The following is a 230,686-nucleotide window of genomic DNA, read 5'->3' on the forward strand; positions in this document are numbered from 1 at the left end:
CACCACCCGGCACCGCTTCGTTCTGCGTCGCTGCATCTGCAGCAGAGAAACGAGATTATGAAGAACTCCGGCTGCGCCGTCAACAGGTTTCTGTTGCTGCCTGAACCTGCTGCCACCGCTCGAAGCCTTGCCACTACTGGCTTTCCCGCTTCCCGTGCCCCGGCGTCCGGAGCACGAAAGAGCGAGATTTTAGCGAGCCGGCCAGCGCCTTGCAAGCGTTATTTCGACACACGGAAATTGCGCAAGAAGCAGCGCCAGGACAACGACATAGACAAGCCAGAACTACACCATCGCGCTCTTACGCATCACGCGCTCCACCACGTCGAGGTAGTGATCTAGACCCGGCGTGACGCGGTGTTCTTCTTTCGCGCGGTCATCCCACTTGCGCAGCCGGAGCGCGTCCTGCGCGTACGGCTTCTGCAGAAATCTCTGCGCTTCCTCGCTGCCGAAGATGCCGCCTTGCAGACCCAGGCTCCGCACCGAATCGGCGGAAAGCTGATCGAAATAGCCTTGGTCGATCGCGCAAAGGCAGCGCTTTGCGTCGACGTGCAAACGAATCGGCTCCAATACCGCATCGGGCAACACCGGCCGCAAGAACGGCAGCGCAAAGTACTGGTGCAGATCGTCGATGCCCCGCTCCGTCGGCGTCGCGCCCTGAAGATTCAGCAGATGCCCGAGATCGTGCAAAAACGAAGCGGCGACGAGTTCGTCGCCGGCACCCGCTTCTTCAGCCAGCGCGCCGCTCTGCAATGCGTGCTGAAGCTGCGTCACCGGTTCGCCGCTATAAGCGATGTCACCGTATTGCTCGAACAGCGAACGGATGTCCGTCACACTCAATGCCACGCTATTACTCCCACGGTAACGAAAAAGTCTTGAGGTTAGTGAAGCTTTTCATCGCTTCCTGAACGCCTTCCTTGTAGCCGAGCCCGGAGTCTTTGATACCGCCAAACGGCGTCAACTCTGTCCGATAGCCAGGCACTTCCCACACGTTGACCGTCCCCACTCGCAGTTCGTTGATGAACCGCGTGATCGCGTCCTGCCGGTTCGTGCATACACCTGAAGACAACCCGAAGCATGTGCCGTTGCTGATACGTATCGCGTCGTCGAGCGTGTCGAAGCTGATGATCGGCGACACCGGCCCAAAGGTCTCCTCTCGCACGAGGGTCATGTCCGGCTCCACGCCGTCGAGCACCGTAGGCGAATACAGCGCGCCATTGCGTCGATTGCCGATACGTAAGCGCGCGCCGCCGGCAATCGCCTCATTCACGCGCGCCTCGAACAGCTGCGCCGCGGCGACGTCGATAACCGTGCCCATCTGATTGGCCGCATCGAATGGATCGCCGAAAGTCCAGGCCCGCGTCTTCTCGACGACCAGGTCGGCGAAATCGGCGGCGACGCGCTTTTGCACGAGCATCCGCTTGACCGCCGTGCAGCGCTGCCCGGAGTTCTTGTACGAGCCATGCACCGCGAGCGTCGCCGCGCGCTCGAGATCGGCGTCCTCGAGCACGATGAGCGGATCGTTGCCGCCTAGCTCGAGCACGACGCGGCGGTACGCCGCCTTTGCCGCGATGTACTTGCCAATCGCCACGCCGCCCGTGAACGAGACGAGTTCAGCCAACGGGTGCGTGATAAGTTCATCGGCGATTTCGCGCGGGTCGCCGGTCAGCACTTGCAGCATGGGCGCCGGCAAGCCGGCTTCGTAGAGAATGTCGGCGAGATAAAGCGCCGACAGCGGCACTTTCTCGGACGGCTTCAGCACCACGCGATTGTTCGTCGCGATTGCCGGCGCAACCTTATGCGCAACCTGGTTCATCGGATGGTTGAACGGGGTAATCGCGACGATCACGCCCGCAAGCGGCTCGCGCTGCGAAAACACGCGTCGCCGCTTGCCATGCGGCGTCAGATCGCACGAGAAACTTTGCCCGTCGTCACGCAATGCTTCGATTGCTGCAAACCTGAACACGTCGGCCACACGACCGATTTCATACCGCGAGTCCTGCTTCGACAAACCCGATTCGAGCGAGATCAGATCCGACGCCTCTTCGGTCCTGTCACGCAACAACGCGGCCGCGCGTTCGAGAATCTGCGAGCGCTCATAACGCGTGAGCTTTGCCTGATAAGCAGCGGCGTATTCAAATGCGGCGCGCACATCATCGACGCTCGCAAGCGCGACCGTGCCCACGCGCGTACCCGTATACGGATCGACTACATCGAGCGAGCGTGGACGCGCCGCGCGCTCGCCTTCGAGCCGCAGCGCTTCCGCGCGGAACGCCGGATGGTCCCGCAGCGTCGCGTTCATGATGCCGACACGCGGTTCAACGCGACGTCGAAGATATCGAAATTGCGCAGTCTCTTTTCGTTCCCCGCGCCCGGCAATCCGTCGACACGCCGGTTGAAAAGGAGCGGCACTTCCTGTTCGGACAAGCCGCCGTGCGAGCGCAACGGCACCGTAAGCCCCGACAGATCGTGCTCGTCGCGGCGAGTACCGAGCACCACATGCTTCGTGCCGATCACGACGATATCGCCGACGCGGTCATTCGGCAGCTCGAAGCGCTCGCACGCCGTGTGATTATCAAGCGCAATTTCGACGCCCTGCAGCCCGCGAATCCGCTCGATCACCTGCGCGACATCGACATCGCGCGGCAAATAAACTGTCGCAAAAGAACCGAGCGCGCCGTGATGCACCACATACGGGTCCGTGATCGGCAAGATCACGCGCGCCTTTCGCGCGCCGAGCCATTCGTCGAGCAGGTCTTGCAGATAGATCACGTTGGGCTCGCCGCTTTGCGGATCGTGCTTCGCGTTCATGCCGTGATCGGCGGTGAGCCCGATCACCCAGCCGAGCGCGTCGAGCTTCGCCAGATAGCCGTCCATCATCGCGTAGAACGCGTTCGCGCCTTCGGTGCCCGGCGCCCATTTGTGCTGTATGTAGTCGGTCGTGGACAGATACATCAGGTCGAGCTCGCGAGTTTGCGCGAGCCGCACGCCGGCAGCGAACACGAATTCCGAAAGCGCCGCGCTGTACACGTCGGGAAGCGGCAAGCCGACCAGTTCCCGTACTTCGTCGATGCCGTTTTCCTCGCGCGTCACCGTGTCCGCTTTTTCCGCGGAAAAGCAGATGCCGTTCAGCTGCCAGCCCAACAGCCGGCGCAACTTGTCTTTAGCGGTGACGACCGCGACGCGCGCGCCCGCTTCGGCTGCCGCGGCCAGCAAGGTGCCGGCACGCAGATAGGCTGGGTCGTTCATCATCACTTCCGCACCCGCGCCGCCATTCGCATTCGGGTCCCAGAAGTAATTCCCGCAGATGCCGTGCACCGACGGCGGCACACCGCAGACGATCGACAGATTGTTCGGGTTGGTGAACGAGGGAATTACGCAATCGCCCTTGAAGGCCGCGCCGCCCTTGAGCATCTTGCCGATGAACGGCGCAACGCCCGCCGCGACCGCAGCTTCCAGATAATCGAACTCGCAGCCGTCGACGCAGATCACAACCGTCGGCTGCTCAGGCAGCCGGTAGCCGCGACCGTTGACCTCGACCGTGCGTTGCTTCGCGTTTTCGTTTGCGCTTGCCATTGTTCCCGTCCCTGCGTGCTACGCACGCGTCCTCAAGCCAATGCGTGACGACAACGCGATCGCTGCAGTCGCCCTGCAGTCGCCCTGCAGTCGTCGTTCAGTCGCCCGCAGCAGACGCGCCGCGCGCCGTTCCCAACTGCCCGGCCGCCACGCCGCCTCCCTCGCACGCCTCGTGCGCGCGCTGCAAGCCGCCGTTCACGTGCGCGTGCATCAGCGCCGCGGCATGCGCGGCATCGCGCGAAGCGAGCGCGGTCAGAATCGCGCGATGTTCCGCTAGCGAGCGCTCCATCGCATCGGCATGCACCACCAGTGCCGCGCGCCGAAAAAGACTCAACTCGCTCACCAGCCTTCGATACGTCTCGTACAACTTCACATTGCCCGCCGCCGCCACGATCGCGTCATGAAACGCGACGTTGGCCCGCGCGTACGCATCGTGATCTTGCGCACCGAGCGCCGCGCGCATGGCATCGAGCCAATCGCGCAGCACCGCCAGCTGACTCGCGTCGATGTTCGCGGCCAACATCCGGCACGCCGCCTCTTCGAGCACCGCGCGCACCGCGTAAATCTCGTCGGCTTCGGCGAGTGACACCGTCCGCACGAACACGCCGCGATTCTTCTCGGTGCGCACGAGCCCGGCCTGCTCGAGCGCGCGGAACGCCTCGCGAACCGGCCCGCGCGACACCTGAAGGCGCGCCGCCCAGTCTGCTTCGTTGAGTTTGGCGCCCGGCGCCAGTTCGCCTTCGACGATGTGCCTTTCGATCTCGTCGCGAACCAGTGTCGTCAGCGAATGCCTGCGCACAACCTCAATCGGATCGACAGAAGCAGTTTGCATATATTCGGTCATTTTGACAAATTTCGCCACATCGAAAGTATGTGGAATGTCTGCGCGCCGCACGACGCGCCACCAGGGAAACGAGGAAAACGCAGGTTCAGTCGATCCGACGGCGCGGCACACGGGCCGCAATCAGCAGCAGCGCGGCGAGCGAGACGAGCAGCAGAATCAGCGACAGCGCGGAGGCAGGCAGGTAGTAGCCCCGCTCCACCTGACCGACCACGACGATCGGCACCGTCGCAAAACCGGGCGGATAAACGGTGAGGGTCGCGCCCAGTTCGCCGAGCGACAGCGCGAACCCGAGCGCGAGACTCGCGCGGATCGCTGGCACGAGTTGCGGCAGCACGACGCGGCGCAGCACCATCGACGGAGGCGCACCGAGGCTCGCGGCCGCTTCGCGCAGAATCGTCAGTTCAGGGCGCAACGCCGCCGCCGCGCACCGGTAGCAGAACGGCAGCACGAGCGCGAGTTGAACAAAGACGACGATCGCCGCGGAACTCGACAGGTCCACCGGCCGCTTGTGATAGGCGATCAGTACCGCGAGACCGAGCACCACGCTCGGCACGCCGTTGGGCATCATGGCGATGGTGTCGACGAACGCGCCGAGTCCGCGCCGGTCTCGTCCTTCGAGCGCGAGCGCAAGCCACAACCCGAGGATCGTGCCGAGCACGGCGACACCCATGCCGATCTCGAGACTCGTTGTGAGCGCGTCGAAGTCGCTGGAGCCGAGCCGCTCGAACCAGCGCGTGCTGAAGCCGGCCGGCAGAATCGTGCCGGACCAGTGCGCCGCCACGCTCGACAAGCCGACCACGATCACGGGCAACACGAAAAGCCAGAAGCACAACAGCGCGGCAAAACCGAGAAACAGGCCGCCGAGCATCCGCACGAACAAACTCCGGCGCACCGGGCGCGCCTTCTTGTGCATGACCGGCAGCACGGTCGGGTCGAGTTCAACGGCCATGGCCCGCTCCTTTTACCTTGCGACGGTTGACCTGGCGATACAACGCGTACAGCGACAAGGACATGATCAGCATGACGACCGCGCCGGCTGCCGCCGTCGGCAGATCGAGGTCGACAGTGGCCGAACTGTAAATGGCGACCGGCAACGTGATCAGATGCGCGCTGCCAAGCACGAGCAAAATGCCGAACTCGTTGAGTGTCAGCAGAAAGCACAGGATCGTGCCTGCAGCGATACCCGGCCACGCAAGCGGCACGATTACCTTGAATGCGACCATCCAGCCGCTAGCGCCGAGACTTCTGGCGGCTTCGATCAGACGCATGTCGAGCGTGGCGAACGAAGCCAGAGTGGGCCTCACGACGAACGGCGCGTAGAACACGACCTCGGCGAGAATCACGCCGCCCACGCCGAACAGGAAATCGAGCGGCGGCGCCTCCAGATGAAAGAGCCGCTGCAAGCCGATGCTGACCGAGCCCTGCGAGCCGTACAGAAAAATCAGCGTGAAGGCGACGAGAAACGACGGGAACGCGACGAACAGTTCGAGAAACCGCGTAACCATGCGCGCGCCCGGAAATGGCTTGAAAAACAGCAACGACGCCAGTGCGACGCCGAGCAGCGATGCAAGTCCGGCGCTCGCGAACAGAATCCACAGCGTCGTGCCGATCACGCCGCGTGTCTCGGGATTGCCGAAGAACGCCGCATACGCCTGCAGGCCGATGCCATGCGGCCCGCTCAGGCTCAGCAACACGAGGCGCACGAGCGGGTAAATGACGAGCGGCCCGAGCACGACCACCGCGATGAACAGGAGATGCCATTGCGCCATGCGCTCGCGGCGTTTTACCGCGGCCCGATGCAAAGCGGCGCTCGCGCTGCGGCGGGCGTCGGCTGCCGACGAGGCGGGAAGCGGATTCGACGCCTCAGGGGTGGATAAGGACGACATCGTCAGCCTCGTAACGCAGGGAAACGCGCGCGCCTTTCTCCGGCATCATGCCGTGGCCGCGCTGCATGGTGACGAGGAGCGGTTCATTCGGCATCGCGTCCAAAGCGACCGACACCGACAATACCGCGCCATACCATTCGACGGATGTTATTGCGCCGTGCAACTGCCCTTCTCCAAGCGGCACGATGCGCAGCGCTTCCGGCCGCAGACAGGCGACCCGCTCGCGTTCGTTGTAGCGCGCGTCGTCCATGCCGAAAGCGACTTGCGGCGGCAGCAGATTCGCCGTACCGAGATAGCGCGCGACAAAGCCGTCGTTCGGCGCGTCGTACAACTGTTGCGGCGTGCCGAGCTGCGCGATACGGCCGTCGCGCATCAACAGCGTGCGATCCGACAGCACCAGCGCGTCATCCTGGTCGTGCGTCACGCAGACAATGGTCAGATTGGGCAGGCGCTCATGCAGCGCCTTCAGTTCGGAGCGCACCGACGCGCGCAGATTGGCATCGAGCGCGGAGAGCGGCTCGTCGAGCAACAGCACGTCCGGCTCGATCACGAGCGCACGTGCAAGAGCCACGCGCTGCTGCATGCCGCCGGAAAGCTGCGCGGGCATCACGTGCCCGGCGTCGCCGAGTTGCACGAGTTTCAGCACCTCGGCCACGCGTCGCGCGATGTCCTTCGCCGATATGCGCCGCGCCCGCAAGCCGAACGCGACGTTTTCGAATACCGACAGATGCGGAAACAGCGCGTAGCTCTGGAACAACAGGCCAAGGTTGCGCTTATGCGGCGGCACGTGCGTGAGATCGTGGCCCGCGACCGTGAGCGTGCCGGACAACCCGTCCGCCTCGATAAACCCGGCGATGAACCGCAGCAGCGTAGTCTTGCCGCAGCCGCTGCGGCCGAGCACGGTGAGCAGTTCGCCGCGCTGGATGGTCAACGACAGATCGTCGAGCACGGTGCGCGAGCCGAAGCGCACCGTCAGGTGATCGATCTGCACGCCGCCAGGCGCGTCCGAACGCGCGGCGCCGAGCGCGTCCAGCGAGGCGTCGAGCGCGCCTCGCCCAGCAAGACTGGCCGTATTCACCGGATTCATCCTCCAACAAGATTGATGCTCAGGCAGCGCGCCGGCGATCACACCGATCGCGAGAGCGCTGCGTGCTTCGACTGGGAAGCAAGACTGGAAAGCCTAAAAAGCGGCTTACTTCGGCTTGACGACTTCGATCTGCTTGCCCGACGAACCGATCACGTCGCTCTTCCAGCGCGCGGTCCAGTCGGCTTTCTTGGCCATCACGTGGTTCCAGTCCACCGGAATCAGCTTCACGCCCGCAATCGCCTGCTTGACGGTCTCGCCGTTCTTGCCGGCGAGCGGCACGTCGGTGCGGCCCGGAATGCCGAAGATGTCCGGCACCTTGGCCTGCACTTCCGTCGACATCAGATAGTCGATCAGCTTCTTGCCTTGCGCCTGGTTCGGACCGTTCTTGATGAGGCCGATTGCATACGGCAACTGGAACGTGGTCGGTTGTTCGCCCGGCGCGGCCGCGAGGAACACGGGCTTGAGCGACAGGCCGCCGTTGGCCGCGTCGTCCAGGTCCATCTGCAGATCGCCGTTCGCGAACGCGATTTCGTTGCGCGACAGCAGAACGTCGAGGTAACCCGTGCCCTTGGTGTGGAACTTGGCGCTTTGCTCCAGCTTCTTCAGATAGTCGAATGCCTTGTCCTCACCCATCAGCGATGACGTCAGGATGATCACGGCCATGCCGTCGCCCGCCGTCGCCGGGTTCGAGTAAGCGACCTTGCCACTGTAGTCCGGGTGCAGCAGATCGGCAAAAGTTTTCGGCTGGTTTTTCGTGACTTCCGGGTTGATCGCGAACGAGAAATAGTTGTTCACGAAGGTCGCCCACGAGCCGTTCGGCGCCTTGGCAATCGCCGGCACGTTCTTGTAGTTCGCGCTCTGGTATGCCTGAAGCAGACCGCTCTGATCCGCCTGCTGGATGAACGGCGGCAGCGTGACGATCACGTCCGCCTTCGGCTGGTCTTTTTCAATTGTCGCGCGGTTCACGACTTCCCCGCTGCCCGCGGTCACGACGTTGACTTTCACGCCCTCTTTCTTTTCGAAGGCCGGCAGCACGTCTTTATAGAGATTTTCCAGGCCGTCGGCGGTGTACAGCACCACCGCGTCGGCAGCCCGCGCCTGCATGGCCACGCCACCGAACATCGCGGCGGCGACCAGCGCCGGCAGAAGCTTACGTGCGAGGCCCGTGGTCTGAGGGGAGTTTGTCTTTGTCATGTCGCTTTCTCCGAAAGGCAAAAAAACCAGACGGTCGGGAAAACCCGATACCTGTTGTGATTGAACGGCGCGTGGTGCGCGCCGTTTGCGCTTTATTTGCTGCGTGCGTGTTGCTGATGTGCCGCTTATTTGCCGCTAATGTTCCGCTTACGTGCTGCTTGCGTGACTTGTTGCATGTTGCCGCAGCCGACTCCGATGCGATCGACTGATTGCAGATTGCCGACAACTTCGCGGCGTCTTCCAAGCGAGACTTACAAACCGTCTACCACGTTCGCGCTGCCTGCCATGCCTGTATGGGCACGGCAAGGATCACAGGTTTCGGTGACAACGCCATGACTATTCTGTCGAATTCCAAAAAATGACACAATTCGCCAATAATAGCCAAGCCGAACGAGGTAGCGGGAAGTTGCGTGAAGAGATTGACAGAACCGCTGCTGCATGACCGCTGATCGGGAATCGGATCATGCGGCTGCGCCCTACCAGCAGCAGTCGGCGCGACGCGTGTCGCAGCTTGACGCCGTACCACGCGCACCGGCCGCGCACGTGGACTCAGGCAATCACGATTTCCGGGCCATGGGCCGTAATCGCCTTGCCGATGGCGCGCTCGGGCGCCAGTTCGGTCACGAGATAACGCGCCGACTCGATGCCGTTGATCCGCACCGGTGTGACGCGGCCGAACTTCGAATGGTCGGCCACGACGACCACCGTGTCGGCGGCGGCGATCATGCGGCTGCGCACTTCGGCGGCCATACGGCTGTAGTCGGTGAGATAACCGTCCGGCGAAATGCCGCCTGCGCCGATGAATGCGAAGTCCGCGTGATATTGCGTGAGCTGGTGGACCGTGTCGAGCCCGAAGGTGGCGTCTTCGATATCGGACAGCTCGCCGCCCAATAGCGTGACGCGATTGTCGTTGCGCCGTCCGAGCAGCAGCGCGATGCGCCAGTCGTTGGTGTACACCGATAGACGGTGCCGGTCGAGTAAGGCTCGCGCGACCGCCTGCGTCGTGCTGCCGGAGTCGACGATCAGCGACGCGCCGTCGGGCACGAACTCGGCTGCACGCTCGCCGATCGCGCGCTTCGCGCCGGCGTTTGCCGCTTCACGCGTGTCGAGATCGGGCTCGCGCCGGTCGCTCGAAAGCGCGCCGCCATGGGTGGTGACGAGCAGGCCGCGTCCGGCAAGCGCGTTGAGGTCACGGCGAATGGTCTCGCGCGACACGTTCAGTTCGCGCACCAGCTCGGCGACTGACAGCGCGCCCGTTTTGGCGACTTGCGCCAAGATGTATTGGTGACGTTGTTCTGCGAGCATTCAGCGTTGTTCCTTCATCTTCCCGCGAGCGGTCGTCGCGCGGGGCATTTCTTCGTCAAGCCTTTTGCCATAACGGCTTTATGTATCTGCAAGCGGCGTCTGTGCAACTCCATGTTGCCGGGCTCGCACATTGGTAGATGTTTATCTGCGCATTGGTCCGCCCGCGACGCTGGCAAAGACCCGGCTTACACACAATGCATTCAACCGTGCCGCAATAGCTTTCGACGCCGGAATCATACACGGAGAGAAAATTGTGTGACGATTTCCTCACAGGCCGCATGGAACGCCTTCAATGCGACGCGAATGCCGCGTCTGGCACGCGCAATGCGCACAGTTGACTCCGGGTGTGTCTCGATGCGAGCAAGCGCGTCCATCAGTACGAAGTTCGCGCGTCCATCGCAAAGACATGATGGTTCTCTTCTTTTCCGGAGGTTGAAATGGCAACAGAAACTTACGCAGGCCGCACTCAGGACGATCGCGCCGCGGCGCGCAAAGGTGAACGCGTCCCTGCCCAGAAACAGCCGGGCGGCTCAATGGCAGTAGAAGGTACGAAACCGGACGCGTCGCACAGCAGCGGAGAGTTGTCCGAGGAAGGTAAGCGCGCCTGGCAACAAGGCAACACCATCGGCGGAAAGCCCGGGGCTTGATTGAGGTTGAGCTGGGTCGTGACAAGCGTCCCGCCCAGGCGGGACGCGGCGTTGCAGGCGGCAGGAACTGCTGGGACGATCGGCTCTCTGCCGCCTCTCCACCGCACACCGGCTCAACGTTGCTCCGAACGCCTGGCGAGCAACTTGAGGTGGCGCGCTTCGGTTTCGTCATCGGCGGGAAACATGCATTCCAGGCGTATCTCCTGCGCGGCAACGTTCTGCGGCGCACCAACGGTCGTGACCATCGAGAAATATCGAAGCACCGCGTCCCCGCTGATGAAGCCTAGCGGAATGACAGGAATCGTGGGCCCGGCGGACGGCGCATGATGCGTCTTCCAGTCACGCGGCACATCCGGATAGGCGAGCAGTTCGTCGAGCAGACGCCTCGTGCCGGCATCGACGACGTGACCAATCGACTCCCGATACACCCGCTGCAGCAAGCTTCGCGAGACCGTGTCCCAATCGGCCACGAATGGACGCATGCCCTGCGGGTCGAAGATCAGATGCAGCATATTGCGTGGACCTTTGCGCGAGGCCATGTCGATGAAACAGTCGAAGAAGCGCGGCGCCGCGTCGTTGGTCATCAGAACGTTCCAGTGGCGATCCATCACGATCGCCGGGAAAGGCTCATGCTGGCGAACGACGCGCTCCAACGCGGCGATCACACCGTTCATCTCCTGTGCGTTCCATGGCGTTTCCGAATACACCGGTGCATAGCCAGCCGCGAGCAACAGCGCGTTACGCTCGCGTAGCGGCACGTCGAGCGTCTGTGCAAGCGTCAGCAGCGTGTCCCGGCCCGGCACGCTGCGCCCGCTTTCGATAAAGCTGATCTGGCGCTGCGAAACGCCGGCTTCGAGCGACAGATCCAGTTGACTCACGCCACGCATATCGCGCCAATAGCGCAGCAAGTCGCCAAGCTCACTTTGCGGCGCTTTCGGATCGGGACTGCTCGCGTTCATCGGATTTCCCTGATCAAGATAAAGAACAAAATAATTCAGCGTGCGGGTGCAAGCCAGACGAATTCCTCGAACTGCGCTTCGAGCTGCGGCTGGGTGACGCTGCCCGTATAGTTTGTGATCGTCGATGCCGCAACCACCGCAATAACTTCGAGTATCTGCTCAGCACTGAACCCGGCTTCCAGGAAACTTGTCTGGTCCGATTCGCTCAGGTGGCCGCGCTTTTCTATCAGCGTGCGCGCCAATGCGGATAGCGCGGCCAGTTCGCCGTCATCAGGCAAGACACCGCGGCGGATTGCGTCTACGTCGGCGGCATTCACCCCTTCTTTCAACGCCAGCGCCGTGTGAAATGCGACGGCCCAGACACTTGCATTCGTTACGGCGTTGGTCAGCAACAGCGTCTGGATTTGCGGCTCGGTGAAACTGCTCGCATGCACGCGCTCGAACAGGCCGATAAAACCGTTGATCAGTACCGGCGATCGCGCCATCCTGGCCGCGATGTTCGGTATCAGGCCGAACGCCTGTTGCAATTGCTGGAGCACGGGCATTGATTCTGCCGGAGCGGATTCGATCGTGTATGTGGGAAAGCGGGACATGGTATCTCCTTGGCCTTGAGCGCAACCGGAATGGAAGCGCGACAGACACAGACTAGATGCCGCCGCTCATGGCGCCAATTACATCGCATGTAATCGCTGCGCTACATCGCAGCTCGTTGCCACGCGGCGAACCGGAGGCCAGCACGTGAACTCGTAGCCCGCTTTTATCTATCCAGTTCAGCCATAGAAAGTACTCGCAAATAAGTTCCCTCCACTGGAATAAACCCGATCGCCCTCTCGTTCATTGAGCGTTGTGACCTTTGGACGGAACAAGGAGTGCGGCCATGAAGTCTCTACTCGCAGCGTTCACCGTCGTAGCCTGCAGCGCAGCTATCGCGACACTCGCGTCATGCGGCGGCAGTTCCAGTTCTCCCAGTTCTGGGCCGCCTGCACAGTCGTCGTTCACCGCAAAGGCGCTCGTCTCGGATGGCGCCGTGTCGGCAGCACACACCGACGTCAATCTGAAGAATGCCTGGGGCGTGGCCTTTAATCCGAAAGGCTTCGTCTGGGTCGCCGACAACGGAACCAACCTTGCAACACTTTATGACGGCAACGGCGTGCCGCAATCGCTCGTCGTCACGATTCCCGACGGCAAGAACGGGACAGCGTCGCCAACAGGCATCGTATTTAACGGCACGCAAAGCTTCAACGTGACGCAAAACGGCAAGTCTGGCGTCGCCGCATTTATCTTCGTGGGCGAAGGCGGCACCGTCACAGCATGGGCGCCTGCGGTTGGGCCGACCAACGCCTTCGTCATGTACGACGACGGCACCGGCGGCGCCGTGTACAAGGGCCTCGCGCTCGCGGCCAACAACGGCAACAACTTCCTCTACGCGGCCGATTTCCATAACAACAAGATCGACGTCTTCGACACCAATTTTGCCAAGGTCGCCATGCCCGGCGCCTTTACGGATCCAGCCATTCCTGCCGGCTTTGCGCCGTTCGGCATCCAGTTGATCGGATCGAACCTGTTCGTCACCTACGCGAAGCAGGATGCCGAGAAACATGACGACGTCGCCGGAGCGGGACTCGGTATGGTGGACGTATTCGATACGGCAGGTAACCTCAAACAGCACTTTGCAACCGGCGGTGCGCTGAATGCACCATGGGGTATCGCGCAAGCGCCAAGCAATTTCGGCTCATTGAGCGGCGCGATATTGATCGGCAATTTCGGCGACGGCACGATTAACGCATTCAACGCATCGAGCGGCCAGTCGATGGGTGCCGTCAAGAGTTCGAACGGAAGTGCGATCGTCGAGCCGGGCTTGTGGGGCATTGCGTTCGGCAACGGGCTCAACAATCAGCCTGCTACTACGCTCTTCTTCGCGGCGGGGCCCAATGACGAAGCAAACGGCGTCTATGGAAGAATCGATCTGAATCCGGCATCGACCTCGAGTTCCCCCACGGGAACGAGCACAGGCACGAGTTCAAGCGGAGGGTCTAGCATCGGCATGTAGGTTCGAGGAGAAGGACGGCCGCTCATCCACAATGAGCGGTCGTATTGATTGAATAGTGTGAGGGCCGGAGTCTGTGACGCAACTTGCGATGACACCGCTGTTGCGTTCGAAACTGATCCGGCTCGCAGCAAGTGGAACCGGATCGTTGCCTCTTACGCAATGGCGATCTTCACTTGCCCCTCGCAGCACGTTCCTGTCCGGGTGTGGCGTCAAAGAGCTTCCGATAACACCGCCCCAGATGCGAGGCGCTTGCAAATCCGCACTGCATCGCAATGTCGAAAATGGAAAACGTCGATTCGTGCAGGAGCTTTTGCGCTGCCTTCAGGCGCACGCCCAGGTAGAACTGCGAGGGCCCCATGTCGAAGTGCTTGAGCCACATACGCTCGAACTGCCGAGGCGAAATGCCTACCAGCGAGGCGAGCGTCTGCACGGGAACGGGGCGCTCTATGTTCTGCTCCATCAGCGTAATTGCATTGACAATGCGCCGGTCCTCGATACCGTAACGCCACTGAATTGCCATCTTCTGGCTCTCCTGCGACGCGCGAATACGCGTATGCAGGAACTGGTCGGCGACATCGGCCGCAAGCCGATGGTTATGCGCGCGAGCGATCACATCCAGCATCAAGTCGATCGCGGCTGTGCCGCCGCCGCAGGTGAGCCGGTCGCCGTCGATACAGTAGAGGTCGCGCGTGACGGCCAGCGAGGGAAACTCGTCGGCGAGCGCTTTCAGCGCTTCCCAATGAATCGTGCAACGCCGCTTGTCAAGAAGCCCGGCGCGCGCCAGGATCATCGTCCCGAGGCTCACGCCGCCGAGCGGTTTGCCTGTCGCGGCATAGCGGCGCAAAAAGTCGAACACCCGCTCGTTGCGGTAGTTCTCCACATCGATACTCGCCACCACGAACAGTTGGTCTACGGCAATCGACGAGGTCATAGCCGATTCGGGCTGCAGTGAGAATCCTGAACTGGACGACACCGGCTCGCCGTCCGCGCTGATCAGATGCCAGCTGTACAGCGGCTTGCCGCTCACCCGGTTGGCCGCGCGCAGCGGCTCGCTCGCGGAACTGAGCGCCATCATCGAGAAGTTGGGTACCAGAAAAAAACCGATACGTTGCGTGTCGGGCCGCCGCTCCTGGCTCAAATCCGCCGAGCTTTCCGTCGCCGTGCTTTCCGCGTTCGCCGCGACGAGTGCACCCTCTCCCGCCGCTGGCCATTGCACCTGGCGCGCGGCGGCAGATTGCGGCGTCTCGTCGTTGATTTTGCTGCGCATGTTCATGCTGGATCGGTCAAGGTGGCGAAACTGTCGCATATTGCGCCGCGCCGGTCCATTGCCTCTTTTGCTGCGATTTACCGGTCCGTTCGCATTAATCGCCGGTGTAATTCGGCGTGCGCTTCTCGAAAGTGGCGGCGAGCGCCTCGCGGTGATCTGCCGTGCGATGCACGATTCCCTGAAACGCCGCCGACAGTTCCAGCAGGCTCGGCAGGTCCATCCGCTGTCCTTCGCGAATGAGGCGCTTGCTCATGCGCAGCACGTTCGGAGGATTACTCGCGATGCGCGCCGCAAGTTCCCTGGCCGTCGACAGCAACTCCGCGTCGGGCACGACCCGCGATACCAAACCCCAATCCAGCGCGCATTGCGCGTCGATGGGCGTGCCTGTAAAAATCATTTCGGCTGCACGCGAGAGGCCGACCGCACGCGGCAGCAACCACGCGCCGCCGTCGCCGGGAATGATGCCGATCTTCGCAAAGCTTTCCGCGAAAAGCGCGCTGTGCGCGGCGATACGGATATCGCACATCAGCGCAAGGTCGCAACCCGCACCATGCGCAGGTCCGTTGACTGCGGCGATGCAAGGCAGGTCGAGTTCATGAAACGCGCGCGGAATGCGTTGAATGCCACGCCGGTAGTTCTCGCGTATCTGCGCGGAGTTGCCGCCGAACGTTCCCACCTCGTCGCGCATGTGCTTGATGTTACCGCCCGAGGAGAACGCGGGACCCGCGCCCGTGAGCACGATTGCGCGCACGTTCAGATCGGCTTGCGCTCGCTCGAGGCTCTCGACGAGCGCATCGACCACTTCCATTTCGGTCAGTGCGTTGCGCGTTTCAGGACGGTTCAGCGTAATGGTGGCGACGCCGCCGTCCAGTTCGTAAAGTACCGGTTCGTTCATGATTACGTTCCCGTTTGCAAAAGATTCTCGTGCACCGAGGCGGCCAGTTCGCGCCGCAGAACCTTGCCGCTCGGATTCAGCGGCAAGCGCTCGACAAACAGCACTTTCTTTGGCCGCTTGTACGGCGCGAGGTCGTCACTGGCCTTGCAGAATGCGATGATCGCGTCCTCCGTCAACTGCGCGTCGCTGCGCACGACGAAAGCCGTTACCGCCTGGCCCCACTTCGCGTCCGGCACGCCGATTACCGCGGCCTCCTGAACGCCAGGGCAGTGGTACAACACCTCCTCGACTTCACGCGGATAAATGTTCTCGCCGCCCGAGACGATCATGTCGTCGGCGCGACCGTGGAAGTGGAAATAGCCGCCCTCGTCGACGCTGAACAGATCGCCGGTGTACAGCCAGCCGTCGCGGAACTTCCTGGCCGTTTCGACCGGATTGTTCCAGTACGCACGCGCGAGTTGCGGGCCGCGCACAATCAGCTGACCCACCTCGCCCGGCACGACGCCTTCTGTGGAAGGCACGGCGCGCGCCGGGTCGTTCGTCACGACACGGCAGGTGCTGATCAAAGTCGGCTTGCCGCAGGAGCCGAGGCGCGCGAGTGCGTCGCGCGGATGCAGCAGCAGCGTGAGGCTCGCCTCCGTCATGCCGTAGCCGTTGTAGACGTTCGGACAGAACTCATCGATCACGCGTTGCATCGCTGCGGCCGGAATGGCCGCGCCGCCCGTGGTGATCATCCGCAGGCTGCTGTGATCGCTCTGCGTGAATGCGGGATGAAACAGCATGTCCTGAATCTGTGTCGGCACGGCAAATAGTGTCGTGATGTCATATTGCGCGATTGCGGCGAGCGTGCGCGCCGGATCGTAGCGCGGCAGCACGATGTTGGCCGCGCCGACCATCAGGTGCGGCATGAAATACGCCTGCATGCCGCCAACGTGGTAAAGCGGCGCGATGTGGAGCGCCGAGTCGGTGCTCGTGAGGCTGTACTCCATGACGCAGTTTGTCGCGATCGCGACGTCGTTGGCATGGGTGTGTATCGCGCCTTTCGGACGCCCCGTCGTGCCGGACGTGTAGACGAGCGCGGAAATATCGTCGGGCGTCAGCGTGGGCAGCGGCGCATCGCGATGGCGCGTACTGTCTATCAGCGCATCGAAGTCGCGGTGATACGAAGGCGCATCGTTTCGATCGGGCTCATCCGTATGGTTCCCGTGCCCTGCCACGCGCACGTAGATGCGAAGATCGGGCAGGCCCTGCTCGATCTTCGCGACGACCGGCTGCATCGAATGGTCGTAGATCAGTGCGCGTGCACCGGCATCGCGGATGATGAATATCGCTTCGTTCGCGGATAGCCGGTAGTTCATCGGGACGGCAATCGCGCCCAGCAACTGGCAGGCAAGATAAGCGGTGGCTGTTGCGTCCGAGGTCTTCTGGAAGATTGCGACGCGGTCCGTTTGCCGCACGCCCAGGTCGAACAGCGCCTGCGCGAGTCCGCGCACGTGCTCATCCCACTGTGCGTAGGTAAAACGCGAGTTACCGCAGACCAGCGCGAGACGGTCGGGGTACTTCGCGACCGTATTTTCGAACAGCGAGGTAATGGTCAGCATGATGGAAATGGAATGCGCTCAGAGGTTGATCTTCAGATCCGGGAGATCGCGCGAGGCGATCAGGTATTTCGCCATTTCCGACGTCCCGCCGACAATTGTCAGCGCGCGCGCGTCGCGATACAGCTGTTCAGCCCGGCCGTATTCCTTGGTGAGGCCATCGCCACCCAATATCTGCACCGTTTCGTTCACACAGAAATTCGCCGTCTCGGTCGCGACGAGCTTGGCCATTGCCGCTTCCTTCATCAGCGCCTTGCCGTCGGCGCCGGCGTCGTACATCTTGGTGGCGCGATAGGTAATCAGCTCGGCGGCGTCGATGCGCCAGCTCATCTGCGCAATCTTGTCCCAGATCAGTTGCTTGCAGCCGAGGAATTGCCCGAACGTCCTGCGTCTTTGCGCATGCTCACGCGCGATTTCGAACGCACTACGCGCGACGCCGAGGCCCGAGCCGCCCAGAATCGCGCGCTCGAAGTTGAACATGCCGCGCATGATGGCGGAGCCCTCGCCCGCGCCGCCCAGCAGGTGGTCGACTGGCACGCGGCAATTGTCGAATTCGACCTCGCCGACGATGCAGCCGTGCCGGCCCATGAACGTGTAATTGCGAGGAAAGCTAATGCCGCAGGCGTCCTTCGGCACCGCCACCGCCGTAATGGCAGGCTTCGCGTCATCGCGCGGCGTGATGCCGTAAGCAATATAGACGTCCGCTACCGAAGCGTTCGAGATATAACGCTTGAAGCCGTTGACGACCCATTCGTCGGTACGTGCGTCGTATTCGACGCGTGTTTGCATGTCCGCCGAATCGCTCCCCGTGCCCGGCTCGGTCACACAGATCGCGCCGACCGCGCGGCCATCCAGAATCGGTTCGAGATACGCATCGCGCAGCGCCTCGCTCGCGTGACGATGCAACGGATATGCGCAACTCAGCGCCGTGGCAATGGTCGTTTCGAATGCATAGTTGATGGCGGACGCTTCCTCCGACAAGATCGTCGCGTGCGTGAGTCCGGGCTTTTTCAGCGAGCCGCGATAAAGGTCCGCGAACATGAGCCTCAGATAACCGGCTTCGGCCAGCGCGCGCACCACGTGCTTGACGGCTTCCCAGTCGCGCCGGTCTTCGATATCGGCCGCGCGCGGCGCAAGTTCGCGCTGCAGAAAGGCCCGCACTTCCGCGCGGAACGCGCGGTCTTCGTCGGTAAGGAGAAAATCTTGCATGGCAGGCGACGCTTCAGGTGTTGACAGGTGAATGAGCCGCACGGATGCCGCGGCCCGCATAGACGCGGGAGTCCCGCACGGTCGGCAGCAGGAAGCGCGCTTCGCGCAGCGCCGCGTAGTCGAGTTCGCCGACAACCAGCTCTTCGTCGGTAGTCGAGCCCATTGCAACCGTGTTGCCGAACGGATCGAGAATGCGCGAACCGCCCCAGAAGCGCAGCATGCCTTCGGTGCCGATCCGGTTCGCCATCACCACGGCGACCCCGTAGGTCACCGCGTAGAAGCGCAGATTCAGTTCCCACGCAGAAGGGTTGTCGAAACCGCCGCCTACCGCTTCGCGCGCCGAACTGATCGGAGCGGCGAGCAGCGTCACGCCGTCGCACATCAGGTCGTGCACGAGAGCCGGATTCCACAGGTCGTTGCAGATCGGCGTGCCGACGCGCCAGTCGCGGTCGATGCCGAATGCGCCGAGTTCCGCTCCCGGCGCGTAATACAGGCCATCGCGCAGCTTGCCGTAGGTCGCCAATTGAATCTTGCGATGCACGTGCACGATCCTTCCGTGCGTCACGGTCGCCTGGCTGTTGTAGAACTGGCCACCAGGCGCTTCTTCGATGAAACCGAACGACGTATGGAGCCCGACGCTCGCTTCGGCAAGTGCGGCAATGGCCGGGTGATCGACATGCATTGAAAGCTGCAGCGCGTCTTTGCCCGCGCTATGTCCACACAGCGACAATTCGGGGAACAGCAGCATCGAGACGCCGTGCTTGCGCGCTTCACCGATCATGCTCAGGTGCTTGCCGAGGTTCGCGTCCAGATCGCCGTACGAACTGTCGATCTGCGCGGCGGCAACTTTCAGCGCGCCGTCTCGCGGCGCGTCGAGGGAAGACGAAGGCATGTTCTTGTCTCTCAGGTTGGGTCGGATCGCGAGCGTTACAGCAGACCCGCTTGCTTCAGGAAGTCATGCGAAACTTCGCTGAACGATTTCTTTTGCACGTCGACGGAGGCGTTCAATCGAGCCATCGTCGGTGCGTCGAGCTTTGCCGAGAGCGAGTTCAGGATTGGGCCGAGCTTCGGGTTAGCGTCGAGCGTCGCCTTGCGGATCACGGGCGTCAGCGCATACGAAGGAAAGAAGCCCTTGTCGTCCTTAAGAATGACGAAGTTGAATGCCGGCACGCGGCCATCGGTGGCGAAAACGAGCGCGATGTCCACCTGACGGTCCTTCAATGCCTGATACGTGAGACCCGAGTCCATCCGCTTAACCTCGTCCTGCGAAAATTCGAAGCCATACAGTTTTTGCAGCGGACGCAGCCCGTCGGGGCGAGCATAGAACTCCGAGTTGGACGCAAAGCTCAGCGTCTTGCCTGACTTGATGGCCTTTGCAAGATCGCTAAGGGTTACGATGCCGAGCTTCTTTGCTTCGTCCTGATTCATCGCTAACGAATACGTATTGTTCGCACGAGAAGGATCGAGCCACACCAACCCTTTCCCAGCGTCCAGTTCCTTTACCTTCCTGTATGTGTCTTCCGGCGAAAGGCGATCATTGATCTTGTTGTACGTGATCAGCGACGTTCCGGTGTATTCCCAATACACGTCGACCTGTCCGTTCTCTTGCGCCGCGCGCAACACCGCGCTGCCCAAGCCGTCTTTTTTCGTAACGGTGAAACCCTTGGCCTGCAATAGCTCGGTCGTCATCTCGGCAAGCAGTTGCTGCTCCGTGAAGTTCTTGCCGCCGACCACGACATTCGCCGCCGCACAAGTAATGGTCCACGACGACGCAAGGGAAATGGCGACGAGCGCGCAGGCCCGCTTGAAGAAGGCAATGTTCATGATGTCCTCGAAGAAACGCGTATGCGTGTGATTGAACTAGCGTTGGGGAGTGACGCCGCGCGACACGAGATGCACCTGCATCTGGCCGATGAGCACGTCGGTGAGAACCGCCAGCACCGCGGTGGGAATCGCGCCTGCCAGCAGCATCGAAAAGTCGTTCATGTCGATGCCGGTAAAGATCAGTTCACCGAGTCCGCCGCCGCCGACCAGAAACGCAAGCGGCGCCGTTCCGACGGTGATAGCGAGCGCGGTGCGGATGCCCGCAAAGATCACATAAAGCGCGTTGGGCAATTCGACGCGAAATAAGACCTGCCTCGGTGTCATGCCCATGCCGGTGGCCGCTTCGATCAGCGCACGCGGCACGGCGCGCAGGCCTTCGAGCGTGTTGAGCACAATGGGCAGCAAGGTAGCCACCCACAACGCGAAAATCGACGGCCAGCGGCCAATGCCAAGTACGCTCATGGCGAGCGCGAGCAGCGCGAGTTTCGGCACGGCCTGCCCCATGTTGAGCGTCTGCAGGAGCGCTTGACCTGCGCGCGCGTGCTTGCCCGACTCGCGGCTCAGATAGATGCCGAGCGGCACCGCAACGACGATTGCAAGCCCGCCGGCTATGGCGACCATCGTCATCTGCGTGATGGACTGGTAGACGATATCGGTGCGATATTGCGCAATGGATAGAAGCCAGTTGTCCGCACGCGCTTGCAGCGGCGCAGCGCAAGCGAACAGGAGAGCGCAGCGTGAGAGCAGTGTATTCATGCGCGGGCCTCCGCTGGCAGACGCAACATGTCGACAATGTGCGCCTGATTCACGTAGCCGACGAAGCGGCCCTCGTCGTCGACAGTAGCAAGCCAGGATTGCCCAAGTGAGAACATCGACGAAATCACGCTGCGCAGGTCATCGCTATGACGCGCCACGCCTTGCACCGGTTTCGCGTGGGCTGCCATCAGCGTGCCCTCGATTGCGCTGAGCTCGGCAGCGCTCAGATAGCCTTGCGGCTTGCCCGCCGCATCGAGCAACACGATCTGTTCGACGCCGTGCCGTTCGAGCAACGCCCGTGCGCGCTCGCTGCTGTCGCCCACGCGTGCGGCGCAATCGCAGGCCGACAAAGCGTCGCTGGCACGCACGAGGCGCAGCCGCTTCAACGCTCGGTCCGCGCCGACGAAGCCGGCAATGAACGGGCTCGCGGGTCGCGCGAGAATCGTGTCCGGTGTGTCGAACTGCTCGAGCCGGCCTCCGCGAAAGATCGCGATGCGGTCAGCCATTTTCACGGCTTCGTCGATGTCATGGCTGACGAACATAATGGTCTTCTTGACCTGCTGCTGAATGCGCAGGAACTCGTCCTGGATCAACTCGCGATTGATCGGGTCGATTGCGCCGAACGGTTCGTCCATCAGCATGACGGGCGGATCGGTCGCGAGCGCGCGCGCTACCCCGACGCGCTGCTGCTGGCCGCCCGAAAGGTCCTTCGGATAGCGCGACAGATACGTCGAAGGATCGAGCGCCACGATCTCCAGCAATTCGGCCGCGCGACGCTTTGTCTTCGCCTTGTCCCAGCCGAGCAGACGCGGCACCACGCTAATGTTCTCCTCGACCGTCATGTTGGGGAACAACCCGATCTGCTGGATCACGTAGCCGATCTGCCGGCGCAATTCGACCACCTCGAACTCGTCGGTATCGCGGCCGTCGATGAAGATCTTTCCCGAACTCGGCTGGATCAGGCGGTTGATCATCTTCAACGTGGTCGTCTTGCCACAGCCCGACGGGCCGAGCAGCACGCAGATTTCACCCGCGCCGACTTCCATGTCGATGCCGTCGACCACCGGGGCGCTCGCGCCTTCATAGCGCTTCGAGATGCTGGAGAGCTTGATCATGATTATTGCGCGTGATGAGGAGATTTACGGAATGACGCCCACGCGCCAAGACGTAATGCCAGTCGGCCGGTCCGCGACGGGCTGCGAAGACCCTTCGGCGTCAGCAGACGTTGCACCCAGCCGAGGCCATAGTCGGCGGCAATGGCAAGAAGGCTTACGAGAATTGCGCCGGCGATCAACTGACGCGGGTCCGATTGCGAAATGCCGCGGCTGATCAGCTTGCCGAGCCCGCCTGCACCGATATAAGCGGCGACAGCGGCAATGCCGACATTGATCACCACGGCCATCCGCACGCCCGCCATGATGATGGGCAGCGCAATGGGAATTTCGACCTTCCACAGACGCTGGCGCGTGGTCATGCCGATGCCGCGCGCGGCCTCGCGCAACGCAGGGTCGATGTTGGTGATCGCGGTGTACGTGTTGCGCACGATCGGCAGTTGCGAATAGAGAAAGAGCGCAATAACGGTCGGGAGAAAACCGATGCCCTGGCCGATCACCGACAGGACCGGGATCATCAACCCGAACAGCGCAACCGAGGGAATGGTCATCAGGATCGCCGCGGAATACAACACGATCTTCGCGGCGCGCGCATTGGCCGTGATCACGATGCCGAGCGGCACGCCCGTGACAATGGCGAGACCGACACCCACGCCGACGATCTCCACGTGCTCGACGGTGAGCCTGATGATCGACGCAAAGTTATCGAGCATGAAAGCAAGGGTTTCCACGTTGTCTCCCGTTCCGGCGTTGACGGCCTGTTCCAGGCGCGTGTCGGTGTGCTTCGCTATGCGGCAAAGATAGCCGGACAAAACTGGGAACCCTTCATCTGCATTCGACTTCGTTTGTCACAAAAGCGACATCGCGTTTTCGCCGCCCGGCATTTCCCTTACAGCACGGGCGTTGGCCGACGAAGCGCTAAGGGTAATCCCCGTCCTCGAAGCGACAGGTCATGGCGGTCGAATGATTCTGGAGAATTCGGAGAAGTTGCCGGGTTCGCTGGAAGCCGCCGGAAGGCGACGGCGCGCGTGGCGTGGCGTTATCGACCGTGCCGACCCGCCACGCTGCGCATTGTCAGCGTGGCGAGCGCGCCTGTGACGAGCCCCGTGAACAGATAGAGCCCGGAAGGACCCGCGACCGACATCGTTGCGGACGCGAGCGTCGGGCCGGCGCTCGCCCCCACCGAGAAGATCAGCAACAGACCGGCGCTCACGGCAACGCGCTCATCGGCGGGGATGCAGTCGTTCACGTAGGAGGTGACGACGCCGTACATGGAAAACGCTACCGCGACATAGAGATAGCCGAAGGCCCGGATCAACCTGTCATCGTGCAGCAGGAACAGCAGCACGCTTAGCGACCCGGTAACTGCCGCAAGACATAGCAGCACCTTGCGCCTGTCGAACCGGTCGGCCAGCCGCGCAACCGGCCATTGCGGCACGAGCGCGGCGAGCAGGGCGAAGCCCATGAAGTGAGACACGTCTGGCACCGCATAGCCGATGCGCCGCATGAATACGGGCTGCATCGTGTAGAACGCGCTATTGAGCGCCCCGGCCGACAGACACGCGGCAACGCCGAGCGGCGCCCAACGATAGATGCTCTGCAACCCCGACAGCCCGCGTGCGAGACGCGAGCCGTATGTGGCACGAGACGCGTCGAGCGCGGCCGTGGCTGCGGGCGCTGTGCCTGCGAGCGCGACCGGGATCAATGACGCCGTGAACAAAGCTGCGACCGCGCTGAAAAGTTCGAACCCACCTGGGTCCGCAAGGCCGATGAGAAACTGCCCGGTGCCGACACCGAGGTAGTTGGTGATCAGATAAGCCGAGAACACGCGGCCCCGTTGAGCGTTGCTCGCGACCTGATGCAACCAGCTCTCGACGACCGTGAAAATGCCGACCAGACAGAAGCCTGTGACGAAGCGCAGAACGACCCACATCGCGGCCGCGCTCCACACGGCGTACCCGAGCGCGCAGCACGCCGAGGCTGCGGCGAAGGTGACGAACGCGCGGTGATGACCGACGCGCGTAATGAGCGCGCCGCCATAAACAGCGCCCAATAGAAAGCCGATGTAATACGCCGATTGCACGACGCCCACCGCGATCGACGGCGCCTGCTGTTGAATGAGGCGCAACGAGATAAGCGTGCTGAGCAGACCGTTTCCGGTGATGAGAATCGCGTAGCCCAACAACAGGACCGCAGTGGAGCGCAAGCTCCCGACGACTGGCGCGGACCCGACGACAGCAGCGGCGGACTTCGCGCCTGCGGTCGCCTCGCCCGGCTGGACAGCGGCGCTGAGCGAACCCGTGCTTTCCCACCCGTCGGCAAGCGGTTGCGTGTCCAATAAATAGGACGCGCCTGTCGGCTGATGGGCAGCCGTTTCGCGTGCCTGTTTCATTCGGGCTGAGTCTCGTTCTTACTGTGCGGCACGGCTGTAGCGACGTGGCGGGGTTCCTTCGAATGTAATGGTCAACAGCCGCGCCGGCATGCCGCGAATGCGACGTCCGCTGGCAGAAAAACGACATTCTTCGAGCGGCCTTACGCACCGTAAGCGGCTAGCCGATCGGATGCATGATGACCGCGCTCACCGAGGAAGCATTCGATAGAGTCGATGTTCCGGTAGCGTCGCAACGAGTTGCCAACCGGTTAGTGTTTCAGAAAGACGCCGTTGCGGATCGAACACAGCGAGATAGACTTCCGTGAAGCGGGTTTGCAGGTCTGGAAACCTGTTCTGCAAATCCGCGGCCCATGCGCGCAACATTCCGTCGTTCGCCCGGAATGCCGTGTCGCCATTCTCGATATCGTCCTGGAACTTCCTCAATGCCGCGTTTTCCGCGCGATAAAGCACCGGCTGCTGGCCCGCTTTCAGATAGAGATCCGGTACGAGAACCCGATCGAGCGTTGCAAGCGCAACGACCTTATCCAGATACGGATTCCAGCGGTGAGGCGCGGTCCTTGGGGAGGGATAAGTCGTGTCCTGTTTGTATTGAAACAGGACCGAGCCCGATTTCAGCGACGCGAAAGTAGCGCGGTACGCCTGAATGGAAGGCTTCGCCGCACGCCAATCGGCAGTTACCGTCGCAATGCGAAACAGGAAAACAATCGCGAGCGCTAGCGCGCCGACCCGTTGCAGACGCGGTGCCGAAGCCCGTACATCCACGAGCGCTGTCAGCAGGAATGCGAAGCTCAGCGCGCATCGCTCGACCACGCCATAAGAAGCAAATGCGGAGAACGGCGCAAATAGCGCTACCAGCGGAAGCGCAATCACCGTGATCCGGCACTCAGGCTTACAGGACCACCACCTCATTAGAAAGCCGATGGCTAATGTCAGGCCCATGCTTGCCAGCACTGCGACGTCGGCCGGGGGATTGCCGATTGCGAAGACATCGAGCCAACGGCTGACTTTGGCGAATATATGAACGAAGCCGAAGTCGACGGAGCCACGAAGTCCGCCGGTACTGCTATGCGCCAGTAATACCACGGGAAGTATCAACGGAACCAGGCTTGCGCTCGCGTGCGTGATGAGCGAGCGGATTCGCAATTTCCCTTCCTGCAGGAAGCAGCCAAGCTCCCATGTTCCTATGACCAGTGCAAAAACGGCCAGAGGAAAAAGATGGCAAAAATAAATCACAAGGGCGCTGCAAGACGACGTTATGATCCGCGCGACCGTGAACCGGCGAAGCGCCACATGCAAGGCTATCGCCCACAAACAAAGGCCAGTCCCGAACAGAAAGTTATCGTAACCGCGTATCAGGATCCAGTTGTAGAGAAGCAGAAAACTGAATAGCGGAAACCACGACCACCGGCCATTCAGAGCACGGCTAAGAACCAGGCAGCCCGAGCTTAGCAACGAGAGTTCGACAACGATAAAGAACCATGCAGCCCACTCCACCGGCATCAACTTCGCGATCCACGGCAGGGTCAGGTCCATCGCAAGGTCGGGCAATGGGTCCCACCGAACTACGAAGTTGCCAGCGTAGGAACCCGGATGCGCCAGAATGTCTACTCTGACGATGTTATAGAAGTGCTGTCCCAATGGCGGAATCGACGAGACGAAGAGCGGCGTGCAAGCCACAACAGTAGCAATCAGCCAGACGCTCCACAAATACAACGGCCTGCCGGTATACGCCGTTCCGTTTCGAGCAGTCATCAACACCCCTTTTCAGATTGTGCAGACCTTTGGTCTTTGGATATCACCTGGAGAAGGACGGCGCTCATCTCGGCTCTTATTCGCGCAGCGAAACACCCACGTCACTGCATGCTACGTGCGGGATAAGAGTCGAGAGGGCCGCATTCGCGTAACGCGCTCCGCTTGAATCGTTCGGTCCACCGTCTGAATGACAAACGAATCAGACAACCTTGAAGACGGAAGTGGCGAAGGCTCTGATTTCATCGAACTGGGTAACGAGCTCCAGGCACAGCACGAATCCCAACATGGCCGATGGTCCAGGATTGCGCTCGATCCAGCGCAACATGGGCGTCGCGTAATGCACTCTCACGGAATCACGAGTCATGATGTAGGTGATGACGATGCCAATCGCGGCTCCGGCCAACAGGTCGGTTGGGTAATGGAAGCCGAGGTAAGCGCGCGGCATGCAAATGAATATTGCAACATACAGCAGCGCAAGAATGCCAACGCGGCGAGAAACGATGAAGATGCCTACCGCAACCGACATCCACAACATTGCGTGATCGCTTGGGAATGAGCTCCACGCTGATAACAAGCTTTCGCTTTGCGGGACAACTGGGAAATGAAGATGCAGATCGGGCGAAAACGCCGGTCGCGTGCGGAACGGTAAAAAATGCGCCAGAAGTCTTCCGGCAAGAAGAGCCAATAGCCCACTCACGGTAGTCGCAATGACGACTTCACGCCGCCATTGCCGACGCTCGGCCGACTGAAACCATAGCCACCATAAAACGGGAATCAGTACCAGACCTTTGAATGTGTACATGTCCGCGATGGCTTGCACCGCATGATTGCACAGGACACAAGAATGGAATCCGCTAAAAAAAGTCTCGATGCTCGTGTCGAAGCTATTCATTTTTCGCGTAGACAATAAGGTACGTACTGGGACAGGACGGTGACCATCCGTCTTGCGGAGTAGGCCCGCCCAACGAGTCGCTTTGCTGCCTGCGGTACACCCAGATTATGTTATTTGCCACCGTACGATGCCGGGAACCGGCTCCCGAATGCGCGCTGGCGCACGCAAGAATGAAGAAAAATCTCCGCTCGGCCGCAAAATGCGGAATGCTTTCAGATCGCCTCAGCCTATCTAGTCGACGTCAGCCGATTAATCGCCGTCATCGGGCATTGCCACTGATCACAACATATCGTGCGAAGTACCCGCACAGGCGGGGGACATTTACGGCCGGAAAAGCGCGCGCCGCAGCGCCCGCACTTTTGAAGGAAGATATGGGCATTCGGCTTGCTCACAGATTTAACCGAGGAGGCGTTTAGAGTAACGGAGCGCTGAGGAAAAGAAAGCGAAACCGAGTTGCATCGATTGAATGCTCAGAGGTCAACTTGCCGCTATCACCGTCGCCACGCAGAGAAATACTACGAGCAAGCTCAGGCGATTCTTGATGGTGAAGACAATTGGATCGTCATGCATCTCGCCGCGAAACGCTAACATCCATACACGGCTGATCCAGAAGAGCAGCAGTCCGAATAGAAACCACAGTGCGTGTGGATGTCGATAAAGCACGCGTACATCGGATGAATTCATATACAGCGCGAGAACCAGTACTGCGACATAACCGGAGGCCGTGCCGAATGAACGCAGAATGCCCAGATCCTGCGTGACGTATCCGCGCCCCACTGCGCAGACTTTTGCTTCACGTAATAGCGCGTCGAGTTCCGCATAGCGTTTGACCATGGCGAGGCTCAGAAAGATCAGAATCGAAAACATGATCAACCAGTCGGAAAGCGGGATGTCCCCCGCAGCGCCGCCGGCCACGACTCGCGCGGTGTAAAGAGCCGCGAGAACAAAGACGTCGACAAGCATGAACCGTTTTAGCCTGAGCGAATACGCAAGCGTGGTCGCAAAGTAGCCGGCCAGTACCAGCTGAAAAGTGAAAGGCAGTAGCAGAGCAAATCCCGCAGACGCGATAAGAAGCACACATCCGAGAAGCATGCCGAAGGCCAGCGACAACTGTCCCGACGCAAACGGCCGATCGCGCTTGTGGACATGGCGTCGATCCGCGTCGAGGTCCAGCATGTCATTGAGCAGATATACAGACGAAGCGCAGAAGCAGAAAGAAAAAAATGCAATGACCTCGGCTTGCAGCGTGTCTGCTTCGGTAAATCGGTGCGATGCAAGCAGCGGCACAAAAATCAGGAGATTCTTGACCCACTGGTAAACACGCATTTCCCTGACGGTAAGCGCGATTAGCGATCGCCGATCCTCGAAGAAGAGAACCTTGTGATTGACCATTTCGGCCGCCTCGGCAATCTGGCGCGTCCCTACAACGATCGCCCGTCTACATTGCTTCCACACCGGCACGTCACATAGCGCGTTGCCGCAATAGTCGAAACCGTGCGGACCGAATTCTTCGGACAACGCAGAAGCTTTATGAACACCCGACAGATTGTGGGCGTCAGTGCTTGCCAGAATCCCTTTGAAGAAGCCGAAATACGAGGCTATCTCTTCAGCGAACTTGCGGTTTGCAGCGGTGCATAAATATAGATCTCTGCCATACGACCGTTCTTCTCGCAGATACTCCACGAGGCGCGCGTTATAAGGCAGCACCGTCACGTCGATGGCGGCACGCTGAGCAATCTGCGCCTTCAGATGAGCCTTGCCGCGCAACAGCCAGCCAATACATAAGAACGCGTACAGTGGATTTCGTTTTACAAGCACGAGGAACGATTCCACCAGGAGGTCGGTGCTCGTCAGCGTTCCATCGAGATCGACACAAAGGGGTACGCTCGCTTCGGCCATCATTTCCTCGTGTGAATGTGTTTGGATGCTCGATACGTTCACGCAACGCGCACTGCATACACTTCCCGCTTCGAGAATAGTGGTCTAGTTGTTCCAAACTGTGCGCCAGAACACATTTGTCACTGCGTCGTTAAAAAAACTGTCATAAAGGCTGCAAAGCGATTTTCTTCAGGTTTCCTTAAGTTTTTCGCCATACCATCGTGGCGGATGTATGTTCTCCGCTGTGCCGCACTCTCCGCTGTGCCGCACGAACACCATTTCGAGAACTGCTCTCCTCAGAAAACAGCGGCGCTCACACGTGTCGCTTATGTGGGTCATGAGCTTGGTTCGTTCTTCCTGCATGTGCTCGATACCGAATCGATCAGCGCAATCGCGAGCATCATTGGCTTCGAGAAAAACCAGCGTTGAAGTTCGAACAATGGTCAGATGCGATCATCAAAGGGCGCATAGCGAGACTGACGCGTCCAGCACGCTGCCTCCATAGCAAGACCGGGCTGCCGGTTCGCAGAAGCGCCCGTCGGCGCGCATTCCTGATAATCTGATTGTCCTGGCCCCGCGGCGCCCAGTTCTTGTGCGCCGCATTGCCGCCAATCGAACTGCCGATGCCCCCACTGTTTCGCCGCTTACTCCTGCTCTACCACGCACTGCGTTACGGCGCGCGCCTGATCTGGCTCGCCGCGCCAGCCAATCGCAAGCTGCACTGGCTGGTCGAGCTTGTCGGCCGCGTGCATTCGTCGACACGCAGCGCGCGCAGTGTTCACAGCCTGCTGCCCGCGCTCGGCCCACTGGCGGGTCAGTTCGCGAAGACGCTGGTCGAGCGCCCGGAACTGGCAACCTCGACATTGCACGACGCGATCGATGCGATCGATCATATGGAAGCGCCGCTGCCGCCGCGCGGATCCGAGGAAGCCTTGACACGAGCGTTCGGCCGGCCGCTCGCGACCCTCTTCAGCGCGGTCGACCTGATACCGGTGCGCAGCGGCTTCGCCGAACAGACGCATTTCGCGCGATTGCTGATGCCGGTCAACGGTCATCGCGAGGTGGCGATCAAATTGCTGCGTGCCGAACAGTTGCAGCAGATCGGCGACGAGCTTGCGCTTTTGCGATGGGTCGCCCGCTGGCTGGAAAAACTGTCGAGCACCGCACGACGCCTGCGGCTGCGGGCGCTGGCTCAAACCTTCGCGGACGAGATTCAGCGCCGCTTCGACCTGCGCGCCGAGGCCGCCAACCTGAGCCAGACCGGTCATCATTTCGAGGGCGACACGCGCCTCGTCGTACCCGACGTTATCTGGGATCTTTGCACCAGTCACACGCTCACGATGCAGCGCATCGACACGCTGCCGGCTACCGACCTGAGCGGTCTGCACGCGCATCAGGTGAAGCTCGCACCGCTCGCCGCGCATATTGTGGAAGTGGTGACCGAGCAGGCATTCGAACACGGCTTCTTTCACGCGACGCTTGACGCGCGACGGGTCCGCGTAAGCGTCGAGCCCGATTCTTTAGGACGACTCGTGCTGGCGGAATTTTCGATCATGTCCAGCCTCTCGACCGGCGAGCGCGAGTTCTTCGTTCATGGCGCGACCGCCCTGTTCGAGCAGGACTACGGCCGGCTCGCAGAACTGCACCGCGACGCTGGGCACGTGCCGCATCAGACTCGCCCCGAAATGCTCGAAGCTGAATTGCGTACCCGAGCCGAAGCGCATTTTGCGGCGGCTGCGCAAGATCGTTCCGCCGGGTCGCTCTTCCACCAACTGCTGCACGCGGTGCTTCCGTTCGATGGTGTTGTTTCCGGTCGGCTCGCCACCGCGCAACGATCGTTCCATCAGGCGGAGATGCTGGCGCGCGCGCTGCATCCGGGCGTCGATACCTGGAACATCGCGCGGCGCGTGCTCGCGGACATCGCGCGCCGCGACGTCGATCATCGCGGCTGGTTCCAGCGCATTTCACGCGAGCTGCCGCATCTCGCCCATATGCTGCCACGCGTGCCGCAACTGGCCGTGCGCTATCTGCAGCACGAACACGACCGCGCGCGCTCGCCGCAGCAAAACGCCCGGCTGCTCGCCGACATCGGTCGCGAATACCGGCGTACGCGGGCGCTGTTGTGGGCGTGCGCTTTGTGCGGCGGAATACTCGGCGCGGGCACGATGTTGCTGATGCGTTGATGGATGCGTTGATGGATGCGTTGATGCGTTGATGGCATGGGGTCGGCGGCACTAATGCGCGGACCGCATGGCGCTCAAGACGCTGACCTCCGACCAAACGCCGCGCATCAATCCGCCGTGTCCGCCCCCGCCGGCACTTTGGCGCGCGTCCTGGCGTCGGGCGCCGGCGCCCACGCCGGACGAGCCTTGCGCGCCGAATCCACCACGACGATATACCGTCCTGCCCACGGCATGACCTGCCGATCGCTCTTCAACACCCACAGCGATTTGCCCGAGTCGACGAGCGCCTCGTATTCCGCGTCGAGGATCCCGTAATGATCCAGAAAAGTGTTGAGCGATGCGGGGATCCGGACGCAACCCTTCGAGTGGCGCACGCCGAGCAACGGCTCCAGCCGGTCGGGGTCGGTGGCGTGCATCTGGAATCGCATCTGCGAAATCCCGCCCTTGCCCCAGCCACGCTCTGCCTGCGCCCAGCCCAGATCGAAAATGCGCATGTCACGCTTGCCGTAGCCGCGGATATGGTTCTCGTTCTCGGTGCCTTCAGAGCGGAAATCCATGTTGGACGGCGTGTGCTCGAACACGCCGAGCGGCGTGACGAAGTGGTCGTACTCGCCTGGCCGTCCGGTGGACACGGGCGACGCGCCGATCATCTGCCAGGCGTCGGCGGGCGCCGCGCGGAAATAGATCAAGAGCGCCTGCACGTTTGCATTGCGGTCGACCATCACGACGTATTCCCCGGACAGTTCGCCGAGCTCGTGCTCATGCAACGCCGTTTGCAGACGAGCGGCGTAAGCGCGCTGCTCGGGCGCCGGTACGTTGAGCCGTCGCGTGACGTGGCGGGCGAATACATCCCGCAGCGCGAATGCCCGGCGCGGGTCCACGCCGCCTGCCGCATCGGGTGCCGCGACGGACGACGCATCGACGGAAAACGCCGCTTCGCTCGTTACCGCAGGCGGCCCGGCAGCGAAGGCCGCACAAGCGGAGACGGCAAGCGCGACGCCGCATGTAAGCTTGCTCAACCTGGCAAAGGTGGATAGCGCCTGGCCAGGCGTCCTCCGCATTACGGGAAACAACTCACGCGTGGCGCGCGACAAGGAAAATGCATACGGCATACAGCCGGCTTTGCACTGGGCGGCCACTCGTGCAAGAGTCGGACAGACGAATACAGGCGGGCGAGGCCGCTTGAGATGGTTCATCGCGGGTTCGCACTGATGTGATTATTATTGGTTGCTCGCAGGTTGATGCGGCTCTCGGAACGAGGATGTTACTCAGCGCATGGCAATCTGTCGATGGACCTTCGGCGGGTCCGCTACGTGCTCGCCACTGTCGCGCTGAAGTTGTTTCTTTGACATTGCGCCCGGGCGCGAGGAGCAGAAGATCATGAAGCAAACCGATCCAGCCGCGATTCAAGCGGACATCGCCGCCGAAATGCACGTCACTGCCGAGTTCGACGCCAACGCGGAGATCGAACGCCGCGTCTCTTTTCTCGCGAACTATTTGCGCGGTAACGGCCTGAAAGCGTACGTGCTGGGTATCAGTGGCGGCATCGATTCGACTACGGCCGGGCGCCTCGCGCAACTGGCCGTCGAGCGGTTGCGGGCCGCGAACTACGACGCGCGTTTCGTCGCAATACGTTTGCCGCACGGCGAGCAGAAAGACGAAGCCGACGCGCAGCAGGCGCTGGCATTCATTCGCGCGGACGAGACCGTGACCGTGGACATCAAGCCCGCCGCGGACGCGATGCTCGCGTCGCTGCATCAAAGCGGCCTGCCGTTCGCGGACGAAGCGCAGGAAGATTTCGTCCACGGCAATATCAAGGCACGGCAACGGATGATTGCGCAGTACGCGATAGCCAGCACGCGCATGGGCGTGGTGATCGGCACCGACCACGCGGCCGAGTCGCTAATGGGATTTTTTACGAAGTTCGGAGACGGCGGCGCCGATGTCCTACCGCTCGCCGGACTCAACAAGCGGCAGGTGCGCGCGGTCGCGAAAGCACTGGGCGCCTCCGACGCGCTCGCTCACAAGGTGCCGACCGCGGACCTCGAAGCGTTGCGCCCGCAACGGCCTGACGAAGACGCCTACGGCGTTCCATACGAGACGATCGACGACTTCCTGGAAGGAAAATCCGTAAGCGATGAGGCACGCAAGATCATCTTGCGTTTTTACGAGATCACGCGGCACAAGCGCGCGTTGCCGTACACGCCGTTCGATTGGCCGGAGGCTGGAAGCGGAGACTAAGACGGCAAGAGCCGCTGAGCGACACAGCGAACACCGGTTGGGCGCGCCGCCGGATCAAGTCTTGAAACGCCGCTTTCTGCGCCTTGCCCGCACCCTACTCGCGCCTTCGCTGCGGAAGACGCCAGAGGAAGGTCCAGCAGTCACTGCTCCGGTGGCGGCTCGTCGGTGAATAGATCGGCGCTCGCCTCGAGCACCATGCCGCCCAACTGCTTGCCATGAATCTGACGCGCGATGACCTCGCCGACATACGGCACCTGCGCGTCGAGTTCGACCGTGGCATAGGCGCCGGGCGTACCGGCGTCGACGACTTCGACATTGCGAGCGTAGTGCCCCAATTCGCGCTGGAGGAACTCGCGCACTTCCTGCTCGCTGCACGACGGCGCGATGTTGCGCACGATCAGGTTCATGCGGCCTACCCTCGGCGGCTAGTGCGGTCGGAGGAATGTATGTGCACGCGGCGCAATGCGGCACGCTGTCTGGCCTGCGCGGCGGCGAGTTCACGGATGAGTGCGGCGCCCGCTGCGCCAAGCGCGGCCAATGACAGGTAGAAGGCAATCATTCGAATCTCCGGTAATTGGGCTGGCCCTGTTTCAGAAGCCACTTGCGACCATGCATGCAGTACGTCACGGCGTCCTGGAGGACACCGCGTTACGGACGCAGTCAGTGCACTGTACCTGAACAGCGGAACATTCGCTGGGTAGCGAAGCCGCATGCTCCCTCGGTGCGCCGGACTATGGACCGCGCTTCTGGGCATGCGGAAGCGGGTCGCAAGAAACGGACCGCCGCGTCAATCACCGCAGAGATCACGCCGGGGTGCAACGCGGCAACCTGGCTTGTCGCGGGAGGATCAGTCCGCCTGTTGAACGTTGGCTGCGCTGACCCACCACGCGTTCTTGCCTTGCGGCAGTTCGACCAGGACTGCGGACGGATCGTCGACGCCGTCGTCCGCGACTTCGCACACTGCAAGTCCGTCGGGTAGATGCTTTACTTCGCCAGCCGACTGGAACAGCGCGACGCGTTGCGCATTCAACGGACGCAACTGGCGGTACACGTCGAAGCTGATGGCTGCAGGCACGTCGCCGCGAATTTGCAGCGCGTCCGCTTTACCGCAATGAACCGGCTCGGCGGCGAATACGGACGCGCCGGCGGCACACGCGATGGTCAGTGCGGCAAGCGTCGCCGCGGCAAGAGGTGAATGGGTCATGATGATTCTCCAGGAATAAGTCAGGTGGTGCGATGAACGGCAAGCGACTCACGGGCGCACGTTGAAAGAAAACCCTCTTCCATCTGCATACGAGCGCGGCCAGGTCCATGCGAACGAATTTGATCAGCGGCACGCAGTTTCCGGGAACACAGCCTCAAGGCTGCGAGCCATGTCCGGCTGCCCGCCCGCTCTCGGCGCTGGTGGCGACGTCCAGCCGGCTGACGTCGCACGAGGTCTGGCTGAAGCCCGAATAGACCACCGACCAGTCGCCGACAATCGCCGCTTGCGCTTCCGCGAGACTGATCTTGCCCTCGCAGACGCAGCGCTTGAGCATGACCGCCGCGCGCGCCTTCCGGCGCTCGCCCTGGCGGCCCGCCCACGGCAGCAGACCGAGGTTGGAAGGCGCGTCCGGCGAACCGCCGAGCACCACGGGTACGCGCCTGTCCAGCGCGAAATCGGCGCCGTCGTCGGCGTCGATGCCGCGCTCGGCAAGCATCCGGTCCTTGTGCGCCATGAGTTCATCGAACGGCGGCGCGACCGCGCTGGCATAGCCCGGGCGGCATATCGTTTCGCCGATCGATTGCTGTGTGACGCGTTCGTCGAGCATGCGCGCCTCCTGCGCATACGCGCCACCCACGCGCAACGCGAGAAGCGCGGTGGCGCTCAGCGCCACGGCAAACCGCAACGAGCGCGGACGCCGGGACGCAAGCGCGAGCAGATGTGCCCTGAAGATCCTACCTGTGTGGTCGCTGGAACAGCCGCTGCGACGCCTGTCTGCAATTTCTGCGTTCATTCGTCGGCGCGCCTGCGGAGGCACGCAATAGTCAATTCGCAAGGTAATTAAAACACATTCAATACGCATGCGAAAAAAATGCTTGCCCGCCGGATGCACGACGTGCGTTGCGATGACCTTCCACGGCGACGCAATGCCGCCGCGGACCCACCACCGCCCGACCTACTGTGCCACGCGAGCCTGCAGCGCCCGAATACGGCTCAGTGCCTCGGTGTTCGCCACCGCCGAATCGTACATTGCCGCGAGATCCGCCTTCAACGCGGTACGCGAGCCGCCGTCGAGATAAATCATGTGACCCGACGGATAGAAGCGCGCCGAAAGGTTCTGCCGAACCTGCTGACTGAGCAGCGGCATCTGCTGCAGGTCGAGCACAGTCTGGTAGAACGGCGTGACGAAATCGTAGAAGCCGTTTGCCGACAGCACCTTGAGGTCCGGATTCAGTGCCATGACGGCGGCCAGATCGCCGGCCGTGTATAGAATCACGTTGCCCTTGTCGTCCACGCCCTTTTGAGCACCGGTCGGGTCGGTATGGCTGAAGTCCCAGAACTGGAACGCCTGATCGTTCAGGTCCGTGAACGCCGAGTTCGACGTGTATTTCAACTGCTCGTTCAGATAGACGTTCCACATCGTCGTGTAGACGCCCGAGACCGCCGTCATGGTCGGATCGTTGCCGCCCGAATTGGGATCGACCTTGCCGGCTATGCCGGTTCCGATCGCGGTGACCCGGCCGTCGTATGCGCCAAGCACTAGACCTTGCGGCTTGAGCAGCGTGGTCAGAAATAGCGAATTGCCGCGGCTGTCGTACGACGCGACATCGAGACTCCACGCAAGCAAGGTCGTCTTGTCGATGCCCGTGTATTCGGCGAGTTTCTCGACCGTCGCAGAATCGGTGGTCGGGAATTTGCGCAGCGCCGCCAGGTAGTCGGTGCGCGCGAACTGCGCGACTTCTTCAGCGAACGCGCCCAGATCGGTCGGCCGCGGCGCGATGCCGAGCTTCTTGTGATACCACGCGTCCGCGGCGGCCGTGGGCAGCGCGCCGACAGGATTGCCCGCCTGCGTGTAGTCGAGAATCGACGATTGCAGCGTGATGCCGTTCAGATCGACACCGCCTTCGTGCAGCCGGTAGGCGACGACGCAACTACGCGCCGTGCCGTACGACTCGCCGAACAGGTACTTCGGCGAATTCCAGCGGTTGTTCTTCGTGAGAAAGCGCTTGATGAATTGCGCGATCGAATCCGCGTCCTGGTCGACGCCCCAGAAATCGCGGTTCTTCTTCGGCGCGATCGCCGCCGAATAGCCAGTGCCGACCGGATTGATGAAGATCAGATCGCTTCTGTCGAGCAGGCTGTCGGGGTTGTCTTCTATCGTGTAGGGCGCGGGCGGCGTGAAGTTCGGCATCGACGTCTTGATGCGGCGCGGCCCGAACGAGCCGAGCAGCACGAACACCGCGGACGAGCCCGGTCCGCCGTTATAGAAGAAGGTGAGCGGCCGGGTTTCCTCTTTCTGGTTGTCTTGCGTGAACGCGACGTAAAACATCCGCGCGGCGGGTTCCGAACTGCTCGGATCGACGATCACGAGATGACCCACCGTCGCCGTGTAATTGATCTTCTTGCCGTCTATCGTGACCGAGTGATGCGTGATCGCGGCACTCTCGTCCGTGGCCGTTACGGAGTCGTCAGGCCCGTTGCCGTATGCAACCGGATCGAAGAAAGGCTGATCGGCCGGCTTACGTTTCCCACCGGCCGCTGGGGGCGTGCCCGAGGTTTGAGAATTCTGCGACGATTGCGGACTAACGGACGTTGACTCTGTGCTTGTCATGATGACTCCCTGGGTACGTTCACGTCTTGTGCCGGGTGCTGCGGATTCCTGCTGACTATAGTGCTCCGGCCACTTTCTGACCATTGGGGCTGCCGAGTCCCGTACAGGCGTCCCAGCCCGCCGACGCCGCGAAGCTGCCGTTGTTGCCCTGCGTGATGTCGTTGCAGACGCCCGCCGCCTTATAAAGCTTCGGGTTCACGAAACCCGCCGGCTTGCCTTTCGCCGCGTTGATGCGGGCAATCAGCGCGGCCCAAAGCGGCGCAACCGCGCTCGTCCCGCCGACCACCGTTTGTGTGCCAGCGACGAGCACGGTGTAGCCGGTCAGCGGCGAGGCGTCGCCCGCGACGTCGGGCACGCCACGCTTCGCAAGCGGCTTCTTGCCACCTTTCGACAGCGCAACCGACAAGCCCTCCTGCCAGGCCGGCAACGAAAAAGCGCCACTCACGCCTCCGCCGCCGGCGCCGCCTTGCGGGCCGTCGTTCCAGACCACCTCATGCGTGATGGACGTCCCCGATGCGCTCAGGCTCGTGCCGCCGCACGCGAGTACATACGGGCTCGCCGCCGGGAAATCGACCTGATCTCCCGCGCCCGCGCCGTCGCTCGATCCGCTATCGCCCGACGCGGCGCAGACCGTCACGCCGAGCGCGGCCGCGGTTTGCAGCACGCTGTTGAACGCCTTCAGCGACTGGCTGGTCCAGATGGATTCCGGGCCGCCCCAACTGATCGAGATGACCGACGGCTTGTTGACCGTATCGTGTACCGCACGGCTGACGGCGTCGATGAAACCCGCGTCGCTGTTCGGCGCAAAGTAAACGGCAATGGTCGCGCCGGGCACGATTGCGCCGACGATCTCGATGTCGAGAGTGACTTCGCCGTCGGGACCGTTAGGGTCGCCAGTCGGCTCATTGCGCGCCTGGTCGACGCTCACCGACTTCACCGTGGGCGACGGCACGCCGAGGCTCTTGAAGTACGACGAGAGGTCAGCCGGGTCATACCCGCCGCCCAGTTCAATGATGCCGACGCACTGGCCGCCGCCGTCGCCTTCGGGAAATTTGTAGAGAGACGCCAGTTCAATCGGCGTGAACGAAGCCTGATGCGTCCGGGCCGGGCGGAACGGCGGGCGGATGCGAAAGTGCGGCCGTGCCTGCGGACGGTTGTCGAGCCCGAGCACCGCCTCCACGACGCCGTGCAGATCGTCGGGCACGTTGACCGCGCCGGTACGGCCGCGAAATTCCCCGGCCGTATGGTGCTGATACTTTTCAAGCTTGACTCCGAACGCATTCTGGAATTGCTCAACGGTTCCCGACAGCAGCACGGAGCGCGCGGCCGGGTCTTCACGCACCACGCTCAGGCCGTGCGCAGCCGCGAATGCCTTGACTTTGGCGATGTCGTCGGGGGCTGCGCCATAGTCTTTGGCCAACGTCTCACGCGACAGCGGTTCCACGTTCGGGTCGCCTGCCTCTATGCGTTTCATCAGCGCGTCGAACTGCGCCTGCTGCTGGCGGCGCAGCATTACGAAAACCTCGATCTTTTCCGACGGATCGCAAGCTCCGATGAGTTTCGAACCTTGTTCTACCGTTCGCTCGCTTCCGGGCAGCGGGTGCTTGGTGGCCATGTGTCGACTCTCCTGTTGGCGTGACGGCGCCGGATGCACGAGGGACTGGCGGGGGCGCCCTGTCCGCTCTCTGCCCGACGACAGACGGCACGTTGCTGATTTCAAGGTGCTGCTTGCAGGACTTCGCAAACCTTCGGACCAATGCATTCGAACACAGTTCCGGCGCAGGCGGCAGTCGGCCGAATGGCTAACGCGGCGGCGCGTCATGCGCGGTTCGCGTCGCTCCGCTATGATGCTGCAGCGGCTATCCCGCCGTTACATTGCCTTACGCGCCGTCCGCGCGGGCAATCGAGGAATCAGAGGAACCCATGTCAATTTCGATGTATCAAGCATCACTGCCCGTGCTGATTCGCGGCCTCACCAATCTGCAAGCCATCCTCGGCAAGGCTCAGGCACACGCAGCCGAAAAGCAGATCGATCCGTCGGTGTTCACGAACGCCCGCCTCGCGCCGGACATGTTGCCGCTCGTGCGTCAGGTGTATATCGCAAGCGACACCGCAAAGGGCTGCGCCGCGCGTCTCGCCAATGTCGAAGCGCCCAAATACGACGACGTCGAACAGACCTTCGACGAACTGCATGCCCGCCTTCAAAAAACGATCGACTATCTGCAGGAATTCAGTCCGCAGCAGATCGACGGATCGGAGGAGCGCACAGTCACCCTGAAAATGCGCAACGGGCCCGTCGAGTTCACGGGCCAGTCCTATCTGCTGGGCTTCGTGCTGCCGAACTTCTTCTTCCACGTGACCACGGCGTACGGCATCCTGCGCCACAACGGCGTGGAACTCGGCAAGCTCGACTATCTGGGCGGGTTGAAGTAAGCGATTGGAATAGCGAATGCGCTGGGGCCGCGCCGGAATCGCGCCGCGGTGCAGCGGCACCCGGGCGCGCTGGTTCACGCGCTCAGGCGCGCGGCTGGAATGCGATGATTGCCATGCCGGCCAGCGTCACTGCGACGCCGGCTGCGTCCCACAGCGTAGGCCGCACCTTGTCGACGCACCATAGCCACAAGATCGCCACCGCCACATACACGCCGCCGTACGCCGCATACACGCGGCCCGCGGCGGTGCCGTGCAGCGTGAGCAGCCAGGCGAAAAGCGCGAGGCTGAGTGCGCCCGGCACGAGCAGCCAGACAGAGCCGCCCTCTTTCAGCCATCGCCACGGCAAATAGCAGCCGATAATCTCGGCGACGGCGGTAATCGCATAAAGCAGAAATGTTTTCATTGAAGGCGAAGCATGTCGGTGGTGTTCGTGTCATCGCCGGCCGGAGATGGCCGCTGAATGGGCGCTCCATCGGCGCTCTATCGGCTTTATTAACACAATCACTTGGCGCACAGGCATGCGTCATGCGAAAGTCGCCTCACCTCCTCTGCCCTCCACAACCTGTCCACCGGCTATGAGCACAGCATCGCCCTGTATCGACATCTGCAAATTCGACAGTGAAACCGGCTTTTGCATTGGCTGCTTGCGCACCCGCGACGAATGCAAAACCTGGAAGAAGATGAAGGACAAGCACCGCAGGAAAATTATCGACGACCGTTCGCGCCGCGAACGCAAACTGAACCGGTAGAGCCGGTCGCATTCGCGTCAATCGAGAGAAAGTCGCAGTGCGAATCCGATCAGCGCCGCGGAGAAGGTCCAGCGCTGCAACGTTTGAGCAAGCGGGTGCGCGCGCATCCATCCCGCGATCCGCGCGGCGCCGATCGCATACGTGAGGTCGAAGCAAAAGCCGACCGCGAGCAGCACTGAACCCAGCTCGATCATCTGCAACGCAACGGGCCCCGCCTCCGGACGCACGAATTGCGGCAACAAGACCGAACAGAACAGCAGCGCTTTCGGATTCAGCAGATTCGTCAGCAAACCCTTGACGAACGCCGCCCTCAACTGCCGCATGCCTGCTGTCGCCGTTGCGTCCGTCGGGCGGTTAGCTTCGTCGCGCGCCGCGCCGCCTTCTGGCAACGCGAACATCGGCGAGCGGAAAATCTGGATGCCGATCCACGCGAGATAAACCGCGCCGCCATAACGCACCACGTCGTACAGCCACGGCGCGTTGCGCAACAGCGCGGCGGCGCCGCAAGCGGAGAGCGTGACGTGAGTTGCACGCGCCAAACCGAGTCCGCAAGCCGCCGCAAAGCCGCTCCTCACACCGCGCCCAATACTGGTTTGGAGGATCAACGCCATGTCGGGCCCGGGTACGGCATAAACGACCAGCAGCGCGGCAATATAGACAGCAAGAAGGTGTGCGGAAATCATGGGAGCCTCGTTGTTTCGAGGCTCTATCTTGCTATTGTCGACGGAGGTTTTGCTGGCGAATTTCCGGAGTTCTGGCTGGAAATTTGGCGGAATGCGCTAACATCACGCTGTTTCCGTCAGCTTCCCACTAAAACTCGAAAAGCGCCCGCCAACCCATGTCAACTGACCTCGATAAGACCGATCGCGCGATCCTCGCCGCGCTGCAGAAAGACGGCCGCATGTCGAACGCGAAGCTCGCCGAACTGGTCGGCCTGAGCGAAACACCGTGCGCGCGACGCCTCAAGCGTCTGGAGAACGACGGCTACATCGGCCAGTACCGCGCAGTGCTCGCACGTTCGGCGCTCGGCTTCGGCGTAGTCGCATTCATTCTCGTGCGCTTCGCCGTGCACGACAAAGATCTGGCCAACCGCTTCGAGCGCGAGGTGCAGGCCATACCGCGGGTGATCGCATGTCACAACGTGTCGGGCAGCGCGGACTATATCTTGCAGGTGGTGGCGCGCGATCTGGACGACTACGGCAGCTTCATGCGCGACCAGATGCGCAGTCTGCCGGGCGTGACGTCGGTCGAATCGGCATTGTCGTTGCGCGAAGTAAAGGCCGACGGCGGCTTGCCGCTATCGTGAGCCCGAACGTGGCATAGTCACGCCATTTCACGCGGCGCGCGCCGCACCCACGAACACGGAGTACCGAATGGACAACACCGGCAACATCGATCACGAAAAAGCCCGCGCCGAAGAGAGCGCTGCAATGGAGCGCGTATTGACCGCGACGCAACGCGTGAAGACGGCGTTTGCATCGTTGCAATCGCAATTTCCGCCGGCCGGCAGCGGCAATCCTTCGCAATTCGCGCTGCAGACTTTCGACGCCGCGTTGCAGGAACTGGAAGACGCGCAGGCCGCGTTCGACGAACTGCTGGGCGATCTGCTCGACGGCAATCGCTAATGCGCTGGAAATGCCCCCGTGCGGTAGCGGCTCAATAGCTGCTCGGTACGCGCTCAACACCCAGGAAAGGCGCGCTAGCTTCCGGTTACTTGCAGCCAACAGCGCCCGGCGATAGATCGCTCAGTCCGGGCTCGTCTCGATCACCGGCTCGCACAGAATCGGAAAGTTCACCGAGTTCGCGATATAGCACTTCTCGTGCGCAACGTGATGCAGGCGCCGCGCGAGTTTTACATCGCCGCCCGGCTGAATCACGACGTGCGGGCGCAAAACGATCTGCGAGAAGCGCCCTTGTTGCGGACTGTCGAGCATGGTGCCTTCGGCGTGATCCTGGTACTGCACCACGGCAATGCCGGCGTCCGCGCACAGATGCAGATACCACAGCTTGTGACAGGCCGAAGCGGATGCGACCAGCAAGTCTTCGGGGTTCCACCGCTTTGCGTCGCCGAGAAACGCGGCATCGGACGAGCCTGGAATCTCGGGCTTGCTTCCCGCCGCAATCACATGATCGCGGCTGTAGTCGCGATATCCCGAGGTGCCGCTGCCGAGGTTGCCTGTCCACTGCACGGAGACTTCGTATTTGTGCTCACCGTATGCCATGGGCGCTTCCTGTAGTCGAATGAACCGGTTGGTGGAACGCCCATTTTAAGCCGGCCGCGCCAGTCAATCCGGCCCTCGCGGCTCGATCTATCGCGGCGCCGGGGGCCTTCCGCTCAGGCTCGGTACGCGCGGATCGGGGTTCTGGTTCAGGCTCGTGCCGTTCGCACGCATGTTGTTCGGCACGCGGCCCGCGCCGGCACCCATCACGCCAATCCCGCCGGTTCCCGCAGCACCTCCCGGCGTTGCGAGGCCGGGCGTGGGCGCCAGCGTCGTGCCCGCTGCTCCACCGCCATTGACGCTTCCTCCCGACGGCGTAGCGCTCAAGCCGTCAACGCCAACGCCCGCGCCCGCGCTGCCCGACTGCGCGCAAGCCATTCCACTAAAGCTGGCGAAGCATGCCGCGATCAGCACCGTCCGCCCCACACCGCCAGTTGCGATTTTCATCTGCTGCACTCCGTTAGGTAACGCGCCCCTCAACCAGTATGACGAACCGTTGCCCACTTCGTTCACCGCCGTCACAGGTTCTACGGGACGCCCTACCCAAGTCCTCACTCAAGCCGACGCCCGCGAAAAGGACAGGTTGGAGAATAAAACGCTCCGTGCGCGTTATGATCGATCGTTACGCCATAACGGCTGATTACGCACAATGGAGCAAGCCTACCTTCACCTTTTGCATCAGCTGGCCGGCCATCCGGAATGGATGCTCACGGTTGTATTTTTCGCGGCCTTTCTGGAGTCGGTCGCGGTCATCGGTACCTTCGTTCCCGGCAGCACCGCAATGTTTCTCGCGGGCGCATTGACCGGCACCGGCTCGCTGAGCCTCGGCTGGGTCCTTGCATGGGCAATCGTCGGTGCAATCGCCGGCGACGGCCTCAGCTTCTGGCTCGGCAGCCGCTACAAGAAGCGGATCGTCAAGCTCTGGCCCTTCTCCCGACATCCCGAAGTGCTCGAAGCGGGTTACCGCTTCTTCGACAAGCACGGCGCAAAGAGCGTGGTGCTCGCGCGCTTTGTCGGACCGCTGCGCGCGATCGTACCGGTGGTTGCCGGCATGCTCGGCATGTCGCCCGTGCGCTTCTACGGGATGAACGTGCTCTCGGCGCTGCTGTGGGCACCGGCGCATATCCTGCCGGGCGTCGTGTTCGGCGCTTCGGTGCTGCTCGCCGGGGCCGTCTCGTTCCGGCTCGTGGTGGTCCTCGCGCTGCTCGTCGGCAGCGTCTGGCTCAGCTACCGCGCAGCGGCTTTCCTGCTGTCGCACGCCAACGCGTGGTCGAACGCGGCTGGGCGGCATCTCGGCATCTGGGCTTGCCGTCATCCCGGACCGCTTGGCCGGGTCGCGCGAAGAATGCTGGACCCGCAAGCGCCGGATGCCACCAGCGTCCTGCTGGCGTCGCTGGTCGTGCTCGTGTGCGGCGCACTGTTCTTCGGCGTGCTTCATCAGGTGATCACCGGAGATCCGCTCACCCATGTCGACGAGTCCGTGTACCGCTTCATGCAATCGGTGCGCACGCCGTGGGGCGACACGGTGCTTGCCGCTCTCGCGACGCTCGGCAGCAGTGCGACGCTCGCCGCGCTGATCGTCACCGTTACGCTGTGGATGTTGCTGGAGCGGCGCTGGCGCACCGTGGGCTACTGGCTCGCGGCCGTCGTCTTTTCGCAGATGCTGATCTTCGCCTTGCAATTCGCCATGCAGCGCGCCGCGCCCAACGCGCTCATGACGAATACCTACGCGTTTCCGAGCAACCACGTGGCGGCCACGGTCATCGTCTATGGGTTTCTTGCGTTCCTGCTCGCGCGGCGGGTCGGCATGCTCGAAGGATTGCTGGTGGTCACCGCGAGCACGCTCGTCGTGACCGTGGTCGCGCTTGCGGGCGTGTACTTCGGCCGCTACTGGGTATCGGATGCGATTGGCGGCGCCGCGCTCTCGTACGTGTGGGTGGCGATCGTCGCGCTTACTGCGATGTTGCGTCATCCGGAGTCGCCACCGGCGCGCAGCTGGATGCCGGCAATCGTCCTCGTGGTGGTGCTCGCCAGCATGGGTCTGCAGTCGGGTCTCGGCATGATGACGCCGCCCGGCACGCCAGCGCCTCTGCCGCTCGCACGCGTGACGCAACAACAATGGACGCTTTCCGTGTGGAAGCACTTGCCATGCTATCGCTCGGACATGGGCGGCGACCGCAAGGAGCCGCTCACGCTGCAATGGGTATCGGATGGCGACGCGATCCGCCGCCAATTGCGCAGCGAGGGATGGCTCGAAGGCACCGACGTATCCGCCCATAGCCTGCTCTCGCTGGCCTCGCCGGACGTACCCGCGGTCGCTCTGCCCGTCCTGCCGAAGCTGAACAACGGAGTGCCGTCGTCGCTCGTTTTCATGCGTCCCGGCGACACGCGCGCCGAGCGCGACGTGTTGCGCTTCTGGCCGAGCGGTTATGCGGTCGGCGACGGCGCGGCTGCCGTGCCGCTGTGGGTCGGCGCCATTGCGCATGAACGGCTATCGCATTCATCGTGGCCGCTCAACATTCTGCGCGTCGATAAACAGGTGTCGCCGTTCGAGACTCGCGTGAAGTTCGTCGAAGGCCTCGGCGTCGGGGTTGTCGCGACGGTGAGCTGTCATGGCGTGCCGGTATCGCTGCTTGGCTCCGTCGCAGAGTGACCCACGTCATTCGAACGACGGGTTGAGGCGAGCGCTGTATTGCATCGAACATAGAAAAACTCAGGACGAAACGCAAGCAGACAATTCGACGTGTCTGTATTTTCACGACCTCCGGTTTTATGTCCTGAAGCAATAGATAAATCGTTCTCTTAGGTGATCGTTTCGCCAACTTCAACCTGAATATATTTTCCCGCGCATTGAAATTCCATATAAAAGCCGGTTAATAATCTGTCCATTGGCGCACTACCGGGCTTCAAAACGCGTGCATGAAATGTTTCCTTCAGACGCCATGTCTTTCGGAGTCCGATATACGTTGTACGCCGTAATGAGTTGACGCAGCTTCGAATAGGGAGAGTTCATCGTGAAACGCTCACGCGCAAACCAGAGAGCGACGCTGATCGCCCTCGCCATGCTGGCAGGTTTGCCTGTCATGCTTCAGGTCGCGGTTCCCGCGGCTCATGCGCAAACCGCAGCCAATGTGTCGAAGCAGCAACTCGATTCGCTCACCGCGCCAATCGCGCTCTACCCCGACGCACTGCTCGCCCAGGTGCTGATGGCATCCACCTTTCCGCAGGACATCGGGGCCGCAGCGGCCTGGTCGAAAGCAAACTCCAACATCAAGGGCGACGACGCGGTCAAAGCGGTCGCAGCAGAGCCGTGGGACCCGAGCGTGCAATCACTGGTGGCCTTCCCCCAGGTGCTTGCCACGATGGCCTCGAAGCCCGACTGGGTCGCGCAACTGGGCAATGCGTTTCTTGCGCAGCCGAACGACGTGATGGACTCCGTGCAACGGCTGCGCAAGCAGGCGCAACAGGCGGGTAATCTGAAGACCTCCGAGCAACAGAAGGTTATCGTCGAGCAGAGCACGATCCAGATCGTGCCGGCCAATCCGCAAGTCGTGTACGTGCCGACGTATAACCCGACTGTGGTCTACGGTGCGTGGCCCTATCCAGCGTATCCGCCCGTATATGTACCACCGCCTCCGGGCTATGCGGTCGCGAGCGGACTCGCCGCGGGTCTTGCGTTCGGCGCGGGCATCGCGATCACTAGCGCGCTGTGGAGCGACGTCAACTGGAACAATCACAGCGTCAATATCAACGTCAACCGGTACAACAACGTGAACGTCAACCGGCGCCTCGATGTGAACAGCAACACGACCCGGTGGAACCGCGACACCACGTTCAACCGGAACGCCTCCGCGAATATGGGTAGCGCTCAGCGCGACGCTTACCGGGGGCGCGATATGTCGGCATCTCGCGCGCAGGCGCAACAGACCTTGCAGAACCGCACGGGCCAGAATCTGGGCGGGAGCGCGAGCGAGCGTTTGCAGGGTATCCAGCACGGCGGCGCCAACGCGAGCAATGTCCGGTCGAGCGCACAGAATGTAAATCGCGACAATGCGCTGCGCGGCGCCGGCAACGGCGCGGCGGCGCAGCAGGACATGCACCGCGGACAAGAAAGCCGGCAAGCGCAAGCCGGCGCACGCAACGGCTTCGGCGCGGGCGGCGGCGGACAAGCGCGCGGCGGTAGCCCGGGTGCTGGCGGCGGAGGGCAGTCTCGCGGCGGCGGTTTTGGAGCGGGAGGCGGACAGCCGCACGGCGGCTTTGGTGCGGGCGGCGGCGGACAGCGTCACCTCGGCCGGCAACGTTGAACGATACCCAGGAGCCGCTCATGCACCGCATTCACTCGATCCGCGTTTTCTTCGCGAACGCCGCCGCAGGGCGCTCATCGCATCGCCTTGCCAGCGCTGCAATCGCACTGTCGACGCTATTGTTTTGCACCGCACCGGCGCAGGCCCAAGCCGTTTATCCGACACCGGAAGCCGCCGCCGACGCACTCGTCGACGCGATCGCCACCAACGATCACCCGGCGATGCAGCACGTGCTCGGCACGAACTACAACCGCTTCATTCCGACGAAGGACGTCGGCGAAGAAGACATCTACGAATTCCTCGGCGCATGGGCTGCGGGCCATCGGATCGTGGAGGACGCAGCGCCGCTTCACGGCCGCCCGAGCAAGCACCTGTCGGTGGGCACGAGCGGTTGGACATTGCCGATTCCGCTCGTGCAGGCGGCCAACGGCTGGCGCTTCGATCCGCCGGCGGGCAGCGACGAAATTCTGACGCGCAAGATCGGCCGCAACGAACGCGCAGCGATCATGACCTCGCTTGCCTATCTCGACGCTCAGCGTGACTACCGCGCGTCGACCGGCCACTATGCGCAGCGGCTGCTCAGCACGCCGGGCAAGCATGACGGTCTCTACTGGCCCACCGCCGAGGGCGAACCCGAGAGCCCGCTTGGCCCGCTCGCTGCCGCCATGCCGAAAACCGGCTCGTTGAGCAAGGACGGCTACCACGGTTATCACTTCCGTATTCTGACCGCGCAGGGACCGCACGCGAAAAACGGCGCACTCGACTACGTCCAGAACGGCGCGATGACAAACGGCTGCGGCCTTATTGCGTGGCCGAGCGAGTATGGCAAGACCGGAGTAATGAGCTTTATCGTTAATCAGGACGGCCAGGTTTATCAGAAGAACCTGGGACGGAATTCGGCGCGAGAAGCGGCAGCGCTGAAAGCGTTCGATCCCGATCCGACATGGCAACCGGTTCAGCCTTGAACGGGCCGCGAATCATGAAACGCCGATGACGGCTGTAAGCATCGGCGCAATACATCCGGCAAATTTTGCCGGTCCCCATCTTGCCGCTCTATCCACGCCCCGGCCCGTCGCGGCGCGGCTTGACGTCGTCGATTACAAACAACCTTCAGTATTCCGTCAGGCAGTCGTAAACCAGACATACGCCTTTCTGAATGCGGACGGAAATGAAAAACATCAAGGTATCGACACGACTGCAAGCCGGCTTCGGGCTGTTGACGGCATTCATGCTGGTGCTCGCCGCCATTGCCTTTTATGGTCTCTCGGAACTGGACGCGAGTCTGGACGGCATCGCTCGCGTGAATAACGAGGAAACGCGTCTTGCGAACGAGTTGCGCTCGTCGATACAGGATCGCGCCATCGCGCTTCGAAACCTCGCGTTGATCAGCGATCCGCGCGATGTTGCGCAAGAGGCGGAACGCATGAAAAAGCAGGACCAGCTTTATGCGGACGCATTCCAGCAACTCTCACGTATGTTCGCCGAGCCCGGCACCGCGCCAAAGGAGCGTTCGCTGCTCGATCAGATCAAGCAGGACGAAGCCGCAGCGATGGCGCCGCAGCGCAAGGCCATGGACCTCGCACTGGCGCACGACACCGCCGGCGCGATGCAGGAACTGTTGCAGAACGCACGCCCGCCGCAGCGAGTGTGGCTCGCACGCGCAGTCGAGCTGGCGGCTTTAGAGGACCAACAGAACAAGGAAGCTCGAGAGAACGCTGTCGCCACTTATGCAAAGGTCCGCACGATGGTCGCGGTCATTGCGGCTATCGCCGTCCTGCTGGGCATTGTCACCGCCGCGCTGATCTCGCGCAGCATTCTGCGCCAGTTGGGTGGCGAGCCGAGCGCCGCGCAGGAAATGGCGGCACAGATCGCCGAAGGCAACCTCACCGTCAGCGTGCAAGTGGCACCCGGCGACCGGACGAGTTTGATGGCTTCTCTGGAGGCAATGCGCGAGAAGCTCACATCGATTGTGTCCGGCATCAAAACATCGGCGGAATCGATTTCCGTGGCTGCCGGCGAGATCGCGCAAGGCAATCAGGATCTCTCGCAACGCACCGAGGAACAGGCCGCATCGCTTCAGGAAACCGCGGCCAGCATGGAAGAGCTGACCTCGACCGTGCGTAACAACACCGATAACGCGCGCCAGGGCAGCACGCTCGCGTCGGCGGCGTCGGCGACGGCGGCCTCGGGCGGCGAAGTGGTTCAGCAGGTCGTGGCCACCATGCAAGACATTTCTTCGAGTTCGACGAAGGTGACTGAAATCATTTCGGTGATCGAAGGAATTGCGTTCCAGACGAATATTCTCGCCCTCAACGCGGCGGTCGAAGCCGCTCGCGCAGGCGAAGACGGCCGGGGCTTCGCGGTGGTTGCCGGCGAAGTCCGCACGCTCGCGCAACGCAGCGCGACGGCGGCAAAGGAAATCAAGGACCTGATAGAAGCGTCGGTGTCTCATGTGACAAACGGCTCACAGCTCGTTGAAAACGCCGGTCAAACGATGGGCGAAGTGGTGCGCTCGGTCAAACAGGTGACCGACATCATGGGCGAGATAGCGTCGGCATCGTCCGAGCAGACGAAGGGTATCGAGCAGGTCAACGTGGCCGTCACGCAAATGGACGAGGTCACGCAGCAAAACGCGGCGCTCGTCGAGCAAGCCACCGCCGCTGCACAGGCCATGTCGGACCAGGCGGAAAGCCTTCGTGCGGCGGTGTCGATCTTCCGGGTCGACGCGGCACAGCAGGCGGTGCAAAGCACGGCGCACAGCGTTCGAATGAAGCCGGCGCGCGCCATTGCGACGTCGAAGAAACCCGTGCCGTCGCATTTAAAACCGGTCACGACTTTCGCAAAAGCCGCCGTGGCGTCGCCCATCGCGCCAACGCAGCCCAAAGAACGCGAATTGCAGAGCGCAGGCGCGGACAGCTGGGAAACATTCTGAGTTTTTCGCCTGATAAAAAAACCGGCCTGCGGGCCGGTTTTTTTATTGCTCCGGGCAAGCGTTCACGCCGCGTTCCGCGCGAGTTTGCACGCTGAGAAAAAAATCTCACCGGCGACGATGGTGCACTGCAGTGTGCTCTGCCGATTCGCGCGTGCTACAAACGTACCGTACGTTTCAGGCTGCGGAGACACGCGCAGGATAGCGGCGCAGAATGTCTCCAGCACCCAGTTCGCGCTGAGTTCGCCCGGAGGCTCGTCATGCCCTACGTTCCGTCAACGAGACATATCGACCGCATATGCAACGTCATAGAAGGACGGACGACGCGTGCGGGCGTCGACGGGAAGCGGCTTGCGTCGTCGTATAAACGTTCGCTCGAGCAATATCACCTCGATCCGGGCGCGACCGCCGGTCCGCGCATTCTGACCGTGCCGGAATTACGCGACGTGCAGCATCGCGAGGAATCGTTTCTGCGCGCGTCGGGCCAGTGCCTGTCGCGGCTGCACGAGATGGTGCGCGAGGCCGACTACTGCGTGATGCTGACCGACGCACAGGGCGTCACGATCGACTACCGCGTCGATAAAGACCGCCGGCACGACTTCAAACGCGCGGGGCTCTATCTCGGCTCATGCTGGTCCGAAAGCGAGGAAGGAACCTGCGGTGTCGCGACGGTGCTGCTCGACGCGGAGCCCATTACCGTACATAGAACCGATCACTTCCGTGCGGCCTTTACCACCCTCACATGCAGCGCATCGCCGATTTTCGGTTTGCATGGCGAATTGCTCGGCGTACTCGATGCGTCGGCCGTGCGCTCCCCCGACGACCGCGAAAGCCAGCGGCTCGTCAATCACATCGTGCGGCAAAGCGCGCTTCTGATCGAAGACGCCTGTTTCCTCAACGCGGCCGCGGATTGCTGGGTGCTGCTTGCGCATCGCAACCGCCATTACGTCGAAGCGCAGCCCGAGATCCTCATTGCGATCGACGCCCGCGGCCACGTCATCGCCGCAAACCGCCGCGCACGCGAATGTGTGCCGGCGCTCAACCAGTTGCCGCGTCACGTGTCGGAAATTTTTGACGTTCCCGCCGAGCGCCTCTTCAACGCGAAAGCGGGCCGCGGCCTTGTGTCGCTGAGACTGGGCGACACCGGCTCGCCGCTCTATGCACGCGTCCGTCAGCCCTCCGCCGCGCGGCTTGCGCGAAGCAGGACGGCGGCGCCGCGAGAGAACAGCAATAGCAGTAACGCTGAGAGTGCCGCGCCGCACGCTGCGCCGGCTTTGTCCGATAGCGACGCGCTCGAACGCCGCCGCATCGTCGATGCAATGAACGACGCGAAGTGGCGCACCGAACTGGCCGCGCAAGCGCTCGGCATGTCCCGCGCAACCTTGTACCGGCGGATTGCGAAGCTGCGCATCCTGCCGCCGCACAAGTGCTAGCGGCGCTGCCCCGATTCCCCTAGCGGGCGTAGAACCCGCGCTACCAATGAAGTCCGACTATCCGTTTCAAACGGAGGAGCAACCATGTCTGAAGACACTGCAAATCAAGCGATATCCCAGGTGCTGGAAAGTCTCGAAGCCGCGCTGAAACGCGGCGATACGCAGGCCGCCGTCGACCTGTTTCAGCCGGAGTGTTACTGGCGCGATCTGGTCGCGTTCACATGGAACATCAAGACGCTCGAAGGCCGCGAGCAGATCGCCGCGATGCTCGATGCGCAGGTGGACGCGATCAAGCCGTCGAAACTCCGGCTTGCGGAGAATGAAACGGCGACGCAGGCCGACGGCATTGCGCAAGGCTGGATCACTTTCGAAACCGGAGTCGCGCGAGGCAGCGGTTTCATTCGCCTGAAGGACGGCCTCATCTGGACGCTGCTCACGACCATGGCGGAACTCAAGGGGCATGAGGAGCCGAAAGGCCCGAAGCGGCCGATGGGCGCCGAGCACGGTGCGCGCCGCGACCGCACGAGCTGGAAGGAGCGGCGCGAGGCGGAACTCGACGCACTCGGCACCTCGGAAGAGCCGTATTGCCTGATCGTCGGCGGCGGGCAAGGCGGTATCGGATTGGGTGCGCGGCTGCGGCAGCTTGGTGTGCCGACCATCATCATCGACAAAAACGAGAGGCCGGGCGACGCATGGCGCAAGCGCTACAAGACGCTCTGCCTGCACGATCCGGTCTGGTACGACCATATGCCCTACCTGCCCTTTCCGGACAACTGGCCGGTTTTCACACCGAAGGACAAAATCGGCGACTGGCTCGAGATGTACACGAAGGTCATGGAGCTGAACTACTGGGGCTCGACCGTGTGCAAATCCGCACGCTACGACGAGGCCCAGGGCGAATGGATCGTCGAAGTCGAACGGGAAGGCCGCAATCTCACGCTTCGGCCGAAGCAACTCGTGCTCGCCACCGGTATGTCGGGCAAGCCGAATATCCCGAGCTTCAAGGGCATGGACGTGTTCAAGGGCGAGCAGCATCATTCGTCGCGGCATCCCGGTCCGGACGCGTACCACGGTAAGAAAGTCGTCGTGATCGGCGCGAACAATTCGGCTCACGACATCTGCGCGGCCCTGTGGGAAGCAGGCGTCGACGTGACCATGGTGCAGCGCTCGTCCACGCACATCGTCAAATCGGATTCGCTGATGGAGTTCGCGCTCGGCGATCTTTATTCGGAGCGCGCGGTGGCGGCGGGCATGACAACCGCGAAGGCTGACCTGACCTTTGCTTCCATTCCGTATGCGATTCTTCACGAGTTCCAGATCCCGGTCTTCAACGCAATTCGCGAACGCGATGCGGCGTTTTACGCGCGGCTCGAAGAAAGCGGCTTCATGCTCGATTTCGGCGACGACGATTCGGGTCTGTTCATGAAGTACCTGCGTCGCGGCTCAGGGTATTACATCGATGTCGGTGCGTCCGAACTCGTCGCCGACGGCAAGATCAAGCTGAAAAGCGGCGTGGACGTGGTGGAACTGAAAGAGCATTCGGTGCTGCTCAGCGACGGCAGCGAACTCGAAGCGGACCTCATCGTGTATGCGACAGGCTACGGTTCCATGAACGGCTGGGCCGCCGATCTCATCTCACGCGAAGTGGCCGACAAGGTCGGCAAGGTGTGGGGACTCGGCTCGAATACAACCAAAGATCCAGGTCCGTGGGAAGGCGAACAGCGCAACATGTGGAAGCCCACGCAGCAGCAGGCGCTGTGGTTTCATGGCGGAAACCTGCATCAGTCGCGGCATTACTCGCAGTATCTCTCTCTGCAACTGAAGGCTCGCATGGAAGGCATTCCGACGCCTGTGTTCGGATTGCAGGAAGTGCATCACCTGTCGTAGGCGTCGAGCAGTCGGGCCGGTTTTTCAGTTCTTGTTTGTCATTCCGCCGGCCCTTCTATGCCTCCATCTCCGCCAGCAGGAAGTCGACCAGCGCGCGCTGATGCACGTTGAGCACGCCGCCGGAGCTGACAAGTGCGAGTTCGGTCGGCGGCAGAGGCGGAAAGCCGCTGCATACGCGATGCTCGGGGAGTACCGCTGTAGTCGGCAGAACGGAGATGCCGAGCCCAGAAGAAACCGCCGCCTGGATACCCGTGAGGCTATGGCTTCCGAATGCGATTCGCCAGCGGCGATGCGCCTTGTCGAGACCCCTGATCGCGCGCTGCCGGTAGACACAGCCTTGCGGAAATAACGCGAGAGGCACGGGTTCGTCTAACGACTCCTCCGGCGCTTGAGCATGCGCGCCTCGCACCCACACGAGCGACTCCGGCCATGAAGCCAGACACTCCCCGCTCGCCGGCTCGCGTTTGACCAGCGCGATCTCGATCTCACCGCCCGAGAGTCTGCGTTGCAGCTCGGCGCTCATGCCGGCCACCGTTTCGAGCCGCACGCCTGGTTTCGTCTTGACGAAGCCGGACAACATCGCCGACATGCGGCGCGCGTCGAAATCTTCCGGTACGCCGATGCGAAGCGGCGTGACCGCGACGTCGCTCGTCAACGCATCTTGTGCTTCCTGCGCGAGCGCGAGCAGCCGCCGCGCGTATTGCGCGAGCAGTTCGCCGTGCTCGGTTGCCGTCACCTGATTGCCGGTTCGGTCGCGCATCAGCAACGTGCGCCCGACGAGTTCTTCGAGACGCCGCACCTGCTGGCTCACCGTGGACTGCGTGCGATGCACGCGCTCGCCCGCACGCGTGAAACTGCCTTCGTCGACGACGCAAATAAGCGTATTCAGCAGGTCGAGATCAAGCATGGCGGACTCGCTTCGTTATTTAAGATGCAACTGACGTCGAGAGATTAATTTAATTTTCAAATATCTGTCAATGTGCTTAATCTGACGTCATTCACAGATCTACTTACGTCGGAGTCCATTCATGTCACTGCACAACACCGCCCGCCCCCGCTGGCTTACGTTCGACTGCTACGGCACGCTGATCCAGTGGGACGAAGGCTTGCAGGCGGCCGTCCGCGAAATTCTCGAAACCAAGCACGGTCACGACGTCGATCCGGCACGGCTCATCGCAGTGTACGACCGGCACGAGCATGCGCTCGAACAGACCGCGCCGCATCGCTCGTTTCGCGAGGTGGCAGGCGCTGGGCTTCATCTTGCACTCACGGAACTCGGGCTGCCCGCTGACGAACGCGATGTCCGCACATTGACTGACCGCATCTCCGCCATGCCGCCATTTCCGGAAGTGGTCGACACCTTGCAGAGACTGAAGGAAGATGGCTACCGTCTGTGCATCGTGTCGAATACCGACGACGACGTCATAGCCGGCAACGTTGCCCAACTCGGCGGCCATATCGACCGCGTCATCACCGCTCAGCAGGCGGGTGCCTACAAACCCGCGCGAAGGCTGTTCGATTACGCGCATGAGCAACTCGGCGTGACGCGCGACGAGGTGGTGCATATCTGCGCGAGTCCGCATCTCGATCACGCGGCCGCTCGCGACATAGGCTTTCGCTGTGTGTGGATAGATCGCGCAACAGGCCGCACGCTGCTGCCCGACTACACTCCCGATGCAACGCTCTCCACACTCGATCAGGTACCGGCGCTTTTCGCTTCGCTCGGCTGGTGACTTTCAGGAACTACGACCATGGCGCATACGCTTTCATCCATTGGCGCGACGAATCCGCAGCCGACGTTGCGGCTCGAATCCGACGCCATCAACGAAGCACGAATTCAACTCGCGGCATGCTTTCAACTGGCGTCGCAATACGGTTTTGAAGAGGGAATCTGCAATCACTTCTCGGCTGTGGTGCCCGGGCACGACAACCTGTTCTTCGTCAATCCGTATGGTTATGCGTTCTCCGAAATCACGGCTTCACGGCTGCTGGTTTGCGATGTCGACGGGCATGTCGTAGCCGGCCAGGGCCAGCCGGAAGCAACCGCGTTTTATATCCACGCACGTTTGCATCGACTAAAGCCGCGCGTGAAGGCCGCGTTTCACACGCATATGCCGAATGCCACGGCGTTGTGTCTGCTCGAAGGTCCGCCGCTATTGTGGCTCGGGCAGACAGCACTCAAGTTCTATGGACGCACCGCAGTCGACGAGAACTACAACGGACTCGCGCTCGACGATTCCGAAGGCGACCGCATTGCCGAGACAATCGGCGATGCGGATATCCTGTTCCTCAAGAATCACGGCGTAATGGTTGCGGGCGCGAGCATTGCAGAAGCGTGGGACGATCTCTACTACCTGGAGCGCGCCGCGGAAGTTCAGCTAAAAGCGATGAGCGCCAATCGCCCACTCAAAGCCGTGCCGCACGACGTGGCGCAGCGCACTTATGAACAGATGCGCGCCGGCGACAAGGAGAGCGCACGCGCTCATCTGGACAGTGCAATGCGAGAACTGCGCAGGCGCGCAATCGCGTTCGACCAATAGAATTACTTGCGCGCCCGGTGCGCTGCGGCGATTGCGTCGAGCCCCGCCATGACGAAGCGCACGAGGTCTTCCACGAGCGCATTCTTATCTTTGGCAACGGCGGGCAGCAACGCTGCCTGCGCCTGCCGCGGCGCAATCATCAACGCAATGCAGGGCAGCACGGTGAACATCACCGCTCGCTGCACAGTCGGCTCCTGCGGATTCAACTGCAATACTTCCCCCATCAAACCGAGCAGAACAGCAGCTTTCGGCCGCACCGCCTTTTCGATGAGCGCCGGAATAGCCGGCGACGGCGACAGCATCTCGCGCAACATCAGCATGAATCCCCACGGCGCGCTCGTGCTGGTGGACAGGCCGACGAATCGCGAGATCACCGCGCGCAACTTGTCGCGAGCGTCGCCCGCCCCTGCTGTCAGTGCGGTCAATTCATCGAGGCTCACCACCTGACGATGCGCCTCCACGAGTGCCGCCTCGTATAGCGCCTCGCGACTACCGAAGTGATAGTTGACGGACGCCATCGGCGTGCCCGCACGCTCGCATATTTCCTTGCTGGTGGCATCGGCGAAACCGCGCGCTGCAAAAACCTGCCCCGCAATGTCGAGCAGATGCTGGCGTGTCGCCGCTCCGTCAGGCCGGCTCGCGCGCTTCGCTGCTTTCGGCCGTGGCGGCGTCTCACGCTCGTTCGATTGGTTCGCGCGAGGCTTACCGTCGGGCTGCACTGCCCGCTTCGTCTGTTTCGTCTGTTTCGTCTGTTGCGTCGCTCTCGTCTGCGTTGTTCCCTGCGCTTTTCCAGCCTTCTCTTTACGGTCGACGCGCCCTGCGGTCGTCACTGGTTTTGTTGGCATGAGTCAGTTCCGCTGAAAAAACAGTTTGAATTTGAATTCAAATTCACATAGCATTTATTTTACTTCATCCTGGCGGACAGGGCATTCGCGGAAGCATCAGGAGCGGCCCTTCCCGGCGATGAAAATGGAATGCCCGCTGAACACGCGCCGCGACCGCAGCACGGAGAGTGGAACGAGATCAATGAAGAACTTCATCACATCAATCCGGCGGCCCGCATGGACGCTCTTCTTCGGCGTCCTGCTCATGGGGTGCTCGCATCGCGACGAGAATGCCTGTCAGGGCTATGTAGAGGGCGAGTATGTCTACCTGGGTTCGTCGCAGGCGGGCAAGCTCACGCAATTGCAGGTCACGCGCGGACAAACCGTCAAGGCAGACGCGCCGCTTTTCGCTCTGGACGTCGTCGACGAAACAGCCGCCCTGCAGCAGGCGCAGGAACAACTCGCGGCTGCGCGCTCTCAACTCGCCGATATTCAAACCGGCAAGCGCGTGCCGGAAGTCAACGTCAATCGTGCACAGCTGGCCCAAGCTGCCGCGAACGCGCGCAAGGCGGCGCTGCAACTCACACGCGACGAAGCGCAATACAGCGCAGGCGGCATCTCGAAAGCTCAACTCGACGATTCGCGTGCGAATGCGGACGCCACGTCAGCGCAAGTGCGTGAACTTACGAATCAGGTGCAAGTGGCGCGTTTGCCCGGCCGCTCGCAACAGATCAGCGCCCAGCAGGCGCAGGTCGCAGCGGCTGAAGCCGTGGTCGCGCAGGCGCAGTGGAAACTCGATCAGAAGCGCGTCAATGCGCCCGCCGACGGACTGATCTACGACACGCTCTATCGCAACGGCGAATGGGTGCCGGCGGGCAGCCCAGTTGTGCAGATGCTACCGCCGCAGAACATCAAGGTGCGCTTTTTCGTGCCCGAGACGCTGGTTGGCGCACTCACGCCGGGTCGCGAAGTAATCATGCATTGCGACGGTTGCGCGGCGGATGTGCCGGCAAAAATCACCTACGTTTCGAACAATGCGGAGTACACGCCGCCAGTCATCTATAGCAACGAAAGCCGTGCAAAGCTTGTTTATATGATCGAGGCGCACCCTTCCGTTGCGGATGCAACAAAACTTCATCCCGGTCAGCCGGTGACGGTGGTGCTCAAATGAGCAGTGACTCCGACTCCCGCGAGTACGTCATCGACGTGCATGAACTCAACAAGCATTTCGGCGACAAGCACGTCGTAAACAACGTTTCATTGCGAGTGGCGCGTGGCCAGATTTTCGGTTTCCTCGGACCGAACGGCAGCGGCAAGACCACGTGCATCCGCTTGATGTGCGGACTGCTCACGCCCGACTCAGGCACCGGCACCTGCCTCGGCTACGACATCCGTCGCGACAGTGCACAGATCAAGCGCAATGTCGGTTATATGACTCAACGGTTCTCGTATTGGGAAGACCTGACCATTCGGGAGAACCTCGACTTCGTTGCGCGCATTTACCAGATGCGCAACCGGCGCGAAACAGTCGATAAATCGCTCGAAGCACTCGGGCTGCAAAGCCGCGCGAATCAGTTGACAGGGTCGCTTTCTGGAGGCTGGAAGCAACGTCTCGCGCTTGCGGCATGCATGCTGCACGAACCCCGATTGCTGCTGCTCGACGAACCGACTGCGGGCGTCGACCCCACTGCACGCCGCGACTTCTGGGAAGAACTGCACCGCCTCGCGGCGCGCGGCATATCCGTACTCGTCAGCACACATTACATGGATGAAGCCGAGCGCTGCCACAAGCTCGCCTATATCGCCTACGGCAAGCTGCTCGCGCAAGGCACGTCGAAAGAGGTGATCGAGTCGCAGGATCTCGCGACGTGGTCCATTCAAGGCGAGCAGCTGAGCGAACTGTCGGAGAAGCTACGTGCAACGCCCGGCGTCGATCAGACCGTTGTATTCGGCGCCGCACTGCACGCGAGCGGGCGGGATCACGCGGCGCTCGAACGCGCCGTCAGGCAGGCCACCGCAGGCACGACACTTCGCATGGAGCCCATAGAAACAGGTCTTGAAGACGTATTCATCTATTTGATGAGCCATTCGAAAGACAACTTTGGAGCGCGAACGTGAGCACAGGTACTGCTTTTTCGTTGACGCGCTGGTGGAGTGTGGTACTCAAAGAGTTTCTGCAACTGCGGCGCGATCGCGTCACATTCGCGATGATCGTGGGTGTGCCCATTGTTCAACTCGCACTCTTCGGTTTCGCAATCAACACTGACCCGAAACATTTGCCCACTGCCGTCATCGTGCACGATCAGAGCGAGTTTTCGCGCAGCTTCGTTGCCGCAATGACCAACTCTGCTTATTTCGACATCGTCGAGACGCTGCCAGACGAAGAAGCCGGGCGCCGCGCGCTTGCGAGGGGCCGCGTGCAATTCGTGCTGAATATACCCGTCGACTTCTCCAGAAGGCTGGTGCGTGGGGAGCACCCGTCGCTGCTGCTCGAAGCCGACGCGACCGACCCTACTGCAACGCAAACCGCCGTTGCCGCGCTGCCGCACCTTGTGCAACCGGTCGCCGACAAGGACATCACAGGACCGCTCGCACATCTGAATGGCGGACAACGCGCATTTGGCGTTCAGGTTCACAATCTGTACAACCCCGAAGGCATTACCCAGTACAACGTCGTTCCCGGACTCATGGGCGTAATCCTGACGATGACACTCGTCATGATGACTGGCCTCGCCGTTACTCGCGAACGTGAGCGCGGCACCATGGAAAACCTGCTGGCTACGCCGGTTCTGCCGATCGAGGTCATGACCGGCAAGATCGTGCCGTACGTCGCCATCGGGCTTATCCAGGCATCGATCATTCTGTTTGCGGCGCGCTTTGTGTTTCATGTGCCTTTTGTCGGCAGCCTGATGGCGATCTACCTCGCCGCGCTGCTCTTCATTGCCGCGAACCTGACGGTAGGAATCACCCTGTCGTCGCTCGCACAGAATCAGTTGCAGGCCATGCAGCTTACTGTGTTCTATTTCCTGCCGAATATCCTTCTGTCCGGTTTTATGTTCCCGTTTGCGGGTATGCCGCAATGGGCTCAATTCATCGGCAACCTGTTGCCGTTGACGTATTTCAACCGGCTCATTCGCGGCATTTTGCTCAAGGGCGTCGGATGGGCGGACCTTTGGCCTTCGGTGTGGCCCATGACTCTGTTTACCGCCATCGTCATGGCAATTGCGCTGCGCTTTTATCGGCGCACGCTCGACTAGGAGAATGTTCATGAAAACACTTCTTCTTGCCTGCGCAGTGGCTTTGAGCGGCTGCACCGTGGGACCGGACTTTCAGGCACCGGCAGTACCGCGCACGCAAAGTTATACACGCGAGACATTGCCCGAGCGTACTGTCGAGTCCAACGGAGCGGCAGGCGCCGCGCAGAAATTCAGCCTCACGCCAAGGCCGACGTCGATGTGGTGGCGTCAATTCCAGTCAGACGCACTGAACCATCTCGTGGACGACGCATTGCGTGAAAGTCCGACGCTCGCGCAGGCGCGCGCCAAGCTGATAGAAGCGCGCGAAAATTACACCGCACTCGCGGGCGCTACGCAATTTCCGGGCATCGACGCAACTGTTTCGGGTGCAAGGCAAAAGGTAGACCCCGCAGCGTTCGGTATTCCGCATGTCGAGAACCCCGGGCCGTTCTCTTTATTTAGCACATCGGTCAGCGTTTCGTATGTGTTCGATATCTTCGGCGGCAATCGGCGCGCGCTTGAGGCAAGCATGGCCCAAGTCGACTACGAATCGTATGAGTTAGATGCCGCACGGCTCGCGATTGCGGGAAATGTGGTGTCTACCGCCGTGCGCCGCGCCTCGCTGCAACAACAAATAGCGCTCACGCAGCGGCTTGTCGACGCACAGGCACATCAACTGTCGATCATGGAAACGCGTTTAGCTGCCGGCGGCGTGTCGCAACTCGACGTACGCAGCCAGCGCACGCTGCTTGCACAAACTCGCGCGTCTTTGCCGCCGCTGGCAACTCAGTTAGCTGCTGCCGACCATCAGTTGGCCATTCTGCTCGGGAGAGCGCCATCTGAAGCGGATTTCGACACCCTTACTTTCGACGCGCTGCATCTGCCAGTCGATATTCCAGTGGCTTTGCCGTCAACACTCGCTCGTGCGCGGCCGGACATCCAGGCGTCGGAAGCTCTGCTGCATCAAGCCAGCGCAAATGTCGGCGTCGCCACGGCGAACCTGTATCCGCAATTCGTGTTGTCGGCGGGAATCGGCTCGGAACGCACGCGCATTAGCGACATTGTGAATGGCCTGAACGTGTGGAATATCGGCCTGAATCTGACTCAGCCGATCTTTCACGGCGGCGAACTGCACGCGAAGAAACGCGCGGCGCAGGCTGTGTACGACGCGGCATTTGCGAGCTATCGGCAAACCGTGCTGGAAGCATTGCAACAGGTCGCCGACTCGCTGACGGCAATGCAGAACGACGCACGAGAACTTCAGGCGCGCACCGAGGCCGCTCAGGAGGCCGAGGCGAGCCTTGGCGTTGCTGCTCAACAATATGCGGTCGGCGGAATCAGCCAGTTTGCTCTACTCGATGCTCAACGTCAGATGTTGCAAACTGCACTCGATCAAACGCGGGCTCAAGCAAACCGCTTCACCGACACCGCTGCGCTGTTTCAGGCGCTTGGCACGCAGCCTGACAGCCAGGCTGGGGGTTCGCCTGGGGATCCGCTTGGGAGTCCGCTTGGTAGTCCGCTTGGCAGCAACCCATAGCCGCCTGCTCGCTTTGCGTGGCATTACAACTGCGCTTCGATAGCCGCCTTATCGATCACGGACCACACCTGACCAATTCTTTCGCCGCGGAACTCGTAGAACACATTTTCGGTGAAAGTCACCGTTCTGCCGTTGACGTCGAGACCGAGAAATTTTCCTTTCGGTGTGCAATTGAAGCGCAGCCGTGCCGCTACATACGCGGGGTCGGTCACCATCAGTTCGATGTCGAAATGAAGGTCTGGAATCTCCGCAAAATTCCTCTCCAGCATCGTGCGATATCCCGACAAGCCGATCCGCTGATCGTTGTAGTAACCGTCGTCATGGACGAATTGCGTCAACCTGGTCCAATCCTGACTGTTAAGGCACGCAATGTAGCTTCGGTACACGTTTGATAGATCCGGCTCAGTCATGGCAAGTTTCCATTTCTCGTCCAAGTGAGTGGGTTCCAGCATAACCGCTCGAAAGCTGGAATTGCGTAGTCGCGTTTCTCGAAACGACGGTACTGCGCGCGGCATACGCATTGCTGTCTCGTCGCAATGCGGCGCGCTCCTTGCGTCGCCTCTCGCCTCAACAGACGTTATTTCACGACCATGAAAAATTCGGCTTTGTGGGTCACCGCGTGCGCAGCCGCGCTCGCGATCGCGCTGGCCGGCTGCAACCGCTCCGGTACTTCGTCGACAGATCAGGCGAGCGGTGCGGCCGCAGTAAGTGGTGCCGCGCAAAGCGGGCCTGCCGTGTCGGCGCCCGCCACTGCGGCAAGCGACGCGCCTGCAGGCGCAAGTCAATAGTAATTTGACGCTGGCAGCCGCGCCACTGGCGAATTGCCGACATGCGTTCGATCCGTTTGCATGGCGAGGAATAGCCGTTGCTTGAACACTGCGCGTTGTTGCGCATTCCCTCCCCCCGCACTGATACGGAGCACCCTTATGAACGCTGTTGTATTGACCCAGCCGGAAGTTGGCCACGAAGACAACGCAATTGTCGCCTACCAGATGGCGGCGAAAGCAGTTGCCGGACTCGAGAAAGTGGTCGAATTGAATGTGCAGACCGTCAAGACGTCCTTGTCCGAGCAGCAAGCGCTTGTCGATGCCGCGCTTTCTTCGGTATCGCTGGATCAGGTGATCGATCTGCAATTCCAGCAAGTCCCCGCCGCAATGAAGAAGACCTGCGCGTATTGGGGGCATGTCGAAGACATCGCCGTGGATACGCATAACGAGCTTGCAGGTGTGCTCCAGGACAGCGTAAGCAGCTACCTGTCCACGCTGTTTTCGTTTTTTGGCAGCGCCGCTTCGATCGGCATTGCACCGGCGGAACGCACCACCGTAACAAGCCCGCTCGTGATCGACGAACCGCCAGCCACGCAAAGTGGACCTGTCGCAATCCTGGACAGTGCTGGCAATGTCGTGTCGTCCACAGGGCGAACCGATCTGCACTGACATAGCGCAAGGTGGCGCGGCTAAGGCGTGTTCGCCTGCCGCGCCCTCGCGGCCGATGGCGACGTGAAAGGGCGTTAACGGCCATTACACTCAACGTTTCGCGACAAATGTCCTACATTTAGGGTCTTTACTAATATCAAAATCTGTCGCGTGTTTATCATTGGGCCACATGCATTCCAGGCAGAGGCGCGTGCGCCGTCCGCCCTCTCGGGTCCGATCAGTTTCGGGCCCCGCCTGCTTCCCACCGCACCAAATTTCCCAATGGATAGACTATGAGTAGCGCACGTTTCGCGTCGTTTTGGCATGGCCCAGAGCTTTCAGCCTATGAGGTAGCCTGTTTGAGTTCGTTCACCGCCTATGGCAGTGATGTCGCGCTTTATACCTATGGCGAGGTAGAGAACGTACCCAAGGGCGTGGTCGTCAAGGACGCAAGCGAAATTGTGAAGTCCGACGCGTTAACAGCATTTTCTATTGACGGTACCCCGTCAATGGCGCATTTCACCGATTATTTTCGCTTCGTCATGTTTACGAAGACGGACGAAATCTGGGTTGACACCGACATGCTGCTTTTGCGCGCGTTTGATTGCAGCCTGGAGGGCAACATTATCGGCCGGGAGTCGGCCACCAGCATCTGCACCGCTCTGCTGCGCCTCGATCCCGCCGATCCGCGCCTGCTTGAGCTTTTACAACGGATCGAGGCGATGAAAGGCACCTCCATAAAATGGGGTGACACAGGTCCGCGTTTGCTGACGTCCGTATATGGCGTAAATGCGGGAGTACCAGAAAGCGACTTCTATCCTGTACATTTCGACGATTACTACAAGGTATTTCTTCCGCAGTACTTCGACGAGTGCGCAGCGTTGTGCGCCAATTCGTACTCGCTGCACCTCTGGAACAATCGCGTTGTGAAGATGGGTTTGTTCAAAAGAGTCGGACCGCCGCGCGGCTCATTTCTTCATTACGTCTTCGAGCAAATCGGTGCGAACAGACTTTTCCGGGAGTTTTATCCCGCGAATGTCATGCAGGCGATGATAGATAACGTCGAGCAAAAGGTCGGGCGCGACGAGGGCTTCCGCAAGCTCTTGCAGATTGGCATGCCGGTCGTAAAGACGGCAATTGTGAAGCGTCTGGGGGTTTGAACACTTGAGCGGCCGCGTGGCCGTTCGGTCATGCGCCTCGCGCGACTTCGATAAGCTCCTTCACTCGCCGCGCGATATTCGTCAACAGACCCTGCGACGACCCGCCCTGCTGCTGACGGTGCGGCATGCGCTGCAAGTCTTCCCAGTCGCTCTCCAGCGCGCGGGCGTGGCCCTCCGGCGGGAACGGCCATTCCATTGCGACCGCGCGCGCATGCGCGGCGCTCTGAGCTTGCCCTGAGCGCTCCACATACGCATTGATAGCCGACGCTTCACGCTGCGCCGCTTCTCGCGAAGCCATAGCAATGAAGTCGTCGGGTCCCTCAATATGGACGCACCACAATTGTTCGCTCACGCGCGTTCCTCGCTGAATACCGTCATAAGGCGCTACCCTTCAGCAGTTCCCACTTCAGGTCCTGAAAGCAGGGACCCTGGGTCGCCTCACTGAACTTCACATCGTTGTGTTCGCCGTTCCATTCCATGATCTGCACCTTGCCGTCACTGTCGACTGTCACGTCCCACCCAATGCATCGCGCAAACGGCACCTTGCGATGGAGTTGCAGAACGGTATCAATGCAATCGCTGAACGCAGGCATTTTCAGTCCGGCGAACCTGACTTTGGAATCGGGGTGCTCTTCAGTCGCGCCCCAATCGCTCATGAAGCCTTTGCGAGCGAATTCACCCGTTACCAGGTCCACGGGCACACAAACTTCGTCGTCCACCGTGATATGGGTATGACTCGCCCTGCCCACGCGCAAAAATGCGGCGCGCAGCGAGGCGCGGCCAAGGTCGTCCACCGCCGTGGTGAGGCGTAAGGTCGCGACCGAGTTGGCAGCGAACGCGCTCAGCAATGGATGCTGAACGATGAACTTCTGTATTACTCCGTTGCCGAGCGATTTGATGAGATCGCAGTCGAACGACTTTCGGTCGAAGAAATGAATGCCTTTGCCTTGCCCTGAGCCGTCCAGTTTGAAGACGACCTTATCGCAGTCGCGGAACACCGCGTCTTCGAGCTCGCGCTCCGGAACCACCACGTTGCGGTCCGTAAAGAACAGGCCATTCGCGAAGTAGGCAATGTCGGGAAACGCGTCACCGCCGAAGATAACCCGCGACATGGGCTTCAGGTTCGAGATCCTGCCGTAGCCGCCTTTCATATTGGGCACGACCACGCCGCCGTAAAAGTTGTCGGGGATCCAGCCTTCCTTGAACGTGCCGCTGAACGCAGCGTAAACGCGAAGCCAGGGTGCGTAGATCGCATCGCCGAATACGTCGAGTGCATACGTATCGGCCTGCTTGAGAGTAGCCGGGTCCGCTGGTCCGTATTTCTTCTCCAGTTGCCGCAGGACGCGCTTAGCCTGCACGCCATGCACCCGGTGGAATGCGTATCGCCCCACGCTCTTTATTGAACGTCTGGCTACTGTCTCAACGTCGATCAGTTTCATAGTCCCCTCCCCCTTCTGATTATGCTTAAGCTCCGCACGCACTTCACTGCATTACTGGGGCCTCGATCCAACGGACGGATCAGTAAGCGTTGGGATGATGCAGCCCCTTGAATACAGTCGCGAAAATGATCTTGACGTCGAGCGCGAACGACCAGTTCCGAAGATAGTACAAATCGTGCGCTACGCGGCCCTCCATCTTCTCGATGCGGTCCGTCTCCCCGCGAAAGCCATTGATTTGTGCCCACCCGGTGATACCGGGCTTGATCCGATAGCGGTGAATATAGCCCGATACGATGTGCTGATAAAGGTCGTCGTGCTCGAGCGCGTGCGGCCTCGGCCCCACTACGGACATGTCGCCACGCAGCACGTTGAAGAACTGCGGCAACTCGTCAAGGCTCGTACGCCGCAAGAATCGTCCGACCCGCGTGATGCGGGGGTCGCCACGCGTAGCCTGTTCAAGCACTCCTTCCTTCTTCGCATGCAAGCGCATACTCCGGAACTTGTAAATCATAAAGACGCGACCGTCCGCGCCCTTTCGGCATTGCTTGAAGAACACAGGACCCGGCGAACTGAGCTTCACCGCTATCGCACACGCGAGAAGAATCGGCGAGACAGCAATCAACGCAATCAGTGCGAAGATGCGATCGAACAGTTCTTTTTTCACGAGAGCGTTCGGCGGCAATGGTGAGGCGGCCAGGTTGATGGTTGGAAAGCCGAGCAACTCGGTCACGCTTCCATCGAAAAGGGCAAGCGCCCGGACATCCGGCATGAAGCGCACATTGATCAGATCGTTGCGGAATTCATCGACCAGTTCCAGAATCGCGCGCTCTTCCGACAAAGGCAACGCCAGCCACACTTCGTCTATCTGCTGTTCGCGCACGTATTTCGCAAACGCGGCGCGCTGCTCGAACACAGGCACGGACATCGTGGTTTCCTTGTCCGGACGCAGGTTGTAGACAGCGTTTGCACGAAAGCCTGCGGCCGGCTCCATCTCCATCTTGCGCAAGATTTCGTCGCAATGTTCTCCGCACGCGGCGACAGCGACCTTCTGGAGATTCAACCCTGCGTTGCGCACTCGACCGAGGAGAACGTGGGTCACCATGCGCCCCGCGATCATTGCGCCGCCAGCGATGCCAGTCCAGTACACAAACCATAACCGGGAGACGAAATCGATGCGGTGCAACGAGAACATCAACGCGAGTGCGCAGGCCTGCACCACGAGCCAGCCAAGCGCCACCTGCCCGGCGAGAACGCGTTTCGACCGGCCGCGCCACGACTGATAGACGCCCAGCGCCGGAAACACGGCGAGCGAAAACGCCGCCGCGAACGCGACAAATGCCAGGTAGAAGTTTCGTTGCGCGAAATCGTCGAAGCGAATGTGAGACGCGGCAACCGCGCCTCCGAGGATCATCGCCACATCGAACAGCCTGGCCATCAGACCTGTGATCAATCGCATAGCAGTTCCCTCGTACGCTCTCTGGTTCGCCACGGCCGATCAACCAGCACGGCCATACTTGTCGTCGAATCGAACGATGTCGTCTTCGCCGAGATAGGTTCCGGACTGCACTTCAATGATCTGAAGCGGAACGCAACCGGGATTCTCGAGCCGGTGACGAATACCCAGCGGGATATACGTCGACTCGTTTTCGCCAAGAAGGAATTGTTCTTCGCCGCGCGTGACGAGCGCGGTACCGCTCACCACGATCCAATGCTCTGCGCGGTGATGGTGCATCTGCAGCGACAGGCGCGCGCCCGGCATCACAACAATTCGCTTCACCTGGAAACGGTCGCCCTGATCGATCGAATCGTAAAAGCCCCACGGGCGACGCACCTTTCTGTGCGCATCCGCTTCGGGTGACTTCTCCGCCTTGATACGCGACACGAGTCCCTTGATGTCCTGCACGTGCGAACGGTCAGCCACCAGAACGGCGTCGTCCGTCTCGACGACAATCAGATCGTTCGTACCGACGCACGCGAGCAGTCGGCCGCCTTGCGAGCGAGCGTAAGTTGCAGTCGCACCTTCGAAGAGGACACGCCCGCTCGATGCGTTGCCGCAATCGTCCTTTTCCATCGCCTGCCACACGGCGTCCCACGACCCCAGATCCGACCAGCCGGCCTCGAGCGGCACGACCACGCCCGAGAATGGCGATTCGGGCTTCCCTAGATGTTCCATGACTGCGTAGTCGATCGAGTCCGACGGCGACTGCAAGAACGCTTCTGCGTCGGGAACGACACAGCCGTCGGTGACCTTGGCGCCTTCATAAGCTCGCACGCAGGCATCGTGTATTTGCGGCTGGAACTGACGGATCACGGAGAGCCATACGGATGCACGTACTACGAACATGCCGCTGTTCCACCAGTAATTGCCGGACTCGACGTACTGCGCAGCCAACTCGGGCGCCGGCTTCTCGACAAAACGTTCGATTCGATGTGCGCCGTCCGACAGTGCACTGCCGAGACGGATATACCCAAAGCCTGTGTCCGGGCCGGTAGGCGGAACGCCCAGCGTGGCAATAGCGCCCGCGTCCGCGTGGCGAGCCGCAATTTCAATTGCCTTATGGAGCGCCGTCAGATCTGCAATCGCATGGTCCGCAGGCATCGCGACGAGAATTACGTCCGTGCCTTCAGATGCTGCAGTCAGCGCGGCAAGGGTCAGGGCAGGTGCTGTATCGCGGCGACCGGGCTCGACGACGATACGGGCGTTCACGCCACTTTCGCGAGCCTGCTCAGAAGTTGCGAAATAATGTTCGGCACCGCACACAATTACCGGATCGGGCACGACGCTCCATAGTGGATTGAAGTCGTCCATCCGGTTCATCGTGGCCTGCAACAACGTCTTGTCGCCAATCACATCGATCAGCTGCTTCGGGAACTGCTCACGCGACACAGGCCATAGACGCGTGCCCGAGCCGCCTGCGAGAATGACTTGCGCGAGCGGGGGGCATTCCTGCGATGCTACGTGCTGAGCTTCGAAGTCGGTCTCGCCGGCGGTTGCAAAAAATTTATCCATTTATCGCTCCAAGACATATGGGCCGGACAGCGATTAATCGCATAAGCGCCGACGAAATACGCTATACGTCGGCACTTTCCGGTCTCACATGTGATCAATGACGGGGTGTGGGCATCAACGGGCTACGCGAGCCGTTCTGTCCGCGTAAAGCAAGGATGCACACCGGGTTCTCGTCCGTGAGCGTCCACCCTTGGGCACTCAGGCAGCAGCGGGTCGCTCACGAAAAAACAAACGGCATACATATCGGCGTGGCGCCAGAATGCAGATGCCACTGAAGCATTACTCGATGTGATCAATCATAGACACCTCACGCTGCACCACAGCAATCGTGGCGCGAACAGTTGAGGTTTTGGCCAGCGTGGTGGCATTAGCGAGCGCGCCCGTCTGCGAGACCATTGTTATCGCCCGCCGTCTGTGCGGCAGCGCGTGGAAATCAGTGCCTATACGTGGTACCTTCATGGGTGCTTGGGTAGCTCATTCATCCATACGCAGGACCCAATTCAATTCAGGTTCGTCGCCCCGCTGCGGCGCGCCGCATCTCCAACCAGGTTGTGTTCGCACGTAATGGCCATGTCATTGCAGGCTATGCGCCATTTGTTTTTCGGGAGTCGCAATGGCTTACATTTCGCTACTTGCGTTGTTTCTTACTGTTACGAATCTCGTGCCACTTAGCGCGGTCGGCTTTGTACCGATCGTTCTTTACTCATGGCGTTTTTTTGGCCGGCGCTATCCGGCTTTTATTACACCATTGACGGCACTCACCGCCTTTATCGTCGTATCCACGCTGCTTTACGATCCGAAATCGTTTACCGAATTCGAGTTTTACCGGCGCGACGGCAACTTCTTCATTTCCTACGCTCCCATTTTTGCCGGTTGCCTCTATGTGCATCGGCTGGATCTGAACAAAGTGCTTCGCACGTTCTTCATCTTCGCGGTCGGGATCAACATTCCGCCATACGCTTACTACGTCGTCGAGACCGGCATTCTGAGCATCTTCACGAACCCGGACAACAGCTTCGGCAGTTACTTCATCGCGCGCAACGCAGCGGGCGGATTCTTCGCCATGCTGTTCTGCCTCGGTGTTGGATGCTATCTGCAAAAGCGCAGCAAACTGCTGCTCGCGCTGATCGCGGCCAACGCAATGATGCTGTTTTCAACATACAGCCGTGGCTCGCTGCTCGGTGCCGCAGCAGTACTGCCATACCTGTACTTCGGCCGTAAGCGCTGGCTACTGGCTGTGTTGATGGGCGGTCTGATTGCGGGCTCCCTTGCAATGGCCTTCTTCCATACCGACGGGACCATCGACTACATGGGCTACCCATTCAATATCCACAATCAGGATGCCAAGGTCGCCAACCTCAACATCCGCTATGAATGGCTGTGGCCGCGCGCCCTCGCCTATTTTGAGCAAAGCCCGATCGTGGGCCTTGGCTTCGGTTCATTCGACGATCACATCGGCACTGTAACGTCGTACTTTCACCTGTTCGGTGCACCTTCCGACATCGTGGTCGAACACAGCGATTCGCACGCTCATAACTCTTACCTGAATGCGCTCGCCGAAACGGGTGTGGTGGGCCTGTTCCTCACGCTGACTTTCTTCTGGAAGCTGGTGGAGTGGAGTAAAGATGGAGCGGCTGCCAGCGCGTTGGTCGGAGGCGGCCAGAACTTTTCCGCGTTCCGCTTCGTCGAAATCTCGTCCGTGTGTTTGCTGGTCATGGCGGCAACAGAGCATCGGCTCGTATCGCCTTCGAACGTTTTGATACTCTCGCTCGTCATCTCCCTGCTGCTGGCGTCACAATCCGCCAATGCGATCACTGCGGAATTCAATCGGCGCAAATCGCTGGCCCGCCGTCGCGTCTAAGAAGTTGCTACGCCTGCTGCGCTATAGCGGGAACGACAGTTCCCCGCTATAGCGAAACCCAACAAGAACGGGAACCCTATGTGGACAGTATTCACCAACATAGGCGATGCCGCCGTCACCTTACCCGTGGCCGCTGTCTGCGCCTGCTGGATCGCTCTCTTTAACGTCAAGCTCGCCTTCCGGTGGATCGTGATGCTTTCTGCCGGCATCGCCATTGTCGGCGCGAGCAAGATCTTCTACGCCGGCTGGGGCATCTCTCTTCCCGCTTCGCATTTCCGCGTGATTAGCGGCCACGCGATGCTGTCGACATGCGTGTGGATGGTCGCGCTCGCACTGCAATTGAAGTGGTGGCGTCTGCCGCCGTCGCTAGGAATTGCAGCTGGAATGGGAATCGGCGCGCTAACGGGCGTATCGCGCCTGATGGACCTCTCGCATACGTTGCCGGAGGTGATTGCAGGGTGGATTCTTGGCGCGATCGTAGGCCTGATGTTCCTGCGAAAGGCCCTTTCCGAGCAGTCCGAACGTGCGCGGCCCGCGTGGTTGGCCGCGAGCCTTCTGTTCGTGTGCGCGCTCGCCTATGGACACCAGGCGCCGCTTCAGCGGCTTATTGAAACGCGGTCACCGCAAATACACAGCCACGCTCACTCGATCATGGCTCTTGCAGGCCGCGTCAAATATCGCATTCAAACTTACGAAGGCACGCTCGCCAGATGACGTTCGTCGACAGCCCGCTCGCGCACGAGGTACGGGCGGAGCTGTTCGATTGAGCTGCGCAGAAGCCGTGCGTCAATGAAATCCGTCAATGCGGTTTTAAAGTTCTCAGTCGAGAACCGTTCGGCATTCTGGCGGCAATTGACCGGGTCGAACAACGTAGCATTGCGCTCAAACCGTGTTACTGCTTCGAGCAAAGACTCAGCCGTTTGCTCACCGAAGAAGACACCGGTTGGCTGCTCAAGTGGCAAGCCTACAACCGATTCCAGTGCGCCTCCCCTGCCGAACGCGATCACAGGCGTTCCGCACGCCTGAGCCTCCACCACGGAGATGCCGAAATCTTCTTCTGCAGCGAACACAAAAGCGCGAGCGCGCCGCAGATGATCGACCAGCACTTCCAGAGGCTGGTGGCCGAGTATCGTCACGTTGGGGCCCGCGACCGCCTTTATGCGCTTCATTTCCGGGCCGTCGCCGATCACCACGAGCTTGCGCTCCGGCGTCTGCGAGAAAGCCCGCACGATCAGGTCTATGCGCTTATACGGCACCATGCGTGATGCGGTCACGTAGAAGTTCTCTTTCTGCGTGCACATGACCATGTTGTCGAGATCGACCGGCGGATAGATAACCGTAGCGTCGCGCTGATACGCCTTCCTGATTCTTCGCGCAATGAAGTGCGAATTCGCAAGCAGATGGTCCACGCCATTCGCCGAACGCGAATCCCAGCCGCGGATGTAGTGCAACAGCGCACGGGCCATGATGGACTTGAGGCCCTTGTTCAGGTGCGATTCGCGTAGATACTGATGCTGGAGATCCCACGCATAGCGAATCGGCGAATGCACATAGCTGATATGAATCTGATTGGGGCCCGTCAGCACGCCCTTGGCCACCGCGTGCGAACTCGAGATAACGAGGTCGTATGCAGACAGGTCCAGTTGTTCGATTGCGATCGGCATCAACGGCAGATATGCACGATAGCGTTTCCGCGCAAAAGGCATCTTCTGAATGAACGACGTGTTGACGGGCTTGCCCTTCACACAATCGCGATCTTCGAGAAAGTCGACAATCGAGAAGATGTCCGCTTTCGGGAAACATTCGACGATGCTCTTTAAAACCTTCTCTGCGCCGCCCGAAACCACGAGCCAATCGTGAACAATAGCGACTTTCACTTCAACCTCCTGTGAGATTACGCGCCGGACGCTTCAGCGCCGGCAATCCGGTTCAGTCGTCCTTGGTCGCGCCTGCCTGGGCTCTTGCGCCCCATGCAAGCCCCAGCATTCCTGCAGCGCGCCGCGCGCCCGGCACGAGCCCAACCAATTCGAGCCGGACCATGATGACCATCAGGATCACGGCGAGGGTCGCCTCGCCGATGACCCGCGCAGTTGCCATGCCAATTGCTCCGAAGCGCGGCGCGAGAAGCAGCGCCGCGGCCAGATTGACGAGGCCGGAGGCTACACCTGCAAACGCAAGCAGCCGGTCCTTTCTGCGCGGAACGAATACATAGAACGCGACGAACTCGTTGAATGCGACGAACGGGAACATCCACGCGAAACATTGAAGAACTCGAGCGGCAGGCTCGAACGCCGGCCCGAGAATCAGCGGCAAGACAAAGGGCGACAACGTCATTGCGCCGCAAAAAACGAGTAGGCCATAGCCGAGCAGAAGCGCCGCGCCCTGGCGAGTGGTCGCATGCGCGCCGTCCTTGTCGCCTTGAGCAAGCTGCCGCGAAATCGTCGGGACGAATACCTGCGATGCGGGGCCCATCAGGCTGAGCGCAATAGTCGCGAAGCGCTCAGCCGCGCCGAAATACCCAACCTGAGCAGGCGTGGACAACAACGTCAGCAGATACGTCGACGACGCCGTGAGTACCACGGAGCCCGACGAATAGCAGAACAGCATCGTCGAGCTGCGAATCAGCGGCATCACGCCTTCTAGTTTCAGACGCGGCAATCCCAGTTGTGATGTGGTAATGCCATACGAAATGATCGACGACGCCACTCCCGCAATCAGCAGGCTCGCAAGCACCCACACCGAATCTGAGGGTTCCTTCACGAAGCTCAGCACCAGCACGAGGCTCACAGCGAAGCCGAAGACCTCGATCATGATCGGGGTACGAAAACGCTGACGCCCCTGAAATAGCCAGCCCAGATTCAGCGCCGAGACGATGCCGAGCAATGTAGCCAGTACACCGATAAGAGGTCGCTCAGACAATGTCGGCGAGCACATGGTGGCGACGAGGCCGATGCATCCGCCCAGCGCGGCCAGCAAGAGCCGCGCGCTGACGTGCAGCGAGTAGATGGAATTGCACTCTTGCACCGAATGCGCCTTCGAGACTTCGCGCATTCCAACAAACGTGAATCCGTAGCTCACGAGCATCCAGATCACGTTCATAAGCGACATTGACGCGAGCACTCGCCCGTACTCGGACACGCCGAGAATTCTTCCGTAAAACGGCACCACGATGATGAGGTACACGTACCTCATCAAATATCCGCCGTAAACAAACGCAATGACGCTTGCGTTGTCTCGTCTTTCCATTCCGTTCTCCAATTGCGTATTCCTGACTTCAGCGCTGCGCCACGCGTCTGCGTGCGAGCGGGTTCGATATGTAGCGAACGACGAAGTCAGAAAGTGGCGAGTACGGTACGAGGCACAGGCCGGAAAGAAACAGCGTGCCGAACTTCTTCTTCACGCTCCAGAAAGGGTTAGCTACGATCGCATGCAGGTAGCCGCGCGAATCGTGCAACATCCAGCGCCACCGATGAACGAGCGTCGCCCGATACACGCTTGAACAGAAGATTGCCTTCTCGTGGCCAAAATCATGAAATGTCGCGGGCAACTCGATCTCCAGACGCGACCTCGCAACATTTCTCAGGATCGCCCAGCGCATGCCCAGCGCCTTCGGCGCCTTGGAAATCTGCTCGGAATTGGCGAAGGACACCGTGCCGCCGTCGGCGTTATGCACGCGATAGCCGCCGAGCGACTTGCGCACCGTGGCCACCGGGCCGACTAATGCAGCGCCGTAGATCGCGAAGAAGTCGGCGCCGTAGCGATTGATTCCCGGCGCCGGAATGGGAAACACCTGCTTGAGTGCGCTTACGCGATACGCGTTGCCAGAGGCCGGCGGCGACGGATAGAGCCAGCCCGCCTGCAGAAGTTCTCCGCAGTTGGCGGGCGGTTCGGTGTTCGGCACGTAAGCCCCTGTCGCCGCTCCGCTGGCGTCCATGACGTCGAGCCGGAACTGCACCTTCGCCCAGGAGCCGCTGTTAAAGACCTGCATTACTTCCGACACGGCGCTCGGATACAGGATGTCGTCCGAATCGAGAAGGATCGCGTATTCCGTTTCCAGCGTACTGATCGCGTGGTTGTATGCGGCAACCTGGCCGCCGTTTTCCTGGAAGATCGCGGTAATTCGGCTACCGTAGCTTTCTATGATTTTCCGCGATCCGTCAGTCGAACCGTCGTCGAGCACGACAACCTGCGTGCCTGGATAGTCCTGGTTGAGCGCGGAATCGATCGCGGCCGCTAGATAGCGTTCGTAGTTGTAGTTGCATATGACAACTGTGACCTGGTTCATGGCATTCGACGCTATTTTGAAGTTTTCGGTGAGTCGGAATTGCTACGCAAGCGAGCGGACGGCGATATAAGCAAGGTGGGTTGGCGGATCGTTTTCGGCGCCATTGACCTTGTCCGGCACCTTGAATCGCAGTTGCAAACCGTCGTTACTCCATGTGGTCGTAATGGCATCAGGTGCACTTACTGTGCCCGTCACCGCGTCTATGAAATCAATCTTTACTTCTCGGCCCGAAGGCCGCTTAAGCCCCGCCACTGTGACAGCCCGCCAGCCCGCGGATCCATTGACCTGCAGCACGATGTCATTGCCGGAGCGCAGACCGCTGCCGGATGCGCCTGGACCAAATTGCAACGGGTTCGTCAAACTTGCCAGCGAGCCCGAAACAGTCTGATGAAGTACGACGAGGCTTCTGCCCGACGCGTTGTAGGTCCGCCTAGGTGGACCGCGATGAGTTAGACGGAACGGCTCGTATCCGTCCCAGTGATAGATCATGGACACGTACTTGTTGGGTTCGTTCCAGTTCCGATCGAGCGCCCACACCGCGAAGTCGAAGAAGTACTCCGCCAGGTAATGCGGATTCTTCATATACGCATCGCCGATTTCGGTCTGCCAGATACCGCGCGCCGGGCCGTTCTTCACGTACTGCTGATACAGCGGATCGAGATCGGCGACGCCCAGGTAGTGCGTGTCGAGATAGTCGACCCAGTCCAGCATGCGTTCATTCGAAGCGGGACTTCGGTACTCGAGCCACTTGCAGAAGTTGGACACGCCGCCCTGATCGGGCCAGCCGCCGTAGACGATATACGCGTTGTACTTCCGGATGATGCGGGCGGCAGGCAGATGCACACGTTCAACGTAGTCCTGCATCGCACGGTCGTACGGCTTCGCGTGCTTTTCATCCTTGTTGAAGTTCGGACCGTGCCAGAAGGTAGCCTGCGGTAAACCGCCGGACAATTTCCCGGCCGCCTCGTTCCAGATCTGGAAATAGCGCAGGTTGAACGGCGGTGCGGAGTACTTGCGCACAACTGCCTCGACGTAACGGGTCCACGCCCGGACATCCACGGGCGCAGAATTGCTGTCACCGGGCACGGTGGCATTCCACGGCGGCGTATAGCCAAGCAGCAACAGCGACTTAATGCCATTGCGGTTGTTCAGCAGCAGCGCTGACGGAAGATCGTTGTCGAACTGCGATCCAGTCTTGTCGACACGCATGGGCTCAGCGGGTGAATCCGGCTGACCGGGGCCAACCGAATCGCGCCCCCAGGTGATGCCCATTTGCCGCCACATCTCGACGTCGTTGCTTGCGCCAGCCCATCCATTCGAGCCGATCAGGTCCGTGATCCTGCGACCTCCCGTACTTCCCGTACTTCCCGAACTTCCCGCTTGCGGCACTGTACCGGCCGACGACGAAGTCTTGCCGCGCGCAAGCGGTATGGCCGCACCAAAAAGGGCGGCGATTGTTCCCAACGCCCGACGTCTGCCGACACTCTTTCGAATGCGAAACATTGGCCTGCCTACCGACATGCGCTAGCCCGCCGACGCGCGGGCCGGCACGCCCGTCAGCTGCACGCCTGCCTGCCCTTTGAGAATCTCGAGCACGGTCTGCGCGGTCACGTCCCAGCGAAACTCGCGCGCACGAGCGAGTCCCATTGCCCTATAACGTTGTCGCAATACGTCGTCTGTCATCATTAGAGAGATCTTCGCGGCAATGTCGTCCGCCGATGTGGAGTCGCAATACATCGCCGCATCTGCGCAAACCTCCGGTATAGAGGTCAGCGACGATGCGACTACCGGACAGCCGCAATACATGGCCTCGAGCGGAGGCAGGCCGAAGCCCTCGTACAGCGACGGAAAGATAAGACACCCGGCGTTTTCATAGAGTGCTTTCAGCTCGCCGTCAGTGACGAAACCGGCCCACACCACTCTTTCCGATTGCGGTTTCTCTTCAGCGAGTTCGCTATTGAAGATGCGCGCATTCTTGCCACCGACCACTACGAACTTGACGTGGTCGAGATGCCCGAGCTTCTCTATCGCTTCCAGCACGCGTTGCAGGTTCTTGCGCGGATCGAGACTGCCGACCACGACGCAATAGGCGTCCTTGACGAGATTGAGCCGCTCGATCACCGCAGGGTCCGAGGTAACGCGGTCCAGGTGGTCCGCAGCGGGACTCACTACTGCGACTCGCGATTCGTCGATCTTCAGGTGGTGGCAGATCCGCGATCGGGAGAACTTCGACACCGTCAGAATCATCGGCTGCATTCGTGGCAGTATGAAGAAACAAAGGCGGTACCACAGTACGAATTTTTTGGAGAATCCGCCCGGCACGTCATACACCGCCATGTCGTGGAGCATCACCACCTGCCGGCGTTTCAACACCGGGTTCATGTTGCAGAGGTTGACGAGCCTGACGCCTCTCGTGGCAATGGGCAGTGTGATCTGTTCCCACAGCGTGCCGCGAAGCCATGGGAAGCGTCGCTGCCATTTCAGCAGCGCGCCCGGCTCCTTTGCATCGCGCGGCACGAATACCTCGAGCTTCTCGCCCGGCGGAACCCGCATTTGCATCGCTCTCGTCAACTCATACGCGACTCTCTGCACACCCGTGACCGGCTGCGAAGTGAATTTACCGTTGATTGCAAACGCCATCTGCTTCTCCGTTTTGCGAGTTCATCGAACGACGTAGCAACTCGCTCACGTTCGCAGGGATCCACCGGTTGCGTCGGCATCGCCATAGTCGCTCGCATAGTTGGTTGCATAACCGTAGGTGCGAGTACTGCGTCGAAGCGGAATACCGTTGAACACCGCACCGGCGATGCGGCCGTCCGCGCGCTCCATCTTCTTCACGGTGTCCTCGATCTCTTCCTCCGATTGCATGCCCGAGCGCAACACAAGTAGCGATGCACCCGCTTCGCTCGCAATGATCGACGCGTCGGTGACCGCAAGGAACGGCGGCGTATCGAAGATCACCAGATCGAACTGCCCGCTCAGGCGCTCCAGCACTTCCTTGAAACGCGGCCTTGCGAGCAAGGCAGCTGGATTGTCAGGGCGCGAACCGCACGACATGAACGAGAGACCGTCGATACCCGTATGACGCAGCGCATTGCGCAGTGGCATACGGTCCGAGAGAACCTCGGAAAGACCGCCGCGATTGTTCTGATTGAAGAGCGATGCGAGATGGCCGCGACGCATATCGGCATCGATCAGAAGAACTCGCGCGCCGATCTCGGCCTGCAGCGTCGCAATGTTGGCCGCGACAAAGCTCTTCCCCGCCGATGGAGTCGGCCCGATCACCATCAGAATGTTGTTGCGTGAATGCGCGAGATCGCGTGCCAGCGAAGTGCGCACTGCTCGCAGCGCCTCCACAGAAGTGTCGTTCGGGAAGCGTTCAGCAAGCACCTTGGTGCCGCCGCCTGCCACCTGGATTTCTGGCACGCCGCCCGTGGCCGGCTGAGGCAGCCCTGCCCGCGCGGCAGCACCAGGCAGCGATTTCGCGCCGGCATTCGTTCGATCGAGCAACAACTGCTGCTGGCTGAACAGGATCTCGCCGAATACCGGCACGCTCATTCTGCGTTCGACATAACGCGGATCCGTTACGCCCGTCAGCACATGTCGGCGCATGAAGACGAGCACAACGCCGGATACGAGGCCGAGTACGAGACCGCCAGGAAGCACCAGAATCGGCTTCGGTTTAACCGGACGATGCGGCGTAATCGCTTCGTCGACCACGTGCGCTCCGCCAGTGGTACTTGCACGCCGCACCTGCAATTGCTCGGCCTTCTGCACCATGCCCAGGTAGATCGTTTCCGCCACCTTCTGCGCGCGAATCAGATCGACGCTCGAACGTTCGGACGCGGGCATACCGTTGAAATGTCCATCGAAGCTCGCCTTCGCGTTCTTCAGTTGCGCAAGCTGCGTGTCGACGCTTTGTACCCAACGGCTCTGCGGCGTATAGCGCTCGAGCAATTGCGTGCGTTGCAGCTGGAGCGTTGCGATTTGCCGGTCAATGTCGAGGCCGCCTTGCAAGTAGGCCTGCGCCTCTGCTGTCGGCTGCATCGACTGAGAATTGGCCCGGAATGCCTTTAGCGCTTCTTCGGCTTTCCTCAGGTCTGCGAGCAGGCGAGGAAGTTCTCCGTTGATGAACGCGAGCGTGGTGGTGTCGTTGAGTTGCCGGCTGGCAATCGCCGTCGCCAGGTATTGCTGGCCCAACGCATTCGCGACTTCAGCAGCCTTCGCCGCGCTTTTGTCGGTGTACTCGATCTGAAGAAGACCGGAGTCTTTGACCTTGTCGCTAACCTTGATGGTTGCGTCGAAACGCTTGATCGCGTCCACCGCATTCCACCGCACTACCGTGAATTCGGTGCCCGGGCGTGCGACAAGTTCATCCACGCGCATTGAAATGCCATTACTGGACACCTGTTTGCCGATAACGCCATGGAGGAATACCTGATCTTGCGGCCCGCGCAATTCGTAGGTATTGTCCTCTCCAGCAACCAGCGTCATTTTTTCTTCTTCCAGATCTTTGGGAACGTCAAGCGTGCCGATCTTTACCTGCTCGCCTCCCCATGCGTACGACTTGAGTCCAAGCCATGGCCGGGACGGCTCACCAGGCGTCGCAAACTTCTCTGCAATGTCGCCGAGCAGCGGTAGCTTGTGCGGCGTCACGGAGACGTCGAACCGGAAACGTTGGATCACTGGCTCGAGCACGGAGCGGCTGCGCATGACTCCCATTTCCGTCACGGTAGACGGTGCGGGCGGAGGCAGGTTCTCCTGATTCTGGAGTGCAAGACCGAGCGCATTCGGTTCGGGCGGATCTACGCGAATGAGTACATCCGCGGAATAGATCGGGGACGCGATGAGCAGATAAGCGGCGGCGAGGCTGACCACGACGACCGTGGTAAGTACGATCTCCCAGATATGGTCGCGCATCAGACGCAACATGGCACTGGGGCTTAATTGGCCGCGCTCTGTACTGGCAGTCGCCGGGAGCGAATTCAGAGGATAGTAGTCCACCGGTTTGATCCTTCCATGTTTGATGGGCACAGTAATGAGTCGACACCGCCTGGCTCAACCAACGGTCCGCGGCTCCTGCCGTCTCTGACAGGAACGCATATGGCGTAGGCCCGACGTTTGATCGGGGACTACGTCATGGTTTGCCAAGCCAAGTGGCTGTCCACCTGCTTGAATTGATCAAAGGCTGCGCCGTTGGCAACACGGCTCGCCCCCGTCTCCAGACTTTCAATCCCCCAGATCACGAAGCGATACGCTTGACACCGCGCTCCGCGTTTAATTCCGTACTACAAATCGTTAGCTTTTTATTACACCAGAGACCGACCTACAGTCGACTTCGCAAAGCGCGGTCCGGCCCCGGACTCATGTGAGCGATGCCTCGTCGTACGTCGTCAGTGCAAAGCACTTAAAGACACGGCAATTACTACACCTCAATCAACTTCTTTACGTGACAAAGGTGAAGAAATTGCGCATTGCTGGCATTCGATAGCGCCTACCGGGGCAACCGCTACTTTTCTACAGATGCTGCAGTGAAGCATAGCGTCGGTTCGAATGAGTGCATCACCCGGGGCGTAAATTCGGGTGCTAATGGCCGATTCCGTGGAAGAGATCACCACGCAACACACAATTTAGAAAGTGTTGTAGCTATCTGCAATGGATGTAACAGAGTGATACCGGTCTGTGCATTCAGCGTTATGCGCCATTTGTGTCTCTTCTCACGGGGCCGATCCGGCGCTGCCGGCGTGAAATACCTCGTAAGCCTTCTCCCACGGGGCTTTGAAGGCAAAGACCGCTCTTTTGCCCTGCAAACGCGCATTCGTTCGTTCCAGCAATTGTTGCTGACTCGGACAGGCTTTCGTATGCCTTTATTCAGGCGCACAAGGTAAGTATTTCTCCAATCCTCCGAATTGCGCCAAAACACCATCGATTACCGGCCACCATCGCCAGGGTCATTTGAGTACGCTAATCTCGACACGTAGGCAGTGATTCACCCTGTTTGGAGAACTAAGCGTGACGACTTCCACCGATTTTCTCAGGTCGTACATTGATGCGCACCGGACCAGTCCAAAGGCTGCAACACGGAAAGCAGCGAAACACATTGGGCTCTTAGTGTCCCAGGAATGCTCCATGGCGACTGCTGGATCTATCGGCGACGCATTCCGTCTGGCAAACGAATTGTCAGAAGACACAGCACCCGGGTCTCCCTATTCGCTTTCAGTACTTTCTGAAAGCGGCGGGCTCGTAACCAGTTCGTCTGGCATATCGATCTGGACCCAAAGTATCGAGCGCCATCGGCTCGGCGAATTCCACGCGTTGTTCGTCGCCTGTCGCGACGCGGCGAGGGCGTTGGAATCCAACGACCGTCTGCTTTCATGGATAGCCCGTCAAGGCTCTATTGCATCGTTCGATATCCAGCAAGGCGCCAACATGGTCGTCATTTGCAAGGATCCGATGCATTCCACAGTGCCGATCTTCGTATTCGACGACGCTCCGACGACGACGCGGACCAGCAGTGCCACGCCGACAGACCTCGCCCTTGCGCAGATCGAACGCGACCTCAGTACCGAGATCGCCCGAAAGATCGCCGACATGCTGCAAACGACCTACGTCGAGTCAGACAAATTCGAACTCGACGATGCGAGCATTACCACCACGACAGAGAAGATTCGCGAGTCCGCGCGTTGGATCAAGGAGAACTACAGCAATCCTATCTCCGTGGCAAAGGCTGCGGAGTGCGCGGCCATGAGCAAACGAAACTATCAGCGCCGTTTCAAATTCGAGTTCGGCATGACTCCGCTCGAATACCTGCTGCGCACGCGTTTTGAAGTTGTTCGTGCGATGCTGCGCAACACCGATCTGCCGGTAGACAAGATTGCCCGGCGATGTGGAATGGGCGACGGCAATCGCCTGGGCCGCCTATTCAAGGAACGCTACGGCATGTCTCCCACGCAATTCCGCGCGCAGCAGCGCCTGGAAGTGGCAGAACGATGCGTCGCAATCGACGACTGACGGTCCGGCATCAACACAGCCAGGCGGCGCGCGGTTGAGAGACCGCGCCGCCCGGCTTTGCGCGCGCATCGAGCGTCGCCAAGCTATCAGATATGGAACAGAAAATGACAACCACCAAATCTGCGCGGTTCTCCAACGAAGCCGGTACATCTACCCTGCGGGGCAGGAAAGCCGATATGTCGGAAGACGACGTACCCGACGACTGGCTGCTCTCGCACGACGCCGCAAAGCCAGCGCAACCGCGTAGGCAATCGAGCGTTAGAAGACTCAAGGAAGCGGCCAAATCGATGCTGCCGGCGCCCTTGTTTCTTAGTCTGCTGCATCACAAGGAGATTGGCCGCTACCCGAACCTGCGTCGGCCCACCACCTTCAACGAAAAGATCCTGCAGAAGAACTTGCGGCCGGATCCATGGTTCGTCGAGTTGACCGACAAGCTCACGGTCCGTGAGTACGTCGCGAAAAAGCTGGGCGAGAAGCACGTTATTCCGTTGCTTTCCGTCCCCGACGCTTTCACGCAAGAAGTATTCGATGCTCTGCCGAATGCGTTCGTCATGAAGGCAAATCACGGCAGCAGTTATGTGGAGGTTGTCAAAAACAAGTCGGCAACTTCATTCGAACAGTTGCGGGACCTTGCAAACTACTGGCTGTCGCTCGACTTCTACAAGATTGCTCGTGAAAGTCACTACCGCAAGATCAAGCCACGCATCTTCTTCGAGCAGCTGTTACTCGACAGTAGCGGCAACATTCCCGCCGACTACAAACTGCACTGCTTCGGCGGGCGTAGCGGACGACCGATCATCTACATCCTGGTGATTTCCGACAGATTTGGCGGGAACACAAGAGGTGATGTATACGACGTCGATTGGAACCATCTCGACATAGCAATCGGCTATTACAAACGCAGTCAGGTGCCGGCACCCCGCCCCGAGAACCTCGACGCGATTCTGCAAGCGGCCACGAAGCTCTGCGAAGACTTCGACTATGTTCGCGTGGATCTGTACGCGCCGGATAACCACGTGTACTTCGGTGAACTAACGTTCACACCGGGAGCAGGTGTTCTGCCCTTCACGCCGGATAGCACCGATTACGACTGGGGAAGATTGGTTCCGGACACGTTCTGCCGCTGATATCGGACAGTAGCTTCTGTCCCGGCACGGACCACTTAGTAGCCATCAAATGCAAAATGAACCCGGCCCCATCCTGCAAGCAGGCGGGAACCAGGTTCATTAACCGATAAGCGGTGAAGCGCGCTCAGGTGTCGGCGTGGCTCGAAGTAAAGCTGGTGAATGCGTTGTACGGCGCGTCTATCGGTGTGCCGTTGATCATGATGCCGTAGGTGTTGTTCCCGCTATCCAGCACGTAGTACATGACCGACTGAATGTTGTGCGTCTTTCGTGCGCCGTAGAAGGCGGCAAGCCTGTCCGAGATGTAATTTCCGCGATAGCTCTCCGAGCGCTCCGGACCTGCGTTCCATTCAGTGACGATAAGCGGCACGCCATAGCGGGCCTTGCAGTACGTTGCAAGGTCGAAGCCCGGACCTGCGCCGTCGGTCCCGATGTTGAACAGGTCGCCATAAACTTCGTAATTGTGCCAGGTCGTAATGTCCCAACGTACCTGCGGATGACCACCGCTGCCGTCGGGTTGCCTGCCGTCCCATAGTGCGTCGGCTGCACCGACGTCTGCAACGCAGAAATTGATGCCGCACTTCGCGGACGACTGCACCGACTTCACACCGTCGATCATTCCGCGCATGACGCCGCGCATGACTGGCCAGTTCGCATTGTTGAAGTCGCTCGCCTTTGAGCCGGCGTAGGTGAAGTCCATCACGGTCGCGTCTTGGCGCGTCAACTCGTTGCCGCATTCGTAGATCGTCACGCCGTAGGGCTTCAATGCATTCGCGACAGTCGAGCCGACGGAGTAACCGCGGCGATATGCGGTCGACTCACTTCCGATCACAGCGCCGCTTGCGTCATATACACCCTCGTCGATCAACACGAGCAGCGTGAGTCCTGCCGACTGGAAAGCCTGCGCGAGCTTGACTACAGCATTCAATTGCCTCGGATCGTCGGATACGCCAACGCGGTAGCTCGTGCAATTCATGGCCTTCAGCATCGACACGACCTTCTCAGGCGTGTACGTATAGTCATAGTGGCCATTCATGCCGTAGAAGCTTCCTGGAACAGGAGCCACGTCGATGCGAGGATCGCTGCAAGGAAGCCATTGCTCTGCGACATCCGCGTTCACGAAGAACTGACCGGCGGTGCCGCAATGCCAGATCTTGCCGCCATACCAGAGCACAAGCGACACGTTGTACGTATTGCCAACGGTAGAGCCGTTTCTGTAGATCACACCGTTGGCGAGCGTCCATACGTCGCCGGAGCTGTCGGTGATAGAAGCGGCCGAAGGGATGACCGTTCCGTTCGCGGATGCAGCGGCAGCTTTCGCCGTTGGGCTTGCGGAAGCTTTGGCTGCCAGACTCGCGCCGCCGTCTTCACCACCACCACCACAGGCGCTCAAAAGATAGCTACCGGCAAGGGCCGTCAGGCCTCCAAGAAATTGTCGTCGTTTTACCATGTTTGTTTTTCCCACTGTCGAGAAAGTCTCGATAAAAAAGCCGAAGATGAGTTTTTGAAGTTCAGCAGAGTTGTTTTTAAACAGCTCTTATTAATTCGTTGTGCTTAATGATTCAGAATGACGTGTCATATCGCCAGCAACCGCTGTAATTGCAATCACATTGCCAAAGACAACGTGGACTAACATGCCCGGGCAAACAGACAAAGCTGCGCCTATCGCGATGCGCTCGACGCCGCGATACTTAATGAACCATCTGGAACGAACGCTGCGGCACATTCGCCGCTGGAACACGTCGCATTGCCGCGCAAACGTTTAACCAAGAGAACGCAATTGACTGCACTGCTCGGAAAGTTGTTCGCTTCCATGCCGCGACAGGGGTAAATCGTACCCGCTTATGTCGGGTAGGTCACATGGAAAATAGTCGTTTTCGGCCAAAAAGCACGATCCTTTCCGTGAACTTCGCATTTCGCAAAAATTTCTGCTTTCTGATGATGATCGGAAGATTAGATGGATAGCACGTCGGGCAAGCTGACCCCGGTAAGAAGTTTCGTTTTCCATGTTCCTTGCAGTAATAGTTCCCCAATCAGCCGTGCGACGCGAGAGAGACGGGAAATTTCTTCTTAAATCAGACGATTGCAGCCTGAACAACATCACGGTTCGGTTTGCACACGGATGGAAATTTCCTCTTCCAATCTTCGTAAGAAATTTCCTTTCTCGTGGTTTACGCTATTCCGCTTTGATTTCCCGGCGCTCGGGACGAAACGGCCGCCCAAGGCGATGCTTAACCGGGAGGTGTAGCGACTCACTTTACGAAGGATCTAACGCAGCCAAAATATCCTCAATGCTCAGTCACCGTGCCGCGATTTAGATTTAACGCTGTGGTAATCCAGATTAATTCATCAAGCGTCTAGTTTTGATCTCGGACACTGATCCGCGCGAAATCAAATCATGACGACCCCCGCCCTGACCTTTTCGAATATCGCGCTGATCTTTAGCGCATCGTCACGTGTAAACAGCGTGTAGACACCACGGCGATGTCAGCCCAGGCGCTGTACCGCGCCTCGCGAACTTTGCGCAGGAGAAAGCACGCTGTATATAAAGGCCGGGCACATCCGCCGTCCCGCCGTTCAACGACATTGCAGAACAAATAGGCTGGCGCGTGAACATGCTGGTGGCGAGCACGACCCAGAAAGAGTAGCCAGACAAGACACGTTAGCCGGTTCGCCAAGTTCGCGAAATTGAATGTGCGCGCAACCGGCCGTCAGACGCAGCAACTACTCGGCTACAAGCCAACAAAAGCCAACTTGCCCGCCGAGATAAATCTCGCAGAAGATTTCACAAGCCAGGACGATGCAGCGCGACCTCTTGCGACACAGGCGACAGCACGCGGCTAAAGCTTTGCAATGAATGGCAGACGAGCACTACACGAGGCCCATCTATGAGTGCGCCAGCACACGTAGAGGGCTATCACGCAGCGGTAGTGTTGAGCGTCCGGAGCGGATGGGCCGGACACCTCGATCGCCGCGACCATTTCTCCTTGCACCGCGGCTGATCACAAGCTACCTTCCTTGTAAGTACTCTGCTGACTATCGGATAGTGTCCGCGAATCGATACCGCAAGCATCGCCTTGCTCCGTTGTCGGCGATTCTGTTCAGCGCCCTGGCGGGCCTGTCGCCGCACGCGCACGCACAGGAATTCTCGCTGCTGGCCGGACCGCTCTTTAGTGCGGGCACGAATACCTATTCATGGAGCGCCAATTATCGCGAGGGCTTGGGACGATACGCGGCATGGAGTTTTTCATGGCTCAACGAAGGCCATCTGCCCAACCATCATCGCGACGGACAGGCACTCCAGGTGTGGGGACGCCTGCCGTTATGGAACGACCGGCTCGAGCTGTCGGCGGGCGCCGGGCCATATCGATACTTCGACACGACCGCGGCGAGCGCCGGAGGCGACTATTCAAACACTCACGGCTGGGGCGTATTGGGGAGTCTGCGCGCCGCCTACTACTTCGACCGACGCTGGATCGCCCAGGCGCAATTGAACTACGTGCATGCGTTCGGCGGCCCGGACACCACCGCGTTGATGTTCGGCGTCGGTTATCAACTCGAGGCGTCGGGTGAGCCGGGGCCACGTCAACGGCCGGTGTCGCGGACGTCGAATGTCACCGGTAATGAACTCACCATCCTGTTTGGCAAAACGATCCTCAACAGCAACGAGTCGGAATCGAGCAGCGCAGGAAGTCTTGAATATCGGCGGGGATTGTGGCGCTATATCGACGTGAGCGCGTCATACATTCACGAGGGCGGGCATATTCAATCGCGCCGCGACGGTGTAGCGGCGCAACTGTGGGCTACTCGCGCATTCTTTGGCGACCGCCTCGCATTGTCGGCCGGCGTTGGTCCGTACGTCGCGATCAAGCAGACCGACAACGTTCCGCAAGACCGCACGGGCGACGGTCGCGTATCGGCGCTTTTCGCCGTGTCGGCGAGCTATCGCTTCGGATCTCGCTGGCTCGCTCGTGTCAGCTGGAACCGCATAGTGACTCGTTACGACCGCGATACGGATCTGATCGAGGGCGGTATCGGCGTGCGGTTTTGAGGGCTTGTACGAAGCAGCCAGCGAAGCCGGGCCGCTTCATACATGGATGCGCAATCCCAACGGACTACCGCGACATCATGTTCATACTGACGTTATGCATGACCCACATCGTGCCGCCGATCAGAAACAATGCGGCTAATGCCGTATAACCGAGCGCCATGACGTTCCAGCGTTGTCCGGCCGACATGTCGATGTGCAGGAAAAACACCAGATGCACGACGATCTGCACGAAGGCAAGAATCGATAACGCGATCATCGCCGTCTGCGCCGGGAAAGTGCCGCGCATTACGAGCCCGAAGGCAGCGGCGGTCAACACCACGGACAGCAGGAATCCGCCAACATAGCCGCGCATGCTGCCGTTGCCCTGCTGCGCCGGAACTGATTGCATATGAGCCATTTACAGCACGCTCCCGAGGTAGACAAAGGAAAAGACGCAGATCCACACGATGTCGAGGAAATGCCAGAAAAGACTTAGGCACGTGAGACGCGTGATCTGGCGTTCCGACATTTTCGGACTCCGCATGATCTGCACGGCCAGCACCGCCATCCATACGAGGCCCACCGTAACGTGCAGTCCGTGCGTGCCCACCAGCGTGAAGAACGACGACAGAAACGCACTGCGGGAAGGTCCTGCGCCTTCGGCGATCAGGTGCGAGAACTCGCGCATTTCCAGAAAGAGAAACGCAAGACCGAGCACGAAGGTCACCGCAAGCCAGCCCAGGACGGCGGCGGACTTACCGCGCCGGGCGCCTAGCATGGCGAAGCCGTAGCTGATGCTGCTCAACAGCAGCGCGGCAGTCTCCACCGCGACGCCGCCGATGTCGAACAGATCCTTGCCCGACGGGCCGCCCGCGAACTGATGCGACATAACCGCAAACACGGCGAATAGCGATGCAAACAGCACGCAGTCGGTCATCAGATACAGCCAGAAGCCGAACACCGTATCCGACGAACCGTGGTCATCGTGTGCGCCGTGGTGCGTCACGGAGATTGTTTTCTGCGACATCGATCAGGCCTCCACAGCTTCGAATTCGCGGCTCTGCACCGCAGCGGCCGCCGGGCCACGCTTACTTTCGATTTCCCGCACGGTGTCGGCGGAGATGTAATAGCCTTCGTTGTCGCCGAAGCTGCGTGCAATTAGCGTGGCCACGATAGCCAGCAGTGCCGCGACAGCGAGCCAGGTGATGTGCCAGACGCCGGCAAAGCCGAGCACGAGACTGAACAAACCGATGAGCAACCCTGCACTGGTATTGGACGGCATGTGAATGTCCTGATATGCCTGATTGGCCGGGACTTTCGCGAGTCCGCTTGTCGTCGCCTTCATGTGAGCGTATGCGTCGAGCTCGTGCACCGTCGGAATGACGGCAAAGTTATAGACCGGCGGCGGCGACGCGGTCGCCCATTCGAGCGTACGGCCGTTCCAGGGGTCGCCCGTTACGTCGCGGTACTCGGGTTTATTGCGGTTTGCCACGCTGACCCATACTTGCGCCACCTGGAAAACCACGCCGACCGCGATCAGAGCTACTCCGCATGCAGCCGCAATCATCCACGGATGCCACGCCGGGTTGTCGTAGTGGTTCAGACGTCGAGTCACACCCATGAAGCCCAGCACGTAGAGCGGCATGAACGAAGCATAGAAGCCCACGAACCAGCACCAGAAGGCGCACTTGCCGAGCTTCTCGTTCAGCTTGAAACCGAATGCATTCGGGAACCAGTAGTGGAACCCTGCGAGGTAGCCGAAAACGACGCCGCCAATGATCGCGTTGTGAAAGTGTGCAATCAGAAAGAGGCTGTTATGCAGCACGAAGTCCGCGCCGGGAATCGCCATCATCACGCCGGTCATGCCGCCGATAGTGAACGTGATCATGAAACCGATCGTCCACAACACAGGCGCGGAAAACTCGAGTCGCCCGCGGTAGATCGTGAACAGCCAGTTGAATATCTTCACACCGGTTGGAATGGCAATGACCATTGTCATAATGCCGAAGAATGCATTGACGTCCGCACCCGAGCCCATCGTGAAGAAGTGATGCAGCCAGACGAGAAACGCGAGGACCATGATTGCGCACGTTGCATAGACCATCGTCCGGTAGCCGAACAACGGCTTCTTCGAAAAGGTCGCAATGACTTCCGAATAAATGCCGAATGCGGGCAACACCAGAATGTAGACCTCGGGGTGGCCCCATGCCCAGATCAGATTCAGGTACAGCATTGCGTTGCCGCCTGCCTCGTTCGTGAAGAAGTGCATGCCCATGTAGCGGTCGAGCCCGAGCAGCGCCAAGGCCACCGTGAGAATCGGGAACGTGGCCATGATCAGCACGTTCGAACAGAGCGCCGTCCACGTGAACACCGGCATTTTCATCAGCGTCATGCCGGGCGCGCGCATCCGCACGATAGTCACGAAGAAGTTGATGGCCGTAATCAGTGTGCCGACACCTGATAGTTGCAGACTCCATATGTAGTAGTCCACCCCGACGCCCGGACTGAATTTCAACTCCGACAATGGCGGATACGCGAGCCAGCCGACCTGCGCGAATTCGCCGATCACGAGCGACAGATTCATCAGGATCGCGCTAATCGCGGTCATCCAGAAACTGAGCGAATTGAGGAATGGAAACGCGACATCGCGCGCTCCGATCTGCAGCGGCACCACCAGATTGAACAGGCCGACCATCAGCGCCATTGCCATGAAAAAGATCATGATGACGCCGTGAGCCGTAAAGATCTGATCGTAATGGTGCGGCGGAAGATAGCCCGGAGAGTGATACGCCAGAGCGAGCTGAAGACGCATCATGACCGCGTCGACGAAGCCGCGCACGAGCATCAGCACCGCGACCACGATATACATGACGCCGATCTTCTTGTGGTCGACGCTAGTCAACCACTCGTGCCATAGCCATTTCCATTTGTGAAGCCGGGTCAGTGTCGCGACCACGGCGAGCACCATGACGATCATGAGAGCGCCCGCCCCCATGATGATGGGCTGATCGAACGGGATCGCGGAGAGTGTCAGATTTCCGAGCATATGCTAACCCCTTGTGCGGCAATTGCTGTTCTGCAAATCGAGAACATTGCCGTTGTTGTACTTTGCAATGATGTTCGTGAAGACCTTTGGGTCCACCGTCGAGAAATAGCCGACCGGCTCCTTCTCGCTCGGTTGCGCCACCGAGTTGTACTCGTTCATATCGAGCCGGCGCGGCGAGGCCTTCACTTTTTCGACCCACGCATCGAACTTAGCGGGTGTGACCGCGAGCGCGCGGAACTTCATGTCGGAAAAACCTTTGCCGCTGAAGTTGGCGGAGATACCGGCGTAATCGCCGGCATGGTCGGCTATCAGATGAAGTTGCGTCTGCATGCCCGCCATTGCGTAGATCTGGCTTCCCAGTTGCGGGATGAAAAACGAATTCATCACGGAATCGGATGTGACCTTGAAATCAACCGGTGTACCCACGGGGAACGCAAGCTGGTTGACCGAAGCAACGCCGAGTTCCGGGTAGATGAAAAGCCACTTCCAGTCGAGCGCCACGACCTCGACCTTTATCGGCTTGACCGCCGATTCAATGGGTCGGTATGGGTCGAGTTCGTGCGTGGTATTCCACGTCAGAATTCCGAGGAACAGAATAATCAGAGTGGGAACGGTCCACACTACCGTTTCGATCGCGGTGGAATGCGCCCAATCTGGTGCATAGGTCGCGCTACGATTGCTTGCGCGGTAACGCCAGGCAAACACCAGGATCATGATGATCACCGGCACGACGACGATCAGCATGGCCATCGTCGCCGTACTGATCAGCGACTTTTCGGCCACACCTACGCTGCCCTTTGGATCGAGCACGTCGAGATTGCTGCACCCCGCAAGACACGCGACGAGTCCAGCCCCCACGGGTACCAACACCCGTTCAATGGTTTTCTTATTCACCATATCTGCCTGATTTCCATGGACCGATCTGGAACGCTACACAATGTTCTCGCCATGAAGACCAGACCAATTACTTCATGCGCGGTCGGATTTTAGGAGCGCCCACCGGCCTGGAACATGATCTCGGACAAGCTAAATCAAACAATGTCCGCATCGGCATTCGATGCACGTGCGCATGCACATGCGCAATAGTCGCGAGTGAGTGTATTTCTGATCTGCGTCAAGTATTGCGCGCTCGCGGCGGCTCGATTCGCCGCCTCGTCAATCGCAAAGACACCAACGGAAAGAGGCCATGACGGCCTGACAGGCGCCGCTTATTCAACGGCGTGATGGAGATATTGCCGAAGCCGGATCAGGTCGTTGCGCGCTCCACGATCTGGAAGCCCACGTCGGTTACTTTGTTCTGCTCGGTGCCGGCCAGCCGGTCTAGCAGGCAGCGCGCCGCGGTGAGCCCGATCCGTGTGCCGTCGACGTGCACAGAGGTGAGCTCGGGCGTCGTCTCGGTCGCGAACTCCAGATCGCCGAAGCCGCAGATCGCGAGCTGCGACGGCACGCTCAGTCCCAATTGCCTGGCCGCGCTCAACGTTCCAATGGCGAGCAGGTCCGACCCGCAAAAAACCGCGTCGATATCGGGGGACTGCTCGACGAGCCGAGGCAATGCCGCCTTGCCGAGTGCAACCGAACTAGGCGGCGCGACGAGTACTTCTGCGATGTCGTGAATGCCCGCCTGCGCGAGCCGCTCACAAAAGCCACGGCGACGCGCGAGCGCCCGTTGGTCGTTTGCCGACACAAGCCCGGGCTTGCGCACATTCCTTTGCAGGAAGTGATCGGCCACCGCCGCGCCGATCCGGTAATGCGAGAAACCGACGAGCATGTCGATAGGCTGATCCGTCATGTCCCACGTTTCGACGATCGGAATGCCGACGTTCGCAAGCCGCTCGCGCAAGGAGTCGGTGTGCGCGACGCCTGTCAGCAGCACGCCTTCGGGCCGCCGGCTCAGCACTGCGTCGAGCAACGCCTCTTCACTCGAATCGTCGTAGCCGCTCAAGGCGAGCAGCACCTGGTAGCCCGCGCGCGACATCGTCTCGCTGAAGACCTGGATCGTTTCCGAGAACAGCGAGTGGGCGATGGTCGGCACGATCGCGGCAATCAGCCGTGAGCGCGACGACGACAAGCCGCCCGCAAGCCGGTTCGGCACATAGCCGAGCTTTTGTACGACCTGGCGCACGCGTTCGAGTGTTTCGGGCGCGACCGTCGCAGGACTGTTGAAGACGCGCGATACCGTGATCGGGGAGACACCCGCCTGCGCCGCGACGTCGGTGATGCGCAGGCCTTTCGGGCCGCCGCGCATGCGTCTGGCGGGCGCCGCCGCGTCGGGCAGACCGGCGTCGGCGGCAGCGGGCGGTTTCTGATTCGGCATGAGTGCTGACGGAAGTTAATGGATCGCGCGCCGTATTCTAAACTGGCTGAACCACGCTGACTTTCGCTAAATCGCGGCAACCCGAACGCAGCTCGGTCAGACGCGCCGCATGGCAAAGCGTGGTCGCACAGCCTACTCGGTCACGGGGACAGCATGTTGCGCCCCGCGTGCGCCTCTTTCGCGGCGCAAGATCAACAGCGTAATGACAGCGAACACGAGCAGACAGGTCGCGGGAATCAGCATCGGCGCCTTCACGCTGCCCGTTGTCTGCCGAACCCAAGGCACGAGATTCTGCGCGATAAAGCCGCCGATATTGCCGAGCGAATTGATCGCCGCGATGCCGGCTGCAGCACGCGCGCCGAACAGGAATTTGGGTGGCAAGGTCCAGAAGCACGGAATCAGCAGATACATGCACGGCGCGCCAAAGCACAACGCGATGAATCGCAGAGTGTTGGTCGGCAGAAACACCGCGCTCAGAAAACACACGACACCCAGCAGAGCCGAAACCAGCATCGCGACGATTGCGCGATTGCCGGCGCCGCGCAGCCTGGAAGGCAGCCACGCGAGCACGATGGTCGCCATCAGCCATGGAATGATGTTCAGCAGCCCGTTCGTCGTATTACTCACGCCGAAGCCTTTCACCAGCGTCGGCAACCAGTAACTCACGCCGTAAACCGAGATCGACAGCATCATGTAGTAGAGCGCCATGCCGATCACGCGCGGCTCGGTCAGCACGCTGAGCAGCGAGCCGTGCGTCGCGACGCCCGACTTGATCTGCGCGCGTTCGGCGTCGAGCGTGTGCGTGAGCCACTCTTTCTCGTCGGCGGAAAGAAACTTCGCTTGTTTCGGCGACGACGGCAGCAGGAACAGCACGACGACCGTCAATAGAACCGACGGCAGCCCCGTGACGATGAACACCAGTTGCCAGCCATGCAGCCCTGCAATCCCGCCCTTGTCGAGCAGCCAGCCGCAGATCGGCGCGCCGACCATATTGCCAAGACTGCTGCCCACCGTGAAATAGCCGAGCATGCGCACACGGTGTCGCGCCGGAAACCACAGCGTGAGGTAATAGATCACACCAGGATACAAACCGGCTTCCGATGCACCGAGCAGAAAACGCAGCACATAGAACATCGTGGCGTTCTGCGTGAAAGCGAGCAGTATCGTCACGACGCCCCATGTGAACATGATGCGCGCCATCCAGCGCGGCGCGCCGTACTTGTGCAGCATCACGTTGCTCGGCACTTCGAAAATGAGGTAGCCGATAAAGAACAGCGACGCGCCGAGCCCATAAGCAACCTCAGAAAGTCCGAGGCTTCCGAGCATTTGCAGCTTGGCAAAGCTGATATTGGAGCGGTCGATATAAGCGACCAGATAGAGCAGCCCCAGCAGCGGCATCAGGCGCAGCGCAAGGCGGTTGATCAGGCGCGATTCGGCAATTGCCGGTGTCGTGGTGCTCACAGCGTCTCCTCCGGCCGCGTTCGATGCGCGGACCTGTGTCCTGCGATAGATCAAGCGTGAATGGCATGTATTCAGGCGTCGCAGCGGCTCATTGGCGTTGTGCTCGCCATTGCGCATAAGTGGCCATGGTCTCTTCATTGGGCGGATACGTGCCGCGCAACGGCCGGCCTTCGTCGATCCGTTGAGCGATGAACGCCTCGAGCTGTTCCTGCTCGGCGGCATCGCGCGCGACATCGGCGGCCATCTCGCGCGGCACGATAACGACACCGTCCACATCCGCGACGACGATATCGCCCGGATAAACCGGCACGCCGCCACAGGCGATCGGCACATTCATATCGACGGCATGATGTTTCGCGAGATTCAGCGGCGCGCTCGCGCCCGCGCACCAGATCGGCAAGCCCAATGCGGCGATGGTTCCGCTATCGCGCACCGGACCGTCGGACACCATGCCCGCGACCCCGCGCTTAGCGAGGCGCAGCGCGAGAATCGAGCCCACCGACGCCACCGAGCGCTCGCCGCGGCAGTCCTGCACGAGCACACTGCCGACAGGCGCGGTCTCGACTGCCTTGCGTTGCGGATGGTCCGGGTCCTGAAACACGCCGACGTGATCGAGGTCTTCGCGCGCCGGGATATTGCGCAACGTGAACGCGGGCCCCACCAGATTCGGCGTGCCTGGTGCCGGTTTGGCGAGTGGTGCGACGCCTTGCAAAAACACGTTGCGCAAGCCGCGCTTGAAAAGTTGCGTGGTCAACGTGGCCGTGCTCACGTGCCTCAGTTGTTCGAGCGTCGCTTCGCTCACGACGATTTCGGATGCGGTCATCTCAGGGCTCCGGTTTGATTAGTGAATTTCGGGTTCGCTGCTTTTCGCACCCGGCGCATCGTGTGTGGTCGGCGCGCTTGGCACGGCCGCTGTTTTCACCGGCTCTTCGAGGAAATCGAAATCGCAACCCTTGTTCGCCTGCAATACATGCAGTTGATGCATCACGCCGAAGCCGCGTTCGAAGGGAAGCTTCGGCGGCTGCCATGCGGCCTTGCGCGCACTCAGCTCTTCATCGCTCACTTCCAGATGCAGACGTCGCGCGGCCACGTCGAGTTGGATCATGTCGCCGTCCTTCACGAGAGCAAGCGGGCCGCCGACAAACGACTCCGGCGCCACATGCAACACACACGCGCCATAACTGGTGCCGCTCATGCGCGCGTCGGAGATACGCACCATGTCGCGCACGCCCTGCTTCAACAGCTTCTGCGGAATCGGCAGTTGGCCCCATTCGGGCATGCCGGGCGCGCCCACAGGCCCCGCATGCTGAAGCACGATCACCGAATCGGCGGTGATGTCGAGGTCCTCCATGTCGATGCGCGCCGCCATATCCGCGTAGTCCTTGAACACCACGGCGCGGCCGCGATGATTCAGCAGATGTGCCTCCATCGCCGCGGGCTTGATGACGGCGCCGTCCGGCGCGAGGTTGCCGGTCAATACCGCGAGGCCGTCGCTCGCCACCACGGGATTGCCGCGCTTGCGGATCACATCGTCATTGAAAATTTCAGCACCCGCGATGTTCTCGCCGAGGGTCGAACCGTTGACCGTCATCTGCGAGCCGTCGATCAGATCGCCGAGTTCCAGCAGCAACGCGCGCAGGCCGCCGGCATAGAAAAAGTCTTCCATCAGATACTGACCCGACGGGCGCAGATTGCCGATCACCGGCGTGATGCGCGAAAGCTCGTCGAACCTTGCCGTCGTCAGGTCGATACCGGCGCGGCGCGCGACCGCCACGAGATGCACGATCGCGTTGGTCGAACCCGACATGGCCAGCACGGTGGTCACGGCGTTATCGAATGATTTCGCGGTGAGAATGTCCGACGGCTTCACATCGGTCCACACCATTTCGACGATGCGCTGGCCCGTCAGCGACGCGAACTGCGCATGCCGCGAATCGACCGCGGGAATCGACGAAAAGCCGGGCAACGTAAGACCGAGTGCTTCGGCAGCGCTCGTCATGGTCGACGCGGTGCCCATCGTCATGCAGTGCCCAGGCGAGCGCGCGATGCCGCTCTCAATGCCCTTCCACTCGTCTTCCGTGATCTTGCCCGCGCGCAATTCGGCCCAGTACTTCCACGTGTCCGACCCGCTGCCGAGCGTGCGGCCGTTCCAGTTGCCTCGCAGCATCGGGCCGGCGGGCAGGAAGATCGACGGCAGGTTCATGCTGATTGCGCCCATCAACAGGCCGGGCGTGGTCTTGTCGCAGCCGCCCATCAGCACGCAGCCGTCGAACGGATACGACTTCAGGATTTCCTCGGTCTCCATCGCGAGGAAGTTGCGGTACAGCATCGTGGTCGGTTTCTGGAACGGCTCGGCGAGCGTCATGACCGGCATCTCGACCGGGAACCCGCCGGCCTGCCAGATGCCGCGCTTGACCTCCTCAACGCGTTGCTTGAAATGCGTGTGACACGAGTTGATCTCGCTCCACGTGTTGACGACGGCGATCACCGGCTTGCCCATGTAATCGGACGCGTGATAGCCCATTTGTGCAGTGCGCGACCGATGGCCGAACGAGCGAAGGTCGTTGACGCCATACCAGCGATAGCTGCGCAGCTGTTCCGAGGTTTTGCGGTTCGCCACTGATGTCTCCATGGTAACGCTACCATCACGCCGCAAGCACTGCCGACGGGTGGAGCTTTTCGGGATGAATGCGATGGTAGCGATACCATCATCGCCTGTCGCTCAGGGATATCACCGACACGACGCACGGGTCAGTGATTGACGGCGAAAAGCGATCGGAATAGCATTGTTCCATCTGACGAGTATCAGTTCTATCTGATAGAACACAACGGAGACGGACATATGCCTCGCAATAGCGAAACCGTGCGCGCGCCGCAAGGCGTCACGGCCAGTGGAATCGACGTTCTGGATCGTGCGGCGTCGATTCTCTTCGCCTTTCGCCGCGACGACGAACCGCTCACGCTAACGCAGCTGTCCGAGCGCACGGGACTCTACAAGAGCACCCTCTCGCGGCTTGCGCAGGCGCTTTGCCATCACCAGCTTCTGATTCGCCGCGACGACGGCCGCTTCTGGATCGGGTCCACGGCAATACATCTAAGCGCCGTCTACGAGGCCGGCTTCGATCTGCGCGATGTCCTGCTGCCCGCGATGAAGGAGCTCAGCGCGGAAACCGGCGAGGCCGTCTCGTTTCATGTGCGCGAGCGCGATCACCGCGTGTGCCTCTACCGCATCGCATCGCGTCATTCGATTCGCGCGGAAGTGCAGCAAGGCGACACTCAGCCGCTCGAACGCGGTGCGGGCGGGCGCGTGCTGCTCGCGTTCGCAGGCGAGCCGGGCGAGCCGTACGAAACGGTCCGCTCCCGCTACGTCTATCTGTCGATGGGCGAACGCGATCGCGAAACGTCGGGCATCTCGGCCCCTGTGTTCCGCCTTGGCCAGGAACTGGTCGGCGCGCTCGGCATCGTCGGGCCGTCCGCACGCATGGGCATGGAGGAAATGGAGCGTTACCGCCCGCGCCTGCTGGAATTCGCGGCGCGCGTGACGAAGGCGCTAGGCGGCGACCCCGAGCCTTTGTTCGAAGCGGCTTCTCTTGACGCGGCGCCTGCACACGCGCCACTTGAGCATCAGTCATTGGACGACGGGCGTTCCGGCGCCTCGGAACAGACTCAGGCGAACGAGAAGGCCTAGGTAGTCACGCGAAAAATCCCGTCATACCGCATTTTATTTCGGAGTACATAGATGATCATCGACATTCACGGTCATTACACGACCGCGCCCAAAGCGCTGGAGGCGTGGCGTAACCGCCAGATCGCCGCGCTGGGCAACCCCACCGACGCGCCCAAGCCGTCCGAGTTGCAGATTAGCGACGACGAGTTGCGCGAGTCGATCGAGACGAACCAGTTGCGCCTGATGCGCGAACGCGGGCTGGACCTCACAGTGTTCAGCCCGCGCGCCAGTTTCATGGCGCATCACATCGGCAACTTCGAGGTGTCGAGCACGTGGGCCGCGATCTGCAACGAACTGTGCTATCGCGTAAGCCAGTTGTTCCCCGAGCATTTCATTCCCGCCGCGATGCTGCCGCAGAGCCCCGGCGTGGACGTGGCCACCTGCATTCCCGAACTCGTGAAGTGCGTCGAACAGTACGGCAATGTCGCGATCAATCTGAATCCCGACCCGTCGGGCGGCCACTGGACGAGCCCGCCGCTCTCCGATTGCTACTGGTATCCGATCTACGAGAAGATGGTCGAATATGACATCCCGGCAATGGTCCACGTGAGCACGAGCTGCAACGCGTGCTTTCACACCACGGGCGCACACTACCTGAACGCGGACACCACGGCTTTCATGCAGTGCCTCACATCGGACCTGTTCCGCGATTTCCCGACGTTGCGTTTCGTGATTCCCCACGGCGGCGGCGCAGTGCCGTACCACTGGGGACGCTTTCGCGGACTCGCGCAGGAAATGAAAAAGCCGCTGCTCGAAGAGCATCTGCTTAAGAACATTTTCTTCGACACCTGCGTGTATCACCAGCCGGGGATCGACCTGCTTACGAACGTAATTCCCGTCGACAACATTCTGTTCGCGAGCGAGATGATCGGCGCGGTGCGCGGCATCGACCCGCAAACGGGCCACTACTTCGACGACACGAAGCGCTACGTCGAGGCAGCGGCCATGAATCCGGAACAGCGCCACCAGATCTACGAAGGCAACGCGCGGCGCGTCTATCCGCGCCTCGATGCCGCACTCAAAGCACAAGGACGTTGAACATGTACGAACTCAGAGTGGTTTATCGCAACATCGCGCGTGCGGACAGCAGCGTCGCGGATGGCCTCGGCGCTCTCGGCAGCGCGACCGTTCACGAAGCCATGGGACGCGTGGGTCTGATGAAGCCGTACATGCGCCCGATCTATGCAGGCGCGCCGGTGAGCGGCACCGCCGTCACGGTGCTGCTGCATCCCGGCGACAACTGGATGATGCACGTTGCAGCCGAGCAGATTCAACCCGGCGACATCGTAGTGGCAGCCGTCACGGCCGACTGCACCGACGGCTATTTCGGCGACCTTCTTGCAACGAGCTTCAAGGCACGCGGCGCACGGGCGCTCATCATCGACGCGGGCGTGCGCGACGTGAGCGTGCTTACCGAAATGGGCTTTCCGGTGTGGAGCAAGGCGATCTCGGCGAAGGGCACCATCAAGGCGACCCTCGGCTCGGTCAACATTCCGGTGATTTGCGCGGGAGCGCTCGTCACACCGGGCGACGTGATCGTCGCGGATCAGGACGGCGTGGTCGTGGTGCCGTCGGCGAAGGCACAAGACACGTTCGATAAAGCCACCGCACGCGAGGCAAACGAAGGGCAGAAGCGTGAAAAGCTTGCCTCGGGCGTGCTCGGCCTCGACATGTATCAGATGCGCGAGCCGTTGAATCAGTTGGGTTTGCGCTACGTCGACTGAGTATGACGTTCGGCTTTTGCTGGCCCAACGCGGCGAGCGAGCGGTCAATTCTTGCTCTCACGTATTTTCACCGTTCACTTCGCACAGGCTGTTTTCCGCAGTCGACGATGACAGCCTGCCTGTGCTGCTCATGTCATTGCTGATCGGCTTCGCGCTCGTGAAATTCGCGAGGCTTTTTCCGGAGTTCCTGTATGCCTCAGTCATTCCAACAGTTCACCGGCCACATCGCGATTATCGGCTTCGGCGAAGTCGGCCCCATCTTTGCGCGCGCATTCACCGAAGCGGGCCATACGGTTTGCGCGTTCGACGTCAAGCTGCAAGACGCGGCCGCGCGCGGCGCAATCATCGAGCGCGGTGAGAAAAGCGGCGCCCAAATCACTGACGATCTTGCGTCCGCACTGCGCGATGCGCAGCTCGTGTTCTCCGCAGTCACCGCGAGCCAGGCCGAAGCCGTCGCCAGCGCCGCCGCCGCGCATCTCAACGCGGGCCAGGTGTTCATCGACCTCAATTCAGTGTCGCCCGCGGTCAAGCAGCGCAATAGCGTGGCGATTCAGCAAAGCGGCGCCGATTACGTGGAAGCCGCGGTCATGGCGCCCGTGCCGCCGCAAGGCATCCGGGTGCCGATGCTGCTCGGCGGACGCGTCGCCACGCAAACGGCCGAGCTTCTCAACGGACTCGGCATGCGCTCCGAAGCGGTGGCTGAGGAAGTCGGGGTCGCGTCGGCAATCAAACTGTGCCGCAGCATCATGATCAAGGGCATGGAAGCGCTGTGCGTTCAGTCGATGCTCGCCGCGCATCAATTCGACGTGGACGGACGCGTGCTGGCTTCGCTCGCGGCCACTTTTCCGGGTGTGGGCTGGGACAACGGCTACGAAGCGTATCTGATCGGACGAGTGGTCGAGCACGGTCAGCGGCGCTCGGAGGAAATGCGTGAAGCCGCGCTCATGCTGGACGGTCTCGGCATGTCGAGCGCGCTCGCAACCGCCGTGGCTGATGTGGAGGAGCAACTCGCCGCGCGCGCCGCGCCGCTCGTCGAGGCAATCGACAAGAAAGGCAGCCTGCCGGAATGGCGGACACTGCTGAAGCCTGCGTAAGCAGTCGCGGCTGACCTGAAGCTGTCCGCTCGTTGCCCTGCCCTCGCCGCTCTTTTTCTTTTAGTGTCGCGGCGCCGGACCGGGCTTTAATCGCTGTCGACAGAACGAGCCACTCGTCCAGCCCGAGGCTTAGTTGTCTGGATGGCTCGCAACAAAGCTGACAAACGCGTTGTACGGCAGATTGAGTGTCACGCCATCTATCATCAGGCCATATGTCGCGTTGCCGCTATCTAGCACGTAGTACATCACCGACTGGACGTTCTTCGTTTTTCTCGCCTGATAGTAGGTCGCATAGCGCGAGCTGATGTAATCCGCGCGATAGGCCTGAGTCTTCTCCGGTCCGGTGTTCCACTCCGTGAGCAGAAACGGCGCACCGTACCGCGCTTTACAGTACGCGGGCAGATCGAAGCCGGGGCCGGAGCCGTCGGAGCCGATATCGAAGATGTCGCCGTACACCTCGTAGTTGTGCCACGTCGTGAGGTCCCAGCGTACCGTCGGATAACCGCTTGTGCCGTCCGGCTGCGTGCCGTCCCACAACGCGTCGGCCGCGCCGACGTCGGCGACGCAGAAGTTGATTCCACACTTCGCCGTGGCCTGCGCCGATTTCACGCCGTCTATCATGCCGCGCATGACACCGCGCATGATCGGCCAGTTGCCGTTGTTGAAGTCGACGGCCTTCGTCCCCGCATTGGTCGAGTCGAGAATGATCGCGGGATCTCGGGTCAACTCGTTGCCGCACTCGTACATGACCACGCCATACGGCGCGAGCGCGGCAGCGACCGTCGCGCCGCACGAATGTCCCCGGGCGTACGCCACTGACTCGCTTGCAAAGAGCACGTTGCTCCAGTCCCGCACACCGATGTCGATCAGCACGAACAGCGTCAACCCTGCTGCCTGAAAAGCCTGCGCGAGACTGACCACCGCGCCGAGCTGCGTCGGGTCGTCCGTGGCGCCGACGCGATAGGTCGAACATCCCATGTTCGTCATGATCGACACGACTTGCGCGGGCGTGTAGCGATAATCGTAATGCCCGTTAATGCCATGGAACGTGCCGCTAGTAGCCGCCACGGAAATGCGCGGATCGGTACAAGGCAGCCATTGCTCAATGTCGTTGCACACGTAGAACTGGCCGCCCGTTGCCCTGTACCACAGCTTGCCGCCGTACCACAGCAACAGCGAGACATTGGTTGTCACGCCGACCGGTGCGTTGTTGCGCAGCACGACACCATTTGCGACGCTCCAGACCGCGCCCACTTTGTCGATGATGTACGACGCGCCGGGGATCGTCGTACCGTCGGCCGAGGTGCCGCCGAGGCGCGGATCGTTGCATGCGAACCAGTTGGAGCCGTTCCAGCCGTAGAACTGGCCGCCGGTTCCCTCGTGATAGATGCCGCCGCCGTACCAGAGCAGCAAAGACACGTTGTACGTATTGCCGGCGCGTACGCTATTCCGGAAGACCGATCCGCCGACGAGCGTCCAGACCGCCGCCTGGTTGTCGGTGATCGACACGGCGGGTGGGACCAACGTGCCGTCCGCCGATGCAGGCGTGCCGTGGTTCGACGCGCCGCCGTTGCTGTTCGACCCCGACGACCCGCCCTTCGAGCCCGTCGACGTCGCGTTGGTCTGCGTGCTCGGGCTCCCTGTTGTCGCCGGCGCTCCGTTGCTGCCTGTGCCGCTCGAACCGGGCGTCGCGCTGCTGGTCACGCCGGCATTGGCTGTGCCCCCGGCACTTCCGCCCGAGCCACCGCCGCAGGCGCTCAACATATAACTGCTGCCGACAGCCGTCAGCAAGCCGAGAAACTCACGTCGTTTAACCATGGCAAGGCAATCCAGCGCCGAGGCGCGCCCAAAAAAATCCGCGATCAGGGGATGTGGGATGCGTGTCCGGGAGGAGCGCCGATTTCCTTCGACATCTTTATCTATGGCGTTCGCGCCAATAAGGGAACGCCACGAGAAATGGGGCTCGGTAATTTCTTCCCGTCGCCTGCTTCAGGCGATGCAACTCATGTCTGGATGTCGGCAATAAATAGCCGCTTGCGTAGGGTGCGTATGCAAAAAAACGTTTGAGCGTGAGAGGCATGCCAAAGCGGCAGGCATTTGCCACCTGCCGACACATCCGCCAAAAGCGGCATCGTCAGGCGCAAATTGATGTGATTATTACGGCGTGTCAGCCAAGCGCGCTGCTAAGCTGATTTCAGCCAGTTATGTCAGACGATGCGTCGTTAGCCAGCTGCAACTGTTTACCGCCGCAGACGAATATCGGACTGATACCGAGGAGGCATCCATGTCGTTTCGGTTACCACTATCACCGGTTGAAAATTCGGCTTGCCGAGTCGTTGGCACATCGCATCGCTCGATCGCGATCGCCATCGCACTCGCACTTGCGGGAGTCTCTTCGGCTACCGTCGCCCTCGCGGGCGGCGTATTACCGCAAGGTGGTCAATTCGTCAGCGGGCAAGGCTCCATTAACGCAAGCGGCAGTAACCTGGTCGTGACGCAGCCCGGCTCGACGCGCGGCGTGATCGACTGGCGCAGCTTTTCAATCGGCAAGGACAATGCCGTCACGTTCCAGAACGGCTCGGGCGCAACGCTCAATCGCGTGACGGGCGGCTCGCTCTCCGGAATCCTCGGAAAGCTCAGCGCGACAGGCGACCTCTATCTGATCAATCCGCAAGGAATCGTCGTTGGGCCGTCCGGCGTCGTGAGCACGGGTGGACGCTTTCTCGCATCGACGCTGGATGTCTGCAACTGCGCGTTCATGAACGGCGGCTCGCTGACGTTCTCCGGCGACTCGAATGCGAGCGTCGTCAATCTGGGCAAAATCAGTTCGATTGGCGGCGACGTATTTCTGATCGCCCGGCAAGCTGTCGTCAACGCAGGCACCGTCGAAGCACCGAACGGGACAGCGGAATTCGGTGTAGGCGCAAAACTGTTGCTGCAGGATTCGTCGAGCAGCAAGCAGCTTTTCGTGCAAACCGGCAGCAACGGCACGATTGCGAACGTGGGGCCTTTGCAGGCCGCGCAGATCAACCTGCAAGCCGCGGATGGCAACATCTACGCGCTCGCGGGCGGCGGCACACGCACACGCGCAACCGGCACCGCAACGCGCGACGGCCACGTCTGGCTGGTCGCCGATACGGGCGGGGTCACGCAGGGCGGCACTATCTCCGCAATCAATGCGAATGGCAGCGGCGGCATTGTCGATACACAGGCACGTGTGCTTTCGTTCGTCCCCGGCGCGCAAGTGCTCGCGTCGCAATGGAACGTAACGGCTCCCGCTTTTACGATCGACCAGCCGGCCGCCGGAGCACTTCGGCGCAGCCTCGACGCGGGGACATCGGTGAACGTAACGACGACGGGCGCGAACGGCGCATCCGGCGATCTGAGCGTCACTTCAGGCATCGGTTGGCAAGGCCCTGCCGCCCTATCGCTCGCGGCCTACCACGACGTGTCGATTGCTCCCGGCGTCACCCTCAAGAACTCGGGCTCCGGCAATCTGACGTTGCGCGCGGACGCGTCGGGCATCGACAACAGCGGCAGCGTCGTCAATCACGGCACGCTCGACTGGTCCGCGAGTACCGGCATCGTCAGCGCGCTGTACGACATGAACGGCAGTTACAGCCCCGGCACAGTACTTACCAACAGCGCGTGGACGGCCGCGCCATACAGCGGTCTATTGACCCAGGCGACAGCCTATAAACTGATCAATTCGCTGAGCGACCTGCAGCAGATCTCGACGGATCTCGCCGGCAGCTATGCGCTTGGCAAAGACATCGACGCAAGCGCGACCTCGGGCTTCCCGCCTCCGTTCCCGTTTACACCAATCGGCGACGGCGCAACGCCGTTCTCCGGTCAGTTCGACGGCATGGGGCATGCAATCAATGGACTCTCACTGTCGAGCACGGTGCTCGTCACACCCGGCTCCATGACCGGCGGTCCCGATCAGCGCGCAGTTGGCCTGTTCGGTGTGATCGGCGCGGCGGGCGTCGTGCGTCATGTGGACGTGAATGGGAAGATCAATAATCAGCAAGGCTACGGTTCGTACGGCATGCTGGCCGGGTTCAACTACGGACTCGTCACTTACGTACGCACTAGCGGATCCGCTTCCGCGTTTGGAGGCTACAGCTACACCTCCAGCACCGGCGGGCTGGTCGGGTACAACTATGGCACGATCACGCGCTCGGGCAGCAACGTGGATGTCTCCGCCGAAGGCACGCTCGGCGGACTGGTCGGAATCAACGCGGGGACGATCCGGCAGTCGTATGCAACGGGAGCAGTGGCCGCGCAGGCGCACACGGGAGGCGGCGGAGGACTGGTCGGCAGCAACTCGGGACTCATCTCGCAGTCATACGCGACCGGACAGGTGTCATTCCAGCCGAACTATTGCGGCGGCGGAAACGGCTCGCAGTGTTCGGACGGCAGTGCCGCGCTGGTTCAAAGAAACGACGGCACGATCGAGCAGTCGTTCGCAACCGGCAAAGTCGTACAGAACATTAATCCGACGCTCGGCCCGCCTCCGCTCGGCGTTGCAAGCACCAACAACGGCACCATTGCGGGCGACGTTTACTGGGACATTCAAACCACGCTGGCAACGCGCGATGTTTATAGCGGGACGGGCACCTCGGCAGCGAAGGGGTTGACCACGGCACAGATGAGCATGCCGTCGAGCTTCGGTCCCACCTACGACTTCAGCTCCACCGGCGCGTGGGCGATGCCTGCGGGCGCGACGCATCCGGTGTTGCGATGGCAGGTTGCGCAGTAGTTGCCCAGTAGTTGCCCAGTAGTTGCCCAGTAGTTGCCCAGTAGTTGCCCAGTAGTTGCCCAGTAGTTGCCCAGTAGTTGCCCAGTAGTTGCCCAGTAGATAGCGTCTGTCATTTTCGCGGACCACGATTCGCAAACGCATTCAGCGCAATGACAAATACGCCCACTAGTGCAAACGCTATTCTGGTTTCGGATCGCCTCATCGCGCTTCCGGTTCGTTAGCTTCACGAACGATCTGGCGTGCCCACTGTTCGCGGCGCGTCTTGCTCTACCCTCGCACCCGTCGGGACGTCCCGAGGATAGAACAGGACGACCAGCCGCGCTATTGGACCAAAGGCTCATTGTTTGCCGCGGTGCCGCCGCATACTCTAGTGAATCATCAACCGAGGCTGTGGCGGCGCGCGCGGAGAGATTGCAATGACGAAGCACCAAAGCAAACAGGACGACCCGGTTAAGCGTGAGACGTTATCCAACAAGGAATATCTGCGCGAACTCACGCCAATGCAGGTCGAACTGGTGAAGCTGCAGGAATGGGTCGTACAAACGGGGCAAAAGATCTGCATCGTTTTTGAGGGGCGCGACGGCGCCGGCAAGGGCGGCACGATCAAGGCAATCACCGAAAGAGTGAGTCCGCGTGTATTCCGTGTGGTCGCATTGCCCGCACCCACGGACCGCGAAAAAAGCCAGATGTACGTGCAACGCTACCTGCCTCATCTGCCTGCAGCCGGAGAAATAGTGATCTTCGATCGCAGCTGGTACAACCGTGCAGGCGTTGAGCGGGTAATGGGTTTTTGCACCGAAAACGAAGCCGTGAGCTTCCTCAAGGCGGTGCCGCTAGTGGAACGTGCAATCGTTCATTCGGGGATTATTCTGCTTAAATACTGGCTCGAAGTCAGTGAAGAAGAACAGACTCGCCGTCTGCAAGCTCGCATCACAGACGGGCGTAAAGTCTGGAAACTCTCCGGAATGGATTTGAAGTCTTATAGCCGGTGGTACGACTATTCGCGTGCGCGCGACGCAATGTTCGAAGCGTCCGACACCGATTTCGCCCCATGGTTTGTCGCGGTATCCAACGACAAGCGGCGTGCGCGACTCAATATCATTAGCGATCTGCTACAAAAGATTCCCTATAAGACGATCGCGCGCGAAAAGGTCACCCTCCCGGCCCGGCAAAAGCCGAACGGATACAAGGAGCCCGACTATCCATTCAAATACGTGGCCGAACGATTCTGACCGCGCCGATTGCGTTGCTCGTCTTGCGCAGCAAAGCGCGGTGCTGTCACTGAAATTGAACGACCCGCCGGACGCGGCGCGCAGATCCTGCGTATCGTCACGCCCGGGTGCGTTCGATCCGCTATTTCCTGAGTATTTTCCACGGTCCGCTGCCAGTCTTGCAGACAGTCGGTGTCCAACTTTGTGTCTGGCCTTTCGCATTTGCCACGAGCGTCGTGGTGCGGCACGTCCGGTCCCCTTTCGTCGACGTGTCGTGTGGCGTGATGGTTCCATTGATCACAACCGGGTTACCGGTTCCTGCGTTACTCCACGGAACAACCTCGCCGTCTTTCTTTTCCAGCGCCTTTTGCGCGGCGTCGTTGAGTGCCTTGCGATCAGCATCTCTCATGAAGCTGATCGGCGTGTTTTTCAGGAAGTTCAAATTCGAAGCGACACTGCCCGCGCTCACGGCAAGCAGCACAACTCCAGTCAGGCAACGTACGAACAGGTGAGCAAGCGAACGCGGCGGTCGCATCTGGGCAAGTGCGGGGCGCCCGGTTATTGAAGGAGACGGCTCGAAACGCACCGGTTGAAAGAAACAGGCGACCGCAGCCGGAACCGGAGCTGCGGCGATCGCACGAACTCGCGAGTCACCGCTCATCTGTCTGTTCATCTCGTTCTCCTCGTTACCGCCAAACTGCATTGAGTGGGTATCATGTACTGACCTGCTAAGGCGGCACGATCGCGGCACACCAAAATATGCAGCGCCAATAGCCTGCGTCGCTCGAGTGCTTTTTGGCGCCTTTCCCGTTACGAACCTTGCCGCTTCAGTCCGGTTTACTCACGACCGTCTTCACCGCTTGTTCCGTGTCGCGGTGGGGATCTTTCGAGTCTGCCGCACGGCCGGATTCGAATTCGTCTACAACGTCTGCCACCGAATACCGGCGTCCAATCGGACCAACACGTGCCTCCAGGTTCTCGGCGCGGAGTATGTCGCGCGCCTCAGCGTGCGCGCCGACTATCCGCAGGTCTATCCCTTCAGCCTGTAGTGCGCCATGCAGCGCGGCCAGCATGCGCGCTCCTGAAAGATCGACCACGGGCGACGTCGACAGATCGCATATCACGAGCTTGATCGGCTCGCTGACTTCGTGGACTTTTGCCCATACGGTCTGACGCACGTGCTCGATATTGAAGTACAGCAGCGACGCCGCAACCCGAAACACAAGCACGTGTGCAATAGATTCGTTGTCGGCATGACGCTGGATATCCGAAAAGCGCCGGGTTCCGCGAATTCGGCCAAGAAACGCAACATGCGGGCGTGCGGCCCGCCTGATAATCAGCAGCATCGATACGAGAACGGCGACGATCACGCCCTTTAGAATGCCGAGCATCAGAACCGCCGCAAATGCGACAAACGAGACGGCGAACTCATAGCGACTCACGCGCCAGAGATGACGAATCTCTTTCACGTCGACCAGTCCCTTGACCGCGACCATCACAATTGCCGCGAGAACCACGGTCGGCAAGTTCCTGAGCAGTTCGGTCAGAAACATCAGACACAAGGCGATCGTCAACGATGCAAATACGAGCGCCAGCGGTGTTCGTGCACCGGCCTTGTCGTTCACTGAAGACTGGGACAGTCCACCGGCAACCGGATAGCCCTGGAACAGCCCGGCGGCCAGATTCGCCGCACCGAGGCCCAGCAATTCCTGACGGGCGTCGATCTCATAACCATGGGCTTGCGCGAGCGCGCGCGCAGCAGAGACGCTCTCGACGTAAGACAGCAGCAGACAGGCAAATGCGAGCGAAACGATGCCGTCGACGTCTCGCACGCGCAGCGTCGGCAGATGGAATTCGGGTAGCCCTCGCGGCAAGGCACCTACAACAGAAAAGCCGTGCGACGCCAATGAAGTAACGGAAACAATAATGGTCGACACGATAACGACCGCGAGGGCGACCGGCCTGCCCGGCAGGTATTTTTCGCCCAACACTAGAACGGCGATGCAGACGAGACCGAAAATCAGCACCGTCAGCGAAGTAGTAGGGATCTGCCCACCGAGAACAATGAGACGTTCGAAAAATGACTCACCCCCTCCTTTCGTGCCCAAAAGTTTCGGAAGCTGGGTCAACGCGATGGTTAGCGCAGCGCCCGCCTTGAAGCCCACAAGTATTGTTTCGCTAATGAAGTTGACAAGCGAACTCAGACGCAGCAACCACGCAATGCAGCACATGCCTGCAATCAATAAGGCAGTCAGCGCGGCAATCGACGCCCAGCGAGCGGGATCGCCATCCGCCATACCTGCAATGGTGAGACCGACCAGCATCGAAATAGCCGACGTCGGGCCGATGGCGAGTTGCCGCGACGACCCGAAAAGCGCGTAGCACACGCCGCCCACGAGATAGCAATAGATGCCGTATTGCGGCGGCAAGCCGGCAAGCGACGCATAAGCCAATGACACAGGAATGCCATACGCGGCTAACGTGACGCCGGCAATCGCGTCCTTCTTTAGCCACTTTGGCTGATAGGAAGCGAGCCATTGTGCAGGCGGAAAGACCGAGCGCCAACCGCTGGGCGCGGCCGCATCCGTCGCCCGGCCAGCGGCGCGCACTTTATTGGTCACAAAAGTTTTCCTCCAGTGCGAGAGCCGGCGAGCAGCACGTCCCAGGCAACTGGGACGGCTGCGTTGGCGCTACTGGCAGCGCGCATGACCGTACTCACAATCAAGCGTAAGCCGCTGATCAGAGACCTGGAATCGGACTTTGGTCCTAAGCGAATTGCGGGTTCTGCTACCTGACATTGCGGTCACGGTGGCCGCGTGCCAATGGGGCGTAAATGCAACATCACGACGAATGCATGACCAGAGGCTGATGGGAGGCCGATGTGGCGTCGAAACCTGGCCGAATAGGACCATGGTCTCATTGTGTGCGTCGGCATCTGAACGCAATCATCAGGAGACGCGCCGCTACCGGCACATAGCCCGACAGAGGAGGTGCTGTGAACACACTAAGGAAGTGCTCCGTGTACGGTTTCGCCGTTTGCATACTACTAGGCTCCGGCGCGCCGCAGGCCAAACCGATCGCCTATCCAGCCAAAGGACAAAGCGCCCAGAAGCAGCAGCAGGACGACGGTGCCTGCTATTCCTGGGCGAAGAACAACACGGGCGTCGACCCCGCTGCGGTCGCCAACGCTCCGCCGCCGCCATCGGGCCCCGCAGTGGGCGGTGGCGAGCGCGTTCAGGGTGCCGCGCGGGGCGCCGCCGGTGGCGCAGTGATCGGTGCGATTGGCGGAGATGCCGGGAAAGGCGCGGCCGTCGGCGCAGCGGCGGGCACCATGGTCGGCGGTGCCAGAGCGCGGCAGAACAGGCGTGCAGCGCAAGCTTCCGGCCAGGCGCAATCTCAAGGCGCCATGGATACATTCAACCGCGCATATGCCGCATGTATGGAAGGGCGAGGCTACACCATCAAATGAATCGCGCCTGGTGATCGCGTTGCGCACATCCCTGTGCGTGACGCCGCCGCCGCGCGATTCGCGCGGCGGCCCCCGGTCGGACACTCGAGGAGATCAGCAATGAACACCACAAAGCTCGTAATCGTCGCGCTGGCTGCGGCCTTTTCACATGGAGTACTCGCCGATACGACGCCGAAGTACGACGTGACGAGAGAGCCGGGCAAGGTTTCCGTGACTGGAACAGTCAAGACAAAATCGACCATCGTCGGCATTGAAGCCGATACCCGGACTGTCTGGCTAAAAGACTCCAAAGGGAAGATCGTGCAAGTCACAGTTGGAGAAGAAGCGAAGAACTTCGACCAGTTGAAGCTCGGCGATACGGTCGCAGCCGAGTACACGCAAGCACTCACCTTGAGCCTGAAAAAGAGCACCGGACCCGCGACAGTCAGCCAGAGTGAAACGCTCAACCGCGCACCAGAAGGCGCAAAACCCGGAGGCTCGGCCGCCCGTGCAATCACGGTGATGGCCAATGTGGTCGCCCTGAACCCGCAGACCAGAACGGTGACGCTGAAGGGTCCGCAGGGCAATTCGGTGGATATCGTGGTAGAAGATCCCGAACAGTTCAAGCGCGTCAAGAAAGGGGATCAGGTAGAAGTCGTCTACAACGAAGCCGTTGCCATATCGGTGGAGCCGCAGCAGATCAGCAAATAAGGCTGGCTGAAAGTCACGAGAACGGATGTGCGCGCTCAGCCGTGTTGCGGAGCTGCGTGCGTTGATTGATCGAGCGGACCGGACAGATCTGGATTCGGCAACGTCGAGAATTTATTTCGGATTACCGATAGAAATAAGAACCGACGCCTCTTACTGTTTTTCGTGCATCGCAAAAGCTTCTCCTAAACCCCGACAGATCGGACATGTGCGTCGACATTGTCCGCTCACGCCATGGTGCGCCCGTTAGTTACTGCGCAGCGCCGATCCCATTTGCCTTTGCATCACAGCATGATCCGCATGCCGCGTTTGCCCGCATTCATGACAACGTCAATCGGGTCCACCTGTGCAAAGTGCTAGGATGCATTGTCGGGCTTACAAACGACGGTACGCATATGGCGCATTACGCACGCAAAGCAACGTTGGCGGCATCCATCGACGAGCTTCGGCCCGCACCTGGCGAGACGGCTGCGCTCACCGACGTTTTGCGCCATTGGCGAGCCTTTGCGAGAATGACAGAGGCGTTGCAAGACAATGCCCCTCTCGCAACCATCCTCGACGAGGCGGCCAAATGCGCCGCCCTCGGCTGCAATGCGCCAATGTCAAAGGTGCTCGAAGTCGAAGGAGACGGCGACACGCTGGTCGTCAGGGGACAATACGGCATGGGCGCAGACGTGATTGGCCGATCTGCGGGGGCCGTCCAAGCGTGGAATCCAGCCGGCGAGGCACTCACCAATGCGAAGCCGGTGGTCGAGCCAGACGTTCGGCTACGTCCCCAGGATAAGGTCCCGGCCATTCTCATCGAGCACCAGGTCGTCACGTCCGTCAACCTTCCTCTTATCAATCGCAGCGGCGCCTACGGAATTCTCGAGGTGGACTTTCGCGAGCCGACGCACATCGGGGCATTGGAGATGTCGTTTCTCGCGTCGGTGGCGAGCGCACTTTCGGAGAGTATCGAGAAGTACCGGACGCGCTCCATGCTCACCGCCGATCGCGATGCCAAGGTAGACCTGTTAAGGGAGCAGCAGCACCGCATACGTAACAACTTTCAGCTCATCGTTGCAATGCTTCAACGCAATGGCGCGCTAGCCAAAGATCCGCATGTGCGCGATAGCTTCAAGCAAGTCGAGCGCCGCGTCTTCGCCATGGCTTCGCTGTACAACCATCTGCTGGGGCTAGGCGATCATGGCGAACTGGTCGATCTCGGGCGATACCTTGCGTCGATGGCCGACAGCTTCCACGACTTTTACGGCTTGCGCGAGAGCGGTATCACGCTTGAGATCAATCTCGTATCGGGCATCTCCGTGACTCTGGACACGTGCACCGCAATCGGGACGGTGGTGAACGAACTCGTTGCGAACGCGGTAGAACATGCTTTCGCCGGGACTTCAGGGCAGCTGACAATAAGTTTGACGCGAAACCCGTCGGGCGGATACACAATCTGCGTAGCCGATAATGGACGCGGCTTGCTCCCGAGCGCTCTTGAACACATCGGCCTGCGTACGAGTCGCAGGATACTGTCGAGCATCGGCGGGCAACTTCACCACCGCTCGCAACCTACTCCCGGAACTGCGTGGGATCTAACGCTTCCGGAATAGGTCCGAACTGCAGGCGCATTGGTAAATATGCAGGTCACGCGGACGGCGCTGCAGCGAACGGTCTCACTGCACTGGGCTTACTCCACGCGCGCGCCGCACCGTATGAATGGCGAAGAATGCCCGATCAGGCCTTTCCGCGGCCGGTCTTGCCCTGAAGTTCGTCAATGCGTCGAGACGCTTCTGCCTTCGTCAGCGAGCCGTCGAACGGCTCTTTTGCTTCTTCGCACAGCGTCTTCAAGTACGAGGCTTGAGCGCCCGTCATCGGTTCTTCGCCCGTGACCCAGTCGTCCGGATCTTTCTCTGCATTGGACGTGGGATGCACCTTCGGATTGTCGTCGCCAGACCCGGCGTTCAACGTCGATTCATCTTCCGTTTGTGCGATTTTCTTTTCCGTCATATTGAATTGCTCCGTCATGTTGCGCGACGCCGACGTGGCCCGCCTGCAATCGCGACCGTCGCAACGGTCTCAAGACGTGAGCAATTCGCATGCCTTTTAGAGTGGTTGCAGCATTTTTGACGACGCGGCGCCGGTCGCGCGTCATGCCACGACGGCTCCGCGAAACGCAGGCTGCGCGAACGCGGCAGCGTCAGCCGCGTGCCGGACGGTCAGCTGCGAGTGCGGAGAATATTTCGTCGACGTTGGCGTTTGCGATCTGCCGAGCGATGGTCGGCAAGTCGCCCGAGGCAGGCGTGCCGATTAACGCATACGCAAGTTCATTCTGCCGCCAGGACACAACGGTCATGCCGTCTACCTTCTTCTGCGCAATCGACTCGTCGGGCCGCGAATCCTGGATTACGCAAAGGGCGACGGGCACGCCGCGCTCCGGCAGGTACACGATCTGCACAAGCGGCTTGCCGTCATAACGCAAGCGCTCAACCGACTTGAACGCCAGTCCTGCCGGCCGCAAATCCGGAACGCGCAAGCGAATGCCGTCGACGTTGCGGATTGCGTCGATCTTGTCGACCGCCGCCGTTCGATCCGGCGCGACACTCTCAACGGTCTCGCGCGTGTACATCCGTTGATAATCCGCGGCGACGCTAACCCACGACCGCCTGTCGACGCTCGCAGTCGTCGCCGCGCCGTTGCTGAACGCGCCCGGCAGGCGCGCGTTCAATTGTTGTACGAGGCCCACGCAGAACGCTCCAGCGACGAAAGCCGCGGCAAGCCACAAAAGGCTTGGAGAGCGTCGTGCCGGCTGTCTCGCCGCGAAACCGTTTCTTTCTTGTGCGGCACTCGCCATTGCCTCGACGCGTCGCCGAAGTTCATCCGGCACCGGTGGCAGCTTCTGCCTCGCGAATGCCTCCCGATAAGGAAGCCGCGACGCACGCAGCAATTCCACGGTGCGCCTTAGATCGACCGATTCGGCCAGCGCCTGCTCGACCGATGCAGCATCGGCAGCGCTCAGTTCGCCGTCGGCATATGCGATCAGTAGGCTGTCGTCGAGCTTCATTGGACGGTACGCAAAGGGAGGAAATGAGGATTGAGCAGGCTCGGGCTCACGAAACTTACGTTTTCAAGCGGACATCTATGATAACCGCAGCAGGAAGGCCCATTGATCACGACCGTTAAGGCATAGGTACCCTCATGCAAAATCAATGCGTGCCTGCATGCGCTGCCGACTCTTCCTTCATGCGGCGGCCAAACGACTCGGCATAGGTAGCCGAGCGCGCTGCAAGCAGCGGATCCGACGACGGCGCAATGCCGTTGGGCAGGATCGTCGGGTCGAAAATGATATCGCGGCACGGGCCGTCTATCTGCGCTTGCGCTCGATCGATCACCAGAGTGCCCACGTCGATCCGCATTCGATCCGGCGACCGCGCCCATTGCCGTGTGGAGTCGTCGGTCGTGTCACCCGGCAAAGCGACGTTCAACATCAGGTGCCAGCGCAACGGACCGCTGCGCAGATGCTTCATCAGATCGTAGGCGAGGAACTCGGGATCGCGCAGACGGCCTGCATCAGCGGGACGATATAAATTTTCCGGCACCACTTCCCAACGCACGAAGCGGTGCACGCCCTCTCCATTTACAGCCTCGAACGCGCTAATGCCGTAGTACGTCGCATTGTCGTAGCCTGACGAGGGAGGATGCCGTTCGAGATACCGGCCGAACGCGCGGGCCTCCGGATGGCTATCGAGAAACGCCTGCATCTTCGCAGGGTCAGCGCGGCCCGTCCCCGGATCGCGCGCATCCGCCTCAAGCTGCTCGAACAAAGCCTGAGGCGTGCGTACGGCGAATACAGGGACTGAATTCATCGCAAGACGCCATTCTTCGCCGTGCGGTAGCAGGACGCGCAGGGCGAAACTGCGCACCTGGGCGGCGCCATCGCTCTGCCCGGGATCGCTGCCAGGTATCGATAGCCGACCGACAACTGGATACTGGCCGTGCGCGAACACGCTCGCGCGCGACAGTAGTGTCCCTGCCCCGTTGCTCACGAAATTCCCAGTCACGCAAACGCCCTTCGCGTGATTGCGCCGGAAACCGGGATGCGGCGTGGTCGTCGCCTGGAATGCATCGACGATGCGCGCCGGGCCGAGCCGCGGTGAAAACCATCCGGCGCACCAGACGAACAGCACAGCGAGCGTCGCCGGTATGGCGAGTACGGCGAACCAGCGCAATGCATACAGGACATGCCGGTGGCGGTGCCGCCACTCGTGCAAGCGATCATCGTTCATTGGCATCGGAGAGTGCCCGAAGCCGCGGCATCATGCCCGGTAATAAAACGGGCAAACCCTCGACATCTGCTGTTGACATGATTGACTGGCGAAAAGCTGAGGCCTGCCGGGCGGCGCGCGAACCGCAAACTGCGCGCTTATTGCCGGCAGACGAAAGTTCGCGGATTGTACAGCGTAGGCCAGAGGTTCGCTCACAGCCGCAATGCACCTTGTGCCGTGTTTCCGTTATCGGTACGGCACCACTAGCCTACGTTGCCGAGCCTCGCCACGCGCTACTTATAGAACACATACTCGGCTAGATAAGGCGAGCTACCAGCCTCACCCGCCGCTGAACACGGCGCGGCAGGCGCCACGCCACCCACGGTCTTGACGCGCTGCACGTACCGCACCGTGGACAGCGTGCCGCTTCCCGCCGTGCTATGCGTTTCCAGCAGGAGTTGCGGCACGCTCGCTTTCGTATCGCTCGGCAACTGTGCGATTGCATGCCCAACGATGCGGCTACCGTCGCTCGCTTGCCATGAAGGCCCCGCTGCGTGATTGACTACGGCGTGGCCACTCGTGTCGTATAGCGTCGCCAGCGGGCTTTTGAATACCCATTGCAGACGATGCTGCGCGTCGAACTCGCACGTGTACGTCTGCACTCCCGACGCAGTCAACGCCATGAGACGCTCGCCGGCTGGGGGATCGATGGAAGACGACGAACGGCTTGCAGGCGTCGACGCGCAGGCGGCCAGTGTCAGCACACCCACAAATGTCACGCCGCCCCATTGCAGAACTTTTCTGAACATGGATCTTCCTCGAACAAACGCCAGGACGCTCGCACCGCGGCAAATGCAAGGTGAATCCGGCTCACTCGCGCTGAACATTCGCAGAGCCGGATGCTCCGGTCAAATAAAGCGGAACGGTCGCTCCAACTTGCCGATCATGACCGTCCATTCATAACAGCCGACGCAGCACGACTATTCCACAGCACGCTGAAATTCCTCAAACGGACGATCCATAAACCTGTTGTCATGCAATGGAATAAAACTGTCGCCTCAGGTGTCGCGCCGAGCAATACCGCTCGTCGGTGTCTCCCGGAAAGTTGCAGCGGACCTAACGAACATGTTGAAAGCGATTCATATTGGTATCCTTCAATACCGACCGTCTTGCACATGATTCATGCCTCGCTCCAAAAACAGCACGTGTGTGCACGCTGCGCTCTCAGGCGAGCGCTAAGATTGCAGCCGTAGTACCCGCGCGGCGGACCTTTCGCGTGGGCTTGTCAAGCCGTTCGAACCGGCGGCAGCCGTTCTGCATAACGCCGCGGTACGTCATGGCCCCGCATTCAGGAGTTTTTCTTCCATCATTGGAGGTAGTAAGTGAAGAAGCTAACGACTGCTTTTGGCGCACCTGTTGTAGACAATCAGAATGTTCAAACAGCCGGGCCGCGCGGCCCCGCATTGCTTCAAGACGTGTGGTTCCTCGAAAAGCTCGCGCATTTCGACCGCGAAGTGATTCCCGAGCGGCGTATGCACGCCAAGGGGTCGGGCGCATATGGCACCTTCACTGTTACGCATGACATCACCAGATATACACGCGCGAAGATCTTCTCGCAGATCGGCAAGAAGACCGACCTGTTCGCGCGTTTTTCAACGGTTGCCGGCGAGCGCGGTGCCGCCGATGCCGAACGCGATATTCGCGGCTTTGCAGTGAAGTTCTATACCGACGAAGGCAACTGGGATCTGGTCGGCAACAATACGCCAGTTTTCTTCTTGCGCGATCCGCTCAAGTTCCCCGACCTGAATCACGCGATCAAACGTGATCCGCGTTCGGGCCTGCGCAGCGCCGAAAGCAATTGGGACTTCTGGACGCAATTGCCCGAAGCGCTGCATCAGATCACGATCGTGATGAGCGATCGCGGCATTCCCAAGTCTTTCCGACATATGCACGGCTTCGGCAGCCACACGTTCAGCTTCATTAACGCGGACAAGGAACGCTTCTGGGTCAAGTTTCATCTGTACACACAACAAGGCATCCAGAACCTGACCGACGCCGAAGCGACGGCGCTTGTGGGCGTGGATCGGGAAAGCTCGCATCGCGACCTGTACGAAGCAATAGAGCGCAATGAACACCCGAAGTGGACAATGTTCGTGCAGGTCATGCCCGAGCAGGATGCCGCAAAGACGTCATTCAACCCGTTCGATCTCACCAAGGTCTGGTCGAAAAAAGAGTATCCGCTGATCGAAGTGGGCGTGATGGAATTGAACCGCAATGCGGACAATCATTTCGCCGAAGTCGAACAGTCCGCGTTCAACCCCGCGAACGTCGTTCCGGGCATCAGCTTTTCTCCGGACAAGATGCTGCAAGGCCGCCTGTTCTCATACGGCGACGCGCAGCGCTATCGGCTCGGCGTGAATCACAGCCTGATTCCGGTCAATGCGCCGAGGTGTCCGACACACAGCTACCATCGCGATGGATCGATGCGCGTGGACAACAACATGGGCGGCACGACGCCGTACAACCCGAACACGCGCGGCGAATGGCTCGATCAGCCGGATTTCAGCGAGCCGCCGCTTTCGCTGGAAGGAGCTGCGGATCACTGGAACCATCGGGTCGACGAAGACTACTTCTCGCAGCCAGGTGCCCTTTTCCGTCTGATGTCGCCGGAGCAGAAGCAGGCGCTCTTCGACAACACTGCACGCGCGATGGCGGGCGTGTCAGACCCGATTCAAAAGCTGCACATCGAGCACTGCACGAAGGCCGATCCGGCTTACGGTCAGGGAGTCGCGGCGGCTATCGAGTCGGCAAGCAGAGCGAGTCCGACGCCTAATCGCGGGTTGTGATGTAACGTCACGCTAACTAGCAGTCGGCAAACCGGTTGATATGCGATCGCTGCGAGCCTTTACGAAAAGCTCGCAGCGATCGATGATGGAATCAAGCCTCGTCATTCTTCCGCGCAATGGCAAGCTCGATCGAATCGAGCAGCACTTCCTCAGCGAAGGGCTTTCGAAGAAATCCCACCGCACCGTCGCGCATAGCCCGTTCGACCGTCTGCCCGTCGCCATGCGCCGACATGAATACCACGGGTATTGAGCGGTGGTCCGCATTCAATCGACGTTGGACTTCCAGTCCCGGCATGCCGCGCATTCTGACATCCAGCAATACGCAAAGTGCATCGTCAATTAGCGGCGACGCGAGAAACTCCTCGCCGGAAGAGAAAGCCAACGTGCTGTAACCCACGGCTTTAAGAAGATTGCCGACGCCGCTCCGTATGGAGGCGTCATCGTCAACGATGCACACAAAACTCATAGCTGCCACCACTCCAATGCCGTTACCAGGAGGCCACGGCTTCAACCACAGTCAGACTGCGTCGTGCGACCACACCCAAACCGCGCTCGGGCACGGTTTCCGATTTCGCGAGAAACGCCGCCTTGCGCGACAACGCCTCGTTCGCCTCCTGGGATCCGTACAGCTTGCGCAGCGCGTATTCCCGGGTACTTTCGAGCAAAAAATATTCCTTCGTGTTGCTGCCGCCAGTGGTACTCACGAAGCTCTTCGACGCGAGGCCGACGATCGCTTCCGTGACCTCGTTGCACGACAGTTGACCGAAGGCGGCGACAGCGCATGCCGCTTCCAGTGAAAAACGCGCTGGAAATACACCGAGCCGTTGCAACACGAGTTTCTCGAAGTCACTCAGCAATTCATGACCCCAATCGAGCGATGCCTCCAGGGTCTGCTGACGGCGCGGAGCGGTACGGCGCCCACCGGTCAGAAACTGGAACCGGTCGTCGAGTTCGAATATCAGCCTGCCGATGCCGAACACTGCTGCGCGCGCCGCCGCCAGTTCGATAGCGAGCGGTACGCCGTCGAGCCGACGGCAGATTGTAGCGATCATCTCGAGACTGCAACGGTCGCTGATTGCGGCGGCATTGAACGCGCTCAATTGCGCAAGGAAGAGCTTCACCGAACTGCATGCGAGGATGGCGTGCAGTCCCGCCCCTACTGCGGGCGTCTCCATTGGATCGACCCAATGCGTAATTTCGCCTCTCGTTCGGAGCGGCTCGCGACTGGTCGCAAGAAGCCGCACATCGGCGCTTGCCTGCACCAGTACGTCACAAACGGTCGCTGCCGACTCAATGACATGCTCGCAGTTATCAAGCAGAACGAGCAGCTTGCGGCCCTGGACGGCCGCAGCCAGATCTTTCAGCTCAGGAGCGTCGCCATTGCCGGCTTCTATACCCAACGCTTCTGCCACCCTGCTGACGATGCTCTGCGCCCTTGCGACCGATGCCAAAGGCACGAAACACACTTCCATCCCGGCCGCATCCGCGATTGACCGCGCGACTGCGATACCCAGTTGGGTCTTGCCGATGCCGCCCGGGCCCACCAGCGTGACGATAGGCCCCGTAGTGAGCGCCCGCGCGAGTTCCGCGGTCGTGCTGTCGCGGCCAATCAAAGGCCCGTGCATCGCCGGCAAACTGTTCAGACGACCGGCCTTAACGCAAGGCGTCGGCGCAGATGCGGGCACTTCCACAGATTCGTCTGTCTCGACCGCGAGGGTCAGGCGATAACCTCTTCCGGGAATCGTGCGGATAGCCTGCCTGTCTTCGCCGAAAATCTTGCGCAAGGCGGACAGTTGCACATGGATGTTATTTTCCCCAACCACCGACTTCGACCACACGTGCTCGAAGATCTCGTCTTTCGTAACGGTTGCGCCGCGGGCCCGGATCAGCAGTTCGAGAATGCCGAACGCGCGCGCTCCCAGCGGTACCAAGTCTGCACCGAGATAGACCTCGCGCATTTCCAGCGACACTGTTATTCGACCGATTTTGATCATGCGGGATTCACGTCTGGTTGATTAGCGGGACGGCGAAGCCATAGCTTTCATAGCTTTCGCAACCTTGCCCACGAGGCCGTGACGAGGCCAGCGCCGGTTAAGTCATGGTAATGGGAGGCGTCAGCCGAAACCACTATCCATAGGGATACGGCAGTCACCGCTTCGGCAGGCTGCCGCATCCTTCCCGCTGCCCGACTGCGCGCCACGGGCTCTTTCACGTGGCTCGTCATGGTTTACGCGCGCTTACTCACACCTTCGTATGAGACCGTCATGCTTGCGGATGCTCGACGCGAGTCGTGGCCGCGCGAAACAGAAAGCCGGCGCCACGCATCGGCCCCCCACGTGCGAATAGACAATTGGCCGTGCAGGAACGAAAGCCCGCATGTGCGACGGTCGACATACTGGCCACCATCATCCGACTTGCTGCTCTGGCCACACGGCCTATTGCGGCTTCCTTTTGGGGAGAACACGACATGGCCGCGCGCAGAGCAATGCAATTTCGTCCCGGCTATCGCCTTGCAGCCGTTGCGGCGGGCCTTCTGCTTTCAGCGTGGTGTGTCACGAGTAGCCACTGCGCACCGGACTTGCGCAAAGCGCTCGAACAGACTGACCGCGACACCCGGCTGCCGCTCGAACGCATCGCGCTCGAAGCCGCCGGATCGGACACACCGCAGCGAGCGTCCGTGATGCAGGCGCACTCCCCGTTTCCAACATCGGGATCGTTGGCCGCTTCCAGCCGCCTGCCAGTCGCGTGCGACGCAGGCAAGCGGGAGACTGGCGTGCGAATCTGAAACGGACGGGCGTTTGCACAATTGCCGCGTCAGGCGGCGTGCCATGCTGCGCCCATGCCCTCTACAAAAATGGCGGGAAATGGTGATGGCAAAGAAGAAGCAGATCCGTATCTACAGCGAACCCGCCGGCGGCTGGGGTGCGCTCAAAGCAACCGGCGAGGCATTGGCATTGCAAGGCGTCGCGATATCGGGGGCGAAGACGTTGCTTCGAATGAATCAGCCCGAAGGCTTCGACTGCCCCGGCTGCGCGTGGCCCGATCCCAAGCACACATCGTCGTTCGAGTTCTGTGAAAACGGCGCGAAAGCAGTGGCGTGGGAAGCCACCGTCAATCGCTGCACACCGGCGTTCTTCGCAGCGCATAGCGTTTCGGAGTTGAGCGCCTGGGACGATTACGACCTCGAAATGGCCGGCCGCCTGACACATCCAATGGTGTACGACCGGGCGTCTGACCGTTATGTGCCGATCGAATGGAACGACGCATTCGCGCTCGTCGCGAAGCATCTGAACGGTCTCGACCATCCCGATCAGGCAGACTTCTATACGTCGGGGCGTGCATCCAACGAAGCGGCGTTTCTCTATCAGATCTTCGTGCGCGAATTCGGCACGAACAATTTCCCCGACTGCTCGAACATGTGCCACGAAGCAACGAGCGTCGGGTTGCCTCAATCGATCGGCGTCGGCAAAGGCACTGTGCTGCTCGAGGACTTCGAGCATGCGGATGCGATCTTTATCTTCGGTCAGAATCCCGGCACCAACAGCCCGCGCATGATGAGCGATCTGCACAGCGCCTCGCGGCGCGGCGCGAAAATCGTCTCGTTCGATCCGTTCCGCGAACGGGCGCTGGAGCGCTTCGCGGCGCCCCAGGATGCCGTGGAGATGGCGACGCTCGGCTCCACGCAGATCAGTTCGTTCCTCTATCAGGTCCGCGTGGGCGGCGACGTCGCGGCGCTCAAAGGCATGATGAAAGCGCTCATCGAGGCCGACGATGCGGCGCTCGCCGCGGACCGGCCCCGTGTACTCGACATTGAGTTCATCGAAGGACACACACACGGCTTTGACGACCTCGCCGCCGATCTGCGCGCCACCGGGTGGGATCTCATCGTCCAGCAAAGCGGTCTGTCGCGCGACGATATTCAGAACGCCGCCAACATCTACATGAGCGCGAAGAATGTGATCCTCGTGTATGGCATGGGGCTGACACAGCATCATCGCGGCACGGAGAATGTTCAGCAGGTCGCGAATCTCGCGCTGTTGCGCGGCAATATCGGCCGGCCCGGCGCGGGCGTGTGCCCGGTGCGCGGACATTCGAACGTGCAGGGCAATCGCACCGTCGGGATCACGGAGAAGCCGTCGGCCGCGTTGATCGACGGCGTCGAGCGAGCGTTCGGTTTCCGGCCGCCCGCAGACCACGGCCACGACGTGATCGCCACGATCGATTCGATGATCCGCGGCGACGCGAAAGTCTTCGTCGCGCTGGGTGGGAACTTCGCCGCGGCGGTGCCCGATTGGGTGCGCGTGCAGGCCGCAATGCGCAAACTCGACCTGACCGTACACATCGCGACCAAACTCAATCGCAGCCATCTCGTGCATGGCAAGGAAGCGTTGATCCTGCCGTGCCTCGGCCGCACCGAGATCGATATTCAGGCAGACGGACCGCAGTCGATTACCGTCGAAGACTCCATGTCGATGGTGCATGCTTCAGGTGGCCGGAACGAGCCAGCCTCGCCGCATCTGAAAAGCGAACCGGCGATTGTCGCGGGCATTGCGCGCGCGACTCTCGGGTCTGGCTCACACGTCGACTGGGAACACCTTGTCGCGAGCTATGACCGCATCCGCGAGAAGATCGAAATCGTCTATCCGATGTTCCAGGCATACAACGAACGCATTCGCGTGCCAGGCGGTTTTCATCTTGCATCGACTGCCCGGGAGCGGGTCTGGGCGACGCCCAACGGCCGGGCCAACTTCCTGGTTTTCAAAGGACTCGACGAAGATCCGGCACACCACGATCCCGACGCGCTATGGCTCACCACGATGCGCAGTCACGATCAGTACAACACCACGCTCTATTCGCACTCGGACCGCTATCGCGGCGTCTTCGGGCAGCGCGATGTCGTCTTCATGAACCCGCGTGAATTGCGCAAGCGCAACCTGCATCCGGGCGAACGCGTCGATGTATGGGCCTCGTCGACCGACGGAATCGAGCGCGTGATTCGAAGCTTCAAGGTCGTCGAATACTCGCTGCCCGACGGCTGCTGCGGCGCCTATTATCCGGAGGCGAACCCTCTCGTTCCACTGTACGCATTCGACCCGCAAAGCCGTACGCCATCGTACAAGTCCGTGCCGGTGACGATCTCGCGCGCCGCGGCCGTTGGCGCCGATTCTTCCCACCATGCGGCCGTTCTCGATACTGCGAGGGTTCATCATGCATCTGAGTGACGTGCTCGATCTGTCACGTGCGCAGTTCGCGATGACAGCTATCTTTCACATCCTGTGGCCGATTCTCACCATCAGCCTGTCCGCATTCCTGGTCCTGATCGAGGCACTGTGGCTGCGCACCGGCAAATTCTCCTATTACCGCCAGGCGCGCTTCTGGAGCAAGCTGCTGGTGCTCAACTTTGCGGTCGGCGTGGTCAGCGGCATTCCGATGGAGTTTCAGTTCGGCACGAACTGGGCGGGCTTTTCGCGTTATAGCGGACAGTTCTTCGGCAACATTCTCGGCTTCGAGGGCGCGATGGCCTTCATGCTCGAAGCGGGCTTCATCGGCGTGATGGTGCTCGGATGGGGACGCGTGCCGCGCGGCGTGCATCTGTTCGCTACCTCGATGGTCGCGCTCGGTTCGAGTATCTCGGCGTTCTGGATCATGGTTGCCAATTCGTGGATGCAGACACCCGCGGGCGTAACGGTCGAGAACGGCAAGATCATCGTCACCGACTATGCCGCCGCGATCTTCAATCCGGATATGGTTTGGGGCGTCACCCACATGTGGGTCGCGGCGATCGAAACCGGCATGTTCGTGATCGCGGGCATTTCCGCATGGAATCTGTTCAAGCGCCGCCATCCGGAATTCTTCGCGCAATCGTTCAAGATCGCATTGCTCGTGCTCGTATTTGCAGCGCCAATCCAGATCTGGCTAGGCGATTCGAGCGGCGGTAGCGTGTTCAAGACTCAACCGGCCAAGGGCGCGGCAATCGAAGGACATTGGATTACGAATGCGCCCGGCACCGGCGCGTCGTGGTCGCTGCTTGCGTGGCCGAACAAGGCGGCACAGCGCAATGACTGGTCGATTGAAATTCCGGGCATGTTGAGCATTCTCGGCACACATTCGCTGCACGGCCAGGTGAATGGGCTCAAGGACTTCGCGCCCGACGACCAGCCGCCGATGCTTCCGCTGCTTTACTACGCGTTCCGTGTGATGGCGGGCATCGGCTTCCTCTTCATGGTGCTCGCATTCTGGACCGCATACGTTCTGCGCAAGACGCGCGGCAATCTCGAACAGTTGCTCGCGCGACGCAAACTGCTGCTCGCATGGGTGCTATGTATCCCGCTGCCTTACGTGGCCGTCGAGGCCGGCTGGATCGTGCGCGAAGTGGGACGCCAGCCTTGGGTCGTCTATGGTCTGCTGCGCACGAAAGACGCCGTTTCCACCGTGTCGGCTTCGTCGGTAACGTTGAGCATGGTTATGTTCTTCGCCTTCTACGTGGTTCTGCTGCTGACTTTTTTCGTACTGGCGCGCAACTGGCTGCGAACCGGCCCCGATCTCAGCGTGAATCCGCAGTCCGCTGCGCCAGCAGAGCGCGACACGGCAGTCACCGAGTACTAAACCACTTCATTGCGAGGCCCGCCAATGGACAGCTCGACTCACACGATGCTCGCGATCACATGGTTCGGCGTGATCGGTCTCATGCTCGTGTTCTATGTCATCGCCGACGGCTTCGACCTCGGCATCGGAATACTCAGCCTGCTGCGTAAGCGGCGCGAAGATCACGATGTAATGGTGCAGACAATCGGCTCTGTGTGGGACGCCAACGAGACCTGGCTCGTCGTGCTGGGCGGCGCACTTTTTGGCGCTTTTCCCGAGGCCTATGCGCTGCTTCTGCAAGATCTCTATTTGCCCATCATGCTGCTGATCGCGGGTCTCATCATGCGCGGCGCGGCAATTGAATTCAGGCACAGCGTGAGCCACGGTCCGCTCTGGGACAAGGTATTCGGAGTCGGCAGCCTCGTCGCCGCTATCGCGCAGGGCATCGTGCTCGGCAAAGTCATTACGGGTCTCACGCCCGGCGGTTTGAGCGACGTGTTCGTCGTGGTGTCGGCAGTCGGCGTGGTGGCCGGCTATTCGTTGCTCGGCTCGACCTATCTGGTCAACAAGACGGTCGGCACGATCGAACAATGGTCGCGCCGGCTTGCATTGCTCAGCGCGTTCGTCACTGTGGCAGCCGCCGTGATTCTGACCGTTGCTACCTGGTTTGTCAGCGACGTAGGGCACGTCCGCTGGAGTCAACCAGGCGTGTTCCACGTACTCGTCATGCTGGGGCTTGCCGCCGCCGTTGCCTTCGCGTTCATCGTGGCCGCGCTGTATCTGGGCAGTTCGCGCGGACCGTTCCGGGGCGCTGTCGTGCTGTTCGTGCTGTCATTCGCCGGTCTCGCAATCAGCCTCTTTCCCGACTTCGTGCCGGGCAAGCTCGGCATCGTGGAAAGCGCCTCGGACACGTCGACGCTGGTGTTCATGCTGATCGGGATTGGCTTTCTGTTCCCGGTGATGATTGGCTATAACCTCTACCAGTACTACATTTTCCGGGGCAAGGTCGTGACCGGATCACATGCGGGCGACTAGCGCAACGTGCTTCGCCTGATACCTCGCCGATGCGAGGAAACTGAGCCGGCTTCGTGCCGGCTTTGTTGCATGCGGATCATGCCTCAAGGGCAGTGTTCAGGACGGTACACAGAATCATTGCGCCGGCGTTGAGCGGCGCGGGCCGGCACGGACGCGGCTTGTAAATTGCATCGCCGCGCTGGATCGGCCGTCCGCTCATCGCACACACGCCGGCAACGCGTGCATGGCTCATGTGCCAGACCTGGTCGCCATATGAGCAGTGCGTCGAGTCGCGCCACGCCAGCGTCGCGGTGGACGGCGAAGGCCGGTCGATCACGCGGACCTGGACCTCGCGATGGTGTCCCCGGACCGACGCGCGGCGATCCCACTGTCCGTTGTGTGTAAGAGCCGCCACGAACTCGTGGTCGTCCAAATCCGTGTCGCCCGACAGCGCGGACAGCAAGCCGAGTGTGCGCAGCCACGGGTCCGTGTAGTTCGCTTTGTCCAGCATGATGACACTCCTCTATCAGGTGAATCAGCCGATCAGCGGGCACCGTTCTTCGTTCGATATCGCAGCGCCCGAACCCGCCAGCACGTCATTTAAAATCTTCATGTCGTTATGCGCGTACGCCCTGCTGCCGTCGCTGCATGCAACCTCATTGCCGTCAGCGTCAATTGCCTCAAGTGCTTGTTGGTCGAGAGGCATTGCGAAGAAATGCATGGGCGCGCCTGACTGCCGCAAGAAGGCTTCACTGACTTCCAGAAACGCATGGATCTGCTTAGCGATCGACATTCTTTTTCATCCTCCAGCAATACGGGGTCTCTCCAACCAGCCGTTTGAATACGGTCGTAAAGTGAGCTTGCGAGCGGAAACCACAGCTGAGCGCCACGTCGAGAACGTTGTGGCGCGAGTTGAGAAGAAGCTGCTGTGCATGTTCGATCCGCCGGCGCAACAGATATTCGTGAGGTCGCATGCCGGTCGCACGGCGGAATTGCGAGGCGAAATGCATGCGGGTGAGGCCCGTGCTGTTGGCAATGTCCGCGAGTCCAATGGGCTCCGACAAATGGGCGTCGACGTATTCGATCGCGCGACTCAGCCGCCACGGCGGCAGTGCGCTTGCTTCCCGCGACTTGCGTTCCACCACAGTAAAGTGACGCGCAATGACACGGGAAACAATCGCGAGACTGACGCTATCGGTAAAAAGCTTGCCGAGCGTTGCGTCGTCCGACTGCGATACGGCTAGCGCCTGTGCGAGACGTTCAAGAGCGGGATCGCGCACCAGCTTCGGATCGTCGATGCGTAGTTCGCCTTTGTGCGGACGGCCGAACGTGTCCTCGAAACACTCGCTCAGAACCTGCTGGGAGACGAATAGATGCAGCACGTCGGCGGCAGAGTCGAACACCGCGCCGCATGGCACGTCGGGAGCGGTAATCTGAATGGCCCCAGCAGTGACGCGTCCGCGAACCAAGATTTGCCCCGCGTGAGAGAAAGTCAGCGACGTGCATTTCAGATTCATCGCAATACAATGATGCGCGGTATTGCCGTGATTGACTACCTCGATCCGCTCGCTGTCGTTACGTATCCACCGCGATACGACAATAGCGTTTTTCTGCGGCACGTTGTCGTCGCATTCATCGCCGGGACAGCGCCATTGACGCTCGCTGCCGATCGAACTCACCCTTCTTTTATGGATGACATCCACGGCGGACAAAGACATCGAACTGGTCATGATCGGTCATCCAGAATAAGTGATGTGATAGTGCGAATTGGAATGAATGCTGCAGTGACGACAAGGTAACGCACCGCAAATGCGCCCACTAGCCCTACATAAGGTTGAGTCAAATGACCAATGGTTCGGTCGACTCATCTGCAGGTTTAATTGCGCAACGGGCGTGCGGGCGCGGCCCTGGTCCGTGCGTCGCGTGCACCGGGGTTCTGGCGTGTCAGGAAAGAAAGCATTGCCGCGCTTTTTTCTAAAGCGAAGCGGATATATGACCTATACGCGCGTATAACGCGGATCGTCTTCGGGGCGAAACAGCGCTCCGAAGACGTTGAAGTCGAAAGCGCTGCCTGTTCAGTTACGCGAGCCGCGCGCCGCCGGACTAGCGGTACTTTGCGGCGCTTTTACGCCGAGTGCTTCGGCCTTCAAGACGAACTCCGCAAGCGAACGTGCACCCATTTTGCGCATGGCTTGCCCGCGATGGATCTTCACAGTGATCTCGCTCAGGTTCATCTCGCCCGCTATTTGCTTGTTCATCAGCCCGGCGGCGACGAACGCCATCACTTCGCGTTCCCGCGCGGTCAGCGATTCATAAGAACGGCGCAGATCGTCGACGACCCGGTTGGCTTCGCGCCGCTCCTGATCGCGCGCGAGCGCGTGCGTGACCGCATCGAGCATGTCCTGGTCGCGAAACGGCTTCGCCAGGAAATCCATTGCGCCAGCCTTCATAGCCTTCACGGTCATTGCAATGTCGCCGTGCGCCGTCATGAAAACGATCGGCAAGCCCAGTTTGCTCGCCGCGATCTGCTCCTGGACCGCAAGTCCGCTTTGGCCTTTGAGGCGAACATCGAGAATCAGGCAACTGGGCACGTCGGGCATCTCGAAGGCAAGGAATTCCTGCGCGCTGGCGAAGGTTTGCACGGCTAGCCCCACCGAACGCAGCAACATGCTGACGGCGCCGCGCATCGACTCGTCGTCGTCCACGACGTAGACCATCGTTGCGGCGGCACCGTCGGGCTGATCCCGGCTCGTATTGCTACTGCTCATGACATCTCCCATCGTCGATCGGCAGGATGAACTGCAGCAGCGCGCCGCCTGTCGCCGGCGACTCCGCCCAGATACGGCCGCCGTGAGCCTCGACTATCGAGCGGCAAATCGACAGTCCCATGCCCATGCCTTCGGACTTCGTCGTAAAGAACGTGCTGAACATGCGGTCCGCATTGTCTTCGCTGATGCCCGTACCCGAGTCCTGCACGCTCACGAGCGCATGGCCGGGGTCGAACATACCTGTGGCGATACGAAGCTTTCGCGGGCCGCTCACGTCGGCCATTGCCTGCACGCTGTTCATTAGCAGGTTGATCAAGACCTGCTGCAATTCCACGCGGTCGCAGCACGCTTCCGGTGACGGCTCGTTAAGGTCCCATTGCACTTCGACTGCATGCCACTCGAACTCGCGCCGCATCAATTCCGCGGATTCCGTGACGATGGCGTTCAGAGCGACCGGTGCAGGAACACTGTCGCGCTTTTTAGCCATTGCCCGGATTCGCTGGATGATCTCACCGGCACGTTTTGCGTCCCGGACAATCTGCGTGACGGATCGCGTGGCTTCGTCCAGTTCGGGCGTCGGTCTGTTCAGCCACCGCAACGCTGCGCCGCCGCATGCCACGACGGCCGCAATCGGCTGCGTGACTTCGTGTGCAATCGACGCCGCGAGTTCGCCGAGCATGGTGATCCGGGTCACGTGGGCAAGTTCGGCGCTCGAGCGCGCGAGTGCTTCCTGAGCGAGCGTGGTTTCGGTGATATCCATCAGTGCACCGACATATTCCGTGCCGCCAGATTGCGGCCTGGTCAAATGAGCAACGTAGTGCACATATTTGACGGAGCCGTCGGGCATTGCAAGGCGGTACTTGACATCGACTAGTGCCGCGCCGACTTTCGCCTGTTCAAAAGCGCCACGAACCGTCGCGACGTCGGCGGGATGGGTCCGTGCGAGGATCGCGTCGAAGGACGGGACGACTTCCCGGCTGTATTCGAAGATCCGGTAGGACTCGTCCGACCACCACATCGACGCGTCGGGAAAATGCGTGGCAATACTGCCTGTGCGGCTCAAACGCTGGGTGTCGGCGAGGAATGCCTCACTGCGTTCCAGCGCCTGCTCGGCCTGCTTGCGGTCTTCGATGTCGGTATTGACGCCATACCAGCGCAAAATCGCGCCGGCTTCGTCGCGCAGCGGCTCCGCACCGAGATGCATCCACCGGTAGGCGCCGGTGCCGGTGCGGATCCGGGACACGTTCTCGAACGACGCTCCGGTTGCGATTGCCGAGCGCCAGGCGCTCTGCATCTGCGGCAAATCGGCCGGATGCACGATCGCCGACCAGACATCCGCGCCGCTCCCGCCCTCTTCCAGCGTCACGCCCATGTCGGTCCAGCGGCGGTTGATGAACGTGAGCGTGCCGTCGCCGGATGAACTCCAGACCATGCCGGGAATCGCGTCGATGGTGGCGCGCAGCTCTTCCTGCTGACGCTGAACCCGAGCCTCCATTTCCTTGCGGCGGGTTATGTCGTTGTTCGTGGCGAGCACTGCACGAGGTGTGCCGGTCGCGTCGCGCCAGAGCGCCGCGCGGGTCGAAACGGCGACCACGCGGCCGTCGCGTCGAACGCGCTGAAGCTCGCCGTGCCAGCGATTCGTACGCAGCAGTTCGTCCTTGATGTCTTCGGGCGAAACCGGAAAAGAGGTCTGTGTCAGTTGATGAATCGACTGGCCGAGCGCCTGTTGCGCAGTCCAGCCATACAAGGCTTCCGCGCCGTGGTTCCAGAACGTGATGCGGTCGTTCATGTCGTGAACGACGATCGCGTCATGAGCCAGGTTGAGCAGCTGGATCTGCTCCTGTAGCGTCGTTGCGGCGGCCTGGTTCCTCAGACTGAGGACCGACGTGGTGCCGATCGCGACCAGGCTCACGAGGCAGCGCGCGGCCGCACCGTTCAGATAGCCGCCTTCATGCGACATCACGAATCCGAGGAGCGTGAGCGCCACGCAGCCCCAGGTGGTCGCAACAGTGACCGCTCGATTGTTGGTCGACGCGACGAGCAGCACCACCACCACGTAAAGGACGGCGATGGCGATATCGAGCGGGGTGAGCGCGTCGATCAGGAACACGACCAGCGCTATGAGCGCGGCGAGCGCCATGGGGATGCTGGTGTCGCGGTTCGCGGCGAGTAGAACGCTTGGGTAAGTTTTCATGGCGGCGGATCAACGCGCTACCAGGCGAAAACCAGGCGTGACGAGGCTGACAACCATGGACATAGGACTTTTTGGAACGGGCGTTCGTGAACGAATACCGGCAGCCTGTCCGTCACCGGTCAGCCGGCGCGGCTGTCCGGGCACATGACACTCAGATCTACCGGAACCAATACCTTTCAAATCTGATGGCATCATGCGCGAGCCCGCGTCAAAGGTGATACTTATTTTTCCTTAAACGTTGCACGGCGAGTTGCCGCCGTAGAACCGCAAACCGCCGTGGAAGCCATATTCCACGGCGGTTTGCGGGCATCATGCCAAGGCGGGAGGACGCCTCAATGGTGGCCGAAGTCCTTGCGTGCGATCGGCACAGTACGGACCTTCGTGTACTGGAAGACAGGCATCGCCTTGACGGCGTCGCGAGTCGCGCCCGCCCACACCAGCTTGCCGTTCACGTAGTCCAGTTGCGACATGGGAATCGCGACATCGTGCACCGACACGCCAAGGAACTGATGCGCCGCGACGATTGCGAACGACGCGGCGTTATCAGGCGCGATGATGATGTCGTGCAGCGCGCCCACTTTCTCGCCGTTGTCGTTGTAGATGCTCTTGCCCAGCAAACTCTTCTTGGCGCTCCAGCCTTCAATGATCAATTGAGCCTGCTCGACGCTGATGCCGATGGGTTGCGCGCCCGCCACCTGTGCGCTCGCGGATTGACACATAGCACCGAAGGTCGATGCCGCCACGAATACCAGTGCCCACTTGAGCTTCATATTGTTTCTCCAAAAGACCAACCGGTTGAAAATGCCCGCTCGCTGCCTACCCATTCGCACGCTCGCAGCCGCGTGACGGCCCGAATGCATTGCGCTGTCCCGGAGTTTGGCGTCATTTCGGCCGGCCTGTTTTCGAATTCGCACGGCGTCGGCTGCATAGTCGCTCAACCGCCCCTGCGGGCGCCCCTTCTCCCGGTCAATCCACGCTTCGTGGCTGCAGCGTCACGGTGCAGGTCATTCCCATGGCAAGCTTGATATCCGCAGGAATCCGGTCGAGATGTACGCGGGCCATCTCACGCGTCTAGCTTGCGATAGACGGACCGCCGCGATTTGCGCAAATGCACTCTTTTTGTCTATGCGACGTTCAAGAGAAAGCGGCCGGTAGCGGCCGCTTTCATGTGACGCCTGTCACGGGTACGGCTAGCGCAGATTGGTCCGTGCCAGCTCGACGATCTCGTCGCCCCGGCCGTTCAGGATCGCGCGCATCATGTACAGACTGAAGCCCTTTGCCTGCGCGAGCTCGATTGTTGGCGGCATGGCGAGTTCGTGTTTGGAGACGACGACGTCGACCAACGCCGGCCCAGGATGCGCAAACGCCTGCCGCAACGCGCCCGCTACGTCCTCCGATTCCTCGACGCGAATGCTGAAGATGCCGGCGCCCTTCGCGATCGCCGCGAAATCGGTCTTGCTCAGATCGACGTTCGTGTCGAGATAACCGCTCGCCTTGAGTTCCATCGAAACGAATCCAAGCAGGCTATTGTTGAACACCACGACCTTGATCGGCAGATCGAGCTGGCGGGCGGTGAGCAGATCGCCCAGCATCATGGACAAACCGCCGTCGCCCGAGAGCGAGACCACCTGCCGCCCAGGGTTTGCGCCCTGCGCGCCCAGCGCCTGCGGCATGGCGTTCGCCATGGACCCGTGGTTGAACGAACCGTGCAGCTGGCGCTTGCCGTTCATGGTCAGATAGCGGGCGGACCAGACCGTGGGCGTGCCGACGTCGGCTGTGAAGATGGCGTCGTCGCTCGCGGTCTCGTCGATCATCTTCGCCAGGTATTGCGGATGGATCGGGCGGCCCGCGCCGGAAGGCGTCGCCAGATCGTCGAGACCCTTGCGTGCCGACGCATAGTGCTTGCGGGCGTTTTCCAGGAAGCCGCGGTCCGCTTTACGTTGCAGCCTGGGTAAGGTGGCGGCCACGGTTTCCTTCACGGTACCGACAAGTCCGAGTGCAAGCGGCGCCCGGTGTCCGAGTTGCGAGCCCTTCCAGTCGATCTGGATGACCTTCGCGTCAGCCGGATAGAACGGACGATAGGGAAAGTCGCAGCCCAGCAACAATAGCGTGTCGCACGACATCATCGCGTGATAGCCCGAACTGAAGCCGATCAGCCCCGTCATGCCGACATCGTAGGGATTGTCGTATTCGATGAACTGCTTGCCGCGCAGCGCATGAACCACCGGGGCGCCGAGCGTGTCGGCCAGTGCGACGACTTCGTCGTGCGCACCTTGCACGCCGCTGCCGCACATGATCGTCACCGCGTCGGAATCATTGAGCATTTGCGCTAGCCGGTACAGATCCGCCTCGGCCGGGAGGATGCGCGCCGGTGCACTGTCGACCCACGCAGGTGTTTCCGCCGGCCCTTCGCTCAGCGCGACATCGCCGGGCAAGACGATGACGGCTACGCCGCGTTCCTCGATCGCGGTGCGCATTGCGCGCGCCAGCACACGCGGAAACTGGGACGCGGACGACACCAGCTCGACGTAATGGCTGCATTCCTTGAACAATTCCTGCGGATGCGTCTCCTGGAAGTAGCCTGTGCCGATTTCCGTCGACGGAATGTGCGCCGCAATGGCGAGCACCGGCTGATGATTGCGATGGCAATCGAACAAACCGTTGATCAGATGCAGATTGCCCGGTCCGCAACTGCCCGCGCATACGGCGAGACGCCCGGTCGAAGCCGCGTCCGCGCCGGCCGCGAAGGCGGCCGCTTCCTCGTGACGCGTGTGCATCCAGCGGATCGAGCCAATCTGGTCGAGGCTGTAGGCCAGCCCATTCAGACTGTCGCCGGTCACGCCCCAAATCCGCTCGACGCCTGCCGCGGCGAGACTGCTCGCAAGATATGCGGCGATCGTGTTGCTAGCCATGTTTGACTCCTTTCTCGCAAGATGAAGATCGACTGGGCGCCGAACTCGAACGCGTGTCCGGACCGACGCGACTGCGCCCCCGCATGCGGAGGCAAATGCTTTCAGACCTGTCCAACATTATGTGAGTTACGGCCAGATGTCCTGAAACGCATCTAAAAACTACTTAATTACCCGGACAGAATTGTGTCTGCCGCCCGGCGGCACGAGGCCCCACCTATACCTCCGGATTAGATGGCTGAATGCATTGATGATCTTGGCACCCGTTTGAGGTGATGGTGCGCGCCTGCTGCCAAACGTATTGTTCTCTCAACGGGCGACATTGAATGCCCGGCTCAATCTGATCGGGAGGCGAAGCGGTTATGGACAGAATCTTCAGCATGCGCGTGTTCTCGCGAGTCGCGGAGACCGGCAACTTCAGCGCAGTGGCAAAACACATGGACTGCAGCACCGGCAACATTTCGCGCGCGGTGGTATCGCTCGAAGAACATCTGCACACGCGGCTCCTGCAAAGAACGACACGCAGCGTGTCGCTGACGGAATGCGGCGAACGCTACTACCACCGTTGCAAGAAGATTCTGGCGGATCTCGACGCGGCCGAGGCGGAAGCGAGCAATGCGCACACCCTGCCACGCGGCAGATTGCGAGTTCACGCCGTACCGGATATTGGGCTAAAACAACTGACCTCGACGATCGTCGAATATCGCGAGGCATTCCCGGCTGTCTCCGTGGACCTGAAACTGCTGCCGCGCATGGCCAATCTGATCGAAGACGATTTCGACGTGTCGATCGTATCGGCGTCGACATTGCCGGACTCTCGCAATATCAGCAAGCTGATCGGGCAGTGCGAACGCATTCTCGTGGCCGCGCCCGAATATCTCGCACGGCATCCCATCGCCGCAGAGAAAGACCTCGCGAATCACACGCTCATGCAAGTCAGCTCCTCATTCGACGCGCCGCCGGAGTGGCCAGCGGACACGGCCGGCAATGCAGTCGGTACGGAGCTGGCCGGGCATTTCATCGTCAACAATATGCAGGCGCTTCGGATCGCATTGCTCGAAGGCGCGGGCGTGGGCGCGGTGCCGACTTATTCGGTCGCGGAAGACATCAAGGAAGGCAAGCTCGTTCAGCTCTTCCCCGATTACCCACTGGAAAACGTGAATGTGTTCGCTATTTATCCGTCGCGCCAGTACGTCGATGCGAAGGTCAAAACGTTCGTTGAATTTCTCACCACCTCGTTGCGGCAGAAACTGGATGTGCAGGTTGCACGCTTGCAGCCGGGGCGGCCGGTACAGACCGTTAGCGGGCAACAATACGCCGCGTTGCAATAAGTCGGCGTGATGCCGACAACCTGCGCCTGAAGTAACGAAGCGGAGGTATCGAAGCGGACGTATCGAAGGCGAGGCGGAATCCAGACTTCAACAGGAAGCGGCCTACACGTTCGCGCGCTCTGCTTTCGCGGACAAGTCCGGGCGGCGCGCCGGGTCGAAGAACTGGCGAACGTAGCTCGACATGGCGACCGATCCGGCGACTGCGATCAATACTGGAATCATGAACTCGGGCGACGGCCGGGTGAACTCGAAGATCAATGCGATTGCCGTCAACGGAACGCGCATCGACGTCGCAAGAAACGCCGCCGCTCCGATCACAGCGAACGCGCCCAACGGCGCACCAGGCCACCACGCCGACCAGACACTGCCCAGCACGATGGCGAACAATGCGCCGTTGCACAAGCCGGGCGTCAGCAGTCCGCCTGCCGCGCCGGCGCGCAGACTCGTCCACGTTATCAGCACGCGGAGCACGAGCAGAACAGCGGCGAACTGCAGCGTGAGCGAACCGTCGAATCCTACCTGCGCCGGTCCCTTGCCGTTACCCAGCAACAGCGGGAATTTGATGGCGAGCAACCCGATGCAGAGAAAGTTGGCCGCGCACAGCAGCACCAGTCTGCTATCGCGCGGCGCGCGGGCGCGAGCATGGTCGGTGAGCTTCGTGAACTGCCAGGCCGCGAGGCCAATAAGCGGTCCCGCCAGCGCCGACCACACGATCAACGAAGCGGTGCACGCATAATGCGGCACGTCGTATTGAGGAAAGTCGCCGAGACCGGCTCGCGCAATGAGCCCCGCGACCGCCGAAGTGACGACAGCCGGCACAACGGCTCGCCAGCCGATAGTGAAAAGCAAGCCTTCCAGCACATAAACCGCACCCGCGACCGGCACGTTGTAGACGGCGGCCAAGCCCGCGCCGGCGCCACATGCGACCATGATTCTGGATTCGGCCACCGTGAGTCCGGCGAACGACATCAGTCTGCCCGCCAGCATCGCGCCGATTTCGCGAGGCGCGACTTCCCGTCCCAACGGCGAGCCCAGCGCGACGGTGACAATCTGCAGCAATGCGTGGCAGACAGTCGCGAAAACAGGCATGCGCGGATCGTCGCTCCTCACCGCTCGCGCGATGCTCACCAACGGTTTGCACCAGCGATAGACCGCCCACCAGCCGACACCCGCGACCAGCCCGCAGAGCGCGAGCATTTCCACTCGCCGTGAGCGGCTCGCAGCCGTCACGCCCTGTTGAAAGCTCTCCTTGCTGAAGATTGTTTCGACGCTGTAGCCGTAGGCGACATGCTGAACCGTATGCAACAGCGCGGCGAGTCCCAGCCCGGCCACGCCGCCGGCTACCCCGATCAGAACCACTACTGCGGCCCAGCGCAACGAATGCCCCATGGAGCGCGATTCAGGTAGTGGATGCATGTGGATGGTTCGAGATAAGGGATTCAGAAACCGGCGTGCGTGCCGGTTAAATAGAGGCCCATTCTACCGATGCGGTTGTGATGCAGCCTGTAGAAAACGCACTGAATCTTCGTATAGGAACGCCTGCAAAAGTACCGTTGATTGCCGCGTCGGCGCTCAGCCTTCCAGCGCCATCTGAAGGCGGGCTTCGAGAAACTGCACGAGCGCACGCACCTTGCTCGAATGACGTCGATTCGGCAGGTACGCCGCATACACGATTGCGTCGCCCTGATGAGGGCTTGCATCGAAGTTTTCGAAGAGCCGCATCAAACGTCCCGCACGAATCTCGTCGCCGACGAGCCATTCCGGCAGTAACGCCACGCCCCGTCCTGCAAGAACCGCTTCGTGAAGGATATCGAGGCTGTTGGATAGCAGATGGCCTCGCACCTCGACACGCTCTTCGATGCGCCCTTCAACCGACTCGCGCCGGAAGGTCCACACCTGCCGCGAACGATAGCCGCCGCCGTATGCAATCCGAAGGCACTCGTGCGAGGCGAGCGCGTCTGGAGTCGGCGGGGTGCCGCAACGGGCCAGGTAGTCGTGGCTCGCTACGACATAACGCGGGTTGTCCGTCAGTTTGCGCACGATCAGGTTGGCGTCGCGATCGGGCAGACCGATGCGAATCGCGACGTCGATCCGGTCGAGCGCGAGGTCGGAGAAGTGATCCGCAACGACGACGTCGAGAAACACGCGAGGATTGGCGCACAGGAACGCCGCGAGGTGCGGGGCAAGCCGCAACCGGCTGTAGGTGGACGGCACCGATATGCGCAGCGCCCCCACCGGCGAGGCGCCGCTGTCGAACACGCTCTCGTCCGCCTCGGCCAGATCGTCGAGCACCTTGCCCACCTGTTCCACATAAGCAATGCCGGCGTCAGTCAGGCTCACCTTGCGCGGCGTGCGAGTCAGTAAAGCAGTGCCTAACGAGGCTTCGAGTGAATCCATCAGTCGCGTAACCGACGAGGTCGCCACTCCAAGACGCTGTGCGGCCTTCGAAAAGCCGCCCGCATCGGCGACTTCGAGCAATGTGGTGAGAGCGAGGAGTTTGTCCATATCTGAGCCAATCGACGTTTCATTGCGCCCAGCGCAACGCGAGATTGCATTTTAGGCCCATTCCGCCACCACTGCGCAACGCCTATGCTGCATTCCTACACATCGTGAGAGGTGCAACATGCAAACCGTCGATATCGAGGTCAATTACGACTTCATTTGCCCGTGGTGCTGGATCGGTCAACGCAACCTTGCCGCCGCGCTCGCGGATTCGGGCCTGGCTCACGCGGTTTCGATCCGCTATGTGCCGTTCGAATTGAATCCGTCGATGCCGGTCGCAGGAATGGACCGGCGCGCCTATCGCAGCAGGAAGTTCGGTAGCTGGGCGCATTCGCAGGCAATGGACGCGCAGGTCGCGGCCGCCGGACTGACAGCCGGCGCGCACTTCGACTACAGCCGGGTGTTGCTCACACCGAACACGCGTCTCGCGCATCGTCTGATGCAGTTCGCCCAGGACCGCGACCAACCGAACACGACAGCGGCGCTCTACGAGGCCATCTACCGCGCCTATTTCTTCGAAGGACGCGACATCGGCTCGCTCGACACGCTTGCTGCAATTGCCGCCGCGCATACCTTCGACGAACAGGCGGTGCGCGCGTATCTGCTGTCGAACGCAGGCGAAGAGAAGATCGACGCTGCGCGCGCGCGGGCCGACAAACTCGGCATACAGGCAGTGCCGACCACCGTGATCGAAGGCGAAACAGTGAGCGGCGCACAGCCAGCCGTCGTCTTCGCGCATGCGCTGCGATCCGCGGCGCTGAGGAGCGCAGCATGAGTTCCGCTTCCGGACTTCGCGCCGTGATCATTGGCGGTTCGCTCGGCGGCCTGCTGACGGCCGCAACGTTGCGCGCGGTGGGTTGGCACGTGGACGTGTTCGAGACGTCGCCGAATGAACTCGAGAGCCGCGGCGGCGGCGTCGTGCTGCAGCCCGACGTACTGGAGGCGCTCCACTTTGCCGACGTCGAATTGCCCGACCCGCCCGGCGTCGCTTCGGGCGAGCGCATTTATTTAGACCGGCATGACGACATTGTCGAGAAGCTGCACATGCCGCAGATGCAGACGTCGTGGAGTCTGCTGTATCGCGCAATGAAGAACGCACTGCCGGCTGAACATCTGCATGCTGGCGAAGCCTTCGTCAACTATCGCGTGCAGGGCGAGCAAACCATCGCGCTCTTTGAAAGCGGCCGCCATGAAGAGGCGGATCTGCTGATCGGCGCCGACGGTATCCGCTCGACGGTGAGAGGCCGCCTGCTGCCTGAAGTGGTGCCCGCGTACGCAGGTTATGTCGCCTGGCGTGGACTCGTCCAGGAACGCGATCTGCCGGTTCACGCGGCCGACACGCTGCGTGAGCGCTTTTCGTTCCAGCATGGCGACGGCCATTCGGCGCTGTCGTACCTGATACCCGGCGACGATGATTCGACGGTGGCCGGAGAGCGTCGCTGGAACTGGGTCTGGTACCGCAAATACAGCCGCGCGCAACTAGACGCGCTGCTCATGGACCGTGACGGCGTGGCGCGGTCGTTCTCGTTGCCACCTGGCTCGACGAAGCGTGCGGACATCGCCCAGTTACGGGACGACGCGAGGCTCATGATGGGCTCGACATTCCGCGCGCTGGTCGATGCGACCGACGAGCCGTTCATGCAGCCCATCGTCGATCTGCGCGCTCCGCAGATGGTCTTCGGCCGCGCCCTGCTGCTCGGCGACGCCGCTTCGGTGCCGCGTCCGCATACTGCGGGCAGCACGGCAAAGGCCGCTTCCAATGCACACGCGCTGGCGCTCGCGCTGCGCTCGGCACAGCAAAGCGGCGACTCGATCGATTCGGCGCTCAAGCGTTGGGAGACCCAGCAATTAGAGCGCGGCAGGCGCATGACCGAGCTGGGCATATCGCTCGGCAACCGCCTAATGAACATCTCGCGCTGATTTTCGCTTTCCCTATTTCGTTACCCCAGTTCAAGGAGCTGTCATGTCAACCGAGGCATCCGTTGCCACTCCCGGCACGAGTACCGTCAAACTAACGCGATCGCTGATCGCGCTGTTCGCATTCTGCTGCGGCGCGATCGTCGCCAACCTCTATTACGCTCAGCCGATCACCGAGCTGATCGCCCCGGACATTCACATGTCCTCCAATACGGCGAGTCTGATCGTGTCGTTGACCCAGATCGGCTACGCGCTCGGCCTGTTCTTTCTCGTGCCGCTCGGGGATCTGCTCGAGAACCGCAAGCTGATGATTACGACCGCGCTCGTGTCCATCGCGAGTCTGGGTGCTGCCGCGTTCGCTCATCAGCCGGGCTGGTTCCTCGGTATCTCGCTGCTGGTCGGCTTCAGTTCCGTAGCCGTGCAGATCCTCATTCCGCTTGCCGCCCATCTTGCGCCGGACGAATCGCGCGGCAAGGTAGTCGGCACGATCATGAGCGGCTTGCTGCTCGGCATCCTGCTGTCCCGTCCGATCTCCAGCGTGATAGCCGGTCATTTCGGCTGGCGCGCGGTGTTCGGCTCCGCCGCCGTTCTCATGGCACTGGTGACGGGCGTGCTTGCACTGACCATTCCGCGCCGCCAGCCGGAACATAAGGCCACCTACTTCGAGTTGATCGGCTCGCTTGCGCATCTGCTGCGCACCATGCCCGTTCTGCGTCACCGTTCGTTGTACCAAGGGCTGATGTTTGCTTCGTTCAGCCTGTTCTGGACCGCCATTCCCGTCGAGTTGACGCGGCACTTCGGTCTGTCGCAAACGGCGATCGGCATCTTCGCGCTAGTCGGCGCAATCGGCGCGACGTCCGCACCGGTTGCAGGACGCCTTGCCGACGCCGGGCACACAGTCCGCGCCACGTTGATCGCACTCGTGGTCGGCGCGCTTGCCTATACGCCGGCCTTGATCCATCCGGCGTGGGGCGTGTTCGGCCTCGTCGCGACGGGAATCATTCTGGACTTCGCCGTGCAGATGAACATGGTGTTGGGTCAACGCGAGATCTACGCGTTACACGCAGCGAGCAGGAACCGTCTGAACGCGCTGTATATGACGAGCATCTTCGTCGGCGGCGCTTCCGGTTCCGCACTCGCAAGCCCGCTGTATCAGCACGGCGGCTGGCCGCTGGTCGCGGCGGTAGCCACGGCGTTTCCCGTCGTCGCATTGATTCATTACCTCGTCATCGGACGGCCGCACGCCGCACGCAACGCATAAGCCGATCTTGCAGAGATGCGAGTTGCCGCCGGGTCGAGCGCACATGCCGACCGGCTTAACAAAAATTCAGCGCGATTTCAGGAATAAGCGCGGCACTGCGAATACGCTACTGCGTGCAGTGCCGCGTCTGAGCAACACCCGATCGTGCAAAAGGAATAGAACATGTCTTCCCAATCGTCCCTGCTGAACAGCTACGACCTGAATGGCCTGAGTCTGCCTAATCGCGTGGTCATGGCGCCCATGACGCGTTCGCGCGCACCCGTGCGTGGGCTGCCAAACGAAATGATGGCGCAATACTATGCGCAGCGCGCGTCGGCCGGACTGATCATTACCGAAGCGACGAATGTCAGTCCCGCATCGGCTGCATTCGAACTCACGCCGGGCATCATGACCGCTGAGCAGATCGAAAGCTGGCGCATGGTCACGAGCCGCGTGCATGCCGCCGGCGGTCGCATCTTCATGCAGCTCTGGCACGGCGGGCGTGTCAGTTCATTCACGCTGCTCGAAGGCGACGTGCCGCTGTCGCCCTCCGGCGTGAATGACGACCTGGAACGCTTGCAGGTGTGGGCGCAATTGCAGAACGGACACTACACACGCATTCATGCAACGCCGTCGCGCGCAATGTCGCTGCATGAAGTCAGATTCGCGATCGATGCGTTCAGGCAAGGCGCGATCAACGCGATCGCCGCAGGACTCGACGGTGTGGAAGTACATGCGGCAAATGGTTATTTGCCGCACCAGTTCCTCTCGTCCACAATGAACACCCGCGACGACCGCTACGGCGGATCGATTGCAAAGCGGGCCAATTTCCTGCGCGATGTACTGACGGAAATCGGCACGGCGGTTCCGCTGAACAAGGTCGGCGTGCGCATCTCGCCGTACGCGCATTACAACAACGTTCGCGACATGAACCCCGACGGCACCTACGACTACGTCGGCGCGATGCTCGACGAACTTGGCGTCGCGTATGTGCATGCGGCTGATACGAACGGCTGGAGCGGCGCACCGGACTTGCCGCGCATTATCGAACGAACCCGCAAGGTTTTCGACGGCACGTTGATGGTCAACGGCGGCATTGACATCGACCGGGCCGACGCGTTGATCCGCGCTGGCGACGCCGATCTCGTCGCGTTCGGCCGCGCCTACATTTCCAACCCCGATCTCGTCGCGCGGATTGCAACGGCAACACCGCTCGCGGCGCCGAAATCGGCCGGCTGGTATGGCGGCGGCGAGAGCGGCTATATCGACTATCCGTTCGGTAGCAGCGCCGGCCGCGGTGTGCGACCCGGTGCTGCAGAAGCCTGACAGCGCATCTATCAGGGTATGCATCAACGCATACGATAAGGCATCCGAAGTTTTGCAATCAATCCATTTGAAAAGGGCGTGTGAATGACTCCAGGACCCAGATTGCTGTGGGGAACCGGCGGGGCCGTCGTGGCCGTGCTGGCTATCGCCGCGGCCTTGATGTGGAAGCCGGCCATCGCGCCCGTCGGTGCGCCGCCAGTTGCATCGTTCGACGCGCAGACGAAACTTGCCGGCGCGCGCGTGGTGGCGCTAGGCGATTGCATCGTCTGCCACACCGCCAGGGGCGGCCAGCCGTTCGCAGGCGGGCTGCCACTCGCGACGCCCTTCGGCACGATCTACTCGACGAACATTACGCCCGACGTCGACACGGGTATCGGCAACTGGTCTCTGGAAGCGTTCACGCGTGCGATGCGCCACGGCGTCGCCCGTGACGGGCACCTGCTCTACCCCGCGTTTCCTTATATTCACTTCACCCGCATGTCGGACGGAGACATTTCGGCCGCCTACGCGTATCTGATGACGCGCGAGCCGGTGAAGGCAAACGCGCCGGCCAACGAGCTGATCTTTCCGCTGAACTTCAGGCCTCTGCTCGCTTTCTGGAACATGTTGTTCCTGCGCCCCGGCCCCGAAGCGGCGGACGCAACCAAAGATGCGCAGTGGAACCGCGGCAAGCTCCTCGTCGATGGCCTGGGTCACTGCGCGTCGTGCCACTCCCCGCTTAATCTGATCGGCGGAGAAAAGTCGGGCCATGCGTTCGACGGTGGCATCGTGGACGGATGGGAAGCCCCCGCGCTCAATGCTCTCGGTGCTGCACCCAAGCCCTGGACGCAGGCGCAACTGGTCACCTACCTGCGCACCGGCCGGGCCAGCGAGCATGGCGCCGCAGCCGGGCCGATGCTGCCCGTCACGCGCGATCTGGCCACCGTGCCGGAGCAGGATGTGCAGGCTATCGCCACCTACATCCTGTCGATCCAGAAGCCGCGGCCCGCCGATGCAAGGCCGGTGGTCACCACGTCGCTTCCAGCCGAAGCGCAAAGGGGCGCCGTGCTGTTCGCTGCGTCGTGCGCGCAATGCCATGGTCCGCAAGCGCCGATGCAATCCATCGGAGAGCGCCCGAGTCTCGCGCTCAGCACGGCCGTCAATGCCTCGACGCCGCGCAACGCGATCCAGATGATCCTTGGCGGCATCAACTGGCATGGCGAAGATGCGCTCAACTACATGCCCGCCTTCGCACAGATTTACAACAACAGGCAGGTCGCCGACCTGGCGTCGTACATTCGCGCGACCTACTCGCAGCGCGGCCCGTGGGACGACGTCGAAGAGTCGGTAGCTAAAGTCAGAAAGGAGAACGACGCGCGATGATCACCCTAACCGTCAATGGCGTGCAGCACTCGCTCGATATCGATCCGTCCACCCCGTTGCTGTATGCGCTGCGTAACGACCTGCATCTGCATGGCGCAAAGTTCGGCTGCGGGCTCGGACAATGCGGAGCCTGCACGGTTATCGTGGGCGATCAGGCCGTGTTTTCGTGCCTGACTCCGGTTTCGTCGATCGGTGCGCGGCCGGTTCGCACCATCGAGAGCCTCGGCACCGTCGAGCACCCTGGAGCGTTGCAGAAGTCGTTCATCGATCATCAGGCGGCGCAGTGCGGCTACTGCATCGCCGGCATGATCATGCGCGCGCAGGCTCTGCTCGATCGCAACCCGCGGCCGACCGAGCGTGAAATGCTCGAGCACATGGAGCCCAACCTTTGCCGTTGCGGCACGCATCTGCGAATTCTCGCCGCGATCCGCGAGGTTGCGCATCTGCCCGCCGGCGGCACGCTCACGAACGAACCGTTACACACGGCAAGCCGCGGAGGCGCGCAATGAGCGGCAACGACGAAAAGATCGATGAAACGCGCCGCCGCTTCATGATGTCCGGCGCGCTGATGGTGAGCTTCAGCATGTTGCCGGGCGTCAAGGCAATGGCGCAGGAAGTGATCGCCGACGAAGGTGCCGCAGTACATATCGGCAAGGCAACGCAAGCGCTCGCAGGCAGCCTGAAGACCAACCCGTATCTCGACGCCTGGATCAGGATCGACGCGGCGGGCAAGGTGACCGTGCATACAGGCAAGGTGGAACTCGGCACCGGCGTGCGCACCGCACTGTTGCAGGTCTCGGCGGAAGAACTGGACATGGCACCTTCGCTGATCACGTTTCTGACAGCCGATACCGGCGCGTCGCCGGACGAAGGTCTCACCGCCGGTAGCCACACGATTGCCGATAGCGGCAGCGCACTGTTGAACGCCGCAGCCCAGGTGCGCGGCCTGCTGGTCGACGCGGCAGCGACGCACTTCGGCGTGCAGAGCGGCGAACTGATCGCCCGCAACGCAGTGATCAAGGCGCCGGACGGCCGCGCCATGACGTACGGCGAAGCAGTCCGTCTTGTGGATCTGCATCGGGTGGCTACGCCGACTTCACCGCTGAAGGACCCGGCGAAGTTCGACGTCATCGGCACCTCGCTGCAGCGGCTGGATATTCCCGCGAAGGTCACCGGCCTCCCAAGCTATGTCCAGGACATAACGATGCCCGGCATGCTGCACGCACGCGTCGTCATGCCGCCCGTCTATGAGGCGAAACTGCTGGAGACCAACGCGCCCGAGATTCTGAAGATGCCGGGAGTGGTCAAGGTGGTTCGCAACGGCAGCATGCTCGCCGTGGTTGCGAAAGGTGAATGGCAGGCCGTGCAAGCACAGCGAGCGCTGTCGGCGGGTTCCAGATGGACTGCCGGGCGCAGCTTGCCCGATCCGTCTACGGTGCACCGTGACCTGAAGCAGATTTCAACCGAACACATCGAGATCGCCAACGTTCATACGCCGGCCGGAACGCCGGCCAAAACATTGAGCGCGAAGTACAGCAAGCGCTACATGATGCACGGCTCAATTGGACCGTCGTGCGCGGTGGCGCTCTATAAAGACGGCGCGATGACAGTCTGGACGCATTCGCAAGGCGTGTATCCGCTGCGCGACGGGCTCGCCGAAATGCTGTCGATGCCAAAGGAAAAGATTCGCTGCATCCATGTCGAGGGGTCCGGCTGCTACGGCCATAACGGCGCCGACGACGTGGCCGCGCACGCGGCGTTGATCGCACGCGAGATGGACGGCGCACCCGTGCGCGTACAGTGGATGCGCGAGCAGGAACACACGTGGGATCACTTCACGCCTGCAATTGTCACGGAGGTCAGCGCGTCGCTCGATGCGGGCGGCACGATCGTCGACTGGAATTATTCGCTGTGGAGCAGTTCCCACAATGAACGTATCGTCAACGCGGGGCGGCTCATTCCCGCGCAGATGCTGGAGAAGCCGTTCGCGCCGGCGCCGTCGGTGCCGATGGTGCAACCCGAAGGCGGCGGCGACCGCAATGCGATTCCGCTCTACGCATTCCCCAACATGCATGTGATGAACAACTTCTCGCCGACCATGCCGCTGCACACGTCGGCCATGCGTTCGCTGGGCGCGCACATGAATGTCTTCTCGATCGAAGCCACCATGGACGAACTCGCCGCGGCCGCTGGCGCCGATCCGGTGGCGTTCCGGCTCAAGCATATGCAAGATCCGCGCGCCCGCGACGTGATCGAGCTAGCCGTGCGTCGATTCGGCTGGCCCAGACCGCCGCGCAAGCGTAATCACGGCGTGGGTTTTGCGTTCGGGAAGTACAAAAATCTGATGGCGTATGTCGCGATCGCCGTCGAGGTGTCGGTCGTGCCCGAGACCGGCCAGGTCAGGCTCGAACATGCGGAGGTGGCCGTGGACTCGGGCCAGATCGTGAATCCTGACGGCATACGCAACCAGATCGAAGGCGGCGTCATTCAATCGGCGAGCTGGACACTTTACGAGGAGCTGCAGTTCGATACATCGCGAATTCGCAGTTTCGACTGGAGCAGCTACCCCATTCTGCGGTACTCGGCGGCGCCGCACAGCGTCAACGTGCATTTAATCGACCGGCCGGGCGCGCCGTTTCTCGGCGCGGCAGAAGCATCGATGGGTCCGACCGCGGGCGCGATCGCCAATGCGTTATTCGATGCGACCGGCAAGCGGCTGCGCGACATGCCGTTGGCCGGCGAGAGTTTGCGTCGGCAGATCGACGCCTAGAACATTCACCACCGGCGCGGCGTTGCGCGTTGGATGGTGCAGTGGCCGACACGATCTCCTGACGCACTGCACGTTATCTGCTGAACGACCGGCGGCTCACCACTGAACGTGACCGCCGGCTAGTTCACGGAAAGACGCTTAGGGCGAAGATGCGCCGGCTGGAGACTCAAACGTCTTCCTGCCGCAATGCACCTGCTATCCAGCGTTCCTCCGACGCTTTAAGGTGCGTCCGCATCGCCGTCTGCGCTGCGATCGGATCGCCCGACTGCAGCGCTTTCAGAATTTCCTCGTGCTCCCTTACCGCGACAGACCACGTTTCGGTGCTTTCCGAGTGGTCACGAATTGCCGCAGCGATCGGGTCGTGGCGGCTATCGAACATTTCGGCAACGAAGCGGCTCAGCACTGAATTGCCCGCCGTCTCCGCGATCAGCATATGAAATTGCCGGTCCGCATCGACTGGCGACTTTCCGGCAGATGCGAGGCGTTTCATTCGCTCGACCGTGCGTCGCAGCCTGTCGAGCGTGGCCGCCGAAAGTTTGCCGGCGGCCAGTACGATCACTGTCCCTTCTATTGCCGCTCTGGCCTGCATTAATTCGGACGGACTTTCGCCCAGAGCCGGTACCGCGTTGTCGCCGCCCTCGTCCGGAGCGCGCACGTACACGCCCGACCCCATCCGTATCTCGATCTGGCCGCCGATTTCGAGCGCAATCAATGCTTCGCGCAATGAAGGGCGTGAGACGCCCAGCGTATTGGCAAGCTCGCGCTCGGGCGGAAGACGTGCGCCAGGCGCCAGTTCGTCCTTTCGAATGAGAGAAAGGATCTGCGTGGCCACAGATTGGTAAAGCCGCTTTGGTTCAGTTTGCTTCATTGTTCAAAATGTCCTGTCGACGAGCCGCGAAACGGACCGCAGCAAAGTCTAGCATGGGGCCTGATGGCCTCGGCAGGCCAAGCAACAGCATCACCGCCGGGGTTTTCCCTACTGGAATGAACAGTTCTGAAATTCTACATTGGCTTGACCAAACAGCCGTTTGTGCGTTTTAATCTGCCCAAATTGGACTGACCGCTAGCCCGGCTTTCGACGGGTCGAACGGTGAAGTTCTGAACATATTGGAGACGGGATTGACAGAAGCGACCACGCAGCGGAGGCCGGGCCGTGAGCCCGATGTGCCGGCACCTCGGGAAATCCTGCAACTCAAGGGTGTAAGCAAGCGATTCCCCGGTGTCGTGGCGCTCGATGGCATCGATCTCGATCTGCGCTCCGGAGAGGTACACGCCGTCTGCGGAGAGAACGGCGCGGGCAAATCGACGCTGATGAAAATCATCAGCGGCCAATATCACGCGGACGACGGCGTCATTTGCTACGAGGGCAAGCCGGTGCAGTTCGCCTCCACCTCGGACGCGCAGGCCGCAGGCATCGCGATCATCCACCAGGAGTTGAACCTGGTGCCGCATCTGTCGGTCGCGGAGAACATCTACCTTGCGCGCGAACCCAAGCGCGGCCCGTTCGTCGACTACCGCACGCTGAACGCGAACGCGCAGCGCTGCTTGCAGCGCATCGGGCTGAACGTGTCGCCAACCACATTGGTCGGCGCCCTCTCGATTGCGCAGCAGCAGATGGTGGAGATCGCAAAGGCGCTGTCACTGGATGCACGTGTGCTCATCATGGACGAGCCCACGTCATCGCTGACCGAATCGGAAACGGTCCAACTCTTTCGCATCATCCGGGAACTGCGCGCCGACGGCGTAGCGATTCTCTACATCTCGCATCGGCTCGACGAGATGGCGGAGATCGTGGATCGCGTCACCGTGTTGCGCGATGGCCGCCATATCGCAACGAGCGATTTCGCATCGACCACCATCAACGAAATCGTGGCCCGGATGGTGGGACGCGCGCTCGACGACGCGTATCCGCCACGCGAGTCGGTCCCGACGGAACAGGTCCTGATGCGGGTGCGCGATCTGCAGCGGACCGACACGTTCGGCCCGCTCTCGTTCGACCTGCGCAAGGGCGAGATTCTCGGTTTCGCGGGCCTGATGGGCGCGGGGCGCACCGAAGTCGCCCGCGCGATCTTCGGCGCGGAGCGGCTCGACTCCGGCTCGATCCAGCTGGGCGACACGCCCGTGACGATCCGCTCGCCGCGCGAGGCTATTCGCCACGGGATCGCCTACCTGTCGGAGGACCGGAAGAAAGACGGTCTTGCACTGTCGATGCCGGTGGCCGCAAACATCACGCTGTCTAATGTCCGCGCTATATCGTCGCGTGGCTTCCTGCGTTTTTCGGAAGAGACGGCTATTGCCGAGCGCTACGTTCGCGAACTCGCGATCCGTACACCGACGGTGAAGCAGATCGCACGGAATCTTTCTGGCGGCAACCAGCAGAAGATCGTTATCAGCAAATGGTTGTACCGCGGCTCGCGCATCCTCTTTTTCGATGAGCCGACGCGAGGCATCGACGTCGGCGCGAAGTACGCCATTTACAAGCTGATGGACCGGCTGGCCGCGGACGGAGTCGGCGTTGTCCTGATCAGTTCCGAGTTGCCGGAACTGCTCGGCATGACCGATCGCATCGCCGTGTTTCACGAGGGGCTCATTACCGCAGTACTCGAGACCAGACAGACCAGTCAGGAGGAGATCTTGCACTACGCATCCGGGAGAAGTCATGCTTGAAATCACATCGGGCCGCACGCAGGCCCTGGACAAACAGGCACGACAGCGCCGTCGCGATCTGATACAGAAATTCGCCGCGCTGGGTAGCCTCGTAGTACTGATCGTCGCATTTTCGCTTACGAGCGCTGCATTTTTCTCCGTCGGCAACCTGATGACGGTGGCGCTGCAGGTCACGTCCATTGCGTATCTCGGCGTGGCCGCAACGTGCGTCATCATCACCGGCGGCATCGACCTGTCGGTTGGATCGGTGCTGGCGCTGGCGGGGGTTGCGGCCGCCCTGCTCGTCAAGGCCGGCGTACCGGTACCCGTCGCGATGGCGGGCGGCATGCTCGTCGGCGCCGCTTGCGGATGGGTCAACGGCATCTGCGTGACGCGCATGGGGCTGCCTCCGTTCATCGCAACCTTGGGTATGATGCTGGTCGCTCGCGGTCTCGCGCTGCAGATCACGGGCGCAAGACCCGTCTCCGGGCTCGGCGACGCCTTTGGCGAACTGGGCAACGGCGCGCTCTTCAAGGTCTCTCATATCGGCGCTGACGGCTTTCCCGACACGGTCTTCCCAGGCATTCCCTATCCCGTCGTCATCATGGTGATTCTATTCGTGGCGGTTTCTGTTCTGCTGTCGCGAACCTCGCTCGGCCGTCACATCTACGCGGTCGGGTCGAACGCAGAAGCCGCGCGGCTCTCCGGCGTCAACGTGCAGGGCGTCAAGCTCTTCACCTATGTGCTGTCCGGATTGCTGGCAGGCGCTACCGGTTGCGTACTGATGTCGCGCCTTGTCACTGCCCAGCCGAACGAAGGCGTGATGTACGAACTCGACGCCATTGCAAGCGCGGTGATTGGCGGCACGTCATTGATGGGCGGCGTCGGCACGATCTCCGGCACCGCCATCGGCGCATTCGTGATCGGCGTGCTGCGCAACGGCCTGAACATGAACGGTGTATCGAGCTTTATCCAGCAGATCATCATCGGTGTCGTGATTCTCGGCACTGTATGGATCGACCAACTCCGAAACCGGAAGTTGTAATCAGAAGACGAAGTCCAGACCACAATCAAGGAGCGAGACATGAAAAAGGTATCCGTGCTGGCTGCGGCCGCAGCAATGTGTGCGATGTTCAGCGCGTATGCGCAGGCGGCGGGCGGCGAAATTGCAGTAATCGTGAAGACGGCGAACTCCAACTACTGGCAGAACGTGCAGAAAGGCGCGACCGCCGCGATGGCCGACGCGAAGGGCTACACGATGACCTTCCAGGGTCCCGCAGCCGAATCGGCCATCGCCGATGAAGTCAACATGGTCGAGAATGCCGTGAACCGGCATGTCGCGGGCATCGTGCTGGCGCCGTCCGACCCCGATGCACTCGTTCCCGCCATGAAGAAAGCGTGGGAAGCCCATATCCCTGTCGTGCTGATCGACTCGACGGTGTCCGATGCCGGCAAGCAGTACTACCAGTCGTTCCTCTCTACCGACAACGTGAAAGCCGGCGAACTCTGCGCGAAGGCCATGATCGACCGGGTTGGACAGACTGGCAAGGTCGCGGTCATGTCGTACGTGCCGGGTGCAGGCTCGGAAGTGGGCCGTGTCGGCGGCTTCCGCAAGTACATCGCGGCGCATTCGAAGCTGCAACTGGTGGGTCCGTTCTACTCGCAGTCGCAGATGGCGAATGCCCTGAATCAGACGACCGACGTGCTGTCCGCCAACCCCGATCTCAAGGGCATATTCGGCGCGAACGAGCCGACCGCCGTGGGGATGGGACGCGCTCTTCAGCAGTCCGGAAAAGGCGGCAAGGTCATTGCAATCGGCTTCGACGGCAACCAGGACCTGCAAGGCTTCGTTCGTGACGGCACGATTCAGGCCATTGCGGTTCAAAGCTCTTATCAGATGGGCTACAAGGGCATCCAGACCCTCGTCAACGTCATTGAACGCAAGCCCGTTTCGAAGCAGGTGGACACGGGCGTCATGATGGTCGAGAAGCAGAACCTCGACTCGTCCGAAGCAAAGAACGTTCTCTATTGACGAACGGGCCGGCGCAGCGGTTTTTAGAAGCCGTTCGCCGGCATCTTCTCCATTCAGACACGCCTCCATGAAAGCTTTTGCAACTCACGCGCTGCCGCGAAGCGGGCTGGCGATGACCACACTCGGCCTCGGTTGCTCGCAACTGGGCGGCCTCTACAAGCCCATGTCGACCGCCGAGGCCAATGCGCTCCTCGATTGGGCGTGGGACGCCGGTATCCGCTACTTCGACACTGCGCCGTTCTACGGCTATACGCTTTCGGAACGGCGCGTCGGACAATCGCTGCAGATGCGCGAGCGCGAACGCTACGTACTGAGCACCAAGGTCGGGCGGCTAATGCGGCCCGACGACACGGTGCAGCCAGGCGATGACAACTGGGCGCAACCTCTGCCCTTCCGGCCTCGTTTCGACTATACGTTCGACGGCATCATGCGCTCGTACGAGGATAGCCAGCAACGTCTCGGCATGCAGACGATGGACATCCTCTATGTTCACGACATCGGCGCGGCGACGCACGGCGATGCGCATTCACGCTACTGGGAACAGCTGACACGTGGCGGCGGCTTTCGGGCTCTCGCGGAACTGCGCGACTCGCATGCCGTTTCCGCGATCGGACTCGGCGTGAACGAATGGCAGGTCGCAGTCGATTCGATGCAGGAAGCGGATCTCGACCTCGTCATGCTGGCGGGCCGCTATACGCTGCTCGAACAGGAAGCGCTCTCGCCATTACTCGACCAGTGTGTGAGCAACGGCGTGCGGATCGTCGCTGGCGGCGTATTCAATTCCGGCGTGCTCGTGGGCAACGGCAAGTTCAACTACGCCGACGCGCCGCCCGAAGTGGCACGGAAAGTCGCGCGTCTTGCCGACGCCTGCGCGAAGTTCGAGGTTCCGCTCGCTGCAGCGGCGCTCCAGTTTCCGTTGGCCCACCCCGCTGTCGTGTCGTGCGTGGTCGGTGCGCGCAGTATCGAGCAGTTGCAAAAGAACATCGCATGGCTTGAAACGCCAGTTCCGCCAGAGCTGTGGCAGGCCTTGCAGCACGAAGGGCTGATAGCCGGATCGGCTCCGGTTCCCGAGGCCCGCCGTTTCTTCACAACCGATCAGCCGTCCGGCGATCGACAAGCCCAATAAAGGATGCCAATGCTCAGCGTCATTTGTGAATCGCCCGGCGTGCTGCGCCGCGAAGACCGCGAACCACCTCGCCGCGCAGACGGCGAAGTACTTCTGCGCGTTAGCCGCGTGGGTATTTGCGGCACGGACATGCACATCTACTCGGGGAATCAGCCTTACCTGCAATACCCGCGGGTGATGGGACATGAACTATCGGCCATCGTCGCCGAGGCGGACCCCGGCGCGCACGTCGCGCCCGGCGACGCCGTCTATGTGATGCCCTACCTGTCGTGCGGACAGTGCATTGCCTGCAGGCAGGGGAAAACCAACTGCTGCGTCAACATCAAGGTTCTCGGCGTGCATCGTGACGGCGCGTTGACTGAATATCTGTCGGTACCCGCGCAGTTCGTGCACAAGGCCGACGGCGTGACACTCGACCAGGCGGCGATGCTCGAGTTTCTCGCGATCGGCGCACACGCGGTCCGGCGCGCCGACGTGTCGGCCGGTCAGCGGGTTCTCGTCGTGGGCGCGGGGCCGATCGGCATGGCGGCCATGCTGTTTGCGAACCTGCGCGGCGGGCAGGTCTCGTGTCTGGACACGCGCGCGGATCGTCTTGCGTTCTGCCGCGAGCACATTGCCGTTTCGACAGTTCAGATCGGTCCGAACGACGTGCAAGAACTTGCGGCGCTCACGGACGGCGAGTTCTTCGACGTAGTGTTCGATGCAACCGGCAACGTCAATGCAATGAACCGCGGCTTTGAGTTCATCGCCCACGGCGGCAAGTACGTGCTGATTTCGATCGTGCCCGGCCAGATCACGTTTTCGGATCCCGAGTTTCATAAGCGCGAAGCGACCTTGCTCGGCAGCCGCAATGCGACCGCCGAAGACTTCGAGACGGTTCTTGAAGCGATGCGCGCAGGCCGCATTCCCGACAAGGCGCTCAATACTGACCGCATGAGCCTGGCCGACGTGCCTACCGAGTTTCCCAAGTTGATGGAGCCTGGGCGGACCGTCGTGAAGGCACTGGTCGAGTGTTGACTGGGTTCGCTGCTGTTGTTCGAGGCGGGCGGACGTGCTGTTTCAGATCGCACGCCGCCCGGTCTTAATGTGGTTCGAGAGAAACGGTGAATCAACGCCGCACGTCGTCGGTGCTTACCCGCGCAGTGAGGCCTTTGAACGCATTCCGGCGCATCCACATACTATTTTGCTCACGAATAGGGCGCGGTTGACCAGGCTCGGAAACACGGAATTGATCGGGCATTGGCATTGATGGCGCGACGTGCAAACCGTCTGTACGGTAGCGAACGCTCGAAAACTTTCGTTTCGCCTACCATCCTGTCTGATGCTTGTTCACACGTCCCCCGGGAGCAATGATGGAAAGCACATCGAGCATAGTTCGACAGGAGCCCGGCGCTGACAACCCGCGCCAACAGGAACCCTCCCCTGAACGGCTGCTCCAGCTGGGCATGGGGTTCTGGGCGTCCAAAACCTTATTGTCCGCAGTCGAACTCGGTGTGTTCTCGTGCCTCGCGACCGGACCTCGCGACGCTGCGGAGCTCACTGAGGCTCTCGGACTGCATCCGAGATCGGCCCTTGATTTTCTTGATGCGCTGGTCGCATTGAATCTGCTGGAACGCGAAGACGGCAAGTACCGCAATACGCCAGACGCCGGGCTCTTTCTGGACATGGCCAAGCCCAGCTACGTAGGTGGATTGCTGGAAATGGCCAACGCGCGCCTGTATCCGTTCTGGGGCTCTTTGACGGAAGCCCTCCGCACGGGGCTGCCCCAGAACGAGGCGAAAGGGGGCGGCAATCCCTTCGATGCCATGTATAGCGACGAACACAAACTACGGGGTTTTCTCCGGGCGATGAGCGGGGTCAGCCTGGGCGCGGCCAAGGCGATTGCGCAACAATTCCCGTGGCAAAACTACAGGACTTTCATTGACATCGGCGCCGCCCAAGGCGCCTTACCTGTACAGGTCGCGCTCGCCCATCCTCACTTGCGCGGCGGCGGCTTCGATCTGCCCATAGTGGGCCCTGTGTTCGAAGAGTACGTAGCATCGCACGGCCTTCAGGAGCGGCTGAATTTCTATCCGGGCGACTTCTTCAGGGATTCCTGTCCGGCGGCCGATGTGCTCGTGATGGGACACATCCTCCACGACTGGGATCTCGGGCAGAAACTCGAGCTCCTCGCGAAGTGCTACGCGTCGCTACCTCCCGGCGGTTGCCTGATCGTCTACGACGCGGTAATCGACGATGACCGCAGGCGCAATGCCTTTGGCCTGCTGATGAGCCTGAACATGCTTATCGAGACGCCGGGCGGTTTCGACTATACCGGTGCGCAGTGTCGCGAATGGATGCAGCAAGTCGGCTTTACACAGGTACACGTCGAGCCACTTGCCGGCCCCGATTCAATGGTGATTGGAACCAAATAGAAACTCGCCGCGAGATTCGCGAGCATTCTCAGGGGCGAAAGAGACGCCACTGTACTGGTCTGGACCGCTGGCGCGTTGTGCAGGACATGCCGTCGTCCGCAACGTCGGATCAAGGACGCGCTCGATGGCTTCACACGGCAAAGGAAAAAACTGCCAGCCTTCTTGCGCGAGAGCCGGGCACCTAAAGACTGCAGAGATCCGCGCAAATATTCTTAATCAAAAGTCAATCACAGCAGTGCGCGTGGCCGGCGCCGCCAGTATTTTGGCGCGTGCACGACGACTCACTGGCTTGCGTTTTCGTTAGTCTCGCCTAACGTTTAGCTTACGTATTTCAGCAAGGGGAAACTGGAACGCACTACTGAATATTCGACGCATCGGTTCTGCTGTTTGGACTTAAGGCCTGGCTGTCGGTTGCGCGCGATCCGGTCAAGCTTTGCGGCGTAGATTTTTTGCTTCAAGCATTGCGTTGCGCAATCAATAAAAGCATGCGCGCCATGCTCTCGGGGGATTATGAGAGGAGAGATCGCAATGAACACGATGTCAGTTCCCATTGCGCAGCTTTCGAGAAGATTAGCATTCATCCTGCTGATCTGGAGCACCCACGTATTTGCAAGCGTTTCCCTAAGTCCTACGTTACCGGGTGCCGCGATACAGAACAGCACGGTACTGCTTGTCGCGCTTCCTATCAAAAATTTTGGCGATACGGACGCTGATAATGTCGTGATTCGTAGCGTCGTACTCCTGGGCGGATATCTCCAGAGCCCGGCTCGTTTGCCTGTATCGCTCGGCACCATTGCGTCGGGCGAGCGGGGAGTACTTAATCTGAGCTTCATTGTGCGGAAGCTCGACCCAGCAAAAACCTACAAGGTGCTCATCGAAGGGCAATATGGTGGTCGAACTGCCGGCGGGGCGCATCACGGCAATAATCGCGACGATCGGCGAGAGAATGGAAAAGATAGGGACGATAGGGACGAAAGGGGTAAGGGCGAGCGTGATCACGAATTTCATTTTGTAGTTGATGTGCAATTACCGCCGCCCGCACCGGGTTCGGACACTTCCTCTAGCAACCGTGGTCCCACCCATGCAACGCAGGGGCCCTATCCGCTGCTGCCACAGCCGCCGCAAACTGAGAGCAATGAAGACCGCGCACCGACGCCGATCGGATCCCCAAGCTTTCTGTTCCCCCATACGGCCACCGACACCGGCCCAAAAGCGCTGCAATTAACGTCGTATCCGGGGACATCACCTGACGGAGCGGTAGGCTTCATCGTCAACACGAACGCGAACGGAATTGCAGATCGTTTCCCACCGGACCCGAGCGCCGTTGGGTCTGGAACTCCATCGAATCTGGTCCTGGCTACCGCGAACCTGTACCTCAAGTACTCAACTGACGGTGGATCAACATTTACGACCGTTTCCAATTTCTCAACCGTATTCGGCGATCAGCCGGACGGCGGGTACTGCTGCGATCAAGTGGTTCACTACATCCCGAGCATCGATCGTTTGGTCTGGCTGATTCAGACTAACCAGCCCAAAGATTCGGCAGGAAAGCCGACCGGTGGGAACCGGTTGCGGATAGCCTGGGCGAGACCCGCCGATGTTGCCGCCAACTTCAACACGGCCTGGACATGGTTCGATGTCACTTCAAACTTTCTCGGATTGGGCAGTGATTGGCTGGACTATCCTGATCTGTCGACGTCAGATGGCTACCTCTACGCGTCAGTGGACGATGTGACAGCGGGCGGGCTTGTCGTCATGCGCATCTCCTACAAAGATTTGCAGCTTCCCGCCGGCAATATTGTGACTTGGGATTTCACCGCTCCAAAAAATGCAAAGTCAGCGGTAGCTTCTCACCTGACTCAAAATGCGACAGGCACGATGTATTGGGCGGGCCATGACGACAATAGTCACTTGCGAGTGTTCAGTTGGGCAGATGGATCGAACCGCTATTTCTGGAGCGCGCCAAAGCCGCACAATAGTTACGCGAGTGCGGACTACACTTCGAAGGCGCCGGACGGCCAGTATTGGTATGCTCCGCGACCGAAGGGGGATAACATCACCAGCGCAGTTCATCGACCGGGCGAGTTGTGGTTCGCCTGGACGGCAGCGCGCGACACAACGTTCGCCCAGCCGTATGTGATCATCGCAAAACTGAGCGATAGCAGCTTCGATGTCACCAGCGAGCTTGAGGTCTGGAACTCAAACAACGCTTACGCCTATCCTGCGCTTGCTGCCAACTCCACGACATCGGAAGTCGCTATTTCGTTGATGTGGGGGGGCGGAGACAAATTCTACCTGAATCATGCCGTCGGATTCCTCGGCGACTTCGTGGTCTGGATCACCACCTCCAGTGACGTGACCTTCTCGCTCAACACGGCAGGAACAATGGGTTGCGACGACGCATCCGGCGGTGCAGTAAAGGGACGCTGTACACGTTCGGGGGACTACCTGTCGCTCCGTAGGGTTGGAAACTCGAGCGGCCTGTTTAGCACCCTGGGTTACGAGATCAAGCTCGTCGATCCAACGCGCTCGACCGACTGCGCGACGGCTCCCGGCTGTCGGCAAGACGTTCGTTACGTTGAGTTCGGGCGGCCTAGGGACACACATGGGGGAGGCGACCTCATTCCGTAAAAAGCGATTGGCCCTTGCGTAGAAGCCCGACGTTTCAAAAGCTTTAGTGCGGCCTCGCAATTGTTCGCTTGACGGGGGCCGCCTCTGTCGACCTCCAAAATAGAAGATGCCTCAACCAGGCCGTTGGGAAGTCGCGTGCGACGGTGATCAGCGCGCGTGGAGGCCACTGGACTCTCCGGTCCGATGCGTTCTTCGAAGCGACCATTCGCCGCCTGAAGATATCAGTGCCGAATGGCCGCTTTCTGAGTAGAGCCGACGATTGAGTGCCTGGGCCAACCAGCCAGCAAATGACCGTAACTGGCCGACCGCCGCCTGACTTAGCGCCCCGATTTTGGAGAATAATCGGTGCTATTGGATGCGACCCATTTTGCACTATCCCTGTCGTAGGAGTGTCCGGTGATCGGCATCACACTAAGTTGGTAAAGTTCATCTTTCTCGTCCGGCATGGCCTGCCATGCGGTCGGCTCGACACCATACCCTTGCTCAGCATCTTGCTGGGCCTCGTCCAAAGTTGGACACCAATGATCCCCTTCAACATCGCGAGTTGGCGTCGACCGACATCGAGCGCAACCACATAAGTGCCGATTCTGCCCCCACATAACGGACAATCCGATCCCAGATCGCCTTGGCGTATAACTTAGCCATCCCTATCGCAAGAACTTTCGCCTGCGCGCCTTTAAACAAGTTGACACACCCAGCAGGTCCAAGGCCGCACGCCTCAAAACGGCACCCGGCACAGCGTGAGAGTCCCGGCACCCGACGTGTCCCCGGCGCAAGCAAGACAATGAGGCGATATGCACAACATAAAGTATTTCGAGTCCAATCGCCATACCACTTGGCTCGAGGCGTTCTTCGACCTGATCTTTGCGGTGGCGATCGCTGACGTAACGCATATATTGAGCCACACGCGCGAGGGTCATCTCGACCCACTCCAGTTCTGGAAATTCGTCCTGATTTTCATACCTTTGTGGTGGATTTGGGCCAGCCACACGATGTATGCCAATCGGTTCGATGCCGATGACCGGAAGCATCGGCTGGCAACCCTGTTCATCATGTTCCTGCTGATTATCATCTCAGGCCTGATCGACCGACGATTCCTGGCCAGCTTTGAGGCCATCGTCGTCTGCTACGTCGGTTCGAAATACATCGTCGCCATGATGTATTTCGTGTCGAAATACCGGCACAAGAAAAGCGAGGGACTCACAACGGCAGTTGGCTGGGTGATCGTCGCCGGCACCACCATCAGCCTCGCTTCGATCCTGTTCCCGGCGCCACAGCGATATGTCGTGTTTTACCTTGGAATACTGTTCGATCTGGTTGTGTTCATCTTTTTTTTGCCCCGTCGTCTCCAGGTCATCCCAGTGCATACCGAACACCTGATCGAGCGTGTGGGCCTGCTCACGATCATCCTGCTCGGAGAGTCCGTTAGCAGCCTGTCCACGGGACTGGCCAACATCAGCTGGACTGTGGAGAGGCTGCTGACCGCCGCCACCGGCTTCGTGATGATATCGGGCATCTGGTGGGTCTACTTTGACAGTTTTCACCTGCTGACCAAACAGAAGATCACGACCGGCCATTCGGTCCTGTACTCGCACTTTTTCGTCTTCATCGGCCTGTCGATTCTGGCCAGCCTGATCCGGCACGCCACCCTGGACGACATGGTGGTATCCGATTTCCGCGTATTGTCGGTCATCGGCGCAGTCTGCTTTTTCATTGGCAAGCAGTACGGCTATTTTATGGAGCGTCCCGAGCTGCGGCCCCAACTGGTCGTCAACACCCTCGTCGTCTTCGTGTTGGCCGGGTTTGCCCTGCTATTGCCCAGAACCGGTTACATCCTGCTTGGTCTTACCGCCGCGGTGATTTGTTACGCTTTCCTCAGCCTCAGATACCTGAACGTCCGGCCCTGATGCCCCGACTGATCGCGCGAAATGCGACAGGGGCCGACTTTGCCATGATGGTCGAATGCATCGAGCGCTCCGAGGCCGGACGGTCACATGCTGAGACATCAATGGCTCTCTTCGTGCTTTCCAGATAGAGACGAAATACCTTTGCTTCGGCTTAGTTATCTTTTGCTCACGTATCTACATGCCAACCTGAAAGCACGCACGAGCATTAATATGAATGGCCGCCAATGGCAATGTGAGGATAGCTCCGTGAACGCATCGGTTATTTCGGCTCTGGCGGCACTTGTCGGCGCTGCGATTGGCGGCCTGACTTCGGTTCTTGCTTCATGGCTGACCCAACGCACCCAGGTTCGCGCGGAATGGTTGGCGCATGACCGCGTCCGCCGGCAGGAACTCTACAAGGAGTTCATCGAAGAAGCGACGAAGTGCTACGTTGACGCGCTGCAACACGGCGAGCCGGACCTGCATGCACTCGCCAACCTCTATGCGAAGATCAGCCGCATGCGGGTCCAGTCGTCGCGTAAAGTCGCGGATGAAGCGGATCTTATCGGACGCAAGATCGTCGACACTTACCTCGCGCCGGACAAGACCTTTGTCGAGTTGCGTCAGATGATCGCGGACGGCTCGATCGACATCCTCGGCAACTTTGGCGAAGTGTGCCGCGCGGAATTTGAGTCGCTGCGCGCGCAGCAGTTCTGAAACCTGCTCACGCCCCGTTCAACGCGGCGTGAGTTCGACAGGTGGATCGGCGCGATAGCCGCCGCCGAGCGCCTTCGTCAGTGCGATCTCCTCACCGAGCATCTGACCGTTGAGCGTGAGCAGCGCGACCTGTTCCGCGATCACCGGCTGACGTGCCTCGAGCGCCGCCACTCGGCTCGCCAACCCTCGCTGATAGTGAGCTTCGACGCTGTCTCGCGCGAACGCAACGAATTCGATCCGCTGCTTCTGCAACTGCGCCTCCGCATCGAGGGCCTGCAGACGGCTGCCCGCCTGCGCGACATCCCGCACCGCGTTCAGAACAGCCTGGTTGTACTGCTCGATCAACAGGTTGCTGCCCTCGCGTGCACCGCTCAGATTCGCGTTGAGCCGGCCGCCATCGAAGATCGGCAGAGTCAGGCCCGGAATCAGGTTGATCTGCTGGCTCGCATGCGTGAACAGGTCGGCAAGGTGCAACGCGTTGAAGCCGAAGAAAGCCTTGATGTCGAAGCTTGGATAGAATGCCGCCCTGGCCGCGTCGATCCGGTGGAACGATGCCTCGACGTACCAGCGCATGGCCTGCAAATCGGGCCGCCGGGCTAGCAGTTCATAAGAGAGCGTCGCCGGCAGGGCCGCCTGCGAGCGCGGCAACGCAACGGGATTGATGACGGGCAGGCCATCGGGGCCCGCGCCGATCAGCGCGCGCAATGATTCGCGCAACTGCCTGATCTGCGCTTGCGCCGAGACGATCTGCCGTTCGATGCCCAGTTGCTGCGCGCGGGCTTCTTCGAGCCGGGTCCTGGCTTCGAGGCCGCGCGCCGCGCGTGCTTCGTGCGCCTGCACTGTGAACACCGTTACCTCGTGCAACTCGTTCAGCAGATCAATGAGTTGATAAGTCGTCTGGATGCCGTAGTAAAGCTGCGCGACGTCGGTCGAGATTTCGAGTTCGACAGCGGACGTCTCGGCCAGCCGCGCATTGCTCACGCCGACCGACGCCGCGATCTGCGCGCGCTGCTTGCCCCAGATGTCGACGTCCAGACTTGCGCCCACTCCGACGATGCCCTCGGTGTACCAGGGGCCTGTCAGCCCCAGCGCCGGTACGTTCATCGCAAATGGGCCGAGAAAGCCGTTCGCCGATACATGTTCGCGATCCAGCGACGCCAGCGCGACCATCTGAAGGCTCGATCCCGTCCTGACAAGCTCGACATCCGACCTGGCCTGCGCGACGCGTGTGCGCGCAATCACCATGGTCGGCGCGTCGCTCAGCGCCTGCTCGATCAGCGCGTCAAGCTGCACATCGTGATAGCGCGTCCACCAGCGGGCGGAGGGCCAGCCATCGCGCGCGAGGTGGATGTCATCAGCAAGATTGATCTGCTCGGGCGCGATCTCGGCATAGGGCGTGCCGTTATGATGAATCAGTGCGCAACCCGGCAGCACCGACGACAACCACGCGACGCATAAGAAGCATCGACGCCATCGCCAACCACGCAAACCCGTTCGCGTATTCATGTGCGTATTCATGTGCGTATGGCCTGTGATGGCGGCGGCGCGGCGGCTGCCTCGACGCGCCAGTCTGGCAGACCCGCGACCTGCCGCGACAAGTCTTGTGCAGCATCGCAGAGCGGCTTGTCCGCCGGTTCGATGGCTGGCGCAGCGATTTCAATGCGCCGCGGCGCCTGCGCATCGGGTGGGTTGGCCGCAAGCTCATCCGCATACCGGTTAAGTTCGACGCAGACCTGTTTCTGGGCCGCGCGCACTGCGTCGACAGTGTTCGGGCTTGACGACCCCGCGTGCGCCGCGAGCGTGCTGCGCAACGCATCGCCAGCGAGCATGATCTCGCGGCCCTGCGCGAGAACAGTTTGCGCGCGCAGCGTAAGCTCGCCCTGCTCCCCTTCCTGCCAGGCGGGCTCGAGCGCGACGCGCGACAGCGTCGCTTCGACATCGGCCAGCACGGCCCACGCCTGCAACTGCCGCTGCGCATCGCTCAACGGATCCTGTTGGTCGGCGCCGGCCTGGGGAACATGCAATTGCGCGGCAATGGCACGCAGCATCGTGGCGAGTTTCTGCCGCAGCACGTCGCCCTCGCCCTCGCGCCAGAACGACATTTGCACGAAGGTCGCCACGCCGACACCCAGCAGAATGCCGACCATCCGGTCGCGGATATCAGTGAGGTTCGTGGTTGGGCTGAACTGATCGAGCAACGCGAGCGAGAAGGTGAACATCAGTTGAACGCCGGCGTAGCTGATGCGCTCCGAACCTGCCGAGATCCACGCCGCTAACGCGGCAACGGGCAGCGCCATCAGCAGCAAACCGACGATATCCTCCAGATGCGGAACGACGAACACGACCATGAAAAGCGCCAGCGCACTGCCGACGGCGGCTCCGGCCAGCCGCAGCAACGCACGCTGAGTCGATGCGCCGAGGCTCGGCAGCGCGACGATCAGACAGGTCAGCATGATCGTGTGAATGCCCTGCCAGTCCACGGCGTTGTAGAACACGTAGCAGACCAGCACCGCAAGCAGGGTCTTCAGCGAAAAGCGCATGTACGCTGGATTGGTCCATGCGTCCGGCGCGACCATGGGCTCGCTCGCGAGCGGCTTGCCGGGTTCGGCATCGCTTGCAACCCGATCGGCGAATGCGCGCAGCGCCCGTTGCAACTCGCCTGCGGCGGGAATCGCGTCGGCGGCAGCCCGTTCGTCAGGTGTTGCCGTGCTCACGTAACGATACGACTCGCCTGACATTACCGCCTCGTCGAGCGCGCGGCAGTTGACGCGCAGCTCGCGCAACGCAGCCAGTTGCCCGGCTGTCGCTCCCTGCCAGTCAGGCGGCAGTTCACTCGCGCCGCGATAAAGGCGCGATACGGTCGCGATGCACGCCAGTTGCAACGCCTGATGCTCGCGATAGTGGGCATCGCGCATCGTCGTGAATCGCAGCAGCTTTTGCAGCGTCACCGCGTCTCGCTGGACGGCCGCCAGCGTGATCGGCGGAGTATGCGTCGTGCCGTCGATCAGTTGCGTGAGGCGCGTTTGCAGCGCCGTCAGTTGCCGATGGATTTCCGACTTGAGTTGCAGTCGAGGCTCGGCAGGCAGCAGCAGCGTGTTGACCACGAGCGTCAGCGCGATCGGATAGTTGACGGCGACCCACACCCATAACACCGCCCGGATCAGGAGCTCAGCCTGATCGGTCCGGTCCACGAAGCTCTGCACGTAGATCACAACGATCGCGACGATGAAGAACACGACGCCGATCCTGAGTACGCGAAGCAGGTACACGCTGCAAAAAAACAGCAGGCTCGCGATGACGATGCGCAGCAACGGGTAGTCGAAGGTGAACTTCAGCAGCAGGATTGACAGACCGATCGCGAGTGTCGATCCGACCATGAACATCAGGCCAACCAGCCGCGTGAGCACCACGTTCGACTGCGTGACGTAAAACACCACCAGCAGCGAAAGTGCGAGTTCGGGTACTTGAAGCGTCATCGACGCGACGATCACGATCGCGCTCGTCAGCACGCAGCGCAACATCACGTTGAGCCGCCCGGGAAATGGAGCAAGCTCGCGCTTCAGGAAATCGCCGGTATTGCGCAGCAATACGGGCATGGCGGGCAGATAGTCGGCGGCGGCCATGGACGCTCCTCAACGGGCTTCGCCGTCGTCGCCGCGCCGGGGGTGCAGCACAGCCACCGCCGATGTCCCGACGCGAAACAGTTCGGGGTTCGGCTTGTCGACGCGGATCTTCACCGGGAAACGCTGCGCCACGTGCACCCAGTTAAGCGTACGTTGAATTCGCGGCAACCCGCCCGGCAAGGCCAAGCCGCCTTCATCGGGCGCGACGCCGTAACTGATCGAATCGACGGTCCCCTGGAAGCGCTGGCCCGTATCGCTCATCAGGTAGACCGTTGCGGGTGTGCCCGTACGGATGTCCTTGAGTTCCGTCTCGCGAAAGTTCGCAACCACGTACCAGTGGCGCGTGTCGATCAGCGTGAAGACGGGTTTGAGCACCGACGCGAACTGCCCCGTCGAACTCTTCAACGACACGATGCGTCCGTCGAACGGTGCTCGCACCGTCGCAAATTCGAGGTTCAAGTCGGTGATCGCGATTTCCGCTATGACAGCGGCACGTTGCGCGACCAGCGCGTCGACGCCGCTCACAGCCGCTGCCGCCTGCTGCGCCTGCAGTTGCGCGGCGCTGAGTTCGGCCTGCGTTGCGCGTTGAGCGGCGCGTGCGCGGTCGACCTCCTCCGCGGATACGTAACCATGTGACAGCAGCGGCTCCATACGTCGCAGCGTGTCAGACGCCTGGGTTGCGGCGGCTCGTGCACGCTCGACAGCCGCGCGCACCGACTGCGCGTTGTACTGCTGCGCATTGACCGTGCGCTGGGTCAGCTCGATCTGACGGTCGAGCGCGACGAGGGATGCCTTGCCCCGTGCCAGCGCATCCTGATACGGACGCGGATCGATGCGAAACAGTAGATCGCCCTGCTTCACTGCCTGGTTGTCGCGCACCGCCAGCTCGACGATGCGCCCATTCACCTGGGGCACGACGTCGATCGTATCCGCGTAGACATAGGCGTCGTCGGTGCGTGGTTCGCGGTCCAACTGACGTATGACAAAAATCAGCAGTAACAACGTCACCACGACCAGCATGATGGCCGGCCATGCCTGCTTCTTTGTCTTGCCGGCATTCGTTGCCATTGTATCCACCTGAAGGAGATTCAATGTTGAAACAACATCAGCCAAACAGCGAGTGCGATGAAAGTGACGAGAGTGGGATACACGACTGCTGAAGGTCCCAGCAGATGGTCGATTTGTAGACGCTTGAGAACGAGAAAGATGACGATCGTGAGCACAACACCCGCGGCGATACAGAACAGCCAGTCCGGAAAGTACGCACCGAGCACGCCAATGGACGGTGCGTTTGTGCACCCCGACACAGGAATGGCCGCAATCCCGGCTATGCCGATTGCGCGCCCCGGGCTTCCGCTTCTGGCCAGTGGCATGTGATCGCTCCAAAGTCGTCGTTTTGTTCGGATCGATGTCACGCTTTGCAGCTTCGCAGACATATCCTGCCTGATCTGCCGGAATTCTGAAAGCGAACGGGAACTCGAATTAGCGAAAACACGTCCAATGTGTGACGTCCGCGAACTCAACATTGGCAGACCGGTTCTCTCTTGAGGTTTCTTACCCGGCCGGTGATTGGGAGGAAGTTGACGATCACCTCCGACCTGCCCAAAGCGCCCACCGCGTCAAAGGCACGTTCTACCTCCCTATGGCCGGACCGATGTATCGACATTCGCGCAAACGGTGTCGATAAACAGATATTAGTTCGACCTTCATCCGATTTCACGACACGGAATAAATAGCCATGTGCCGTGCGCTGCATGCGGATGGTCGGCACGGATGCAGCCATATCATTGCTGGCTGGTGACGGCCCTCATACACCAGCGATGCAGACACACGCCTCGAGCCGATGCCGGGAGCGCACGCGTAAGCAGTACGCGATGAACCGCTTGCGTCTCGCGACCGACCGTCTCATGCCTGCCGGGTCAGACGTTGAGAGGGATCTCGCCACGCGGTGGCTAACGGCATGGGCTGGGGCCATTGGCGAGCTTCAATTTTCTGCCGTGGTTAAAGGACGCTTCGGGAGACGAAAAGAAGGGGCGACCGGCCGAAATCGCGAGGGGAGTTTTTGACACATCCCGAGCGCCAGCTTCACAACAATTTTATGTCGCCGCGATCCGCCGAAAGTAAATACACACTGGAGAACTACCCCGGTTGGATATGCGTACAACCTCAAGTGGGTCATGAACCCACTTAGCCGCAACCTTAGTCGTGTAAGCGGTGAGGGCTTAGCTACTTCAGTGCATCGCGAAGTTCCGGCACCACCGTAAACAGATCGCCAACAAGGCCATAATCGGCAACACTGAAAATCGGCGCTTCCGGGTCCTTGTTGATCGCGACGATCACCTTGCTGTCCTTCATACCCGCCAGATGCTGGATCGCGCCCGAGATGCCGACCGCTACATAAAGTTGCGGCGCGACGATCTTGCCAGTCTGGCCGACCTGATAGTCGTTCGGCACAAAGCCCGCGTCCACTGCTGCACGCGATGCACCCAGCGCCGCATTCAGCTTGTCGGCCAGCGGCTCGAGAACTTTGGTGTAGTTCTCGCCGTTGCCCAGGCCTCGCCCCCCCGAAACAATGATCTTCGCCGACGTCAGTTCCGGACGATCCAGCTTCGTCACTTCACGGCTGACGAACTGCGAGATGCCCGCGTCCGCGGCTGCTTCGATCTTCTCCACCGTCGCATTGCCGCCTTCGGCTGCAACCGCGTCGAAACCCGTCGTGCGTACGGTAATGACCTTGATCGGATCGGCCGACTGCACCGTCGCGATAGCGTTGCCCGCATAGATCGGGCGCTCGAACGTGTCCGGGGAATCGACCGCGGTGATATCGCTGATCTGCGCGACGTCGAGCTTCGCTGCAATACGCGGTGCGATGTTCTTGCCGTAGGCGGTGGCCGGCGCGAAGATGTGCGAGTAGTCCTTCGCAATGTTCAGCACCGTTGCTTCGACGTTTTCCGCGAGCCCTTCGGCGAGTTGCGGCGCGTCGGCCAGCAACACTTTGGAAACACCGGCGATCTTCGCCGCCGCATCCGCTGCAGCCTGCGCATTCTGACCTGCGACCAGCACATGAATATTGCCGCCGACTTTCTGCGCCGCTGCGATCGTATTCAGCGTTGCGCCCTTGATCGACGTGTTGTCGTGTTCTGCTATTACAAGATTCACCAGATTCGTCATTTCATTCGTCTCCGTGCGCTGCTCACAGCACCTTGGCTTCGGTCTTCAGCTTCTCGACCAGCGTCTTCACATCCGGCACCTTCACACCGGCGGAGCGTTTCGGCGGCTCGACAACCTTCAGCGTTTTCAGACGCGGCGTGACATCCACACCGAGGTCTTCAGGCTTGATCGTTTCGAGCGGCTTTTTCTTCGCCTTCATGATGTTCGGCAGCGTCACATAGCGCGGCTCGTTCAGGCGCAGGTCGGTAGTGACCACTGCGGGCAGCGTGAGCGACAGCGTTTCGGCACCGCCGTCCACTTCGCGCGACACGGTAGCCTTGCCGTCAGCCACGACCACTTTCGACGCGAACGTTGCCTGCGGCAGGTTAGCCAGTGCGGCAAGCATCTGACCGGTCTGGTTCGAATCGTCGTCGATAGCCTGCTTGCCGAGAATCACCAGTTGCGGCTGCTCCTTGTCGACGAGCGCCTTCAGCAGCTTGGCGACCGCCAGCGGCTGCAGTTCTTCCGCCGACTCGATCAGGATCGCGCGGTCTGCGCCGATGGCGAGCGCGGTGCGCAGCGTTTCCTGCGATTGCGTGACACCGGCCGACACCGCGATCACCTCGGTCGCCACACCGGCTTCTTTCAGACGCACCGCCTCTTCAACCGCGATTTCGTCGAACGGATTCATCGACATCTTTACGTTCGCAATGTCGACGCCCGTGCCGTCCGACTTGACTCGGACCTTCACGTTGTAATCGACCACTCTCTTGACTGGCACCAGGATTTTCATGCCGTCTCCTTCGAATACGTCGACGACGCGTGCGCCGCCATTGGCGAACGGATCATGTCTGCCGCGCGCTCAGCCAGCATGAGCACCGTCGCATTAGTGTTGGTCGAGGTTATCGACGGCATCACCGAGCCGTCGACGACGCGCAGGCCTGTCGTTCCGCGCACCCGCATTTCAGAATCAACAACGCTCATTTCGTCCTCGCCCATCCGACACGTGCCAACCGCGTGGTACACAGTCGAGCCATTGTCACGCACGTATTGCAATAGCGCTTCATCGGTGTCGGCCTGACGGCCTGGTACGGTTTCATCGACGATATAACGGGCGACCTCGGGTTGAGCGAAGATCCGCCGGCCAATCTTGAGTCCTTCCACCATCGTGTTGCGGTCGAGTTCACTGCTCAGGTATGACGGTGCAATGGTCGGCGCTGCCGTGATCTCGCTGCTGGTGATGTGCACATGTCCACGGCTCTCCGGGCGCATCTGCCAGACGCCGCACGAGACACCGGGCTCCGACTCGAGCACGCCGATCCGTCCCTCGGCAAAGCTGCCGGGCGCGATCACGAACTGCACGTCCGGACGGGTGGCGAGGCGCGTCTGCGCAAAGCCGCCGACGAGCGCCGCACTATAGGTCAATACGCCGGTCCCTGACACGACGTAGCGCATCATCTCGCGCGCGAGCGCAAGTCCGTGCGCGCGCTCGTTCGCGGTACCGGCACCGCGCACTCTATAGCCGAGCCGAACGACATAGTGGTCCTGCAAATTGTTGCCCACGCCAGGCAACGCGATCCGGGTTTTAACGCCTGCATTGTCCAGCACAGCCTTGTCGCCGATGCCACTCATTTCGAGCAGCCTCGGCGTGCCGACCACACCCGCGCTCAGAATCACCTCGCGGGTCGCGCGGATCTGCACCGGAATGCCCGCGCCCGTCGTCCCATTGATGCCGCTCACATGCGTGCCGTTCATCTCGAGCGTAGACACCTGGAGGCCGGTCACTACCGTAAGGTTCGGGCGCGCCATTGCCGGCCGTAGATAACCGCGCGCTGCGCTCGACCGGCGACGTCCGTCGCGCGTTTGCTGGTAGTACCAGATCGACGGACCGCGCGTGTCGCTGTTCGGATCATCGACGAAATCGAGACCCGTCCGCTGGGCGGCCTCGACGACCGCACCGCAAATCTCCGGCGGGTTCTTCACGCGGCTGACCTGAATCGGACCGTGCGTGCCTCGTTGCGGGCTGCTGCCCTCGGTCCACGTTTCCGAGCGGCTGTAAAACGGCAGACAGTTTTTGAAGTTCCAGCCATTCGCACCCGACCGCTCCCAGCTATCGATATCCTCCGCAAACGGGCGCACATACAGCAGGCCGTTGATGGCACTGGAGCCGCCGAGCCCGCGTCCGCGTGGAAACAGGATGGCACGGCCACTCGTCCCGGCGTCGGCCTCAGTGCGATAGCGCCATGTCACAGTGGGATGATCGAGCAATCGCACGAAGCCTGCCGGCACGTGGATGAACGGGTGACGATCGCGCTCGCCGGCCTCGACCAGAATCACCTTGATGGCTGGATCTTCGGTCAGACGGTTTGCGAGCACGCAGCCTGCCGTCCCCGCGCCGACGATCACATAATCCGCTGTGTACGATTTCATGACTTCGCTCCGGCAGCGGCTAATTCACGACCTTCCAGTGCTGCGATCTCGTCCTCGCCGAAGCCGTATTCGGCAAGTACTTCAGCTGTATGTTGTCCGAGCGTAGGCGGCGGACGGCGGTAGGCGACGGGGCTGCCGTGAAAATTCACCGGACTCGCGATGTTCGTTACCCTCCCCGCGACCGGATGCTCGATCTCGACAACCGCATGGTTGTGCGAGATCTGCGGGTCCTGCGTCAGCGCGGTGTGATAGTCCTGCACGATCGCGCATGGCACGTCCGCGGCGCTAAGATGCGCTACCCAATATTCCGCGGTATGCAGCAGAAATTGCTCCTCGAGGATCACGTCGAGTGCATGCCGATTCGCAGTTCGCGCGGTGTTGCCGATAAAGCGTTCATCGCTCAGCAATTCTTCGCGGCCAAGCGCGCGGCAAAGGTTCTGCCAGAATTTCTCGGTGAAGCAGGCTGCAAAGAAATAACGGCCATCGGAGCCTTGATAATTTCGGTACGGCACCATCGTTGGATGACCGCTGCCGAGACGCTCCGGCGCTTTGCCGCTTCTCAGCGTCTCGCCGTCGCGCGGAATGGTGCTGAACAGCGCAGCTGAGAGCAGCGACGTATCAATGCGCTGGCCTTCGCCATGCCGTTCGCGATGGAGCAACGCGGCCGAGATCCCGAACGCGAGCAGCGCCGCCGCGCCGAAGTCCGGCAACGGCGCACCGAGCCGGACTGGATTGCCGCCAGCTTCGCCCGTCATGTCCATGAGACCGGCCACTGCCTGCACGATCGGATCGTTCGCGGGCCATGCGGCGTAGGGACCGCTTTGTCCGAACGCCGACACGCTGGCGTAGACGATCTTAGGATTGCGCGCCTTGACGGCCGCGTAGCCGATGCCCAGCCGATCCACCGTGCCCGGCCGAAAGTTCTCCACGACAACATCCGCCTGCTCCGCCATGCGCAAAAACGCATCACGGCCTTTCGGCGACTTCAGATCGAGGCGGATGCTGCGCTTGTTGCGGTTTTGCGAGAGGAACTGCACGCTTTCGCCCTGGACGAATTGATTGCCCAGTTTGCGCGAGAGGTCACCCGCCATTGGCTCCTCGACTTTCACCACGTCCGCGCCGAGGTCAGCAAGCAGCACAGTGCCGACCGGACCAGCGGTCATGACGGTGAGATCGAGAATACGGTAGCCCGACAACGGGCCGACTTGTTTCTTATCCATGATGTGCCGCCTGCAAATGCGATGCGTCCGTAAATTCGGCCCGCGGGTAATCGAACACGTCGAAGGCGAGACGGAACGGGTCGGCCTCACCACGCGTGATGGTCAACGCATGGCCGAAACCGGCATCGTCGCGCTCGGGAAAGTCGGTGCGGTAGTGGCTGCTGCGCGACTCGCGCCGCTCGATACACGCCTGCAAGATGACTTCGGCAGTGGTCGCCATGTTGTCGATCGTCAACGCATCAATCGCTTGCGGCGGCGAGGCAGCGCCACCCGCCGCGAACTGCGCGCGCGCCTCGCGAACGGCGGCTAACGCGATGTTCAGACCACTCTCCGTCTTCTCGACGAGGCAATGCGCTTGCATCGCCGCGCGCAGATCGGCGGCGATACGTTGAGCGTCGAACGAGGCGTTCGGTTTTAGCGCTGTTCCGAGGCGCGTTGCGAGCGGCGCTAGGTCGGGCTTCCCCGGCGCACCACTGTCGCGCGCAAACGCGGCCGCGCCGACGCCTGCGCGATGTCCGAAAACCTGACCTTCGGCAAGCGAGTTGCCGCCCGGGCGATCCGGGCCTCGCACGCCACCAGCGAGCTCCCCTACTACGAACAGCCCGTCGATGGTCGACATCGCGTCGGTGTTCGTCATCCGCACGCCACCGTTCAGGCATTGGAACGCAATCCCGACGTCGAGCAGATCGCGCTTCGGGTCGAGTCCCTTCGCGCGCATCCAGCGCAGGGTGTTCGGAATAGTGGCCGCCAAGCGCTCGTCCGGAATATCGGCGAACGAGAAGTGCACCGCACCGCGTTCCGTACCTCTGCCCTGAGCGATTTCCGTTGCGATCGCGATATCGATGTAGCGCGATTCATTCGAGATCGTGAACGGGAACACTTTCTCGTCCATCGCGGCTTCAGGCGTCACGCCTGCCGGCAGGTAGTCTGCCAGGAATTCGTGTCCATCGCGATTGAGCATCCTCGGATGCAGAATGAAGCAGGACTTGCTGAAGAGTTGCACGTAAGGGTGCACCATTGCCGGCCCAAACTGGTGAAACTCCATGTTTACAAGTTCGGCGCCATGGCGGAAGCAGATGGCCTGGCCGTCACCGGTCATTTCCGCTGTCGAGACCTGCTGCGAGAACAGACCGTGCGCGCCGCCGGTGCCAAGCACAACGGCGCTCGCGGAAACCACCAGCAGCCGCCGCGATGCAAGGTCCATCGCGACCACGCCGCTTGCGCGCCCACTTGTATCACGCAAAAGGTCGATGAGTGCCGCTGGCTGACGCGTCTCGACTCCGAGCTTCCTCGCTTCGTCCGCGAGCGCGCTCACGAAGGCCTTGCCAGTTTTCCCCTTCACGCCCAGCGCACGCGCATACGTGCCGAAGTCGCTGCGGATGAGTTTATAGCCCTCGTTGACCCGGTCGAACGGCACACCGAGCTTGATCAGGTCGGCAATGCGCTTCGGTGCGTCCTCCGCCAGCACGCGCACCAGCTCGCGGTCGATGAAGCCGCCCGCCGGACGCATCGTGTCTTCGTAATGCACCGTGGCGCTGTCGTCGGCGCTGCCATAGCCAGCCGCTCCCATGCTCATGATTTCGCTTGCGCCGTGCACGGTGCTACCGCCCTGCCCGACCGGCGCCTTTGCCAGCACGAGGACCTTCGCACCAGCCTGTGCCGCCGACACCGCTGCACGCGAAGCCGCGCCACCACCGCCAACCACGACTACGTCGGCTTGCGCGTAGTCGACGCCAAAGCCGAGTTTTTCCAATGTCTGAACTGCCGTCACGTCTGTCTCCGCTTACGATTTAAGCGCGCGCGCCACGATGTTGCGCTGGATTTGATTGGTGCCACCGAAGATCTGGAACATCTTGGCTTCGCGGTAATGGCGCTGCATCGCGTATTCAGCGGAGTAGCCATTGGCGCCCATGATCTGGATGCCGTCAGTGGCGACCTGCACGTATGTATCCGATGCCAGGTACTTCGCCTGTGACGACTCGACGTCGCACGTTTCGCCTTCGTCGAGCAGTTTGGCCGCGCGAAACGCCATCATGCGAGCAGCATCGACGCGAGTCTGCATGTCGGCGAGCATGTGCGACACCGCCTGGAAATCGATGATCGACTGCCCAAACTGCTTGCGATCGTTCGCATACCAGCGTGCAAGATCGATCGCCGCCTGAGCGCCGCCCACACACATCGCCGACAAAGCGATGCGCTCCTTCGACAGCACCGTGGTGAGTTTCTTCCAGCCCACGTGCAAGCCGCCCACAATCATTTCTGCGGGAACACGGACGCCGTCGTACACCACTTCGCAGGTGCGGATGGCGTGGCCGCCGAGCAGGTCGATCGGATTGATCGTCAGGCCTCTTGATTCTTTAGGTACCAGAAAGAGGCTGATCCCGTCGTGCTTCTTCGCTTCTGGATTGGTGCGCACAGCGGTCAAGATATAGTCGGCCTGCATCGCGCCGGAAATCCACATCTTGGTGCCGTCCAATATGAAGTCGTTTCCGTCAGCCACGCCGCGCGTCGTCAGCGAGGCAGCATCTGAGCCGGAGCCGTTTTCGCTCAGGGCGAAGGCGAGAAAGGCGCGACCTTCAGCGAGCTTCGGCAACACCTCGCCCTTGATATTGTCCGGCGCGAAACGAGCCAGCGCGCCGCCCACCATGTTCACGTTCGCATTCCAGAAGCGCGCAAGCGCAATGGTGTGATATGCGACGATCTCGAGATAAGCGGCCATGTCAAGATAGCCACCGACGCCGCCGTACTCCTCGGGCAGCGTGATGCCGAACCAGCCCTGTTCCGCGGCCACCTTCACGAGTTCCTCGGGGAAGCGCTTCTCTTCGTCGCACTGGCGGACATACTCCGGCGACGCATGGCGCGTCAGCACACGATTCACTGAATCGCGGAATTCGAATTGATCGGCGTTCAGATACGGTTTAAGGTCGCGCCGGTTGACGAGATTGCTTGCGTATTCGGGATTCACTGTGTCTCCTCCTTGTCCGGTCAGGACACCTTGCGTTGCGCCAGGACTTCTTCTGCCTGCCCGAGCGGAATGGCACGCAACATTTGCGAACGCGACTTCGCCCCCGTCATCAGAAACGCGAGATCCGAGCCGCTGAGAATGAAACGCGCGCCTTTCTGCACGTAGGCGGTCATCAGCGCTTCGTCGTACACGCCGCCCACGCCCGGTACCTTGCCGTGCCGGTGGCATGCGGCGCACACGGCGTCGATGGCGGCCGCCACACGCGTATGGCCAAGTTGTCCAGTGATACCCAGATCCGCCGCAAGGTCGGTCGTGCCGACCAGCAGCACGTCGATGCCCGGCACCGCCGCGATCGCGTCGGCGTTCTCGAGGCCTTCGCGGGTTTCTATCATTGCCACCACGAGCACCTCGTCGTTGATCGCCCGAACCACATCGGCGATCGGGAGAGCCTCGAATCCGACCTGCGGCAGCATGCCCGGGATCGACCGACCGCCCGCCGGCGGGAAGCGGCACATATTGGCGATCTGCATGGCCTGTTCGGGCGTACTGACGTGCGGCACCACGATGCCCATAGCGCCGGTATCGAGCAGTCGTGTGGCGTGGAACGGCTCATGGCCCGGCACGCGGATGATCGGCGTCACACCGCCCACCAGGGCCGCCGCGCAGATCTGCGCGGCGGTGTCGATGTCCATGGAGTTGTGTTCCATATCGATGAACAGCCAGTCGAAGCCGGCCGTTTGCGCGATCTGCGCGATGTCGACCGTGCGAGCCTGGCGCAGCCCCATGCCGAGTGCCAATTCACCTGCGGCCAATTGTGCTTTTGCGTGGTTCTTGATGGTTTGCATGATGGATTCCATTCAGGCGGTTGCGTCGAGCGGCTCGTCGTTAGCCAGTTCGAGGTTGATGAATTTGGTGTCCAGGTAGTCGCGGATCGCGTTCGGACCACCTTCACGTCCAAACCCGCTGTCCTTACTGCCGCCGAATGGCGTCTCCGCCGTCGACGCCACGAACGTATTCACACCGACGACGCCGGCCTGCAAGCGCTCGGTTGTTTCCAGCGTGTTGCGCATCGAGCGCGTAAAGACATAGGCTGCAAGCGCGAATGGCAGCCGGTTCGCCTCGGTGATGACTTCGTCCATCGTCGTGAACCGGTTGAGAGTGCCGACCGGGCCGAACGGCTCGTCGTTCATCAGGCCAATGTGCGGGGCGGGGTTAGAAATGAGCGTCGGCTCGTAGAACCAGCCACGGCCGAATTGCGATGGACGGCGGCCACCGCATAGCACGCTGGCGCCTTCACTCACGGCTTCGTCGACGAGGCGTTCGATCGCCTCGCGGCGCTTCGACGTGGTCAGCGGACCGAGGTCGGTGTTCTGCTGCAGCGGGTCGCCGACGCGTAGCGCCGTCGAGCGCTCGACCAGCGCCTTCACAGTCTTGTCGAAAATCGATTCGTGAATATAGAACCGCGTCGGCGACGCGCAAACCTGGCCCGCATTGCGGAACTTGCCCAGCGATGCGAGATGCGCGAAAGCATCAATGTCTGCGTCGCGATGCACGATCACGGGCGCATGGCCGCCGAGTTCCATCGTGACCTTTTTGAGCGTTTTCGCGGACATCTCGACGATCTGACGACCGATGGGCACCGAGCCGGTGAAGCTGATCTTCGCCACGCGTGGATCGGCCATGACCGTCGGCGTAATTGCGTCGGCTTTGCCGATCACCAGATTGACCGCGCCCTCGGGAAACCCGGCGTCGACGAAGCAGCGCACCAGTCCCATCGTCGCACCGGCCGCTTCGTTTGACGGCCGGATCACGATCGCATTGCCCGCGGCGAGCGCCGGTCCCATTTTGCGGGCCAGCAGCAGCAACGGGAAATTCCACGGCGTAAAGGCGGCGACCACACCGAGCGGCTCGTAATGCACCAGATACCGTCCGCCCTTGACGCGGCTTTCGTATGACATGCCGAACACGCGCCGTGCTTCGTCGGCGAACCAGTCGATCGACTCAGCTGACGCGTTAGCTTCCCCAGTGGCCTGGGCGATCGGTTTGCCGGTTTCCAGTGCCACGATTCGTGCGAGCTGCGGCGCGCGTTCGCGGATGAGCGTTGCGGCTCGGCGCAGCAGTGCTGTGCGCTCCCACGGTGTGAGCTTGCGCATTGCGGCTGAAGCCTCGGTCGCGGCATCGATGGCCTCTGTGACCTGCGCCTGCGTGGCCAGCGGCATATAGCCCAGCCGCTCTTCGGTCGCCGGATTGATCGAGACCTGCCCGTTGTCAGCCGTCGCAGACTGCCAGCGACCGGCGATCAGCATGCCGTGCTCGCGGTAGTGCCCTTCTAGTTCCATTGCCTCCTCCTGATAAGTATCACGGACCACCCATCTTCCAGGTGCTTTCCCGGTGTTTCAGTGCATGCACTCTTTTTCTTATATCAACACCTTGACAGCTAAGTGTCAACACTTTTAGAGTGTGTGTCAGCTAAATACGATCCGTCGCATGCACTTGCGAAACCGACGGATCGCTAAAAAGAACGCCGCGGCGCCGCCGAACGCGTCATGCAGCCCTCCCTTTCCTATGGAGCGAGACAAAATGAGTTCGTATTCCCGTCGTACCTTTCTGCAAACCCTTGGAGCAGTCGCGGTGGCGACAACCGGGACCGGTTTCTTTCCATCGCTGGCGTGCGCCCAGACCGCGCAGTTCAAGCTGAAGTACGCGAACAACCTGGCGCTGTCCCATCCGCTCAATGTCCGCGCAAAAGAAGCGGCGGACGCCATCAGGAAAGAAACCGGCGGCCGCGTCGACTTGCAGATTTTCCCGAACGGTCAGATGGGAACGGATACCGATATGCTGTCGCAGGTCCGTTCGGGGGCCATCGACTTTCTCACTCAAGGTGGCGTGGTGCTGTCGACGCTGGTGCCGGTCTCCGCGATCAACGGCATCGGCTTCGCGTTCAAGGACTACAACCAGGTGTGGGCGGCGATGGACGGCGACCTCGGCAGCTACATCCGCAGGGCGGTTTCGAAGGTGGGGCTCATCGCGATGGAAAAACCGTGGGACAACGGCTTTCGCCATCTCACGAGCTCGGTCAAGCCGGTGCTGAGTCCGACCGACCTCAAGGGCCTGAAGATCCGTGTGCCGGTCAGCCCTCTTTGGACCTCGATGTTCAAGGCGCTCGACGCGTCGCCGACCAGCATCAACTTCAGCGAAGCCTATTCGGCATTGCAAACCAAGGTGGTCGACGCGGAAGAAAACCCGCTCGCGCTGATCGAAACCGGCCGCTTCTATGAAGTCCAGAAGTACTGCTCGTTGACCGGCCATATCTGGGACGGCTTCTGGTTCCTTGCCAACGCGCGTTCGTGGGGCAACCTGCCACCGGACTTGCAGACCATTGTGGCAAAACACCTGAATGCGGCCGCGGTGGCTGAACGGGCGGACGTCGCCGCACTGAGCACATCGCTCGTCGAAACGTTGCGATCGCACGGTATGGCGTTCAACAAGCCCGACATCCAGCCGTTCCGCGCCTCGCTGCAAAAGGCCGGCTTCTATGACCAGTGGCGCAAGAAATACGGCGATGAAGCCTGGGCGTTGCTCGAGAAGTACACGCAGAAGCTCGCATGAGCGCGGACCACCGAAGAGTTTCTGGAGAACGAGTCATGACTTCCCGAGTTCATCCCGAGCAGGTGTTCGCCCACGACATGGGCGCGCCGAAGGAACGACATGCGGCATCGAAGGTCGTGCGTGTCGGCAGCACACTCGATACGGCCATCAAGTGGATCACCGAAGTGCCCGCTGCGTTGCTGCTGGTGGCCGAAGTGGTGCTGCTCCTCACCAACGTTTTCTGCCGCTACGTGTTGCAGGATCCGTTGATCTGGGGTGACGAACTTGCGTCGATCCTGTTCATCTGGCTGTCGATGCTGGGCGCAGTGGTGGCGCTGCGCCGCGGCGAACATATGCGACTGACGATGTTTGTCGACAGAATGTCCCCGCAAAATCGTGCGTTTGCGGAGACGGTCGGAAATTTCATCGTGATGACTTTCGTGCTGCTGCTGGTTCGGCCGGCAACCGACTGGGCGATGAACGAATGGATCATCAGCACGCCGGCGCTCGAGCTGCCCAATACCATTCCCGCGGCCGCGATTCCCGTGGCGGCTGCGCTGATGCTCGTGCTCGCCATTACGCGGTTGCTCGAGCGCTCGTCGCTTCGCGATTGCCTGAAGGCTTTCGCGCTCGTGGCCGGTGTTGCCATTGCGCTTTACATCGCACGGCAAGCGCTCGCGCCACTGACCGCGCTGAGTCTGGTCCTGTTTTTCGCCGTCGGCGTGATCACGATCATCTGTCTCGGTGTGCCGATCATGGTCGCATTCGGCGTGTGTACGTTCGCTTATCTCGCAACCGTCACTGGCGCACCGTTGACCATTGTTGTGAGCACGATGAATCAGGGAATGTCCAGCCTGATCCTGCTCGCCGTCCCGTTGTTCATCCTGCTGGGCGCACTAATGGAAGCGATGGGACTTGCCGAAGCGATGATCCGCTTCCTCGCCTCGCTGATCGGACACAGGCGTGGCGGCCTCGCCTACGTGCTAATCGGCGCTATGTACCTCGTGTCCGGCATCTCCGGCTCGAAGGTGGCGGACATGGCCGCGCTCGCGCCCGGCCTGTTCCCGGAAATGAAAAAGCGCGGCGCAAACGAAGGCGACCTGGTCGCCATGCTCAGTTCGGCGGCTGCCATGTCGGAAACCATTCCGCCCAGCCTCGTGCTGATAACGATCGGTTCGGTGACGGGAGTTTCGATCGCGGCGCTGTTCACAGGCGGCTTCATGCCCGCCGTGGTCGGCGCGATAGCGCTCGCGGCAGTGGTCTGGTTCAAGAGCCGCAAGGAAAGCCTGCAAGGCGTGCAACGGGCCTCCTGGGGCGAGGTCGGCCGCGCATTCCTGATCTCGCTGCCCGCGCTCGCGCTGCCCTTCGTGATTCGGGCGGCCGTGGTGGAAGGCATCGCGACGGCGACGGAGGTGGCGACAATCGGCGTGGCTTACACCTGCGCGGTGGGTTTGCTACTCTATCGCCGCTTCGACTGGAGCCGGCTCTATCCTATTCTGGTGGAAGCGGCGTCGCTGTCCGGCGCGATTCTGATCATCATCGGGTGTGCGACCGCGATGGGATGGGCGCTCACGCAGTCAGGCTTCTCCGCGCAACTCGCCTCTATGATGATGGCTGCGCCGGGGGGCAAGCTCGGCTTCCTGGCGATCTCCGCGATTACGTTCGTGATGCTCGGCAGCTTCCTTGAAGGGATCCCGGCGATCGTATTATTCGGGCCGCTACTGTTCCCGATCGCGCGCGCGATGGGCATCTCGGACGTGCACTATGCAATGGTCGTGGTGTTCGCGATGGGATTGGGCCTGTTCGCCCCGCCGCTCGGCCTTGGCTTTTATGCGGCGTGCGCGGTCAGCAAGGTCGACCCGTCCGCCGCGATGCGCCGCGTTTGGCCGTATCTGGGGGCATTGGCGGCGGCCCTCGTCGTGATAGTGCTGGTTCCATGGGTATCAGTAGGTTTTCTGTACGTAAAATAGGTAGCAAAAAATGGCACAGATAAGGCAATCGTCATGAAAAGCGCGCTCAATGGTGCACAGAACAGCAAGGTGAACGCCCGCGCACCGGAGGTGATTGCGTCGAAACTCGACGACATCCGCGATCAGGTGCGCGCCATGATCCAGCGGGGGGAGTTGCGCCCCGGTGAACGCGTGAATGAGCAGGCGCTCGCCAATCAGATCGGCGTCGGCCGTAATTCGGCGCGTGAGGCGCTTCGCTCGCTCGAACAGGCGGGGCTCGTTCGCATTGTGCCGAACCGGGGCGCGGAAGTGCGGCGGCTGTCGCTAGAAGAGGCAATGGACCTCTATGAAATCCGCGCCGGACTCGCACGCACGGCGGGACGCCTCGCCGCGCTGCGCCTGACGACCGACGAGGAGCATCTGCTCGGGCTCCTCCTCGACCAGATGGACGCGGCCGTGGCCGAGCGCGATAGCCGTCAGTATCAGACCCTGAACACCGAGTTCCACCGTCAGTTAATGGCGGCGACCAAGAATCCGCGGCTGATCACGATCAATCAGGCCGTCGAAGACGAGCTGACGCTCTACATTCACAAGGGCGTGTATTCATTCACGCAGATGCAGCGCTCCTCGAAAGAACACCGCGAACTTTTCGAGGCGCTGCTCGCGGGTCAAGCCGACGCGGCTGCGGAGGCTTTCGAGAACCACGTGCAGACGGGAAAGAAGCGCATGCTCGACACCGTGTCCACGAGCTCGTCCGAACGTTAATGAAGTGGAGCAGCTTGTTGAAAACCATCGTCTTTCTCGACCGCGCGACGCTGTCGGCCGATCTACCGGATTTTCCGTTTCCGCATCGCTGGATCGAATATCCGTCTACGACGCCGGAACATGTGGTGGAGCGTTGCCGCGATGCGCATATCGTCGTGACCAACAAGGTTCCACTGTCGGGCGGTGTGCTTGATCAGTTGCCGCATCTGGAACTGATCGGCGTGCCGGCCGCAGGCGTCAATCATCTGGATACCGAAACATGTCGCAAACGGGGCATCGGCATCGTCGCGTGTCCGGGCTATTCGACGATTTCCGTGCCCGAGCACGCGTTCGCGTTGATGCTGGCGCTCCGCCGCAACCTGATGCCTTACTGGCACGATGTTTATGCTGGCGGATGGAGCGGATCACCCACGTTCTACGCCGAACTGCATCCGATCCAGGATCTGCACGGATCGACGCTCGGTATCGTCGGTGCGGGTCACGGTGGAAAGCGTCTCGCCGAACTGGCCGGTGCGTTCGGCATGCGGGTACTGTTCGCGGAGCGCAAGCGCGCGAGGTGCGTGCGCGACGGCTATGTGGCATTCGACGAGGTGCTGCGTGAGGCCGATACGATCAGCCTGCATTGCCCGCTTACCGACGAAACGCGGCATCTGTTCGGTCTCGCCGAATTTGAGCGAATGAAGCGCAGCGCGTCACTCGTGAACGCCGCACGCGGCGGTATTGTCGACGAGGGGGCGCTGATCGAGGCGCTCGACCGCAAGCTGATCGCGAATGCCGCGCTCGACGTCCTCGAGCAGGAACCGCCCGCGGCCGATCATCCGCTGCTGTCCCGCGCGCGCACCGATCTGATCGTGACGCCGCATGTTGCATGGCGGACCCAAGTGGCCATGACGCGGCTCGTCACGCAACTCGCACGAGGCATCGAAGAGCATTACGCGCAGCGTCAGCTGCCCGAGTAAATCGGGCCCTGTCCACCCGGTGTGAATTGCTGGAATGCCTCGCTGTGCAACGGAGCCGGCGCCGCTTGAGGCCGCGCCGCTGAAGCCGTTGCCGGCTCGCGCAGCGTAAGCGCGCTGTCCGCGGTGATCGGCACGCTGGGCTTGGCGAGCAGTTCGGTCTTTCGCATCGATCCCACCGATGTTCCGAAGTAGTAGCCGATGATGCTGATCCACGCCGTACCCAAAGCCCCGACGACGACGTTGACGAGATCCTTGTTCGTGCCCGGCAGCGGCTGAAAGGCCATCAGCAGCAGAATGCCGAAGAAGCCGGCGGTGACCGCCATCGCAAGGACTTTGGGTACCCAGTCCTTGGTGCTGACTCCCATTGCGCGCGCGTCGGCCCGATCGGCAGCCTGAATACGCGCCATATCGCTTTCATGCGCGAGGCTCGCCTGGGCGGCAGTAACCATCAACTGTTGGAGCTGCAACGAGTTTGCGTTCTCGGCTTGCCGGACCTTCTCTAGTGCGCTGGGATCGCTCAACGCGAGTTCCACGACGCCGGGGTCGCTCGGCGTGCCGAGCGCATGCGAAATGATCGCGGCGGCGGCGGTCACGCCCACACCGATTGGACCGCCCACGAGGCCCGCGAGAAGCGGTGCGCTGCTGCCGATGTTCGACGCTACTTTAGACCAGTCCATCATGCTGCTCCCAGGAGAAGATTAGCGGCCATTCGTTCGGTCCATCCACGGCTGAAATTGGGCCATGCATGCAGGTTGCGCAGGTAACGCAAGCGATAAGCGGCGAAGCGCATGACAAACTTCAACGGGTCCGCGCTTTTGACTGCATCGAGTGTGTCCGGGCCGAACTTGCCGTCTTCTTTCGCGCCGGAAGCTTTTTGCATCCACAACACCACCAGCCCGCCGTTGTAATTGGCATCGAAGATCTGGAAGGCAACGCGCGGGTCGAGCTCGTCGAGATGCAGCGGGTCCCAGTACTTCTGTTTGGCAATCTGTCTGGCGGTATCGAGCGGCAGGTCCTTCATGGCGCCCGCATAGCCCGCGCTGCGTGCCACGCGCGCCGTGACTCCCCACATCGTTTCACCGCCAGGGTCATGCGGATTGAAGGAGTAACCGCCCTCACTACCAATCAGGGCCCTGAACGCATCTTCGAAACTGTCCATCGAACATCTCCCATTCAATCAGGTGTGTTACTGCAACGGGTAGGTACTGCGGGACTAAGCCATCTTCATGGCCGGGTATTCGTTACGCGGTTTGCAACGCAAGCGAGGCGGGCGGAATCGCAACAGGCCTGACTCCGTCATTGGGCTTCGACGGGTCTGGGCGATCGCCTCCCTGCGCCGCTCTGGCAAGGCGCGCCAGATGACTTTCGCGCACCGACAAAGTCCCGGCGTCGAGTTGCAACGCTTGAGCGTATTTGCGCGACGCGCCGGACAGATCGCCCTTACGATCCAGCGCCCGGCCCCATTCCGCGTAGGAGGGCGCCAGATCTGGGCGAAGTGCGACGGCGCGCGAGAGTTTTTCGATGGCTTCGTCGTAGCGGCCTACAGTGACGAGTGCTTCGCCCCAATCGTGCAGGTTGTCGACAGAGTCTGACTTCATTCTGTCTGCCTGCTTGAACGCATCGAGGGCTTCGGAATAGCGATTCGCGTGCAACAGCACGTCGCCGAGAAGACGCAAGTTTTCCGCCGTCTTCGATTTCTCGCTCGCGCCGGCTCGCAAGGCTTCAAGTGCGTCGTCGATGCGATGCTGCTGTTCGAGTGCAATGCCAAGGCTTGCGTGCAGCACCGCTGAATGCTGGTACAAGGTCAGCGCCTCACGTGTCTGCTGCTCGGCCTCTTTGGACAGCCCCTGATCGGCAAGCAGCCACGCTTTGCCGGCGAGCGCCCATTCGCCCTGCTCGGAGGCGGGCAGTGCGAGCACTTCGTCGTAGATTGCGACAATCTCGCCGTAGTCGCATTGCGCGAGCGAACACCTGGTTTTCTGCACTTGCGAGTAGAGATGACTAGCGAGAATATTCGGCTCCGCAAGACGCATGGCTTTGACTGCGATGTCATGTACGAACTTCTCCAGATCGCGTCCTTCGAACGACACGGTGCTTTCGCGGGAATTAAACGGACCGCCTTCAATCTGCACATGCGCCACGTAAAAATCCGCGCTGCCGTTGACCTTTGTGATGCCGACATGAACGACCACGTCCGTGCGCTTGATGACGCCTTTGATGAAGCGCACGGTGGTTGCATACGACATCTCCTGACCGGGTATCTGAATGTCCGGTTGTGCGTCGTTGTCTGTCATGGTGTCGTGCGGAATCGACTCGGCGTCCTGACCGATGGCTCGCATCGAAGACATGATGCGTTCCGCGAGAAAGTGCGATGTATAGCCGCGTTCCACCAGCGACTGCGGCGTTTCGACGGGCGGCACCAGCAATTGCCGCGTGAGTACGCCGCGCACCACAAGGCAGAAAAAACCGATAGTGAGCACCGCGAAAACCCACGGCAAAACATACGGCCACAATTGTTTCGGGCCTCGTCCGATGAAGCCGGCGGCCCGCAATCCGAACGGCACCAATCCCACCGGGAAGTCGCGCCTTGCCGTATGGCGCTTTGAACGGCCGCCCACGCGAAAAGGCCGGCTTCGCCAGTTCACTGGTCGACGTTGGCTCTGCACATTCGACATGACGCACCTCGATTCAACGGATGTTGGTAAGTGCACGACTGGGTGGCGTTTATTACGCATCGACCGTGCCATTGCGCCCAGTAGCTTATGTAGCGGGCGTGCAGAGGACCGCGCTGCACGCGGGCGCGGAATTGTGTTGCGTGGTGGCCAACGAATGTTGCGCGTGAGTTTGCTGACGGGAGACAGGTAGTGGGAGGAGGCGGGAATGAGGCTGGCAGACTTGCACGCCAGGGTTCAGTCCGGTCGTGAGACCGCAGGTCGTAGCGCCAGTCGAGCGACGTTGCTACTGCTGCGGTGATGCTTCCACAAGGCTTTTGAGTCGCAGGACTGCCGTATCCGATTCAGACTGAATCCGCGCGCGCAGCACGGACCAGTTCAATATCGCAAACCATAACGACGGCGCGCGATAAGTGAAGTCACGTTCAAAACGGGTTCCGCTCACGGTCGATGTCAGCGAATAAGTGACTGTGCCGGCCGATCTGCCGTCGATCTTGCCTGTTATCACCCATTTGCTCGGCCGAACACGTGCAGCGACTGTCCACACAACGCGGCCGCGCCTCCCCGCCACCCTGAACTCCTCCGTCACCTGCTCGCCCACATCGAGGGGATGGTCCACCGATCCGCTGACCGCGAGCGATGACGGATGCCAGAGGGGCCAGTGAGCCGGCGTCGTGACATAGTCGAACACTACCGAGGGCGGGCGCTGTATCGACGCAACGGTAACGATGCGCGTATCGAACTCGATCCGCCGCGGCAATGGGAGAAAGAGCACCGGAATTGCGACGAGCACCGTCAATATTGCGGTAACGAACCGTGTACGCGTTTTCATAGCGCCTCGTGCCGTTCGCTGTAACAGGCGAAGCTATTTTACGGCGGAGTAGTAGGCACGACGATTGGCACGTCCCGATGCCCGCCCCAAGGGAAATCCCTGCCCTACTGTTCCCATTGAGTGGGAATATCATTTTTGAAATTCGAGAATCGTCTGGCATTCTGCGCTCTTGATAGGTCGTGGGCCGCGTAATCGTGAACGTTGAACAGGGTGTGACGGGGGCTGAACGCGTGTTGCTGGTGCTGGCAGCGCTCGCCAGTCACGGCAAGGCGATGTCGGTCAAGGATCTGCTGGCCGTAACCGGGCTTGCGCAGAGCACGCTGTACCGTCAGATCGCGCTGCTCAAGCGCTGGGGTTTCGTCGCCGAAAACGCCGGGTACTACGCGCCCGGTCCGATCAGCTTGCAACTCGCGCTTGGCTTCGATGTGAATTCACTGCTTGTCGAAGCGAGCCGCAGTGAGATGCAGCAGCTCGCGCGCGCGTCGCAGGAAAGCATTGGGCTGGTGGTCGCGGTCAGGCATCAGGTGATGTGTCTTGAGATGGTCGACAGCCAGCATTCGTTGCGCTGCTCGTTCGAGAAAGGCCGTGCCGTGCCTCTCAAGGCGGGTGCCTCGGCGAAATGCCTGTTGGCATTCATGGCCGGCAGGGCGCGCGCCGAAGTGCTCGACATCGTGTTCGACAACGACCCCGTCGGCCGCGCCGCGATCGAAGTAGAACTTCAACAGATTCGAGCCCAGGGTTACGCCGTCAGCGACAGCGAAGTCGACCCGGGCGTGTGGGGCGTCAGCGCCCCGATCTTTCATCACAGTGGACGCGGCACCGGTAGCGGCGCGTCGATCACGTTGATGGCGCCATCGACGCGCGCCATCGGACGAGAAACCCAATTCATCGACGGGACGCTACGTACGGCCCGCGCCATTTCCGAGCATATGCAAACCGACTAACGGGACGAAGCGTTTTCAATTTCGCCCTTCAATTCGGGGCTCGACTTAACCGCACGACTTGATAAAACCACAAGGAACCTACTCCATGAAGCTGCAACGACTGTTGTCCCTCGCATGCATCTCGTTCGCCGTGACGTTTGGCGGATTTTCCGGCGCGGCGTCAGCACAAACGCCGGATGTACTGAACGTTGCCACCGACGCCACTTTCCCGCCGATGGAGTACACCGAGAACGGTGCGCGCACCGGCTTCGACGTCGACCTCATGAATGCGCTCGCGAAAGCAATGGGCAAACGCGTGCAATGGACCGACATTGACTTCAAAGGGCTGATTCCAGGCCTGATCGCGCATCGTTTCGACGCTGCGATCTCCGGCATCTACATTACCGACGAGCGCGCGAAAGTGGTCGACTTCACCGATTCGTACTACGCGGGGGGTCTGGCCGTGCTGGTCAAAAGCGATTCACCGGTCAAGACGGTAACCGATCTGAACGGCAAGAAAGTCTCAGTGCAGGTGGGCACGAAGTCGGTGAATTTCCTGCGCGATAACTTCCCGCAAATCAATCGCGTCGAGGTCGAGAAGAACCAGGAAATGTTCGACCTGGTAGGCATCGGCCGTGCCGACGCTGCTGTGACGGGTAAGCCAGCGGCGTATCAAGTTGCGAAAACGCGGGCCGGCTTCCGCGTACTCGACAAAACGCTGACAACCGAAGCCTACGGCATCGCCGTGCGCAAAGACGAGCCGCAGTTGAAGGCAGACCTCAACACCGCGCTCGCCAGGATCAAGGCTGACGGCACGTATGCGGCGATCGTCAAGAAGTGGTTCGGCGCGAGTGCTCAATAAACGGCCGGACAAACCAAATGGAACTTGACTTCTCGCCGGTGATTGCCGGTTGGCCGGACATCATGCACGGCGCGATAGTGACGGTCGAAGTGACCGCCGCGTCGCTCGCGCTCAGTTGCGTGCTTGGTCTGTTGATCGGCATCGGCCGGCTGACGCCGCAGCGGCGCATCGTGTACGGGTTCTGCACCGCGTACCTGACGTTCTTCCGCGGCACGCCGTTGCTTGTGCAACTCTTCCTGCTGTTTTTCGGCCTCCCGCAATTCGGCATTCTGCTGCCGGCGTTTTTGTGCGGCATGCTGGGGCTCGGTCTGTATTCGGCGGCTTACGTATCCGAGATCGTGCGCGGCGCGATCCAGTCAGTCGATCGCGGGCAGATGGAAGCGGCGCGTTCGATCGGCATGTCGTCCGGGCAGGCGATGCGCGCGATCATTCTGCCGCAGGCGATCGTGCGCATGATCCCGCCGCTCGGCAACGAATTCATTGCGTTGATCAAGAACTCGGCGCTGGTGTCGCTGCTGACAATCGACGATCTGATGCATGAAGGCCAGAAGATCATCAGCGTGTCCTATCGTTCGCTAGAGGTGTATCTCGCCATCGCGCTGGTGTATCTGGTGTTGACACAGGCGACTAATTACGCGCTGCATCGCGTCGAACGCCGCTTGCGTGCTGGAGGAATGGTGCAATGAATACCGTGGCCAAAGTCAATGAGCCTATCGTCAGCATTCGCGGGCTCACCAAATCGTTCGGCTCGCATACCGTGCTCAACGGCATCGATTTCGATATCCATCCGCAGCAGGTCGTGGTGGTGATCGGGCCGAGCGGCTCGGGCAAGAGTACATTTCTACGCTGCTGTAACGGACTCGAACAGGCAGAACGCGGCACGATCGACATTTGTGGGCATCGGCTAGTCGACCAGGGTGCGATGCTCAAGGAGCGCTCGCTGAATGCGCTGCGCACCGAAGTCGGCATGGTGTTTCAGTCGTTCAATCTGTTTCCGCACCTGTCGGTGCTGCATAACATTACCGTGGGTCCGCGCATGTTGCGTGGCGCCAGCAAGGCGCAGGCCGAAGCGGCTGCGATCGCGTTGCTGGAGAAAGTCGGGCTCGCGCACAAGGCGGATGTGATGCCGGCGAGTCTGTCGGGCGGTCAGAAACAACGGGTTGCGATTGCTCGCGCGCTAGCGATGCAGCCACGGGTCATGCTGTTCGACGAGCCGACGTCTGCCCTCGATCCCGAACTGGTCGGCGAAGTGCTGCAAGTGATGAAGCTGCTCGCGAGCGAAGGCATGACGATGGTGGTCGTCACGCACGAAATGGGCTTCGCGAAGGAAGTGGCCGACGTGGTGGTCGTGATGGACGGCGGTGTGATCGTCGAAGCAGGACCGCCCGCGGAGATTTTCTCTGCGCCATCGCAGCCGCGCACACGCGCATTCCTGCAGGCGGTGTTGTCACGCGCATGAGAGTCCCATTTGATGGCAAGGTGTGGGCAGGCCGTTCCGACGACGGCGAGCCCGGCGACACGCGGCGTGTTTTCAATCAGGTGACGCCGTTCGGTAGCGCGCAGCAGGTGCAGCGCGATGTGCCGGTGATCGTGGGCTTCAGTTCTGATGAAGGAGTGCGCCGCAATCAAGGCAGGATCGGCGCAGCGCATGCGCCCAAGGAATTGCGCCGTGTGCTGGCAGGCTTGCCGGCCAAAGCGGCGATCGCCGCGCTTGCCGACGCAGGCGATGTGGTGTGCGATGACGGCGACCTCGAAGCCGCGCAGGCGGAACTGGCCCACGTGGTCAGCGAGGTGCTGGCGGGCGGCGGGCGCCCGTTGGTGTTCGGCGGCGGTCATGAGGTCGCGTGGGGCACGTATAGCGGTTTACGGTTGCATCAGCAGCGTGAAGCCGGGAATCAAGCCACGCTGCTCTTATCGCGCAAGTTGTTAATCATTAACTTCGACGCTCACTTCGATCTGCGTCAGAAGCGTCCCGCGAATTCAGGCACGCCGTTCGATCAGATCGCGCTTGACTGTGAGGAACGAGGGGTGTCGTTCAACTATGTGTGCTTCGGCATCAGCGATCTCGGCAATACGGCGTCGCTATTCGCACATGCGGAGCGACTCGGCGTGCACTACGTGTTAGACGTCGATATGCAGGAAACGCAACTGCCGCAGCGTCTGAATGAGCTTCAGAAGTTGCTGGACGCGGCGGATGACGTATATCTGACAATCGATCTCGACGTGTTGCCGGCCGCCACGGCGCCGGGCGTGTCGGCACCCGCTGCGCTGGGCGTACCGCTATCGGTGGTTGAAGCGATGGTGCTGCGCGTGCGGGCTTCGGGCAAGCTCCGCGCGTCGGATATTGCAGAGTACAACCCGACGCTCGATCAGGACAGACGCACCGCGAGAGCGGCCGCGCGACTCGCGTACCGGTTGCTTTGAATCATGCATCGTGCTTGACGTCCATGAGGCAGGCGCGCTCGCCACCATGCAAACACTTTGTCGTTTCCTGGGCACTAACGGCTTATCCATTTGACGCCGCCGCAGTAAACTGTGAGTCATGGCTTCTGCAGGAGGACATCATGCGTCTCGTCGACTGGAACATTCAGTGGGGACGCGGTGTAGACGGCCGCGTCGACCTCGCCCGCATTGTGCGCGAGGCAAAGGCGCTGTGCGATTTCGACATCCTGAGCCTTCAGGAAGTCACGCGCGGCTTTCATGAGGGACAGGCGCAGGGTGGATTGGCAGGCGGCCCCTCTGCCGACCAGTTCGCCGAACTCGCCGCGTTGCTGCCGGACGCGACGGTGGTCGATGCGATCGGTTCCGATCTTCCGCCTATCGGGCCAGCACGACAGCGGCGTCAGTTCGGTAATGCAATCGTGAGCCGACTGCCTGTCAAGCAGGTGCTGCGTCATTCGCTCCCGTGGCCGGCCGACCCCGCCAAGCCGTCGATGCTGCGTGTCGCTCTCGAAGCCGTTATCGAAACCGATATTGGCCCGCTGCGCGCCATCAGCACTCATCTTGAGTTCTACTCCGAAGCACAGCGGCTGGCGCAAGTGACGAGGCTGCACGAATTGCATCAGGAAGCGTGCGACCATGCGCGCCGTCCCGCGCAAGCGGAAAAACTGGACAGTCCGTTCGCCGACACTGCACGTCCTATGTCTGCCATCGTGTGCGGCGATTTCAACAGCGCGTTCGAAGGTTCTGCTTATTGCAGGATGCTGGAGCCGATTCCTGGCGCGCCCGCCTTCGCCGACGCATGGGCCTGCGCGCACCCCGGTGCCCCGCGGGCTGCCACAGTCGGTCTGTATGATCACGAGCAATGGTCCGACGGACCGTTCGCATGCGATTTTGTTTTTGTCACCGAAGATCTGAAGCCGCGCATCGTGGATTGTGACGTGGACCAGAATAGCCGTTCGTCCGATCATCAACCGCTGTGGCTCGAATTGCGCTGATCCGCGAAGACGGACCAAGGCAACAAGTGCCGCCCCCCGCGGCACCCTTCGAGTAGCCGCCCTACGACTCGAGCGAACCGCTAAAAACTGACCGACTGCAGCTAGCGGCGCACAGCGAATTTCGGCCGATCACATTTCCTCAGTGGTCGTCGTCATCGTCACGACCGTCGCGGTCAAGACCGTAGCGACGGTTGTCGCGGCAATCCCAGCGATGATGGCCCGGTAGCCCGGCAATCTTGCGAATCCGGAGACCATCGGCGACATACAGGGCACCGTCACGCGCGAACGCGAGGCCCCGTGGCTGCATGAGCATAGCCTGAATGGCGAGACCTCCATCACCCGAGTAGCCCGCCGTACCCGTGCCGGCGATAGTCTCAATGGTTCCCGTCTCCCGGTCTACCTGCCGCACGCGGTAATTGGCGCTATCGCTGATGGTTAGGTTTCCTGCGCAATCGGCCGCAATATGCGAAGGATAATTCAGTAGCGCCTGTGTGGCAGGCTGTCCATCACCGTTGTAGCCCGACTGAAAAGGTACTCCTGTCGTCCCCGGATAGACCCCTGCGACTGTCGTAAATGTTTGACGCTGTCTGTCGAGTTCGCGAACGGTGTTAAGACCAGCGTCGGCAAAGAACATGTCGTTGCGCCGGTTGAACGCCGTCGTGATGTAGTAGAGGAAGCCGGCTTCCGCCGCGGGGCCGCTGGCCGGACCCGCTCCATTTATGCCACCGCCCACCACTGTCGCGATGATGCCGGTGCGTCGATCGACGCGCCGAATGCGCTGGTTGCCAGAATCGCTGATGACGAGGTTTCCGTCGCGATCGAAGGCGATGTCCGTCGCGTTGATCAACGCAGCACTTGCCGGTCCTCCGTCTCCGGAGAACCCACGTTGGCTTCCTCCGGCAACCGTGTGAATCGTCAGCGTGTGATGATCGACGCGCAAGATGCGGCTGGTCGACCCATAATCGGCGATATATACATCGTCGTCTGGGCCGACCGCTACACCTTGTGGATAGTCGAGGTTTGTAGCTGTTGCTTCCAACCCATCGCCGTTATAGGCCGTTTGACCGGTGCCCGCGAAGGTGGTGATGATCCCCGTGGCGTGGTCGATACGCCGGACCACATGGTTCACCGGTTCGGCAACAAACAGGTTGCCGTGGTGGTCGACAGACAGACCCTCTGGAGCGATGAGCGCTGATGTAGCCTGCCCCCCGTCGCCAGCGTACCCTTGCACCCCAGTGCCAGCGATCGTGACTATTGTTTGAGATTGCGCCCATGCTGCATAAGGTACGGCAAGCAGCATGATCCAGGCAGACCGGATAAGCCTTGCACGAATGGAGCATTTCATCGCTGACCTCCCTAAGGTGAACAGCTGAAACGATTCTCACCGAAGCATTTGCTTCATGCGAGGTCCATGCGCTTGCCGCCAGGCGTTCGCCATCTATTGACCAGCTGCCCATGCCGAGCCACAGGCGTCTGTTTTGACTGTCGGCGCGCATTGCGCCCGCGCGGGCCGAGGTAGTTTGGAGGATGTCGGTCCCCCATTCCGCGCGAGGCGCGGAATGGCTGACGACGACTGCAGAGCTGACCTGACACGCGTTGGTCGTAGTGTCTGAAGAATAGACACCCGCGTCGCCGATGCATGCCGATACCTATGCTTTTTGCGCCTTCTCGAGGCGAGAAATTATTCAGTTCTGGTTGAAAAACAATCAAGCCCTAGACCAATTATCACAAGGCCCTGCTGAATAGAGAATGCATCCGGTTCGCAGCGCTCCGTGGCCACCGAGCAACTCAAAACCGATTCTCACCACACCTACACATCCGGAGAACAATCATGTCCCGCGCTCTCCCGTTCGTTTCGCAAGTCGGTGCCGCTTTCGCTGCTTCGGCCGTCATGCTGTTTGCCGCCGCATTACCTGCGACCGCAGCCGCGACGTCCGCTCCTGACGACCACCTCGTAAAGCCGCAAACGTTGATTGTCGATCACACGCTTCCGAAGAAGCAGCTCGATGCGCAGATTCGCGCCGCTCGGACTTACGATACATTCTGGACCATCGGCGACGAAGCGCAGGCCCGCGCCGCGCTGGCGGAGAACTTCACCGATCGCACATTGCCGCCCGGCCGTCCGCAAGGCATCGCCGGGCCGCTCGCAGCATCCAGGGCGTTCCATGCGGCCGTGCCCGACGTTAAGGCGTCGGTCGAGCAGATGATCGTGGCCGGCGATCGCGTCGTGACGCATCTGCATTTCACCGGCCACTTCACCGGCACCTTCAACGGCACTCAGGGCAAAGGCCAAAAAGTGGATTTCATCGCGACGGACATTTACCGCATTCGCGACGGCAAGATCACGGACAACTGGCATCTCGAAGACAATCTGACCTTCCTGCAGCAACTCGGCGTCGTCGCGAAGTAGTCACCGGTACGCAACGAGGTTGAGCAGGCCCGAAGCAACCCCGCGAGGCGTTCACCGAACGTCAAGGTTGGCGGCCCAGTTGCTGCTCCGCGCGGGTTCGCTGCGCCTGCGCGTCCATCAGCAGGCGATACGACGCGTAGTACTTGTAGATGTTTCGCACGTACGTGGTTGTCTCAATGCCAATCTTCTCTGCCACCACGATCTCGACGTTGTTGAACCAGACGTCCGGGTTGAGGCCGCGGGCCGCGGCCTCCTTGCGCATCTTCGCGATGCTTCCGGGTCCGGCGTTATAGCTCGCGAACGCGAACAGCGGGCGGTCCACCTCGGAGAAGTGCGCGTCCTGGAAGTAACGCGTCATGAGTCGATCGAGATACTTGGCGCCGGCATGAATATTCGACTCCGTTATCCGGATGTCCCCGACATTGAGTTCCTTACCCGTGGCCGGCATCAATTGCATGATGCCGACGGCTCCCACGCGGCTCTTGGCCTGCTGATCGAGCTGCGACTCCTGATAACCCTGGGCCGCGAGCATGAGCGGATCGAAGCCGTATTGCTGGCCGTACTTCGCGAATAAGGCCACCGTCTGATTGAAGCGATTGAGTTCGGCACTCTCAGCATTGTTATGGATCTGCTTGATGCCTTGCATATACTGTTTGAGGCGAACCTCAGCGACGCTTTGCTTCGTGATGAAATTGTCGTAAAAATCGCTGATCACAGCTTTGAGCTTGGGACTCTGTTTGCGAATAGCCCAACCCACATAGCCTCCCTCACGCACTGACATGTTGTCGTGCACCTTCACATTCGGCAGCATCTGCGCCCACATCCGCGCCTTCCAGTCGTCCACCACCAGGATCTGAAGCAGACCGACGTTCAGCATCTCCATCGCATCTTCGTCTTCGAGTGCATCCGGCAACAGCACAAGCCGCATCGGCGGCTTACCGGCTTTCTGGAAGCGGCCGTTAAGTGCACTCAGACTTTCGTAGTAGCTACTGGAGCGGCGCACGTGAACCGTCTTTCCGTTTAGATCGTCGAGCTTCGACAATTCCGGCGATTTCGGCCCCGTCAGTACCAGCTCACGGGTTGGCTTGAGGGCGCGCGCCGTGACGAAGTCGGCCTGTTTCAGACGCTCGTCGGTGACGGTCAGGTTGCCAACGGCGATATCGCCCATGCCGCTGTTGAGGCTGGGCAGCAGCCGATCGCGCGTCGTCGGAATCATGAACACGGTGATCGGGCGCTTGTCGAGTCGATCGGCGTAGGTCTTGTTGACGTACCGTTCGAAATCGCGCACGAAATCTGCGCTCAATCCTCGTTCACGTCCCCGGTCATTGAAATACAGCGTACGACTAAAAGGTACGAGCACGCGGATCACGCGGCGTTCGAGCATTGCGTCGAAATCGCCGCGCCAGGGCTTGTTTGTCAGATCGATCCGGCGCGGCGGGCTCGCAGGCACCGGTTTGGAAGGCACGGACGGCGACGACGCAGCCGAAGCCTTGGTTGCCGGTCCAGCTGCGGCGCAAACCGTACTCCACGCGCACAGCGCAAAGAGGCCTGCCACCGTCCAGAAACGAGCAGAACGCATGATGTACACCGTTGCGGTTCCGGGCCGCCGCGTCAGCGCTAGCCCATGTTGACCGTCGTCCTGCGGGGCGGTCGATTCGAGCGGGAAGCTCTTTAAGCACTGCACTCCGGCTCATTTACAGCATAGTTGCCTGCCAAAACGGTTCAAGGTTTATCGCGGCTTTGAAAGCGGTGAATCGGCAGTAGTTTCAAGCTGATGGCGATACCGGTTTCTGCCGGCTGGCTTCGCGCTGTTCTTTATCGCTCATGATTGGCTTTCACCAGTTCTGCGTCGGCGTCGCCAGCTTCAAGACCATCGACACGAGAGATTCCGTGATCGGAAGGGACGCCATACTTCGCGCGCTGCGGTGTCCCCGCCCTCACGCATAGCGCCATTCAAAACCCTTTTCGACGCGCCGCACGGTCCCCGCCGATGTCTCGGCAAAATGCGCGGCAAACACCGTCGCGCCCGTGTCCGCTGCATGTGCGAGCAGACGCTCGCGTGAAGCGCGGGCCTGCTCCTGATCGAGACAGAACATTGAATTCCATTCGGGCCGATGCACTTGCACCGCGCTGTGCATCACGTCGCCGGAAAAAAGCGCGGTCTCGCCACGCGAACGGAGCTCGATGGCCATGTGACCGATGCTATGGCCGAAAGTCGGCAGGAAGCGGATGCCGTCGAGAATCTCCGCACCTGCATCCGGCACGGCACGCGCCTGACCGGACGCGATGACCGGAAGCACACTGTCGTCGAACACCATCCGCCGCGATGCGCCTTCCGGGGTAGCGAAGAAGTCGCGTTCGCGCTCGCCGAATACGTAGGTCGCGTTCGGAAACACGGGCGTCCATCGACCGTCCTGCCAATGCGTATTCCAGCCGACGTGATCGACGTGCAGATGTGTGAGCAGCACGTAGTCGATATCCTCGCGCCTGAAGCCGGCCGATTCGAAGCGTTCGAGCACGGGATTATCGAGCTTGTCGAAGAGCGCGCTGAACGGCCGGGACTTGCCATTGCCGATGCCCGTATCGACGACCATCGTCACCCCGCCGACTTCCACGACCCACAGATGCGTTTTCAACGGCACTCGCGCGTTAGTGAGATCCAGGCTTTCGGTGGCGAAGCGTTCCTCGAGCTCCTGACCATCTTCATCGCTCCACGCCGGGAACAACAGGTTCGGCGCGAGCGCGAAGCCGGTTTCATCGACCCGCGTGATGGTCGCGGCGCCGACGTGATGGACTTGTGAGGCGGGTTTCATGGCAATCCGTTCTCTTCGGTTCGAATGCAGGTTTTAGTATGTGTGTCAGTGCGCGTTTCACTCGGCCGTCGCAGCGCGAACGCGCCGGGTCGCCACTGCATAGAGTAACGCGCTGACGAGCGCCGACACGCCACCGACCATCGCCAGCGCGCTTCCAAGACTCGTTTCCGTGTGTCCCAGCCGTTCGTTCAGATAGCCAACCGACAGCGGCCCCACGCCGCCGCTGATCGCATTGGTCATGAAGACGAGCAGCGCCAGCGAACGGCCGCGCATGCGGTTCGGCACGGCGATTTGCAACGGCACGGGTGCAAGTCCCATTGCGATGCTGGCGGTAAAAGCGCTGACGCCATAGAGCACGATGGCAAGGCTGCTGCTCGCGACGAGCGGCATCGCGATCGCGGCGGGCACCAGCAAGGCAACGGCGCACGCGGAGAAGCCGAGCACTTTGCGCAAGGTGGTGTCGTCGGTGACGCGCGTTGCGAGCATTCCCGCGCATGCCACCCCTAGAATACCGCCGACCATGTACGCAGGTGCCGCCATCTGTCCAACGGCTTTCGGTGCGAGGTGGAAATGGCGCATCAGCAAGGTCGGGAACCATGCGGCGTGCGAGTAGAACAGCGTAATCAGCGCGACGTAGGCCGCAAAGTAAGGCAGGCAGAAGCGATTGCGCACGAACAGTTCGGCGAGTACGTCGCGCAGCGACGGCATCTCGTTCTGCGCCTGCGCTCCACGCATGCTGGTTTCGAGCCGCGCCGGTTCGCGAACCGTGAACGCGACGAGCGCGGCCAGCAGAATGCCGGGCAATCCCACGGCAACAAACACCGCTTGCCACGGCGCAAAGCCGTGTGCGCTGAGCCACGCGCTGCCGTCGCCCGCAGCTGCCGCCGACAACAACATACCGCCGCCGAACAGCGCGGCGCCGCCGCCTACATACGGCCCGAGCATGAACACGCTACTCGCGCGTGCGACGCGGCGCGGCGCAAAGATGTCGCTGAAGATCGACAGCGCCGCGGGACTCAAGGCGGCCTCGGCAACCGCCGTTCCGGCGCGGGCGAGCAGCAGTTCCGTGAAGTTGGTCGCGAAGCCGCACGCCATTGTCGAGATCGCCCAGATCGCGATGCATGCGGCGATCAGTTTCACGCGGTTGCCGCGATCGACGAGCCTCGCGACGAACACACCTGCCGTTGCGTAGCACATCGTGAATGAAAATCCTTGCAGCAGGCCGATCTGCGTATCGGTAAGCGCGAGCGACTGCTTGATCGGCTGTACGAGAATGCTGACGACCTGGCGGTCCAGATACGAAAATGCGAAACAGACGAAGAACAGCAGCACGACATACACGGGATGGCGCACGCTATCGAAAGACCCGGTACGTGCAACGACATCGGCGGGTTGGGTTGAAACAGGGTGAACATTCATGCGCGGTCTCCGGCGTTGATGGACTTGGCTCAATCTGCGTTGGCTCGTGCAGCGAGTAGCGCGATGCAGTCGCCGGGTTCCACGCGTGCAAAGGTCCGCATGCAAATGACCATGCCGTCGCTGCGGAACGCGATATCGGCCGGCGCCTGCCACGGGCGGTGCGGATCGTACAGACGCCCCGCCAACTGACCCTCGCGCACCTGATCGCCGAGTCTGAACGCGGGTTCGAATACACCCGCAAGCGGCGCATACACGTATGCACGCGCGCCTTCTACGCGTAGAAAGCGCGTTTTGCCGGCCGGTGCCGGCTGAGTGTCGGAGACCACGCCGAGCCGGACCAACACGCGCTGCAAGCCGCTTTCGACAATCGCCAGATTCGCGGCGTCGCAGCCCGCATGTCCGCCGAACTCGCCGCACAGAAAAAGCTTGCCGTGGCGTTCGGCTGCGGCCGCGAACGTGCGGTCTTCGCCGAGCAGGTCCATGATCATCGTGTTCGGCGCGCCGAACTCGCGCACGAGGTCCATATACAACGCGTGCCGCTCGCCGTCGGCAGGCGGCGACGCGAGGAGCGTTGGCGCATGCTCGAACGACGCGCCGCCGGCATGCAGGTCGATCACGACATCGGCGCGTGGCAGGAGTTCGCTTTCGACGTAGTGCGCGATCATTTCCGTCGGCTGGCCATTTCGGGCACCAGGAAACAGGCGGTTCAGGTTGCCGCGGTCGATCGGCGACGTGCGCGTGCCGTTGACGAAGGCTGGAAAGTTCAGACCCGGTATCACAATCAGGCGACCGCGTATGGTCATCGACGGCATGCGCTGCATCAGCTTCATCAGCGCGACCGGTCCTTCGTATTCGTCGCCGTGATTGCCACCCGTCAGGAGAACGGTCGGGCCCGTACCAGCACCAGCGTTGAGCACGGCAAGCGGGATCGGCACGTGGCCGTATGCCGAGCGGTCGTGCGAATACGGCAGACGCAATGTGCCGGTCTGGAAGCCGGAACGTTCGAAGTCGATATCGGTAGCAATGAGCGAAGCAGAAGTGGACATGGCGCGAACAGTAAAGAGCTTGGGGTGCCTTTACTATCGGCGACGAAAAAACGTCCGGCCAATGCCGTTTTCTGCTCCGGGCGATGCCTTGCAGGCATCGCTTGCCGGCCGCTATGTCAGCAGGTCCAGAAAACGCTTCAGCGTGGGATTCGCTGCGTGCGCCGCCTCATGTGCGACGAAGCAGAATTCGAGCGGCAAGGAAATCTCCAGGTCCAGCAAGTCGACGAAACGCACTCGTGCGGGCGGCCTGTCGCGATTCGCGGCATTGACGATGGCCGCGCCCATCCCTGCCGAAACCAGCGAAAGTATCGCGGTTTCCGTCGACGCCTCCTGTCTGATATCGAGCGTGAGCCCGCGTTCGGCGCAGGCGGACAGCAGACGATCGTAGTAGGCAGGATAGACGCGGCGCGGGAACGCGATGAACGGCCTGCCGGAGAGTTCATGTGCGCTGACCGCGCCTGCGCTGCCGTGCGGCCACGCTTGCGGCACGGCGAGCACCACGCTTTGATCGAGCACATGCAGGCTCGCGATGCCTTCCGGCAACGCGCCGAAGCGATAGCAGAAGCCGCCGTCGAGCCGTCCCGCGGCGAGCGCGTCGAGTTGCTCGGGCGTGTTCATCGGCGTGAGTTCGAGTGCGACATTCGGTGCTGCCTGTTCGAAAGCGCTCAACGCGCTCGAAACGGGGCCGCTCCACACGGCGTTTTCAACGAAACCGATGCGCAGGTGACCTTGCACGCCGGATGCGATTCGCCGCGCCAGGCGGTTGGCGGCATCGACCCGCGCAAGGATCTCGCGTGCTTCCGAGAGATACGCATCGCCGGCGGGCGTCAGCTTCAGCCCGCGCGGCGTGCGCTCGAACAGCGCGGCGCCGATGGCGTCTTCGAGATCCTGTATCTGGCGGGAAATCGCCGGTTGCGTGACGTGCAGCTGCTCGGACGCCGCCCGTACGCTGCGCAACTCAGCAACAGCAATGAAATAGCGAAGATGCCGAAGTTCCATGCTCATTCCAGCAGTTCAGATTGTCAGCAATGATCGCAGAATTGCGCCGCGACCACGCTGCTTGGCCAGGCAGAGTCGACACAGCGCCGATTGATAACCAATGAACATCAATCGTTAAAAAGATTGCACTTATCGTTTTGCCGGGCAAGGGCCAATATTCGCGAATCCACAAAGAGCGGAACCACAGCATCTTTCGGGATTTCAGGAGACAACGATGCACCCCTCGCCCTCTACCCTTTCGTCGGGCCGTTCAAAGGCCGCGGCGGTTTTCCGCGTAACGGCCGGAAACTTTCTCGAGCAGTTCGACTTCTTCCTGTTTGGCTTCTATGCCACCCAGATCGCCAAGGTCTTCTTCCCGGCCGACAGCGAATTCGCCTCATTGATGATGACGTTCGCGGTCTTCGGCGCCGGTTTCCTGATGCGACCGCTGGGCGCAATCGTGCTGGGCGCGTACATCGACGACGTCGGTCGCCGCAAAGGTCTTATCGTCACGCTCTCCATCATGGCGAGCGGCACCATCCTGATCGCGTTCGTGCCGGGCTACGCAACGCTTGGCCTGCTGGCGCCGGCGCTCGTCTTGATCGGGAGGCTGCTGCAAGGTTTCTCGGCGGGCGCGGAACTGGGCGGCGTCTCGGTGTATCTCGCCGAAATGGCCACGCCGGGCCGCAAGGGCTTCTTCACGAGCTGGCAGTCCGCGAGCCAGCAGGTCGCGATCGTCGTGGCCGCAGCCCTCGGCTTCGCGCTCAACCAGTCGATGAGCGCCGCTACCATTGCATCCTGGGGATGGCGCGTTCCGTTCTTCGTCGGCTGCATGATCGTGCCGTTCATCTTCATGCTGCGTCGCAACCTGCAGGAGACCGAGGAGTTCAAAGCGCGCCAGCATCGTCCGAGCATGAAGGAAGTGTTCCGCACGCTGGTCCAGAACTGGACCGTAGTGATTGCAGGCATGATGCTGGTGGCGATGACCACCGCGAGCTTCTATCTGATCACCGTCTACGCACCGACTTTCGGCAAGACCGTTCTGCACCTGAGCACCGCCGACAGTCTGCTCGTGACGTTGTGTGTCGCCGTGTCGAATTTCGTGTGGCTGCCGATCGGCGGCGCTCTCTCCGACAAGCTCGGCCGCCGGCCGCTCCTCGTCGCGATGACGGTGCTCGCCATCGCGACTGCGTACCCGGCGCTGTCGCTCCTCGCGCACGCGCCGAGCTTCCTCAACATGCTGCTCGCGCTTCTTTGGCTCTCGTTCATGTACGGCATCTATAACGGCGCGATGGTCGTCGCACTGACCGAAGTGATGCCGGCACAAGTACGCGTCGCGGGCTTCTCGCTCGCCTATAGTCTCGCAACGGCGGTGTTCGGCGGTTTCACGCCGGCGATCTCCACGGCGCTCATTCACATGACCGGCGACAAGGCCGCACCTGGCTACTGGATGAGCTTTGCCGCTGCATGCGCGCTGATGGCGACGTTCGCACTGTATCGCCGCCGCGCAACGACGCTGACTCCGGCGCACTGATCCGGTCTCGCTCCGCTTACAGATACACCCTCATTCCGACACCACTACGATCATGAGAAACCTGATTCGAAAACTGTGCGCCGCAGCATTGGTTGCAACCTCGGCCGCCGCGGCGAACGTGCACGCCGCCGATCTGCACGTCATGAGTTCTGGCGGCTTCACTGCGGCGTACAAAGTGCTCGGCCCGAAATTCTCGGCGGAGACGGGCAACGCGCTCGACACCGCGCTCGGTCCGTCGATGGGCAAATCGCCCGAAGCGATTCCCAACCGGCTGGAGCGTGGTGAGCCGGCGGACGCCGTCATCATGGTCGGATATGCGCTTGACGATCTGATCCAGAAAGGCAAGGTCGTCCCCGGATCGCGGGTCGAGCTGGCCGATTCGCGTATCGGCATGGTCGTGCGCGAAGGTGCGACGAAGCCCGATATCAGCTCCGTAGACGGGCTCCGGCAGACGCTGCTGCATGCGAAGTCGATCGCTTACTCGGACAGCGCCAGCGGTGTCTATATCGAGCGGGAATTGTTCAAGAAGCTTGGCATCGAGGATCAGGTCAAAGCGAAGGCGAAGATGATCCCGCGCATTCCAGTGGCCTCGGTCGTGGCGAACGGCGACTACGAAATCGGCTTTCAGCAGGTGAGCGAGTTGCTGCCTGTCAAGGGCGCGACGTTCGTCGGCAAGATTCCCGAATCGCTGCAGTCAGTCACGCGTTTCGCGGCCGGCATTCCGGTCAGCGCGCAGCATCCGAAAGAAGCAAAAGCTCTGCTCGACTATCTCGCTTCGCCCGCCGTCCAGCCAGAAGTGAAATCGACCGGACTCGATACCGTTTCCGCTCATTGACGCAAACTTGAAGGAAGGCTTGCTTGCTGCGGCCTTCCTGTCACATTCCCGGGGTACGTCTCGCCGAGTCCTCCGCACCGTCCGCGTCGCCTGCAGTTTCCGCTGCCGCCCCGAGCGTCTGAGCGAGACGCGCACGGTCGCACGCCCCTTCCCACATGGAAACGAAGATCACAGCGCATGCGTTGCTGATCACGCTCGTCAGCGCGCGCGCCTCGGACATGAAGCGGTCGATGCCCACCAGCAGCGCCACACCAGCTACCGGCAGATCCGGGATCACCGTCAGCGTCGCGACGAGCGCGACGAGTCCGCTACCCGACACGCCCGCCGCCCCCTTTGACGTGAGCAGCATGACCGCGAGCATCATCGCGATCTGAGACGCGGAAAGCGGCACGTCACACGCCTGCGCAATAAACATCGAAGCGAGCGTCAGATAGATCGCGGTGCCGTCGAGATTAAACGAATATCCGGCGGGCAGCACGAGCCCCACGACCCCTTTGTCGCAACCGAGCGCCTCGAGCTTGACGATCAGGCGCGGCAGTACCGGCTCCGTGGAAGATGTCGCGAGAACAATGAGCAACTCCTCCCGCATGTAGCGCAAGAGCCGCCAAAGCGCGAAACCATGCAGCCGCGCGAGTGAAGCGAGCACCAGTGCAATGAACAGCAGGCATGCCACGTAGAAGCACACCATCAACATGCCGAGAGAGCCGACCGAGCGGATGCCGAAGCGGCCCACCGTGAACGCCATCGCACCGAATGCGCCGAGCGGGGCAAGTCGCATGATCATCGCGAGGATCCGGAACAGGACGTGCGCGACGCCGTCGATTAGCGCGAGCACCGGCCGGCCCGCCTTTGAGCACGAATTCAGCGAAAAGCCGAAGAGTAGCGAGAGCAGCAGTACCGGCAGTACGTCACCCTTCTCGAAGGCGCCGAGCATCGTCTCGGGGATGACACTCAGCGCGAACGCGACCAGGCCGCCCGGCTGTGCGTGCTTCACATATTGCGCGAGGATGCTCGTGTCCAGACCGTGCGCGTCGATGTGCATACCCGCGCCCGGTCGCAGAACGATCGCGGTGACGAGCCCGAAAGCTAGCGCCACGACGGTGAGCAAGTAGAAGAGCGCCAGCGCCTTGAAGATCGTGCGCCCGATCGCCTTGCCGCTCGCAAGCGAGGTGATCCCCGAGACGATCGTACAGAAGACGATTGGCGCAATCATCATCCTTACGAGGCCGACGAATGCATCGCTGAAGGGCTTGAGCAGCGCGCCCGCTTGCGGCAGAAAATGACCGACCGCCACGCCGAGCACCATGCCCAGCAGCACCTGCACATAAAGCGATCGAAGCGGTCTTGCCGACCTCACGATGCGGTCTTCCGGACTGGCCGTTCTTTCGCAGACGTGTTGACGTCAGAACCATCGCTGCCTTCGACGCCGCCCTGCCTCATCTCGACAATCGTTCTGTGAAACTCCTGCGCGGCCGGAGTAAGCGGACGCCCCCGGCGCCTCACGATTCCCACGCGCCGCTTCACTACCGGTTCAACGAGCGGCACACTCGTGAGGATCGGATGATCGCGGCCGGGCATGGCCATCGACGGCACGGCGGCGACACCGAGCCCCGCTTCGACGAGGCCGAGCATGGTTGTGACGTGACGGGTCTCGCAGACGCTCGGCGCGCGCGGCGCCACTGCCGAGAGTGCCTGATCGAGCAGCAGACGGTTTCCGGAAGTCTTGTCCACTGACACGTACTCATGCTCGTAAAGCTCGTTCCAGGTGACGCGCTTCTTGCGCGCGAGCGGATGATCTCGACGGCAAGCGGCTACGAAGCGCTCCTGCAGCAGCACCTTGAACTCGACCTCGGACTCCTGGCTGCCCATGAAACTCACGCCAAAATCAGCCTCACCGCTGATCACAGCGCCAAGCACCTCATTCGCGCTCGAATCCAGCAGTTTCACCCTGATGCGCGGAAAGCGGCGATGGTAGCTTGCGACGACGTTGGGCAAAAAGTAGTACGCCACTGACGGCACGCAGGCAATGGTCACATGACCCAGCCGGCTTGAAGAGACATCGCGGATGCCGAGCAACGCGACGTCGAGATCGTCGAGCAGTTGTTCGGCGCTCGGGGCGAACACGCGCCCGACGGTGGTGAGCGTGACGCTGCGCGTGGTGCGCTCGAAGAGACGCACGCCGAGCGCTTCCTCGAGTTTCTCAATGCGACGGCTCAAGGCCGGTTGGGAGATGCTGACAGCCTCGGCGGCCTTGCGGAAGCTCCCCAGTTCCACCACCGCGCGAAACGCCTGCAAGTCGTTCAAATCGAAATTGACGCCCACGAGTCACTCTCCACATCCTAGATGTGCTCATTTTGCAGGACGCGGCTGAATTTTTTGGCATAGCCACGAGTCTTTTCCCTACCGCCGGTAGTGCCTCCAAGCATATCGTGAAATTCCGATATATACTTCGTTCTGTAGCGATGCAAACCTGTGGGCGGCAATTTGCCCACGCCTGACCATTAAAGCAGCTCTGGTAGTTGACGAATGAAACGAACTCCCATCGCGCCTGACATGGACGCGATCCACAAGGCGCTCGCCAATCCGGTGCGTCGAGAGATTCTTGGCTGGCTGCGCGAGCCGCATGCGCACTTCGCCGATCAGGAACTCCCGCTCGACCATGGCGTATGTGCCGGTAAGATCGACGCGCGCTGCGGACTCTCGCAGTCCACGGTGTCGGCCCACCTCGCGGCGTTGCAGCGCGCGGGGCTCGTCACGTCGAAACGCGTGGGGCAATGGGTGTTCTTCAAACGCAACGAGCCCGTGATTCAGGCTTTTCTCGAGCATATGAACTCGAAGCTCTGACCGGTCTTGCATCGCCGCTTCTTTCACTCTTTCGTTGCAATGCAACTATCTCTCGGCTCAAGGCGTCCTCGCCTCAGCCAAAGGTGAACATTTATGCCGACTCTTTTCGATCCGCTGCAAATTGGCGACCTGACGTTGTCCAACCGCATCATCATGGCGCCGCTGACGCGTCAGCGCGCCGAGGAAATCCGCGTGCCGAACGCGCTGATGGCGAAGTACTACGCTGAACGCGCCACGGCGGGCCTCATCATTAGCGAAGCCACCTCGGTCACGCCGCAGGGCGTCGGTTATGCCGAGACGCCGGGCATCTGGTCGCAGGAACAGGTGGAAGGCTGGAAGCTCGTTACCAACGCAGTGCATGCAGCCGGCGGGAAGATTTTCCTGCAACTGTGGCACGTGGGCCGCATTTCCGATCCGCTGTTCCTCAATGGCGAATTGCCGGTCGCGCCGAGCGCGCTCGCCGCGAAAGGCCACGTGAGCCTCGTGCGTCCGGAGCGCCCGTATGTCACGCCTCGCGCACTCGAACTCGACGAAATCGCGGGCGTTGTGCAGGCATTCCGCAAAGGTGCCGAAAACGCGAAAGCAGCAGGCTTCGACGGCGTTGAAGTGCACGGCGCAAACGGCTATCTGATCGACCAGTTCCTGCAGGACAGCACCAACAAGCGCACCGACGCGTATGGTGGCCCGATCGAAAATCGCGCGCGTTTGCTGCTCGAAATCACCGACGCATGTATCGACGTGTGGGGCGCGAATCGCGTCGGCGTGCATCTCGCGCCGCGTCGCGACTCGCACGACATGGGCGACTCGGATCCGGCCGCGACCTTCGGCTATGTGGCTCGCGAACTCGGCAAGCGCAAGATCGCGTTCATCGCCGCGCGCGAAGCGTTGGGTGAGGACCGTCTCGGCCCGCAGCTGAAGAAAGAGTTCGGCGGCCCGTACATCGCGAACGAGAAGTTCACGAAGGAAACCGCGCAGCAAGTACTCGACGCAGGCGAAGCGGACGCGGTGGCGTGGGGCCAGTTGTTCATCGCAAATCCGGACCTCGTGCGCCGCTTTGCGACCAACGCACCGTTGAACAAGCCGAATCCCTCCACGTACTACGCACGTGGCGAGACGGGTTACATCGACTACCCTACGCTTGAAACGGTGGAGTAAGCGCAAACGCGTGATCGTGAATGAGCCGTAATGTGGCTGTAAAAGCAGCGGCTGTAACGAGCAGCGAAAAGACGCGCAGCGAAAAGCGGCGGGCGTCATCGGAGAGTGAATCTCCGGCGGCGCCCGCCGCTTTTCTCCGTCTGCGGCGACGCTCGTCTCTGTAACGCAAACTGTTAGTCAAGATCGCGCCGCATGAAGATGCGTTTTGACTCGTCGAGGCCTCGTGCGATATGTGCATCGCGCCGTGCGCGTAGAGCCACGTCGAGTTCGGCTTCGTCTATGTCGCGGAAACCGAGTCGCCGGTAATACGGTGCATTCCACGGCACTTCGCGATACGTCGACAGGACCAGTTGCATGATCTGCCGCGAGCGCGCGAGTTGCGCAACCTGCTCGATCAGCGCCGCGCCGATGCGTCGACCGGCATGCGATGTCAGTACATCGAGCTCCTGGATGTAGATACGCGCGGGCTGCGGCTCGAACATCACGAATCCGACGCAGGTTCCCTCGGCATTCACCGCCACGATCAGCTCCTGTGCCGCGATCTTCCGCTCCACGAAAGCGAGACTCATTGGCGGCGCATCGGCAATGCCCGACATGCCGACGCTGACAAACCGCAAGCTTGCCTCAAATTCGATTGTGCGAACCGTTTCGGCATCGCCGGGCGCGGCAAGACGGAAAGTCACATCGGCTAACTGTTGCATGGTGTTTTTTGACGGTTGATGTTCGGCCCGTTCACGGATGTGACACGTGATATTGACATCCACGCGGCCAAATACACAAGTATCCGCGCGGCCGCCGGACTACACTGCTGAACATCCGACAACCTGAGGCCAGCATGCAACTCATGCAAATGCTGCAGATCGCTCTGCATTTCGATCAGCACCTGAGCAGCCTGATCGTCCAATACGGTACAGCCGTGTACGCGATGCTGTTTATTATCGTGTTCGTTGAAATCGGCTTTCTGCCGTTATTTTTCCTGCCGGGCGATCCGCTCATTTTCATTTGCGGCGGGCTGTCAGCCACCGGCGCGTTGAACGTCTGGCTCGTGATGTCAGTGCTATTCGCGGCTACTGTGGCGGGAAGCATCGTCGACTATGCAATTGGGCGCGCGATCGGTGAAAAGGTTTATACGGCCGATTACCGCTGGCTCGACAAGAATGCACTGCGCCGTGCGCATGCGTTCTACGAAGCTCGCGGCGGATTAACCTTTCTGTTATCGCCATTCATTGCCGTAGTGCGTACTTTCGCGCCGTTCGCGGCCGGCGTTTCGCGCATGACGTTTGCGCGATTCGTGTCGTTCGTGACCGCGGGCGCCGCACTGTGGATCGGCTCTCTCGTCGCGGCCGGCTATCTGTTCGGCAACGTGCCGCTCGTACGCGATCACATGAGTTCCATCGTGCTGTTAGGCGTCGCGCTCGGCGTGGGATCGCTGATCGCAAGCGCGTTGTGGCGACTCGCCAACAGCCGCTCGCGCATTCATTGATCGAGTGCTTTCAGCTTACTTTCTGTGCGTTCCTCTGCGCGAATCGCGCGGGGCTGCCGCCCTGCGTTTGCTCCCCGCATGCACCGCTAGATCCAGCCTTCGATATTCAGCCCGCTCGCGCGTTCAGCCTCTTCCCGCGATACAGCGCGGACGGTCTGCCCGAAACTCCAGATATGCCCCTCCGGGTCACGCGCCGCATAAACGCGGTCGCCGTAAAACTGATCCGCGGGCTCGCGGGTAATGACCGCGCCCGCCGCACGCGCGCGAGCGCAATGTTGGTCGATACCGTCGCTCAGTTGCACATGCACTGACTGTGTATTTTTCCCGCTCACAGTAACCGGGCTCACGGAGTCTGCCGACCATTCACGGCTGATCATCACGTAGCTGTCGCCGTAACGCATTTCGGAGTGTGCGAGTTGCCCGGCGTCGTCGGTAATCACGAGTTGCCGGGTGAAGCCGAAAGCCCGTTCGAGCCACTCAAGAGCGGCCAACGGATCTTTGTAATAGAGCGCCGCGCCGAATGACGGTCGATGCAAAGATTCGCTCATGACATCCCCTTGCAGGCTCAGCAAACGCAACTTGAATGACCGCGGATCGAACCGCGCATCCACTCAGCCGCGCGCATACTATTGGCTGGCGGACGAAGCAGGCGCCGCGCTGCTGGGTTGACTCGTGCCGCCCGCGGCCGCGCTCTCGCTCGCACGCTTCGCGGCGTCGCTTTGGCCACTGGTTCCGTTCGCGCCCGCCGAATTGCTCATCACGCCGCTGCTCGCGGAACTCATCGTGTCCTTGCTGGTGTTGTCCTCTTTCTTGCAGCCAGACGCACCTACGGCCAGCGCCGCAATGGATATGGCGAGTAACGCGCTCTTCGGATTGCAATGCATGGTGGCACCCGTTCGGTTTCGATTCGTCGTTGCGCGAAGCGCGGCATGACTCCTCGATAGCAGAACGGCGCAGCATCGACTGTGCCTGGTGAAACTAATAAATCATTCCACGCGGCGCGGCAAGCGGTTTGCTGCAACTCCCGTTACATGGACCACATATCGCACACTGCACTCCGTCAAACCCAGGGAGAACCGGATCATGCTGCTTAGCGACGAAGAACTTGCACGCCTTGACGGCGTCGCGCCGTTTCTCGAGAGCGAGGCGAAGACGTCGCTCAACTTCGCACCGAATTATGAAGTCACCGCCGAATTCGAGACGCATCTGCAACCGGGACTGCGCATCCGTGCCCCAGCGTCGGACGCGGCATCGGAGGACCCAGAAGCGCCGCCGTATCCGTTGAACCTCTTCGTCGGATTGCCGCTCGATGAACTACGCAACCTCGCCTACGCAGACGATATGGCGCGCGAGGCGATGATTGGACGCTTCGGCGCATCGTTTACCCCGCGCCTGCTGCGCGCAATCGAAAAAGAAACGCCAGGGGCGATCAATCTCGATGCCGGGATCCAGAACGATTCGGGCACGCTGTCGGTGATGCTCGACGAGCCAGAGCAACGGTGATCACCATACGCCTGGAACGCCCGCCGAAGATTCCATGGCAATGCCTTAACAAGGACGCGCGAGCCACGTGTATTTACTTCCCGGACGCTTGCACATTTGACAGCGGAGACAGCGGCCTCCGCGCGTCGCGCGCCCGGGTTGGTCTACCGGGTGCTATTCGTCGCCCACTCCTTTCGATACCTCGGCGGGGCTGCCGTACTCCTGATCCGGCAAGCGTTCGAGTGCATCGAGCACCTCGTCGTCGGCGCCATTGCCCTTTGCGGTGTCCAGCAGGCTTGCTTTGTCGGCGGGATACGAAGCACCCTTCAGCGCCTTCTGGACATCGATGAATTTGCGGATGGGACCGCCGTTCGAACTTGAATTGGACGTCGCCATGTGCCTCTCCTGGTTGGCATGCGGTCCCGCTAATTCAGCATCGCGCGTTCCTCGCGGGCGCCCTGCCCTTTACGCGTGTTCTGCCGCCGCAATGCACAACGTAGCTTAAGTTTCGGCATAGCAGGAATGAATCTGGCTCGACAGTTTCATTCAAAGAGCCTCCTTTAGTTGGGATGGCTCACTTTCTTCACTATTGCAAGCAGGGGATCTTGCCGTGAGCACAGCGGACCGCGAAGCCATTCTCTTCAACCAGCAAGCGATTCTGGCGGAATTCGGCGAGCTTGCGCTTCGCTCCGACGACCTCGACGAAATATTGTGCGAAGCGTGCCGTCTCGTCGCTCAAGCGCTGCAAGCCGACATGGCCAAAGTCATGGAATTGCAGGCCGATCGCATTACGCTTCTCGTGCGCGCCGGCGTGGGCTGGCCGCCGGGCGTGGTGGGCCATGCCACGGCGCGAGCCGAACGCGGCTCGTCGGAAGGTTATGCGCTGCAAACAGGCAAGCCCGCAATTTCGCCCGACATCGCTGCTGAAAAGCGCTTTCGTTATTCGCAGTTCATCGTCGACGCGGGCGTGAAGGCGCTGATCAACGTCGTGATTCTCGGCGGAAAAGAACGGCCTGCATACGGCGTGTTGCAAGTCGACAGTCGCACGCCGCGCGACTTCAACGACCTCGACACCGAATTCCTGCGCTCGTATGCGAACCTGCTCGCCGCCGCGGTCGAACGGCTTCGGATTGCGGCCGAGACTCGCAAACATGCCGTCTCGCTGCACGAGAGCGAAGAGCGCTACCGCATGCTTGCGACGCAGATACCGCAACTGGTGTTCACCTGCCTCATTACCGGCGAGCGCACGTGGGGCAGTCCTCAGTGGATCGAATACAGCGGCATTTCGGAGCAGGACAGCCTCGGCTTCGGATGGCTGGATGCAGTGCATCCCGGCGATCGCGAGGCAACCATGGCGGCGTGGAGCGTGTGCGGTGTGAAAGGAGAATATGCGGTCGAGCACCGCATTCGCCGCGCGTCCGACGGCACGTACCGCTGGTTCCAGACCCGCGCGAAGCCGTTGCGTGCAGAAGGCGGAATCGCGGCATGGCTCGGCACATCGACCGATATCGAAGACCAGGTTCGCGCGCGCGAAGCGCTCGAACGCGGCAGCGAGGAGCTCGAAAGACGTGTATCCGAGCGCACCGCGGAATTGCAGCGAGCGGTGGATACGCTTCATCGTGAAAGCCGCGAACGCTCGCGCGCCGAAGAACGTTTGCGCCACAGCGAGAAACTCAAGGCCATTGGCCAACTTACCGGCGGCATCGCGCACGACTTCAACAACATGCTGCAGGCCATCATGAGTTGCCTGAGTCTGATCCGGGTGCGCATGCAGCAGGGCCGGCCAACCGACGTCGTCACGCTGGTCGAGCGGGCGGAAAAAGGCGCAAGCCGTGCGGCGACTTTGACACACAGGTTGCTCGCGTTCGGACGCCAACAAACGCTCGAGCCGCGTCTCGTGAGCCTAGATGCGATTGCGCACGACATGGAAGACATGATTCGCCGCGTCGTCGGTTCGGGCATCAACCTGGAACTTAAACTCGGTGACGGGACGTGGCTGGTCTTGTGCGACCCGAACCAGATGGAAAGCGCGCTCGTCAACCTGTGCGTCAATGCTCGCGACGCGATGCCGGACGGCGGGTGGCTCACCATCAGCACGAGCGAAGTGATATTGACCGACGCAGAAGTCGCCGGATTCGACGACGCTCAACCCGGACGTTACTGCTGCATTGCTGTGTCGGACACGGGCACCGGCATGTCGCCAAAAATCATGGAACACGCGTTCGAGCCGTTCTTCACGACAAAGCCGTCGGGCCAGGGCGTCGGTCTTGGCCTCAGCCAGATCTACGGCTTTGTCAGGCAATCCGGCGGAATCGTGCAGATGGAGACTGCTCTCGGCAAAGGAACGACCGTACGCCTGTGCCTGCCCGCCTCCGTGCAGAAGGAAGATATGCAGGACGAGTACAAGGACCCTGCAAAAACCATCGTCCTTGTCGAGGACGAAGAAATCGTGCGGGAAGTCACCGCGGAGCAATTGAGGGAACAGGGCTACCGCGTACTGGAAGCGGACAGCGGCGCGGCGGCATTGCGGCTGCTGCATGCAGGCGCGCGTTTCGATCTGCTGATCAGCGACGTCGCTTTGCCCGGCACGATCAACGGCCGGCAGATCGCCGAGGCCGTGAGGCAACGGTATCCGTCGATGCCGGTCATTCTTGTCACCGGCTATGCGCCAGGCGATGCGCTCGCCGATATGGAAGTCATCCGTAAACCCTTCGCTCCCGAAGTACTCGCCGACCGCGTGCGCGCAAAGCTCGAACAATTGCGTACCGATGCAGACTAGACTGTTTACTTAACCCGCCGTCAGTAGACTCGAGTGGCTACTGACCTAACAGAGCCACACGCCATGCCAGTTTATGACTATGAGTGCGTCGAATGCGGCGCTTTCGAAACGGTGCGCCGCATTGCGGAGCGTGACGAACCTGTGGCGTGCCCTCAGTGCGGGGCCACCGCTGCACGGGTAGTAATCGGCGCGCCCTCGCTCGGTGGCGGCTCGCCCGACGCCCGCGAAGAAACCGGAGGCTATGGAATGCGGCATTTTGGTGGATGCTCCTGCTGCTGAGATGTCGGCACGCAATGTGCTATCTCCCGGTCATGAGCCAACATCCCGGAGAAAGAAATGCGACCAGGAGAATCCCGCTCAAGCGCGGATAGCATCGACACCGTTCCGCAGACGTCCAGCCCTGCCTACGCAGCGCGCAACCCCGTCACGCGCGCGTTCGACAACTTCGCGAGTTCGGTAACGCGGCTTGCCGGATCACCGATTGCGTTTGGTATCGCCGTCATCACGGTTATCGTTTGGGCCGTCACGGGACCCTTCTTCCACTATTCCGACGCGTGGCAACTCGTCATTAATACCGGCACGACGATCATCACTTTCCTGATGGTCTTCATGATCCAGCAAAGTCAGAACAAGGACAGTGTTGCGATGCATCTGAAGCTCAACGAATTGCTGGCTTCGCATCGCGCGGCGAACAATCAGCTAATCGGTATTGAAGACGCGTCCGAAGACGATCTTCGCCGTCTGGCCGAAGCGTATTTGCGGTTGGCGAGCAAGGTAGGCACGCAAGGCAAGCACACTGTCGACGTGGATGCTTGCGTGGAAAAAACCGGCGCCGGAAAGGGCAAAGAGCACGAACGCGCTTAATTCTATGCGTCGCCCGAATCGGCCGACGCGCCTTGTACACCAGCGTCGGAATCGAGATAGCCAGGCAGGCCCAGCGCAGCCTGGCTCTTCGCCAGTTCAACCGCTCGTTGCACCAGTGCAGCGTATTCCGATGAGTCTGCAGGAAGCGGGAGCCTTTGGCGGAAGAAATCCGCCCAGCGGAATTCCGCCAAAGGCACGCTCGTTCTCTGATAACCACCGGCATCGCGCACCGAAGCGGCGAGGCTGCGGAATTCGTCGTCTACCATTTCCCAGACATGCAGCGGCATATCGGCAAACGACACTCGCTGGCCACGCTGATCGTATGGAAATGTCCAACGATTGTTTTCGAGCGCGAGCCAGAATTCGGCCAGCGAAGACGTGGACAGATCCCGGATCAGCACGACAGGTACCGACGTTATATCGGCCTGCCAAAGAGCCGCGGCCACGTGGTGATGGTCGATCACGTACGGTTCTTCCTGGGGTCCAAGGACGATCGGGACGGGTTTCTCCGCAATGGCCATGTCAAGGTCATGACCGGACAGCGACTGATAGAAGCGCGTTTTTTCCTCTACCTCGCGCAATCCGTGCGTGACTTGCGTGGGGCGCAAACGATCGATGTCCAGTGACTTCATTGACGTCTCCATTGTTATTAGCGCAATGCGATGGTTCCCCACCGATCAGGCGGATCAGTACTCCGGGTTCAGCAGGTCCGCCGCGACAACTTCGGCGCCTTTGCGCGCTGCGGCCTCACGTGCTTCAAGCGCGGTTTCGAACGGACCTATCATCGGCGCGCCGTCGTACGGAAATATCAGCCGGTCGTCTGTTGTGCGTACGACCTTCAGGTCGCCGGTAAACGTGCCGGTCACAGTACGCCGATACGTCGGGTAGATTCTGTAATCGCTGGCGGTAATGGTTATACCGTCGGGCGATGCCGGATGCCGCAGCGAACTATTATGAAAGTGCAACTTCCTTCTCACCATCTCGATTCCTGCAATTGCGAGTCGACTGTTTCAGGGGCCGGGAAAAACGCGCATCGATGCGCCAAACGCAGGCGCGGCGCACATCGAATGCGCGCCGCGCCCTCTCCCGCGGAACGGGACATCAGCGCCGGAATTACGGCGCCGGTGAAACGTTCAGCGGCCGATCAGGGCTGACGTTGGCCGCCCTGGTGCTGCGGCGTCTTCTGCTGATTCTGCTGTTGCTGCCCGCTCTGCTTGCCCGCATTCTTCGGATTACCCGGTTGCGTATTGGATTGCTTCGGATCGCTCATTTTCAGCTCCTTCATTTACGAAGTAGTTCGTCGAAGTACTGCGCACTGCTTGCAACACTAATGGGGACTTTCTTCCTCGTATTCGGTACGAACACCCTGCGGCAGCCAGGGCTCTTTATGGCAGCACCATAATTCGTAACTCGGCTCGTAAAGCCCGGCGCTATCGAACGCGCCTAGCGGTATGTCGAGTTCATCGCTGTCCACGTACTCCATGAACGCAACCGATCCGCAGGTCTGGCAGAAATATCGCCTGCCTTCCGCCGAGCTTTGCCACATCTGGACCGGCCCGGACAACTGGACGGCGTCGCGCGCGAACATCGCATATGCGCCGAAAGCACTGCCATGCACGCGACGGCAGGTCATGCAATGGCACAGAGAGACTCGCCTCGGCGGTGCACTCACCTCAAACCGCACGGCTCCGCATGCGCACCCACCGGTCTGCGCCGTCTGGCCGGCTGCCGAGCGCGCGGCGTCCTCAGTGTGCATATCGCTCTCCCAATACGATGTTGCGGTAGAGACTCGCGAGCCCGAATCAACGCAATGCCCGCCGCCCGCCGAAGAGCGCAGCAGGCCGCGTGCCACGAGGCGCGCCACCCGCCACGCGCATACCATTTCGTGTGCGATTCGAGCATTGACGTCGAGCCCGAATCGCAGACAACAACAGTACTACTGGGTCACGCCCTTCTTCGCCGCAAGTTGTTGAGCCCGCTGGTAATGCTCCTTGATTGTCGGCAACGCCTTTTGCGCGGCCTTCTTCAGGTCGGCGTTCTGCCCTTCAGCAATTTCCTTTTCGAAGGCGGCAATGGCTTGCTTGTGGCCTTCAAGACCGACCTTCTGGATATACGCCTGATCGAATTCCTTGCCCTTCAGCGGCTTCAATGCGTCGAGCACACTCGGGTCCGAATTGTCCTTCGGTACTTCCACGCCATGCGGCGCGGCCATTTTCAGCTGGACGGTCAGCTTCGTGTGATCGAGCATCATGTGATGCGCAAATGATTTCACGTCTTTATCACTGGAATTGCTAGTCGCGAGTTTTGCCGCGTCGATCTCCGTCGACGAAGACATTGAAGCGGCCTGAACAAAGTCTTTGTCCACCTGTGCGAGCGGATTGGCGGCGGTAGTGGAAGCGGCTTGTGTCTGTGCATTCGCGGCGACCGGAAGCAGGCTGAAACAACCGCACGCTACTGCAATTACTGTCATCTTTTTCATGCGTTTCCTCACTGATTTTCTAACGGGTAGCTCAAAGCGGCGCAATGTTCGTTGCGACATGAGAGACGCAGCAACCGCCATGCCGCCTCTGCGGCCGTGATGCGCATTACGTCGATTTTGGCCCGACGCGTGTTCGTGACCGCAGCATTCCCCAAGCAGAAATTGCGCGGTTCTATCGCAACGATTACAAGCATGCTTGACGAGAATCGGCGCCGTTTGAATACGTCTTGGGATGCTAGCCGGGAGCGTCCCTTGCTCGACTCCCGTTGCCTTCCAACCAACCCACGGGAGAATGAAATGGCGACGAAACCGAATGACCAGGACGACACCGCGCAAAGCACGGGTAACGACCAAACTGGAGAAGGAACATTTGAAACCGATGTCTCCGAAACCGACGACGAGGGCACCACAGTCCGGCAAGCGGAAGTAAAAGAGGACGATCTGTCGGAAGTGAAGAAAGACAACTCCTGAAGCCTGCAACGATGGCCGCGTTCGCATGTCGCGCGCACGCGGCTGCAACCCAACCTCAAGACACGACTGCCCCGTGAGAATCGCTCAAGTCGCCCCTCTCTACGAATGCGTCCCCCCCTTCGCTTACGGCGCCACTGAGCGCGTCGTGTCCTACCTCACCGAAGAACTCGTTCGGCGTGGCCACGATGTCACGCTGTTCGCTACCGCCGACTCGAGCACGGCTGCACGTCTGGTGCCGATCTGCGAACGCGGACTATGGCGCGATACGACCGTGTGGGACACGCTCACGCACCACGTGAGGCAGCTGGCACGCGTCGCGGATCTCGCGGACGAGTTCGACGTCGTGCATTTTCATGGCGATCCGCTGCACTTTCCGCTGGCACGAGCGTTACCGTGCAAGTCGCTCACCACGCTTCATGGGCAATTGCTGCCTGTGGATCACGGGCCGCTTTTTCGCGAATTCTCGTCAGCGCCGCTCGTGTCGATTTCCGACGATCAGCGCAAGCCGGTGCCCTCCGCCAACTGGCAAGCAACGATCTATCACGGTCTGCCGCTCGACGAATTCGAGTTTCAGCCGGAGCCTGCGTCGTATGTGCTCTTTCTCGGCCGCTTGATGCCCGGCAAGCGGCCCGACCTCGCCGTTGAAATCGCAAGGCGCGCCGGACTGCCGTTGAAAATGGCCGGCAAAATCCATCCCGGCGAGCGGGAGTACTTCGCACAGCAAATCGAACCGCTGCTGGAAGATTCGCGCGACTTCACCGACTACCTCGGCGAAGTCGGCGGTGACCTACGCAGGCAACTCATCGCGAATGCGCGAGCGCTGCTGTTTCCAGTGGAATGGGCGGAGCCGTTCGGGATGGTGATGATCGAGGCAATGGCATGCGGCACGCCGGTCGTTGCATTTGGACGCGGCGCGGTGCCCGAAGTGCTGACGCATGGCGTGAACGGGTTCATCGTCGATAACGTCGAGCAGGCTGTCAGCGCGGTCGCGCGCATCGGCGAAATAGATCGCGCAAAATGCCGCCGTTCGTTCGAGCAGCGCTTCACGGCTGCACGCATGGCGGGCGACTATCTGCGCGTGTATGAAAATCTTCTAGCGGGAACACCCGCACCGGTGCCGGCATCCGACACCGGCGCGGGCGCACGACTTTTCGGTTAGCAATCCGCCGGGCCGAATCAATCAGCCACGGCCCGTGGCGGGGCCGTGGCAAACAGCATTAGCCGACGTTCACTTCAATGCGGCGTGGCCGCGCTTCTTCGCGGCGCGGAATGACGAGCTTCAGCACACCATCCTGAAGGTTCGCCTCGATTTTCGAAGTATCGAATTCCGCACCCAGCGTGAACGAACGCGAGAAATGCGGCGCGCGGATTTCCGCGTGTTGCAGACGCAAGCCGGCGCGCGTCGGCACGCTCGCTTCGGCCTCGATGTGCAGATTGCCGTCGTGCACGCGCACCTCCAGCTTCTCTTTCGACACACCCGGCAGATCCGCCCACAGCGTGACGCCGTGCGCGTTTTCGATCACGTCGACGGGCGGCGTCAGCGTCGCGCGCTGCTCAGCCGGCTCGCGCTCGCCGCGCGCCACGGGTTGCTGCCCCTTTTGAACAACTTCGGTCGTATCGCTCATGATTCGCTCCATCATCGTGAGGTCATTGAATGGTGATTGCACGCGGTTTGGACGACTCGCGCTTGCCGACGCTAATCGACAGACAGCCGTTCGTGTAGCGCGCCTCGACCTTGTCGGGGTCGGCCTGCTGCGGCAGTTCGATTACGCGGCGGAAAGAGCCTGTAAAACGCTCCTGAGCATATTGGCGCGTCGACTCGTCCGCCTCCGGCGCGACGCGCTTGCGCTCGCCGGCAATCGTCAGCAAGCCTTTGTCGATGGATACGTCGAGTTGCGACGCATCGATACCGGGCGCAAACGCGACGATCTCGATCGAGTCGTCGGTGGTGCCGATATTGATTTGCGGAAAGGCCGACATCCGGCCAGAGCGGATGCTCGAAGGGAAACCGCCGAACACCGCCGACATCTGCTGCTGCAAACGGTCGAGCTGGCTGAACAGGTCGGTCGCGAAGTAAAGGTCACTCATGATCGTTTCCTCCTCGGTAGTACCGGGGCAAGGAGACGGACGGGCCTACGCGCTCCAGTCCGCCTGCCCGCACCCGCTGACAGACAAATCGAAACACGCAGCGCGCCGCCGGAACGGCGCGTCTGCCTGAGCGGAATCTAAAATAGATTCGGCCACGACGATTTCAAGACCCTTCTGCGCAAATTTTTGGCCTTGAAAAATACAACGGCAACCACATAGTCGTGCGAGATCAAAGTGTCGGAGAAACAGGCATGGAATTCGATTCGGACTGGCTGACTCTTGGACGGCATCGGGTCTACCTGCGCTCGCCAGGAGGCTTTCCAACAGAAGCAATGCGAACCGCCGTGGACGTCATACGCATTGCGATAGAGAACAATATGAGTGCGCGCGCAAGGCTCGTGGATGTCACGGTGCGAGAGGAAAAATCGTACGACGTATCGGTCGGAACGACCTTCGCGGAAGACCGGCTTTGCGCCCCGCAACTCGAAGCGGCAATTGCCACGGTTCTCGGTTTGATGCCCTCGCAAGTGCGGATCTTCGTGACAGTCGTCACGCAGGAAGAAGTGGACTTGCACTTCGGCGTATACGAACGGATGCTGGCCGAGAAGATCAGTGGACTGGCGCCTATCGGGCGCATTGAGCAGGATAGCGCGCGCCTTTGCGCACAGACAGCGGCGCAAGACACCTTGGGCACGTTGGAGTTTTCCGACACCGTTGACGCTCTGCGCAGCAAAAGCTGAGCATGTTGACCGCAAAAGCCCTGCCTTAAGATTTCCTTCAGAATTGCGCGATAAATTTAATGAAAGCCTTTTGCCACGCGACACTGGCGAGCAACGCTCGCCAGACATCAAATAAAAATACGAGAGAACCCCTATGCCGAAGGGACCTTCAGCCGCCGCCACCGCGACTGCCCGTGTTACTTACGCGGTTGAACTCGCGCGGGGTGCCTCGCACATCAGCAGTACATTAAGTCCGGAAACCGAAAGGCGCGCAATCGTCGAGACGATCGGCGAGTTTTGCGACCTGTACGGCGAAGCGAAGCTGCCCCTGTTTCAGAAGCTCCTCGCAGAAGAAGTGCGACAACGCGGCAAGAAGGAAGCCGCGCTTGCGGTCGCTCAATTCAAGTTCGTCTGCAATTGCGCCGGGCGCTGACGCGCGGGGAGCCTACCCCGACTACTTGTCGAAACCACGCAGCATCGCACCCAATTCGTCCATGCTATAGGGCTTGCGCAGCGCTCCCCAGCGAAACGGCAGCTTGTCCACCGACGGCATCTCGTGACCCGAAGCAAAAATCACACGTAACGTGGGCCGAATCTGCGTAGCACGCTGCGCGAGTTCGAGACCGGACATAACCGGCATGGACAGATCGGTGATCAACACGTCGAATGGTTGTTCCGCGAGGAGCTGCAGCGCTTCTTGCGGCGAGCCGGTAACAGCGGGGTCGTGGCCCAGCAGCTTCAGCAGCTCGCCGATGGCCTCGGAGGTATCGAGATCGTCGTCGACCAGCAGCAAGCGCATGCCCTTGTCAGCCGCTCCCCCCTGATTTTCGCCGGTGTCATCGTTACGCGCGAGCGGAGCGACGCCGAGTATCTGCCGGATCTTGTACGCCAATTGTTCGCGGCTGTATGGTTTGCTCAGCAATTCAACGCCGGGATCGAGCCGACCGCCATGCACGATCGCGTTCTGCGTATAGCCGGACGTGAACAGCACCTTCATGCGCGGCAACAACTGCACCGCCTGGGCGACCATCGCGGGGCTGCGCAGCGGGCCGGGCATCACCACGTCTGTAAAGAGAAGGTCTATGTGCACGCCGCTGCGCACCACCGCGAGCGCCTGCTCGGCGTCGTTGGCCTTCAGCACGCTATAGCCGAGACCCGACAGCGTGTCGACCACCGTCGATTGCACCTCCTGGTCGTCTTCCACCACCAGGATCGTTTCCGTCCCGCCGAGCAGCGTCAATGTGACCGGCGGCGAGGTCGGCGCCTCGACCGCTTCTTCCATCGAGCGCGGCAGATAGATCTTCACGGTCGTGCCGTGTCCGACTTCGCTGTAGATCCTGATGTGGCCGCCGCTCTGCTTGACGAAGCCATACGCCATGCTCAGGCCGAGGCCGGTGCCCTCGCCTTCGGGCTTGGTCGTGAAAAACGGATCGAACGCCCGCTGCACGATATCCGGCGCCATGCCCGTGCCGGTGTCGGTTACGGCGAGCATCACGTACTGGCCGGAGGGCACGTCCGGGAAGCCCGCGACGTACTGATCGTCGAGCATGGCGTTCGACACTTCCATCGTGAGCTTGCCGCCCTCCTTCATCGCGTCGCGGGCATTGATCGCGAGATTGAGAATCACGTTCTCCATCTGGTGTACGTCGACGAGGGTATTCCACAATCCACCCGACACGACGGTCTCGATCTCCACCGTTTCACCGAGCGCGCGGCGCAGCAGGTCGTCCATGCCCCGAATCGCGGCCGCAAGATTGATGACGATGGGCCGCAACGGCTGCTGGCGCCCGAACGCGAGCAATTGCGACGCGAGCTTCGCACCGCGCTCCACCGCGTCGATCGCCTTGTCGAGGCGCTCGCGTGTCCAGCCGTCGCGTTTATGCCGGCTTTCCAGCAATTCGAGGTTGCCGCGCAAAATCTGCATGACGTTGTTGAAATCGTGCGCGACGCCGCCCGTCAGCTTGCCGATGGCTTCCATTTTCTGCGACTGCACGAGCGCGATGCGCGTCTCTTCCAGCAGACGATTCGCTTCCATGCGCTCGGTGATATCGCGCGTGATCTTCGCAAAGCCGACCAGCGCGCCGCCGTCGCGGATCGCGTCGATCACGACGTGTGCCCAGAAACGCGAGCCGTCCTTGCGCACGCGCCAGCCTTCTGCTTCGAAACGGCCGTCGCGTGCGGCGGCGGCGAGCCCGCGCTGCGGCAGTCCGCTGCCGGCGTCTTCAGGCGTATAGAAGCGGGAAAAATGCGAGCCGATGATTTCACTGGCCGTATAGCCCTTGATACGGCGCGCGCCCGAATTCCAGTTGGTCACCATGCCTTCCGGCGACAGCATGAAGATCGCGTAATCGGTAACGCCGTCCACCAGCAGGCGGAAACGGCGCTCGCTTTCGAGCACCGCGTCGTGCACCGTCTTTTTGTCGGTCATGTCGCGCACGATCTCGCCATAGCCGAGAAGCGTGCCGTCCTGCGAGCGCAGCGCCGTGAGCACGACGCTCGCCCAGAATGCTTTACCGTCCTTGCGCAGGCGCCACCCTTCGCTCTCGAAGCGCCCTTCGCTACGCGCGGTGTCGAGCGCCCTTTGCGGCGAGCCCTTCGCGCGCTCTTCGGCCGTGTAGAAGATATCTAGCGGCTTGCCGACGACCTCGTCCTCGCGGAAACCGTGAATGGCTTCACCGCCCGCATTCCACGAGCGGATGCGGCCGTCTTCGGACAAACCGATCACCGCGTAGTCGCGCAGGGATTGAACCCAGATGTTGGCCCAGTTCTGAACGATGTCATCGGGCTCGTATGCATGCGCCATTAACCTGCTCCATCGAGAATAGGCTGTGGACCTAGTCTGCTTCTGGCACGCCGCTGACGGCGCACCGCATGTTGTTTTCTACTGTTCTCTGTTGTTTTGCACGTAAAGCCCCAGGCAAGCCGGTCCTTTTGCGGCTTTATGCGCATCTGACATTTTATTAGCGAACGCCTGCGATATGAAGAGTGTTTCCGTAAGACCGCCACGACGGGCGTAAGCGAGTGTAAGCGGCCTGAGCCGCTCATGGTACGCCCCAACGCCTGACCCGGCCCGGTACAGGGATTGCTAAGCCACTCACAAACGCCCCACGAGCCAATGCGCCCAAGCATGAAAACCGGCCAAGCACCCCGAACCGATCTGCAGAGCGTTGCAGGCAGGCCGCCGCGCGGCGCGATTGCGCTCAGGGCCGCAGGCGCTTTCGCAGCCGCTCCGGCAGCCGCTCTATCCGGCGGCCTTGCGTTCGAAGCACAGGCCGCCCCGGCTCATGATGCGCTGCGCCCAGCAGGCGTGCAGGCTGCGCACATCTTCTCACTCTGGACCGTTACGCTGACCGTCTGCTCGCTCGTGTTCGCGGCGGTGCTGATCGCGCTGCTCTTCGCCGTGGCGCGGGCGCCGCGTGTCAGCCGCGATGCGAGCCCGGATCTGGGCTCGCTCGAGCGCCCGGAGAGACGCGTGGGCCGCGTGGTGAGCGGCGCGTCGATTGCGTCGGTAGTGTTGCTGTTCGGGCTGCTGCTCGCCGATATCATGACCGATCGCGCGCTCTCGCGACTGCCCGTCGCCGACGCGGTTCATCTGGAGATGACCGGGCATCAATGGTGGTGGGAAGCGCGCTACGCGGACGACACGCCCGGCAGCGGATTCGCCGTCGCGAACGAACTGCACGTGCCAGTCGGGCGGCCCGTCGTCATTTCGCTCAAAGCCGACGATGTGATTCATACGTTCTGGGTGCCGAATCTGCATGGCAAAAAGGACATGATTCCAGGCCGCGAATCGATAATCGAATTCCGTGCCGACCGCGCCGGCACGTATCGTGGGCAATGTGCCGAATTTTGCGGCCTCGAACACGCGTTGATGGCGTTCACGGTAGTCGCCGAGCCGCCCGCCCAGTACGACGCGTGGGTCGCGCGCCAGCGGACGCCTGCGCCGCAGCCGGTCGACGCGCTACAGGCGCAAGGCGAGCGGCTCTTCACGACCGGCAACTGCGCCGGCTGCCATACCGTGCGGGGCACCTCCGCAAACGGGGTGATCGGCCCCGACCTCACCCACGTGATGAGCCGTCCGATGCTGGCCGCCGAAACATTCGAAAACACGCCCGCCAACCTAGAGTCCTGGATCAAGGCGCCCGGCAGCATGAAGCCCGGCACCACGATGCCGGCAAGCCAGCTGTCGGCGCAGGATCTGAATGCCCTTATCGCATGGATCAGAACTCTCCAATGAGCGAACGTCAATCTTCGCCCGGGCGGCCGGCCGCACATCTGGTGGATGGCCCCGCTGCCGGCCAGCAGGTCGCCGAAGCGCTTGCGCGCACATGGAGCGATTCCCCGGGCTGGTTGGGCCGGCTCTCCGCTGTCAACCACAAGACCGTGGCGCGGCGCTTCGTGATCACCACGTTCGTTTTCTTCCTGTTGGGCGGCCTCCTCGCGCTCGCCATGCGACTGCAGCTCGCGCGGCCCGGCAATCGCCTCGTCGGTCCCGAGCTATACAACCAGCTTTTCACGATTCACGGCACGACGATGATGTTCCTGTTCGCCGTGCCGGTCATGCAGGCCGTCGCCACCTGGCTCGTGCCGCTGATGATCGGCGCGCGCAGCGTCGCCTTCCCGCGGATGAATGCCTACGCCTACTGGGTCTTCCTGTTTGGCGGCGTGACGCTTTACGTGGCGTTCGTGCTCGGCGCCGGTCCGGATGCAGGCTGGTTCAGTTACGTGCCGCTTGCCGGGCCTGATTACTCGACGGGCAAGGGCGTCGACATCTGGGCGCAGATGATCACCTTCACCGAACTCGCCTCGCTGCTCGAAGCGGTCGTGCTCATTACGACGATCTTCAAGATGCGCGCGCCCGGCATGTCGCTCAACCGCATGCCCCTATTCGTGTGGGCCACGCTGATCACGCAATTCATGGTGCTGTTCGCGATGCCGGCGGTGATGCTCGGCAGCACCGCACTGATTCTCGACCGTCTGGTCGGTACGCATTTTTACAACGCGGCGCGCGGCGGCGACGTATTGTTGTGGCAGCACCTATTCTGGTTCTTCGGGCATCCCGAGGTGTACCTGATCTTCATTCCTCCGCTCGGTTTTCTTTCTTCGATCATTCCAACCTTCGCGCGCCGCCCGATCTTCGGTTACCCGGTCATGGTGCTCGCGCTGATCATGACGGCCTTTCTCGCGTTCGGTCTCTGGGTGCATCACATGTTCGCAACGAGCATTCCGGCGCTCGGCAAGAGCTTTTTTACAGCTGCCAGCCTGATGATCGCCATCCCGTCAGGCGTGCAGATCTTCTGCTGGATCGCGACGCTGTGGACCGGACGCCTCAATCTGAAGACGCCGCTATGGTTTGCGCTCGGCTTCTTCTTCATTCTCGTGCTGGGCGGCATGACCGGTGTGATGCTCGGATCGGTAGCGCTCGACTTGCAGGTACACGACACCTATTTCGTGGTCGCGCATCTGCATTACGTCTTGCTCGGCGGCGCGGTGTTTCCGCTATTCGGCGCGTTCTACTACTGGTATCCAAAAGCAACTGGCCGGCTAATGAACGAGACGCTGGGGCGCCTGCAATTCTGGCTGTTCTTTATCGGCTTTAACGTCGCGTTCTTTCCGATGCACGTGCTCGGTCTGCACGGCATGCCGCGCCGCGTGTGGACCTACCCGCACGGCATGGGCTGGGACGGCATGAACCTGGCTGCCACGATAGGCGCGCTAACGATAGGCGTCAGCGTGTTGCTGTTCATTGCCAACGCGATGCACAGCTACCGGCATGGCGAAGTGGCGGGCGCCGATCCGTGGGGCGCGGGCACGCTCGAGTGGAGCACCACGAGTCCGCCGCCGCCGCACAACTTCGACGCGCTGCCCGTGGTTCACGGACGCGACCCGTTGTGGGAGCCGTCCGCGCAGCCTGCCTATGTCAGCGGCCTTGCTGCCGAAGCGCGTGAAGTGTTGTCTACTACCGCGCTCGACGCGTTGCCCGATTTGCGACTGCTGTTTCCGGCGCCTTCCATCTGGCCGTTTATCAGTGCGGTGGCGACCACCGTGCTGTTTATCGGCTCGATCTTTTCGCCGTGGGCTGTCGTGTGGGGCTCGGTGCCGGTCACGATCGCGTTGATCGGCTGGTTCTGGCCAAATCGCGGCCAGAACCAGCAAGCGGTCCAACTGGAGCAGCGGCCATGACGGAACTGCGCAAAGCGCCGGTAGACGCGATGCAAAACGATGCGGGCGCCACTCCCGTGCTGATGCTGGACGTGCGCCATCTGCCGAGCTTCGGCTTCGGGCATCGCAGCCTGATGTGGTGGAGCACCATCTGCCTGATGCTGATCGAGGGGACCGTTTTTGCCATCGCGGCAATGACGTACTTCTATCTGCGCGGGCTCACCGCAAAGTGGCCGCTCAACGCGGCGCCGCCCGACCTTCTGTGGGGCACCGCAAACACCGCGATTCTGCTCGTGAGCATGTGGCCAAACCAGCTTGCGAAGCGCGCGGCGGACCGCCAGCAGCGCGCTCGCGCGCGTCTGTGGCTCTGCGTATGCCTGGTTTTCTCCGTGGGCTTTCTGGTGGTGCGCGCCGTAGAGTTCGCCGCACTGAACGTGAGCTGGTACACGAACGCCTACGGCTCGGTCGTGTGGCTGCTTCTCGGCCTGCACACGACGCACCTCATTACGGACACACTGGACACCGCGGTGCTCGCCGTGCTGCTGTTCACCGGTCCGTTCGAAGGGAAACGTTTCGTCGACGTGAGCGAGAACGCGCTGTACTGGTACTTCGTCGTACTCAGCTGGTTGCCGATCTATGCGGTGATCTACCTCGCTCCCCGCTTGTGATGGAGGTTTGCCATGCGAACCTGGCTCGCGCTCCTCGGCGCGCCTTCAGCGGTACTGGCCGCGCTGAGCGCTGACTATGCGCTCGTCACGCCCTCCTGTGCGTGGCGAACGGTCCTGCCTCTGGGCAGCGTGACCGGCACTGCGCTGCTGTTTTCAATGATCGCGACGCTGCTCGCGTGGCGCCGCTGGCGCGAGGCCGGCATGATCGCCCCCGCGACTGCGAGCGCGCTCCCCGCGCGTCCCGCAATGCTTGCGTGCGCGGCCACGTGGGTCGGCATGCTTTCGACGCTCGCACTCGTCGCAATGTGGATACCGCAATGGCTTATTTCCCCCTGCGCGCAATGAACAAATCAATGCGCCGCGCACTCGCGTTCGCCGCGTTGTGTATTCCGCCAGGCGTACACGCACATGTGTTAAGTGCCGCGGAGAGAAGCGCGCCGCCCGTGCTGCGCTGGACTTTCGAACCATGGGTCGTCGCACTGCTCGTCGTGAGCCTCGGCCTCTATGCAGCCGGCTACCGGCGCCTGCGCGCGCGCAGCCGACGCGGGCGCGGCATTCGCATGCGTCAGCTATGCGCATTCGTAACCGGATGGCTCGCGCTCGTCGCCGCGCTCAACTCGCCACTCGACGCATTGAGCGCGGCGCTCTTCTCCGCGCATATGGTTCAACATGAACTGATGATGATCGTGGCCGCTCCGCTGCTCGTGCTCGGCCGACCGCTCGCGGTATGGCTGTGGGCCTTTCCTCCGGCGGCACGGCACGCGATAGCCGCCGCCGTCCGCACGCCGGTGCTGTACGGACTGTGGCGCGCGCTGTGTACGCCGACCGTCGCATGGCTGCTGCACGCCGCCGCGTTGTGGACGTGGCATATGCCGCGTTTTTTCGAAGCGGCGCTCGCGTCGCCCGGTATTCATACGCTTCAGCACGCGAGCTTCCTGCTAAGCGCGCTCCTGTTCTGGTGGGTCGTTTTCGGCGAAGGCGCGCGGCGCGATCAAAGCGGCTATGCGATGTTGTCGCTCTTCACGACGATGGTTCACACCGGCGCGCTGGGCGCATTACTGACGCTCGCGCCGGGGCTCTGGTACCCAGCGTATGTCGAGCCAACCTCTGTGCTCGGCTTCGATCCGTTGCAGGATCAACAACTCGGCGGCCTCGTGATGTGGGTGCCTGGCGGTCTGGCGTATCTGATCGCAGCGCTTCTGACTGGCGCGCGCTGGCTGATGCATCGCGCGCCAGTCACGCTCATGCCCAACACGCTGGCCGCGCGTCGGGATACCACCTCATGATGCGGCGCTTCAAACTGATCGTGCTGGCCGGCACGGCGATGCTCGGCGCGTTCACGACTCCGTGTGTCACAGCCGAGGCCGCCGGCGCATCGGACCCGGCGCTCGCGGCCCTCGTGGCGCGTGGAGAATATCTCGCCAAAGCGTCGGACTGCGCGGGTTGCCACACCGCCGTCGGCGGACAAGCTTATGGCGGCGGCTTGGGACTCACATCGCCATTCGGCACGATCATGAGCAGCAACATCACGCCGGACCGCCGATACGGCATTGGCGCCTACAGTTACGTAGATTTTGCACGCTCTGTGCGGGAGGGCGTGTCGCCGGGTAACAAGCGGCTTTATCCGGCGATGCCGTATGCGTCCTTTTCAAAAATGTCCGACGACGACATGCGCGCGCTTTACGCGTATTTCATGCACGGAGTAAAACCGGCGCCCGAACCGGCTCCGCCCACCAAGCTGGCGTTCCCCTTCAATCAGCGCTGGGTGCTCTATTTCTGGCAACTCGCGTTCGCACCAACAGAACCCTATCGGCCGAAGGCCGGACGTGACGCGCAGTGGAATCGCGGGGCATTTCTCGTGCAAGGTCCGGGGCATTGCGGCGCATGTCACACACCTCGCGGGCCAGGCTTTCAGGAACGCGGCTACGACGAGTCGTCGCCCATGTATTTGACGGGTGGAGTCAATGACAACTGGTTCGGGCCGAATCTGACCGGCGATCCGGGCTCGGGACTCGGACGTATCGGCGAAAAAGATCTTGCCGCATTTCTGAAGACGGGACACGGTGCGGGTCTCGTCGCATTCGGTTCTATGGTCGAGCAAGTGGAAGACAGCACTCAATATCTGACCGACGAAGATGCGCTCGCCATGGCGCACTATCTCAAGTCACTGCCGGCGCAAAAGCCGTCCGGGAGCTATGAGCCGCATGCCCAGCCCGACTTGCCGACGCGCAACGGCAATCGGGTCGATGCGCCTCAATCGGTCGGCGCGCGGGTCTATATCTCGTTCTGCGCGCGCTGCCACGGTGTGCAAGGTGCGGGCGTGCCCAATGTATTTCCGCGGCTAGCAGGCAACCCGTCAGTGATCACCGAAGATACGACTTCGCTGATTCGCTTAATGGTGGAAGGCGGCAACAGTCCCGCGACTATCAGTGGACCGCCGCGTCAAGCAATGCCGGGCTTCGCTCAAACGCTCACCAATGCGCAAATGGCGAACGTGCTTTCATGGATCCGCACCTCATGGGGCAATGACGCGCGACCTGTAACGGCCAACGACATTCAGTCGTTGCGCGAGAAAATCCACAAGTAGCGCGGCTCGCAGCCCGCGCGATCCGATTGCATTACGCCCCGCGCGTGGTGGCTTTGCGCTGGTTGTCGGGCGCCTGTCCGTCAAGGCGCTTTTCGAAGCAGCACGAATCGTCTTTGCCCACATACGGTCCATACGGTTCGATGCGATGGAAACCGTGTCGCTCGTAGAACTCGATCGCGCGACGATTGTTCACGTGCATGCCGAGCCATAACGCCTGATAGCCTAGCTCTGCTGCTTCTTTCTCGAGTCGCGCGAGAATGGCACTGCCTGCGCCCTCCGCGCCGGGGCGCGCATAGAGGCGCTTGATCTCGGCGATGTGCTCGCCTAACGGACGAAACGCGCCACAGCCAAGCGGCGTCGAAAAACCGGTCCTCGCAACGAGAAAGCGCGAGCGCTCAAGCGCGACGTCGTGAATGGAAAAGCGGCTCTGTCCGCCGTCGCCGGTGAACACGGCCAGCGTCGCGCTCAGTTCGTCGAGTAGCGTCTGCGCGTCGGTCGAGGACGGATCCTCGCGGTTGATAACGATTGTTGGAAACATCATGTACGTCGCCTCCTTTGCCGTCGCATGCGAAGCAAAAAGAGCAAGCGCTGTACCGACGGTAAAGCGGCGCGCAAACGCTGAACGTGGGGCGAAAAAAAAGCGGCTCGCCGTGTGGCGAGCCTAACCGAACAAACAACCATGGCGTCCCGGTGAAGGGACACGTTTGTCGAGCAATCGCCGTGCCGCTGGATGAAGACAAATGCGCAACGGGTATTGCACTTGCTCGCTGACAACTGACTGGCTTATCGTGACAAACGAGCCGGGATAAACGAGGACGCAAAATGAACATTCCCCGCAGCGTGGTTGGATTTCTCTCGTCGCGCGGTCTTGTGATCGCCACCGCCGAATCGTGTACCGGCGGTCTCATTGCATCTCTGCTGGCAGACGTGCCGGGCAGCGGCGCATGTCTCGACGTGGGCCTCGTCGTTTACTCGCCGACCGGTAAATGCGGTGTACTGAACGTGCGGTCGCAGACGATCGAAGAACATGGCCTGACGAGCGAGGCAGTCGCCCAGGAGATGGCCACAGGTGTACTCGCCCTCGAAGGGTGCTCGGCCAATATCGCAGTCTCGAATACGGGGCTCGCGGGTCCGCCGCCCAAAGGCACGGATCTGCCGGCAGGCACACAATGCTTTGCGTGGCGTTACAAGCGCCGGGACGGTGAATTCATGTTTGCCGAAACGCGAGTGTTCGGCGGAGACCGCACCACCATCCGGCGAAACGCAGCGCTTTACGCGCTTTCGCGAGTCGAGTATTACTTCAATCAGTTGCCGAACGTACGATACGCTCGACCCGGTTCGCCGCACTCCGCCTGAACGCGTCGCGAACGCCGCATCGGGCTGTGTTCAACACTGGTTGGAGCGGATAAGCTTCCGCTTCCGACCGGCTATTCATAGGCGCCGCACATCATGACGCAATCATTCTTCAACTTGTACAGTCACGATTTTGCACGTGTCGCGGTTGCGGTTCCGGTGTGCCGCGTGGCCGATCCGCAATTCAACGCGCAGCAGACGCTGAAACTGGCCCGCGAGGCCGCACAAAAGGGCGCACTGCTTGTCGTGTTTCCCGAACTCGGCATATCGGCCTATACGTGCGACGACCTCTTCCACCAGCGAGCACTGCTCGATGCGTGCGAATCGGCTATCGGCGAGATCGTTGCGGCCTCTACGAGTATTCCCGCGGTACTGGTCATCGGCGCGCCACTGAAGATCGAGCATAAGCTGTTCAATTGCGCATTAGTGATTTCGAACGGCAAGCTGTGCGGTGTGGTGCCCAAAAGCTACCTGCCCAACTACGGCGAGTTTTACGAAGCCCGCCAGTTCAGTGCGGCGGAGAACGCGTCTAGCTCCGAAGTGACGTTATGCGGACAGCATGCGCCCTTCGGCGCGTCATTGCTGTTCGACGTCCCGCACGCGCCACTCTTTCGCTTCCACGTAGAAATATGCGAGGACGTATGGGTTCCCGTGCCGCCGTCGTCATTTGCGGCGCTCGCGGGTGCAACGGTGCTCGTCAATCTTTCGGCATCCAACATCGTGATCGGCAAGTCCGGTTATCGGCACCAACTGGTCGGGCAGCAATCCGCGCGATGCCTGTCCGCGTATCTATATTCGTCCGCGGGCCGCGGCGAATCTACAACCGACCTCGCATGGGACGGCCAGGCGCTGATCTACGAAAACGGCGAACTGCTCGCCGAATCGGAGCGTTTCGTCGACACGTCCCATGTGATTTACGGCGACATCGACCTCGAACGGCTGTCGCGCGAACGGATGAGGCAAACCACTTTCGGCCAGTCCACGCGCCGCCACGCAAACGAGGTCGGCAAATTCCAGGTGATCAGCGTGCCGGCTTCGCTTCCCGATGCCGAGCATTTGCCGCTCATGCGTTCAATCAACCGTTTCCCGTATGTGCCGTCAAATCCCGCGACACGCGATGAACGCTGCGCCGAGGTCTACAACATTCAGGTGCAGGGGCTGCTGCAAAGGCTCGGCGCGGCCGGAATCTCGAAAGTGGTTATCGGTGTCTCGGGCGGCCTCGATTCCACGCAGGCGCTGCTCGTATGCGCAAAAGCCATGGACCGGTTGAAGCTGCCGCGCTCGAATATTCTCGGTTACACGATGCCCGGCTTCGCGACCAGCAGCCGCACACTCCAGCAGGCGAAAGATCTGATGCAAGCCGTGGGCTGTTCGATGGAGGAAATCGACATACGCCCGAGCTGCATGCAAATGCTTCACGACTTGCACCATCCGTTTGCGTCGGGCGAAAAGCAATACGACGTCACATTCGAAAACGTTCAGGCGGGCGAGCGCACCAGCCACCTTTTCAGGCTCGCCAATTTCCATCAGGCAATTGTGATCGGCACAGGCGACCTGAGCGAACTGGCGCTCGGGTGGTGCACCTATGGCGTGGGCGATCACATGTCGCATTACAGCGTCAACGCAAGCGTACCGAAGACGCTGATTACGCATCTGGTGCGCTGGGTCGCCGAGTCGGGCCAAGTCGGCGACGCGGGCTCGCATGTGCTGGAGCAGATCCTGGCGACCGAGATCAGCCCGGAACTGGTGCCCGGCAAGGTCGACAAAGTCATCGACCAGAAGACCGAAAGCATTATCGGTCCGTATGAGTTGCAGGACTTCAACCTCTATTACCTGTTGCGCTTCGGCTTTTCACCGTCGAAGGTCGCGTTCCTCGCGCATTGCGCATGGGCCGACCGCGAGCGCGGCGTCTGGCCCGCGGGTCCACATGTGGCGCGCAACGAATACACGCTTGGCGACATCAAGCGCAATCTGGCGATCTTCGCCGAGCGCTTTTTTCACACCAGCCAGTTCAAGCGCTCCTGCATTCCGAATGCACCCAAGGTGGGATCGGGCGGCTCCTTGTCGCCGCGCGGCGACTGGCGTGCACCGAGCGACAGCGAGGCGACGGTCTGGTTGCGAGACATCGAAAGGATTCCCGGCTAGCGGGACGTTGCAGGTATGGCGAATGCGGTGTGTGGCGCATCCGCGAGCGCCCGCATGCCGGATTCGCATGCTCATGTGCATGTCGACTTCGCGTGCAGACAATCCCCACAAACCGACGCGCGGCGCCGCGTCATTCTGGAGAACTGCCATGCCCGATACCAATTCGTCGATGTCTCCCACCATTACCGCGATGATCCGGCTCGATCATATGCATGTACTTGCCGCGTTTCATCGTTATCACACAGACACGCCGTGGTGGCGCAAGCGCGCAATCGTTAATTCCGTTTGTGCGGCACTCGAAATTCACGCACAACTAGAAGAAGAAATCTTCTATCCGGCATTGGCCGGTGTAATGAGCGAGGATAAAACGCTCGAAAAGAGCCAGCCCGAACACGACGAAATGCGCGCCACCATCGCAAAGCTACGCGCAAGCGGACCCGAGGATGCCGCATACGACGGTCTTTTTCAGCAACTGATGCGCGAGGTCATGCATCACGTGGCCGACGAAGAAACCGTACTGCTGCCTGCCGCTGAGCGGGCCTTGAAAGGCGAGCTGCGTTCGCTCGGCTCGAAAATGACGCGCCGTAGAATGCAGCTTCTTGGTGAGCGTCCGCGGGAAATTGCAGTGAATACCGCAGGTACATTCCCGATTGCGACTTTCCTGCTCGGATCTCTGCTCGTGATTGGCGCGACGCAATGCTTGCCGAAGTCGCGCAGATCGCGCTACGCCGATTGACCGCGCTGAAAGCGGATCGCGAATCCGCCGGGCAATCGTCGCCCGGCGGGGCTGTCATGCCCCAGATGTAGCAACCGGCTTTTCGACAATCCGCACCGGAATAGACTTGGCGCCGGGCACTTTACTTTCTTCGGCGTAATGCCAGAGCGGCAGCAGCGGATTGCATTCCGGGTAGTAGCCGGCAATGCAGCCACGCGGAATGTCGTAAGCCTTGACGGTGAGTCCGCTTACGCGCCGGTCGAAGCCGTCGTCGGAAATGGTCTGCAAGCCTATCTTATCGCCTTCGGTCAGACCGCTCGCCGCCATATCGTCTTCATTCATCAGCACAATCATGCGGTTACCCTTCACGCCGCGAAAGCGATCGTCCAGCGAGTAGATCGTCGTATTGAACTGGCTGTCGGAGCGCAGTGTCATCAGTCTGAGCGCGTCCGTCTCGCGCTCGGGCATGTCGGGATCTTCGCCGAGTGCCTTCGGCACCTGGAACTCCGCCTTGCCGCTTTTCGTCTTCCATTGCCGCTCGCGCGCGGGCAGAGGTTTATGAAATCCGCCCGGCGTCCACATGCGCTGGTTGAAGTCGTGGAATATCTCCGGATAAGTCTTTTCTATCTCATTGCGCACGATCGAGTAATCATCTCGCCACGCATCCCAGTCAACGTTGAAGCGAGTGCCCAGTGTCGCTTTCGCGATTCCCGCGACGATATAAGGCTCCGAGCGAATGTTGTCGCTGGCCGGTTCCGCCACGCCGCGCGAACCGTGCATGCACGCGGTGCTGTCTTCCATCGAGACAGCCTGGTCGCCGCTCGCCTGCCGATCGATTTCGATGCGGCTCAAGCACGGCAAAATGTACGAGATCTCGCCATGTACGAGGTGACTGCGATTGAGCTTGGTTGCAACGTTCACATTAAGGCGCAAACCTCGCCACGCGGGTTCTATCCGCAAGCGGTCCGGCACGGAACGCACGAGATTGCCGCCGAGGTTGAATACGCCCTTCACCTCTCCTTTGAGCATGGCTTCAAACGCTTCGACGGTATTCATGCCTGTTTTGCGCGGCGGCTCGAACGAGAACTGGCTTGCCAGCTTATCGAGCGGCGCCAGTTCCGGCTTTTCCGTAATGCCGACCGTGCGCTGCCCCTGCACGTTGGAATGACCGCGCACAGGTGATGGCCCAGCGCCGGGCTTGCCCACGTTGCCTCGCAGGAAGAGCAGATTGCACACCATGCGGACGTTTTGCACGCCCAGCCGGTGTTGCGTCAGTCCCATGCCGTAGTGGACGATCACTGCATTCGCCTTCATGTATTCGTCTGCGGCCGCCTGTATCGCGTCGCGAGTCAGACCGCTGACCTTTTCTATGTCCGCCCACGAAGCCTCGCGTGCATAGTTCGCGAATGCTTCGTAACCGGTCGTGTGATCGCGAATGAAATCCGCATCGACGACACGCGGCGCACCTTGCTGGATGGCGAGATCGTCCGCAGCAATCACCGCCTTGCAGATGCCAAGAATTGCAGCGGTATCGCC

The 230,686-nt window shown here is 61.1% G+C and carries 206 protein-coding genes (1 of these 206 cut by a window edge); 93 read left to right on the forward strand and 113 right to left on the reverse strand.

The genetic code is table 11. The annotated features are described in order from the left end of the window. Positions 1–282: 282 nt before the first annotated feature. The 9 genes from J2W46_RS09570 to J2W46_RS09610 all read right to left on the reverse strand — a co-directional run bounded on the left by J2W46_RS09570 (position 283) and on the right by J2W46_RS09610 (position 9,889). Positions 283–843 (reverse strand): phosphonate degradation HD-domain oxygenase, encoded by a 561-nt coding sequence (locus J2W46_RS09570; RefSeq protein WP_310353117.1) that lies wholly within the window; start codon positions 841–843, stop codon positions 283–285. A gap of 4 nt (positions 844–847) precedes the next feature. Next, entirely contained in the window at positions 848–2,299 is a 1,452-nt protein-coding gene (phnY, locus tag J2W46_RS09575; RefSeq protein ID WP_204522802.1) for a phosphonoacetaldehyde dehydrogenase, read from the reverse strand. Beyond that, positions 2,296–3,573 carry a phosphonoacetate hydrolase gene (phnA, locus tag J2W46_RS09580; RefSeq protein ID WP_310353121.1) on the reverse strand — a complete coding sequence of 426 codons (1,278 nt, stop codon included), beginning with the start codon at positions 3,571–3,573 and terminating at the stop codon, positions 2,296–2,298. The genes phnY and phnA overlap by 4 nt, the downstream gene beginning before the upstream one ends. A 97-nt stretch (positions 3,574–3,670) precedes the next feature. Beyond that, positions 3,671–4,417, reverse strand: coding sequence for a phosphonate utilization associated transcriptional regulator (locus J2W46_RS09585; RefSeq protein WP_310353125.1), 747 nt, complete (start codon positions 4,415–4,417; stop codon positions 3,671–3,673). An 85-nt stretch (positions 4,418–4,502) separates the two neighbouring features. Continuing rightward, on the reverse strand, positions 4,503–5,366 hold the full coding sequence (gene phnV, locus J2W46_RS09590) for a 2-aminoethylphosphonate ABC transport system, membrane component PhnV (RefSeq protein WP_087754299.1): 864 nt from the start codon (positions 5,364–5,366) through the stop codon (positions 4,503–4,505). Then, on the reverse strand, positions 5,356–6,303 hold the full coding sequence (phnU, locus tag J2W46_RS09595; protein WP_214876653.1) for a 2-aminoethylphosphonate ABC transporter permease subunit: 948 nt from the start codon (positions 6,301–6,303) through the stop codon (positions 5,356–5,358). Before phnU ends, phnV begins: the two co-directional genes overlap by 11 nt. Next, complete coding sequence (phnT, locus tag J2W46_RS09600; protein ID WP_087754394.1) at positions 6,281–7,381, reverse strand: 2-aminoethylphosphonate ABC transport system ATP-binding subunit PhnT; 1,101 nt, start codon at positions 7,379–7,381, stop codon at positions 6,281–6,283. The genes phnU and phnT overlap by 23 nt, the downstream gene beginning before the upstream one ends. A gap of 114 nt (positions 7,382–7,495) precedes the next feature. Next, positions 7,496–8,584 carry a 2-aminoethylphosphonate ABC transporter substrate-binding protein gene (gene phnS, locus J2W46_RS09605; protein WP_310353130.1) on the reverse strand — a complete coding sequence of 363 codons (1,089 nt, stop codon included), beginning with the start codon at positions 8,582–8,584 and terminating at the stop codon, positions 7,496–7,498. Positions 8,585–9,133: 549 nt separating this feature from the next. Beyond that, the gene (locus J2W46_RS09610) at positions 9,134–9,889 is read right to left on the reverse strand and encodes a DeoR/GlpR family DNA-binding transcription regulator (RefSeq protein WP_027779716.1); all 756 of its coding nucleotides are present in this window, start codon (positions 9,887–9,889) and stop codon (positions 9,134–9,136) included. Between the two features lie 437 nt (positions 9,890–10,326). Here J2W46_RS09610 and J2W46_RS09615 point away from each other — a divergent pair, with 437 nt between their 5' ends. Further along, positions 10,327–10,536, forward strand: coding sequence for a hypothetical protein (locus J2W46_RS09615; protein ID WP_310353132.1), 210 nt, complete (start codon positions 10,327–10,329; stop codon positions 10,534–10,536). A 113-nt stretch (positions 10,537–10,649) separates the two neighbouring features. On the opposite strand, the gene J2W46_RS09620 is transcribed toward J2W46_RS09615, so the two are convergent. Both J2W46_RS09620 and J2W46_RS09625 read right to left on the reverse strand, forming a co-directional pair. Next, entirely contained in the window at positions 10,650–11,495 is an 846-nt protein-coding gene (locus tag J2W46_RS09620; protein ID WP_310353135.1) for a helix-turn-helix domain-containing protein, read from the reverse strand. A 35-nt stretch (positions 11,496–11,530) separates the two neighbouring features. After that, positions 11,531–12,088, reverse strand: a complete 558-nt coding sequence (locus tag J2W46_RS09625) for a carboxymuconolactone decarboxylase family protein (RefSeq protein WP_131320813.1) — start codon at positions 12,086–12,088, stop codon at positions 11,531–11,533. Between the two features lie 284 nt (positions 12,089–12,372). On the opposite strand from J2W46_RS09625, the gene J2W46_RS09630 reads away from it, so the two are divergent. Further along, positions 12,373–13,545 (forward strand): TIGR03118 family protein, encoded by a 1,173-nt coding sequence (locus J2W46_RS09630; RefSeq protein ID WP_310353138.1) that lies wholly within the window; start codon positions 12,373–12,375, stop codon positions 13,543–13,545. Between the two features lie 169 nt (positions 13,546–13,714). Here J2W46_RS09630 and J2W46_RS09635 read toward each other — a convergent pair whose 3' ends face one another. From J2W46_RS09635 to J2W46_RS09695, 13 genes are all read right to left on the reverse strand, one after another. Continuing rightward, positions 13,715–14,818, reverse strand: a complete 1,104-nt coding sequence (locus tag J2W46_RS09635) for a GlxA family transcriptional regulator (protein WP_310353139.1) — start codon at positions 14,816–14,818, stop codon at positions 13,715–13,717. Between the two features lie 88 nt (positions 14,819–14,906). Next, positions 14,907–15,707 carry a crotonase/enoyl-CoA hydratase family protein gene (locus tag J2W46_RS09640; protein ID WP_020068542.1) on the reverse strand — a complete coding sequence of 267 codons (801 nt, stop codon included), beginning with the start codon at positions 15,705–15,707 and terminating at the stop codon, positions 14,907–14,909. 2 nt (positions 15,708–15,709) lie between these two features. Continuing rightward, entirely contained in the window at positions 15,710–17,308 is a 1,599-nt protein-coding gene (locus J2W46_RS09645; RefSeq protein WP_310353142.1) for a class I adenylate-forming enzyme family protein, read from the reverse strand. An 18-nt stretch (positions 17,309–17,326) separates the two neighbouring features. Further along, the gene (locus tag J2W46_RS09650; RefSeq protein ID WP_310353144.1) at positions 17,327–18,514 is read right to left on the reverse strand and encodes an acyl-CoA dehydrogenase family protein; all 1,188 of its coding nucleotides are present in this window, start codon (positions 18,512–18,514) and stop codon (positions 17,327–17,329) included. A gap of 13 nt (positions 18,515–18,527) precedes the next feature. After that, positions 18,528–19,406: a nitrilase-related carbon-nitrogen hydrolase gene (locus J2W46_RS09655; RefSeq protein WP_214876634.1), complete on the reverse strand. Its 879-nt coding sequence runs from the start codon at positions 19,404–19,406 to the stop codon at positions 18,528–18,530. Positions 19,407–19,441: 35 nt separating this feature from the next. Beyond that, positions 19,442–20,338, reverse strand: coding sequence for a glycine betaine ABC transporter substrate-binding protein (locus J2W46_RS09660; RefSeq protein ID WP_310353148.1), 897 nt, complete (start codon positions 20,336–20,338; stop codon positions 19,442–19,444). Positions 20,339–20,374: 36 nt separating this feature from the next. Continuing rightward, positions 20,375–21,094 (reverse strand): ABC transporter permease, encoded by a 720-nt coding sequence (locus tag J2W46_RS09665; protein WP_020068537.1) that lies wholly within the window; start codon positions 21,092–21,094, stop codon positions 20,375–20,377. After that, positions 21,091–22,209 (reverse strand): ABC transporter ATP-binding protein, encoded by a 1,119-nt coding sequence (locus J2W46_RS09670; RefSeq protein WP_310353150.1) that lies wholly within the window; start codon positions 22,207–22,209, stop codon positions 21,091–21,093. Before J2W46_RS09670 ends, J2W46_RS09665 begins: the two co-directional genes overlap by 4 nt. Positions 22,210–22,211: 2 nt before the next feature. Further along, the gene (locus tag J2W46_RS09675) at positions 22,212–22,937 is read right to left on the reverse strand and encodes an ABC transporter permease (RefSeq protein ID WP_310353153.1); all 726 of its coding nucleotides are present in this window, start codon (positions 22,935–22,937) and stop codon (positions 22,212–22,214) included. Between the two features lie 308 nt (positions 22,938–23,245). Continuing rightward, positions 23,246–24,598 carry an MFS transporter gene (locus J2W46_RS09680; protein WP_310353156.1) on the reverse strand — a complete coding sequence of 451 codons (1,353 nt, stop codon included), beginning with the start codon at positions 24,596–24,598 and terminating at the stop codon, positions 23,246–23,248. Positions 24,599–24,784: 186 nt separating this feature from the next. Beyond that, the gene (locus tag J2W46_RS09685; protein WP_310353159.1) at positions 24,785–26,350 is read right to left on the reverse strand and encodes a hypothetical protein; all 1,566 of its coding nucleotides are present in this window, start codon (positions 26,348–26,350) and stop codon (positions 24,785–24,787) included. Positions 26,351–26,549: 199 nt separating this feature from the next. After that, entirely contained in the window at positions 26,550–27,242 is a 693-nt protein-coding gene (locus tag J2W46_RS09690) for a phosphatase PAP2 family protein (RefSeq protein WP_310353162.1), read from the reverse strand. Positions 27,243–27,719: 477 nt separating this feature from the next. Continuing rightward, the gene (locus J2W46_RS09695) at positions 27,720–29,141 is read right to left on the reverse strand and encodes a UbiA family prenyltransferase (RefSeq protein ID WP_310353165.1); all 1,422 of its coding nucleotides are present in this window, start codon (positions 29,139–29,141) and stop codon (positions 27,720–27,722) included. Between the two features lie 207 nt (positions 29,142–29,348). On the opposite strand from J2W46_RS09695, the gene J2W46_RS09700 reads away from it, so the two are divergent. Continuing rightward, positions 29,349–29,549, forward strand: coding sequence for a hypothetical protein (locus J2W46_RS09700; RefSeq protein WP_310353167.1), 201 nt, complete (start codon positions 29,349–29,351; stop codon positions 29,547–29,549). Positions 29,550–29,743: 194 nt separating this feature from the next. After that, a complete protein-coding gene (locus tag J2W46_RS09705) occupies positions 29,744–31,303 on the forward strand; it encodes an ABC1 kinase family protein (RefSeq protein ID WP_310353169.1) in 1,560 nt (519 codons plus the stop codon). A gap of 107 nt (positions 31,304–31,410) precedes the next feature. Here the strand turns inward: J2W46_RS09705 and J2W46_RS09710 are convergent, their stop codons facing one another. Further along, on the reverse strand, positions 31,411–32,415 hold the full coding sequence (locus J2W46_RS09710) for a L,D-transpeptidase (RefSeq protein WP_310353172.1): 1,005 nt from the start codon (positions 32,413–32,415) through the stop codon (positions 31,411–31,413). A 268-nt stretch (positions 32,416–32,683) separates the two neighbouring features. Between J2W46_RS09710 and nadE the strand changes: the two genes are divergently transcribed. Beyond that, positions 32,684–33,544 (forward strand): ammonia-dependent NAD(+) synthetase, encoded by an 861-nt coding sequence (gene nadE, locus J2W46_RS09715; protein WP_310353174.1) that lies wholly within the window; start codon positions 32,684–32,686, stop codon positions 33,542–33,544. A gap of 140 nt (positions 33,545–33,684) precedes the next feature. Here nadE and J2W46_RS09720 read toward each other — a convergent pair whose 3' ends face one another. From J2W46_RS09720 to J2W46_RS09740, 5 genes are all read right to left on the reverse strand, one after another. Then, entirely contained in the window at positions 33,685–33,951 is a 267-nt protein-coding gene (locus J2W46_RS09720) for an RNA-binding protein (RefSeq protein WP_027779729.1), read from the reverse strand. Between the two features lie 440 nt (positions 33,952–34,391). Next, complete coding sequence (locus J2W46_RS09725; RefSeq protein WP_310353176.1) at positions 34,392–34,748, reverse strand: hypothetical protein; 357 nt, start codon at positions 34,746–34,748, stop codon at positions 34,392–34,394. A 154-nt stretch (positions 34,749–34,902) separates the two neighbouring features. After that, positions 34,903–35,541, reverse strand: coding sequence for a hypothetical protein (locus J2W46_RS09730; RefSeq protein WP_310353178.1), 639 nt, complete (start codon positions 35,539–35,541; stop codon positions 34,903–34,905). Between the two features lie 162 nt (positions 35,542–35,703). After that, entirely contained in the window at positions 35,704–37,359 is a 1,656-nt protein-coding gene (locus tag J2W46_RS09735) for a S10 family peptidase (RefSeq protein ID WP_310353180.1), read from the reverse strand. A gap of 55 nt (positions 37,360–37,414) precedes the next feature. Beyond that, a complete protein-coding gene (locus J2W46_RS09740) occupies positions 37,415–38,974 on the reverse strand; it encodes a S53 family peptidase (protein WP_310353181.1) in 1,560 nt (519 codons plus the stop codon). Positions 38,975–39,282: 308 nt separating this feature from the next. Here J2W46_RS09740 and J2W46_RS09745 point away from each other — a divergent pair, with 308 nt between their 5' ends. After that, positions 39,283–39,792, forward strand: a complete 510-nt coding sequence (locus J2W46_RS09745; protein WP_020068520.1) for a DUF1993 domain-containing protein — start codon at positions 39,283–39,285, stop codon at positions 39,790–39,792. Between the two features lie 82 nt (positions 39,793–39,874). Here the strand turns inward: J2W46_RS09745 and J2W46_RS09750 are convergent, their stop codons facing one another. Next, positions 39,875–40,195 (reverse strand): YnfA family protein, encoded by a 321-nt coding sequence (locus J2W46_RS09750; protein ID WP_131320797.1) that lies wholly within the window; start codon positions 40,193–40,195, stop codon positions 39,875–39,877. A gap of 172 nt (positions 40,196–40,367) precedes the next feature. Here J2W46_RS09750 and J2W46_RS09755 point away from each other — a divergent pair, with 172 nt between their 5' ends. Then, positions 40,368–40,541, forward strand: coding sequence for a DUF1289 domain-containing protein (locus tag J2W46_RS09755; protein ID WP_020068518.1), 174 nt, complete (start codon positions 40,368–40,370; stop codon positions 40,539–40,541). Positions 40,542–40,558: 17 nt separating this feature from the next. Here J2W46_RS09755 and J2W46_RS09760 read toward each other — a convergent pair whose 3' ends face one another. Then, on the reverse strand, positions 40,559–41,224 hold the full coding sequence (locus tag J2W46_RS09760) for a LysE family translocator (protein ID WP_131320796.1): 666 nt from the start codon (positions 41,222–41,224) through the stop codon (positions 40,559–40,561). A 155-nt stretch (positions 41,225–41,379) separates the two neighbouring features. On the opposite strand from J2W46_RS09760, the gene J2W46_RS09765 reads away from it, so the two are divergent. After that, entirely contained in the window at positions 41,380–41,847 is a 468-nt protein-coding gene (locus tag J2W46_RS09765; RefSeq protein WP_020068516.1) for an Lrp/AsnC family transcriptional regulator, read from the forward strand. Positions 41,848–41,932: 85 nt separating this feature from the next. Continuing rightward, the gene (locus J2W46_RS09770) at positions 41,933–42,166 is read left to right on the forward strand and encodes a hypothetical protein (protein WP_087754396.1); all 234 of its coding nucleotides are present in this window, start codon (positions 41,933–41,935) and stop codon (positions 42,164–42,166) included. A gap of 120 nt (positions 42,167–42,286) precedes the next feature. On the opposite strand, the gene J2W46_RS09775 is transcribed toward J2W46_RS09770, so the two are convergent. Both J2W46_RS09775 and J2W46_RS09780 read right to left on the reverse strand, forming a co-directional pair. Further along, positions 42,287–42,763, reverse strand: a complete 477-nt coding sequence (locus J2W46_RS09775; RefSeq protein WP_310353186.1) for an OsmC family protein — start codon at positions 42,761–42,763, stop codon at positions 42,287–42,289. 87 nt (positions 42,764–42,850) lie between these two features. Then, positions 42,851–43,207: a hypothetical protein gene (locus tag J2W46_RS09780; RefSeq protein ID WP_310353189.1), complete on the reverse strand. Its 357-nt coding sequence runs from the start codon at positions 43,205–43,207 to the stop codon at positions 42,851–42,853. A 202-nt stretch (positions 43,208–43,409) separates the two neighbouring features. On the opposite strand from J2W46_RS09780, the gene J2W46_RS09785 reads away from it, so the two are divergent. The 6 genes from J2W46_RS09785 to J2W46_RS09810 all read left to right on the forward strand — a co-directional run bounded on the left by J2W46_RS09785 (position 43,410) and on the right by J2W46_RS09810 (position 53,313). Continuing rightward, on the forward strand, positions 43,410–45,413 hold the full coding sequence (locus J2W46_RS09785) for a bifunctional DedA family/phosphatase PAP2 family protein (protein ID WP_310353192.1): 2,004 nt from the start codon (positions 43,410–43,412) through the stop codon (positions 45,411–45,413). 361 nt (positions 45,414–45,774) lie between these two features. Further along, positions 45,775–47,064, forward strand: coding sequence for a DUF3300 domain-containing protein (locus tag J2W46_RS09790; protein WP_310353194.1), 1,290 nt, complete (start codon positions 45,775–45,777; stop codon positions 47,062–47,064). Between the two features lie 20 nt (positions 47,065–47,084). Continuing rightward, complete coding sequence (locus J2W46_RS09795) at positions 47,085–48,029, forward strand: DUF2950 domain-containing protein (protein ID WP_310353196.1); 945 nt, start codon at positions 47,085–47,087, stop codon at positions 48,027–48,029. A gap of 203 nt (positions 48,030–48,232) precedes the next feature. Then, on the forward strand, positions 48,233–49,996 hold the full coding sequence (locus J2W46_RS09800) for a methyl-accepting chemotaxis protein (RefSeq protein WP_310353199.1): 1,764 nt from the start codon (positions 48,233–48,235) through the stop codon (positions 49,994–49,996). A gap of 257 nt (positions 49,997–50,253) precedes the next feature. After that, positions 50,254–51,426 carry a sigma-54-dependent Fis family transcriptional regulator gene (locus J2W46_RS09805; RefSeq protein WP_310353201.1) on the forward strand — a complete coding sequence of 391 codons (1,173 nt, stop codon included), beginning with the start codon at positions 50,254–50,256 and terminating at the stop codon, positions 51,424–51,426. Between the two features lie 84 nt (positions 51,427–51,510). Continuing rightward, positions 51,511–53,313, forward strand: a complete 1,803-nt coding sequence (locus J2W46_RS09810; RefSeq protein ID WP_310353204.1) for an NAD(P)/FAD-dependent oxidoreductase — start codon at positions 51,511–51,513, stop codon at positions 53,311–53,313. Positions 53,314–53,368: 55 nt separating this feature from the next. On the opposite strand, the gene J2W46_RS09815 is transcribed toward J2W46_RS09810, so the two are convergent. After that, a complete protein-coding gene (locus J2W46_RS09815) occupies positions 53,369–54,220 on the reverse strand; it encodes a LysR substrate-binding domain-containing protein (RefSeq protein WP_310353207.1) in 852 nt (283 codons plus the stop codon). Between the two features lie 121 nt (positions 54,221–54,341). Here J2W46_RS09815 and J2W46_RS09820 point away from each other — a divergent pair, with 121 nt between their 5' ends. Next, positions 54,342–55,046 (forward strand): haloacid dehalogenase type II, encoded by a 705-nt coding sequence (locus J2W46_RS09820; RefSeq protein ID WP_310353210.1) that lies wholly within the window; start codon positions 54,342–54,344, stop codon positions 55,044–55,046. Between the two features lie 18 nt (positions 55,047–55,064). Further along, complete coding sequence (locus J2W46_RS09825; protein ID WP_310353212.1) at positions 55,065–55,853, forward strand: aldolase; 789 nt, start codon at positions 55,065–55,067, stop codon at positions 55,851–55,853. A 2-nt stretch (positions 55,854–55,855) separates the two neighbouring features. On the opposite strand, the gene J2W46_RS09830 is transcribed toward J2W46_RS09825, so the two are convergent. Further along, positions 55,856–56,698: a TetR/AcrR family transcriptional regulator gene (locus J2W46_RS09830; protein ID WP_310353215.1), complete on the reverse strand. Its 843-nt coding sequence runs from the start codon at positions 56,696–56,698 to the stop codon at positions 55,856–55,858. 181 nt (positions 56,699–56,879) lie between these two features. On the opposite strand from J2W46_RS09830, the gene J2W46_RS09835 reads away from it, so the two are divergent. The 4 genes from J2W46_RS09835 to J2W46_RS09850 are packed head-to-tail and all read left to right on the forward strand — an operon-like array spanning position 56,880 to position 61,450. After that, positions 56,880–57,848, forward strand: a complete 969-nt coding sequence (locus J2W46_RS09835; protein WP_310353218.1) for an HlyD family secretion protein — start codon at positions 56,880–56,882, stop codon at positions 57,846–57,848. Beyond that, on the forward strand, positions 57,845–58,795 hold the full coding sequence (locus tag J2W46_RS09840) for an ABC transporter ATP-binding protein (protein WP_131319053.1): 951 nt from the start codon (positions 57,845–57,847) through the stop codon (positions 58,793–58,795). The genes J2W46_RS09835 and J2W46_RS09840 overlap by 4 nt, the downstream gene beginning before the upstream one ends. After that, entirely contained in the window at positions 58,792–59,934 is a 1,143-nt protein-coding gene (locus J2W46_RS09845; RefSeq protein WP_310353225.1) for an ABC transporter permease, read from the forward strand. Before J2W46_RS09840 ends, J2W46_RS09845 begins: the two co-directional genes overlap by 4 nt. Before the next feature lie 10 nt (positions 59,935–59,944). Beyond that, positions 59,945–61,450: an efflux transporter outer membrane subunit gene (locus tag J2W46_RS09850; protein ID WP_310354130.1), complete on the forward strand. Its 1,506-nt coding sequence runs from the start codon at positions 59,945–59,947 to the stop codon at positions 61,448–61,450. 23 nt (positions 61,451–61,473) lie between these two features. On the opposite strand, the gene J2W46_RS09855 is transcribed toward J2W46_RS09850, so the two are convergent. Beyond that, the gene (locus J2W46_RS09855) at positions 61,474–61,860 is read right to left on the reverse strand and encodes an ester cyclase (RefSeq protein WP_310353228.1); all 387 of its coding nucleotides are present in this window, start codon (positions 61,858–61,860) and stop codon (positions 61,474–61,476) included. A 180-nt stretch (positions 61,861–62,040) separates the two neighbouring features. Here J2W46_RS09855 and J2W46_RS09860 point away from each other — a divergent pair, with 180 nt between their 5' ends. The 3 genes from J2W46_RS09860 (at position 62,041) to J2W46_RS09870 (ending at position 64,025) form a co-directional block, all read left to right on the forward strand. Continuing rightward, the gene (locus tag J2W46_RS09860) at positions 62,041–62,238 is read left to right on the forward strand and encodes a hypothetical protein (RefSeq protein ID WP_020068496.1); all 198 of its coding nucleotides are present in this window, start codon (positions 62,041–62,043) and stop codon (positions 62,236–62,238) included. A gap of 138 nt (positions 62,239–62,376) precedes the next feature. After that, complete coding sequence (locus tag J2W46_RS09865) at positions 62,377–62,886, forward strand: phasin family protein (RefSeq protein ID WP_131319059.1); 510 nt, start codon at positions 62,377–62,379, stop codon at positions 62,884–62,886. Between the two features lie 272 nt (positions 62,887–63,158). Continuing rightward, positions 63,159–64,025 carry a hypothetical protein gene (locus tag J2W46_RS09870; protein ID WP_310353230.1) on the forward strand — a complete coding sequence of 289 codons (867 nt, stop codon included), beginning with the start codon at positions 63,159–63,161 and terminating at the stop codon, positions 64,023–64,025. A 28-nt stretch (positions 64,026–64,053) separates the two neighbouring features. On the opposite strand, the gene J2W46_RS09875 is transcribed toward J2W46_RS09870, so the two are convergent. The 4 genes from J2W46_RS09875 to J2W46_RS09890 form a co-directional block, all read right to left on the reverse strand. Next, positions 64,054–64,377: a hypothetical protein gene (locus J2W46_RS09875; protein WP_087754332.1), complete on the reverse strand. Its 324-nt coding sequence runs from the start codon at positions 64,375–64,377 to the stop codon at positions 64,054–64,056. A 22-nt stretch (positions 64,378–64,399) separates the two neighbouring features. Beyond that, positions 64,400–65,464, reverse strand: coding sequence for a sugar-transfer associated ATP-grasp domain-containing protein (locus J2W46_RS09880; RefSeq protein ID WP_027804713.1), 1,065 nt, complete (start codon positions 65,462–65,464; stop codon positions 64,400–64,402). Between the two features lie 79 nt (positions 65,465–65,543). Next, positions 65,544–66,920 carry an undecaprenyl-phosphate glucose phosphotransferase gene (locus J2W46_RS09885; protein ID WP_020068491.1) on the reverse strand — a complete coding sequence of 459 codons (1,377 nt, stop codon included), beginning with the start codon at positions 66,918–66,920 and terminating at the stop codon, positions 65,544–65,546. A 39-nt stretch (positions 66,921–66,959) separates the two neighbouring features. Next, positions 66,960–68,474, reverse strand: a complete 1,515-nt coding sequence (locus tag J2W46_RS09890) for a mannose-1-phosphate guanylyltransferase/mannose-6-phosphate isomerase (protein WP_310353236.1) — start codon at positions 68,472–68,474, stop codon at positions 66,960–66,962. Between the two features lie 613 nt (positions 68,475–69,087). On the opposite strand from J2W46_RS09890, the gene J2W46_RS09895 reads away from it, so the two are divergent. Beyond that, complete coding sequence (locus tag J2W46_RS09895; RefSeq protein ID WP_020068488.1) at positions 69,088–70,335, forward strand: O-antigen ligase family protein; 1,248 nt, start codon at positions 69,088–69,090, stop codon at positions 70,333–70,335. Between the two features lie 78 nt (positions 70,336–70,413). After that, on the forward strand, positions 70,414–71,049 hold the full coding sequence (locus J2W46_RS09900; protein ID WP_310353241.1) for a phosphatase PAP2 family protein: 636 nt from the start codon (positions 70,414–70,416) through the stop codon (positions 71,047–71,049). Here the strand turns inward: J2W46_RS09900 and J2W46_RS09905 are convergent. The 6 genes from J2W46_RS09905 to J2W46_RS09930 are packed head-to-tail and all read right to left on the reverse strand — an operon-like array spanning position 71,025 to position 79,624. Continuing rightward, the gene (locus tag J2W46_RS09905) at positions 71,025–72,212 is read right to left on the reverse strand and encodes a glycosyltransferase family 4 protein (protein ID WP_087754335.1); all 1,188 of its coding nucleotides are present in this window, start codon (positions 72,210–72,212) and stop codon (positions 71,025–71,027) included. The genes J2W46_RS09900 and J2W46_RS09905 overlap by 25 nt on opposite strands. 52 nt (positions 72,213–72,264) lie before the next feature. Beyond that, positions 72,265–73,581: a lipopolysaccharide biosynthesis protein gene (locus J2W46_RS09910; RefSeq protein WP_020068485.1), complete on the reverse strand. Its 1,317-nt coding sequence runs from the start codon at positions 73,579–73,581 to the stop codon at positions 72,265–72,267. A 28-nt stretch (positions 73,582–73,609) separates the two neighbouring features. After that, positions 73,610–74,620, reverse strand: a complete 1,011-nt coding sequence (locus J2W46_RS09915; RefSeq protein ID WP_310353244.1) for a glycosyltransferase family 2 protein — start codon at positions 74,618–74,620, stop codon at positions 73,610–73,612. Between the two features lie 42 nt (positions 74,621–74,662). After that, on the reverse strand, positions 74,663–76,123 hold the full coding sequence (locus J2W46_RS09920) for a hypothetical protein (RefSeq protein WP_310353247.1): 1,461 nt from the start codon (positions 76,121–76,123) through the stop codon (positions 74,663–74,665). Positions 76,124–76,144: 21 nt separating this feature from the next. After that, positions 76,145–77,260, reverse strand: a complete 1,116-nt coding sequence (locus J2W46_RS09925) for a glycosyltransferase family 4 protein (RefSeq protein ID WP_310353249.1) — start codon at positions 77,258–77,260, stop codon at positions 76,145–76,147. A 45-nt stretch (positions 77,261–77,305) separates the two neighbouring features. After that, on the reverse strand, positions 77,306–79,624 hold the full coding sequence (locus J2W46_RS09930) for a polysaccharide biosynthesis tyrosine autokinase (RefSeq protein WP_310353251.1): 2,319 nt from the start codon (positions 79,622–79,624) through the stop codon (positions 77,306–77,308). Between the two features lie 1,125 nt (positions 79,625–80,749). On the opposite strand from J2W46_RS09930, the gene J2W46_RS09935 reads away from it, so the two are divergent. Next, positions 80,750–81,631 carry a GlxA family transcriptional regulator gene (locus J2W46_RS09935; RefSeq protein ID WP_020068480.1) on the forward strand — a complete coding sequence of 294 codons (882 nt, stop codon included), beginning with the start codon at positions 80,750–80,752 and terminating at the stop codon, positions 81,629–81,631. Between the two features lie 104 nt (positions 81,632–81,735). Next, positions 81,736–82,758: an ATP-grasp fold amidoligase family protein gene (locus J2W46_RS09940; protein ID WP_310353253.1), complete on the forward strand. Its 1,023-nt coding sequence runs from the start codon at positions 81,736–81,738 to the stop codon at positions 82,756–82,758. Between the two features lie 124 nt (positions 82,759–82,882). On the opposite strand, the gene J2W46_RS09945 is transcribed toward J2W46_RS09940, so the two are convergent. Then, positions 82,883–84,205, reverse strand: a complete 1,323-nt coding sequence (locus J2W46_RS09945; RefSeq protein ID WP_310353256.1) for a hypothetical protein — start codon at positions 84,203–84,205, stop codon at positions 82,883–82,885. Between the two features lie 1,596 nt (positions 84,206–85,801). Between J2W46_RS09945 and J2W46_RS09950 the strand changes: the two genes are divergently transcribed. After that, positions 85,802–86,806, forward strand: a complete 1,005-nt coding sequence (locus J2W46_RS09950) for a hypothetical protein (RefSeq protein ID WP_310353258.1) — start codon at positions 85,802–85,804, stop codon at positions 86,804–86,806. A gap of 64 nt (positions 86,807–86,870) precedes the next feature. On the opposite strand, the gene cyoD is transcribed toward J2W46_RS09950, so the two are convergent. The 8 genes from cyoD to araD all read right to left on the reverse strand — a co-directional run bounded on the left by cyoD (position 86,871) and on the right by araD (position 96,238). Beyond that, positions 86,871–87,203: a cytochrome o ubiquinol oxidase subunit IV gene (cyoD, locus tag J2W46_RS09955; RefSeq protein WP_020068476.1), complete on the reverse strand. Its 333-nt coding sequence runs from the start codon at positions 87,201–87,203 to the stop codon at positions 86,871–86,873. Then, complete coding sequence (gene cyoC, locus J2W46_RS09960; protein WP_087754342.1) at positions 87,204–87,812, reverse strand: cytochrome o ubiquinol oxidase subunit III; 609 nt, start codon at positions 87,810–87,812, stop codon at positions 87,204–87,206. Between the two features lie 3 nt (positions 87,813–87,815). Continuing rightward, positions 87,816–89,831 (reverse strand): cytochrome o ubiquinol oxidase subunit I, encoded by a 2,016-nt coding sequence (gene cyoB / locus J2W46_RS09965; protein WP_310353261.1) that lies wholly within the window; start codon positions 89,829–89,831, stop codon positions 87,816–87,818. A 3-nt stretch (positions 89,832–89,834) separates the two neighbouring features. After that, a complete protein-coding gene (gene cyoA / locus J2W46_RS09970) occupies positions 89,835–90,728 on the reverse strand; it encodes a ubiquinol oxidase subunit II (RefSeq protein ID WP_310353263.1) in 894 nt (297 codons plus the stop codon). Between the two features lie 349 nt (positions 90,729–91,077). After that, complete coding sequence (locus J2W46_RS09975) at positions 91,078–92,145, reverse strand: LacI family DNA-binding transcriptional regulator (RefSeq protein WP_310353265.1); 1,068 nt, start codon at positions 92,143–92,145, stop codon at positions 91,078–91,080. A 132-nt stretch (positions 92,146–92,277) separates the two neighbouring features. Next, entirely contained in the window at positions 92,278–93,606 is a 1,329-nt protein-coding gene (locus tag J2W46_RS09980; RefSeq protein ID WP_088175432.1) for an MFS transporter, read from the reverse strand. An 88-nt stretch (positions 93,607–93,694) separates the two neighbouring features. After that, positions 93,695–94,429, reverse strand: a complete 735-nt coding sequence (locus tag J2W46_RS09985; protein WP_310353269.1) for a ribonuclease activity regulator RraA — start codon at positions 94,427–94,429, stop codon at positions 93,695–93,697. 18 nt (positions 94,430–94,447) lie between these two features. Further along, a complete protein-coding gene (gene araD, locus J2W46_RS09990; protein ID WP_033379589.1) occupies positions 94,448–96,238 on the reverse strand; it encodes an L-arabinonate dehydratase in 1,791 nt (596 codons plus the stop codon). A 210-nt stretch (positions 96,239–96,448) separates the two neighbouring features. Here araD and J2W46_RS09995 point away from each other — a divergent pair, with 210 nt between their 5' ends. The 4 genes from J2W46_RS09995 (at position 96,449) to J2W46_RS10010 (ending at position 100,151) form a co-directional block, all read left to right on the forward strand. Further along, positions 96,449–97,294: an IclR family transcriptional regulator gene (locus tag J2W46_RS09995; protein WP_310353273.1), complete on the forward strand. Its 846-nt coding sequence runs from the start codon at positions 96,449–96,451 to the stop codon at positions 97,292–97,294. A gap of 51 nt (positions 97,295–97,345) precedes the next feature. Further along, the gene (locus tag J2W46_RS10000; RefSeq protein WP_310353276.1) at positions 97,346–98,371 is read left to right on the forward strand and encodes an amidohydrolase family protein; all 1,026 of its coding nucleotides are present in this window, start codon (positions 97,346–97,348) and stop codon (positions 98,369–98,371) included. Between the two features lie 2 nt (positions 98,372–98,373). Continuing rightward, complete coding sequence (gene ligK / locus J2W46_RS10005) at positions 98,374–99,057, forward strand: 4-carboxy-4-hydroxy-2-oxoadipate aldolase/oxaloacetate decarboxylase (protein ID WP_310353281.1); 684 nt, start codon at positions 98,374–98,376, stop codon at positions 99,055–99,057. A 191-nt stretch (positions 99,058–99,248) separates the two neighbouring features. After that, positions 99,249–100,151 (forward strand): NAD(P)-dependent oxidoreductase, encoded by a 903-nt coding sequence (locus J2W46_RS10010; RefSeq protein ID WP_310353282.1) that lies wholly within the window; start codon positions 99,249–99,251, stop codon positions 100,149–100,151. Positions 100,152–100,280: 129 nt separating this feature from the next. On the opposite strand, the gene J2W46_RS10015 is transcribed toward J2W46_RS10010, so the two are convergent. Beyond that, a complete protein-coding gene (locus tag J2W46_RS10015; RefSeq protein ID WP_310353285.1) occupies positions 100,281–101,969 on the reverse strand; it encodes a hypothetical protein in 1,689 nt (562 codons plus the stop codon). 466 nt (positions 101,970–102,435) lie between these two features. Here J2W46_RS10015 and J2W46_RS10020 point away from each other — a divergent pair, with 466 nt between their 5' ends. Both J2W46_RS10020 and ppk2 read left to right on the forward strand, forming a co-directional pair. Next, complete coding sequence (locus tag J2W46_RS10020; protein WP_310353288.1) at positions 102,436–104,913, forward strand: two-partner secretion domain-containing protein; 2,478 nt, start codon at positions 102,436–102,438, stop codon at positions 104,911–104,913. A 416-nt stretch (positions 104,914–105,329) separates the two neighbouring features. Beyond that, a complete protein-coding gene (gene ppk2, locus J2W46_RS10025) occupies positions 105,330–106,145 on the forward strand; it encodes a polyphosphate kinase 2 (RefSeq protein ID WP_131319093.1) in 816 nt (271 codons plus the stop codon). A 121-nt stretch (positions 106,146–106,266) separates the two neighbouring features. Here ppk2 and J2W46_RS10030 read toward each other — a convergent pair whose 3' ends face one another. After that, positions 106,267–106,827 carry an RT0821/Lpp0805 family surface protein gene (locus J2W46_RS10030; RefSeq protein ID WP_310353293.1) on the reverse strand — a complete coding sequence of 187 codons (561 nt, stop codon included), beginning with the start codon at positions 106,825–106,827 and terminating at the stop codon, positions 106,267–106,269. A gap of 124 nt (positions 106,828–106,951) precedes the next feature. After that, positions 106,952–108,745: a SulP family inorganic anion transporter gene (locus J2W46_RS10035; protein ID WP_310353296.1), complete on the reverse strand. Its 1,794-nt coding sequence runs from the start codon at positions 108,743–108,745 to the stop codon at positions 106,952–106,954. 398 nt (positions 108,746–109,143) lie between these two features. Between J2W46_RS10035 and J2W46_RS10040 the strand changes: the two genes are divergently transcribed. The 3 genes from J2W46_RS10040 to J2W46_RS10050 all read left to right on the forward strand — a co-directional run bounded on the left by J2W46_RS10040 (position 109,144) and on the right by J2W46_RS10050 (position 111,878). Beyond that, complete coding sequence (locus tag J2W46_RS10040) at positions 109,144–109,593, forward strand: glycine zipper family protein (protein WP_088175361.1); 450 nt, start codon at positions 109,144–109,146, stop codon at positions 109,591–109,593. Between the two features lie 99 nt (positions 109,594–109,692). Next, positions 109,693–110,283 carry a hypothetical protein gene (locus tag J2W46_RS10045; protein WP_020068457.1) on the forward strand — a complete coding sequence of 197 codons (591 nt, stop codon included), beginning with the start codon at positions 109,693–109,695 and terminating at the stop codon, positions 110,281–110,283. A gap of 203 nt (positions 110,284–110,486) precedes the next feature. Beyond that, positions 110,487–111,878, forward strand: coding sequence for a sensor histidine kinase (locus J2W46_RS10050; RefSeq protein WP_310353298.1), 1,392 nt, complete (start codon positions 110,487–110,489; stop codon positions 111,876–111,878). Positions 111,879–112,002: 124 nt separating this feature from the next. Here J2W46_RS10050 and J2W46_RS10055 read toward each other — a convergent pair whose 3' ends face one another. The 4 genes from J2W46_RS10055 to J2W46_RS10070 form a co-directional block, all read right to left on the reverse strand. After that, positions 112,003–112,275, reverse strand: coding sequence for a DUF3072 domain-containing protein (locus J2W46_RS10055; RefSeq protein ID WP_084690132.1), 273 nt, complete (start codon positions 112,273–112,275; stop codon positions 112,003–112,005). Positions 112,276–112,465: 190 nt separating this feature from the next. Continuing rightward, positions 112,466–113,329: an anti-sigma factor family protein gene (locus J2W46_RS10060; protein ID WP_310353302.1), complete on the reverse strand. Its 864-nt coding sequence runs from the start codon at positions 113,327–113,329 to the stop codon at positions 112,466–112,468. A 142-nt stretch (positions 113,330–113,471) separates the two neighbouring features. Further along, complete coding sequence (locus tag J2W46_RS10065) at positions 113,472–114,551, reverse strand: catalase family peroxidase (RefSeq protein WP_310353305.1); 1,080 nt, start codon at positions 114,549–114,551, stop codon at positions 113,472–113,474. A gap of 272 nt (positions 114,552–114,823) precedes the next feature. After that, complete coding sequence (locus J2W46_RS10070; RefSeq protein WP_087754359.1) at positions 114,824–115,339, reverse strand: DUF3455 domain-containing protein; 516 nt, start codon at positions 115,337–115,339, stop codon at positions 114,824–114,826. Positions 115,340–115,912: 573 nt separating this feature from the next. On the opposite strand from J2W46_RS10070, the gene J2W46_RS10075 reads away from it, so the two are divergent. Then, entirely contained in the window at positions 115,913–117,376 is a 1,464-nt protein-coding gene (locus tag J2W46_RS10075; protein ID WP_020068451.1) for a catalase, read from the forward strand. A 91-nt stretch (positions 117,377–117,467) separates the two neighbouring features. Here the strand turns inward: J2W46_RS10075 and J2W46_RS10080 are convergent, their stop codons facing one another. Together J2W46_RS10080 and J2W46_RS10085 are read right to left on the reverse strand one after the other, a co-directional pair. Then, the gene (locus J2W46_RS10080) at positions 117,468–117,842 is read right to left on the reverse strand and encodes a response regulator transcription factor (protein ID WP_020068450.1); all 375 of its coding nucleotides are present in this window, start codon (positions 117,840–117,842) and stop codon (positions 117,468–117,470) included. Between the two features lie 22 nt (positions 117,843–117,864). Continuing rightward, positions 117,865–119,370: an ATP-binding protein gene (locus J2W46_RS10085; protein WP_131319103.1), complete on the reverse strand. Its 1,506-nt coding sequence runs from the start codon at positions 119,368–119,370 to the stop codon at positions 117,865–117,867. A gap of 491 nt (positions 119,371–119,861) precedes the next feature. Between J2W46_RS10085 and J2W46_RS10090 the strand changes: the two genes are divergently transcribed. The 4 genes from J2W46_RS10090 (at position 119,862) to J2W46_RS10105 (ending at position 124,996) form a co-directional block, all read left to right on the forward strand. Beyond that, entirely contained in the window at positions 119,862–120,161 is a 300-nt protein-coding gene (locus tag J2W46_RS10090; RefSeq protein ID WP_310353311.1) for a hypothetical protein, read from the forward strand. An 85-nt stretch (positions 120,162–120,246) separates the two neighbouring features. Then, entirely contained in the window at positions 120,247–122,598 is a 2,352-nt protein-coding gene (locus J2W46_RS10095; RefSeq protein WP_310353314.1) for an FdhF/YdeP family oxidoreductase, read from the forward strand. After that, positions 122,585–123,982, forward strand: a complete 1,398-nt coding sequence (locus J2W46_RS10100; protein ID WP_310353316.1) for a cytochrome ubiquinol oxidase subunit I — start codon at positions 122,585–122,587, stop codon at positions 123,980–123,982. Before J2W46_RS10095 ends, J2W46_RS10100 begins: the two co-directional genes overlap by 14 nt. 24 nt (positions 123,983–124,006) lie before the next feature. Further along, positions 124,007–124,996 carry a cytochrome d ubiquinol oxidase subunit II gene (locus tag J2W46_RS10105; protein WP_087754363.1) on the forward strand — a complete coding sequence of 330 codons (990 nt, stop codon included), beginning with the start codon at positions 124,007–124,009 and terminating at the stop codon, positions 124,994–124,996. Between the two features lie 76 nt (positions 124,997–125,072). On the opposite strand, the gene J2W46_RS10110 is transcribed toward J2W46_RS10105, so the two are convergent. The 7 genes from J2W46_RS10110 to poxB form a co-directional block, all read right to left on the reverse strand. Beyond that, on the reverse strand, positions 125,073–125,486 hold the full coding sequence (locus J2W46_RS10110; RefSeq protein ID WP_310353318.1) for a DUF3331 domain-containing protein: 414 nt from the start codon (positions 125,484–125,486) through the stop codon (positions 125,073–125,075). Positions 125,487–125,510: 24 nt separating this feature from the next. Continuing rightward, positions 125,511–125,768: a hypothetical protein gene (locus tag J2W46_RS10115; protein ID WP_310353320.1), complete on the reverse strand. Its 258-nt coding sequence runs from the start codon at positions 125,766–125,768 to the stop codon at positions 125,511–125,513. Then, on the reverse strand, positions 125,755–126,705 hold the full coding sequence (locus J2W46_RS10120; protein ID WP_027804703.1) for a helix-turn-helix domain-containing protein: 951 nt from the start codon (positions 126,703–126,705) through the stop codon (positions 125,755–125,757). The genes J2W46_RS10115 and J2W46_RS10120 overlap by 14 nt, the downstream gene beginning before the upstream one ends. A gap of 345 nt (positions 126,706–127,050) precedes the next feature. Continuing rightward, positions 127,051–127,743: a response regulator transcription factor gene (locus tag J2W46_RS10125; protein ID WP_020068442.1), complete on the reverse strand. Its 693-nt coding sequence runs from the start codon at positions 127,741–127,743 to the stop codon at positions 127,051–127,053. Next, entirely contained in the window at positions 127,733–129,937 is a 2,205-nt protein-coding gene (locus J2W46_RS10130; protein WP_310353322.1) for a PAS domain S-box protein, read from the reverse strand. Before J2W46_RS10130 ends, J2W46_RS10125 begins: the two co-directional genes overlap by 11 nt. A gap of 332 nt (positions 129,938–130,269) precedes the next feature. Next, positions 130,270–130,707: a PRC-barrel domain-containing protein gene (locus tag J2W46_RS10135; RefSeq protein ID WP_020068440.1), complete on the reverse strand. Its 438-nt coding sequence runs from the start codon at positions 130,705–130,707 to the stop codon at positions 130,270–130,272. 420 nt (positions 130,708–131,127) lie between these two features. Continuing rightward, on the reverse strand, positions 131,128–132,849 hold the full coding sequence (poxB, locus tag J2W46_RS10140) for a ubiquinone-dependent pyruvate dehydrogenase (RefSeq protein ID WP_310353324.1): 1,722 nt from the start codon (positions 132,847–132,849) through the stop codon (positions 131,128–131,130). A 359-nt stretch (positions 132,850–133,208) separates the two neighbouring features. On the opposite strand from poxB, the gene J2W46_RS10145 reads away from it, so the two are divergent. Then, positions 133,209–134,177, forward strand: coding sequence for a LysR family transcriptional regulator (locus tag J2W46_RS10145; RefSeq protein ID WP_310353326.1), 969 nt, complete (start codon positions 133,209–133,211; stop codon positions 134,175–134,177). A gap of 102 nt (positions 134,178–134,279) precedes the next feature. Here J2W46_RS10145 and J2W46_RS10150 read toward each other — a convergent pair whose 3' ends face one another. Together J2W46_RS10150 and J2W46_RS10155 are read right to left on the reverse strand one after the other, a co-directional pair. Beyond that, on the reverse strand, positions 134,280–135,593 hold the full coding sequence (locus J2W46_RS10150; protein WP_310353328.1) for a chloride channel protein: 1,314 nt from the start codon (positions 135,591–135,593) through the stop codon (positions 134,280–134,282). Positions 135,594–135,749: 156 nt separating this feature from the next. Further along, on the reverse strand, positions 135,750–136,682 hold the full coding sequence (locus J2W46_RS10155; RefSeq protein ID WP_310353329.1) for a LysR family transcriptional regulator: 933 nt from the start codon (positions 136,680–136,682) through the stop codon (positions 135,750–135,752). Positions 136,683–136,800: 118 nt separating this feature from the next. On the opposite strand from J2W46_RS10155, the gene J2W46_RS10160 reads away from it, so the two are divergent. From J2W46_RS10160 to J2W46_RS10190, 7 genes are all read left to right on the forward strand, one after another. Further along, positions 136,801–137,454, forward strand: a complete 654-nt coding sequence (locus J2W46_RS10160; RefSeq protein WP_310353330.1) for a DsbA family oxidoreductase — start codon at positions 136,801–136,803, stop codon at positions 137,452–137,454. Continuing rightward, positions 137,451–138,599, forward strand: coding sequence for an FAD binding domain-containing protein (locus J2W46_RS10165; protein WP_310353331.1), 1,149 nt, complete (start codon positions 137,451–137,453; stop codon positions 138,597–138,599). The genes J2W46_RS10160 and J2W46_RS10165 overlap by 4 nt, the downstream gene beginning before the upstream one ends. A gap of 43 nt (positions 138,600–138,642) precedes the next feature. Beyond that, positions 138,643–139,857 carry an MFS transporter gene (locus J2W46_RS10170; protein WP_088175340.1) on the forward strand — a complete coding sequence of 405 codons (1,215 nt, stop codon included), beginning with the start codon at positions 138,643–138,645 and terminating at the stop codon, positions 139,855–139,857. Positions 139,858–140,019: 162 nt separating this feature from the next. Continuing rightward, positions 140,020–141,162 (forward strand): alkene reductase, encoded by a 1,143-nt coding sequence (locus tag J2W46_RS10175; RefSeq protein WP_310353335.1) that lies wholly within the window; start codon positions 140,020–140,022, stop codon positions 141,160–141,162. 84 nt (positions 141,163–141,246) lie between these two features. Further along, on the forward strand, positions 141,247–142,524 hold the full coding sequence (locus J2W46_RS10180) for a c-type cytochrome (protein WP_310353338.1): 1,278 nt from the start codon (positions 141,247–141,249) through the stop codon (positions 142,522–142,524). After that, positions 142,521–143,033 carry a (2Fe-2S)-binding protein gene (locus tag J2W46_RS10185; RefSeq protein WP_310353341.1) on the forward strand — a complete coding sequence of 171 codons (513 nt, stop codon included), beginning with the start codon at positions 142,521–142,523 and terminating at the stop codon, positions 143,031–143,033. The genes J2W46_RS10180 and J2W46_RS10185 overlap by 4 nt, the downstream gene beginning before the upstream one ends. Further along, on the forward strand, positions 143,030–145,294 hold the full coding sequence (locus J2W46_RS10190) for a xanthine dehydrogenase family protein molybdopterin-binding subunit (protein WP_310353343.1): 2,265 nt from the start codon (positions 143,030–143,032) through the stop codon (positions 145,292–145,294). The genes J2W46_RS10185 and J2W46_RS10190 overlap by 4 nt, the downstream gene beginning before the upstream one ends. Before the next feature lie 166 nt (positions 145,295–145,460). Here J2W46_RS10190 and J2W46_RS10195 read toward each other — a convergent pair whose 3' ends face one another. After that, entirely contained in the window at positions 145,461–146,162 is a 702-nt protein-coding gene (locus tag J2W46_RS10195; protein WP_087754384.1) for a FadR/GntR family transcriptional regulator, read from the reverse strand. Between the two features lie 251 nt (positions 146,163–146,413). Between J2W46_RS10195 and J2W46_RS10200 the strand changes: the two genes are divergently transcribed. The 9 genes from J2W46_RS10200 to J2W46_RS10240 all read left to right on the forward strand — a co-directional run bounded on the left by J2W46_RS10200 (position 146,414) and on the right by J2W46_RS10240 (position 158,746). Then, positions 146,414–147,961 carry a sugar ABC transporter ATP-binding protein gene (locus J2W46_RS10200; protein WP_027804701.1) on the forward strand — a complete coding sequence of 516 codons (1,548 nt, stop codon included), beginning with the start codon at positions 146,414–146,416 and terminating at the stop codon, positions 147,959–147,961. Further along, positions 147,954–148,985: an ABC transporter permease gene (locus J2W46_RS10205; RefSeq protein ID WP_020068426.1), complete on the forward strand. Its 1,032-nt coding sequence runs from the start codon at positions 147,954–147,956 to the stop codon at positions 148,983–148,985. The genes J2W46_RS10200 and J2W46_RS10205 overlap by 8 nt, the downstream gene beginning before the upstream one ends. A 39-nt stretch (positions 148,986–149,024) precedes the next feature. Beyond that, a complete protein-coding gene (locus J2W46_RS10210; protein ID WP_020068425.1) occupies positions 149,025–149,972 on the forward strand; it encodes an ABC transporter substrate-binding protein in 948 nt (315 codons plus the stop codon). Positions 149,973–150,039: 67 nt separating this feature from the next. After that, complete coding sequence (locus tag J2W46_RS10215) at positions 150,040–151,098, forward strand: aldo/keto reductase (protein ID WP_310353346.1); 1,059 nt, start codon at positions 150,040–150,042, stop codon at positions 151,096–151,098. 9 nt (positions 151,099–151,107) lie between these two features. After that, a complete protein-coding gene (locus tag J2W46_RS10220; protein WP_310069455.1) occupies positions 151,108–152,115 on the forward strand; it encodes a zinc-binding alcohol dehydrogenase family protein in 1,008 nt (335 codons plus the stop codon). Between the two features lie 335 nt (positions 152,116–152,450). Further along, positions 152,451–153,512: a methyltransferase gene (locus J2W46_RS10225; protein WP_310353351.1), complete on the forward strand. Its 1,062-nt coding sequence runs from the start codon at positions 152,451–152,453 to the stop codon at positions 153,510–153,512. 528 nt (positions 153,513–154,040) lie between these two features. Then, positions 154,041–156,143: a hypothetical protein gene (locus tag J2W46_RS10230; RefSeq protein WP_310353353.1), complete on the forward strand. Its 2,103-nt coding sequence runs from the start codon at positions 154,041–154,043 to the stop codon at positions 156,141–156,143. A 794-nt stretch (positions 156,144–156,937) separates the two neighbouring features. Continuing rightward, positions 156,938–158,050: a low temperature requirement protein A gene (locus J2W46_RS10235; RefSeq protein ID WP_204522886.1), complete on the forward strand. Its 1,113-nt coding sequence runs from the start codon at positions 156,938–156,940 to the stop codon at positions 158,048–158,050. A gap of 246 nt (positions 158,051–158,296) precedes the next feature. Continuing rightward, entirely contained in the window at positions 158,297–158,746 is a 450-nt protein-coding gene (locus J2W46_RS10240) for a hypothetical protein (protein WP_033379603.1), read from the forward strand. Positions 158,747–158,764: 18 nt separating this feature from the next. Here the strand turns inward: J2W46_RS10240 and J2W46_RS10245 are convergent, their stop codons facing one another. The 12 genes from J2W46_RS10245 to J2W46_RS10300 form a co-directional block, all read right to left on the reverse strand. After that, complete coding sequence (locus J2W46_RS10245; protein WP_310353360.1) at positions 158,765–160,252, reverse strand: MdtP family multidrug efflux transporter outer membrane subunit; 1,488 nt, start codon at positions 160,250–160,252, stop codon at positions 158,765–158,767. 8 nt (positions 160,253–160,260) lie between these two features. Beyond that, the gene (locus J2W46_RS10250) at positions 160,261–162,369 is read right to left on the reverse strand and encodes an FUSC family protein (protein ID WP_310353362.1); all 2,109 of its coding nucleotides are present in this window, start codon (positions 162,367–162,369) and stop codon (positions 160,261–160,263) included. A 9-nt stretch (positions 162,370–162,378) separates the two neighbouring features. Continuing rightward, positions 162,379–163,437, reverse strand: coding sequence for a multidrug transporter subunit MdtN (gene mdtN / locus J2W46_RS10255; protein ID WP_310353365.1), 1,059 nt, complete (start codon positions 163,435–163,437; stop codon positions 162,379–162,381). A 20-nt stretch (positions 163,438–163,457) separates the two neighbouring features. Then, on the reverse strand, positions 163,458–163,742 hold the full coding sequence (locus J2W46_RS10260; protein ID WP_310353367.1) for a YtcA family lipoprotein: 285 nt from the start codon (positions 163,740–163,742) through the stop codon (positions 163,458–163,460). Between the two features lie 853 nt (positions 163,743–164,595). Beyond that, complete coding sequence (locus J2W46_RS10265; RefSeq protein WP_310354133.1) at positions 164,596–165,531, reverse strand: electron transfer flavoprotein subunit alpha/FixB family protein; 936 nt, start codon at positions 165,529–165,531, stop codon at positions 164,596–164,598. A gap of 31 nt (positions 165,532–165,562) precedes the next feature. Then, positions 165,563–166,312, reverse strand: coding sequence for an electron transfer flavoprotein subunit beta/FixA family protein (locus tag J2W46_RS10270; RefSeq protein WP_310353370.1), 750 nt, complete (start codon positions 166,310–166,312; stop codon positions 165,563–165,565). Beyond that, positions 166,309–167,949, reverse strand: coding sequence for a GMC family oxidoreductase (locus tag J2W46_RS10275; RefSeq protein WP_310353372.1), 1,641 nt, complete (start codon positions 167,947–167,949; stop codon positions 166,309–166,311). Before J2W46_RS10275 ends, J2W46_RS10270 begins: the two co-directional genes overlap by 4 nt. After that, complete coding sequence (locus J2W46_RS10280; protein ID WP_310353373.1) at positions 167,946–169,169, reverse strand: CaiB/BaiF CoA transferase family protein; 1,224 nt, start codon at positions 169,167–169,169, stop codon at positions 167,946–167,948. Before J2W46_RS10280 ends, J2W46_RS10275 begins: the two co-directional genes overlap by 4 nt. Continuing rightward, positions 169,162–170,940, reverse strand: a complete 1,779-nt coding sequence (locus J2W46_RS10285) for an FAD-binding protein (protein ID WP_310353375.1) — start codon at positions 170,938–170,940, stop codon at positions 169,162–169,164. Before J2W46_RS10285 ends, J2W46_RS10280 begins: the two co-directional genes overlap by 8 nt. 12 nt (positions 170,941–170,952) lie before the next feature. Continuing rightward, positions 170,953–172,134, reverse strand: coding sequence for an acyl-CoA dehydrogenase family protein (locus J2W46_RS10290; RefSeq protein ID WP_020068407.1), 1,182 nt, complete (start codon positions 172,132–172,134; stop codon positions 170,953–170,955). A gap of 20 nt (positions 172,135–172,154) precedes the next feature. Next, entirely contained in the window at positions 172,155–172,979 is an 825-nt protein-coding gene (locus tag J2W46_RS10295; RefSeq protein ID WP_310353379.1) for an HpcH/HpaI aldolase family protein, read from the reverse strand. 12 nt (positions 172,980–172,991) lie between these two features. Beyond that, positions 172,992–174,473 carry an NAD-dependent succinate-semialdehyde dehydrogenase gene (locus J2W46_RS10300; RefSeq protein ID WP_310353383.1) on the reverse strand — a complete coding sequence of 494 codons (1,482 nt, stop codon included), beginning with the start codon at positions 174,471–174,473 and terminating at the stop codon, positions 172,992–172,994. 241 nt (positions 174,474–174,714) lie between these two features. Between J2W46_RS10300 and J2W46_RS10305 the strand changes: the two genes are divergently transcribed. The 4 genes from J2W46_RS10305 to J2W46_RS10320 all read left to right on the forward strand — a co-directional run bounded on the left by J2W46_RS10305 (position 174,715) and on the right by J2W46_RS10320 (position 179,395). Then, a complete protein-coding gene (locus tag J2W46_RS10305; protein WP_310353386.1) occupies positions 174,715–175,743 on the forward strand; it encodes a TRAP transporter substrate-binding protein in 1,029 nt (342 codons plus the stop codon). A gap of 77 nt (positions 175,744–175,820) precedes the next feature. Next, positions 175,821–177,692, forward strand: a complete 1,872-nt coding sequence (locus tag J2W46_RS10310; RefSeq protein WP_374726826.1) for a TRAP transporter large permease — start codon at positions 175,821–175,823, stop codon at positions 177,690–177,692. 33 nt (positions 177,693–177,725) lie between these two features. Further along, on the forward strand, positions 177,726–178,436 hold the full coding sequence (locus tag J2W46_RS10315) for a GntR family transcriptional regulator (RefSeq protein ID WP_020068402.1): 711 nt from the start codon (positions 177,726–177,728) through the stop codon (positions 178,434–178,436). A gap of 17 nt (positions 178,437–178,453) precedes the next feature. After that, entirely contained in the window at positions 178,454–179,395 is a 942-nt protein-coding gene (locus J2W46_RS10320; protein ID WP_310353391.1) for a D-2-hydroxyacid dehydrogenase, read from the forward strand. Here J2W46_RS10320 and J2W46_RS10325 read toward each other — a convergent pair. From J2W46_RS10325 to J2W46_RS10340, 4 genes are all read right to left on the reverse strand, one after another. After that, entirely contained in the window at positions 179,380–180,072 is a 693-nt protein-coding gene (locus J2W46_RS10325) for a hypothetical protein (RefSeq protein ID WP_310354135.1), read from the reverse strand. The two genes, J2W46_RS10320 and J2W46_RS10325, sit on opposite strands and share 16 nt — an antisense overlap. Then, the gene (locus tag J2W46_RS10330; RefSeq protein WP_088173446.1) at positions 180,072–180,554 is read right to left on the reverse strand and encodes a glycoside hydrolase family 108 protein; all 483 of its coding nucleotides are present in this window, start codon (positions 180,552–180,554) and stop codon (positions 180,072–180,074) included. The genes J2W46_RS10325 and J2W46_RS10330 overlap by 1 nt, the downstream gene beginning before the upstream one ends. 82 nt (positions 180,555–180,636) lie before the next feature. After that, positions 180,637–182,070 (reverse strand): tetratricopeptide repeat protein, encoded by a 1,434-nt coding sequence (locus J2W46_RS10335; RefSeq protein ID WP_310353393.1) that lies wholly within the window; start codon positions 182,068–182,070, stop codon positions 180,637–180,639. A gap of 283 nt (positions 182,071–182,353) precedes the next feature. Next, on the reverse strand, positions 182,354–182,899 hold the full coding sequence (locus J2W46_RS10340) for an SRPBCC family protein (protein WP_310353396.1): 546 nt from the start codon (positions 182,897–182,899) through the stop codon (positions 182,354–182,356). A 194-nt stretch (positions 182,900–183,093) separates the two neighbouring features. Between J2W46_RS10340 and J2W46_RS10345 the strand changes: the two genes are divergently transcribed. The 6 genes from J2W46_RS10345 to J2W46_RS10370 all read left to right on the forward strand — a co-directional run bounded on the left by J2W46_RS10345 (position 183,094) and on the right by J2W46_RS10370 (position 188,121). Beyond that, positions 183,094–183,843 carry an IclR family transcriptional regulator gene (locus J2W46_RS10345; RefSeq protein ID WP_027804693.1) on the forward strand — a complete coding sequence of 250 codons (750 nt, stop codon included), beginning with the start codon at positions 183,094–183,096 and terminating at the stop codon, positions 183,841–183,843. 85 nt (positions 183,844–183,928) lie between these two features. After that, positions 183,929–184,684: a transporter substrate-binding domain-containing protein gene (locus tag J2W46_RS10350; RefSeq protein WP_087753759.1), complete on the forward strand. Its 756-nt coding sequence runs from the start codon at positions 183,929–183,931 to the stop codon at positions 184,682–184,684. Between the two features lie 17 nt (positions 184,685–184,701). Further along, a complete protein-coding gene (locus J2W46_RS10355) occupies positions 184,702–185,370 on the forward strand; it encodes an amino acid ABC transporter permease (protein ID WP_020068394.1) in 669 nt (222 codons plus the stop codon). Next, a complete protein-coding gene (locus J2W46_RS10360) occupies positions 185,367–186,143 on the forward strand; it encodes an amino acid ABC transporter ATP-binding protein (RefSeq protein ID WP_020068393.1) in 777 nt (258 codons plus the stop codon). The genes J2W46_RS10355 and J2W46_RS10360 overlap by 4 nt, the downstream gene beginning before the upstream one ends. Then, positions 186,140–187,108: a formimidoylglutamase gene (gene hutG, locus J2W46_RS10365; protein WP_310353403.1), complete on the forward strand. Its 969-nt coding sequence runs from the start codon at positions 186,140–186,142 to the stop codon at positions 187,106–187,108. The genes J2W46_RS10360 and hutG overlap by 4 nt, the downstream gene beginning before the upstream one ends. Positions 187,109–187,248: 140 nt before the next feature. Further along, positions 187,249–188,121, forward strand: a complete 873-nt coding sequence (locus J2W46_RS10370) for an endonuclease/exonuclease/phosphatase family protein (RefSeq protein ID WP_310353405.1) — start codon at positions 187,249–187,251, stop codon at positions 188,119–188,121. A 139-nt stretch (positions 188,122–188,260) separates the two neighbouring features. Here J2W46_RS10370 and J2W46_RS10375 read toward each other — a convergent pair whose 3' ends face one another. Continuing rightward, a complete protein-coding gene (locus tag J2W46_RS10375) occupies positions 188,261–189,466 on the reverse strand; it encodes an NHL domain-containing protein (RefSeq protein ID WP_310353406.1) in 1,206 nt (401 codons plus the stop codon). 486 nt (positions 189,467–189,952) lie between these two features. Here J2W46_RS10375 and J2W46_RS10380 point away from each other — a divergent pair, with 486 nt between their 5' ends. Next, entirely contained in the window at positions 189,953–190,531 is a 579-nt protein-coding gene (locus tag J2W46_RS10380) for an ester cyclase (protein ID WP_310353408.1), read from the forward strand. A gap of 61 nt (positions 190,532–190,592) precedes the next feature. On the opposite strand, the gene J2W46_RS10385 is transcribed toward J2W46_RS10380, so the two are convergent. The 5 genes from J2W46_RS10385 to J2W46_RS10405 form a co-directional block, all read right to left on the reverse strand. Next, positions 190,593–192,110, reverse strand: coding sequence for an MltF family protein (locus J2W46_RS10385; RefSeq protein WP_310353410.1), 1,518 nt, complete (start codon positions 192,108–192,110; stop codon positions 190,593–190,595). Between the two features lie 358 nt (positions 192,111–192,468). After that, complete coding sequence (locus J2W46_RS10390) at positions 192,469–193,344, reverse strand: MBL fold metallo-hydrolase (RefSeq protein ID WP_310353413.1); 876 nt, start codon at positions 193,342–193,344, stop codon at positions 192,469–192,471. Between the two features lie 57 nt (positions 193,345–193,401). After that, positions 193,402–194,763 carry an MFS transporter gene (locus J2W46_RS10395; protein ID WP_310353416.1) on the reverse strand — a complete coding sequence of 454 codons (1,362 nt, stop codon included), beginning with the start codon at positions 194,761–194,763 and terminating at the stop codon, positions 193,402–193,404. A gap of 29 nt (positions 194,764–194,792) precedes the next feature. After that, the gene (locus tag J2W46_RS10400) at positions 194,793–195,809 is read right to left on the reverse strand and encodes a succinylglutamate desuccinylase/aspartoacylase family protein (protein WP_131316938.1); all 1,017 of its coding nucleotides are present in this window, start codon (positions 195,807–195,809) and stop codon (positions 194,793–194,795) included. Between the two features lie 111 nt (positions 195,810–195,920). Then, positions 195,921–196,808 (reverse strand): LysR family transcriptional regulator, encoded by an 888-nt coding sequence (locus J2W46_RS10405; protein WP_310353418.1) that lies wholly within the window; start codon positions 196,806–196,808, stop codon positions 195,921–195,923. Positions 196,809–197,022: 214 nt separating this feature from the next. On the opposite strand from J2W46_RS10405, the gene tcuC reads away from it, so the two are divergent. Both tcuC and J2W46_RS10415 read left to right on the forward strand, forming a co-directional pair. Then, a complete protein-coding gene (tcuC, locus tag J2W46_RS10410) occupies positions 197,023–198,321 on the forward strand; it encodes an MFS transporter (RefSeq protein ID WP_020068383.1) in 1,299 nt (432 codons plus the stop codon). A gap of 52 nt (positions 198,322–198,373) precedes the next feature. Continuing rightward, entirely contained in the window at positions 198,374–199,156 is a 783-nt protein-coding gene (locus J2W46_RS10415; protein ID WP_310353420.1) for a substrate-binding domain-containing protein, read from the forward strand. 40 nt (positions 199,157–199,196) lie between these two features. Here the strand turns inward: J2W46_RS10415 and dctA are convergent, their stop codons facing one another. Next, positions 199,197–200,513, reverse strand: a complete 1,317-nt coding sequence (gene dctA, locus J2W46_RS10420; protein WP_310353423.1) for a C4-dicarboxylate transporter DctA — start codon at positions 200,511–200,513, stop codon at positions 199,197–199,199. Then, positions 200,510–201,478, reverse strand: a complete 969-nt coding sequence (locus J2W46_RS10425; protein ID WP_088173434.1) for a LysR family transcriptional regulator — start codon at positions 201,476–201,478, stop codon at positions 200,510–200,512. Before J2W46_RS10425 ends, dctA begins: the two co-directional genes overlap by 4 nt. A gap of 204 nt (positions 201,479–201,682) precedes the next feature. Between J2W46_RS10425 and J2W46_RS10430 the strand changes: the two genes are divergently transcribed. After that, entirely contained in the window at positions 201,683–202,000 is a 318-nt protein-coding gene (locus J2W46_RS10430; RefSeq protein WP_027777718.1) for an ArsR/SmtB family transcription factor, read from the forward strand. 93 nt (positions 202,001–202,093) lie between these two features. After that, entirely contained in the window at positions 202,094–203,155 is a 1,062-nt protein-coding gene (locus J2W46_RS10435; RefSeq protein ID WP_020068378.1) for an alkene reductase, read from the forward strand. Between the two features lie 173 nt (positions 203,156–203,328). Here J2W46_RS10435 and J2W46_RS10440 read toward each other — a convergent pair whose 3' ends face one another. After that, positions 203,329–203,856 carry a GNAT family N-acetyltransferase gene (locus tag J2W46_RS10440; protein ID WP_020068377.1) on the reverse strand — a complete coding sequence of 176 codons (528 nt, stop codon included), beginning with the start codon at positions 203,854–203,856 and terminating at the stop codon, positions 203,329–203,331. Positions 203,857–203,990: 134 nt separating this feature from the next. On the opposite strand from J2W46_RS10440, the gene J2W46_RS10445 reads away from it, so the two are divergent. After that, a complete protein-coding gene (locus J2W46_RS10445) occupies positions 203,991–204,638 on the forward strand; it encodes a VTT domain-containing protein (RefSeq protein ID WP_310353427.1) in 648 nt (215 codons plus the stop codon). 86 nt (positions 204,639–204,724) lie between these two features. Here J2W46_RS10445 and J2W46_RS10450 read toward each other — a convergent pair whose 3' ends face one another. Together J2W46_RS10450 and J2W46_RS10455 are read right to left on the reverse strand one after the other, a co-directional pair. Further along, positions 204,725–205,186, reverse strand: a complete 462-nt coding sequence (locus tag J2W46_RS10450) for a VOC family protein (protein WP_027804688.1) — start codon at positions 205,184–205,186, stop codon at positions 204,725–204,727. Between the two features lie 78 nt (positions 205,187–205,264). After that, on the reverse strand, positions 205,265–205,522 hold the full coding sequence (locus tag J2W46_RS10455; RefSeq protein WP_310069396.1) for a hypothetical protein: 258 nt from the start codon (positions 205,520–205,522) through the stop codon (positions 205,265–205,267). Positions 205,523–205,721: 199 nt separating this feature from the next. Here J2W46_RS10455 and J2W46_RS10460 point away from each other — a divergent pair, with 199 nt between their 5' ends. After that, the gene (locus tag J2W46_RS10460) at positions 205,722–206,141 is read left to right on the forward strand and encodes a hypothetical protein (RefSeq protein ID WP_020068373.1); all 420 of its coding nucleotides are present in this window, start codon (positions 205,722–205,724) and stop codon (positions 206,139–206,141) included. 153 nt (positions 206,142–206,294) lie between these two features. Here the strand turns inward: J2W46_RS10460 and J2W46_RS10465 are convergent, their stop codons facing one another. Further along, a complete protein-coding gene (locus J2W46_RS10465; protein ID WP_020068372.1) occupies positions 206,295–206,516 on the reverse strand; it encodes a DUF2795 domain-containing protein in 222 nt (73 codons plus the stop codon). 214 nt (positions 206,517–206,730) lie between these two features. Here J2W46_RS10465 and J2W46_RS10470 point away from each other — a divergent pair, with 214 nt between their 5' ends. The 3 genes from J2W46_RS10470 (at position 206,731) to J2W46_RS10480 (ending at position 209,763) form a co-directional block, all read left to right on the forward strand. Continuing rightward, positions 206,731–208,899: a response regulator gene (locus J2W46_RS10470; protein WP_310353430.1), complete on the forward strand. Its 2,169-nt coding sequence runs from the start codon at positions 206,731–206,733 to the stop codon at positions 208,897–208,899. 63 nt (positions 208,900–208,962) lie between these two features. After that, complete coding sequence (locus tag J2W46_RS10475; RefSeq protein WP_087753776.1) at positions 208,963–209,178, forward strand: FmdB family zinc ribbon protein; 216 nt, start codon at positions 208,963–208,965, stop codon at positions 209,176–209,178. 57 nt (positions 209,179–209,235) lie between these two features. Further along, positions 209,236–209,763, forward strand: a complete 528-nt coding sequence (locus J2W46_RS10480) for a low affinity iron permease family protein (RefSeq protein WP_087753777.1) — start codon at positions 209,236–209,238, stop codon at positions 209,761–209,763. A 2-nt stretch (positions 209,764–209,765) separates the two neighbouring features. Here the strand turns inward: J2W46_RS10480 and J2W46_RS10485 are convergent, their stop codons facing one another. The 5 genes from J2W46_RS10485 to J2W46_RS10505 form a co-directional block, all read right to left on the reverse strand. Beyond that, positions 209,766–210,395 (reverse strand): ParB/Srx family N-terminal domain-containing protein, encoded by a 630-nt coding sequence (locus tag J2W46_RS10485; RefSeq protein ID WP_310353431.1) that lies wholly within the window; start codon positions 210,393–210,395, stop codon positions 209,766–209,768. Between the two features lie 54 nt (positions 210,396–210,449). Then, on the reverse strand, positions 210,450–210,743 hold the full coding sequence (locus tag J2W46_RS10490) for a DUF6723 family protein (protein ID WP_087753779.1): 294 nt from the start codon (positions 210,741–210,743) through the stop codon (positions 210,450–210,452). A 164-nt stretch (positions 210,744–210,907) separates the two neighbouring features. Beyond that, on the reverse strand, positions 210,908–211,033 hold the full coding sequence (locus tag J2W46_RS10495; RefSeq protein WP_006049380.1) for a hypothetical protein: 126 nt from the start codon (positions 211,031–211,033) through the stop codon (positions 210,908–210,910). A gap of 57 nt (positions 211,034–211,090) precedes the next feature. Further along, the gene (locus J2W46_RS10500; RefSeq protein WP_310353435.1) at positions 211,091–211,519 is read right to left on the reverse strand and encodes a GFA family protein; all 429 of its coding nucleotides are present in this window, start codon (positions 211,517–211,519) and stop codon (positions 211,091–211,093) included. 180 nt (positions 211,520–211,699) lie between these two features. Beyond that, positions 211,700–212,242, reverse strand: coding sequence for a DUF4142 domain-containing protein (locus tag J2W46_RS10505; protein ID WP_020068364.1), 543 nt, complete (start codon positions 212,240–212,242; stop codon positions 211,700–211,702). Between the two features lie 297 nt (positions 212,243–212,539). Here J2W46_RS10505 and J2W46_RS10510 point away from each other — a divergent pair, with 297 nt between their 5' ends. After that, entirely contained in the window at positions 212,540–212,713 is a 174-nt protein-coding gene (locus tag J2W46_RS10510) for a hypothetical protein (protein WP_310353439.1), read from the forward strand. 73 nt (positions 212,714–212,786) lie between these two features. Then, a complete protein-coding gene (locus tag J2W46_RS10515; protein WP_310353442.1) occupies positions 212,787–213,872 on the forward strand; it encodes a glycosyltransferase family 4 protein in 1,086 nt (361 codons plus the stop codon). 58 nt (positions 213,873–213,930) lie between these two features. On the opposite strand, the gene J2W46_RS10520 is transcribed toward J2W46_RS10515, so the two are convergent. Next, on the reverse strand, positions 213,931–214,338 hold the full coding sequence (locus J2W46_RS10520) for an Hsp20/alpha crystallin family protein (RefSeq protein WP_310353445.1): 408 nt from the start codon (positions 214,336–214,338) through the stop codon (positions 213,931–213,933). A gap of 22 nt (positions 214,339–214,360) precedes the next feature. Next, the gene (locus J2W46_RS10525; RefSeq protein ID WP_310353448.1) at positions 214,361–214,801 is read right to left on the reverse strand and encodes an Hsp20/alpha crystallin family protein; all 441 of its coding nucleotides are present in this window, start codon (positions 214,799–214,801) and stop codon (positions 214,361–214,363) included. Positions 214,802–215,052: 251 nt separating this feature from the next. On the opposite strand from J2W46_RS10525, the gene J2W46_RS10530 reads away from it, so the two are divergent. After that, positions 215,053–215,541 carry a hypothetical protein gene (locus J2W46_RS10530; RefSeq protein WP_020068358.1) on the forward strand — a complete coding sequence of 163 codons (489 nt, stop codon included), beginning with the start codon at positions 215,053–215,055 and terminating at the stop codon, positions 215,539–215,541. Positions 215,542–215,674: 133 nt separating this feature from the next. After that, positions 215,675–215,953: a hypothetical protein gene (locus J2W46_RS10535; protein ID WP_310353452.1), complete on the forward strand. Its 279-nt coding sequence runs from the start codon at positions 215,675–215,677 to the stop codon at positions 215,951–215,953. Positions 215,954–215,974: 21 nt separating this feature from the next. Here the strand turns inward: J2W46_RS10535 and J2W46_RS10540 are convergent, their stop codons facing one another. Further along, on the reverse strand, positions 215,975–218,323 hold the full coding sequence (locus tag J2W46_RS10540) for a hybrid sensor histidine kinase/response regulator (protein WP_310353455.1): 2,349 nt from the start codon (positions 218,321–218,323) through the stop codon (positions 215,975–215,977). 324 nt (positions 218,324–218,647) lie between these two features. On the opposite strand from J2W46_RS10540, the gene coxB reads away from it, so the two are divergent. Genes coxB through J2W46_RS10570 form a run of 6 tightly spaced genes read left to right on the forward strand, consistent with a single transcriptional unit; the run spans position 218,648 to position 224,937 of the window. After that, positions 218,648–219,757, forward strand: coding sequence for a cytochrome c oxidase subunit II (gene coxB, locus J2W46_RS10545; protein WP_310353458.1), 1,110 nt, complete (start codon positions 218,648–218,650; stop codon positions 219,755–219,757). Beyond that, positions 219,754–221,703, forward strand: a complete 1,950-nt coding sequence (gene ctaD, locus J2W46_RS10550; RefSeq protein ID WP_310353460.1) for a cytochrome c oxidase subunit I — start codon at positions 219,754–219,756, stop codon at positions 221,701–221,703. Before coxB ends, ctaD begins: the two co-directional genes overlap by 4 nt. After that, positions 221,700–222,350: a cytochrome c oxidase subunit 3 gene (locus J2W46_RS10555; protein ID WP_020068353.1), complete on the forward strand. Its 651-nt coding sequence runs from the start codon at positions 221,700–221,702 to the stop codon at positions 222,348–222,350. The genes ctaD and J2W46_RS10555 overlap by 4 nt, the downstream gene beginning before the upstream one ends. Positions 222,351–222,362: 12 nt before the next feature. Further along, complete coding sequence (locus J2W46_RS10560; protein WP_088173423.1) at positions 222,363–222,695, forward strand: hypothetical protein; 333 nt, start codon at positions 222,363–222,365, stop codon at positions 222,693–222,695. Further along, positions 222,668–223,636 (forward strand): cytochrome c oxidase assembly protein, encoded by a 969-nt coding sequence (locus tag J2W46_RS10565; protein WP_088173422.1) that lies wholly within the window; start codon positions 222,668–222,670, stop codon positions 223,634–223,636. Before J2W46_RS10560 ends, J2W46_RS10565 begins: the two co-directional genes overlap by 28 nt. Further along, positions 223,633–224,937, forward strand: a complete 1,305-nt coding sequence (locus tag J2W46_RS10570) for a cytochrome c (protein WP_088173421.1) — start codon at positions 223,633–223,635, stop codon at positions 224,935–224,937. Before J2W46_RS10565 ends, J2W46_RS10570 begins: the two co-directional genes overlap by 4 nt. Before the next feature lie 31 nt (positions 224,938–224,968). On the opposite strand, the gene J2W46_RS10575 is transcribed toward J2W46_RS10570, so the two are convergent. Beyond that, on the reverse strand, positions 224,969–225,478 hold the full coding sequence (locus J2W46_RS10575; protein ID WP_088173420.1) for a GNAT family N-acetyltransferase: 510 nt from the start codon (positions 225,476–225,478) through the stop codon (positions 224,969–224,971). A gap of 281 nt (positions 225,479–225,759) precedes the next feature. Between J2W46_RS10575 and J2W46_RS10580 the strand changes: the two genes are divergently transcribed. The 3 genes from J2W46_RS10580 (at position 225,760) to J2W46_RS10590 (ending at position 229,171) form a co-directional block, all read left to right on the forward strand. Further along, positions 225,760–226,293: a CinA family protein gene (locus J2W46_RS10580; RefSeq protein WP_310353465.1), complete on the forward strand. Its 534-nt coding sequence runs from the start codon at positions 225,760–225,762 to the stop codon at positions 226,291–226,293. Between the two features lie 93 nt (positions 226,294–226,386). Then, positions 226,387–228,435, forward strand: coding sequence for an NAD(+) synthase (locus J2W46_RS10585; RefSeq protein ID WP_310353468.1), 2,049 nt, complete (start codon positions 226,387–226,389; stop codon positions 228,433–228,435). A 148-nt stretch (positions 228,436–228,583) separates the two neighbouring features. After that, positions 228,584–229,171 (forward strand): hemerythrin domain-containing protein, encoded by a 588-nt coding sequence (locus J2W46_RS10590; RefSeq protein ID WP_020068346.1) that lies wholly within the window; start codon positions 228,584–228,586, stop codon positions 229,169–229,171. Between the two features lie 54 nt (positions 229,172–229,225). Here J2W46_RS10590 and J2W46_RS10595 read toward each other — a convergent pair whose 3' ends face one another. Beyond that, positions 229,226–230,686, reverse strand: partial view of an FdhF/YdeP family oxidoreductase gene (locus J2W46_RS10595; protein ID WP_310069342.1) — the 3' portion only. 846 nt of this gene lie beyond the right edge of the window; 1,461 of the gene's 2,307 nt are visible here — the last part of the coding sequence; the start codon falls outside the window, past its right edge; it ends in the stop codon at positions 229,226–229,228.

The organism is Paraburkholderia strydomiana (assembly GCF_031456815.1).
GTDB classification, from domain to species: domain Bacteria; phylum Pseudomonadota; class Gammaproteobacteria; order Burkholderiales; family Burkholderiaceae; genus Paraburkholderia; species Paraburkholderia caledonica.

Excerpts from the sequence above, each read along its gene's own strand:
- J2W46_RS10555 (WP_020068353.1), top strand. The coding sequence starts at position 221,700 with ATGACGGAACTGCGCAAAGCGCCGGTAGACGCGATGCAAAACGATGCG.
- J2W46_RS10050 (WP_310353298.1), top strand. The coding sequence starts at position 110,487 with ATGTGCGTCGACATTGTCCGCTCACGCCATGGTGCGCCCGTTAGTTAC.
- J2W46_RS10500 (WP_310353435.1), bottom strand. The coding sequence starts at position 211,519 with ATGCACACTGAGGACGCCGCGCGCTCGGCAGCCGGCCAGACGGCGCAG.
- J2W46_RS09780 (WP_310353189.1), bottom strand. The coding sequence starts at position 43,207 with ATGAAAATCGCAACTGGCGGTGTGGGGCGGACGGTGCTGATCGCGGCA.
- J2W46_RS10195 (WP_087754384.1), bottom strand. The coding sequence starts at position 146,162 with ATGAAGCAAACTGAACCAAAGCGGCTTTACCAATCTGTGGCCACGCAG.
- J2W46_RS10305 (WP_310353386.1), top strand. The coding sequence starts at position 174,715 with ATGAGTTCGTATTCCCGTCGTACCTTTCTGCAAACCCTTGGAGCAGTC.
- phnU (WP_214876653.1), bottom strand. The coding sequence starts at position 6,303 with ATGTCGTCCTTATCCACCCCTGAGGCGTCGAATCCGCTTCCCGCCTCG.
- J2W46_RS09810 (WP_310353204.1), top strand. The coding sequence starts at position 51,511 with ATGTCTGAAGACACTGCAAATCAAGCGATATCCCAGGTGCTGGAAAGT.
- J2W46_RS10385 (WP_310353410.1), bottom strand. The coding sequence starts at position 192,110 with ATGCGTTCTGCTCGTTTCTGGACGGTGGCAGGCCTCTTTGCGCTGTGC.
- J2W46_RS10135 (WP_020068440.1), bottom strand. The coding sequence starts at position 130,707 with ATGAAGCTCAAGTGGGCACTGGTATTCGTGGCGGCATCGACCTTCGGT.
- J2W46_RS09635 (WP_310353139.1), bottom strand. The coding sequence starts at position 14,818 with ATGAACATGCGCAGCAAAATCAACGACGAGACGCCGCAATCTGCCGCC.
- J2W46_RS09655 (WP_214876634.1), bottom strand. The coding sequence starts at position 19,406 with ATGCCTTCGTCTTCCCTCGACGCGCCGCGAGACGGCGCGCTGAAAGTT.
- J2W46_RS09670 (WP_310353150.1), bottom strand. The coding sequence starts at position 22,209 with ATGATCAAGCTCTCCAGCATCTCGAAGCGCTATGAAGGCGCGAGCGCC.
- J2W46_RS09645 (WP_310353142.1), bottom strand. The coding sequence starts at position 17,308 with ATGCTGACCATTACCTCGCTGTTCGAAAATACGGTCGCGAAGTACCCC.
- J2W46_RS09915 (WP_310353244.1), bottom strand. The coding sequence starts at position 74,620 with ATGAACCAGGTCACAGTTGTCATATGCAACTACAACTACGAACGCTAT.
- J2W46_RS09840 (WP_131319053.1), top strand. The coding sequence starts at position 57,845 with ATGAGCAGTGACTCCGACTCCCGCGAGTACGTCATCGACGTGCATGAA.
- J2W46_RS10145 (WP_310353326.1), top strand. The coding sequence starts at position 133,209 with ATGGACAGAATCTTCAGCATGCGCGTGTTCTCGCGAGTCGCGGAGACC.
- J2W46_RS10370 (WP_310353405.1), top strand. The coding sequence starts at position 187,249 with ATGCGTCTCGTCGACTGGAACATTCAGTGGGGACGCGGTGTAGACGGC.
- J2W46_RS10220 (WP_310069455.1), top strand. The coding sequence starts at position 151,108 with ATGCTCAGCGTCATTTGTGAATCGCCCGGCGTGCTGCGCCGCGAAGAC.
- J2W46_RS10010 (WP_310353282.1), top strand. The coding sequence starts at position 99,249 with ATGCCTCAGTCATTCCAACAGTTCACCGGCCACATCGCGATTATCGGC.
- J2W46_RS10335 (WP_310353393.1), bottom strand. The coding sequence starts at position 182,070 with ATGTCGAATGTGCAGAGCCAACGTCGACCAGTGAACTGGCGAAGCCGG.
- J2W46_RS09700 (WP_310353167.1), top strand. The coding sequence starts at position 29,349 with ATGTATGTTCTCCGCTGTGCCGCACTCTCCGCTGTGCCGCACGAACAC.
- J2W46_RS10205 (WP_020068426.1), top strand. The coding sequence starts at position 147,954 with ATGCTTGAAATCACATCGGGCCGCACGCAGGCCCTGGACAAACAGGCA.
- J2W46_RS10045 (WP_020068457.1), top strand. The coding sequence starts at position 109,693 with ATGAACACCACAAAGCTCGTAATCGTCGCGCTGGCTGCGGCCTTTTCA.
- J2W46_RS10380 (WP_310353408.1), top strand. The coding sequence starts at position 189,953 with ATGTCCCGCGCTCTCCCGTTCGTTTCGCAAGTCGGTGCCGCTTTCGCT.
- J2W46_RS09880 (WP_027804713.1), bottom strand. The coding sequence starts at position 65,464 with ATGAAACTGATCGACGTTGAGACAGTAGCCAGACGTTCAATAAAGAGC.
- J2W46_RS09785 (WP_310353192.1), top strand. The coding sequence starts at position 43,410 with ATGGAGCAAGCCTACCTTCACCTTTTGCATCAGCTGGCCGGCCATCCG.
- J2W46_RS10090 (WP_310353311.1), top strand. The coding sequence starts at position 119,862 with ATGCAATTTCGTCCCGGCTATCGCCTTGCAGCCGTTGCGGCGGGCCTT.
- ppk2 (WP_131319093.1), top strand. The coding sequence starts at position 105,330 with ATGACGAAGCACCAAAGCAAACAGGACGACCCGGTTAAGCGTGAGACG.
- J2W46_RS09640 (WP_020068542.1), bottom strand. The coding sequence starts at position 15,707 with ATGAACGAACCGGTACTTTACGAACTGGACGGCGGCGTCGCCACCATT.
- ctaD (WP_310353460.1), top strand. The coding sequence starts at position 219,754 with ATGAGCGAACGTCAATCTTCGCCCGGGCGGCCGGCCGCACATCTGGTG.
- J2W46_RS10355 (WP_020068394.1), top strand. The coding sequence starts at position 184,702 with ATGGAACTTGACTTCTCGCCGGTGATTGCCGGTTGGCCGGACATCATG.
- J2W46_RS10525 (WP_310353448.1), bottom strand. The coding sequence starts at position 214,801 with ATGAGTGACCTTTACTTCGCGACCGACCTGTTCAGCCAGCTCGACCGT.
- J2W46_RS10175 (WP_310353335.1), top strand. The coding sequence starts at position 140,020 with ATGTCTTCCCAATCGTCCCTGCTGAACAGCTACGACCTGAATGGCCTG.
- J2W46_RS09975 (WP_310353265.1), bottom strand. The coding sequence starts at position 92,145 with ATGCCGAATCAGAAACCGCCCGCTGCCGCCGACGCCGGTCTGCCCGAC.
- J2W46_RS10520 (WP_310353445.1), bottom strand. The coding sequence starts at position 214,338 with ATGAGCGATACGACCGAAGTTGTTCAAAAGGGGCAGCAACCCGTGGCG.
- J2W46_RS10080 (WP_020068450.1), bottom strand. The coding sequence starts at position 117,842 with ATGAGTTTTGTGTGCATCGTTGACGATGACGCCTCCATACGGAGCGGC.
- J2W46_RS09750 (WP_131320797.1), bottom strand. The coding sequence starts at position 40,195 with ATGAAAACATTTCTGCTTTATGCGATTACCGCCGTCGCCGAGATTATC.
- J2W46_RS10485 (WP_310353431.1), bottom strand. The coding sequence starts at position 210,395 with ATGAAGTCACTGGACATCGATCGTTTGCGCCCCACGCAAGTCACGCAC.
- J2W46_RS09865 (WP_131319059.1), top strand. The coding sequence starts at position 62,377 with ATGAACGCTGTTGTATTGACCCAGCCGGAAGTTGGCCACGAAGACAAC.
- J2W46_RS10445 (WP_310353427.1), top strand. The coding sequence starts at position 203,991 with ATGCAACTCATGCAAATGCTGCAGATCGCTCTGCATTTCGATCAGCAC.
- J2W46_RS09740 (WP_310353181.1), bottom strand. The coding sequence starts at position 38,974 with ATGGCCACCAAGCACCCGCTGCCCGGAAGCGAGCGAACGGTAGAACAA.
- J2W46_RS10560 (WP_088173423.1), top strand. The coding sequence starts at position 222,363 with ATGCGAACCTGGCTCGCGCTCCTCGGCGCGCCTTCAGCGGTACTGGCC.
- J2W46_RS10460 (WP_020068373.1), top strand. The coding sequence starts at position 205,722 with ATGCTGCTTAGCGACGAAGAACTTGCACGCCTTGACGGCGTCGCGCCG.
- hutG (WP_310353403.1), top strand. The coding sequence starts at position 186,140 with ATGAGAGTCCCATTTGATGGCAAGGTGTGGGCAGGCCGTTCCGACGAC.
- J2W46_RS09925 (WP_310353249.1), bottom strand. The coding sequence starts at position 77,260 with ATGGCGTTTGCAATCAACGGTAAATTCACTTCGCAGCCGGTCACGGGT.
- J2W46_RS09805 (WP_310353201.1), top strand. The coding sequence starts at position 50,254 with ATGCCCTACGTTCCGTCAACGAGACATATCGACCGCATATGCAACGTC.
- J2W46_RS10125 (WP_020068442.1), bottom strand. The coding sequence starts at position 127,743 with ATGAGCAGTAGCAATACGAGCCGGGATCAGCCCGACGGTGCCGCCGCA.
- J2W46_RS10340 (WP_310353396.1), bottom strand. The coding sequence starts at position 182,899 with ATGAAAACGCGTACACGGTTCGTTACCGCAATATTGACGGTGCTCGTC.
- coxB (WP_310353458.1), top strand. The coding sequence starts at position 218,648 with ATGAAAACCGGCCAAGCACCCCGAACCGATCTGCAGAGCGTTGCAGGC.
- J2W46_RS09610 (WP_027779716.1), bottom strand. The coding sequence starts at position 9,889 with ATGCTCGCAGAACAACGTCACCAATACATCTTGGCGCAAGTCGCCAAA.
- J2W46_RS10310 (WP_374726826.1), top strand. The coding sequence starts at position 175,821 with ATGGGCGCGCCGAAGGAACGACATGCGGCATCGAAGGTCGTGCGTGTC.
- J2W46_RS09835 (WP_310353218.1), top strand. The coding sequence starts at position 56,880 with ATGAAGAACTTCATCACATCAATCCGGCGGCCCGCATGGACGCTCTTC.
- J2W46_RS10020 (WP_310353288.1), top strand. The coding sequence starts at position 102,436 with ATGTCGTTTCGGTTACCACTATCACCGGTTGAAAATTCGGCTTGCCGA.
- J2W46_RS09870 (WP_310353230.1), top strand. The coding sequence starts at position 63,159 with ATGAGTAGCGCACGTTTCGCGTCGTTTTGGCATGGCCCAGAGCTTTCA.
- J2W46_RS10055 (WP_084690132.1), bottom strand. The coding sequence starts at position 112,275 with ATGACGGAAAAGAAAATCGCACAAACGGAAGATGAATCGACGTTGAAC.
- J2W46_RS10590 (WP_020068346.1), top strand. The coding sequence starts at position 228,584 with ATGCCCGATACCAATTCGTCGATGTCTCCCACCATTACCGCGATGATC.
- J2W46_RS09625 (WP_131320813.1), bottom strand. The coding sequence starts at position 12,088 with ATGTCCCGCTTTCCCACATACACGATCGAATCCGCTCCGGCAGAATCA.
- J2W46_RS10300 (WP_310353383.1), bottom strand. The coding sequence starts at position 174,473 with ATGGAACTAGAAGGGCACTACCGCGAGCACGGCATGCTGATCGCCGGT.
- J2W46_RS10225 (WP_310353351.1), top strand. The coding sequence starts at position 152,451 with ATGGAAAGCACATCGAGCATAGTTCGACAGGAGCCCGGCGCTGACAAC.
- J2W46_RS10160 (WP_310353330.1), top strand. The coding sequence starts at position 136,801 with ATGCAAACCGTCGATATCGAGGTCAATTACGACTTCATTTGCCCGTGG.
- J2W46_RS10465 (WP_020068372.1), bottom strand. The coding sequence starts at position 206,516 with ATGGCGACGTCCAATTCAAGTTCGAACGGCGGTCCCATCCGCAAATTC.
- J2W46_RS09755 (WP_020068518.1), top strand. The coding sequence starts at position 40,368 with ATGAGCACAGCATCGCCCTGTATCGACATCTGCAAATTCGACAGTGAA.
- J2W46_RS10085 (WP_131319103.1), bottom strand. The coding sequence starts at position 119,370 with ATGATCAAAATCGGTCGAATAACAGTGTCGCTGGAAATGCGCGAGGTC.
- J2W46_RS10390 (WP_310353413.1), bottom strand. The coding sequence starts at position 193,344 with ATGAAACCCGCCTCACAAGTCCATCACGTCGGCGCCGCGACCATCACG.
- J2W46_RS10000 (WP_310353276.1), top strand. The coding sequence starts at position 97,346 with ATGATCATCGACATTCACGGTCATTACACGACCGCGCCCAAAGCGCTG.
- J2W46_RS10115 (WP_310353320.1), bottom strand. The coding sequence starts at position 125,768 with ATGTCGATCGCTAAGCAGATCCATGCGTTTCTGGAAGTCAGTGAAGCC.
- J2W46_RS09710 (WP_310353172.1), bottom strand. The coding sequence starts at position 32,415 with ATGCCGTATGCATTTTCCTTGTCGCGCGCCACGCGTGAGTTGTTTCCC.
- J2W46_RS09985 (WP_310353269.1), bottom strand. The coding sequence starts at position 94,429 with ATGACCGCATCCGAAATCGTCGTGAGCGAAGCGACGCTCGAACAACTG.
- J2W46_RS10575 (WP_088173420.1), bottom strand. The coding sequence starts at position 225,478 with ATGATGTTTCCAACAATCGTTATCAACCGCGAGGATCCGTCCTCGACC.
- J2W46_RS10375 (WP_310353406.1), bottom strand. The coding sequence starts at position 189,466 with ATGAAATGCTCCATTCGTGCAAGGCTTATCCGGTCTGCCTGGATCATG.
- J2W46_RS10060 (WP_310353302.1), bottom strand. The coding sequence starts at position 113,329 with ATGAAGCTCGACGACAGCCTACTGATCGCATATGCCGACGGCGAACTG.
- J2W46_RS09660 (WP_310353148.1), bottom strand. The coding sequence starts at position 20,338 with ATGAACATTGCCTTCTTCAAGCGGGCCTGCGCGCTCGTCGCCATTTCC.
- J2W46_RS09820 (WP_310353210.1), top strand. The coding sequence starts at position 54,342 with ATGTCACTGCACAACACCGCCCGCCCCCGCTGGCTTACGTTCGACTGC.
- J2W46_RS09795 (WP_310353196.1), top strand. The coding sequence starts at position 47,085 with ATGCACCGCATTCACTCGATCCGCGTTTTCTTCGCGAACGCCGCCGCA.
- J2W46_RS10325 (WP_310354135.1), bottom strand. The coding sequence starts at position 180,072 with ATGGACTGGTCTAAAGTAGCGTCGAACATCGGCAGCAGCGCACCGCTT.
- J2W46_RS10110 (WP_310353318.1), bottom strand. The coding sequence starts at position 125,486 with ATGCTGGACAAAGCGAACTACACGGACCCGTGGCTGCGCACACTCGGC.
- J2W46_RS09885 (WP_020068491.1), bottom strand. The coding sequence starts at position 66,920 with ATGCGATTGATCACAGGTCTGATGGCCAGGCTGTTCGATGTGGCGATG.
- phnY (WP_204522802.1), bottom strand. The coding sequence starts at position 2,299 with ATGAACGCGACGCTGCGGGACCATCCGGCGTTCCGCGCGGAAGCGCTG.
- J2W46_RS10180 (WP_310353338.1), top strand. The coding sequence starts at position 141,247 with ATGACTCCAGGACCCAGATTGCTGTGGGGAACCGGCGGGGCCGTCGTG.
- J2W46_RS10215 (WP_310353346.1), top strand. The coding sequence starts at position 150,040 with ATGAAAGCTTTTGCAACTCACGCGCTGCCGCGAAGCGGGCTGGCGATG.
- J2W46_RS10530 (WP_020068358.1), top strand. The coding sequence starts at position 215,053 with ATGGAATTCGATTCGGACTGGCTGACTCTTGGACGGCATCGGGTCTAC.
- J2W46_RS10510 (WP_310353439.1), top strand. The coding sequence starts at position 212,540 with ATGGCGACGAAACCGAATGACCAGGACGACACCGCGCAAAGCACGGGT.
- J2W46_RS10315 (WP_020068402.1), top strand. The coding sequence starts at position 177,726 with ATGAAAAGCGCGCTCAATGGTGCACAGAACAGCAAGGTGAACGCCCGC.
- J2W46_RS09745 (WP_020068520.1), top strand. The coding sequence starts at position 39,283 with ATGTCAATTTCGATGTATCAAGCATCACTGCCCGTGCTGATTCGCGGC.
- J2W46_RS09945 (WP_310353256.1), bottom strand. The coding sequence starts at position 84,205 with ATGGTAAAACGACGACAATTTCTTGGAGGCCTGACGGCCCTTGCCGGT.
- J2W46_RS09735 (WP_310353180.1), bottom strand. The coding sequence starts at position 37,359 with ATGACAAGCACAGAGTCAACGTCCGTTAGTCCGCAATCGTCGCAGAAT.
- J2W46_RS09800 (WP_310353199.1), top strand. The coding sequence starts at position 48,233 with ATGAAAAACATCAAGGTATCGACACGACTGCAAGCCGGCTTCGGGCTG.
- J2W46_RS10210 (WP_020068425.1), top strand. The coding sequence starts at position 149,025 with ATGAAAAAGGTATCCGTGCTGGCTGCGGCCGCAGCAATGTGTGCGATG.
- J2W46_RS10360 (WP_020068393.1), top strand. The coding sequence starts at position 185,367 with ATGAATACCGTGGCCAAAGTCAATGAGCCTATCGTCAGCATTCGCGGG.
- J2W46_RS10495 (WP_006049380.1), bottom strand. The coding sequence starts at position 211,033 with ATGAGCGATCCGAAGCAATCCAATACGCAACCGGGTAATCCGAAGAAT.
- J2W46_RS09855 (WP_310353228.1), bottom strand. The coding sequence starts at position 61,860 with ATGACTGAGCCGGATCTATCAAACGTGTACCGAAGCTACATTGCGTGC.
- nadE (WP_310353174.1), top strand. The coding sequence starts at position 32,684 with ATGAAGCAAACCGATCCAGCCGCGATTCAAGCGGACATCGCCGCCGAA.
- J2W46_RS09620 (WP_310353135.1), bottom strand. The coding sequence starts at position 11,495 with ATGAACGCGAGCAGTCCCGATCCGAAAGCGCCGCAAAGTGAGCTTGGC.
- J2W46_RS09690 (WP_310353162.1), bottom strand. The coding sequence starts at position 27,242 with ATGAATAGCTTCGACACGAGCATCGAGACTTTTTTTAGCGGATTCCAT.
- J2W46_RS09860 (WP_020068496.1), top strand. The coding sequence starts at position 62,041 with ATGAAAAATTCGGCTTTGTGGGTCACCGCGTGCGCAGCCGCGCTCGCG.
- J2W46_RS09665 (WP_020068537.1), bottom strand. The coding sequence starts at position 21,094 with ATGAATACACTGCTCTCACGCTGCGCTCTCCTGTTCGCTTGCGCTGCG.
- J2W46_RS09890 (WP_310353236.1), bottom strand. The coding sequence starts at position 68,474 with ATGGATAAATTTTTTGCAACCGCCGGCGAGACCGACTTCGAAGCTCAG.
- J2W46_RS09940 (WP_310353253.1), top strand. The coding sequence starts at position 81,736 with ATGACAACCACCAAATCTGCGCGGTTCTCCAACGAAGCCGGTACATCT.
- J2W46_RS10480 (WP_087753777.1), top strand. The coding sequence starts at position 209,236 with ATGCGACCAGGAGAATCCCGCTCAAGCGCGGATAGCATCGACACCGTT.
- J2W46_RS10330 (WP_088173446.1), bottom strand. The coding sequence starts at position 180,554 with ATGGACAGTTTCGAAGATGCGTTCAGGGCCCTGATTGGTAGTGAGGGC.
- cyoA (WP_310353263.1), bottom strand. The coding sequence starts at position 90,728 with ATGGTGAATAAGAAAACCATTGAACGGGTGTTGGTACCCGTGGGGGCT.
- J2W46_RS09720 (WP_027779729.1), bottom strand. The coding sequence starts at position 33,951 with ATGAACCTGATCGTGCGCAACATCGCGCCGTCGTGCAGCGAGCAGGAA.
- J2W46_RS09895 (WP_020068488.1), top strand. The coding sequence starts at position 69,088 with ATGGCTTACATTTCGCTACTTGCGTTGTTTCTTACTGTTACGAATCTC.
- J2W46_RS09830 (WP_310353215.1), bottom strand. The coding sequence starts at position 56,698 with ATGCCAACAAAACCAGTGACGACCGCAGGGCGCGTCGACCGTAAAGAG.
- J2W46_RS10395 (WP_310353416.1), bottom strand. The coding sequence starts at position 194,763 with ATGAATGTTCACCCTGTTTCAACCCAACCCGCCGATGTCGTTGCACGT.
- J2W46_RS10015 (WP_310353285.1), bottom strand. The coding sequence starts at position 101,969 with ATGGTTAAACGACGTGAGTTTCTCGGCTTGCTGACGGCTGTCGGCAGC.
- J2W46_RS09760 (WP_131320796.1), bottom strand. The coding sequence starts at position 41,224 with ATGATTTCCGCACACCTTCTTGCTGTCTATATTGCCGCGCTGCTGGTC.
- J2W46_RS10170 (WP_088175340.1), top strand. The coding sequence starts at position 138,643 with ATGTCAACCGAGGCATCCGTTGCCACTCCCGGCACGAGTACCGTCAAA.
- J2W46_RS10095 (WP_310353314.1), top strand. The coding sequence starts at position 120,247 with ATGGCAAAGAAGAAGCAGATCCGTATCTACAGCGAACCCGCCGGCGGC.
- araD (WP_033379589.1), bottom strand. The coding sequence starts at position 96,238 with ATGGAGACATCAGTGGCGAACCGCAAAACCTCGGAACAGCTGCGCAGC.
- J2W46_RS09650 (WP_310353144.1), bottom strand. The coding sequence starts at position 18,514 with ATGCAAGATTTTCTCCTTACCGACGAAGACCGCGCGTTCCGCGCGGAA.
- J2W46_RS10280 (WP_310353373.1), bottom strand. The coding sequence starts at position 169,169 with ATGGATAAGAAACAAGTCGGCCCGTTGTCGGGCTACCGTATTCTCGAT.
- J2W46_RS09730 (WP_310353178.1), bottom strand. The coding sequence starts at position 35,541 with ATGAACGCAGAAATTGCAGACAGGCGTCGCAGCGGCTGTTCCAGCGAC.
- J2W46_RS09695 (WP_310353165.1), bottom strand. The coding sequence starts at position 29,141 with ATGGCCGAAGCGAGCGTACCCCTTTGTGTCGATCTCGATGGAACGCTG.
- J2W46_RS10415 (WP_310353420.1), top strand. The coding sequence starts at position 198,374 with ATGAGAAACCTGATTCGAAAACTGTGCGCCGCAGCATTGGTTGCAACC.
- J2W46_RS10065 (WP_310353305.1), bottom strand. The coding sequence starts at position 114,551 with ATGAACGATGATCGCTTGCACGAGTGGCGGCACCGCCACCGGCATGTC.
- phnV (WP_087754299.1), bottom strand. The coding sequence starts at position 5,366 with ATGGCCGTTGAACTCGACCCGACCGTGCTGCCGGTCATGCACAAGAAG.
- J2W46_RS09850 (WP_310354130.1), top strand. The coding sequence starts at position 59,945 with ATGAAAACACTTCTTCTTGCCTGCGCAGTGGCTTTGAGCGGCTGCACC.
- J2W46_RS10120 (WP_027804703.1), bottom strand. The coding sequence starts at position 126,705 with ATGACCAGTTCGATGTCTTTGTCCGCCGTGGATGTCATCCATAAAAGA.
- ligK (WP_310353281.1), top strand. The coding sequence starts at position 98,374 with ATGTACGAACTCAGAGTGGTTTATCGCAACATCGCGCGTGCGGACAGC.
- cyoB (WP_310353261.1), bottom strand. The coding sequence starts at position 89,831 with ATGCTCGGAAATCTGACACTCTCCGCGATCCCGTTCGATCAGCCCATC.
- J2W46_RS09815 (WP_310353207.1), bottom strand. The coding sequence starts at position 54,220 with ATGCTTGATCTCGACCTGCTGAATACGCTTATTTGCGTCGTCGACGAA.
- J2W46_RS09725 (WP_310353176.1), bottom strand. The coding sequence starts at position 34,748 with ATGACCCATTCACCTCTTGCCGCGGCGACGCTTGCCGCACTGACCATC.
- J2W46_RS10230 (WP_310353353.1), top strand. The coding sequence starts at position 154,041 with ATGAACACGATGTCAGTTCCCATTGCGCAGCTTTCGAGAAGATTAGCA.
- J2W46_RS09920 (WP_310353247.1), bottom strand. The coding sequence starts at position 76,123 with ATGTTTCGCATTCGAAAGAGTGTCGGCAGACGTCGGGCGTTGGGAACA.
- J2W46_RS10490 (WP_087753779.1), bottom strand. The coding sequence starts at position 210,743 with ATGGTGAGAAGGAAGTTGCACTTTCATAATAGTTCGCTGCGGCATCCG.
- J2W46_RS10245 (WP_310353360.1), bottom strand. The coding sequence starts at position 160,252 with ATGAATACGCGAACGGGTTTGCGTGGTTGGCGATGGCGTCGATGCTTC.
- J2W46_RS09775 (WP_310353186.1), bottom strand. The coding sequence starts at position 42,763 with ATGGCATACGGTGAGCACAAATACGAAGTCTCCGTGCAGTGGACAGGC.
- J2W46_RS10435 (WP_020068378.1), top strand. The coding sequence starts at position 202,094 with ATGCCGACTCTTTTCGATCCGCTGCAAATTGGCGACCTGACGTTGTCC.
- J2W46_RS09585 (WP_310353125.1), bottom strand. The coding sequence starts at position 4,417 with ATGACCGAATATATGCAAACTGCTTCTGTCGATCCGATTGAGGTTGTG.
- J2W46_RS10235 (WP_204522886.1), top strand. The coding sequence starts at position 156,938 with ATGCACAACATAAAGTATTTCGAGTCCAATCGCCATACCACTTGGCTC.
- J2W46_RS09680 (WP_310353156.1), bottom strand. The coding sequence starts at position 24,598 with ATGAAACAGGCACGCGAAACGGCTGCCCATCAGCCGACAGGCGCGTCC.
- J2W46_RS10440 (WP_020068377.1), bottom strand. The coding sequence starts at position 203,856 with ATGCAACAGTTAGCCGATGTGACTTTCCGTCTTGCCGCGCCCGGCGAT.
- J2W46_RS10565 (WP_088173422.1), top strand. The coding sequence starts at position 222,668 with ATGGCTTATTTCCCCCTGCGCGCAATGAACAAATCAATGCGCCGCGCA.
- J2W46_RS10455 (WP_310069396.1), bottom strand. The coding sequence starts at position 205,522 with ATGCATTGCAATCCGAAGAGCGCGTTACTCGCCATATCCATTGCGGCG.
- J2W46_RS10570 (WP_088173421.1), top strand. The coding sequence starts at position 223,633 with ATGATGCGGCGCTTCAAACTGATCGTGCTGGCCGGCACGGCGATGCTC.
- J2W46_RS10275 (WP_310353372.1), bottom strand. The coding sequence starts at position 167,949 with ATGAAATCGTACACAGCGGATTATGTGATCGTCGGCGCGGGGACGGCA.
- cyoC (WP_087754342.1), bottom strand. The coding sequence starts at position 87,812 with ATGTCGCAGAAAACAATCTCCGTGACGCACCACGGCGCACACGATGAC.
- J2W46_RS10155 (WP_310353329.1), bottom strand. The coding sequence starts at position 136,682 with ATGGACAAACTCCTCGCTCTCACCACATTGCTCGAAGTCGCCGATGCG.
- J2W46_RS09910 (WP_020068485.1), bottom strand. The coding sequence starts at position 73,581 with ATGGAAAGACGAGACAACGCAAGCGTCATTGCGTTTGTTTACGGCGGA.
- poxB (WP_310353324.1), bottom strand. The coding sequence starts at position 132,849 with ATGGCTAGCAACACGATCGCCGCATATCTTGCGAGCAGTCTCGCCGCG.
- J2W46_RS10105 (WP_087754363.1), top strand. The coding sequence starts at position 124,007 with ATGGACAGCTCGACTCACACGATGCTCGCGATCACATGGTTCGGCGTG.
- J2W46_RS10405 (WP_310353418.1), bottom strand. The coding sequence starts at position 196,808 with ATGGAACTTCGGCATCTTCGCTATTTCATTGCTGTTGCTGAGTTGCGC.
- J2W46_RS10585 (WP_310353468.1), top strand. The coding sequence starts at position 226,387 with ATGACGCAATCATTCTTCAACTTGTACAGTCACGATTTTGCACGTGTC.
- J2W46_RS09825 (WP_310353212.1), top strand. The coding sequence starts at position 55,065 with ATGGCGCATACGCTTTCATCCATTGGCGCGACGAATCCGCAGCCGACG.
- J2W46_RS10030 (WP_310353293.1), bottom strand. The coding sequence starts at position 106,827 with ATGCAGTTTGGCGGTAACGAGGAGAACGAGATGAACAGACAGATGAGC.
- J2W46_RS10350 (WP_087753759.1), top strand. The coding sequence starts at position 183,929 with ATGAAGCTGCAACGACTGTTGTCCCTCGCATGCATCTCGTTCGCCGTG.
- tcuC (WP_020068383.1), top strand. The coding sequence starts at position 197,023 with ATGCACCCCTCGCCCTCTACCCTTTCGTCGGGCCGTTCAAAGGCCGCG.
- J2W46_RS10505 (WP_020068364.1), bottom strand. The coding sequence starts at position 212,242 with ATGAAAAAGATGACAGTAATTGCAGTAGCGTGCGGTTGTTTCAGCCTG.
- J2W46_RS10130 (WP_310353322.1), bottom strand. The coding sequence starts at position 129,937 with ATGAAAACTTACCCAAGCGTTCTACTCGCCGCGAACCGCGACACCAGC.
- J2W46_RS10070 (WP_087754359.1), bottom strand. The coding sequence starts at position 115,339 with ATGTTCAGAAAAGTTCTGCAATGGGGCGGCGTGACATTTGTGGGTGTG.
- cyoD (WP_020068476.1), bottom strand. The coding sequence starts at position 87,203 with ATGGCTCATATGCAATCAGTTCCGGCGCAGCAGGGCAACGGCAGCATG.
- J2W46_RS10185 (WP_310353341.1), top strand. The coding sequence starts at position 142,521 with ATGATCACCCTAACCGTCAATGGCGTGCAGCACTCGCTCGATATCGAT.
- J2W46_RS10270 (WP_310353370.1), bottom strand. The coding sequence starts at position 166,312 with ATGAAAATCCTGGTGCCAGTCAAGAGAGTGGTCGATTACAACGTGAAG.
- J2W46_RS09615 (WP_310353132.1), top strand. The coding sequence starts at position 10,327 with ATGGCAACAGAAACTTACGCAGGCCGCACTCAGGACGATCGCGCCGCG.
- J2W46_RS10540 (WP_310353455.1), bottom strand. The coding sequence starts at position 218,323 with ATGGCGCATGCATACGAGCCCGATGACATCGTTCAGAACTGGGCCAAC.
- J2W46_RS09995 (WP_310353273.1), top strand. The coding sequence starts at position 96,449 with ATGCCTCGCAATAGCGAAACCGTGCGCGCGCCGCAAGGCGTCACGGCC.
- J2W46_RS10430 (WP_027777718.1), top strand. The coding sequence starts at position 201,683 with ATGAAACGAACTCCCATCGCGCCTGACATGGACGCGATCCACAAGGCG.
- J2W46_RS10580 (WP_310353465.1), top strand. The coding sequence starts at position 225,760 with ATGAACATTCCCCGCAGCGTGGTTGGATTTCTCTCGTCGCGCGGTCTT.
- J2W46_RS10165 (WP_310353331.1), top strand. The coding sequence starts at position 137,451 with ATGAGTTCCGCTTCCGGACTTCGCGCCGTGATCATTGGCGGTTCGCTC.
- J2W46_RS09630 (WP_310353138.1), top strand. The coding sequence starts at position 12,373 with ATGAAGTCTCTACTCGCAGCGTTCACCGTCGTAGCCTGCAGCGCAGCT.
- J2W46_RS09935 (WP_020068480.1), top strand. The coding sequence starts at position 80,750 with ATGGCGACTGCTGGATCTATCGGCGACGCATTCCGTCTGGCAAACGAA.
- J2W46_RS09685 (WP_310353159.1), bottom strand. The coding sequence starts at position 26,350 with ATGACTGCTCGAAACGGAACGGCGTATACCGGCAGGCCGTTGTATTTG.
- mdtN (WP_310353365.1), bottom strand. The coding sequence starts at position 163,437 with ATGGCAACGAATGCCGGCAAGACAAAGAAGCAGGCATGGCCGGCCATC.
- J2W46_RS10295 (WP_310353379.1), bottom strand. The coding sequence starts at position 172,979 with ATGCAAACCATCAAGAACCACGCAAAAGCACAATTGGCCGCAGGTGAA.
- J2W46_RS10535 (WP_310353452.1), top strand. The coding sequence starts at position 215,675 with ATGCCGAAGGGACCTTCAGCCGCCGCCACCGCGACTGCCCGTGTTACT.
- J2W46_RS10250 (WP_310353362.1), bottom strand. The coding sequence starts at position 162,369 with ATGGCCGCCGCCGACTATCTGCCCGCCATGCCCGTATTGCTGCGCAAT.
- J2W46_RS10400 (WP_131316938.1), bottom strand. The coding sequence starts at position 195,809 with ATGTCCACTTCTGCTTCGCTCATTGCTACCGATATCGACTTCGAACGT.
- phnS (WP_310353130.1), bottom strand. The coding sequence starts at position 8,584 with ATGACAAAGACAAACTCCCCTCAGACCACGGGCCTCGCACGTAAGCTT.
- J2W46_RS09900 (WP_310353241.1), top strand. The coding sequence starts at position 70,414 with ATGTGGACAGTATTCACCAACATAGGCGATGCCGCCGTCACCTTACCC.
- J2W46_RS10260 (WP_310353367.1), bottom strand. The coding sequence starts at position 163,742 with ATGCCACTGGCCAGAAGCGGAAGCCCGGGGCGCGCAATCGGCATAGCC.
- J2W46_RS10450 (WP_027804688.1), bottom strand. The coding sequence starts at position 205,186 with ATGAGCGAATCTTTGCATCGACCGTCATTCGGCGCGGCGCTCTATTAC.
- J2W46_RS09765 (WP_020068516.1), top strand. The coding sequence starts at position 41,380 with ATGTCAACTGACCTCGATAAGACCGATCGCGCGATCCTCGCCGCGCTG.
- J2W46_RS09705 (WP_310353169.1), top strand. The coding sequence starts at position 29,744 with ATGCCCCCACTGTTTCGCCGCTTACTCCTGCTCTACCACGCACTGCGT.
- J2W46_RS10475 (WP_087753776.1), top strand. The coding sequence starts at position 208,963 with ATGCCAGTTTATGACTATGAGTGCGTCGAATGCGGCGCTTTCGAAACG.
- J2W46_RS10100 (WP_310353316.1), top strand. The coding sequence starts at position 122,585 with ATGCATCTGAGTGACGTGCTCGATCTGTCACGTGCGCAGTTCGCGATG.
- phnA (WP_310353121.1), bottom strand. The coding sequence starts at position 3,573 with ATGGCAAGCGCAAACGAAAACGCGAAGCAACGCACGGTCGAGGTCAAC.
- J2W46_RS10190 (WP_310353343.1), top strand. The coding sequence starts at position 143,030 with ATGAGCGGCAACGACGAAAAGATCGATGAAACGCGCCGCCGCTTCATG.
- J2W46_RS10150 (WP_310353328.1), bottom strand. The coding sequence starts at position 135,593 with ATGCATCCACTACCTGAATCGCGCTCCATGGGGCATTCGTTGCGCTGG.